Origin of the sequence: Streptosporangium sp. NPDC087985 (genome assembly GCF_044741965.1) — a bacterium.
Lineage (GTDB): Bacteria > Actinomycetota > Actinomycetes > Streptosporangiales > Streptosporangiaceae > Streptosporangium.
This window is the reverse complement of record NZ_JBIUTQ010000001.1, coordinates 677408-907172: the sequence shown is the minus strand read 5'-3', so window position 1 is coordinate 907172 and position 229765 is coordinate 677408. Positions and strand designations below refer to the sequence as shown.

Sequence of the window (229765 nt, the reverse complement as noted above, 5' to 3'; positions counted from 1 at the left end):
AGATCGCCACGTGGGAGACGTAGGTGGGGTTGGTCGGGTCGTGCCGCCAGAACAGCAGGTCCCCGGGCTGGGCCTGGGAGAGCGGAATCTGCGGGCCCGAGACGAACTGCTGGTGTGTCACCCGGGGCACCTTGACGCCCGCCTGGGCGTAGGCCCACTGGACCAGGCCCGAGCAGTCGAAGGTGTCCGGCCCCTCCGCACCCCACACATACGGACGTCCGAGCTTGCTGATCGCCGCGGTGAGGGCGGTCCTGAGCTGGGGAGCGGTCATGAAGGCGCTTGCCGACCAGGTCGTGCGCAGGGGGACCGGCAACACCGGATTGATCGTGGCGATCTGACTGCCCCGGGGCAGGATCCGCAGCAGAGTGCGGCGCAGCTTGGCCGAATCGACCTTCGGAGCGCTCACCACCAGCGCGTTGTTCTCGGGGATGCCCAGCGCGCGGGCGGTCTGCCGGGAGACCACGGCGTCGATGGCGCCCATGCCCATCGTCGCGTAGGCGCCCACGCGCAGGGTCTGCCGGGCCGTGGTGACGGACTTGCCCAGCGGCATACCGCCGTCGTTGCCGAGGACGAAGGAGACGGCGATCTCACCGGCGGAGATGTTACGCCAGAGCCTGTCGGAGCGCGCTGTCGGCTTGGGAGTGTAGGCGCGGAACGTCGAGGGGTTCACCCCCAGGGTCTGCACCCGCTTGCCGTCCATGCCCACCTCCGCCGCGTCGGCGCGTTCCACCGCCCGCACCCCGGTGACCTGCGCGATCTTCGCGACCACGGCCGAGGACAGTGGTCTGGTGGCGACGACGAAGAGGTGCGGCCGGTGGATCGAGGTCAGCGGGGCAACCGGAGGCGGCGGGGCCGGTGTGGGCCCGGCCGCGGTCACGTCGCCCTGGATGGTCTGCCTGGCGACGGGCCTGCGCAGGGCGACCGCCTCGGGGACCTGCCCCGGCAGCTGGGTGACGACCACCACGCCCGTGGCCAGCACGGCGACGAGGAGAAGCACGACGGCGGGGAACACCTGCCGGGGCAGGCGCCGGCCGTAGCGGAGGCGCGGGCGGTAGGCGAGGTCCTGCCGGGCCTCGTGGATCAGGCCGGAGACGCGTGTCCGCCGATCCGGCACGAGACCCCCTTCCACCCGTTCGGCTCCAGCCCTAAGAGAGTGCCGTACGCCGCGCCACGATGCACGCGATCCCGCCAAAACACTCTGTTAACCGCAACACAGTCACAAGCTGGACGACACGCTTTAAAAGCACGCCTTAGCCAACAGGCTCATGAACACGGCGATCCGCCGGAAAGGGATCCGGCGGATCGACTGGTTCGGGGGGAGGTCAGTTGCCGATGTACGGCACGGCCTCAAGAATCTCGACCGTGTTGGAACGGCCGTTGGGCATGGTGTAGGTGGCCTTCTCACCGATCTTCTTGCCGTTGATCGCCGAGCCGAGCGGCGACCGGGGCGAGTAGACGTCGATCGGGGCGCCGCTCTCCTCTCGGGAAGCCAGCAGGAAGGCGACCTCCTCGTCATCGCCCTCGAATCGCACGGTGACGGTCATGCCGGGGCCGACCACACCTTCGGTGCGGGGCGCCTCGCCCACCTTGGCGTTTTCGATGATCTGGTGGAGGTGGAAGATGCGGGCCTCCATCTTGCCCTGCTCGTCCTTGGCGGCGTGGTAGCCGCCGTTCTCCTTCAGGTCACCCTCTTCGCGGGCGGCCTCGATCTTCTTGGCGATGTCGACGCGCCCAGGCCCCGAGAGGTGTTCGAACTCCGCCTTCAGGCGGTCGTACGCCTCCTGAGTGAGCCAGGTGACGCTCTCGTTGTGGGAGTCGGCCACGGGTTCTCCTTGCTTCCTCTATGGGGGCTTCGTACGTGGGTAGCTGACGTTCGAATTTTCGAAAGGCTAACAAGTTAACGGCTCGAACGCTTCCCCAAATGTCTCACTATACGAGATAGCAGTGGTGGACGTCGCCCGAAGTGGCCAGGGCACTGGTCTCTAGCCGCTCAGTAAGCCGGACATATCCCTCACCAGCCGGAATAGCGACCTCCCGGCTCCCGACTTCCACATGCGAGACATCCATGGCCCGCAACCGGCAGAGGGCCGCGCGGTCGGACGGCTTGACCACCTCAAAGGTGATCTGAATAGAATCGCCGCGGCCGGGATCAAAAGCGATGACCCGGTTGATCACTTCGGTGTCCCCCTTGGCCGCCCACATCACGTAACCCCAGCCACCGGCGCACACCGCGCACAGGATCGCGATCACGACGTGCACGACGAAGCGTCCCCTGCGCTCCGGACGGTCGGGGAAGTCGTCCGGGGTGCCGAGAATCGGACCGTCCTGCCGGTCCTTTTCGGCCTCGCTGGTGGCCATGACGGAATCTCCCTGCACTACCTCGGCGTTATCCGAGACAATTGTCCCTCGCGGGGGCCTCGCCCTCGCGACCGCCATAAGAGAAACTAACCTCTCCCTGGAGTGACTCAGGCCAACCCGGGGAGCGGCGCGGCATCGGAGCGAGCACAGTGGACCGTACGGCGGAGCCGGTCGCCCACGGGGCGAGCGAGGATCTGAGCGCGACCTATACAGAGGAGACATCGAGCCCGTGAGTGCACCGCTGCGGCTGATGGCCGTTCACGCGCACCCTGACGACGAGTCGAGCAAGGGCGCCGCCACCATGGCGCGCTATGTCGCCGAAGGCGTGGAGGTGCTCGTCTGTACCCTCACCGGAGGAGAACGTGGCTCAATCTTGAACCCCAAGATGGACCGCCCCGAGATCCTGGAGAACATCGGTGAGGTCCGGCGACTGGAGATGGAGCGCGCCCGGGAGATCCTCGGCGTGCAGCAGCGTTTCATGGGGTTCGTCGACTCGGGGCTGCCGGAGGACGAGAACGAGCCGCTGCCCGAAGACTGCTTCGCCGTCCAGCCGATCGAGATCGCCTCGGCGCCGCTGGTCGCCGCCGTGCGCGAGTTCAGGCCGCACGTCATCCTCACCTACGACGACGACGGCGGCTACCCGCACCCGGACCACATCATGACCAACCGGGTGTCGGTGGAGGCCTTCGAGGCCGCGGGCGACCCCGACCGCTATCCCGAGGCCGGGGAACCCTGGCAGCCGCTCAAGCTCTACTACCACATGGGCTTCACCAAGGACCGGTTCGAGGCGCTGCACGAGGCGATGGACTCCCGCGGCATGGGCTCCCCCTACGCCGACTGGATCGCGCGCTGGGAGGACCGCCCGCAGAAATGGCCGGTGACCACCCGCATCCCCTGCGGCGACTACTTCGAGATCCGTGACGAGGCGCTGCTCGCCCACGCCACCCAGGTCGACCCCGACGGCTTCTGGTTCGTCTGCCCGCGCGAGCTGCAGCGTGAGGTCTGGCCGACGGAGGACTACCACCTGGCCCGATCCCTCGTGGACACCGGGCTTCCCGAGGACGACCTGTTCACCGGCATCCACGCCGAAGAGGTGTCGCCCGCCTGCCACTGACGCGACCGAGGGGGGGCGGTGGCAGACTTGAGGGGTGATTGCACTTGACACCATCGCCAAGGGTGACTTCGGCCCGGGTCTTCTGGGGTTTCTCGTCGTCGCCGCTCTGGGGTTGGCGCTGTTCCTGCTCGTGAAGTCGATGAGAAGGCAGATCTCCAGGATCGAGGTCCCGTCCGAGGCCGACCTGAAGAAGCACGACCCCACCGCCTAGCCCGCTCCGGGCATGATGACGGGGACCGCTCCTCCGCCGGGCCATCCGGCCGCGGGCGCCGTCCAGAGGTGGGCCCTCCGTTCCGGAAGGTCCGCCTCCGCTCGGCGGCCGCCGGCCGCCGGCCCGGCCGGCACCCTCAGTCCGCCGACCAGGCCCGCTCCAGCGCCTTGGGCAGGCCCCAGCGGCCCAGCGGGGTGAGTACCTCGGTCTTGTCCACGATCCCCAGGCACGCCCAGAGCGGCGTTACGGAACTGAAGAGTGTCTCCGCCGCCTCCAGGTCGTCCGGCTCGTCCATCTGGACGTCGATGTCCTCGGACTCGGCGATGAACCGGGCGATCCGCTCGGGCGAGGCCAGCACCCCTGGACCGCGCCTGGCCAGGGCTGCCACCACCGCCAGCCAGTCCGCGTGGTGGATCGCGCACAGCGCGGCCAGCACGGTGTCCTCGTGGCTGAGCTCGCCCTCCAGATCGGAGAACCTCTCCGGCGTGTCGTCGTCCTCGGGCAGGTCGGAAATGGGCCCCGCGATGCCTGCCGTGACGGTGAGCCAGAGCTCCTCGTCGTCGGCGGGCAGTGGCGCCCCGCCATACCCGGCGCAGGCCCGCAGCACGTTCCCGGGGTAGCCGGGGCCGGACAGCACCTCGCGTAGCCGTACACACGCCGCCCGCAGATCTCCAGCGGGCCGCTCGGGGTCGGGCAGATCGGCCAGGATGCGCCGCAGCTCGCTGAGGGCGAACGCCTCCTCCTCGTCCCAGGCAGCGAACAGTTCCTCGTCCTGCTCGTCGCTGACCGCCATCCCGGGCACCCGGCCGTCGGGCATCGGGCTGTCGAGCCAGCGTTCCTGCAGTTCCTCGTAGACCTCCCGGGCCTGCTCGTCCCCCAGCGCGAGCGCGTCCGGATCGATCTCCCCGGCGGCGACCCGCTCCTCCAGGTAGGCGACCAGCCCGCGGAACATCTCCTCGGCGATCGGCCCCCGCTCGTCCTCCTCGGGCCAGACGAAGAAGCTCCGGGTGAGCAGGAGCGGCTCGGTGCCGGTGGACTCCAGCCACCGCTGCACGTCCCCCACGGTCGCGCCGCCGGACTCGATCGCCCGCAGCGTCGTCTTGGCGGACTCCCAGAAAGGCGAGGACAGCGGGTTTCCCGTCGCCGTCAGCGCCCGGCGCAGGTCGGGGAGGGCGACCAGCGCCATCCCCGACGGCACCGCGAGCAGAGCACGGGCCACATCACGGCGGGTCAGCTCGGCGGCCGGCCGCCCGGCATGCACACAGACGAAGTCGAGATCCACGCCCAGTGAGCCTACGCCCGAAGACGCGTGAACACACCTCTCGCCCCGGGGACACGTCCGCCACCCCGTCCCGGCCGGACCCGTCAGGGGGTGATCCGGGCGAGGGCCGCGGTGTAGATCTCGACCGCTCCGTCGATCTTCGAGATCTCGCAGAACTCGTCGGTGACATGCGCCTGTTCGGGCTCGCCGGGGCCGCAGATCACGGTGGGAACGCCACCGCAGGCCGGGCCCAGCACAGAGGCGTCGGTGAAGTAGCTGGCGGCCGGACGGTCACCCGGCGGACGGGCCCCTGCGGCGAGCAGCACGCTCACGAAGGGATCCTCCGGGTCGGTCCACACCGCGGGCAGGTCGACCAGCACCTCCAGCGACGTCTCCCCGCCCAGTTCGGCCCGGAGCCGCTCGCGGAGCCGCGCGTGGTCCTGCCCGGTGATCGTGCGCAGGTCGACGGTCGCCTCGGCCAGGTCGGGGACGGAGTTGACGTTGATCCCGCCGTGCGCCGTACCCACGTTCACGGTGGAGGCACCGAGCATGGCGTGTGCGGGAACACCGAGATCGAAGTCCTCGACCCTGCCGATCGCACGGGCCAGCTTGTAGATCGCGTTGTCGCCGAGGTGGGGCATCGAGCCGTGCGCGGTACGGCCGTGGGCGATCATCTTCAGCCACAGGGCGCCCTTGTGCCCGAGCAGCACCCGGTTGGCGGTCGGCTCGGCCACCAGCAGCGCCCGGGATCGCCCGACCAGGTTGCGGGCGATCATGTCGACCGCACCCTCGCAACCGGTCTCCTCACCCACGGTGAGAACGAGCTCCAACGCCACCCGAGGGCCGTGGCCGCCCGCGTGCCGCTCGGCGGCGACCACCATCGCGGCCACCCCGGCCTTCATGTCACTGGACCCGCGCCCGTAGAGCCGGTCGCCGTCCACCTCGGCCTCGTGCGGCCCGTGCGTCCAGTCCTGGCCTCCCAGCGGGACCGTGTCGAGATGGCCGGTGAGGGTGACCGGCAGGCCCGATCCCCACCGGGCGACCAGTCCGGTACGGCCGGCGGCGTAGTCGTGCGCCCGGACCTCGAATCCGGCGGCCTCGAGACGGCGGGCAAGGGGCTCGGCGACCGCGGCCTCGCCGCCGCCGACCGTGTCGATTCTGATCAGCTCACGGGTCAGCGCCAGTGCGTCGCTCATGTGGGTGTTTCCTCTCCGGTCACGGTGGGTGCCCCGCCGACGGGCCCGCTGGTCTCGCGGACGGACCTGCCCGTCCCAGGGACGGGCCTGCTGGTCTCGCGGACGACGAGCTGCGGGGCGATGGCGATGCGCTGCGCGGGACGCGGGTCATCCATCCGCACCTGGCCCAGCAGCCGCAGCGCCTCGGCCGCGATCGCCTCGACCGGCTGGCGCACGGTGGTGAGCGGCGGGTCGCACATCGCGGCGTAGCCGACGTCGTCGAACCCGACCACCGACACCTCCTCGGGGACCCGTACCCCGCCGAGCCTCAGCGCCCGCAGCAGACCGATCGCGATTTCGTCGTTTCCGCAGATCACCGCGTCGGGCAGCGGCCCCTCCGCGAGGAGCGACCGCCCCGCCTCGACACCCCAGCCAAGGGTGAAGTCGCCCAGCAGCGGGGAACGGGCCTCCCCCCCCGCACGCGCGGCGGCGCGCTGGAAGCCGTCCAGCCGCACGCGGGCGGAGGAGGTCACCAGCCGGCTGCCCACGAAGGCGACGGAACGGGCGCCACCCGCGACCACGTGATCCACCGCCAGGGTCAGAGCCTGCGCGTCGTCCACGCCCACCCAGTCCGCCCCGCCACCCTCGATGTACCGGTCGACCTGCACCAGGGGGACCTGTCCGGCGGCGTTCAGCACGGCCGGCACGCTGGCCTCCATGTCACACGGGCTGATGATCAGGCCGTCCACCCGACGTGCCATGAGCGTGTCCAGCCGCCTGGCCTCGATCTCCGGGGTGTACTGCGAGGAGCAGAGCAGGAGGTCCACGCCGGTCTGCTGGAGCTGCTGCTCCACCGCCTCAACGATCATGGTGAAGAACGGGTTGCCGATGCCGGGAACGACCATGCCGATCGTCTCGGTGGTCTGGTCCCGTAGCGCCTTGGCGACGGCATTCGGCCGGTAGCCGAGCTCGGCGGCGGCCTGCGCCACCCGCTGGGCCACGTCGGCCCCGACCTTGCGCCGTCCGGAAAGGGCGCGCGAGGCGGAGGCCACGGAGACGCCCGCGGCCCTGGCCACATCGTGGATCGTCACACCCATCGCTGAAATCGATTTCCCTCGTTGGATCACGCTCGGGGCGGCCCACCGTGGACCACCGGGGCAGTCGGCAGCTTATCGCGGAACATCCCTGCCAGGGGAGAGGTTAAGTAAAAACCGACTTTTTGGACATACGTAACCTTGACGTCAGATTGTCGCCGTAGTTAGCATCGCGCCTACTGGTAATCGATTACCAAAGCTGCCCCCCCAAAGCAGTCCCCCGAAAGGCTGATCCGATGGCACGATCCAATCGACTCACCCGGCTGACAGTCACCTCCGCGCTGCTGGCCACCGGCCTGCTGGCCGCGGCCTGTGGCGGCACCGACGGCGCCGCCTCGGACGGCTCCGGGGGCGGCAAGCTCCGCGTCGGCCTCGTACAGATCAACCAGCAGGCGGTCTTTTTCAACGAAATGAACGCCGGCGCCCAGCAGGCGGCCCAGGAGGCGGGCGTCGATCTCACGATCTTCAACGCCAACGACGACGCGGCCAAGCAGAACGAGGCCGTCGACAACTTCGTCCAGCAGCAGTTCGACGCCGTCATCGTGGTGGCCATCGACGTGGAGGGCATCAAGCCCGCCGTCAAGATCGCCAAGGACGCCGGGCTGAAGGTCGTGGCAGTCGACGCGATCGTGGACTCCCCCGCGGTCGACACCCAGGTGGGTGTGGACAACGCCGCCGCCGCCAAGGAGGCCGGCGCGTTCGTGAACGACTGGGCCAAGCAGCAGAACCTGGCCACACCGAAGATCGGCGTGGTGGGCGCGCTCAACTCCTTCATCCAGAACATCCGCAAGGACGACTTCAACGCCACGGTGCAGGCGAACGGCGCCGAGATCGTGCAGACGGTGGACGGGCAGAACAAGCAGGAGGCCGCCATGACGGCCGCCGAGAACCTGCTCACCTCCCGCTCGGACATGGACGCCATCTACGCCACCGGCGAGCCCGCGCTGCTCGGCACCGTGGCGGCGGTGAAGTCGCAGAACGCCGCGGACCGGGTCAAGGTCTTCGGCTGGGACCTCACCAAGGAGGCGATCAGCGGCATCGACGCCGGCTTCGTCGCCGGAGTCGTCCAGCAGGACCCCCGGACCGAGGGCTACGAGGCGGTCAAGGAGGCCAAGGCCCTGGCCGACGGCGGGCAGGCCAAGAAGAGCATCGACGTGCCCATCACGATCGTGACCAAGGACAACGTCGACAAGTACCGCACCACTTTCAAGTAGGCCGGCGGGAGACCCAACACAGATGAGCAAGCAGCAGGCGGAGGTCGCGGACCGGGTGGTCATGCGCGACATCCGCAAACGGTACGGAATGGTCGACGCCCTGCGCGGCGCAACCCTCCGGGTCGGCGTCGGCGAGGTCGTGGGGCTGGTCGGTGACAACGCCGCCGGCAAGTCCACCATGATGAAGGTACTGGCCGGCGCGGTCGTACCGGACTCCGGGGAGATCGTCTTCGACGGCCGCCCGGTGTCCTTCGCCAGTCCCCGCGACGCCCGCGAACTGGGCATCGAGATGGTGTATCAGGACCTCGCGCTCTGCGACGACATCGACGTGGCGGGCAACCTGTTCCTCGGCCGTGAGCCGCGCCGGGCCGGCGGCCTGCTGCTCGACGTAGCGAAGATGCACAGGGAGGCCCGGCAGCACCTCGACGCGCTCAACATCCGGATCCCGCTCACCGACATCCCGGTGGGCGGGCTCTCCGGCGGCCAGCGTCAGGCCGTGGCCATCGCCCGCGCGGTCACCTTCGCGCCCAAGCTCCTCATCCTTGACGAGCCCACGGCGGCCCTCGCGGTTACCGAGGTCGAGACGGTTCTCGAACTCATCAAGACGATCTCCGCTCAGGGGGTCTCCGTCATCCTCATCACCCACCGCCTTCAGGACCTCTTCCGCGTGTGCGACCGGCTCAGCGTGATGTACGAGGGGACGCTCCGCGCCGACCTCGACGCCCGCGAGACCAGCCTGGAGCAGCTCGTCTCGGAGATCGTCGCCCACGAACTGCCCGAGGGGGCACGATGACCGTCACCAGCGAGCGGGTGGTGACCACCCGGTCGGCCCGCGCCAGCGCGCATATCGGCACGCACGCCCAGACCATCGCGATCGGGGTCGTGCTGGTCGCACTACTGATCTTCTTCGCCTTCTCCGCCGACCGTTTCGCCACCACCGGCAACATGCTCAACCTGATCCGGCAGATCGCCCCGGTGCTGATCGTCGCGACCGCGATGACATTCGTGATCAGCACCTCCGGCATCGACCTGTCGGTCGGCTCGACCGTGGCGCTGTCGGGGTCGCTACTGGCGATCATGCTCCAGCACGGCTGGGATCCGACCCTCACCCTCATCGCGATCCTCGCGCTCGGCGCCGCGATCGGGTTCATCAACGGGTGGTTCTCCTCCTACCAGGGCATTCCACCATTCATCGTCACACTCGCCATGCTCTCGATCCTGCGTGGCACGGCACTGCGGGCCACCGAGGGCTACTCCACCCCGATCGACGGTGGGCTGTGGATCGTCCAGCTCGGCCAGGGCCGTATCGCCGGGATTCCGGTGCCGGCGATCCTCGCCGTGGTCATCGCGCTGATCGCCTGGCTGACCCTGACCCGCACCCCGTTCGGCCGCTACGTGATCGGCCTCGGCTCCAACGGGGAGTCGCTCCGCCGCACCGGCGTGAACACCCGCAGGGTCGGTCTCACCGTCTACGTCCTCACCGGCCTGGCCGCCGCGCTCGCCGGTGTGCTGATCGCGACCCGGCTCAGCTCGGGGTCCTCCAACGCGGGCACCGGCTTCGAGCTCGAGGTCATCACGGCCGTCGTCCTCGGCGGCACCAGCCTGTTCGGCGGCCGGGGCAGCATGCTCGGCACCATCCTGGGCGCCCTCGTCCTCGGTGTCATCGCCAACGGCCTGGTACTGCTGCACGTCTCGCCGTTCTACATCCAGATCGTCCAGGGCAGCATCCTGCTCCTGGCCGTCTTCGCCAACAGCAAGGTCTGGGCCAAGTTCGGCGCGGTGCGGAAATGACCGCCCGGGCCGGAGCGGGCAAGTCGGCGACGGCGACCGCGATGACGGTGCTCGGTGCGGTGCCCGTCGCCGAACTCGGCGTCACGCTCTGCCACGAGCATCTGCGCAACGACGGCGCCAGCGCCTGGCACCCGGCCCAGCCCGGCGACACCGAGGGGGAGCTGATCGCCGGCTCCCCGCTCCGGATGGATTTCCTCGGCCGGTTACGGCACGATCCCTACCTCTCCCGCGACAACGTCTCGCTTGACGACACCGAGGTCGCGGTCGAGGAGGCGGGCCGGTTCGCCGCTCACGGTGGCCGCACCCTGCTGGACGTGACCCCCGAGGGCATCGGCCGCGCGCCCGGCGAGCTGGTCCGGATCGCCCGTGCCACCGGCCTGAACATCGTGATGGGCTGCGGCTTCTACCTGGAGCGCACCCATCCGGCCCGGGTGCGCGAGATGGGTGTCGCCGACGTCGCCGCGGAGATCGAGCGGGACCTGGTCGACGGCGTCGGCGGAGTGCGCGCGGGGGTGATCGGCGAGATCGGGATCTCGCCGGACTTCACCCCGGCCGAGGAGAAGATTCTCCGCGGCGCCGCCCGCGCGCAGTCCCGCACCGGCGTGCCGCTCTCGGTGCACCTGCCCGGCTGGGTCCGGCACGGCCACCGGGTTCTCGACATCGTCGAGGAGGAAGGCGGGCTGCTCGCGGCCACGGTGCTGTCGCACATGAACCCCAGCCTGCGCGACCGCGACCACCAGGTGTCGCTCGCCGTCCGCGGCGCCTACCTGGAGTACGACATGTGCGGCATGGAGTATCTGTTCCCCGGGGAGGGCCAGTCTCCGTCCGACGAGGAGAACGCGGCGGCCATCGCCTGGCTGGTCCGTGCCGGATTCGGCGACCGGCTGCTGCTCTCCCAGGACGTGTTCCTCAAGACCATGCTGGTCCGGTACGGCGGAACCGGCTACGCGCACATCCTCACCCACTTCGTCCCCCGCCTGCACCGCCATGGGCTGACTCCGCAGGACACCCACCGGATGCTCGTCGCGAACCCGCGAGAGCTCTTCACCGCCGCGCACCGGCAGGTGCGGGCCGCCGCCCTGCCGTCCAACGGCTGAACACCCAGAGAAGGAGAGACCCCTATGACCCGCGTGCTGGTCGCCGGCGAGTCGTGGATCAGCGAGTCCACCCACTACAAGGGTTTCGACTCGTTCACCACATCGACCTACCACACCGGCATCGACCCGCTGCGTGACGTTCTGGTGGCCGACGGCATGGAGGTCGACCACCTGCCGGCGCACGACGTGCCGGGGCTGTTCCCCGGAACGCTCGACGAGCTGTCGGCCTACGACGTCATCGTGCTCTCCGACATCGGCGCCAACAGCATCCTGCTCCACCCCGACACGTGGCTGCACAGCAGGACGTCGGTCAACCGGCTCGACCTGCTGGCCGACTGGGTGGAGCAGGGCGGCGGCCTGGCGATGGCGGGCGGCTACCTGAGCTTCCAGGGGTTCGAGGCCAAGGCCGCCTTCCGCGGCACGGCCGTGGAGCGGGTGCTTCCCGCCCGGATGTCCCCCTACGACGACCGGGTGGAGACCCCCCAGGGCGTGCCCGGCGCCGTCACCGACCCGGACCACGTCATCGTCGCCGGGCTGCCCGCGGCCTGGCCCGGCCTGCTCGGCTACAACCGCTTCGAGCTCCCCCAGGACGCCACGCTGCTCGCCACCGTGAACGGTGACCCGCTGCTCGCCGTACGCGAGGCGGCGGCCGGGCGTACCCTCGCGTGGGCCTCCGACATCGCCCCCCACTGGTGCCCCGAGGAGTTCGTGAAGTGGGATGGTTACAGCACGCTCTTCACCCGCGCGGTGCGCTGGCTGGCGAAGGAGATCTGACATGCCGATCCCGGTGATCCTCGACTGCGACCCGGGCCACGACGACGCCCTCGCCATCCTGCTGGCGGTGGCCAACCCGGCGATCGACCTGCGCGCGATCGCCACCGTGGCGGGCAACCAGACCGTGCAGAAGACCGCGCTGAACGCGCGGCGGATGCTCAGTGTCGCCGGGGTGACCGGCGTGCCGGTCGCGGCGGGCTGTGACCGGCCGCTCGTCGCTCCGCTGGAGATCGGCGACTACGTGCACGGGGAGAGCGGCCTGGACGGCCCGGCCTTCGGCGAGCCGGACGTGCCCCTCGACCCGCGCCACGGCGTCGAGCTGATCCACGACACGCTCACGGCGTCGGAGGAGCCGGTCACCATCGTGGCGATCGGGCCGCTGACCAACATCGCCACGCTGCTGCGCCGGCACCCGGGTGACCGCGACCGGATCCGCGAGATCGTGATCATGGGTGGCTCCACCGAGCGGGGCAACCACACGCCCTACGCCGAGTTCAACATCTACACCGACCCCGAGGCCGCCGCCGAGGTGCTCAGCAGCGGCATCCCGACCACCTGGGTCGGGCTCAACGTCAGTCACCAGGCGCTCGTCACCACCGACGTCCTGGACCGCATCGCCGCGCTGGGGACCCCGCTGGCCCGGCTCTGCGTGGAGCTGCTCACCTTCTTCGGTTCCAGCTACCACCAGACGTGGGGGTTCGAGGCGCCTCCGCTGCACGACCCGATCACTCTCGCCTACCTGATCGACCCGGCGGTCCTCACCCGGGTCCGGGTGGGTCTGCGGATCGAGCTGGAGGGCCCCTACACCCGGGGCGCCACCGTGGCCGACCTGCACGGCCGGATGGACTGGGAACCGAACGCCGACGTGGGCACCGTCCTCGACAAGGACCGGTTCTGGGACCTCATGATCGGCGCCATCGACGTCCTCGGCCGCCGGTGACCCCCGGACCGCCTGCCTGACCGCCGGATTCCCCGGCGTTCAGGCAGGCGGCGTCCACCCCGCACCGGCCGTCACCCGGGGAGCAGCACCCGGAAGACGGTACGGCCGGGGCGGCTCTCCACGTCCACGGTGCCGCCGTGCGCGGCGACCACTGCCCTGACGATCGCGAGCCCGAGGCCGCTGCCGCCCGAGGCGCGCGAGCGGGCCTTGTCCGCGCGGACGAACCGCTCGAACAGTTCACCCTGGAGTTCCCGGGGGACGCCCGGCCCGTCGTCGGCCACGGTCAGCTCCACCTTCCCCTCGCCGGGGGCGTGTACGGAGACGGTGACCGTGGTGCCCGGCGGGGTGTGGGCGCGCGCGTTGCCCAGCAGGTTGGTGACGACTTGGTAGAGCCGGTCCACGTCGCCGATCAGCGTGACCGGCTCCTCGGGGAGCTCCAGCCGCCAGTGATGGCCCGGCGCGGAGACGCGCGCGTCACCCGTCGCGTCGATCACCAGCCGGCTCAGGTCCACCTGGTCGCGGGCCAGCGGCCTGCCCGCGTCGAGCCTGGCGAGAAGCAGCAGGTCGTCGACGAGCTTGCCCATGCGGGAGGACTCCGCGTCGACCCGCTCCAGGGCGTGCCGTATCTCCGCCGGGACGTCGGCGGGGTTACGCCGGGCCAGCTCGACATGGGCGCGGACGGTCGCGAGGGGGGTACGGAGCTCGTGGCCGGCGTCCGCGGCGAAGGTCCGCATCCGCTGCTCACTGGCATGGCGCCGGGCGAGGGCCTCCCCCACGTGGCCGAGCATGCGGTTGAACGCCTCCCCCACCTGGCCCACCTCGGTCCGGGGGTCCTCGTCCGGCACGCGGTCCGGCAGCGCCACCTCACCGCTGGCGAGCGGGAGCGTACTGACCCGCCGGGCCGTGGCCGCCACCCGTTCCAGGGGACGCAGCGACAGCCGCACCCAGATCGCGCCGGCCACCCCGGTGACGATCATGACGATGGCGAACCCCACGAGCTCGGCAAGCTGGAGCCGGTGCACCGTGGCGTTGACGCCTTCCAGCGGGAGCCCGTTGACAAGGGCGTCGCCGTCGTCGCCCTCGATCGCCATGACGCGGTAGTCGTCCAGCGCCGACAGCTCCACGGTGTGGCCGCGCCCGTCCATCGGGACGGCGTCCAGGACGGCCGCGTCGTCAGTGGAGAGGCCGAGGCCGGCGTTGCCCGGCGCCACCACGGCGGCGTCGGTCACCCGGCCGTTCACAAGGCGGACGCCCAGGGTCCCGGGAGACTGCCCGCGGCTGTCGCCGCGCTCGCCGTGTCTCTCCCTGTGCTCCAGGCTGGCGGCGAACTTCCCGGCCGTCATGGACAGCTGCTGGTCCAGCCGGTCCACCATGAACCGTTCCAGTGCGAGAGAGGTGGCCACGCCGACCGTGGCGCAGGCGAGCGCGAGCAGGACCAGCACGCCCGCGACGAGCCGGGTCCGGAGCGTGCGGGGTCTCACGGCTTGAGGACGTATCCCACGCCCCGAACCGTGTGGATCAGCGGCGGACGTCCCAGGTCGAGCTTCTTGCGCAGGTAGCTGATGTACAGCTCGACGACGTGGGCCTGGCCGCCGAAGTCGTAGGACCAGACCCGGTCAAGGATCTGGGCCTTGCTGAGCACCCTGCGCGGGTTACGCATGAGGAAGCGCAGCAGCTCGAACTCGGTCGGCGTGAGCTCCACCAGCTCGCCGCCCCGGGTCACCTCCCTGGCGTCCTCGTCCATCACCAGGTCTCCCACGGCCAGCCGGTCTCCCTCCGAGATTCTCGCCATGCCGGAGCGTCGCAGCAGGCCGCGCAGCCGGGCGAGGACCTCCTCCAGGCTGAACGGCTTGGTCACGTAGTCGTCGCCACCCGCGGTTATCCCGGCGATCCGATCCTCCACGGCGTCCCTGGCGGTCAGGAACAGCACGCACACGTGCGGCGCCTCGGCGCGCAGGCGGCGCAGCACCTCGATGCCGTCGATGTCGGGCAGCATGACGTCGAGCAGCACCGCGTCGGGGTGGAACTCGCGGGCCACCCGCACCGCGGCCGCGCCGTCGGCGGCGGCGCGCACCTCCCAGCCCTCGTAGCCGAGCACCGTGCCGAGCACCTCGACCAGGTCGGGCTCGTCGTCGACGACGAGCACGCGGATGGGCGTCCCATCCGGCCGGACCAGATCAGGAAGATCACGAGAATTCGCGCGCATGGTGATGTCAGGGTCCTTCCTGTTCTCGACGCGGACCCTCTGAGCCGCCCCCGAGAATCCTATGAATCGTTGAGATATGACCCGTTTTCATAGGGAAACGAGAGGTTCGGCTGGCACGGTGGTGCACGAATAGACATAAGGGGGATATTTCGTGAGTACCACCGCCGTCGGAAGGGCCGCCACCGGCGCGCATCGGGGCGATCCTCCCCGCGGTGCTCGCGTGCGGCCGGCGGCCGTCCTACCGGTCATCGCCACGGGTGTGCTCGCCGTACTGAGCCTGTGGTGGGTGAACACTCCCGCCGTCGCCGGACTGGACGGCTGGCTGATCGGGGCAGGACGGATCATCGGGCTCCTCGCCGGGTACGCGATCGCGGTGCTGCTCGCGCTGATGGCCCGGATCCCCGCGCTGGAGCGCGGGGTGGGGTCCGACAAGCTCGCCCGCTGGCACTCCATGGGCGGACGGTACGTCGTCGGGCTGGCCGTCGCGCACATGCTGCTGACCATCTGGGGCTACGCGGTGGCCGACGCCACCGGCGTGGTGAACGAGACGGTGACGCTGAACCTCACCTATCCGGACGTGCTCCAAGCCACCGTGGCGGTGCTCCTCCTCGTGGGCGTCGGCACCGTCTCGGCCCGCGCCGTCCGGCCCCGGCTGCGCTACGAGACCTGGTTCCACCTGCACTTCTACACCTACCTGGCGGCCTGGCTGGCGTTCGGGCACCAGCTGTCGACCGGCAACGAGTTCCTGGAATTTCCGGCCGCCCAGGCCGCCTGGTACGCCCTCTACGCCGGGGTCGCGACGGTGCTCGTCTGGTACCGGTTCCTCACCCCGGTACGGCAGGCGTTCCGGCACCGGCTCACGGTCAGCAGGGTGGTGCGGGAGAGTCCCGAGGTCGTCTCCGTCTTTCTCTCGGGACGCCGTCTCGACCGGTTGCGGGCCGAGCCCGGGCAGTTCTTCCGGTGGCGGTTTCTCACCAGGGACCTGTGGTGGTCCCCCAATCCCTACTCGCTGTCGGCCGCTCCCCGGCCTGACGAGCTGCGGATCACGGTGAAGGACCTGGGCGACCAGAGCCGCGCGCTCGCCCGGCTGAGACCCGGCACCAGAGTCCTCGCCGAAGGTCCCTACGGTGCCTTCACCCCGGGCCGCCGCGGCGGGCGCAAGGTGCTGCTCATCGCGGGAGGGGTGGGCATCACTCCCGTGCGGGCGCTGTTCGAGTCGATCCCGGCCGCACCTGGTGACCTCACCCTTCTCTACCGGGCCCGGACGGCCGAGGACCTGGTGTTCCGCACGGAACTGGAGGCGATCGCCGCCCACCGCGGCGCGGCGCTGCACTACTGCGTCGGCCCCCGGAGCAGGATCGGCGACCCGTTCACCCCGGAGACGCTCGCCGGACTCGTCCCCGGACTGACCGAGCACGAGGTCTACGTGTGCGGGCCCTCCGGCATGACCCGCGGCGTGATATCCGCGCTCCGCACCGCCGGGGTACCGCACCGGCACATCCACCACGAATCATTCGAGTTCTGAAGGAATCCCTATGCGCAGAGCGATATTGGCCGTGCTCGTCACCGCTGTCGGCCTGGTGCTGTTGCTGTCCTTCAAACCCCACGAGATGGCGGCGTCGGCCAACCGTCCCTCCTACGTGTCGCAGAGCGGTGGGCAGAGCGGCCGGGTCACGGCGCACTCGGGCAGCTGGACCGGCGCCGGCGCGGGCGCGGGCGCGGTGAGCGGCGACAAGGTGCTGACCGGCGACGCGGTCGACACGCGCTGGGGCCCCGTACAGGTGGAGCTCGTGCTCTCCTCCGGCAAGGTCACCGGCGTCAAGGTGCTCCAGGCCCCGGACAACAACCACCGGGACATCTCCATCAACAACCGGGCACTCCCGATCCTCAACCAGGAGACGCTCTCCGCGCAGTCCGCCCAGATCGATACCGTCTCCGGCGCCACCTACACCAGCGAGGGATACATCCGGTCGCTGCAGAGCGCCCTCGACAGGAACGGCCTCTGATGCGCCACGTCGAACACGCCATGGGCACGGTCTTCTCTTTCGACATCCGCCGCCCCCACGACCTCGGCGTCCGCCACCTCTCCGGTGACGTGGGGCAAGCCCTCGGCGAGGCCGTGGCGTGGCTGCACCGCGTCGACGAGATCTTCTCGACATACCGGCCGGACAGCCCCGTCAGCCGGCTGGGCAAGGGCGAGATCGGCCTGGCCGACTGCCCGCCGGAGGTCGCGGACGTCCTCGCCCTGTGCGACACGGCGGCCGAGCTCTCCCATGGGTATTTCACCGCCTACCCCGGGGGACGTCTCGACCCCTCCGCCATGGTGAAGGGCTGGGCGATCGAGCGGGCCTCGCTCATCCTCAGCCGGTCGGGAGCGGTGGACCACTGCGTGAACGGCGGCGGCGACATCCAGCTCGCCGGAACGGCCGCGCCCGGCCGCCCGTGGCGGGTCGGCATCGCCCACCCGCTCCGTCCGGACGCTCTGGCGACCGTGGTCGCCGGGTGCGACTTGGCCGTGGCGACCTCGGGCACGGCCGAGCGCGGAGCGCACATCCTCGACCCGCACACCGGGCGCCCCGCGACAGAGCTGGCCTCGATCACCCTGGTCGGCGGGAGCCTGACCATGACCGACGCGTACGCCACGGCCGCCTTCGCCATGGGCGATGCCGCCCGGACCTGGGTCGAGCGGCTCGACGGGATGGAGGCCTTCGCCGTCACCGCCTCGGGCGAGACCTGGCGCACGCCCGGCTTTCCCGCCGCCTGACCGTGAACGGCAGACGCCCGGCCTCCCCCTCAGGCGTCGGCCGGCGCCGGTGCGCGGCGGTGACGGAAGGCGCCCGCGGCGCCCAGCACGATGACGCAGAGAATGATGAGGTCGGCGGCCAGCGGAGCGACCCACGGACGGTAGACCTCCATGATCCACCGGGTCAGCCCGGTGGGCCGCAGCAGGAGGAAGCCGACGGCGCCGGGCAGGTAGATGAGACTGGTCACGACCCCCCGGGCGATCAGCAACCCGTCGAGACGGCCGGCCGGCATGAGGGCCAGCAGGGGGAACAGCATGGCGTCGTACCAGGGGTGCTGCACCGGGGAGGTGAGCAGCCAGCACAGGCACCACGCCAGCGCCGGCCGTACGGTGTCCAGGCCGGGCGGTCCCGGTGGGAGCCGCCGGCACAGCAGGAGGCCGATGAGGAAAGCGGCGCCGAGGGTGAGCTGTCCCTTCAGCGTGGCCCCCTCCGCCCCCAGGTCCAGCGCGTCGGTGATCACACGCCACGGATCCGCCAGCGAGTGGGCGCCGATCTTGCCGACCAGGTTCCCGAAGGCCTCCGGGCTCTGCGTCGCGTACACCGTGACCAGGGCCGAGAACACCCCCATGACCATCGCCAGGAACGTGGTGACCGACCGGCGAGCCGCCCAGGCCAGACCTGCCCCGGCGATGATGAACGGCGCCTTGACGGCGGCCGCCGCACCCAGCAGCACCCCGGCCGCCAGTCCCGTCACCACCCCGCTCCCGCGCATCACGAGGAGGGCGGCGACCAGGAAGAACGCCCCCAGCCCATCGACGTGACCGCCCAGCACCACGTGCCAGAGCATCAGCGGGTTGAGGCTCCACAGCAGGTGGACGCGGACCCGCCGCTCGCGGTCGGCACCCGCCAGCCGGTCGAGCATGAACGCCGACAGCAGGAACGCCAGTCCGGCCATGATCTTGAACGCGAACACGGTGCCGGCCATCGACTCGCCGCCCAGCCGGGAGGCGGCCAGCTGCGCCCAGGTGGCCAGCGGCCCGTACACCGAGGGGGCGTTACGCCAGGCCGGCGGGGCGAGCTCGCCGACCGGGTCCGCCATCGCGTGCAGCCACGCCGGGGTCAGCACGTACGGGTCCTGCCCGAGGGCGGCGATGCGCCCGTAGACCGCGTAGTTGAGCACGTCCGTCGACCCGGCGGGCGGGACGAGCGTGAGAGCGAGAACGGCGGTCACCGCGCCGGCGGGCAGGACTCCCCGCGCCGGCCGCCACCCCCGGCGCAGCGCGTACAGCCCGGCGCCCACCCCCAGCCCGCCGGCGATGACGGCCGTCCAGCCCAGCAGGATCACCAGCGTGTCGGAGGGGGCGGCGCGGAAGGACCAGGGCGGCTCCCCGCCACCGAGCTCGGGCACCGCCGCCGAGGGTCCGAGGATGGCGATGGCCGTCATGAGCGCGATGGCGAGCCCGATCGCGGCGAGCCCCGCACCCCCCGCGGACCGCGCGCGACGGTACGGCCCGGCGGCACGTGCCGGCTCCGTCATCGGAAGTCGCGAGACAGGTCGGATCCACCTCGGCACGCGCCGAACCTCCAGGGAGAGCTACCCAGATGATCACAGCGTCGCAGCCACACCGCGAGCCGGAACGGCTGGCGGTCCCTACCGAGACGCGACCGGATCACCGGTCTCATGACGGAGGCGGCCGGATCATCGACGGCCAGGCGGGGCGTCGGCACGACGCCACTCCAAGCGTAGATCATCCTTGACGGACCCCACGTCGCCCGGACCTTCGGCGGCTCTTTCCCGTGTGGGTGTCAGGCGATGGGCAGGTCCCGGCGGCGGAAGCCGGCGAGTCCGGCCACGGTCAGCGCCACAGCGACGGCCGACAGCCATACCAGCGGTGCCGCGCTGACCTCACCCCCGGGAACCCGAGGGAGGTGGGTGAACGGCGAGATGTCCAGGATCCACTGGTCGAACCGGAGGGCGGCGCCGACCAGCCCGAGCAGCAGGCAGATCGCCAGCGCGCCCCAGCTGACGGCTGCGAACCGGGGCAGCAGCCCGTACAGCACGACCGTGATCGCGGCCAGGACCCAGACCGCGGGCAGCTGCACCATCGCGCCGGCCAGCACCCGGGGCAGCTCGCGGCCGACGTCACCGGTGTTCAGCCCGTGGGCCAGCCCCATGGCCAGCCCGGCGACGGCCAGGGCGGCGGCCGGACCCAGCAGCGAGAAGACGAGGTGACCGCCCACCCAGCGGAACCGGCCGACCGCAGTGCCCAGCACCGGCTCGGCGCGCCCGCCGCTCTCCTCGTTGCGCAGCCTGAGAGTGGCCTGGATGGCGTAGGCCGCTGCGACCAGCCCGAGCACGCCCATCACGCCGACGAGGTAGCTGTCGATGAGTCCGGCCGCGCCGCCTATACGGGCGAAGATGTCCTCCATCTGGCGGTTGCCGCGCACCAGGTCCCCGATGCCCGCGGCGAGGTAGCCGAGCACGACACCGAGCGCGGCGAACCCCGCGATCCAGCCGGCCAGCAGGCTGCGGTGCAGCCGCCAGGCCAGCGCCAGCGGCGAACGCAGGCCGGGTGCCCCCGAAGATCGGCCGAGCCTGGGTGGCAGCAGGCCGGCGCCGACGTCGCGCCGCGCGGAGAGTGCGACGGCCGCCAGGGCGAGCACCGCGGTGAAGCCGGCGGCGAGCGCGACGGGCCACCAGTCGTCGTCGCTGTAGGGGCCGATCCGCTGCACCCAGCCGATCGGCGACAGCCAGGACATCCAGGACAGCGCGCCGGAGCTCAGGCCGCTGATGTCGCCGACGACCCGGAGCAGGTAGGCCGCGCCGAGGGCGACGCTCGCGATCCCCCGTGCGCTGCCGGCGCCGCTGGTCAGCTGTGCGGCGACGGCTGCGATCGCGGCGAACACCCAGCCGGTGGCGGTGAGCTCCACGCCGAAGGCCCATGATCCGGTGACCGGCAGACCCTGACCGATCATGCCCGCGGCCAGCAACGCGCCGAGAGCCAGGTTGGCGCCGAACGTCGCGACCAGCGCCGCCGTCAGGCCGGCGTGCCGGCCGACCACGGTCGCGCCGAGCAGCTCGCGGCGCCCGGCCTCCTCCTCGGTCCGGGTGTGCCGGATGACCGTGAGGATGCTGAACAGCCCGACCATGACGGGAATGAAACCGGCCCGCCAGGCGACCAGCTCGCCGAGGCTGGGCCCGGTCAGAGGACCGTAGAGTGCGACGAAGCCCGCGTTGTACGCGCTGGCGGCGGCGTACCCCTGACGCTCGGCGGCCGTGGGGAAGAGTTCGTTGAAGGAGACCACATAGGAGATCGGGACGAGGCCGAGTATCAGGACCCACAGCGGCATCAGGACCCGGTCCCGCCGCAGGATCAGCCGGACCAGCCCGCCGGTGCCCGTCAGCGTGTTCATCGCGACATCTCCGTGTCCTTCTCGCCGGCCGCACCGGTCCGGTGGTAGTGCCGCAGGAACAGCTCCTCCAGCGTGGGCGGCTGGCTGATGAGGCCGCGCACACCCGCGGCGGTGAGGTGGCGCAGCGCCGGGTCCAGGGCGACGGTGTCGACGTCGAAGCACACCCGGCCGTTCTCCGTACGCAGGTCGTGCACGCCGGGCAGGTCGGCCAGCCCGTCCGGCGGCCCGGCCAGCTCGGCCTGGATGGAGGTGCGGGTCAGATGTCGCAGCTCGGCGAGGGTGCCGGTCTCGACGGCCCGGCCGTCGCGGATGATGGTGAGCCGGTCGCACAGTGCCTCGACCTCGGCGAGGATGTGGCTGGACAGCAGCACGGTCCGGTCGCCGCGGCGCTGTTCCTCCCGGATGACCTCGCGGAACACCTCCTCCATCAGCGGGTCCAGACCCGAGGTCGGTTCGTCGAGCAGCAGCAACTCCACATCGGAGGCCAGCGCGGCGACGAGAGCCACCTTCTGCCGGTTGCCCTTGGAGTAGGCGCGCCCCTTCTTGCGGGGATCCAGGTCGAAGCGCTCCAGCAGGTCGGCGCGGCGCCGCTTGTCCAGCCCGCCCCGCAGCCTGCCGAGCAGGTCGATCACCTCACCGCCGGACAGGTTGGGCCAGAACGTGACGTCCCCGGGCACGTAGGCCAGCCGGCGGTGCAACGCGGTCGCATCGGCCCACGGGTCGCCGCCGAGCAGTCGTACGGTGCCCGCGTCCGCGCGCATCATGCCCAGCAGGATCCGGATCGTGGTGCTCTTGCCCGCGCCGTTCGGCCCCAGGAAACCGTGTACCTCGCCGGTGCGTACGACGAGATCGAGGTCGTCCAGCGCCCGGGTCTGGCCGAACGTCTTGGTCAGCCCTGCCACCGAGATGGCGTCGGTCATCGTGGTTCTCCTCGAATCGGCGGAGCGTGGCTCCGCGTTCGTCTGGACCACCTCGTCGAACAGCGGTGCGGCGGATTCCTCAGCCAGTGAACACCCGCGCGGACCCGCGGACAATGCCCTGGAAGCACCCTGACCGCCGAACACGTGTGGAAGGCCCCGTCGGACGGCCTCACCCAGATGAGTCGCCGGCTGCCGCTGACGCGCGCTCACAGCGTCGCCCCGGTCCCGGTCTACTGTGAGAAGAACCGTGACGCGCGACCTCCGCGCACCTCGCGAAGAGAATGTACGCACCGCGTACGCAGGATGAGGTCTTGATGAACCGCTTGAAGGACGCGACGAGCCCCTACTTGCTGCAGCACGCGGACAACCCCGTCGACTGGTTTCCCTGGGGAGACGAGGCCTTCGAGGAGGCCAGACGGCGGGACGTGCCGCTGCTGATCTCGGTGGGCTACTCGGCGTGCCACTGGTGCCATGTCATGGCTCACGAGTCGTTCGAGGACGGCGGCACCGCCGCGCTGATGAACGAGCGCTTCGTCAACGTCAAGGTGGACCGTGAGGAGCGGCCGGACGTGGACGCGGTCTACATGTCGGCCACCCAGGCCATGACCGGCCAGGGCGGGTGGCCGATGACGGTCTTCGCCACCCCGCAGGGACATCCCTTCTACACCGGGACCTACTTCCCCCGCTCCCGGTTCCAGCAGGTGCTGGCCGGGGTGTCGAACGCCTGGAACGGCGACCGCCAGGCGGTGCTGGAGCAGGGCTCGAAGATCGTCGAGGCGCTGAACGAGCGGTCGGGGCTCCCCGCGGGGCCGCTGCCCACACCGAGCACGCTCGCCCGCGCCGTACAGACCCTGAGCCAGACCTTCGACCCGGTGCGCGGCGGGTTCGGCGGGGCGCCCAAGTTCCCGCCGTCGATGGTGCTGGAGTTCCTGCTGAGGTACGGCGCCGCCGACCAGGACCGGGACGCGGGACCGCGGGCGGACGCCGCGACGGCGACGGCGACGGCGATGGCCGGGCGGACGCTGGAGGCCATGGCCAGGGGCGGCATCTACGACCAGCTCGGCGGCGGCTTCGCCCGCTACAGCGTGGACGCCGGCTGGGTGGTGCCGCACTTTGAGAAGATGCTCTACGACAACGCGCTGCTGCTGCGGGTCTACGCGCACTGGTGGCGCTCCACCGGTTCCGCCCTGGCCCGGCGGGTGGCCCTGGAGACGGCCGACTGGCTGCTGGCCGAGATGCGCACCCCCGAGGGCGGCTTCGCCTCGGCCCTGGACGCCGACAGCGAGGGCGTGGAGGGCAAGTTCTACGCCTGGACGGCCGAGGAGATCCACGAGGTCCTGGGCGAGGAGGACGGCGCCTGGGCGGCCGGCCTGTTCGAGGTGACCGGCACGTTCGAACACGGCACCTCGGTGCTCCAGCTCCTGTCCGATCCGGACGACGCCGAGCGGTTCGCCCGGGTCCGGGCCGCGCTGCTGGCCGCGCGGGCTCACCGGGTGCGGCCCGGCCGGGACGACAAGGTGGTGGCCGCCTGGAACGGCCTGGCCATCGCCGCCCTCGCCGAGACCGGCGCCCTGTTCGACCGGCCCGACCTGGTGGCGGCGGCACGGACGGCGGCCACGCTCCTCGACGAGCTGCACGTGGACGGCGACCGGCTGCTGCGCACCTCACGCGACGGCCGTGCGGGCACCAACGCCGGGGTCCTGGAGGACTACGCCGACCTGGCCGAGGGCCTGCTCACGCTGTACGGCGTGACCGGGGAGGTCCGCTGGTTCCACCGGGCCGGGGCACTGCTGGAGACCGTCCTCGACCGGTTCGCCGCCGGCTCCGGCGGCTTCTTCGACACCGCCGACGACGCCGAGCGGCTCTTCCAGCGGCCGCAGGACCCCACCGACAACGCGACCCCCTCGGGGCAGTTCGCCGCCGCCGGGGCACTGCTGTCGTACGCGGCCCTGACCGGCTCGGCCAGGCACCGGGCGGCGGCGGAGGGGGCTCTTGGCACGGTGACCGTCCTGGCCGACAGGCACGCGCGGTTCGCGGGGTGGGGGCTCGCGGTGGCCCAGGCCGCTGTCGCCGGGCCGGTCGAGGCCGCGATCGTGGGCCCGCTCGACGACCCTGCCACCGTGGCCCTGCACAGGACCGCCCTGCTCTCCTCCGTCCCCGGCCTGGTCGTCGCGCTCGGCGAGCCCGGAGCGGAGGAGGTCCCGCTCCTGGAGGGCCGGGGCCTGGTGGACGGCGCCCCGGCGGCCTACGTGTGCCGCGGGTTCACCTGCCGGATGCCCGTCACCACCCCGGCCGGGCTACGGGCCGAGCTGGCGTCCTGAAGGCGCGCCGGTGGACCGTCCCCGGACGGCGACCACGTGCCGCCGCCGGATGAGCGGCCGTTGCCGGGACCGGTCTCCCCGGCACTGCCACTAGCCCCCCTGGGGGTCGGACCCGGTGCTCGGGGCCTGCTGGGGGACTTCTCCCTGGGGCGGCCCCTGGTCCACGGGGCCGGGGTTCCCCGGCCCCGTGCCGGGGCCGTTGCCGGGGCCGGTACCGAAGCCGCCGTCACCGTTACCGGGGCCGGGGCCGTTGCGCATGCCGCCGCCGTTGCCGTCCGGGGAGGGGTTCCGGTCGGGACCCGTGCCGGTCGTCCCGTCCGGGAACGGCAGGGGCGGGACGTTGTCCGGACCGTTGCGGGGGCCGGGGCCGCGGTTGCCGGAGCGGTAGCCGTCGTCGTAGTAGGTGGAGTTACCGTAGGTGGACGGCTCGGCGAACTCCTTGACCGGCTTGCCGTCCATCGCCTCCGTCATGAAGGCGCGCCAGATCTGGGCCGGGTAGGTCCCGCCGTACAGGGCACTGCCGTCCACGACCACCGGCTTGTTGTCGTCGCGGAACATGTCCACCGCGGTCGCCAGCTGCGGGGTGAACCCGGCGAACCACACGGCGGCCGACTTGTCGGTGGTACCGGTCTTGCCGGCCACCGGACGGTCGTAGAGGCGGGCGGCCGACCCGGTGCCCGCCTCTACGACCTGGGTCAGCGCGTAGGTGGCGTCGATGGCGGCCTGCTCGGTGAAGGCCCGCTCACCCTGGACCTTGACCTTGGTGGTCTTCCCCGTGGTGTCGGTGATCGAGCGGATCACATGGGTGTCGCGGTGGACGCCTCCGGCGGCGAACGTGGCGAAGCCGGAGGCGTTCTGCACGGCGCTCACGGACGCCACCCCCAGCGGCAGCGCGGGCGCGGACTGGTGCGGGGCGAGCTGATCGGCCGGGATGCCGGACTTCTCGGCGGTGCGGACGACCTTGTTGAGGCCGACCTTCTGCCCGAGGTCCACGAACGCGGTGTTCACCGAACTCTGCGTCGCCTTGACCAGGTTGATCTCGCCGTAGGAGTAATCCCCCGAGTTGGGGATGCCCCTGTCCCCCGAGGTGACGTGCAGCGGCGAGTTGCCGTTCACCCGGGTGTCGAGGCCGAGGCCGTTGTCCAGGGCGGCGGCCAGCGTGTAGGCCTTGAAGGTGGACCCGGCCTGCACCTTGGCCGAGAAGGAGTTGTCGAACTTGTTGGCGTCGTAGCTGGGGCCCCCGTAGAAGGCGACGACCTCTCCGGTCTCGGGGTCCACGGCGGCCAGACCGGTGCGGACCTTCTTCGAGGTGCCCTCCGGCAGGACCGAGGTGACGGCCCGCGCCGCGGCGGCCATCAGGTTCTTGTCGAAGGTCGAGACGATCTTCAGGCCGCCCTGGTTGATGTCCTCGTCGGTGTATCCCCTGCGCTTGAGCTCGGCCGCCACCTGGTCGAGCATGTAGCCCTGCTGGCCCTTGAGCGTGAAGACCGACCGGGGTGCCTTGAGGGTGGGGAAGGTGGTCGCGGCGCCCTGCTCGGAGGTCAGTACCCCCGTCTGCACCATGCCGTCGATCACCGACCGCCAGCGTGCCCTGGCCGCGTCCAGGTTGGCGCCCTGGGGGTCGGCGAACCGGGACGGCTGCTGGATCACCGCGGCGAGGTAGGCCCCCTCGGCGACGGTCAGCTTGGAGACGTCCTTGCGGAAGTAGGCGTCGGACGCCGCCTGGATGCCGTCGGCTCCCCGGCCGAAGTAGATCGTGTTGAGGTACTGCTCCAGCACCCAGTCCTTGGACTTCGACTGGTCCACCTTCAAGGAGATCATGACCTCCTTGAGCTTGCGGACGATGGAACGTTCCTGGCTGAGGCCGCTGTAGTAGTTACGGACCAGCTGCTGGGTGATGGTCGAGCCGCCCTGGATCTGCCGGCCGCTGACCGTGGACCACATGGCGCGGAAGGTGCCCGAGATGGACACACCCTTGTCCCGGTAGAACGAGCGGTTCTCCGCGGCGATGACCGCGTCGCTGACGTGCTTCGGTATCTGCGCCAGCGCCACGCTCCTGCGGTTCACCCCCTGCTTGGCCAGCACGGTCTTACCGTCCCGGTAGTAGATCACCGAGCCCTGCGCGGTGGCTCTGGGCTGCGTGCTGTCCGGGATGGGCGTCATCAACCACGCCACCCCGAGAAGGCCGACCACCGAAACCACGGTGGCGCCGAAGACGGCGAGCGTGATCCACAGGAGTTTCCTCCTCCTGGGTCTGCCCTTCTCGTCATCCTGTCGCACGCCCGAACCCCCGTCCACTCCGCATTCACCCCCGTGAGCAGTGCGGACCGTAAGGGTAAACGATGGATAACGGTGTCTGAACCCCGCTTGGGACGGTACGGCTAGCTCTTCCCCTGGCGCGGTACATCGGCCACCAAAGGGAGAACCCGGTATGGCACGGGGGTGTCCAGCGCTATCACCGACGAGGTCCTCACCACACCGTGAACGTCAACGATCAGGTCAATGACCCTCTGCAGATCGGCATTGCTGCGCGCCACCACCCGGCAGAGCATGTCGTCGCCGCCGGTGATGGTGTGCACCTCCAGGACCTCGGGGATCGCCGCGAGCTGGTCGGCGACCGGTTCGTGTCCGCTGATCTGGCGGATCTGCAGGGTGACGAACGCGGTCACGTCGTATCCGAGCGCCGCGGGGTCGACGTCGGGACCGAACCCGGTGATCACCTTCCGGGCGGCCAGCCGGTCGAGCCGGGCCTGCACGGTCCCCCGGGCCACACCGAGCCTCCGTGAGCACTCCAGCACGCCGAGCTTGGGTTCCCCCGCCAGCAGGGCGATGATCCGGGCATCCAGTTGATCAATCGTCATGGTGTACAGAAACTCCCATGGAGTGCGCTCTCAGGTGTACAGATTGCCTACCTTCCCAAGTAACTGTTGCACAACCCGCCCATAGGACCAGAAAGTGTCCGCATGAGTGACATCTTTCCTGTGAACGGTATGGACGCCGTGGTCTTCGCCGTGGGCAACGCCAAGCAGGCCGCCCACTACTACTCCACCGCGTTCGGCATGCGGCTGGTGGCCTACCGGGGCCCGGAGAACGGCAGCCGCGACGAGGTCGCCTACGTCCTCACCTCCGGCAGCGCCCGGTTCGAGTTGCGCGGTGCGGTACGGCCCGGCACCGGGGTGGCCCGGCACGTGGCCGAGCACGGCGACGGTGTGATCGACCTGGCCATCGAGGTCCCGGACGTGGAGGCGGCCTACGCCCACGCGCTCGCCCAGGGCGCCAGGGGCCTGGCCGAGCCGTACACGCTGGAGGACGAGCACGGCAAGGTCATGCTCGCGGCGATCGCCACGTACGGCGAGACCCGGCACACCCTGGTCGACCGGTCCAACTACAGCGGCCCGTACCTGCCCGGCTACGTCGCGGCGGAGCCCCTTGTCGCGGCCCCCGACGTGAAGAACGGCCGCCTTTTCCAGGCGATCGACCACTGCGTCGGCAACGTGGAACTCGGCAAGATGGACGAGTGGGTGGAGTTCTACAAGCGGGTCATGGGCTTCACCAACATGGCGGAGTTCATCGGCGACGACATCGCCACCGAATACTCGGCGCTGATGTCCAAGGTGGTCGCGGACGGCACCCGCAAGGTGAAGTTCCCGCTCAACGAGCCGGCGATCTCCAAGAAGAAGTCGCAGATCGACGAGTATCTGGAGTTCTACGGCGGCCCCGGCGTGCAGCACATCGCGCTGGCCACCAACGACATCCTCTCCACCGTCGACCACATGCGCGCGGCCGGGGTGCAGTTCCTGAACACGCCCGACTCCTACTACGACGACCCGGAGTTGCGCGCCCGGATCGGCGAGGTCCGCGTGCCGATCGACGAGCTGAAGAAGCGCCGGATCCTGGTCGACCGCGACGAGGACGGCTACCTGCTGCAGATCTTCACCAAGCCGGTGCAGGACCGCCCGACGGTGTTCTTCGAGCTCATCGAGCGGCACGGTTCGCTCGGCTTCGGCAAGGGCAACTTCAAGGCGCTGTTCGAGGCGATCGAGCGCGAGCAGGACCTCAGGGGCAACCTGTAACAGCTCTTGGCTTTGCGGGAGCGGTGCCCCGGTGATCAAAAACTCATGGGAACACCACCGCCACCGCCACCGCCATCGCCACCGCCGGACGACTCGGGATCGTTTCCCTGGTCCGCTCCGCCCCCAGGGCAGGGCTACGGCGGTGGCGGGCCGGCGCGCGAGAGACTCGGCGGGCGCTGGCGACGCCTGTTCGCGGGCATCCTCGACATCATCATCGTCGGTGTCATCTCCTCGCCCTTCACCTACCAGACGTTCACCACCGTCTGGGACACCGGCAAGGACGTCTTCGTACGGGTGCCCGTCCAGCACACCTTCCTGGCCGCTCTCGTCGGCTTCCTCTACTACTGGCTGCTGACCGCCTTCTGGAACGGGCAGACGCTGGGCAAGAAGCTGTTCGGCCTGCGCGTGGTCGACTCCGGCTGGGGCAGGGTCGGGGTCGGGCAGGCCGCTGTCCGCGAACTGGTGGCGTGGGTGATGTACGCCACCTGCTGCCTGGGCTGGATCGACCTCGCCTTCATCCTTTTCCACAGTCGCAAACAGGCTATTCACGACATCGCCGCCAGGACATTGGTCGTAGATACCTGATCGCCCCAGGTCACACGCCTTGCTCGCGTAGTCTGCCGTCCAGGCGGCTCGGCAAGACCGGGCCCGGAAGGGGGAATCGAGGGCATGGCGTCCGGTCGGCGGGCTATTGCGGCAATCGCTACTTTTCTCGGCATACTCGGCACGGTCACCTGTTCGGCGTCGAACGGTGAGACCATCCCCCTCCGGAGCCTGACGCCCCCGAGCGTCACAGCCCCCGGGGCGGGGCAGCTGACGTACGGGATAGGCGCCCCCGGGATCGGCGATCCCGACTTCCCCACCGACGGCAACGGCGGCTACGACGTCGACCGCTACCGGCTGAGAATCGACTACGATCCCGGCTCCCGGCACCTTTCCGGCGTGACCGCGATCGAGGCGAAGGCCACCCAGGACCTCACCAGGTTCAACCTGGACCTGCGCGGGTTCGAGGTCAGCCGGATCACCGTGGACGGCAGCGCCGCGAGGTTCGAGCGGGACCAGGACGAGCTCACCGTGATCCCCGCCAGGCCGATCTCCGACAGGGCCGGGTTCACCGTGACGGTCACCTACGCCGGGGAGCCCCAGCCGGTCAGAGGCTCCTCCAATCTCGGCACCTACGGATTCATCCCGACCGATGACGGCGCGTTCGTCGCGTGCCAGCCCAACGGCGCCAAGACCTGGTTCCCAAGCAACGACCACCCGGCCGACAAGGCGCGCTACGACTTCGAGATCACCGTCCCCGCGGGGTTGACCGCGCTGGCCAACGGCGAACTCGTCAGCGCACCGAAGACCGCCGGCGGCAAGACGACCTTCCTCTGGCGGGAGAGCCACCCGATGGCGAGCTACCTGGCCACCGCGACGCTGGGCAGGTTCGAGCTGCGCCAGGGCACGACTCCCGGGGGGATCCCGAACCTGACGGCCGTGGACCCCCGTTTCCACAGCGCGCTCGACAGCCTCTACACGCAGTCGGGGCGGATCACCGACTACTGGAGCACGGTGTTCGGCCCCTACCCGTTCTCCTCCACCGGCGGCGTGATCGACGACTTCACCGCGGGCTACGCGCTGGAGAACCAGACCAAGCCCCAGTACGGCGGGTTCACCCCGGACTCGAGCATCATCGCCCACGAGCTGGCCCACCAGTGGTTCGGCGACAGCCTGACCATCACACGCTGGAGGGACCTCTGGCTCAACGAGGGCTTCGCGACCTACGCCGAGTGGCTGTGGTCCGAGCACGAGGGCGGATCCACCGTCGAGACGACCTTCCGCAACCACTACGCGGCCGCCCCGGACGCCGCCATCTGGAAGTACACACCCGGCCGCGCCCAGCCGGCGGACCTGTTCAACGACTCCGTCTACACCCGCGGCGGCATGGCGCTGCACGCGCTCAGGCAGCGGATCGGCGACCCGGTCTTCTTCAATCTGCTGAAGACCTGGAACACCGAGCACAAGTACGGATACGTGACGACCGAGGAGTTCGTGGCCCTGGCCGAGAAGCTCTCCGGCAAGAAGCTCGACAAGCTCTTCAACGTCTGGCTGTTCACGGCGGAGAAGCCAACCGACTGGTAATGCCCTTCCCTCCCGTGGCGTGCCGAGCACCACGCTGGATCGGGTGGAGGCCTCTCGGAGGACACGTCGGCTCTTCCTGCCCCGCTACGCGGGAGGGTCCGCTTCACCTCCGGCGTGAACGCCGGAGCACTGCGGACGAATCCCGTAGCGGTCAGCGGCGAGGATGAGGGCGGCGGCGCCAACCAGGCCCGATCCCTGGCCGAGGGAGGCCGGGACGACCCGGACCCGCTGGGCGAACCCCATCCGGGTGTGTTCCCGTAGCGCGGCCTCCAGCGGATCGAACAGCAGCGGCCCGGCCTGGGAGAGACCGCCGCCGATGGTGACGAGGTCCAGGTCGCAGAGGTTCGTGGCCGAGGCGATGGCGATGCCCAGGGCCCGGCCGGCACGGCTCATGGCGGCGAGGGCGATCTCGTCGCCCGCCTGGGCGTCCAGAGCGAGCTGCCGCCCGCTGGCCGCCGCCGCTTCGACGTAGGCGGCTCCGGTGGCCGGATCCGCCGCCTGACCGCTGTAGGCCCCGGCCCCGTCGCCGGGCAGCGCGGTGCCGGACGGCGCGGCGGCGCCCGGGGTCCAGCCCTGCTCCACCGCCCAGGCTGCCAGCCCCGGGCCTCGGGCGACGGCCTCCAGGCAGCCGCGGCCGCCACAGCCGCAGGCAGGCCCGCCGGGGTCGACCACGATGTGCCCGATGTGCCCCGCGTTCCCGCTGCCGCCGTCGATCAGCCGGTTGCCCAGGATCAGCCCGCCGCCCACCCCCGTGGAGACGACCATGCCGAGCATGTTGGCGCTGCCGCGTCCCGCGCCCCGCCAGTGTTCGGCGACGGCCAGGCAGACGGCGTCGTTGTGGACGCGCACCGGCACCCCGGGGAACCGCTCGGCGAGCTTCGCGCGCAGCGGGAAACCGCGCCACCCCGGCATGTTCAGCGGGGAGACGGCCCCCTCGGGCCAGGTCATCGGGCCGCCGCAGCCGATCCCCACACCGCCGACCACGCCGTCGGCCGTACCCTCCGCAACGCCGCGGGCCGCGGCGCCGCCCAGCACGGAATCGATCAGCTCGTCGAGCGTTTCCCACAGGGTCCGCGCGTCGCCGCCCGGTGGAGTCGCCACCCGGCGGGCCATCCGTACGTTGCCGTCGGGATCCACCAGGGCGACAGCGAACTTCGTCCCGCCGATGTCGACAGCAAGCACTAATCCGGACACTTAACGATCATAAAGGCCGGTCCGCGCTCGGAGGGGAGGAGAAGACCAGGACGGAAGCGGTAAAACCATGCACGTGGTTCTGCCCGCCGACCGGACCGACCTCACCGGCCGCGAAGAATCCGGCCACGCTGACGGGACCGAGCGTGTCGCGCACCGCGACCGCGTCGTGGTCGGCACTGCCGAACATGGCCGAGCCCCGGCCGTTGCAGGAGAACAGCAGCGCGCCGTCCACCCGGCCGAACTCCTCACGGTGGGCGTCGAGCAGCTCGTAGAGGTCCTCGTCGGCGGTGGCGGCGTCGCGGACCTGGAAGCGGACGGTGCGGCCGATCTCGACGACATCGCCGATGGCCACGGCCTCCCGCTCGGGGTCGATCCCCAGCACCCCCCGGATCAGGAAATCCCCGCGCTCGTGCCGCTCGGCGTACTCGTCCATGGCCACGCCGATCTGCAACCCCGAGGCGACCAGGTCCCGGTCGTCCTCGTCCAGTGCGCTGACGATCTCCTCCAGCCGGGCCAGAGCCGGCTGGCCGGCGAGTTCGAGGAGCAGATTGTCCTCGACAGCGGTGACGGCCATCGTCGGGCCGATCGGGCGGCATCCCTGGCTGACCAGGGTGCTGATGTTGACGGGACCGCTGAGCAGCACGCCGACGGCGCCCTCCTCGTAGATCTCCCCGTCGGCGAACAGCCGCACCGCGCCTCTGCCCTGAATCGCGTTGGCCATCCCGCCGATCAGCGGGAGGTCGCCCAGCACCTCCTGGGAGCGCTCGACGAAGCCGTCCGTGGGGAAGCTGTAGGGGTCGGCGAACAGGATGGCCGCGTGGTCGTCGGGACGACGTTCCGGCAGGCCGACCACGACGAAACGGTCATCGGTCTTCAGGGTGTCCAGCGCGAAGGTCGTCAGCCGGGCTCCGTCCAGGGTGGCGGCCCAGACGCTCACCGCGGGACTGACCTCGACCCCCTGACCACCACCGATCACCCCGGTGGCACTGCAGCCGACCACCGAGGCACCCGAGGCCATGTTCATCACGCGTAGTCCCGCGCGGGAGACATCCTCGGGATCCTCACCGCAGATGAAGAAACAGACCAGGTCAGGCGGCTCGGTAAGGCCTGACAGGGCTTGGCGCACCGCGATCTCGGCAGTGGTGACCAGATCGGGCCCCACTGCGAGACCATCGGCGAAACGACTCGTCAACAACGCCACTCGTCTCGCCTCCTCTTCTTGTCCGAAGCCTTGCCCTGGAGCGATTGTCCCCACTGCGGGAACAAGCACGCGCAACGACCGTCACACAATGGTCAAGATCCGAAACATGGATAAGAGTGCCGGTTTCGACTCCGGAGACGTAGGCTCGATCCCGTGCCTCAAATCCCAGAGCCACGTACTCTGCGCGAGCTTCGCGCGAGCGGCCATATCCACCGTACGGTAAAGGCCGAGATCCGCGAGAATCTCCTGGCCCGTCTGCGGGCCGGAGAGCCGCGGTTCCCCGGCATCGTGGGCTTCGACGACACCGTCCTGCCCCATCTGGAACGTGCCCTGCTCGCCGGGCACGACCTGGTTCTGCTGGGCGAACGTGGCCAGGGCAAGACCCGGCTCATCCGCACCGTCATCGGTCTGCTCGACGAGTGGACCCCGGTCGTCGACGGCTGTGAGATCAACGACCATCCCTACCGGCCCTCCTGCGTACGCTGCCGCCGCCTGGCCGCCGAGAAGAGGGAGGACCTGCCGATCTCCTGGAAGCACCGGGACGAGCGGTACGGCGAGAAGCTCGCCACTCCCGACACCTCCGTCGGCGACCTGATCGGCGACATCGACCCGATCAAGATCGCGGAGGGGCGCACACTCGGCGACCCGGAGACCGTTCACTACGGCCTGGTCCCGCGGAGCAACCGGGGCGTCTTCTCCGTCAACGAGCTGCCCGACCTGGCCGAGCGGATCCAGGTGTCGCTGCTCAACGTGCTGGAGGAGCGCGACATCCAGGTCAGGGGGTACAACCTGCGGCTTCCGCTGGACATCCTGCTGATCGCCAGTGCCAACCCCGAGGACTACACCAACCGCGGCCGGATCATCACCCCGCTGAAGGACCGCTTCGGCGCCGAGATCCGCACCCACTACCCGCTCTCGGTCGAGGCCGAGCTCACGCTCATCCGCCAGGAGGCGACGCTCGACGAAGTGGGCGCCGACCTGCCCGACCACCTCGTCGAGGTGATCGCCCGCTTCACCCGGCTGGTCCGGGAGTCGACCGCGGTGGACGCCCGCTCCGGGGTGTCGGCCCGCTTCTCCATCGCCGCGGCCGAGACCGCGGCCGCCTCCGCCGTACAGCGGGCCGCCCTGACCGGCGAGGAGCGCGCGGTCACCCGGGTGGCCGACCTGCCGGGCATCGTGCACACGCTGCGCGGCAAGGTGGAGTTCGAGGTCAGCGAGGAGGGCAGGGAGACCGAGGTCCTCGCCCACCTGCTCCGCCGGGCCACGGCCGAGACGTTCCGGGGCGCGCTCGGGGGCGCCGACCTGAACGGGCTGATGGAGAAGTTCTCCGATGGCGCCCAGGTCGAGTCGGGGTCCATGGTCCCCGCCGCCGAGCTGCTGCGCAGGATCGGCCCGGTGCCCGGCCTGGCCAAGATCATGTCGAGGCTCGGCATGGGTGACGAGTCCCCGGGACACGCGGCGGCCGCGCTGGAGTTCGCCCTGGAGGGGCTCTACCTCCTGCGCCGCCTGTCCAAAGACGAGGTGGACGGCGCGGCGGTCTATCGCACCTGAGGTGTCAGCATGAGCTATCGCTATGGCGAATACCGGGACGGGCCCGACCCGCTCGCCCCGCCGTACGACGTCCGTTCGGCGCTCGACCAGATGGGCGACTCCGTCCTGTCCGGCTCCAATCCCGGGCATGCCCTACGCGACCTGCTCAAGCAGGGCCTTCCGGGCGCGGAGAACAGACGTGGGCTGGACGACCTGCTCCGTGAGGTACGCCGGCGCCGGCGCGAGCTGCGCGAGCGTGGCCGGCTGGACGGCACGCTGGAACGGGCCAGGGCCCTGCTGGACAGGGCGATCGGCCAGGAGCGGAGCGAGCTCATGAGGGGTGCCGGGGGCCCTCCCCCGGGCGAGCGCAGTCCCGATCCGTCGGACGAGGAGACGCGGATGCGTCTTTCGGAGCTCGACGGCCTCCCGCAGGACACGGCGAGCGCGATCCAGGAGCTGAACACCTACCAGTGGCGCTCGGCGGCCGCCCGGCAGACCTTCGAGGAGCTGCGCGACCTGCTCCGCAGCGAGGTGCTCGACAGCCAGTTCCGTGGCATGCGGGAGGCGCTGGCCAACCCCGACCCCGCCGTCATGGAGCGGGTCCGGGAGATGATGTCCGAGCTGAACGACATGCTCGACCGGGATGCGCGGGGCGAGCACACCCAGGATGACTTCGACCGTTTCATGTCGAAATATGGGGATATGTTCCCGGAGTCGCCGCGGAACCTGGACGAGCTGGTCGACACTCTCGCGCGCCGGGCCGCCGCCACCCAGCGCCTGCTGGCCTCGCTCACCCCCGGCCAGCGTGAGGAGCTCAACGCGCTGATCAACCAGACGTTGGACCAGGCCGGGATGGGCGAGCAGATGCGCCGCCTGGGCGAGTCGCTCCACGCCCGCCGCCCCGACCTCTCCTGGAACACCCCTGAACGGCTGACCGGCGACAACCCGCTGGGGATGGGTGACGCCGTGTCCGCGCTGGACGAGCTCGCCGACCTGACCCAGCTGGAGGCCGCGCTCCGCCAGGACTACCCCGGGGCACGGCTGGACGACATCGACGAGGGGGCGATCCGCCGCGCGCTGGGCCGCGCGGCCGTCGACGACCTGGAGGCGCTCCGGCAGATCGAGCGGGAGCTGGAGCAGCAGGGCTACCTCCGCCGCCGGCGCGGCAAGCTGGAGCTCACTCCCAAGGCCGTCCGCCGTCTCGGAGAGACCGCCCTGCGCCGTGTCTTCGCCTCACTCGGCACGGGGCGCCGCGGGGACCACGATCAGGCGGACGCGGGCGCCGCAGGGGAGCTCACCGGCTCCTCCCGGCCCTGGAGGTTCGGCGACGAGCAGCCCATCGACGTGGTGCGCACGGTGGTCAACGGCGTACGGCGCGGCGGGGGCGCCGGCGCGGTCACCCTGTCGGTCGACGACTTCGAGGTGGCCGAGACCGAGAGCCGCACGGCCGCGGCGGTGTGCCTACTGGTGGATCTGTCCTACTCGATGGCCCTGCGGGGCACCTGGGCGGCGGCGAAGCAGACCGCGATGGCCCTGCAGGCACTGGTCAGTACGGAGTTCCCCCAGGACTCCGTGCAGATCATCGGCTTCTCCAACTACGCCCGTATCCTCCAGCCCGACGAGCTCGCCGGGCTGGAATGGGACATGGTCCAGGGCACGAACCTGCACCACGCCCTGCTGATCGCGGGCCGTCACCTTGACCGTCACCCCGACTTCGAGCCGGTCGTGCTCGTGGTCACCGACGGTGAACCGACCGCCCACCTGCGCCGCAACGGCTCCGCGGCGTTCGAGTGGCCGCCCATGCAGGAGACGCTGGAGCTGACGCTCGCCGAGGTGGACAAGATGACCCGGCGCAGGGCAACGCTCAACGTGTTCATGCTCGCCGAGGACGACCGTCTGAAGGAGTTCGTGAACGAGGTCGCCCGGCGCAACGGCGGCCGGGTGTTCTCCTCCAGCGCCGACCGCCTGGGAGAGTATGTCGTCAGCGACTTCCTGCGGACCCGCCGGACGCGCTGATCGCGGACGTGTCGGCGTAGGCGAGGTAGCCGTTGAGCGCGACGTCGAAACCGTCACGGTAGTGGCGGTAGGAGCGGTAGTAGGGCCGCCAGGCCGTACTGTTGCCGACACCCGCGCGGGCTTCGGCGGCGGCGGAGGGGACCCGCTCCGGACGGAGGAGCAGGCCACCGCCGAGATAGCGGGCGCCGGCGAGCACCGTGCAGGCGTCACGGCCACCGGACACGTAACCGCCGCGGCGCCAGCCGCTCTCCTCGTCCCACACCAGGGCCTCGCCGCCGGTCAGGAGGATCGTGACGGCACGGGGATCACAGGGGCCCTCCCACCAGTCGACGGCCTCGGCGCCCAGCGCGTCGACGACCCGGCTCACGTAGAGAGCCGGCTGCCCCAGCCACTCCTCGGTGTACGGCTCGACATGTCTGATACCCACAGCGGGCACTCCCTTGTGCCGTCGTGCATGGTCTGCTTCAACGCTCGCCCGGCACGACCGCGACCTCACCGCCGACGGTCCCAACACACGGGAACGAGTCCGTCTGCGATCCTACTGACTCCGCCGGGGTGCTCCGGGCCGAAATGCGAAGATCTACCGCAGAAGTCCGGAGGCCCCGGGTACGCCACAAGGGGGGGAAGGTCAGCGAACGGTAGTGTCTGGCGCATGACAGACCTGCTGCTCTGGTTGCACATCGGTTTCGCGATCTTCGCTCTGGGACCGCTCACCGCGGTCACCATGTCCACCCCCCGGTTCATCCGCGCCAGGGACCTCAACGTCCTGCGCTACCTGCACAGGACCACGCGCATCTATGCCATCGCGGCCATCGGCGTGTTCGTGTTCGGCCTGATCCTGGGCCGCGGTTCCCTGGGCGCGCCCTACCTGTCGGCCTCCATGACGCTCTTCATCGTCGCCGCGGTGCTCCTGGTCATCGTGGACCGGGACCAGATCACCGCCATCCGGGTCCTCAGTGACGAGAACCCGGATGGCAACGCGAAAGCGCAGACCGGGCGGATCGCCGCGCTCTCCGGCATAGTGGCCCTGATCTGGCTGGTCATCCTGGCGCTGATGGTCTGGGGCAGCCCGTCCTGACCTGACCGCTCACCCCGGCACCGGCGACCCGTACCGCCCGGCGCCCGCCGCTAGCCCAGCGCCCGGCTCAAGTCCGCGAGCAGGTCGTCGACCGACTCGATGCCGACCGACAGGCGGACCAGGTCGCCGGGGACCTCCAGCGACGAGCCCGCCACGGAGGCGTGCGTCATCCGGCCGGGGTGCTCGATCAGCGACTCGACGCCGCCGAGCGACTCGCCCAGGGTGAACAGCTTGGTCCGGTTGCAGAGCTCGACCGCCTCCTCCTCTCCCCCGGCGACCCGGAAGGAGATCATGCCCCCGAAGCGCTTCATCTGCTTGGCCGCGACCTCGTGACCGGGGTGGTCGGGCAGCCCCGGGTAGAGCACCGAGGTCACCCGCGGGTGGGCGAGCAGGAGGTCCGCCACGCGCTCGGCGTTGTCGCAGTGGCGGTCCATCCGCACCCCGAGGGTCTTGAGGCCGCGCAATGTCAGCCACGCGTCGAACGGCCCCGCCACCGCGCCCATCGCGTTCTGGTGGAAGGCGAGCTCCTCACCCAGGCCGACGTCGGCCGTGACGAGCGCGCCGCCGACCACGTCGGAGTGGCCCCCGACGTACTTGGTGGTGGAGTGCACCACGATGTCCGCGCCCAGCGACAGCGGCTGCTGGAGGTACGGCGAGGCGAAGGTGTTGTCGACCACCAGCAGCGCACCGTTGTCGTGCGCGAGCTCGGCCAGGGCCGCGATGTCCGCGATGCCGAGCAGCGGGTTGGTGGGCGTCTCGACCCAGACGACCCGGGTCTTCTGGGTCATGGCGGCCGCCACCGCGTGCAGGTTCCCGAGCGGGACCGGGTCGTAGCGCAGGCCCCAGCGCTCGTGGACCTTGGAGAACAGCCGGTAGGTGCCGCCGTAGGCGTCGTCCGGGATGATGACGTGGTCATCCGGCTTGCAGACCGTACGGAGCACGGCGTCCTCGGCCGCGAGGCCGGAGGCGAAGGCCAGGCCCCGGGTGCCGCCCTCGACGGCGGCCATGGCCTCCTCCAGCGCGGTCCTGGTCGGGTTCGCCGACCGGCTGTACTCATATCCGGCGCGTAGCCCGCCCACGCCGTCCTGTTTGTATGTCGACACCGCGTAGATCGGCGGAACAACGGCCCCGGTGTAGGGGTCGGGCTCCTGACCTGCGTGGATGGCAAGCGTCTCGAATCCTTCACTCATATGGCCAACGCTACTCGCAAAAACACCGGAGCCGTCAGGCCCGGTGACTCGGCCGCCGGGCCTTCCGGGTGGGTCCTCACACGGCCCGCGGCGGCAGGCCCTCACCCCACCTCCCTCGGAGACCATCCCGGAGCCGCCCTGGTCAGCCGAACGACCGATATGTCATGTCAGCCGTGAGGCTTAGGCTCAGGGGCCGTGGGAGACACACATCGCGCTGTCCACTGGATCCAACGGCTCAGCGAAATCGCGCTCATCGGCTGGCTCTCGCTGTTGCTTCTGATCGACTTCGCGATAGCGGTGAACGGTGACTGGACGACGTGGCTGAGGCCCGTGTGCGGTGTCGCCGGCATCCTGGCCGTGCTGTGGCGCCGCACCCGGCGGGTCGGCGGGTTCGCCGCTCTCCTGGCGGTGTCCTCCGTCTGCACCCTGATCGTCAAGAGCGTCGGCGGCACCGGGATGCCGGGTCTGGCCGAGACGGTGTCGCTGCTGGTCCTGACCATCGGCGCCCTGCGCTGGATCGAGCCGATCAGGCAGGCCGTGGTGTTCTCCGTGGCGTCGATGATCGTGCTGGAGGCCGCGGCGGGACGCGTCACGCAGAGCAGCGCCTCCATAGCCACCGGTTTCCTCACCTTCGTCGGCTGGTCGGCCGCCGCCGCGGTCGGCGCCTATCTCCGCTTCCAGATGGAGCGCCGGAAGGAGGCGGTGAACGCGGTACGGCGGGCCGAACGTCTGGAGCTCGCCAGGGAGCTGCACGACCTGGTCGCCCATCACATCACCGGGATCGTCGTCCAGGCGCAGGCGGCCAAGGTCGTCGCCGAGCAGAGACCGGAGGCCGTGATCCCCTCGCTGGAGGCGATCGCAGGCGCCGGGGCCGACGCGCTGACCTCGATGCGCCGCCTGGTCAGCGTGCTGCGGGCCGAGGACGACGCGGCCCGGAGCCCGGGCACCAGACTCGTCGACATGCGGACGATGGTGGAGCGTTTCTCCGCCGGCGGCCCCAAGGTCGCCTTCGACATCGGCCAGGGCATCACCGACGACACCCTGGCCCCGGAGGTGATGACCACCCTCCACCGGGTCCTGCAGGAGTCACTCACCAACGTCCGCCGGCACGCCCCGGGCGCCGGCTGGGTGGAGGCGGACCTGAGACTGGTCGACGGGCACGATGGGCGGACCGGCCCCGGTGGGTGGCCCTCCGACGGCGACCGGGGTCCGCGCAGCCGGCCGGGCCCCGTCAGGAGCACGGTACGGCTGCGCGTGCGCAACTACGGTTCGGCGGCCGACGTCAGGGTCTCCCATCTGGGAGGCGGGTTCGGCCTGGTGGGCATGGCCGAGCGCGTCGAGGCGCTCGGCGGCCGCCTTGTCGCCGGTCCCACTCCGGAAGGCGCCTGGGAGGTGTCGGCGGAGTTTCCCGTCTGACCGGCGGCCGGTCCCGTCCGGCTAGTGGTTGGCGAGGAAGGCCAGCAGGTCCTGGCGGGTGAGCAGTCCGACGGGCTTGCCGTCGTCGAGGACGACGGCGGCGTCGGCCTTCTCCAGTGCCTCGACCGCGATGGAGACCGGCTCGCCCGCGCCGATCATCGGCAGCGGCTGGGACATGTGCTCGGCCAGCGGGTCGTTCGGCCGCACCCGGCCGCGGTAGAGGGCGTCGAGCAGGTCGCGCTCCAGGATCGAGCCGACCACCTCGGCGGCCATGACCGGTGGCTCCTCCTTCATCACCGGGAGCTGCGACACGCCGTACTCCCGCATGATGGAGATCGCGGTGTCCACCGACTCGTGCGGGTGGGTGTGCACGAACTCCGGCAGGCCGGAGGACTTGCGGACCAGCACGTCCCTGACCAGGCCCTCGTCACTGGAGGTGGTCAGGAAGCCGTAGTCGGCCATCCACTCGTCGTTGAAGATCTTCGACAGGTAGCCCCGGCCGCCGTCGGGCAGCAGCACCACGACCACGTCGTCCGGACCGGCCCGCTCGGCCACGCGGAGCGCCGCGACCGTCGCCATCCCGCAGGAGCCGCCCACCAGCAGCGCCTCCTCGCGGGCCAGGCGCCGGGTCATGCCGAACGAGTCCTTGTCGGAGACCGCGATGATCTCGTCGCAGATCGTGGTGTCGTAGGTGGCCGGCCAGATGTCCTCGCCGACGCCCTCCACCAGATACGGCCGCCCGGTGCCGCCGGAGTAGACCGAGCCCTCCGGGTCAGCTCCGATGATCTTGACGCGGCCGCCGGAGACCTCCTTGAGGTAGCGGCCGGTGCCGCTGATCGTGCCGCCCGTGCCGACGCCCGCCACGAAGTGGGTGATCCGGCCCTCGGTCTGCTCCCAGATCTCCGGACCCGTGGAGTGGTAGTGGCTCTCGGGGTTCTGAGCGTTGGAGTACTGGTCCGGCTTCCAGGAGTTCGGCGTCTCCCTGGCCAGCCGGTCCGAGACGGAGTAGTAGGAGTCCGGGTGGTCGGGGGAGACCGCCGTCGGGCAGACCACGACCTCGGCCCCGTAGGCACGCAGGACCGAGATCTTGTCCTGGGCCACCTTGTCGGGCACCACGAACAGGCACTTGTAGCCCCGCTGCTGGGCCACGATGGCCAGACCGACCCCCGTGTTACCCGACGTGGGCTCCACGATCGTGCCTCCCGGACGCAGCGCGCCCGACTTCTCGGCGGCGTCGATCATCCGAACCGCGATCCGGTCTTTCACCGAGCCGCCCGGGTTGAAATACTCCACCTTGGCCAGCACTTGGGCCGGCAGACCCGCCGTCACACTGTGCAGCCGGACGAGTGGAGTGTTGCCCATCAGCTCCACAAGTGAGTCATGTACGCGCACCGGATGATCACCTCGAAATACCAAAGCTTTGTCAGCTTGTTGTGTTTGATGCCGGGTCCGCTGGGGTGGGCACGACTCGGCTCGTTCTCAAGGCAACGCTACCGCTGCGCCGTATTGAGGGAGCAACGCCACGTGACCTGGACACCTGGGGCGGCACGGGCCGCCCGGCGCATCGCGGCCGCCGCGGCCCTGGGCGGAGGCGGAATAACCGCGCTCGGCGTGGCCACCTACGGCCTGCTGCTGGCCGAGGCCATGGTGGCCCGCCGCATCGTCGGCCGCCCGCACGGCACGGAGGGGCCGCCGTCGGACGGGGTCTACGGCAACTTTCCCGGCGTGCCGCTCCGGATGGCCATGCTCGGCGACTCCACGTCGGTGGGTCTGGGCACGACGGATCCCGCCGAGACCCCCGGGGTGCTGATCGCCTCGGGGCTGGCCGTCGTCGCCGAACGGCCGGTACGGCTGACGGTGGTAGGCAGGTCGGGGGCGGCCTCCGCCGAGCTGGACGGGCAGGTGGACCGGGCACTCGACGCCGAGCCCGAGATCGCGGTCATCTTCGTCGGCGCCAACGACGTCACCACGCAGACGCCGCCCGCGCAGGCCGTACGACATCTGCAGAAGGCGGTGCGACGGCTGCGCGAGGCCGGTGCCGAGGTGGTCGTGGGCACCTGTCCCGACCTCGGCACGGTCCGGCCGATCGCACAGCCACTGCGCTGGGTGACCCGGCGCTGGAGCCGCCAGCTCGCCGCCGCGCAGACGGTCGCCGTGGTCGAGGCCGGCGGGCGGACGGTGGCCTTCGCGGACATGCTCGGTGACGAATTCGATACAAATCCGGACGAAATGTTCGGACCGGATCGTTTCCATCCATCTGCCCAAGGTTATCTACAGGTTGCTTATGCGGTGCTACCTTCTGTAGGCACCGCGCTGGGGCTGTGGCCCGAGCCTCGACCTCAGCGCAGTGAGTCGATCTACCTCGCGGCGGCTATGGCCGCGGAGGAACCCGGCACCGAGGTCTCCGCGACCCGCGTCGCCGGCCGAGCGACCGGACCCCACGGACGGTGGGTGACGATGTTCCGCCGGAGGCCCGGAGCGCCGTCTGACGGTGCCTGAACACGGTTACCCTCCGCGGCGAAGCCGTGACGCCTCGCCCGCATTGGAGTGGAATGCCCGTGATCCGGCCTCATGCGAAACCGGTTCTGGTGCTCGCCGGAGCCCTGGCCCTGGCCGGCTGCTCCGGCACCGAAGCGGCCACGCCGACCTACCCCACCTGGTACAACCCCGAGGTGAACGCGGTCAGCCGCACCGCCGCCGCCGCCGGAGTCGCCGTGACGACCTCCGCGAAATCCGACGGCACGCTGGAAACGGTGGCCGTCGACCTCGCCTCGGGCAGGAAACTGTGGGCCCACCCCGCGACCATGGCGGGCCGCCTGCCGGGGATGGGGATCCCTGCTCCGGCGATCGTCGAGACCGGAGGGGGTCAGGCCGTCGTCGTAGCGGTGGACCCCACCCGGAGAGGCCGATGGAACGCCACGCTCATCGCCCGCGACGCGAGGACCGGAGCGCAGAGGTGGACTCGCCCGGTGCACTCCACGTTCGGACCTCAGAAATGCGGGGCGTCCGTGTGCGTGTCCGAACAGACCGCCCTGACCTCGGCACGGGTCGCCGTGCTCGACCCCGCCACCGGCAAGCCGAGATGGAGGCTCCCCGGCATCGCCGAGGTGGAGTGGTCCGACGCCTCCCGCGTCGTGTTCCTGCGCCTGGCCAAACACCCCGTCCTGGAGTCGTACGACCTGAGCACCGGGAAGGCCGGATGGCGGCTGCCCATCGAACAGGCCCTCGGCGCCGGGGTGGACATGTCGGGCGGCTGGTCCTTCGGCGCGACCACCGCCAACCTCATCGGCTACGTCGCTCCCTACACCAACCCCAAGACGGAGAAGGTGTCCGCATTCGGTCTCTTCTCCGTCAAGCTCACCGACGGCACGGTCAACTGGATCCGCCCCTCGGTGGTGCGGGTCTACCCCAGCGGCAGCCCGGGCTTCGCACCGGTGGTCCGCCCGGTCGACCAACAGGGTCAGTACGGCGGCTTCGCCCGGCTGGATGCCGAGAGCGGCCGGGTCCTCGGCCAGATCCCGGTCACCCAGGTCCCCGGGTCGGGCTGGTGGCTCGCCTTCCCGGACCGGATGGACAGGCTCGGCTTCCTCAAACACGACAAGCCCGGCAGCGTCTTCGACCTGACCACCGGCCAGAGCTCCAAGGTCGAGAACGAGCGGGGCTGGTCCTTCTGCGTCACCGACCCCAAGCCGCTCGCGCTCCGGGGTCAGAATGCGGGCTTCTACCCGGTGGCCTCGCTCTGCGAGTACGGACTGGCCGACGGCAAGAAGCTGAACGGCTCCGCCGCGCCGCCCGCCTGGTTCACCGGCAGCCAGGACGGCTGGCGGACGTGGACCGACGAGCGCGGCGGCCTGCACGGGATCAAGGACGGCACCGGCACCTCTCCGGGCATGTACGGCTGACCCGCCCCCCATGACGGGAACCCCACCTCCGGGTGGGCTCCTGTGCATGCCGTACAAAGTTCTGTTCCGTTCCGTCTCGGCGCGTGGCATCTGGGATACCGCGGGGTAACCTCCGCAGAAGGACCGTCAAACGAACCCAGGAGGGCCACATGCCCGAGGCAGTCATCGTCGCAACCGCGCGCTCGCCGATCGGACGCGCCTTCAAGGGGTCCCTCAAGGACATCCGCCCCGACGACCTGACCGCACAGATGATCAAAGCCGCGCTGGCCAAGGTCCCCCAGCTCGACCCGGCCGGCATCGACGACCTGATGCTGGGCTGCGGCCTGCCGGGCGGCGAGCAGGGATTCAACATGGCCCGCGTGGTCTCCACGCTGCTCGGGCTGGACACCGTGCCCGGCACCACCATCACCCGCTACTGCTCGTCCTCGCTGCAGACCACCCGGATGGCCCTGCACGCCATCAAGGCGGGCGAGGGCGACGTCTTCGTCTCGGCGGGCGTGGAATGCGTCTCCCGCTTCGCCAAGGGCAACTCCGACTCCTGGCCCGACACGGAGAACGGGCTGTTCGACGAGGCCCGCAGCCGTTCGGCCGGTGCGGCCGGAGGCGGCGGCGAGGTCTGGCACGACCCTCGCGAGGACGGCATGCTGCCCGACGTCTACATCGCGATGGGCCAGACCGCGGAGAACGTCGCCGGACTGAGGGGCGTCTCCCGCCAGGAGCAGGACGAGTTCGGCGTCCGCTCCCAGAACCTGGCCGAGAAGGCGATCGCCAACGGCTTCTGGGAGACGGACATCACCCCGGTCACCCTGCCCGACGGCACCGTGGTCAGCAAGGACGACGGTCCTCGCGCGGGCACCACCTACGAGGCGGTCTCGCAGCTCAAGCCGGTCTTCCGTCCCGACGGAACGGTCACCGCCGGCAACTGCTGCGCGCTGAACGACGGCGCCGCCGCCGTGATCGTGATGAGCGACACCAGGGCCGCCGAGCTGGGCATCACCCCCATCGCCCGGATCGTCTCCACCGGCGTGACCGGCCTGTCCCCCGAGATCATGGGACTGGGGCCGGTCGAGGCCTCCAGGCAGGCCCTGGCCAGGGCGGGCATGTCCATCGGCGACGTGGATCTCGTGGAGATCAACGAGGCCTTCGCCGCCCAGGTCATCCCGTCCTACCAGGAGCTCGGCATCGACCTCGACCGGCTCAACGTCAACGGCGGCGCCATCGCGGTGGGCCACCCGTTCGGCATGACCGGTGCCCGGATCACCTCCACGCTGATCAACGGCCTGCGGTTCCACGACGGATCGATCGGACTGGAGACCATGTGCGTGGGCGGCGGCCAGGGCATGGCCATGGTCCTGGAGCGCCTCAGCTAGTCATCCGTGGACGTCGGGACCGGCGCGGGTGAGGTCGATCCTCAGGACCACCCGCCGGTCCCGCTCCATGGCCGCCCGGTAGTCGTCCCAGTCGGGGTGCTCACCGGAGATGTCGCGGTAGTAGGTCACCAGCGTCTCCATCGCCTCCGGCAGCGAGACGACCGTCGCGGTGCCCTCGACCTGGATCCACTCGCCGTAGAAGGCGTCAGTCGTCACGCAGAGCGCCACCTGCGGATCCCTGCGGAGGTTGCGCACCTTCGCGGCGGTCTCCCTGGTGCTGACGATCGCGTGTCCCTCCGCGTCCAGCCCGACGGTGACCGGGGACATCTGTGGCCGGCCGTCGGCGTGCCGGGTCAGCAGGACCGCGCGGTGGTTGTCGCGGATGAAGTCACGTGCCTTGTCGAGATCCATGGCACCATCATGCCCGCGAAGGCCCGCGAAGGCCCGCGCCACCGGACGGAGACGCGGGCCCTGCGAAGATGGACGGCTTACAGGTAACGGTTACGACGGTGCCGCTCGTGCTCGTGCACGATGGCGGCGGCGTAGCCGTGGGTCAGCCCGTGCTCGTCGGCGAGCCAGTTGGCACGCTCATCACAGCGCAGGAAAGACGGGCCGTTGTCGATGGCTTGAAACCACTCGGGGAGGGCGCGTCCCGTGATGTCCGGGACTCTTGCGATCAGCTTGTTCTGCGTCTCCAGTGAGTGGTTCAACGACATGGGCACCTCCACGGATAGGGCTCCTTTGCTCGACAGTGCATCACGAGTCCGCAGATAGCAAGCCCTCACTAGCTGGTCATCCGTGATGGTTCATCGCTCATCGGTCGCTTCTCGTTCATGTGCGTTGGCGGCTTCTCGCTCCTGTGCGTTCCCATCCCGGGCAAGAAAAAACCCCCGCCGGAGCGTCTCCGGCGGGGGTTCTCTCGTGCGGCCGGTCATTACCGGCCCCCGTTCAGTCGCTACGGGCGAAGTAGCTCAGCAGGCGGAGGATCTCCAGGTAGATCCAGACCAGGGTGACCGTCAGGCCGAAGGCCATCAGCCAGGAGTACTTCTCCGGGGCTCCGGCGCGCACGCCCTGCTCGATCGCGTCAAAGTCGAGCAGCAGGAAGAAGCATCCGATCAGGATCGCGGCGACGCTGAACACGTAGGCCAGGGCCCCGCCGGAGCGGATGCCGATGCCGTCGGCGATGAAGAAGGTCGCGACCCAGTTGACGAGCATGAGACCCATCAGACCCAGGCCCGCAGCCACGACGAACTTGGTGAACTTCGGCGTGACACGGACGATGCGCAGCGCGTAGACCGTCAGCATGGCGGCGAAGGCCAGCCCTGTGCCGACCACCGCCTGGAAGACGATGCCACTGTACAGATCGTTGTACATGTGGCTGACCACGCCGATGGCCACGCCGTAGGCGACCGAGTAGCCGAGGATCAGCGCCGGGTTCGTGCTCTGTTTGAACGAGACGATCATCCCGAGCACCAGACCGACGATCACGCCGACGATCAGGGCGCCTCTGCCCAGGTCGAGCGTCCAGGCCACCGCCGCGGAGACGACCAGCGTGCCCAGGGTGATGAAACCGCGCACGACCACGTCGTCGATCGTCATGGTCCGCTGTGCGGGGGGTGCGTACGACGGCCTGTCGTACATACCCTGAAGCTGGTCAGGGGTGGGGGCCGGCGTTCCCCAGGCCTGCTGGGGGCCCTTGAACTGCCGGCTGAATACGGGGTTCTTGCTCTCCATCGCTGCCTCCACGCTGCGACCTACGCGATCAGCGTATTAGATCGGTTGTCACACGGCCGTATCGTGTTGATATCCATGTCCATCCGGTTCATGTGTGGCCGTACGGCTACCGCCGAGGGATCAAACGAACGGCGCGCCCGTCGGGTTCCCGCCCTTCACCTCGGTTTCAGCGTCCGCTCGCGGGCCGGTGTGGCGGGGCCGCCGACGCTGCCCGGCTCGGGACACCGAGGATCATCGGCAGCGAGAAGCCCGACCAGGTCGGGCTTTCGGCAGAGATCACGGTGCCCCCGGAGGGACTCGAACCCTCACTCGAACCCTTTTAAGGGGTTTGCCTCTGCCATTGGGCTACGGGGGCGCCGTAATCATACGTAACGGACCACTCATCCGAGGAGCACAACTTCGTATCATGCGTCACACAGTCATGCCCGATGGCTCTTCGCGGGCGACCGGTCAGGCCCGTGTGCCCGTGTGACCCCGGCGGAGAACCCTTGAAGCCTCCCGCCCGTGGGGCGGGGACTCAGGCCGTCGCCGCTCTGCGGAACTCCGTGCGCGGTGCCTCGATCTCTCCGAGTGAGACGGTCTCCCGCTTGAAGAACAGCGCCAGGGTCCAGTCCGCCACCACCCGGACCTTACGGTTGAGAGTGGGCACCCGCGACAGATGGTAGGTGCGGTGCATGAACCACGCGGGCAGTCCGCGGAGCTTGATCCCGTAGACGTTGGCGACGCCCTTGTGGAGGCCCAGGCCGGCGACCGATCCGACGTACCTGTGCCGGTACTCGACCAGGTCCTGCCCGTGGAGGTGACGGGTGATGTTGTCGGCGAGCACCTTGGCCTGCCGTACGGCGTGCTGGGCGTTGGGCGCACAGTACTGGCCCGGGGTGGTGACGTCGGGCACCCCGGCCGCGTCTCCGGCCGAGAAGGCGTCCCTGACCCCGGCCACGGTCAGGCGGGAGGTCGTCTTGATCCGGCCACGCTCGTCCAGCGGCAGGTCACCGGCGTTGACGACCGGGCTGGGCTTCACGCCGGCGGTCCACACGATGGTCGCCGACTCGAACTCGTCACCGTCGGAGAGCTTGACCAGGCCCCCCACGCAGGAGTCCAGGCGGGTGTTCATCTTGACCTCGATGCCGCGTTCCCGGAGCTGCTCGGCGGTCCACTTGCCCATCTCGGGACCGACCTCGGGGAGGATGCGGTCGGTCGCCTCGACGAGGATCCAGCGCATGTCCTCGCGGGAGACGGTGCGGTAGTAGCGGACGGCGTCGACGGCCATGTCCTCCAGTTCGGCGAGCGCCTCGACGCCCGCGAAGCCGCCGCCGACCACGACGAAAGTCAGCGCCCGGCGGCGCAGGGTCTCGTCGTCGTCGGACTCGGCCCGGTCGAGGAGTTCGAGCACCCGGTTGCGCAGTGCGATCGACTCGCCGACCGTCTTGAAGCCGATCGCGGCGTCGGCGAGGCCGGGGATGGGGAGCGTGCGGGAGATCGAGCCGGCGGCCATGACCACGATGTCGTAGTCGATCTCGTGGGGCGTGCCGACGTTGGGCGCGAAGGTGACCGTCTTGGCCGCGTGGTTGACCTTGGAGACCTTGCCGTTGAGGATCGTCGCCTTCCTCAGCACCCGGCGGAGCGGGACGACCACGTGCCGGGGCGAGAGGTTTCCCGCCGCCGCCTCGGGCAGGAACGGCTGGTAGGTCATGTGGGATTCGGGAGTGAGGACAGTGATGTGCACGCTGCCGTCGCGCAGTTCCTTGCGGAGCGTGTGCTGCAGACGCAGCACGGTGTAGAGGCCGACGTAGCCCCCACCGACGACCACGATGTGCTTGGAGTTGCGGTTCACTTCGGCGCCATCCTTCGATTCACGGCTTGTGAAAGCTTTCACAAGCATACGTCCGCCCCCCGGATCGCACCATGCCCCCTTTGAGCAAATCATGAGATTTTTGACAAATTCGGAAGTTGACGCCTACTCATCCTTGAGAATATTGGTCAACATTCCTATTGTGATCGAGTTCACAAGCTACGTAAGACGTTTGCCCTGGTGAACAGCTGGTCAAGCATCTCTGCCGTCACCCGGCCGGTGAACGTGTTCTGCTGGCTCGGGTGGTAACAGCCGAGAAGACGTGCCGGCACCCCGCCGCGGGAGATCTCCACCTCGGTCCCGTGCCCGAAGGGCGGCCTCGGCTTCGGGAGCTCGTATCCGGCGTCCCTCAGCGCGGGCCAGAGCGCCTGCCAGGCGAAGCCCCCCAGGGCGACCACCACCCGCACGCTGTCGGCGACCAGCGTGACCTCCCGGGCCAGCCACGGGGAACAGGCGGCCCGCTCCGCCGGCTCGGGCCTGTTGGCCGGGGGGGCGCAGCGGACGGCGGCCACCATGCGCGCGCCGATGAGCCGCTGCCCGTCGCCCGCGTGGAGGCTGGTCTCCCGCGCGGCCAGGCCCGTCCGGTGGAGCGAGGCGAACAGCCAGTCCCCGCTGCGGTCCCCGGTGAAGATGCGCCCGGTGCGGTTACCGCCGTGCGCGGCCGGGGCCAGCCCCACGATGAGCACTTCCGGCCTCTCGTCCCCCCAGCCGGCGACGGGCCTGCCCCAGTAGGTCTCCTCTGCGAAGGCCCGCCGCCTGACCGTCGCGACCTCCTCGCGCCACTCCACCAGGCGCGGGCAGGCGCGGCAGACCGACTGCCGGGCCGTGAGTTCGGCGAGGGTACGGCTCGCGCCCGCGAGCTCGATCACCTCGGAGGGATCGTGGGCGACCGGGGTGTCCGGCCGGGCCGGATCGTCCGGCCAGCCGGATCCGGGAGGAACGTAGGTCATAACCTCGATGGTGCCTGATCGGCGAAAGAAAAAGAGAAGAGCGGCGACCGCTGGATGCGGGCGCCGCTCTCATGTCATCAGACTGGGCTCGGCGTCAGGCGCCCCCAGTCTTGTTCCGCTAGGCGGGGCAGACCGCGGAGTAGTCCGCGGTCGTCGAGCCGGCGCCGACGATCGCCAGCTTGACCGTGCCGCCCTTCAGACCATCCGACGCGCTGGTGAAGGAGACGTCCCTGGTGCCCTCCGAGGTGAAGGTGAGCTCCTCGGACTTCACGACGGAGCCGTTGAGGGTCCAGGTGACGGTGACCGTGATCGGGCCGGTGGCGTAGATGCTGCCGGTGCCGGTGACCGAGGCCGCCGGGCAGGTGCCCGCGGTCGGCGTGACCGACGTCTTCTCCGTCTGGATCCAGGCCTTCGAGGCCGGGGGGGCCGGCTTGCAGGTGACCTTACCCTCGACGGTGCCGCTGGTCGGGCCACCGTAGATCTCGATCGCACGCTTGCTGGTCCCGGACACCGAGGTGCTCCAGGAGTCGCTCACGGTGCGGGTCTGGTAGCCGTTGCCGCTGAAGTAGACGTCCTGCCAGCTGCCCGCCACACCGTCACGGATCCAGCGGTACTTCGCCTGGCCCTGGCCATACGAGGCGCTGATCGTGCCGGTGAAGGTGCGGGTGACCGGGCAGTCGCCCTCGTAGCTCGCCGGAGTGTCGACGGAGGCCGAGACCTTCGGCGACCAGTTCCTGCACTCGATCTTGAAGTAGGCGCGGTTGGAGCGGGTCGAGGCCGGGTCGAGAACCTCCAGAACCGCCCAGCCACGCAGGTCCTGGTGCGGCCTGATCGTGTAGGAGACCCTGCGCGTACCGTCGACGCGGACGGCGTCGCGGTCGACGACGCGGCCGTTGACGACCCACTGGTAGCGCACCCAGCGGGGGCCGGAGGAGGTGATGCGGCCGATCAGGGACGCCTCACAGTTGCCCTCGTCGACCCAGACCCGGGCACCGACGCTGCCGGTGTTGAGGATCCGCTTGCCGCCGTCACCGCAGGAGACCGAGAAGTAACCCTTGGCGGAGGTCACCTTACGCGGCGCCAGAACCTGGAGCGCCTGCCAGCCCTTGAGGTCGCCGCCCTTGAAGGTCGACGACTCCTTGACGGTGACGCTCTTGACGCCCTTGCCCTTGACGACGAACGACTTGACCGGGCCCTTGGAGCCGTCGCCGCGCAACCAGCGGTAGGAGACCTTGGTCTTGCTCGCATAGGCCTTGACCTTGACCTTCGACGAGAAGGTCACCTTGACGGGACACTCGTCGGAGTTCGAGGGAGAGGCCTTCGTCGCGCTGACCGAGACCGCGGGCCTCGGCGTGGCGTGGGTGGCTGCCGCCTTCCCCGCCTGGGTGGAACCACTGGCCGCCGCTGCGGGCGTGGCCAGAAGCCCTGCCGCCATGGTCGCCAGCATGGCCGCGCTGGCTCCTGCGGCGGCTAGCTTTCGAGCTAGTCCGGACATGAGGGGATGCTCCGTTTCATTAGGAACGAAAGTGCGCTCCGGAGACGGTTGCCGCCCCGACACCAGCTGTGCCGGGCCCCACGGCAAAGCCTCACTAAAGCTTCTTCACCTAACCATAAAACAGAAGGATCTCTCAATACTCCCTAAGTAGGGAGAATGTCCATATGTTGTCAAAGTTTAGATACGGACCAGGCGATTCCATCCAGAATGTCGTGTTCACTGACGACAACCTCTGTGAAGCCGTAGCGCTCGACGATCCGGTCCAGAATCAGCGCGCCGGCGACGATCACGTCGACCCGGCCGGGATGCATGACGGGAATGGCCGCCCGCTCGTCATGGGTCATCTCCAACAGGCGCCGGGAAACCTCATTTGTCCGAATTGCCGGAATTCGTGAGTGGTGAATTCTCTTCGGGTCGTATTCCGGCAGATCAAGCGCTATTCCCGCCACAGTGGTGACAGAACCCGCGAGGCCCACCAATGTGAGCGCCCGCTCCACGGGAATCTCCTGGGAGACCCGGTCCAGCGCCTCGTCGATGTCGGCGAGCAGGGCCTCGACCACCTCGGTGGGCGGCGGGGTGCCCGCGTCACGCAGGTGCCGCTCGGTCAGCCGGACACAGCCGATGTCCACCGACAGTGCGGCTTCCACGTGCGTGGAACCGATCACGAACTCGGTGGAGCCGCCGCCGATGTCGACCACGAGGTACGGCGGGCGCGTGCCGTGGGGAGCCGGGAGGTCGGTCTCGGGCGAGAGCCGTACGAGATCACGGGTGGCCCCGGTGAACGACAGCTCCGCCTCCTCGGCACCCGTGATCACCTCGGGCTCCACGCCGAAGATCTCGCGCACTCCGTCCACGAATTCCTGCCGGTTGGCGGCGTCCCTGGTGGCGCTGGTGGCCACCACGCGGACCGCGGAGGCACCGTGCCGGTCGATGAGCCCGGCATAGCCCCGCATCGCGCCGAACGTGCGCTCCAGGGCCTCGGGGGCCAGTCTGCCGGTCTTGTCCACCCCTTGACCGAGCCGGACGATCTCCATCCGCCGCTCGACGTCGGTCAGGGCGTCTCCGCCGACGTCCGCGATGAGCAGGCGGACGGAGTTGGTGCCACAGTCGATGGCGGCGACGCGGGTCACGCGGTCTCCTCTTCGGTGCTCGCGGTCATGGCCGCCCCCGCGGGGTCCGCGGCCGGGGCCGCCCCGTCGGCCTTCTCGGCCTGGCCGGCCTCGTCGACGGCGCAGCAGGGCCCGTCCGCCCACCACTCGCCGAGCGCGTCGAGGGCCTCCCTGCCGAACGGGTTGCTCCCGGGGACCGCGAGCTCGTGGCCCACCAGGGCGTGCAGGCACTTGACCCGGGTGGGCATGCCCCCGGTGCTCTGCATGTCCCTGGGCAGCGGCTCCAGGCCGTCCTCGGCGGCGGCCTGGTCGCGGCGCGCGACATAGTCGTCATGGGCTGCCTGGTAGGCCCGCGCCAGCTCGGGGTCCTCGGCGAGCCTGGACTGCATGGCCCGCATCATCCCGGAGGTCTCCAGCGTGCCGATCGCCGAGGCGGCCTTCGGGCAGGTCAGATAGAACAGCGTCGGGAAGGGCGATCCATCGGGCAACCGGGGCGCGGTCTCCACCACGTCGGGCAGCCCGCACGGACAGCGGTGCGCCACCGCCCGTAAACCCCGTGGCGTCCGGCCGAGCTGCCGCTCCACCGCCGCCACGTCACGCTCATCCACCATCCGTGAACCCCCCTGAGAAGACGGAGACCAGATTATCCGGGTCATCCCGTGGGCTTGGCCGCCTTCTGGCCCTGCCCGGTGTCGGCCGCCTCGACCGACTCCCAGAGCGTCTGGTACCACGGCGGCCTGACGACCTTCTTCTCTCCCGCCGCGCCCTTGCCCTCCGCGGGTTTCTCACCCATGACGACGTAGCACGTGTGCCCGGGGTCGCAGTAGAGGAGCCGCTCCCTGGCCTGCCGCTTGATGTAGCCCGGGTCCTGGAGCTGCTTACGCCGGTCGTCCAGGGCCTTGATGGCCTCAAGCTCCTTGGCCTGCTGCTGCTGGAGGTGGGCGATGTAGCGGCGCTGCGCGATGTACTCCCTGATCGGGTAGGCGAGGCTCATGGCGATCGCGCACACCACGACCGCGAGGATCGCGGCCCGTCCCGTCAGCTGTGGCCGTTTCGCCATACGCCTCTCCCCGTCTGTGCTCTCCGCCGTGCCACCGCCACCGCCCCCGGCGACCTTCCCGCACCACGGCCCGGCCGCCGCCGGGCGGCCTCCCCGCGTCGCGGCCCGGATGCCGGAACCGGACGGCTCCCTCACGATACGGCTCGCGCCCGGCCAAATCGGGCGCAAGCCGTAGGTGTGAAACTACCGCCGGAACCGGGGGAACGCCGCGCGACCCGCGTAGCGGGCGGCGTCGTCGAGAAGCTCCTCGATGCGGAGCAGCTGGTTGTACTTGGCCACGCGGTCGGAGCGGGCCGGGGCGCCGGTCTTGATCTGGCCGCAGTTGGTGGCCACGGCGAGGTCGGCGATCGTGGTGTCCTCGGTCTCGCCGGAGCGGTGGCTCATCATGCAGCGGTAGCCGTTGCGGTGGGCCAGGTCCACGGCGTCGAGGGTCTCGGTCAGGGTGCCGATCTGGTTGACCTTGACCAGCAGCGCGTTGGCGGTGCCCTCGGCGATGCCGCGGGCCAGGCGCTCGGGGTTGGTCACGAACAGGTCGTCGCCGACGAGCTGGACCTTGTCGCCCAGCGCCCTGGTGATGGCGTTCCAGCCCTCCCAGTCGTCCTCGTTCAGCGGGTCCTCGATGGAGACCAGCGGGTAGTTCGCGACCAGGTCCTCGTAGAAGGCGATCAGCTCGGTGGCCGACAGGCCCTTGCCGTCGATGGTGTAGACGCCGTCGGAGTGGAACTCGGAGGCGGCCACGTCGAGCGCCAGCCCGACGTCCTCGCCGGGCACGTAGCCGGCCTTCTCGATGGCGACCAGGATCAGGTCCAGCGCGTCGCGGTTGGACGGCAGGTTCGGCGCGAAGCCGCCCTCGTCGCCCAGGCCGGTGGCGTAACCCTTCTCCTTCAGCACGGCCTTGAGCGCGTGATAGACCTCGGTCCCCATCCGCACGGCCTCGCGGAACGACTCGGCGCCGATCGGCGCGATCATGAACTCCTGGATGTCCACGTTGGTGTCGGCGTGCGCGCCACCGTTGAGGATGTTCATCATCGGGACCGGCAGCACGTGCGCGTTCGGGCCGCCGAGGTAGCGGAACAGCGGCAGCTCGGCGCTCTCGGCGGCGGCCTTGGCCACGGCCAGGGAGACGCCCAGGATGGCGTTGGCGCCCAGCCGTGCCTTGTTCGGCGTGCCGTCCAGGTCGATCATGACCTGGTCGATGCTGCGCTGCTCGGCGGCGTCGAACCCGATGACCTCGTCGGCGATCTCGTCGGTCACACCGAGAACGGCCCTCTCGACGCCCTTGCCGCCGTAGCGCTCATCGCCGTCGCGCAGTTCCACGGCCTCGAACTGGCCGGTGGACGCGCCGCTCGGGACTGCGGCACGGCCTTCGCTGCCGTCGTCCAGCAGGATGTCGACCTCGACTGTCGGGTTGCCCCTGGAGTCAAGGATCTCGCGGGCGGTGACGCCCTCGATGGAAGCCACGAAGCGCTCCTAAAGTCGCAGGACAGTTTGCCTCAGAAGCCTACCGAGGCCTACCTGTCGGTATGGCGGGCGCCATCCCCGGACTGCCGGCCGTTCCGGGACGCGCCGCCCGACTCCCAGGCGCGGACCCGGTCGCGGTAGGCGCGGGCGGCGGCGCGCAGCTCGGCCTCCGGATCGAGACCGGCCGCGTGCGCCTGCCGTACGAGCTCGAAGAGCCTCGCCCCCACGCCCTCGGCGTCCTCGGCGGAAAGGTCCGCGGGAGCTCCGGCGCGCTCGGCGCGCCGCAGGAGCTGGGCGGCCAGGGACAGCGCGGGCTGGCCCATCGGGACTCCGTCCAGGACCGATCCCGCGTCGCCGCCGTTCTTGGCCGCACGCTCGGCCGCCTTGATGGTCTCCCAGTTGTCGCTGACCTCCTCGGCGCCCTCGACCTCGGTGCCGGCGAACACGTGCGGGTGACGGCGGACGAGCTTGGAGACGATCCCGTCGGCCACGTCGTCGATGTCGAACCCGTCGGAGCGCTCGCGGGCGACCCGCGCGTGGAAGGCCACCTGGAGCAGCAGGTCGCCCAGCTCCTCACGGAGGGCGGCGTGGTCGCCCTCCTCGATGGTCTCCAGCACCTCGTAGGCCTCTTCGAGGAGGTACGGCGCCAGCGACTCGTGGGTCTGCCCGGCATCCCAGGGGCAGTTCACCCGGAGCCGGTCCATCACCGCCACCAGGTCGAGCAGCCTCGCCCCGGGAAGGTCGTACGAGCCCGGCACGACCTCGATCACCGGCGGGTCCTCAAGCGCCACCGCCGCGTAGCCGATGGAGCGCATCAGCGCCTCGTCGGCCTCCAGCCACACGACGGTCCCCTCGCGTGCCTCCCGCACCAGGGCGGCCGGATCCGCCGTCACGACCTCGACGGCGATCCCGGCGTCGGCGAGATAGGGCAGGTGCGGGTGGTCCGCCGACGCGGTGCGCACCGGGCCGTCCTGGAGGACCTGCCACGCACGGCGGCTGAGCAGCCCCGGAGCGACCCGGGGCGAGGTGGTGACGACGATCAGGGGCATGCCACCGAGGTTACTGCTCCGGTGCGGAGGCGGGATCGGCGGCGGAGTCCCTGCCGAAGCGGTCACCGGTGAGGAAGACCGCCGGCTGCTGCTCGCTCCGGTTCGGGTTGAGCGTGCCGTAGCGGGGGTTCCAGGTGATCTTCACGGACTCGACGTCCTTGACCGCCTGCACCTGGCCTCGCTGGAGGGCCGCCTCGTCGGTGCCCCCGCCGTAATGGGCCGCCAGCTTGCTGAACAGCAGGCTCGCCTTGGCGTAGTCGCGCGCCTGCGACGGCGCCACGGCGTTCTGGAGCAGCTGCTGCTCGTACTGGGCCTGACCACCGTTGGCCGAGATGAACTGGTCGATCTCCCCGTCGGTGGCCGTGACGCCCTTGCTCTCGGCCGCGATGATGGACTGCCTGGCGGTGGCGAGCCGGAAGAGCACGAGCTGCGGGAGGCTCCCGTAGGACCGCAGCTGGTCGGGAGAGACCTCGATCTTGGCCAGCGCGGCCTCGTACTCCCGCACGCTGCTGTCCAACTGGCTGGAGCTGATGCGTTCCCCTCCCACGACGGCGGCGGCGCCTGCCTGCGTCGCGGAGCAGGCGGTCAGCGCGACACCCGCGGCGGCGACCGCCAGGATGATACGCACTCGAGTTGACTTCACATGCGTTCCCTTCACGACAAACGCCGCTTACTTTACCGGCATGTTCTCAAGGAACATGGCCTTGACCAGGTCACCGCACCACGTGAGCAGATCCAGGTCGCGCAGCGGCTGACCGCCGAGCGGCCTGGTCTTGGGCACCGGTACCAGCAACGTACCGCTCGCCTGCTTCAGCAGCGCCTTCGGGTACAGCCGCTGGAGCCTGACCTGCTGCGAGTCCCTGAGTGTCACCGGAGCGAACCTGATGTTCTGGCCCTGCAGGGTGACGTCGGTCAGACCGGCCACGCGGGCGCGGATCCGGAAGCGGGCGACCTCCAGCAGGTTCTCCACCTCCTGGGGCGGCCTGCCGTACCGGTCGACGAGCTCGTCGCGCACCTCGGCGATCTGGACGTCGGCGCCGATGGCGGCGATCCGCTTGTAGGCCTCCAGGCGCAGCCGCTCGGAGGTCACGTAGTCGTGCGGGATGTGCGCGTTGATCGGCAGCTCGACCTTGACGTCCGGCCGCTCCTCCTCCACGGGACCACCGGAGAGCTTGGCCTTCTGCTCCTGTACGGCCTCCGCCATCATGCGCACGTAGAGGTCGAAGCCGACACCCGCGATGAAACCGGACTGCTCGGCGCCCAGGATGTTGCCCGCGCCGCGGATCTCCAGGTCCTTCATCGCGACGTACATGCCCGCGCCCATCTCGGTGTGCTGGGAGATGGTGGCCAGGCGCTCGTGCGCGGTCTCGGTGAGCGGCTTCTCCGGCGGGTACAGGAAGTAGGCGTAGCCGCGCTCACGGCCACGGCCGACCCGGCCGCGGAGCTGGTGGAGCTGGGACAGGCCGTAGTTGTCGGCCCGGTCCACGATCAGCGTGTTGGCGTTGGGCACGTCGAGGCCGGACTCGACGATCGTGGTGCAGACGAGCACGTCGAACTCGCGCTCCCAGAAGCCCACCATGATCTTTTCAAGCTGGTGCTCCTGCATCTGGCCGTGCGCGACGGCGATCCTGGCCTCGGGCACGAGCTCGTGCAGCATGGCCGCGACCTTGTTGATGCTGGCCACCCGGTTGTGGACGAAGAAGACCTGGCCGTCGCGCATCAGCTCGCGCCGGATCGCGGCGCCGATCTGCTTGTTGTCGTAGGGGCCGACGAACGTCAGGATCGGGTGGCGCTCCTCCGGCGGGGTGAGGATCGTGGACATCTCACGGATGCCGGTGAGCCCCATCTCCAGCGTGCGCGGGATCGGCGTGGCGGACATGGCCAGTACGTCGACCTGGGTCCGCAGGTGCTTCATGGCCTCCTTGTGCTCGACGCCGAACCGCTGCTCCTCGTCGATGATGATCAGGCCCAGCTCCTTGAACCTGACCTCCGACGAGAACAGCCGGTGCGTGCCGATGACCACGTCCACCGAGCCCTCGCGCATGCCCTCCAGCGTCGCCTTGACCTCGCCGTCGCTCTGGAAGCGCGACATCGGCCGCACGTTCAGCGGGAACCCGGAGAACCGCTCGGTGAAGGTGGACAGGTGCTGCTGGACCAGCAGCGTGGTCGGCACCAGCACCGCCACCTGCTTGCCGTCCTGCACGGCCTTGAACGCCGCCCGCACCGCGATCTCGGTCTTGCCGTAGCCGACGTCGCCGCAGATCAGCCGGTCCATCGGGATCCCGCGCTCCATGTCGCGCTTGACCTCGTCGATGGCCTCCAGCTGGTCGCCGGTCTCGGCGTAGGGGAAGGCGTCCTCCATCTCCCGCTGCCACGGCGTGTCGGGCCCGAACGCGTGCCCCGGCGAGGCCATCCGGGCGGAGTAGAGACGGATCAGCTCCCCGGCGATCTCCTTGACCGCCTTCTTCGCCTTGGTCTTGGCCTTGGCCCAGTCGGCGCCGCCCATCCGGTTGAGCGTGGGCGACTCGCCGCCGACGTAACGGGTGACCTCGTCGAGCTGGTCGGTCGGCACGTAGAGGCGGTCACCCTTGGCATACTCGATCACCAGGTATTCGCGGGTGGCGCCCTGCACGGTCCGCTGCACCATCTCGATGTAGCGGCCCACGCCGTGCTGCTCGTGCACCACGTGGTCGCCGACCTTGAGCTGGAGCGGGTCGACCACGTTGCGCCGCTTCGAGGGCAGCCGCCGCATGTCCTTGGTGGACGCCTTCTGCCCGACCAGGTCCAGATGGGTCAGCACGGCCAGCCCGGGGCTGACGAAGCCGTGCTCGATCAGGCCCGTGCTGACGTGGACGACCTTCGCGTCCGGTGCCCGGTCGAGTGCCCGTTCCAGCCGCGCCGGCAGGTCCACGCCCTTGAGCAGCTCGACCATCCGCTCCGCGGGGCCGTGGCCCTCGCTGAGCAGCACGACGACCTTGTGCTCCTCCAGCCAGCCCTTGATGTCGCCGAGCGCCCGCTGGGTGTCGCCCCGGTAGGCCTCCGCCTCGTGGGCCCGTAGGACCAGCCCGTCACCGAGGTCGTCGCCGCCGAACGGCGCGATCGACCACCAGGGCTGGCCGAGCTCCCGTGCGTGGTCCTGGATCTCCTCCAGCGTCCGGAACGCCGCCGCCCCCAGATCGATCGGCGCCTCTCCGCCGGACGCCGCGTTGATCCAGGAGGCCTCCAGGAACTCCTGGCTGGTGCGGACCAGCTCGTCGGCACGGCCGCGGATCCGCTCCGGGTCGCACACGAACACCGCCGCCTGCGCCGGCAGGTGGTCGAGGAGCAGGTCCATCTCCCCGGCGAGCACCGGCGCGAACGCCTCCATTCCCTCCATGGGGACACCCTCGGCGAGCTGGCCGAGGATCTCGGCCAGCGCGGGGTGCCGCTCGGCGAGCTCCCGCGCCCGCTCCCTGACCTCCGCCGTCAGCAGCAGCTCACGGCAGGGGGCCGCGAACAGCCCTTCCTCCGCCACCTCCAGCGAGCGCTGGTCGGCGACCTTGAACCAGCGGATCTCCTCGACGCTGTCGCCCCAGAACTCCAGCCGCAGCGGGTGCTCCTCGGTCGGCGGGAACACGTCCAGCAGGCCACCCCTGACGGCCACCTCCCCGCGTTTCTCCACCATGTCGACCCGGTTGTAGCCGTTCTCCACGAGCCGCTGGACGACGTCTCCGAGATCGGCGTCCTCGCCCGCGCGCAGCCGTACCGGCCGCAGGTCGCCCAGGCCGCGCACGATCGGCTGGAGCACCGCCCGGACCGGCGCGACGATCACCTGCAGCGGGCCCGCGGCGACATCCCCCTCGACCGGGTGGGCCAGCCTGCGCAGTACGGCGAGCCGCTGGCCCACCGTGTCGCCGCGCGGCGACAGGCGCTCGTGCGGCAGCGTCTCCCAGGCCGGAAAGACCGCGACCGTGCTCGGGTCGAGAAGGCTGGTAAGCGCCGCGGCGAGATCCTCGGCCTCGCGCCCGGTGGCGGTCACCGCGAGAACGGTCCGCTTCCCGTCCTTGGCCCCTTCCCTCGCCAGCGCGGCCACGGTGAACGGCCGCAGCGCGGGCGGCGCGATCAGCGACACGTCGGAGAAGTCTCCTCCTCGGACGTCTTCAAGAGCGGCGGCCAGTTTCGGCTCCGCGACGACCAGGTCCAGCAGTCCGGAAAGGCTCATCAGATTCGCCCACAGCCCCACGACGGCAACACGACAGGCCCCCAGCCATCAGGGCACGGGGGTCACCACCCAAGGCTACTTGCCCCGGCGACCGGCCTTCCTCGGAGAGACCGCTCTCGCGGCGGGGGGAAATGCACGATGAATCGTGTTGAGATGACTACTCTTAGTAACATGTCAGAGGTACGGTCGGTCGTCGCGCGAGACGACATATTCAGTCGGCGGATCCGCGAGCAGTGGACAGGGCAGTCAGGTCGGCGACTCGACGCCCTGATCGCCGGGTGCGGGTGGCCCGAGCCGCTGGAGCTGGAGCTGGACGAGATGGAAGCGCGGGTCACCGGGATCGACGAGGATCTGCCGGTGCTGCGGGCGAGCACGTCCACACGTAAGGATCTGGACTCCTGGGCGCTGGGAGACCTGCGGTCGGTGCCGGTGCCGCCGCGGTCGTTCGACATCGTCTACGTGTCGTTCCTGCTGGAGCGGCTCGAGCACCCCGAGCTGGTGCTCGACCGACTGCTCACCGGCCTGCGCCCGGGCGGGCTGCTGCTGTTGCAGATGCGCGACCGGGCCTCCGCCTACGGGACATGCGACCGGCTGATGCCCTCGGCGCTGCGGCGGCTGCTGTGGCACAGGTTCGCCCCGGCCGACGCCGTGGGGCCCCTGCGCCCCTTCTACGGGCCGATCGCCTCGCGCGAGGGGATGCACTCCTTCTGCCTGACGCGCGGGCTCATGGTGACCGACGACGCCTCCGCGACGAGCGGACCGGCGCTGCGCGGCCCGCTGGGCGGGCTGACCCGCGCCGTCTGCTCGATGCTGGAGACTCTCTCCAGGGGACGGTGGCCCGCCTCCCACGATGAGATCATCATGGTGATCCGCAAACCCCAGAGCCACTTCGCCCGGTTGATCTGAGGACGGCCGGCTGGCACAGGGGTGCCGGAATGGGTACAGTGGCAAAATCCGACTAATTCGATCGGAATTGTGGAGCAGATGACGGCGCCTTTCGAGTGGACCCCCGACGCCCACGAGCTGGCCGATCTGGAGCTACTGCTCTCCGGTGCCTTCCAGCCGCTGACGGGCTTTCTGAGCTCCGCGGACACGCACGCGGTGGAGGAGCACGGCACGCTGGCGGACGGCACCCCGTGGCCCGCGCCCGTGTCGTTCACCCTGCCCGACGACCACCCCGCCGCCTCCGGCGACCGGATCACGCTACGCGACCCCGAAGGCGTCGCACTGGCCGTGCTGACCGTCACCGAGCGGGCGGGCGGCTCCGTCGCCGGACCCGTGGAGGCGCTGGACGCGCCCGAACACGGACCTTTCGCCCGGCTGCGCCGTACGCCCACGGAGATCCGCAAGGAACTCTCCGGCCGGGAGGTGCTGGCGGTCACCATGCGCGGGCCGCTGGACGACCTGGAGGAGATCAGAGCGACCGCCGAGGAGCTGGACGCGACGGTCCTGCTGCTCCCGCTGGCCTTCGGCGAGGGCGGCCCCGCGGTGGTCCGCGCGGCGCTCAAGGCCCGCGACAGGCTGCCCGGGGACACGCTCGTGGCCGTGGTGCCGCTCGCACCCCGGGAGGAGCCCAGCATCGACCTGGAGCTGCGTGAGCACGTGGCCGAGGCCTACGGCGCGACGGAGCACCTGGCCGGCCCCGAGCCCGTGACGCTCCCCGGGCCGCCGCACCGGCGGGGGCTGGTGGTCTTCTTCACCGGCCTGTCCGGCTCCGGCAAGTCCACCGTCGCGCGGGGGCTGCGGGACGCGCTGCTGGAGCGCGGCAGCCGTACGGTCACCTATCTCGACGGCGACGTGGTCCGCCACCTGCTGTCGGCGGGACTGAGCTTCTCCAAGCAGGACCGCGACCTCAACATCCGCCGGATCGGGTTCGTCGCCGCCGAGACCGCCAGGCACGGCGGGCTGGCGATCTGCGCGCCCATAGCGCCCTACGCCGCCACCCGCGACGAGGTCCGCGCGATGGTCGAGGCCGTCGGCGCCGACTTCCTGCTGGTCCACGTGGCCACCCCGCTCGCCGAGTGCGAGCGCCGCGACCGCAAGGGCCTCTACGCCAAGGCCCGGGCGGGGCTCATCCCCGAGTTCACCGGCGTCTCCGACCCCTACGAGGAGCCCGACGACGCGGACCTGGTCATCGACACCACGTCGATCAGCGTGGAGCGGGCCGTCCAGCAGGTGCTTGACCCGTTGATCCAGGGAGGGTGGGTCCGTTGAGCGGAGAAGCCGGCACGGTGAGCGAGAGGACGGGGTGAACGACCGATGGTCATCGACTTCCCCCTCGCCGCGGGATCGTTCCTCGTCGCGATCGTCGTCGGCCTGACCGGTATGGGCGGCGGCGCGCTGATGACGCCGATGATGATGCTGTTCTTCAACGTGCCTCCCCTGGCCGCCGTCTCCAGTGACCTCGTCGCCTCGGCCGTGATGAAGCCGGTCGGCGGGCTCGTCCACCTGCGGCGGGGCACGGTCAACCTGCGGCTGGTCGGCTGGCTGTGCGCGGGATCGGTGCCCTCGGCCTTCTGCGGGGTGCTCGTGGCCCGGGCGTTCGGGGACGGCGAGCAGCTCCAGCAGGCGATCAGATACGCCCTGGGCATCACGCTGCTCCTGGCCGTCGCGGGCCTGGTCGCCAAGACCTGGCTCTCGCGGCATGAAGGGAAGTCCTCGGCGGACCTCGGCGACATTGTCGTGCGCCCATTTCCGACCTTACTGGTCGGTACGGTTGGTGGTCTGATCGTCGGGATCTCGTCCGTGGGCTCGGGGTCATTGATCATCGTGGCGCTGCTCGCGCTCTACCCCGCGCTGAAGGCCAACCAGCTCGTCGGTACCGACCTTGTCCAGGCCGTCCCGCTGGTCGTCTCGGCCGCCTTCGGGCACCTGCTGTTCGGTGACTTCCAGCTCGACATCACCACCTCGCTGCTCGCCGGCTCGATCCCCGGCGTCTACCTGGGCGCGCGTATCTCGGCCCGGGCGCCCGGCGGGGTCATCCGGGCGCTGCTCGCGGTGGTGCTGCTGGCGTCCGCGCTGAAACTCCTCGGCGCGGGGAACGCGGCCACGCTCTGGATCCTGGCCGGTGCCGTCATCGCCGGGGCCGCCGGGTGGTCACTGGTCAGGAACCGCGGTCGCGCGGAGGTAGGGATCGCGGGCGAGGTCCTCGAAGGTCCTCAGGCCACCGGCAGTGGTGTCGAACCGGGTGTCTCCCCGGGGAGCACGCGGTGAGTCGAAGTAGACCAGCGCCTTGATCTGCGGATAGAGCCGCATCTCCCGGCGCACCGAGGAGAAGAACGCCTCCTTGAACCCGGGATCGTCACGGCGCTCGAACACACCCCATTCCGCGATCATGATGGGCTTCGTCGGAAAGCGCGACTGCATCCAGCGGTAGAACCCCGGCCACCCGGCGAACTCCACGCGGGTCTTGTTGACCAGCCCGTCGAAGGTCCGCACCCTGTCGTCGGCGTAGGGGTCCATGGCCACCCAGTCGACCACGTCGTCCCCGGGGTAGAGCCTCTCGAACCAGGGCTCGGCCGCCCAGCTGGGCGCGCCCATGTAGGTCATGACCGTGACCACGTTCCTCACGCCCCGCTGCCTCAGGCGCAGCACCACGTGCCGGAACATCGCGGAGTAGTCCTCGGCGGTCATCCCCGAGCCCGGATACCCCAGCACGTCGTTCTCCGGCTCGTGGTGCACGGTCAGGAAGAACCTCTCGGGGAAGCTCCGGCGGACATGGTCGGCCAGCCGGTCGATCCGCCGGTCGATCGCACCGCCGGCGATCTCCGCCCAGGTGCGGTCGGAGGACGGCTTCCAGTTGACCAGCAGGAGCCTGCGGCCGGCGGGATCGCGGGCGATCTTCCGTTCCTCGGGGGTCGGGAAGAGCTCTGAGCCCCGGTGGTAGACGTGCATGATGTCGGCCGGGCGGCCCATGCGCCTCTCGGCCCGCGCCAGCGCCCGGCCGGGGCGCCGCCCGGTGAAGATCTCCGGTGCGACCCCCCACCACGCCCCGCACGAGGGGATGAGCCTGTCGGTGACCGCGCAGGCGGACACCGTCGAGCGGATGCCCAGCAGGGCGTTGACCCGGGCCGCGGCAGGCTCCGGCGAGTTCTCGGGAATCGCCGGAGGCTGACCGCACGCGCCCATTCCGAGAGCCAGCGCCAGACCCGCACCGCCAATTCTCGCCTTGCGTGACAATGCCCCTAAAAAGGTATTTATCCGAGGCAACGATCCCTCCACAGATGCTCCACGCGAACGGTTCCTGACTTTACTCGCGGCACACCATCTCACTCCCCGGACGTGCCATGTCCCGGACTTCGCCAGTCCGCGTCGCACCTCACAGAAAAGAGTAGGGAAATGTCTAATAAATGACAGTTATCTCACCGTGATCAGCCGTGATCCCCTGAAGAAAATCTTGCGTATCGGATCGGCGAAATGGCGATCCGACCTATAGTTCCTAGGGTCCTGAAGCGTCGACGCCGCCCGAAAGGCACCCGCATGAGCTTGCCTCCGGACGTCTCGATCCGCCGTTCCGGCGGAGAGCTGTCGGACTACGCGTCCCTTCTCCGCCGCAGATGGCTGACCCTCCTGATCTTCCTTGTGGCCGGACTCGGCGGGGGCGTCGCCCAGTTCCGGCTCACCCCGCCCGCCTACACCGCGTCCGCCCAGGTGCTGGTGTCCGCGACGGGCCTCTCCGAGCAGACCAACCAGGTCACCAACCGGCAGCGTGAGCTGCTCAACCTCGACACCGAGGTGCAGGTCGCCCAGTCCGAGGTGGTCGCCAAGAAGGTCGCGCCCGCGCTCAGGGGCAAGCCGGGGGCCGTTGAGGTGTCCGTGCCGCCCAACACCTCGGTCCTGCGGATCTCCTACACGGCCGCCGACCCGCACACCGCGGCCGCCGGGGCCGACGCCTATGCCCAGGCCTACCTGGCCAACCGGAGCGAGTCCACCACGCAGGCACTGAACGCCCAGCTCAAGACGGTTCTCACCAAGCTCAGGCAGGTCAGCGCGGGCCTGGTCGCGGCGGCGGACACACTGCCCAAGCTGGCGCGGGGAACGTCGGAGCGGACCATCGCCCTGCAGCGGCAGAACATGCTCAGCAGGCAGGCCTACCACCTCACCCTCAGATACGACGCGCTCAAGACCATCGCCGTCACCCCGGGATCGGTGATCAGCGACGCGGCCGCGCCGGCCGAGCCCAGCTCCCCCAGCGCTCCCCTCAGCCTCGGCAGCGGCCTCATGATCGGCCTGCTCGCCGGGGTCACCGTCGCCTGGGGCCGCGATCGCCTGGACACCCGGATCCGCGAGGGCGCCGACGTCAAGCGCCTGACCGGCCTCGACATCGTCAGCGCGCGGGAGCTCAAGGAGCTGACGGGCACCGGGAGTGCCGTCCTGCTGGTCAGCGTGCCCGGGACCTCCTCGCGTGACGTGACGCAGGCCGTACGGCAGCTCACCGAACGCGGAATCCCCGTGATCGGCGCGGTCGTCACCCCTCCGGGCGAGCCACCGGACATCTACGGCCCCCGGGACTCCGGCCCGTCCTCCTCCACGGGGACGCCCTCCGCCGGGAGCCGGCGGGCGCCGGACCCGCCCTGGCCCTCGCCGCCGCCCCCGACCGACACCTTGGTCTTCCCTGCGTCAACGACCCCCTCCTGAAGGAGGGGGCTTGAGGCGCAGTAATGCGCTTTGAAGCCCCGCGTTGACCAGCCCCAGCCATCACCTATTGGAGGTGCAGACCAGATGGCTACGTTGAACACAAGATCGCAGACCCACCGGCAGGTGCTTCCTCAGCCTGCCGCTCTGGAATCCGTGGGAGCAGACACGCCCGAGGGTGGGCACGAAACGGCTCACGGACACCGCCACACGGCGGTACCTGGTGTTCAACCTGGGCGAGGGGAGATCGAGCCGACCGGCACCCGGTCTGCTCGGCGTCACCCCGAGGACGCTTCGACGTCTGAGGGAGCCAACCGTGAGGTTCACCCCGTCGTGTTCGTCCTGGACAGACACGGCACCCCGCTGCAACCGTGTCACCCGGCCCGTGCCCGCCGCCTGCTGGCGGCCGGCCGGGCGGTGGTGGCCCGTCACACCCCGTTCGTCATCCGCCTCAAGGACCGCGACGCGGCGACCTCGACCGTCGAAGGCGTGCACGTCGGCATCGACCCCGGCAGCAAGCACACCGGCCTGGCCGTGTTCACCAGCCACGGCGGGAGCCGGACCGGCAGGTACGCGCTCCAGCTCGACCACCGAGGCGCACTGATCCGCGACAAGCTCAGCGCCCGCTCGCAGTATCGGCGTCGGCGCCGCAGTAAAAACCTGCGTTACCGCGCGCCCCGGTTCTCCAACCGCACCAAGCCGAAGGGGTGGCTGGCGCCGTCGCTGCGCCACCGCCTCGACACCACCCTGTCGCAGGTGGCGCGGCTGACCCGGTGGGCGCCCGTGGCCGCCGTGCACGTGGAGCGGGTCTCCTTCGACACCCACAGCATGTCGGCCGGGCGACCGCTCGAAGGAGCGGAATACCAGCAGGGCACCCTCGCCGGGTACGAGGTCCGCGAATACCTGCTCGCCACGTGGGGCCGGGCGTGCGCATACTGCGGCAAGCAGGACGTGCCGCTCAACCTCGACCACATCCACCCCCGCAGCCGGGGCGGCTCCGACCGGATCAGCAACCTCACCCTGGCCTGCATCCCCTGCAACCAGGCGAAGAGCGCCACCCCGATCGAGGAGTTCCTCACGGGCAGGCCCGCGCTGCTCACGAAGATCCTCAAGCAGGCCAAAGCGCCGTTGCGCGACGCCGCCGCCGTCAACGCCACCCGGTGGGCGCTGTGGCGGGCCCTGGAAGCGACCGGCCTGCCCGTTCACCCCGCCTCGGGCGGTCGTACGAAGTGGAACCGCTCCCGCACCCAAGCGCCGAAGTCGCACACGTTGGACGCGTTGCACGTCGGCGAACTGGAGACCGTGACCGTCTGGCCGTCCACGGTCCTGGTGGTCACGGCGACCGGGCGCGGCACCTACGCCCGCACCACCCCCGACCGCTACGGGTTCCCCCGTCTGGTCCGGCCACGGATCAAACTGCACCACGGCTTCCAGACCGGCGACCTGGTCCGGGCGAACGTCCCGGCAGGCAAGAAGGCCGGGGTTCACCTCGGGCGAGTCCTGGTCCGCTCCTCCGGTTCGTTCGACATCACCACCCGGCACGGTCGCGTCGCCGGGATCAACCACAGGCATGTCCGTCATCTTCAGCGCGCGGACGGCTACGGCTACACGACTCAGAAAGAAGCTGATCGAAATACCTGACTGGTTAGGGCGCGTTCGGGCCTGGGCGGCCCTCCCGCTCCCGATTCCTCCCCGGCCCGAAGGCCGGGGCATCCTCGGGAGGTTCTGGTGAGAGGCCTGCACCGGGCGGCCTGGCCGATCGCCGCGCTGCTGGTGGGATACCCGGTGTGGTGGGCACTGGGTATCGGTGGGCTGTCGGTGATCGTGCTGGCCCCGCCGATGGCGCTGGTCCTGTGGCGCCGACGGCCGATCAGGGCGCCGCGGGGGTTCGGGCTCTGGCTGCTGCTGCTGGCGGGCTACCTGATCAGCGCCCTCATGCTCGACGAGATGCCACCCAGCACCTACGGCGAGTTCAGCGCCGGCCGGCTGATCGGTTATGTGATGCGACTGCTCCTCTACGTCTCACTATTGATCATGGTGCTCTACCTGGGCAACCTGACCGAGCGGGAGCTGCCCCAGCTCACCCTGGTGCGCATGCTGGGCGCGCTGTTCATCACCACCGTCGCGGGCGGCCTGCTGGGCGTGTTCGCCCCGCATGCCGACTTCACCTCGCCGGTCGAGCGGATCCTGCCCGGGTGGGTCAGCGGCAACTCCTTCGTCCGCAATCTGATCCACCCCACCACCGCCCAGGTGCAGAAGGTCCTCGGCCATGCCTCCCCGCGCCCGGAGGCCCCGTTCGAGTGGGCCAACGCCTGGGGCAGCAACATCTCGGTGCTGCTCATCTGGTTCGTGGTCGGCTGGTGGGTGTACGGCGGCCCGCGCAGGCGCCTGGCCGTGGCCCCGCTGCTCGCGCTGGCCGCCGTCCCGATCGTCTACTCCCTCAACCGCGGCCTCTGGATCGGCCTGGGCGTCGCAGGCGCCTACCTGTTCCTGCGCCTGGGCCCGAGAGCCCGCGTCCTGGTCTGCTCGGCCGCCGCCTGCGGGGCGCTGGTGCTGTTCCTCACCCCCCTGCACACGATGGTGGCCCAGCGGCTGGACAGCCCGCACAGCAACGACATCCGCGCCTTCACCGTGTCGGCGACCGTCGCCGCCGCGGGCACCTCGCCGATCATCGGCTACGGCAACACCCGCAACGCGATGGGCAACCACCGTACGGTCACCACCGGGAAGACCAGCTGGTGTGACACCTGCGGTCATCCCCCACTGGGCAGCGACGGCCAGCTCTGGCATCTGATGATCACGCAGGGATTCGTCGGAGCCGCGCTCTACGTGGCGTTCTTCGCCGGGGCCATCCGCCGCCACTGGCACGACCGGAGCCCGATCGGCCTGGCCGGAGTCCTGGTGATGATCCTGACCCTGCTCTACATGTTCGTCTACGACGGGCTGGTCACACCGCTCAGCCTGTACCTGATCTCATTCGCACTGCTCTGGAGGAATTCGATGGCGAGCGGAGCCGGATGAACGACGCCCGCGTCCGGCTGCGCTATCTCAGCGAGACCCTCGACCTGCTGTTCCCCGGTCCCGGCGAGGGTCGGCCCTACAGCCTGCTCCCCCACCCCCTTCTCCCCCGCAGGCTGGTCCCCCGCGCCTGGTGGCACCCCGGCAGGAAGATCACGGTCCCGGTGGGGGAGGCCACGGTCGAGACCTACCTCAGCGAGGTGCTGGGCACCCCGATCCGGGTCGTGCTGCACGTCCGGCCCGCCCTGAGGGTCAACCGCAAACCGATCCTGGAGGCCCACGCCCCGGACGGACTGGCCGCCTTCGTGAAGATCGGCGACACCGACCGGGGCCGCGAGCTCATCGCGAACGAGGCGCGGACCCTCCACCTGCTCGCCGGCGTGCCGCTGCGGACCGTCGTCCCGCCGTCCGTGCTGCACCACGGATCCTGGCGCGGCCTGTCCGTGCTCGCGCTCAGCCCGCTCCCCGTACGGCGAGGCCGGATCTCCGCAGACCTGCTCATCGACGCGGTCGGCGAGATCAGCCGGATCCCCGGGCGCGGGTCCGCCTGGCACGGCGACTTCTCCCCGTGGAACATCGCACGCGGCGCGGACGGGCGGCTGCTGGTCTGGGACTGGGAGCGGTTCGCCACCGGGGTGCCGCCCGGTTTCGACGCCCTCCACCACTTCTTCCAGCGCGCTCTGCGCCGCACCGGTCCGGCGACCGCGGCCAGAGCGTGCCTGGCACAGTCGCTGCCCATCCTCGCTCCGTTCGGGCTGTCGGCCGCGGAGTCCAGGCTGACCGCCGTCCGCTACCTGATCGCGCTGGCGGACCGGCATGCGGCCGACGGTCACGCCCCGTTCGGTCCGCCCGACCACTGGCTCAATCCCGTCGTCGACTTCCAGGAAATCCTTACGTGAAAACCAGACTGAAGCGTTCCGTCCACGTTCTCTCGCGGACCACCGGACGCCTCACCGCCCGGAGCCGGATGCTGCCCTCGTTCCTGATCGCCGGGGCACAGCGCTCCGGCACCACCTCTCTCTACCGGGCGCTGGCCCAGCATCCGCTGATCCTCAAGCCCGTGTTGCACAAGGGCGTGCACTACTTCGACGTGGGCTACGACCGGGGCCTGCTCTGGTACCGCGCGCACTTTCCGCTGCGGGCCACGGCCGCCCGGCTGGCCCGCCGGTACGGCTGGCGCCCCCAGGCCTTCGAGTCGTCGCCCTACTACCTGTTCCATCCGCTCGCCTGCTCCCGGATCGCCTGGGATCTGCCCGGAGTGAAGGTGATCGTGCTGGTCCGCGACCCGGTGGAACGCGCCTTCTCGGCCCACGCCCACGAGCTGGCGCGGGGCTTCGAGACCGAGACCTCCTTCCCCAGGGCCGTGGAGCTGGAAGAGAGCAGGCTGGCCGGGGCGGTGGAGGGGTTGTGCGCCTCCCCCTACTCGGTGCACCACTCCCACCGCCACCACGCCTACCTGGCCAGGGGCCGCTACGCCGAACAGCTCGCCCCGCTGGAACCGCTGATCGGCCGGGATCGGCTGCTCGTCCTGGACAGCGGGCGGTTCTTCACCGAGCCGGAGGTCGTCTACGACCGGGTGCTGGAGTTCCTCGGGCTGCCGCACATTGGTGACCCGGTGTTCGAGCGGCACAACGCCCGGCCCCGGCCCGCGCCGATGCCCGAGTCGCTGCGCCGGGAGCTGACCGACCATTTCGAGGCGTCCGACGCCCTGCTGACCTCGTGGCTCGGCGCGGAGCCGACATGGCGGCGCTGACCTTTGGCCGCCTGCCCCGCCTGCCCTGGCTGAAGGGGCCGGCGCGGGGCGGGCTGGCCGGGCTGGCGGGGGCCGGCATCGGCGCCGCCGCGCAGTTCGGGGTGGTCGTGCTGGTCACCAGGGAGGCCGGTCAGGAGGCTGCGGGCACCTTCTTCGCGGCGACCGCGCTCTGCCTGATGGCCGGCGGGATCCTGCGGATGGACGCCGGCAACGGGCTGATCTACTTCATCGCCCGGTCACGGCCGTCCGGATATCGCCGCACCCGCGGCTATGTCCGGACGGCGCTCGTCCCCGTTGTGACGCTCTCGCTGCTCACCGGGGTGGTGGCCGTGCTCACCGCGCCCGACCCCACGGTCCGGGTGCTGGCCGCGGCACTCCCGGTGATGGTGTGCGCGGACGTCGTGGTGGCCGCGACCCGGGGGTTCGGCGCGATGCGGCCCACCGTGCTGCTGGACGGCGTGCTCCAGCCGGTGGCCCAGCTCGTGCTGGTCGGGGCCGTGATACTGGCGGGCGCGGAGTCGGCGCCCCTGCTGGCGGCGGCCTGGGGTCTGCCGGCCCTCCCGGCCCTGGTGCTGGCGGCGCTCTGGCTGCACCGGCGGCTGCCGTACATGCCTTACCTGCCGGGCACCGTCCACGACTTCTGGCGCTACACCTGGCCCCGGTCTGCGGCCGCCGCGATCCAGGCGGTGTTCCAGCGGCTCGACATCGTGGTCGTGGCGATGCTCGCCGGACCGGTCGAGGCTGCGGTCTACACCGCCGCCACCCGGTTCAAGGTCGTCGGCCAGCTCGCCAACCAGGGGCTGGCCCAGGCGGTGCAGCCGAGGCTGGTCCGGGCGCTGGCCGAGGGTGACCTGGCGCGCGCCCGCGAGCTGTACCAGTCGGCCACCATCTGGCTCGTCCTGCTGACCTGGCCGATCTGGCTGGGCTATGCCTCGCTCGCGCCCTGGCTGCTCGGCCTGTTCGGCGACGGTTATGCCGCCGGCGTCCCGGTGGCGCTGGTGCTGGCCGCGACGATGATGCTGGCCACCGCCTGCGGCATGGTCGACGTGGTGCTGACCGCCGCCGGGCACACCGGCTCCAGCCTGGCCGCCCTGGTCGCCGCCATCGCGGTGACCGTGGTGCTGGACGTGCTGCTCATCCCCACCTGCGGGGCGCTCGGCGCGGCCCTCGGCTGGGCCGGGGGTGTGCTGGTCAAGAACCTGCTCCCGCTCTGGCTGATCCACCGCCGTTACGGCCTGCGTCCCTTCGGCGTCCACAGCCTCGCCGCCCTGACGTCGTGGCGGGCGCGATGACGCCCGTCCTGGTGACCGGGCTGCCCCGGAGCGGGACAAGCTGGACGGGCAAGATGCTCTCGGCGAGCGGCGAGCTGGTCTACGTCAACGAGCCGCTGAACCCGCAGCACCCGCCGGGACGGTCCCCCGGAGTGCTCAACGCCCAGGTCACCCACCGTTTCCAGTACATCTGCCCGGACAACGACGAGGTCTGGCTGCCCGCCTTCACCGACACGGCCGCGCTGCGTTACCGGTTCCTGGCCGAGCTGCGCCGTAACCGCTCGCCGTACGACCTGGCGAGGATGGTCCGGTACGGCACCGCGTTCACGCTCGGCCGGCTGACCGGACGCCGGGCACTGCTGGACGACCCGTTCGCACTGTTCTCGGCCGGTTGGTTCGCCGAACGGCTGGGCTGCCGGGTGATCATCCTGCTCCGTGACCCCGTGTCGTTCGTCGGGAGCTGGCAGCGGCTCGGCTGGACGATCTACTTCCATGAGCTGCTCGAACAGCCGTTGCTGATCCGGGACCACCCGCATCTTGAGGCGCTCCGCCCGCTGGTGGGCTGCCAGGACCGGCTCGCCAAGGCCGTCGCGCTCTGGCGGGCGGCCCGGACGGTCGCCACCGAGCTGGCCGCACGGCACCCGGGAATCCTGCTGGTCCGCTACGAGGATCTGGCCACCGACCCGCCGCGCGGCTTCCGCCGGCTGTACGGATGGTCGGGCCTGACGTGGTCCGCCCGCGCCGAGGAGCGCATCTCCCGCGCGTGTACGGCAGCCGGTGGCGGTGCCGACGGTTTCGCCTGGAGTGGGCTGTCCCGCACGGCCTACCGGCCGATGGACTCCCGCCAGGCTCTGGCCGCGGCAGCCGGACGGCTGACTCCCGAGGAGATCCGCCGGGTCAGGGAGCTCGCCTCCCGGTAGGGGGGGAGGCCGGCGGGGAGATCACCGGCCCGCCGCCGGTCGCGGGGATCAGGAGAACAGCCGGCGGAACAGGCAGACGGTGAGCAGCCAGAGTGCGAACGGCAGGTCGTGGAGCAGATAGCGGCGGGCCAGCCGGCCCGGCTCGTTGAGCAGCCGGAAGAGCCACTCCAGCCCTGCCTTCTGCATCCACACGGGCGCCCGGGGCACCGTGCCGGCCGCGAAGGCGATGGCCGAGCCGCAGCCGACGAACCAGGCGCCGGGCAGGTCCTTGCGGAGCATCGCGATGAGCCGGTCCTGCTTGGGGAAGCCCAGTCCGACGAAGACCAGCCGGGGACCGGCCGCCACCACGGCGTCTCTGACCTCCCGGTAACTCTCCGGGGTGGTCTCGAACCCGTACGGCGGGGCGTCCGTCCCGGCGACGAGCAGCCCGGGATGGCGGCCGGTCAGCCGGTCAGCCGCCTGTTCGGCCACCCCCGGCGGACCGCCGAGCAGATAGATCGGGTAACGGTAGAAGGTGGCGGCCTCCGCCAGGGACCAGATCAGGTCGGCGCCGGCGACCCGGCTGGGCACGGGCGTGCCGAGCAGCTTCGCCGCCCACACCAGGGGCATACCGTCGGCCACCACAAGGTCGGCGTCCTCGATGAGCTCGCGTACTCCGGGGTCGCGGGCGGCGGCCCAGCTGATGTCGACGTTCGGAGTGACCAGGTGACCGCCCTCCCCCCGCTTCAGCGCGTCGACCACGTGGTCGACGACCTCCCCCTCGGTCATCGGGTCGATCGCGAGACCGGCCACGTGCACCCTGCGGCGCAGGCGCTTGCGGGTGGCCTTGTCCGGTCGCGGCCGCTGGCGCGGGACGCTCAACGCCTCATGGACTGCCCTGAGCGCCATCAGATGCCGTGCCCGCGGTGATGCAACGTGCTGAGCACGGCCTGGGCTGACACCAGACCCGCCGCCACAGCGAGCGCGATGGGGGCGCGAGGTTCGCCGTGCCGTGCGGCGAAGGCACGCCAGGCCCAGCGGCCCGCCTCCCTGCGCCGGCCGAGGGCGGCGTGGTGGAAGGCGAGCTGACCGTAGACCCGCGCCGCGCCGCGCGGGTCCACGGCCAGATCAGGGTGCCGGGCGAGCATCCATTCCAGCCCGGCGATTCGGTCGGCCCAACGGGTCGCGTACAGGGAGTCGCCCCAGCGGACGCGTACCAGAGGGCGGTCGACGTGCACGATCGGGTGGCGCGCGGCGGCACGCAGCGCCAGGTCCCAGTCCTCGTTCTGGCCTCCCGGCGCACTCTCGTCGGCCCAGAACGCACCACGCCGGAACAGGAACGTCGAGGAGTGGACCATCACCATGCGTGAGCGCACCAGGTGAGCCCGGGTGATCAGCTCGGTCCCGGCGAGCCGGACGACGCGGCGCGAGCCGTACTCGACCTCGATGGCGGTGCTGGAGAACTCCGCACCCGGGACCGCCTCCAGCGCGGCGACCTGCGCGGCGACCTTGCCGGGCAGCCACTGGTCGTCGTCGTCGCAGAAGGCCACGAGGTCGGTGCCGAGCGCCGCGATGCCGGTGTTGCGTGCCCCCGGCAGGCCGGGGCAGAGCCGGTTGGCCACCACCCGGACGCTCCGCGAGACCACCTCTCCCCGCCGTTCCGTCAGGGCCCGGCCGGCCAGCAGGTCGGCCATCTGGTCGGTAACCAGGACCGGGTCGACGCCGTCCACGACGACCACGACCTCCACGGCCCCGGAATGGTCCTGGCCGAGCGCGGCACGCGTGGCCGAGCGCAACTGGTCGGGCCGACGCCCTCGCGTGGGGATGACCACGCCCACCGATTGAGTCACGCCGGCCTCCCGCGATATCCGTATCTGTTCATGAGTGGCCAGGTCAGTGCGGTGACGAGGCGTTGGTGCCGGGCTGAGGCAGCGGTACGCCAGCCGTCGTCCGGGGTCAGGTCGATCCGGCCGACGGCGAAGCGCATGGGGTTGCCCGAGGCCGTGTGGGCCGTCGAAAGCTCGGCCTCGCAGTCGGCCAGGAAGTCGAGGCGGGGCCGGATCCCGATCCTGGCGACCAGGCGTCTGAGCGTGTCACCGGGGGCTTCGAGAAGGTCTTCGTAGCGGACTCGGGTGACGGAGACGCCCCTGCGTGCCAGGAGTTCGAGGCTGAGGTTCTGGGCCAGCCAGTGCATCGAGGTGCGGGCCGGCGACCATCGGGTCATCGGGCGGCCGTCCTCGGGGCGCACGACCCGCCTGCCCCAGGAGTGCGCGACCGCACGGGGGTCGCGGACGACGTGGACGACATGCACGTCGACTCCGGCGGCGGCCAGGCAGAAGGCCAGGGAGGCGTGCTTGCTGGAGTCGATCACGACAGGGCAGCCGGCGGTCTCACCCGCCGCGTCGTACAGGCGCCGGTGAACGGCGATGTATTCATCGAGGCCGGCCAGTCCGGGGGACGGCCACGCGACGGGGGCGCCCGTCTGCTCCTCGGTGAGGAGATGCGCCAGGATGGGGATGCGCCGGGTGCGATCCACCTGCTGCCTGAGGTCGAGCATCCGGAGAGCCAATCCCTCGGACCAGCCGCCGAACGCGCGCTCGCCGACCTTGGACCAGAACGGGCATGAGCCGAACGGCCGGCGGCATCCGCACGCCTCGTCCGCCAGGACGCCCCTCGTCCAGAGGTGGACGACCTCCCCGAGCGGCGCGATGCCCGGCACCTCACCGAGGAGGCGTTCCAGCAGCGTGGTGCCGCTGCGGCCAAGGCCGCCCACGAAAACGACCCGGGTGGGGGAGGGGCTGTCAGACACAGGCACGGATCCTTACCTGACGGATACGGAACGTGCCGAGGCTATCGCGGAGAGTGACCAAGGGGTCAAGGAACGGGAAAAGGATCTACCTGGGAGATGTCATGGCCGGACCGGCAACAGAACGGCCCTCTCCGTCCCACCCGGGCTGCGGGCGCGGCGGAGAGGGCCGGTGTGAGGGGTGCGTCGAGGGCCCGGGGCCGGGCACTACCTCGCGTCGACGATCATCCCGGCGCCGACGGTGTTGCTGGTGGACTCGTCCACCAGGATGAAGCCGCCGGTAAGGCGGTTCCTGGCGTAGTCGTCCACGAACAGCGGCTGGGTGACGCGGAGCGAGACCCGTCCGATCTCGTTCAGGCCGAGCGACGGAGCCGTCTCGTCACGGTGCAGGGTGTTGACGTCCAGCCGGTAGTGCAGGTCGCGGACCAGGGCGCGGGCCGTGCGGGTGGTGTGCTTGATGGTCAGTTTGGTGCGCGGGCTCAGCTTGCTCGCGTCGGTCATCCAGCAGATCATCGCCTCCAGCTCCTGGGCGACCTGCGGCTGGTTGTTCGGACGGCAGATCATGTCGCCACGTGAGATGTCGATGTCGTCCTCCAGCCGGAGGGTCACCGACATCGGTGCGAACGCCTCGTCCACTGGTCCGTCGAAGGTGTCGATCGACGTGATCCGCGTGACCAGGCCCGAGGGCAGGTGCACGACCTCGTCACCCGGCTTGAGCACGCCGCCGGCGACCTGGCCGGCGTAGCCGCGGTAGTCGTGGAAGGCCGGATCCGTGGCCCGCTGCGGGCGGATGACGTACTGCACTGGGAAGCGCACGTCGACCAGGTTGCGGTCGGAGGCGATGTGCACGTTCTCCAGGTGGTGCAGCAGGGAGGAGCCGTTGTACCAGGGCATGTTCTCGGAACGCGAGACCACGTTGTCGCCGTGCAGCGCCGAGATCGGGATGAACGTCAGGTCCGGGGCGTTCAGCTTCGCCGCGAACGAGGTGAACTCCTCGCGGATCTCCTCGAACCGCTCCTGGGAGTAGTCGACGAGGTCCATCTTGTTCACGGCAAGCACCAGGTGCGGCACGCGCAGCAGCGTGGTCAGGAACGCGTGCCGCCGCGACTGCTCCAGCACGCCCTTCCGCGCGTCGATCAGCACGATCGCCAGGTCGGCGGTGGAGGCACCGGTGACCATGTTCCGGGTGTACTGGATGTGTCCGGGGGTGTCGGCGATGATGAACTTGCGCCTGGGCGTGGCGAAGTAGCGGTAGGCCACGTCGATCGTGATGCCCTGCTCCCGCTCGGCCCGCAGGCCGTCGGTGAGCAGCGACAGGTCGGTGTATTCGGTGCCGCGGTCGCGGGAGGTCCGCTCGACGGCCTCAAGCTGGTCCTCGAAGATCGCCTTGGAGTCGAAGAGCAGCCGCCCGATGAGGGTCGACTTGCCGTCGTCGACGCTTCCCGCCGTGGCGAAGCGGAGAATGTCCATCAGAAGTAGCCTTCCCTCTTGCGGTCTTCCATGGAGGCCTCGGAGGCGCGGTCATCGGCGCGGGTGGCGCCGCGCTCGGTGATCCGGGTGGCGGCGATCTCGTCGATGATCTCCTCGACCGTCGCCGCTGCGGACTGGACGGCTCCCGTGCAGGTCACATCGCCCACCGTGCGATAACGGACCACGGCTTCGAAGAGCGGCTCGTCCTCGTCGCGGACGATGAACTCGCTGTCGGCCAGCAGCATGCCGTCCCGCTCGAACACCGTGCGCGTGTGCGCGTAGTAGATCGACGGGATCTCGATGCCCTCGCGGCGGATGTAGTCCCAGATGTCGAGCTCGGTCCAGTTGGACAGCGGGAACACCCGGATGTGCTCGCCCTTGCGGATCCTGGCGTTGTAGAGGTTCCACAGCTCAGGGCGCTGGCTCTTCGGGTCCCACTGGCCGAACTCGTCGCGGAAGGAGAACACCCGCTCCTTCGCGCGGGCCTTCTCCTCGTCGCGGCGGGCACCGCCGAACACCGCGTCGTACTCGTTGTCCTCGATCGCGTCCAGCAGGGTGGTGGTCTGCAGGCGGTTGCGGGAGGCCCGGCGGCCGGTCTCCTCGGTCACCCGGCCCGCGTCGATGGAGTCCTGCACACTGGCCACGACCAGGCGGGCGCCCAGCTCCCCGGCGCGGCGGTCGCGGAACTCGATGACCTCGGGGAAGTTGTGCCCGGTGTCGACGTGCATCAGTGGAAAGGGGATCGGCGCGGGCCAGAAGGCCTTCTCCGCGATGCGGAGCATGACGATGGAATCCTTGCCACCGGAGAAGAGCAGACACGGACGCTCGAACTCGGCCGCCACCTCACGCATGATGTGAACGGCCTCTGCCTCGAGAACATCGAGCTGCGACGTTGTGTAGTCGCTCTGGAGCATCAGACTCTCCTAGCGGGGATTATCGGTGCAGATCCCGGATTCCAGCGAGCAACGTTGGCGCTAGTCCCGGTAGGGAAACAAGGATATCCGGCAGTGAGGGGTCAGCCTGGTTATAGGTCAGGGGTGAGCCGTCGATGCGGCCGGCGTGGGCTCCCGCGGCGAGGGCGACGGCCGCCGGCGCGGCGGAGTCCCATTCGTACTGGCCACCGGCGTGCACGTAGGCTTCGACCTCGCCGGTGAGCACCGCGGAGATCTTGGCGCCCGCCGATCCGATCGGCACCAGGTCGGCGCCGACGAGGCGGGCCAGACTCTGGACGAACTCCGGCGGCCGGGTCCGGCTGACCGCGATCCTCGGCCTGGCGTCCGGCCGGAGCGCGGGCAGCACGGGCGGTTCGAGGGTTGACAGCGTCCGGCCCTGGGCGGGCAGCGCCACCGCCCCCGCGGTCAGCGCGCCGCGCTCCCAGAGCGCCACGTGGACCGCCCAGTCGCTCCGGCCCTCCTCGGCGAACTCGCGGGTGCCGTCCAGCGGGTCGACGATCCACACCCGCTCGGCACGCAGGCGGCGAGGGTCGAGACGCTCCTCCCTGGTCGCCTCCTCGGACAGCACACTGTCGTTCGGGCGTGACCGTGCCAGGGCCTCCATCAGAAACAGGTGCGCGGAGGCGTCGCCCTCCTCGCGGAGCCCGGAGGGGTCGGCGAACCCCTCTCTCTCCCGTAGCGCCAGCAGCCTCTCACCCGCCTCCGCCGCCAGGTCCATGGCGAGAACGTGGTCGTCACGGATCGTCATCAGTATGCTCCAGCTCCTCGCGCGACAGCCGACCAAGTCTTCCACAGGATCTGCAGGTCCAGCGTGAGGGACCAGTTCTCCACATAACGCAGATCCAGACGGACGGATTCCTCCCAGGAGAGGTCAGATCGCCCACTCACCTGCCAGAGTCCGGTCATCCCCGGCTTGACCAACAGCCGGCGGCGGACGTCGTCGCCGTACCGGGCGACCTCGTCCGGCAGTGGCGGCCGAGGGCCGACCAGCGACATATGTCCGAGCAATACGTTGATCAACTGGGGCAGTTCGTCCAGGGAGTGACGGCGGAGCCGGGCGCCCAGCGGGGTCACACGCGGATCTTTCCTAATCTTGAACAACACGCCCTGCCCGTCCCCGGCGAGGTCGATCCTCTGTTGCTCGGCGTCGATGCCCATGGTCCGGAACTTGTAGATGGTGAACTCGGTGCCGCCCCGGCCCACCCGTCTCTGGCGGAAGAACGCGGGCCCCGGGCTCGACGTCCGTACGGCCACCACGAGGCCGACGAAGAGGGGAAGCAGCACGACCAGCAGCAACCCCGCCCCGATCCGGTCGAAGAGGTTCTTGACCACCTGGCGCATACCCGTGATCTCGGGATGGTCCACGTGCAGCAGCGGCAGCCCCGCCGCCGGGCGGATCGTGATCCGCGGACCGGCGACCTCCATCAGCGCCGGGGCCACGACGAGATCGGTGTCCGTCTTCTCCAGCCTCCAGGCCAGCCGGCGCAGCGCCACCCCGTCCATCTCCGGGCAGGCCAGCACCGCCACGGTGTCCGCCGCGATCTGCCTGACCACGAGTGCGACGTCGGAGAGGTCCCCCAGGGCCGGGACGCCCTCCACGTCGCCCATGCCGTCGCGCGGCACGCAGACCCCGACGACCTCCATGCCGTGGTAGCGCTCCCGGCGGAACCTGCGGATCAGCTCGGCGGTCGCGGCCCGGTGGCCCACCGCCACCACCCGCCGCATGCATTCGCCCCGCACCCGTCTCCGGTGCAGGGAGCGGCGCAGGCCGTAGCGCGAGAGGAGGGTGAGAATCGTCGTCAGCGGGATCGCCAGCACCACGTAACCGCGGGCCACCTCGGTCTTGGTCACGTAGGCGCCGATGGCGAGGGCCGCGGTGAACATGAACCCGCACTGGAAGACCCGCTGGAACTCCTCCGGGCCCAGGCCGAACAGGCGGGGCTCGTAGGCACGGTTCAGCGCGACCGCGCAGATCCAGGCGACGGGGAGCACGGCGCTCACCATCACGTAGGGGGCGACGTACGGAGTCACCTCACCGAAACGGACGGACAGCGCGAGGAATCCGGCGAGGGAGGCGGAACCGATGTCGGCGGCGACGGCTCGCGCCCGATACCCGCGCACCCAACCCGGCCTACGGGGGCGGGGCGCCGTCACGGATCTCGGTATCGCCTGGACGACGGTCACGTCACGCACGCGCTCCCCCTGCGTAACCATTTACCAACGGACAGTGACCGAATGTTAGCGGGAGGGAGAGGCGCCGGAGGGTTGAAGACCGAAACGTTCTCCACCACCGGGGCGGCCGGGCCGATCGGCCGGGCCACCACGCGGTGCGCCTCCGCTACCGGGGCGGCCCGGAGATGTTCAGGTCGCCGGCGTGGAAGGCGTTCTGGGTCGCCTCAAGGCCCGAAGTGATCAGTGACTCCACCACGTCGGCGGCCCGGTCGACCAGGAACGGCAGGTCCTTGCGCTCGGCGGTGACGAAGTCCCGCAGGACGTAGGACGCGGCGTCCATCCGCCCGGGTGGGCGGCCGATGCCGAACCGCACCCGCAGATAGTCCTTGGTGGCCAGGGACTTGGTGATCGACTTCAGCCCGTTGTGACCGTTGTCGCCGCCGCCCAGCTTGGCCCGGAGCGCGCCGTAGGGGATGTCCAGTTCGTCGTGGACCGCGATCACGCGCGCCGGGTCCACCTTGTAGAAGTCGGCCAGGGCCTTGACCGGGCCACCCGAGAGATTCATGAAGGACAGCGGCTTGGCCAGCACCGCGGGAGCGCCCGCCAGACGGCCCTCCAGCACCTCGGCCCGTGACCTGTGCACCTTGAAGCGCCCTCCGGCCCGGGCGGCGAGCTCGTCGAGCACCATGAAACCCGCGTTGTGCCGGTTCCCGGCATACTCCGGCCCGGGGTTCCCCAGGCCAACGACCAACCAGCGGTCCACGGTCGGCATCCCTTCATATGCGCGTCAGGGCAGCCCGGTCCCGGACTGCCCTGACAGGTGTAGCAGAGAAAACTACTCGGCGGCCTCGGCGGCCTCACCCTCGGCGGCCTCAGCGGCCTCACCCTCGGCGGCCGCGGGCTCGGCGGTCGGGGCCGCGGCGACGTGCAGGACCAGCGTCTCCGGCTCGGCGACCAGGGTGGTGCCCTTGGGGAGCTTCAGGTCGCCGGCGGTGACCTGGGTGCCGACACTCATGCCCTCGATGTCGACCTCGACGCCCGTCGGGATGTGGGTGGCCTCGGACTCGACCGAGATGGAGACGAGCAGCTGGTCGAGGATGCCGTCGGCCACCTCGCCCACCACCGTGACGGGGATGTCGACGGTGACCTTCTCGCCACGCTTGACCAGGAGGAGGTCGACGTGCTCGAGGAAGCCCTTGATCGGGTCACGCTGGACGCCCTTGGGCAGCGCCAGCTCGTCGGCCGCGCCCTGGAGGCGGATCAGCACGTTCGGCGTGCGCAGGGCGAGCAGGAGCTCGTGGCCCGGGAGCGACAGGTGCTGCGGGTCCGTGCCATGTCCGTAGAGAACGGCGGGCACCCTGTTCTCGCGACGGATCTTGCGGGCGGCGCCCTTGCCGAACTCGTTGCGCGGCTCGGCCTTGATGACTACTTCGGACATGACGGATCTCCTAGGGATCTTCGACAGGCGGAAGGTGCGTCCCCCCTCACCCGCCCTAGCGGAAGGCGTTACGGACGCACGCAATCCTCACAGCTTAGCGGGTCAGCTGTCGCCTTCGAACAGGCTCGTCACGGAGCCGTCGTTGAAGACCTCGGTGATAGCGCGGGCGATCAACGGGGCGATCGACAGCACGGTGAGCTTGTCGAACCTCTTGTCCTCGGCGAGCGGCAGGGTGTTGGTGACGATCACTTCGGAGATCTTGGAGTTCTTCAGCCGGTCCACGGCCGGGTCGGAGAACACCGCGTGCGTGGCGGCCACCAGCACGTTGGTGGCGCCCTGCTCGTAGAGCGCGTCGGCAGCCTTGCAGATCGTTCCCGCGGTGTCGATCATGTCGTCGATCAGCACGCAGGTGCGGCCGCGCACCTTGCCGACGACCTCGCTCACCTTCACCTGGTTGGCGACGTCGAGATCGCGGCGCTTGTGGATGAAGGCCAGCGGGGTGCCCAGCGTGTCGGCCCAGCGCTCCGACAGCCGGACCCGGCCGGTGTCGGGCGAGACGACCGTGGTCGTCTCCAGGTCGAGCTTGTCCTTGAGGTAGTTGACCAGCACCGGCATGGCGAACAGGTGGTCCACCGGGCCGTCGAAGAAGCCCTGGATCTGGGAGGTGTGCAGGTCGATCGACATCAGCCGGTCGGCGCCCGCGGTCTTGAACATGTCGGCCATCAGCCGGGCGGTTATCGGCTCGCGGCCCCGGCTCTTCTTGTCCTGGCGGGCGTAGCCGAAGAACGGCATGATCACGGTGATCCGCTTGGCGGAGGCGCGCTTGAGCGCGTCCACCATGATGAGCTGCTCCATGATCCACTTGTTGATGGGCCCGGTGTGGCTCTGGATGACGAACGCGTCACAGCCCCGGACCGACTCCAGGTAACGGGCGTAGATCTCGCCGTTGGCGAAGTCGCGTAGCACGGTGGGGGTCATGTCTATCCCGAGGTGGCTGGCCACCTCCTCGGCGATCTCCGGATGGGCGCGCCCGGAGAAGAACATCAGGTTCTTCTCACCGGTCTGCTTGATGCCACTCACGACTTGCTCCCCTGCTGATTCCCGGTCTGGGCGGCCCGCAGCGCCGCCTCAGCCGATCTGGTGCCCGCGCGCCTGCGCACGACCCATCCTTCAATGTTGCGCTGCCGCCCGCGGGCAACGCCGATCGCCCCCGCGGGGACGTCACCGTCGATGACCGACCCCGCGGCAGTGTATGCGCCGTCGCCGATGTTCACCGGCGCGACGAGCATGGTGTCGCACCCGACGAAGGCGTGTTCGCCCACCGTCGTCCGGTGCTTGTTGACGCCGTCGTAGTTGACGAAGATCGAGGACGCGCCGATGTTCGCCCCGGCGCCGATCGTGGCATCGCCCACATAGGTGAGGTGGGGCACCTTCGCCCCCTCGCCCACCTGGGCGTTCTTCATCTCGACATAGGTTCCCGCCTTGGCCCTGCGGGCGAGGACGGTGCCCGGCCGCAGATAGGCGTAGGGGCCCACCAGGGCCTCGGGACCGATCTCGGCCTCGACGCAGACGGCGTTGCGGACCACCGCACCCTCGCCGACGACCGTGTCGGTCAGCGTGGAGGCCGGGCCGATCTCGGCGCCCTCCCCGACGACCGTACGGCCGTGCAGCTGGGTGCCCGGGTGGATCACCACGTCCGGTCCCAGGGTCACGTCCACGTCCACCCACGTGCTGGCCGGGTCGATCACCGTGACCCCCGCGCGCATGTGGGTCTCCAGCAGCCGGGAGTTGAGCACCCCGCGGGCGGAGGCGAGCTGCACCCGGTCGTTGACGCCCTCCACCTCGACGTAGTCGGCCGCGATGTGCGCGCCGACCCGATGGCCGTCCTCCCTCAGGATGGACAGGACGTCGGTGAGATATTCCTCTCCCTGGGCGTTGGAGGTGGACACCCGCTTGACCGCGTCGGCCAGCAGCGCCCCGTCGAAGGCGTAGACGCCGGAGTTCATCTCCCGGATCATCCGCTGCTCGGGACTGGCGTCCTTCTCCTCGACGATCTCCAGGACCGCCCCCTTGGCGTCACGGATGACACGGCCGTAGCCGTAGGGGTCGGGGACCTCGGCGGTCAGCACGGTGACGGCGTTGCGGTCCTGCTCGTGCCGCTCCAGCAGCGTGGCGAGGGTGCCGGTGCGCAGCAGCGGTGTGTCCCCGTAGGTGACCAGGACCGTGCCGTCGATGGTGCCGGCCGTTTCCAGCACGATTCTGACCGCGTGACCGGTCCCCTTCTGCTCGGCCTGCACAACGGCCTGCGCGTCCGGACTGGTCCGCGTCAGATGTGCGTGGACCCGCTCTCTTTCGTGACCTATGACAACAATGAGCCGCTCGGGTTCGAGACCTCGAGCGGCGACGAGCATATGGTCGACCAGGGTACGGCCGCACAGCTCATGCAGGATCTTGGGTGTTTTCGACTTCATCCGGGTGCCCTCGCCGGCGGCGAGGACGATGACAGCTGCCGGGCGCGGCACACTCACGGACGAGGCTCCCTCGGCATCGCGGCTGAGACATGACGGAGCGGGATGCCCGCCGGCCACCACGAGGGCAGCAGCTGGTAACCCACTCGACAACGTGAGGATACCTTCCCCGCCGAGAACCCCCCCAGCCGACCAGCCCGGTTAATAAACCGGACAGAAGCAATGGCTCCGGCACCAGGACTCGAACCTGGACAACAAGGACCAAAACCTTGCGGGCTGCCAATTACCCAATGCCGGATCAATCTGACGGACCGGACCGGATCCGACCGCCTGGCCCCCCTACGATACCGAGCCCTTGACGTCGAACGCGCCTCGTTTGGGGTCCTCGTCGAGGAAGAAGAGGGCCAACTGGGGTATCTACCTCACGGGGACGGTCCGGTACGCGTCGTTTAGCAGGTCAGGCCGGTGGTACACAAGACATGAACCCACTACCGGGTCTCTCCGCGAGAGTCACCTTCTCCACATTAATCAGCTGGGGATTCCTAACTTACGATGGCGTAGGTTACGGTTGCGTAGCCAGACAGAATCCCATCGCCCTTCTCCAAGCTCCGCGAGGTAGCGCATGACCGTCATCACAGAACGCCCTGGTCCAGGCCCCAAACCCGATGCCGATCCGGAGCCGAAAACCAGACCCGAGATCATCGCCTTCGGCGTGGTGGTGGCCGCGCCGCTGATCGCCCTGATCACCGCCGTCCCGTTCGCCTGGGGATGGGGTCTGGGCTGGAGCGACATCGTGATCGCCGGTGTCTTCTATGTGGTGACCGGCCTGGGGGTGACCGTCGGACTGCACCGCCACTTCACCCACGGGTCGTTCAAGGTCAAGCGTCCGCTGAAGATCGTGCTGGGCATCGCGGGCAGCCTCTCGATGGAGATGTCGGTGCTGGACTGGGTGGCCACCCACCGCAAGCACCACAAGTTCTCCGACAAGGAAGGGGACCCGCACTCGCCGTGGCGGTTCGGGACCGGTTTCCGGGCCGTGAGCAAGGGCCTGCTCTGGGCGCACATGGGATGGCTGTTCGAGACGGACCGGGCCAACCGCGAGAAGTACGCCCCCGACCTGGTCAAAGACCCCGACATCATCAAGCTGCACAAGTTCTTCCCGGTGCTGGCGATCACCACGATGGTGCTCCCCGCGGTGCTCGGCGGCCTGCTGACCTGGTCCTGGTGGGGCATGGCGACCGGCTTCTTCTGGGGCACGCTGGTCCGGATCGGGCTGCTGCACCACGTGACCTGGTCGATCAACTCCATCTGCCACGTCTTCGGCGAAGAGACCTTCGAGTCACGGGACAAATCGCGCAACGTCTGGTGGCTGGCCATCCCCTCGTTCGGCGAGTCCTGGCACAACCTGCACCACTCCGACCCGACCTGCGCCCGGCACGGCGCGCTCAAGGGCCAGATCGACCTCAGCGCGGGCGTGATCCGCTGGTTCGAGAAGGCCGGCTGGGCCCACGACGTCCGCTGGCCGACCCCCGAGCGACTGGCGGCGAAGCGCATTGCCGCCTGACGGCCGATCCGCCGCCCCAGCGGCCCGCGTCAACCCAACGCCACCTGACAACCAATCCACCGCCCCAGCGGCCCGCGTCAACCCAACGCCACCTGACAACCAATCCACCGCCCCAGCGGCCACGGACGCGGTTCCCGCACTACCGGCGGGGAGCGCCATTATTAGAACCGTGAGCGAACCTCGACGACGCATGTCCGGCAAGGAACGCCGGGAGCAGCTGATCAAGATCAGCAGAACCCTGTTCGCAGAGAAGGGGTTCGACGGAACGTCGGTTGAGGAGATCGCCGCAACCGCCAACGTCTCCAAACCGGTGGTCTACGAGCATTTCGGCGGCAAGGAAGGGGTCTACGCGGTCGTCGTCGACCGGGAGATGCAGAAGCTGCTGGCCATGGTGACGGAGGCACTGTCCGCCTCGCACGCGCTGATCAAGCTGGAACGGGCCGCCCTGGCCCTGCTCGCCTACGTGGAGGAGAACAGCGAGGGCTTCCGCATCCTGGTCCGCGACTCGCACGCCGCCTCGGGGACGGGCACGTTCGCCAGCCTGATCAACGACATCGCCAGCCAGGTCGAAGACGTGATGGTCGACGAGTTCATGGGACGTGGATACGACCCGAAGCTGGCGCCGATGTACGCGCAGATGCTGGTGGGCATGGTGGCGCTGACCGGGCAGTGGTGGCTGGACGTACGCAGGCCCCCGCGCGAGGAGGTGGCCGCGCACCTGGTCAACCTGGCGTGGAACGGCCTCGTCGGGCTGGACCCGCGTCCCCGTCTGACCGCTTCCTCCCGGGGCACGGAGCAGCGGCGGGCACCGCTGTCGGCACGCCCGACCGACAAGGAACTGCGGGAGATGGGCAAGGTCCGCGAACGGGAACTCAAGGAGCAGGAGAAGATCCGGCAGCGCGAGCAGCGCGAGGCCGAGAAACTGGCGCGCGAGCAGGAGAAGGCGCGCGAACGGGAGCTCCGCGAGCGGGAGCGGCTGTTCAAGGAACAGGAGAAGATCCGCGAGCGGGAGCTGAAGGAGCAGGAGAAGATCCGGCTCCGGGAGGCCAGAACCGCCGACCGGCAGCCCAAACTCCCCGGACACCCGGATGATGAGGCGGCAGAGAACATGAGTCCAGCTGATAAGCGACAGCAGCCGTTGAGGCAGCGTAAACGTTAAGTTCAGCAAAAGCGGGCATTCTGGTCATATGTCCGCAGAGCCCGTACCCGTCACCCACGAAGGACTGCCTCTTCCGCAGGAACGCTTCCTCAACCGCGAGGAGAGCTGGCTGCAGTTCAACCAGCGCGTTCTGGAGCTGGCGGAGGACTCGTCCCTGCCCCTGCTGGAAAGGGTCAGGTTCCTGGCGATCTTCGCCAGCAACCTGGACGAGTTCTTCCGGGTGCGCGTGGCCGGCCTCAAGCGGCGGATGGCCACCGGCCTGCTCCTGCGGACCAAAAGCGGATTGAAACCCAGTGAGGAACTCACCAGGATCGCCGCCATCGCCAACGACCTCGCACAGCGGCACTCGGTCTGTTTTCATGATCAACTCTGGCCTCAGCTGGCGGCCGAGGGGATCCAGATCATGCGCTGGGAGCACCTGGGCCGTGACGAGCGCACCGAGATGCGCAAGCTGTTCCGGGAGCGGATCCGGCCGGTGCTGACACCGTTGGCCGTCGACCCCGCCCATCCTTTTCCCTATATTTCCGGGTTGTCGCTCAACCTGGCCGTTACCGTCCGCAATCCCGCGACCGGCCATACGGTGTTCGCCCGGGTGAAGGTGCCGAGCCAGCTTCCCCGCTTCGTGGTGGCGTCCAAGGACCGCTTCGTCCCGCTCGAAGAGGTGATCGCCGCGCACCTCGGCCAGCTCTTCAAGGGGATGGATATCGTCGAGCACCACGTCTTCCGGGTGACCCGCAACGAGGACCTGGACGTGGACGAGGACGTCACCGAGAATCTCATGCAGGCCCTGGAGCGGGAACTGCTCAAGCGCCGTTTCGGCCCGCCGGTCCGGCTGGAGGTCGAGGACACCATCACCCCCGAGGTGCTCGAACTGCTGGTGGACGAGCTGGGGGTGGCCGAACACGAGATCTATCGGCTGCCCGGCCCGCTGGACCTGACCGGACTGCACGCCATCGCCGACCTCGACCGGGGCGAGCTGAGTTTCCGTCCCTTCGTGCCCGCCGAGGTCATCCTCGTCGAGGACGACATCTTCGCGGTGCTCCGCGAGCGGGACGTGCTGCTGCACCACCCGTACGACTCCTTCTCCACGAGCGTGCAGCGCTTCATCGAACAGGCGGCGACCGACCCGAACGTGCTGGCCATCAAGCAGACGCTCTACCGGACCAGTGGCGAATCGCCGATCGTGGACGCGCTGATCGACGCGGCCGAGGCGGGTAAGCAGGTCGTCGTGGTGGTGGAGATCAAGGCGCGGTTCGACGAGCGCGCCAACATCACCTGGGCGCGCAAGCTGGAGCGCGCCGGATGCCACGTGGTCTACGGGGTTGTGGGGTTGAAGACCCACGGCAAGCTGGCCCTCGTCGTACGGCAGGAGCCCTCCGGCGAGCTCCGCAACTACTGCCACATCGGCACCGGCAACTACAACCCCAAGACCGCCCGCGTCTACGAGGACCTGGGACTGCTCACCGCCGATCCGCTGGTCGGCGAGGACCTCACCGACCTGTTCATCCACCTGACCGGATACTCCAACCACGCGGCTTACCGCCGGTTGTTGGTCGCCCCGCACTCGTTGCGCGGCGGGCTGCTGGCCAGGATCGAGCGGGAGATATCCCACCAGCGGGCGGGCCGGCCGGCCGGCATCAGAATAAAGACCAACTCCCTGGTGGACGAGCCGGTCATCGACGCGCTCTACCGGGCCTCCCAGGCGGGCGTCCCGGTGGATCTGTGGGTGCGCGGGGTATGCACGCTGCGGCCGGGCCTTCCGGAACTGTCGGAGAACATCCGGGTCAGAAGCGTGCTCGGCCGGTTCCTCGAACATTCGCGGATCTACGAGTTCGGCCGAGGACGCAGACCGGAGATCTGGATCGGCAGCGCGGACCTGATGCGCCGCAATCTGGACCGCCGGGTGGAGGCACTGGTCAAGGTCACCAGCCAGCAGCAGCGGCTCCATCTCAGCAGTCTCCTCGACCTGGTGATGTCGGAGGAGACCTCCGCCTGGTGGCTCAACTCCGACGGGACCTGGACCCGGCATCCGGGTACGGACCTGCAGACCCATCTGATCGCCACCCGAAGGTGGAGGACGGTTGATGACTGAGCTGGACATCCATCCGACTGACATGATCCGCGCCGCCGGAGCGGTGGTGTGGCGGGGGCCGGAGTCCGCGCCGGAGGTCGCGCTCATCCACCGACCGAAATACGACGACTGGACGTTCCCCAAGGGGAAACTGAAGTCCGGCGAGCACGTCATCGCCGGGGCCCTGCGCGAGGTGGTCGAGGAGACGGGGATCACCGCACTGCTCGGCCGTTCGCTACCGCCGATCCACTACCTGAAGGGCGGGCGGCTCAAACGCGTCGACTACTGGGCGGCCCAGGCGATCTCCGACGACCTGCACACCGCGGTGGACGAGGTCGACGAGGTCGTCTGGCTGCCGCTGGATGAGGCCAGGAGGCGGCTGACCTACGAATGGGACGCCGGACTGCTCCGCGCGCTCACCGCGGTCCCCCTGCGGACCACGCCGCTCATCCTCGTCCGGCACGGCGTGGCCGGGTCCCGCCAGGAATGGAAGGGCGACGACGACGAGCGACCGCTCGACGAGAACGGCGCGATACAGGCCGAGGTGCTCGCGGACGTGCTGTCCGGCTATCACCCCACGGAGCTGCTCAGCTCTCCCAGCAGGCGGTGCGTGCAGACCCTGGAACCGTACGCCGGACGGGCCGGCCTGGAGATCCGCCGCGACCGTCTCCTGTCGGAGACCGACTACGACTCCCGTGCCTCCCTGCGCCTGGTCTCCGAGGCCATGGCCTCGGAGCAGCCCCTGGTGCTCTGCAGCCACGGCAAAGTCCTGCCCGAGCTGATCCCGGCGCTCGTCGACCGGCCCGGAGACACACACCTGCGCAAGGGGGCGTTCATGGTGCTGCACCGCGCCGACGGCAAGGTCGTGAGCGTGGACCGCTACATCGTCTGAGGTTCACAGCAGTTTGCCGACGGCTTCCGTGGTCGTGGCCCAGAGGCGGGGGAACTCCTCGAAGGCACGCTCGGCGGCGGCCCGTTCCAGGCCGGTCAGCACGCCGTAGGTGAAGACGTCCTCCCCGGACTGCCGGGCGGTCCCGGCCTCGGCCGCGAGCCGTCCCTGCGCGACGACGCCGTCCAGATGCGCGCCCAGCATCTCCTGTACGGCCCTCGCCCGCCTGGCGAGCTTCTTCATGCCGAGCGCCTCGGCGGTGTAGCGGGCCCGCTTGGCCGCCTTGCGCACGTCGTGCATGGCGTGCTCGCGCGCGACGGGGTCGTCGCAGGCCTGAGCTCTGGCGTAGGCCCTGGTGACCCGGCGCCAGCTCCTGGCTGCGACGGCGTCCAGCTCACCGGCGCGCCTGCCCGCGGCCTTGGTGAGCGCGGGCGAGCCCGTCAGGTCGTCGAGGGCGTCGAGCAGGGCGAAATAGCGTTCCCCGCCGAGCATCTCCCTGATCCGGTCGTAGGCCTCGTGCTCGGCGTCCAGCAGGTCGGAGCTGAGGCGCGCCCTGACCGGGCCCACGATCAGACTGCCGTCCAGGCTGTCGAGCCTGCGGGCGAAACGGTCCCTGACCACCTCCAGGTCACGCACCTCACCGAGGATCTGGCCGAGCCATTTGAGCTCCTCCTGGAGGTGGTCGGTGCCCTCGACGATCGACGCGAACGACTTCAGCGCGCTGCGGAGCCGGCGGCTGGCGACGCGCATCTGGTGTACGGCGTCCTCCCCGGCCCGCCGCACCCGGGGATCCTGCGCCAGTAGGGCGTCCACCTGGGCGACGAGGTAGCTCATGACGACCTCTCCGGCTGACCCCGGCCTGGTCCCGGCGCGCGGTGGCCCGGGGACGGGTGTGGCGGCGCTGAGCAGGCGGGCGAGCTTGCTGGCGGAGCCCGCCGGGGCCGCACCGGCCTTGATCAGCCGTCTCCCGGCCTTTCTGAGCAGCTTCTCGTCACCTTCGACCAGCTCCGCCTCGACCTCGCGCCAGCGCTCGACGTGCGGTTCGGTGCCCAGCACCGTGCCCTTGACCCGGTCGTCGGCGACCTCCACCAGCCGCACCCCCGCGCCGTTGACCAGCGTGGTCGCCCCGCGGCGGGTGTCCAGCTCGGCGATCGGTGCCAGGGGGACGCCCCGGGTGCAGGCGAGGACCAGGTCGGCCAGCTCGGCGGGGACGGCCGTGGCGCTACGGGTCAGGGGATGGGTGATCTCCTGCCGGACGCCTTTGGCCTTGGGCAGTTTGAGGTGCCAGCCGGGGTCGGTCCCGCCTCTGCGCCGCCGCAGGGTGATCCCCCGGGCGATCAGCCTCAGATCAGGGGTGTCGAAGTAGAGCGCGACGAGCTGGTAGGTCCTGGGGCCCACGACCTCGGTGACTCCCGGCAGGCCGGTCAGATCGGGGATCCGGTAGTCCATCGGTACGTCGAACTTGTCCTCGATCTCTATCGCCACAGCTCATCCCCTGGTTTACCGAGATAAATACTGTTTTCTAGCAGTATTTATTGATGCCCGATTCTCCGCCCGGAAACTCTGGGCAGCCGCTCAAATCTGGGTCACCATGGTCCTGGGTCACCGCGGAGAAGGGCCGTGGACGCCCGCCGGCGTAGCGGCCCCGGCTCACCGGATCCCACATGCCTCTCGACGCGGAGATGCTTGATATCAATAAAGATATCTCGACGTCAAGAGAGATACACTCGTCACATGACGCTGCACCACGCGGATCACGACGCAGGCCACCCCGCGGACGAGGTTGATCGGCTGGTCGCCGCCTGGCGCCAGGAGCGGCCCGACCTGGACGTGGAACCGCTTCAGGTGCTCAGCCGGGTCTCCCGGCTCGCCCGTCACCTGGACCGTGCCCGTCGCGCCTCCTTCGCCGAACACGACCTGGAGACCTGGGAGTTCGACGTGCTCACCGCCCTGCGCAGGGCCGGCGAGCCGTACGAACTGAGTCCCGGAGCCCTGCTCCGCGCGACCCTGGTGACCTCCGGGACGATGACCAACCGGATAGACCGCCTCGCCGCCGCGGGGCTGGTCCGCAGGCGTCCCGACCCCGAGGACCGGCGTGGAGTCCTGGTGTCCCTGACCGACGCCGGGCGGACCCGGGTGGACGACGCCTTCGCCGGCCTGCTCCGCCGTGAACACGACCTGCTGGCCGGTCTCGGAAAACATGAACAGCAGGCCCTTGCGGGCCTGCTGCGCACACTGCTCGTCCCTTTTGACGCGACCGACACCGGAACGCACTGAGACTCTGCCCCGCCGGCGAGGGATGGACGTTCACTCGCCGAGGCGGTCGGCGGCCTCCAGCCATTCGGCCTCGATGGTGTCCTTCTCGGCGAGGATGTCCTTGAGCTCCGTGTCGAGGGAGGCCAGGCGGCCGTAGTCGGCGGCGGCGTCGGCCATGGAGGCGTGGAGTCTGGCCTCGCGGCTGCTCAGCTTGTCGAGCTGACGCTCCAGCCGGGAGAGCTCCTTGCGGAGCTCGCGCTCCTCCTTGGCCGAAAGACCGGTCTCGGGCTCCTGCGGGGCCGCCCCCACCGGGGTGGGAGCCGAGGCGCCGGAGGCCGCCCGCGCCGACAGCGCCGCCCCCGAGGCCCGTCGCTCCAGGTATTCGTCCACGCCGCCGGGGAGCATCGACAGCTTGCCGTCGCCGAGCAGCGCGACGGTCCGGTCGGCGACCCGCTCCAGGAAGTAACGGTCGTGGCTGACCAGGATCAGCGTGCCGGGCCAGCCGTCGAGCAGGTCCTCCAGCTCGTTCAGCGTCTCGATGTCGAGGTCGTTGGTCGGCTCATCCAGCAGCAGCACGTTCGGGTCGTCCATGAGCAGACGCAGCAGCTGGAGCCGCCGCCGCTCACCGCCGGACAGGTCGCCGACGACCTTCCACTGGGCGTCGCCCTTGAAGCCGAGCCGCTCCAGGAGCTGGGAGGCGGTCCACTCCTTCTTGCCGACCTGGATGAACTTGCGGATCTCCTCGACGGTCTCCAGCACCCGGCGGGTGGGGTCGAGCTCGCCCAGCTCCTGCGACAGGTGCGCCAGGCGGACCGTCCTGCCCCGTACCACCCTGCCGGAGTCGGGCTGGACCGTGTCGGCGAGCAGGCGCAGCACCGAGGACTTGCCCGAGCCGTTCACACCGACCAGGCCGATCCGGTCCCCCGGGCCGAACTGCCAGGTGGAGTGGTCCAGGACCAGCGGTCCCTGCCCGGGGCCTCCCGCGTGCAGGGTGACGTCTTCGAGGTCGTAGACCGTACGGCCCAGCCTGGCGGCGGCGAACTTGACCAGCTCGACGGTCTCCCGGACGGGAGGCTCGTCGGCGATCAGCGCCTGGGCGGCGTCGATGCGGAACTTGGGCTTGGAGGTGCGCGCGGGCGGCCCCCGGCGGAGCCAGGCGATCTCCTTGCGCATCAGGTTCTGCCGGCGGGCCTCGGAGGCGGCGGCGACCCGGGCGCGCTCGGCCTTGGCCAGCACGTAGGCGGCGTATCCACCCTCGTAGCGTTCGACCGCGCCGTCCACGACCTCCCAGGTCCTGGTGGAGACCGCGTCCAGGAACCACCTGTCGTGCGTGACGACCAGCAGCGCGGTCTTCCGGCCGGACAGGTGCCTGGCGAGCCAGTCGATGGCCTCGATGTCCAGGTGGTTGGTGGGCTCGTCCAGGATGATCAGATCGTGCTCGTCGATGAGCAGCCTGGCGAGTGCCGTACGGCGCCGCTCTCCGCCCGACAGGCTCGCGGCCAGCGCGGCGAGGTCGATGTCGCCGAGCAGGCTGGCGAGGATCTCGCGGACGCCCGCGTCACCCGCCCATTCGTGCTCGGGCCTGCCCCCGAGGACGATCTCCTGCACCGACAGCGACGGATCGAGGTCGTCGCCCTGGGACAGGGTCCCCACGTGGAGACCCCGGTTGTGGGTGACCCGGCCGCTGTTGGGCTTGAGGTCACCGGCGATCACCGAGATGAGCGTGGTCTTGCCGCCGCCGTTGCGGCCGACCACCCCGATGCGGTCGCCCGCCTCGATGCCGAGGGAGACGTCGCGTAGCAGCGGCTTGGGGCCGTAGGAGTGGGAGACCGATTCAAGGTTGACCAGATTCATCGCCTTACAAGGGTATCCGGTCCCGGCCTACACAACCGTCGGACCGGAGACTGGGCCGTAGGCGGTGATGAGGTCGCGGGCCACGTCCATGGCCTTGAGGGACAGGGCCAGCTCCTCGGCGTGGGTCTCGGACTCGGCGAGGAAGGCACAGGTGGGGCCGGAGCCGGAGACGAGGGCGCCGAGGGCGCCGTGCTCACGGCCGGCGTCCAGGGTGCGGGCCAGGGAAGGGCGGAGCATCACGGCGGCGGGCTGCAGGTCGTTGGCCAGCTCGGCGCCGAGAGCCTTGGCGTCTCCCCCGCGGAGCGCGGCCAGCAGCGGCTCGGAGGCCCGGGGCCGGGCGACCGGCTCACCGGCCGCCTCGCGCATGCGGTCGCACTCGGCGTAGACCCTGGCCGTGGACAGGCCGCCGTCGGCCAGGGCGAACACCCAGTGGAACCTGCCACCGACCTCCAGCGGGGTGAGCCGCTCCCCCCTGCCGGTGCCGACGGCCGTACCGCCGAGCAGCGCGAACGGGACGTCGCTGCCGAGGTCGGCGGCGATCTCCAGCAGGTCCTCCAGCGGCAGGCCGAGCCCCCACAGCTCGTTGCAGGCGACCAGCGCGGCGGCGGCGTCGGCGCTGCCACCGGCCATGCCGCCCGCCACCGGGATCGCCTTGCGGATGACCAGGTTCACGCCGTAGGACCGGCCCGCGTGCCCGGCCAGCGCGAGGGCGGCCTGGATGGCGAGGTTGTTGTCGTCGTCGGGCACCTGGTCGGCGGACTCGCCCTCGACCCGGACGCTCATCCCGGCCTTCGCGGTGGCCGTCACCTCATCGAAGATCGAGACGGCGTGGAAGACGTTCACCAGGTCGTGGTAGCCGTCGTCGCGCAGCGGGCCGACCGCGAGCCGCAGGTTGACCTTGGCGGGCACACGGACCGTCACGGAGTTCATGCGGCGTCCCTCATCGGCATCGGCATCGGCACTCGCTTGCTCGTCACGGTCTCCGATCGTAACGGGGTCTCCTCCCACCCCGTACGGTCCCCTCGGCGGGAGGAGCCCTACGCGCGGTTCTCGGCGATCCGCGCGAAATCCTCGACGGTGAGCTGCTCTCCCCGCTCTGAGGGGTCGATCCCGGCGGCGCGGAGCGCCTGCTCGGCGGCGGCGGCCGTACCGGCCCAGGAGGCCAGGGCGGCGCGCAGGGTCTTGCGGCGCTGCGCGAAGGCGGCGTCGACGACGGCGAAGACGTCCTCGCGGGTGGCCTTGGTCGAGGGGGGCTCGCGGCGGGTCATCGCGACGAGGCCCGAGTCGACGTTGGGGACCGGCCAGAAGACCGTGCGGCCGACGGGGCCGGCCCGGCGGACGTCGGCGTACCAGGCGGCCTTGACCGAGGGAATGCCGTAGATCTTGGAACCGGGGTCGGCGGCCAGCCGGTCGGCGACCTCGGACTGGACCATGACCAGGATGGTGCGGAGCGACGGCAGGGTCTCCAGCAGGTGCAGCACCACCGGCACGGACACGTTGTAGGGCAGGTTGGCCACCAGCGCGGTCGGCTTCTCCTCCGGCAGGTCGTCCGGCAGGACCCGCAGGGCGTCCGCGAGCACGACGGTGAGGCGGTCGGCGGACTCCGGGGCGTGCTCGGCGACGGTCAGCGGAAGCTGGGTGGCCAGGACGGGGTCGATCTCCACCGCCACCACACCGCGGACCTCGGGAAGCAGCGCGAGGGTGAGCGAGCCCAGCCCGGGACCGATCTCGATGACCACGTCGTCCGGCCGCAGCCCAGCGACCCGGACGATCCGGCGGACGGTGCCGCCGTCGATCACGAAATTCTGGCCGAGCTTCTTCGTCGGGCGGATATCCAGTCTCTTCGCCAGATTACGTATCTCTACCGGTCCGAGAAGGCTCATGCCGGCTCTCCGCCCGGCGAGACGCCACCCGCGTTCGCTGGGCCGCTGTGCCCACGGAATCGTTCACTGCGCTCACTCACGGATCCACTCCCCACGTCATCCGACAAGTTTCGCGCATCGCACACAGTGCGACTGTCCGTGCACCGGCTCACGGCACCTGTTCGGGCGCGGCGGGTCACCAGGTGCCGAAGACGGTCTCCCCGTTCGCGCTGATGGCGGCGGCCAGCTCGGTCACCTCCATCCCCTTGACCTCGGCCAGGCAGCGCAGCGTGAGAGGGAGCAGGTAGGGCGCGTTGGGCCTGCCCCGGTGCGGGGTCGGCGGGAGGTAGGGGGCGTCCGTCTCGACGAGCATCAGCTCCCGGGGCGCGATCGCCGCCGCCTCACGGAGGTAGGCGGCGTTCTTGTAGGTGACCGGGCCGGAGAAGGACATGAAGTAGCCGGCCTCGGCGCACTTCTTCGCCATCTCCGCGTCACCGGAGAAGCTGTGGAAGACCACGACCTCCGGGGCGCCCTGGTCCGCCAGCACGCGCAGCACGTCGTCGTGGGCCTCGCGGTCGTGGATCACCAGGGCCTTGCCGGTCCGCTTGGCGATCTCGATGTGCGCCCGGAAACTGGCGTGCTGGTCGTCCTTGGACGCCCAGTCGCGGTAGTAGTCGAGGCCGGTCTCCCCCACCGCTCTGACGTGGGGGAGCCGGGCCAGCTCCTCGATCTCGGCGAGGGTCTCCGGCGTCGAGGCGTGCGCCTCGTTGGGGTGGATCGCCACCCCGGCGTAGACATCGGCATGGAGGGCCGCCGTGTCGGCGTTCCAGCGTGAGGACGGCAGGTCGTAGCCGATCGTGACGAGCCGGGTCACGCCGACCGCGCGGGCCTCCCGGAGGATCCCCTCGACGCTCGCCCGAGCCGCCTGGGCGGCCTGGGCGACGGGATCTCCCGAGGACGCCTGGCGATTGCCCACCATGATGTCCAGGTGGCAGTGGCTGTCGAACACCTCGGCGGCCAGAGGTTCGGGGGCGGCGGGAAGCTTCGTCGTGCTCACACCGCCCAACCTACCGAGGAGCCGGTACGGCTCGCGCCGGGGCGCCTGCCGTACCGGCCGCGCGTCACCCGGCCAGGCGGCCGAGCTCCTCGTCGACGATCTTCGGGTCGAGCTTGGGGAACAGCGGGGTCGGCGGGGCGAGCGGGGTGCCGGACCGGATCGGGGTGGACTCCCAGCGGGCCGCGCCCTCGTAGGAGCCGGTGATGATCGGGTAGGTCCGGCCGTTCTCCTCGGTGACCTCGTGGATCTCCGGCATGCCCGACCAGACGCCGGTGCCGCCGAGCATCGCGTAGATCTTGTTGGAGGAGTTGGGCAGGACCGGGGTGAGCAGGGTCTTGGCGTCGTCGACGACCTGCAGGGCCACGTGGAGGATGGACTTGACCCGCTCGGGGTTGTCCTTGATCTTCCACGGCTCCTGCTCGGCGAGGTATTTGTTGGCCTCGCGGATGACCTCGAACGCCTCGTTCGTCGCGTTCTTGAACCGGCAGTGCTCCAGCTCGGCCGCGACCTTCGGGAAGGCGGCGCGGCTGCGCTCCAGCATCGCGCGGTCGGCGTCGGTGAGGTCTCCCGCCTCGGGGATGACGCCGAAGTTCTTGGCGGCCATCGAGATCGAGCGGTTGACCAGGTTGCCCCAGGCGGCCACCAGCTCGCCGTTGTTCCGGTTGAGGAACTCCGACCAGGTGAAGTCGGTGTCCTGGGTCTCCGGGCCGGCCACCGCGATGTAGTAGCGCAGCGCGTCGGCGTCGTAGCGCTCCAGGAAGTCGCGCACGTAGATGACGATCTGGCGCGAGGAGGAGAACTTGCGCCCCTCCATGGTCAGGAACTCGCTGGAGACGACCTCGGAGGGCAGGCTCAGCTCGCCGAGCGAGCCCGGCTTGCCGTCACGGGCGCCCTTGCCGTTGTAGCCGAGCAGCAGCGCCGGCCAGATCTCGGCGTGGAAGACGATGTTGTCCTTGCCCATGAAGTAGTAGCCCTGGGCGTCGGGGTTCTGCCACCACTGCCGCCAGGCGTCGGGGTCGCCGGAGCGGCGGGCCCATTCGATGGAGGCGCTGAGGTAGCCGACGACGGCGTCGAACCAGACGTAGAGCCGCTTGTTGGGCTGGTCGCGCCAGCCGTCCAGCGGGATCGGCACTCCCCAGTCGAGGTCGCGGCTCATCGCGCGGGGCTGCAGGTCGCCGAGCATGTTGAGGGCGAACTTCAGCACGTTCGGCCGCCAGTCGCCCTGCTTGGACTGGAGCCAGGACGCCAGCACCTCGGCGAAGGCGGGCAGGTCGAGCATGAAGTGCTCGGTCTCGGCGAAGATCGGCGTCTCACCGTTGATCTTGCTGACCGGGTTGACCAGCTGGATCGGGTCAAGCTGGTTGCCGCAGTTGTCACACTGGTCGCCGCGGGCGCTGTCGTAGCCGCAGATGGGGCAGGTGCCCTCGATGTAGCGGTCGGGCAGGGTGCGGCCGGTGGACGGCGAGATCGCGCCCATCGTGGTCTCGGGGAAGATGTAGCCGTTGTCGTAGAGACCCTTGAAGATCTCCTGAACGACGGCGTAGTGGTTGTCCGTCGTGGTCCGGGTGAACAGGTCATACGAGAGCCCCAGTGCCTGGAGGTCCTCGACGATCACCCGGTTGTAACGGTCGGCGAGCTCGCGGGCGCTCACGCCCTCCTTGTCGGCCTGCACCTGGATCGGGGTGCCGTGTTCGTCGGTCCCGCTCACCATCAGGACCTTGTTGCCCGCCATCCGCTGGTAGCGGCTGAAGATGTCGGACGGCACGCCGAATCCGGAAACGTGCCCGATGTGGCGAGGGCCGTTGGCATAGGGCCATGCGACGGCGGTCAGGATGTGCTGGGACATGAGGACAAGCCTAAGGGACGCGGGCTCAGGTCCTGGTGCTTTCCTGCTGGTTTACCGCCTCGGCGGCCTCCTTGGCACTTTCCCGGGTCACGGCCTCGGCGGCCTCCTCCGCGGCGGACGCGGCCACGTCGATGGGTGTCTCCTTGGTACGGCGGATGCCCAGGATGCTGACGAACAGCGACGCGAAGATGGTCTGGAAGCTCATGATCAGCGCGGTGGCCGAGGGCACGACCAGGCGGAGTGACTCCGACGGGATCAGCGTGCCGAAGCTGCGCGTCTGCCAGTGGGCCAGCGAGGCGACCAGCCCGCCGAGACCGGCCAGGGCCAGCAGGCCACCGGCGATCAGGCCCTTCTCCAGGGTGACGATGTCGATGAGCTTGCGCACCCGCCTGTCCTCCGGCAGGAAACCCTCCTCCGCCGCGTACACCTTGGTGAACACCGCGAACAGCACCGCCTGGAACCCGATCACCAGCGCGGCCGAGGCCCCGACCAGGGTGTCGACGTCGAAGGCGAGCTTGCCGATGTAGACCGGGCCGAAGGTGAGGGCCGCGCCCCCGACGAGGCCGAGGGTCATCAGGATCAGGCCGGGGATGAAGAACAGCCAGCGCGGGCTGTAGAGCATGAGGAAGCGCAGGTGGCGCCAGCCGTCACGCCAGGAACGCAGGTGCGGCGGCCGGGACCGGCCGTCGGGCGACAGCGTGGTGGGCACCTCGCGCACGTCGAGCCCGGACAGCGTCGAGCGCACCACCATCTCACTGGCGAACTCCATGCCGCCGGTCTGCAGGCCGAGCTTGAGCATGGAGTCACGCCGGAAGCCGCGCAGGCCGCAGTGGAAGTCACCGATGGCGCTGGGGAAGAACAGCCGGCCGACGAAGGAGAGGACCGGGTTGCCAAGGTAGCGGTGGAGCGGGGGCATGGCGCCCGGCGCGATGCCGCCCCTGAAACGGTTGCCCATCACCAGGTCCGCTCCGTCGCGTAACTGCTCGACGAACGGCAGCAGCGCGGTGAAGTCATAGGAGTCGTCGGCGTCGCCCATGATGACGTATCTGCCACGCGCCGCCCGGATGCCGCCCATGAGAGCGTTCCCATAGCCCTTGGCGTCCACGTGCACGACCCGGGCGCCGGCGTCTCGCGCGAGCTGCTGCGAGCCGTCGGTGCTGCCGTTGTCGGCGATCAGCACTTCTCCGTCTATACCGTGTTCCCGCATGCAGGCCAGTGCCTTGCGTACGCAGGTCTCCACGGTTTCCGCCTCGTTCAGACAAGGCATCACCACGGTCAGTTCCACGTCTCAACCCTTCGTCATGGCACAACCCAATCTCATCATGATGCCCTGCAGCACCTACCGTGCGGGTCAACTCCATGAAAGGACTGGCATCCTGTAGTGCATGGTGACCGTCGCCGAACGAGCACGTATGAACCTGCCCGCAGCGGTCTGGGCGGGGCGTCTGTGGGCGTTCCTGCGGCGCCACCACCTCTTCGTGATCGTGCTCTCGCTGGCCTTCGTCCTGCGCGCGGTCACCATGATCGGGTACGGCCCGGCACTGTGGTTCAACGACTCCTTCGAATACGTCTCCGGGGCGGTCAACCCCGAGAGGCCCAGTGCCCTGCGGCCGAACGGTTATTCCTTCTGGCTCCTCCTGCTCCGCCCCTTCCACAGTTTCACCCTGGTGACCTTCACCCAGCACCTGATGGGCCTGTCCGTCGCGGTGCTGATCTACGCCCTGCTGCGCGTGAGGTTCGGCCTGCCCGGCTGGGGGGCGACGCTGGCCACGGTGCCGGTGCTGTTCGACGCCTACCAGATCCAGCTCGAACACCTGGTCATGTCCGACGCGATGTTCGCACTGCTGGTCGTCAGCGTCGTCACGCTGGTGCTGTGGCATAGGAAGATGTCGTGGCGGCTCGGCGCGGTGATCGGCCTGCTGCTCGCCCTCACCGCGCTCACCCGGTCGATCGGGCTGCCGATCCTCGCGCTGGTCGTGGTCTACATGCTGGTCAAGCGCACCGGCTGGAAGCCGATCACGGCCATGATCACGGCGTGCACGGTCCCGGTGGTCGGCTACATGGGCTGGTTCGCCTCGGTGTACGGCAACTTCGCGATGACCAACAGCGACGGCGCGATCCTCTACATGCGGACCGCGCTGTTCGCCGACTGCACGAAGATGGGGGTCGACCCCCGCAAGGAGCTGGAGCTCGCGCTGCTGTGCATCAACGCCCCGCCGAGCATGCGCAGCTTCTCCGGGCAGAGCTATCTCTGGTGGGCCAGCGGGAGTTCCGGCCAGCGCTTCCATGCCTTCGGGACGGGCAGCACGTTCACCCCGCGGACGAACCAGACCGCCGGGACGTTCGCCAAGCGGGCCATCCTGTCCCAGCCCGGTGACTACCTCGCCAGGGTCGGCCTCGACTTCGTCCGCGGCTTCCAGTGGGGAAGGCCGCGCTTCCCCGATTTCAGGACCTACCAGCAGTACGAGTTCCCCTTCGAGGACAGAGTGCTCCCGACCTGGACCTCCTACAGGGGCACCAGTGACGGCGACGCGCGGAGATACGATCCCGGCCTGCCGACGACGGTGATCGGCGGGAAGCAGAAGGTCATCGGCACCTGGATCCACGACCCGTGGGCCGCCTTCATGCAGGACTACCAGCGGATCGTCCGGCTGCCGGGCACCGTGATCGGCATCCTGCTGCTGGTCGGCCTGGCCGGGGTGGTGGCGCGCTGGCGCACGCTGGGCGGCCCGGTGCTTCTGCCGTGGCTGGCCGCCTTCGGCCTCATCCTGGCCCCGGCCGCGACCGCCGAGTTCGACTACCGCTACCTGCTTCCCGCGGTGCCCCTGGCCTGCCTCGCCGCCGCGATCTCCCTGCGCCGGGGATGCACTAGACCCAGCGCGCCAGCAGCATCCGTGCCCACCACTGAGCGTGCGGAATGATCTCGGCGGTGAGCACCGGGTAGAGCCACCCGAAGTTGATCAGTGCGAGGATCATGAAGGCCCCGACGGACGCGGCTCCGATCGCCCTGCGGTTGGGCGGGGCGTCCACCGGTCCGATGACCAGCCCGGCGGCCAGGGTCAGCGCGAGGATCATGAACGGGACCATGGGGATCGCGTAGAACAGATACATGGTCCGGTTGTCGGCGATGGCGTAGTAGAACCAGGGCAGCCAGCCGGCGGCGTAGCTCAGCAGGACGGCTCCGGCCCGCCAGTCGCGGGTGGCGACGTACCAGGCGATCATGGCGATGAGCGCGGCCAGCCCGCCGTACCAGATGACCGGGGTGCCGACCTCGAGCACCGCCTGGGCGCATTTCTCCGCCCCGCACCCGCTCGTGGGCGTCTCCCAGAAGAACGCCACCGGGCGGAGCAGCAGCGGCCAGCTCCACGGATCGGACTGGTAGGGATGCGGGGTCGCCAGGCCGGTGTGGTAGCCGAGGACCTGGAAGTGGTAGTCCAGCCACGACCGGATCGAGTCGAAGACGAAGAAGACGGGTCCCTGGGAGGTCGCCTGGGCCCAGTTGCGGCCCCAGCCGGAGGCGGAGACGAACCAGCCGGTCCACGAGGCCACGTAGACGGCTGCCGGGGCCAGGCCCATGCCACCCAGCAGGGTGGGCAGGTCCTTGCTGAGCGTCCCGCTGTAAGGTCTGCGCAGTCCGACGGCACGGCGGGCTCCGGCGTCCCAGACGAGGGACATCACGGCGAACGCGATCAGGAAGAAGACCCCCGACCACTTGACCGCGCATGCCGCGCCCAGGCAGGCGCCGGCCGCGAGCCGCCACGGCCGCAGGCCCAGCCACGGGCCGTGATCACTCAGCGGTGAGGTCTCGTACCAGTCAACGAGCCGGCCGCGCATCCGGTCGCGGTCGACCACCAGGCAGGCGAACCCGGCCAGCACGAAGAACATCAGGAAGATGTCCAGCAGCGCGGTGCGTGACAGCACGAAGTGCAGTCCCTCGATGGAGAGCAGCAGGCCCGCCAGGCAGCCCAGCAGCGTGGAGCGGGTCATCCGGCGGGCGACCCGGGCCAGGATCAGGATCGACAGCACGCCGACCACGGCCCCGGCGAACCGCCAGCCGAACGGGTTCATGCCGAAGAGCTGCTCGCCGATGCCGATCATCCATTTGCCCAGCGGCGGATGGGCCACGTACAGCGGGCAGGGGTCGGCGCCGGGCGGAGCGCACGCGACCCAGATGTCGGTGTCTCCCGCGAGAAGCTTGCGGTCGGCGATCGGGTTCTCGGCGTTGCCGACCGAGGCCCGTTCCACGCCATAGGTGATCAGTGCGAACGCGTCCTTGACGTAGTACGTCTCGTCGAACATGACCGCGTGCGGGCGGTCCAGGTTGACGAACCGCAGGATCGCCCCGAACGCCGCCACCAGCAGCGGGCCGAGCCAGCCCCACAGGACGCTGCCCGGCATCGACGGCACCAGTCGATCACGCATTGATCCCATTTAGGAGATTATGAAGATAAATCAACCAAGATGGATGGCATAACAGAGATCACGTCGTGGATTGGCCTTTGTTCCGCAGCAGCCTGGACCCGGCCCGCCCTCTCCGCAGGGAACCTCGGGGGACGGCCTCCGCGTGGCGTCGGCCGTGTCAGCCCCGATGGACCGCGTCATAGAGATCACGTTTGGGGATCCCCGCCGCCTTGGCGACGTCGACGATCGCCTGCTTTCTGGGCACCCCCGTCTCCTGGCGGCGGAGCACCTCGGCGACCAGGTCCTCGATGACCAGCGGCAGGGCCTCCGGGGCGTGCCCGGCGACCACCACGGTGATCTCCCCCTTGACCCCCAGGGCCGCCCACGCGGTCAGCTCCCCCAGACCGCCTCGCCGTACTTCCTCGTAGGTCTTGGTGAGCTCCCGGCAGACCGCCGCCTGACGGTCGGCGCCGAACGCCTCCGCCATCGCCTCCAGCGCGACCTGCAGCCGGTGAGGCGCCTCGAAGAACACCATCGTGCGCTCCTCCCCGGCCAGGGCGTCCAGCCTGCGGGCCCGCTCGCCGGGCTTGCGCGGCAGGAAGCCCTCGAAACAGAACCGGTCACTCGGCAGGCCGGAGACGGCCAGCGCGGTGGTGACCGCGGACGGGCCGGGCAGCGAAGTGACCGTGATCCCGGCCTCGACGGCCAGGCGGGTCAGGCGGTAGCCGGGGTCGGAGACGCCGGGCATCCCGGCGTCGGTGATGATCAGGACGGTCCGGCCGTCCTGGAGCGCCTGCAGGAGCTCGGAGGCTCGGCCGGCCTCGTTGGCGTCGTAGTAGGAGACGACCCTGCCCCTGATCTCCGCGCCCAGCTCACCGGCCAGGCGGCGCAGGCGGCGGGTGTCCTCTGCCGCGACCACGTCGGCGGCCTCCAACGCCTCCCGCAACCGGGGCGAGGCGTCACCCACCTGCCCGATCGGAGCCCCCGCGAGCACCAGCCTGCCATTGTCCGTCACAGTTCCATCCTCCCCCATCCTCGGTGAGGTCCCGCCCCCACGTGCGCGGGGTACCACCTCGGTGGGTTGTTCCCCGATTGGGGTGTAGGCGGTGTTTCTTGGGTTGCCTGGTTGGAGGGGCCCGTACGATGTCCGGGTGGCCGCGACCGACTTCACCAACCAGGCTTCCGAAGAGCCGGAGCCCCAGCCGGACGGCGGATCGGAGAGCTCCGTGCGTGAGCGGCTGGTGCCGTCGATGCCGGGCAGCGTCCTGTGGGGCTGGCTCGGCCCGCTGCTGGTGGCGGCGTTCGGGGCGATCCTGCGATTCGTCAACCTGGACCGCCCGCACGCGATCATGTTCGACGAGACGTACTACGCCAAGGACGCGTTCGCGCTGATCGAATTCGGCGCCGAACGGACCCCCATCAAGGACGCCGACAAGCTCCTGATGCAGGGCAGAACCGACATCTGGCAGCACTGCACCCCTGCCGAGATCGACAAGTGCGCCTCCTATGTGGTCCATCCGCCGCTGGGTAAATGGATGATCGGTCTCGGCGAGCAGCTCTTCGGCATGAACCCGTTCGGCTGGCGGTCCGTCGCGGCCCTGGTCGGCGTGCTGTCGATCCTGATCCTGGCCAGAGTGGCCCGCCGGATGACCCGCTCCACCATGCTCGGCTGCCTGGCCGGCCTGCTGCTCTCCATCGAGGGACTGCACCTGGTCCTGTCACGCACCGCGCTGCTGGACATCTTCCTGATGTTCTTCGTCCTGGCCGGGTTCGCCTGCCTGGTGGTCGACCGCGACCGGATGCGCGGCCGCCTCGTCGACTGGTACGAGACCTCACCCCTCAACGACCACGGCCCCTGGCTGGGCCTGCGCCCCTGGCGGCTGGCGGCTGGCGGCTGCCTCGGCGCGGCCTGCGCGGTCAAATGGTCCGGCGTCTTCTTCCTGGTCGCCTTCGCCGTCATGTCCCTCATCTGGGACGCCGGAGCCCGCAGAGCCATCGGACTGCGCCGGCCCTACCGCAGGACCGCCGAAAAGGACCTGCCCACCGCACTTTTGGCCATGGGCCTGCTCCCGGCGCTCACCTACACGCTCTCGTGGACCGGCTGGTTCGCCACCGCCACCGGCTGGGGCCGCAACTGGGCCCAGGCGACCTCCCAGGGACCCGTCTTCTTCGTCTTCGACTCGATCCGCTCCTGGCTGAACTACCACTTCCAGGTCCTGGACTTCCACACCGGCCTGGCCACCCCCCACCACTACCAGTCCACCCCCTGGAGCTGGCCGCTGCTGCTGCGCCCGGTGGCGTTCTTCTGGGAGACGCCCAAGAGCGGCTGCGGCGCCGACAGCTGCGCCCAGGCGGTTCTGGGGGTCGGCACCCCGGTCATCTGGTACGGCGGGCTGGCCGCGCTCATCGCCATGATCGCCTGGTACGTCGCCACCCGCGACTGGCGGGCCGGAGCCGTCCTGCTGAGCTACGCCGCCGGCTGGCTGCCCTGGTTCTACTGGGCCATCGCCGACAACCGCACCATGTTCCTGTTCTACGCGATCCCCATGGTCCCGTTCATGATCCTCGCGCTGACCCTGGCCGCCGGGCTGGTCATCGGACCGGTGGACGCCCCGCCTCGGCGGCGTATCGTCGGTGCCTCGATCGTGGGCGCCTTCACCCTGCTGGCGTTGATCAACTTCTGGTGGCTCTACCCGGTGCTCACCGCCGAGATCATCCCCAACGCGGAGTGGCACGCGCGCATGATGTTCAAAAAGGGCTGGATCTGACCGCCCATACATATGAGCTGCTTAGGGTCGATTCCATAGGGTAGGGGACGTGCACGATCCATTACGTCACGTTCATCGTCAGAGCAGGCCCGTATACGGCAGACTTCGAAACATGCCTGCACCGGACGTGGCCGCGCTCCTCTCCGAGTTGGAGCGGTCCGCGCCCGACGACGCCGAGCACGCCCGGAGCGCCATCGACTGGCTGACCGGTGGCGAGCCGTTGGAGACCATCACCGAACTCAACGTGTGTGAATTCCTCTGGTACACGCTGCCGACCAAGGTCAGCGGCGACCGCCCCGCGATCGCCCGCGCGCTGGGCAGCCTGCTCCGGCTGGGCGGCCTGGAGCGCTATGCCTCGCTCTGCTCGTCCTCGGCGACCATGCAGATCCTGCGCACCTACGCCCGTTCCGGCGAGGACGCCGGGATGGCCGCCTACCAGAGCGCCCTGGACGCCACGGGGGTGCTCCCGCCCGACCTTCCCGCCCTGCGGTGGAGCTCGATCATGGGCCCCGAGGAGCTGGGCGCGCACGGCGCCTGCTCCGCCGCGCTGGAGCTCGCCATCGTCTCCGGTGAGCTCACCGCCGACTCGTCCGAACGGCAGGCGCTGACCCGCCGCTGGCTGACCACGCCCCGCCCGGAGCTCGGCGGGGACAACTGGCTCCACCGGGTCCAGGGCGAGCGGCTGAACCGCTGGGTGCTCGGCCGAGGCCCCGCCTGGCGCGAGCTCGCCCAGCCCTTCGAGGTACGCCTGCACGCCCCGGTCCCGGCCCCGGCCGAGGACTGTCTCGGCGCGCTGCGGTGGCTGCTGGAGCTGGGCCGCCGGCCGGGCGGCATCCCGCTGACCCAGCGGCACAACCTGGCGCGCGTCGTGCTCGCGGAGAGCGCCTGGAGCGGCGCGGAGCTGGCGGCGGTCCGCGAGGTGGCCCAGGGACCGATGGGCGCGCTGCGCCGCGCCGGCAGACGGCTGGTGATCACCTCGGCCGGGGACCGTCTGCTCCAGGACCGCGACCGGCTCTGGGAGGCCGCGGCGGCGGCCCTGCTGGCTCCCGAGGCCGGAGAGCACGGCTTACGGGCCTCGGCCAGGGAGGTGGCGCTGATGCTGCTCGCCGACGGCTCGCCCGCGGACCGCGACCGCATCGCCACGGTGATCGACTGCGAGGAGTGGCAGATCTCCGAGGTGGACGCCTCGCTGACCGAGCTGGACCGACGCCTGGACGTGTTCGGCCTCCGGCGGGCGGACCGGCTCACCCCGGCGGGCCGGTCGGCCGCCCTGGCCGCACTGCGGAACCACGCGCTCCGGCCCCGCCAGTACGTCAACCTGAGCTGAGCCTCCCCCGACGCCCGCCTGCCGTACCCCTCCAGGAGGTCAGCTACCCGCGGGCGGGAAGGCCTCGGGGTTCTTCACCGGATCGAGGGGTGCGTTCCAGGACGGATCGTCGACGACCGTGCACGGCTTGACGGGGCCCTCGGTGAGGGCGAAGCTGAACTGCCACAGCGCCCTCGGCTTCTCCGGGCCCGAGGTCTGGTCTGCGTTCTCGGTGAACTGCATGACCACGCTCTGCTCCGATTTGATCTCCTTCGGGTAGATCTTCAGCCCGCCGCCGGGAATCGTGTCGTACGCCTTCCGCGAGGGTGTGTTCTCTATCGCCTTCCGCACCCGCGCCCTGACCGCGGGGTCGTCGCTCTTCAACTCCTCAGGGGTGAATTCCGGCTCCCCGAGGCTTCTGAACCGCCCGGGAGCACACCAGGTGCCGGGCTTGAGGTAGGAGACGTCGGCTTTCACGCCCAGGTCTGCCAGATCCCGTTCGACCTGGTCCGGGTCCCGGAACTCATTGATCTTCAACGTGATCGACCCGTCCGGGTTCTGGGTCAGCGCGTACGCCGGGTTCTCCGACCCTGTGATCATCGGCACGGCCACCAGCGCCGCGGCGGCGACGCCCGTGGCCGCGGCCCCCGCCAGCAGGCGGCGGCGCAGCCTCGAACGGACGGGCCCCTGCGCCGCCCGCTCGTTCCGCTCGTTGATCTCTGCCTTGAGCTCCATGAGCAGCCTCTCTTCGAAGTTCATCGGAGTCCTTCCATGACCGTGGGAGGGATGACGCCGGGAACGTGACGCAGTGCCTGACGGGCGCGGTGCAGCCGGACCCGGGCGGTCCCCTGCCGGATGCCGAGCGCGGCGGCCGCCTCTCCCACGGAGAGCTGGTCGACGACGACCAGTTCCAGGACGGCACGCTCACTCTCGGGAAGTCCGGCCATGGCCTCGAAGGCCCGCCGGGCCGTGCTCTCCGCGTCCAGACGCTCCTCCATCCGCGACAGGTCGTCCGCGTCGAGGAGCCGGCGTCCACCGATCCTGCCGGCGAGACGCCGTTCACGCGCCACCCGCCGCCATTCGGCGGAGAGGATGTTGCGTGCCACGCCGTACAGCCAGCCGACCTCGTTGCCCCGCCCGGAACGGTAGGTGTGCGCCGAGTCGAGCACCGCGACGAAGACCTCCGCGACCAGGTCGGCGACCGTGTGAGGATCGTCCACCCGGCGGGCCAGGAATCGCGTGACCGCTTCGACGTGGCGCCGGTAGAAGGCTTCGAAAGCCCCGGGGTCGGTGGAGATCCCCGCCAACCCCGTCTGTTTGAGGCGCACCGGCCATGCTCCCTTCGTCGTCCTCCCGAATACACCCCTGCTTGGAAGAAGCCAGACGGAGCGTTACATGCCACAACAAAAACAGAAATCCGCTTCCGGAGAAGCTGCCTTCCGCCTTGGTTGAGAAGGAGGGAGACTGAATCAAAATTCTGTACATAATCGCCAGGCGGCCCTCTCGCTCTTCAAGACGGTCGCGTCCGTCCGAGCTCGGCGACATCGACGGAGGACACGTGGCCGACACAGGGCAGATCGGCGAAGGAGCGACGATGACAGCTGACATGTCCACACCGCTACTGGTGCTCTGGGACATCGATCACACACTGATAGACGGCGGCACCGTCTCGCGTCAGGCCTATGCCGCGGCGTTCCGCAGGGCGACAGGCCTTTCGCTACGGCAGCCCTGGCGGTTCGACGGCCGCACCGAGCTGGCCGCCGCCACCGAGGCGTTGCGGACTCACGGTCTGGATCCGGACGACGGACTGCTCGGCACCTTCACCGATCTGCTCGTCGCTGAGCTGCGGGACCGTGCCGACGACATGGCCGCCGACGGACATGCCCTGCCGGGCGCGGCCGATGCGCTGACCGCTGTGGGCGCTGTCCCCGGAGTGCGTCAGTCGGTCCTCACCGGGAACCTGTATCCGCTCGCGGTACTGAAGATGACGGTGTTCGGTCTCGCCGGTCACGTCGACTTCCGTCTCGGCGCGTATGGAGGCGACGCCTTCGAACGCGCCGACCTGCCGGTGCACGCCTTCGACCGGACCGAGCAGCATCTCGGCCGGCGCCACAGCGGCGCCGACACCGTCATCATCGGCGACACTCTCCGCGACATCGCCACCGCCCGGGCGGCCGGCGCGAGGATCGTCGCAGTCGCGACCGGAACCAACAGCGTCGCGGAGCTGAGAGCGGCCGGAGCCGATGTCGTGTTGCCAGACCTCGCCGACACCGCCGCCGTCCTCCACGCGGTGACCGCGTCGGAGTGGTCCGGCTGATCCGGGCACCGGGCCTCGCGCGGGCAATGGGCGTGGCACGTCTGCTCGTCTTCGAAGTTGCGATCATGTTCAAGCTGTGGCTGTCGTCCCGTGACCTCCCACGCGCCCTGGCCGAATAATCGCTGGCCCACGTCGGTACGCGGTGGCATGATGACCGCGCACCGACTGTCGAACACCAGGAGCATGCAATGCGGCGGAGCCTCGAAATCTCCCAGCGCCCCATTGGCACGAGAGTTCTCGAGGGCTCGACAACGCATGCACACTCTGAACATCGGCATCCTCGCGCACGTAGACGCGGGCAAGACCAGCCTCACTGAGCGGCTGCTGTTCCAGACCGGCGGCATCGACCGGCTGGGCAGCGTGGACGACGGCAGTACCCAGACCGACTCGGGCGTCATCGAGCGCAGGCGCGGCATCACCATCCGTGCGGCCGTCGCCACGTTCACCATCGACGACCTGCAGGTCAACCTCATCGACACGCCAGGCCACGCTGACTTCATCGCCGAGGTGGAGCGGGCGGTCAGCGTACTTGACGGCGCGATCCTGGTGTTGTCGGCCGTCGAGGGCGTCCAGCCGCAGACCAGGCTCCTGATGAAGACCCTGCGCAGGCTGGGCCTGCCGACGCTGATCTTCGTCAACAAGATCGACCGTGCGGGTGCGCGGGAGCACGAACTGCTCGCCGACATCCGCCGGTGGCTCTCGCCGTACAGCCTCGCCATGAACAAGGTCGACCGGATCGGCACCCCGGATGCCCGCAGCAGACAGGAACTGCGGCTGCCCGAGGCAGCCGAGCTTCTGGCCGAGCACGACGACGGCCTCCTCGAGTGCCTCGTCGACGGCCGGACGCCCGCTCTGGATCGGGTACGGCAGGCCGTTGTCAGGCAGTGCGCCGACGGCGTGCTGCACCCAGTGCTGTACGGCTCAGCCATGACCGGCCAGGGCGTCGACGACCTGCTGGCCGCCATCCGCCTGCTCCCTCCTGCCGGGAGCGCCATCGGTGCGGCCCGCGGCACCGTGTTCGCGATCGAGCGGAGCGGGACCAGCGAGAAGGTCGCCTACCTGCGGATGTACTCCGGCGAGCTGCAGGCGCGCCGCCAGGTCGCGTTCTTCAGGCGCGGCGAGGAGTACGGCGGGCGGCCCACCGCTGTGGAGGTGGTGGGCTCCGGCGCGAAGGCGGCCAAGGCAGGCGACATCGTCAAGATCTGGGGCGTGCCCGAGATCCGGGTCGGTGACCGGCTCGGGTGCCCGCCGGATTCCACCTCGCAGACCTACTTCGCACCGCCCACCTTGGAGACCGTCGTCACCCCGCGCACGCCGGGCGAGGAGCGGATCCTGCACGCAGCGCTGGCCGCACTGGCCGAGCAGGATCCGCTGATCGGCACCCGCACGCTGAAGACCGGCCAGACCTCGGTGCTGCTCTACGGCGAGGTGCAGAAGGAGGTCATCGCCGAGACCCTGGTCAGGGAATTCGGGGTGGAGGCCGACTTCGAGCCGAGCAGCGTGGTCTACCTGGAGCGCCCTGCGGGCGTCGGCGAGGCGTTGCAGGAGATCTCCAGGCACGGCCGCAACGACCTGTGGGCGACCGTCGGCCTGCGGGTCGAGCCAGGCAGGACCGGTTCTGGGCTCACCTACGTGCGTGAGGTCGAGCTGGGTTCACTGCCGCTCGCCTTCCAACGCGCAATCGAGGAGACGGTCGAGCCCACCCTGCGCCGTGGCCTGTCCGGCTGGCCGGTGACCGACATCGTCGTCACCCTGACCAGGGTCGGCTTCGCTCCTCCGCTCAGCGCGGCAGGCGACTTCCGTACCAGGACCAGGCTGGTACTGATGGAGGCGCTGCGGGTGACAGGCACCGTGCTGTACGAGCCGCTCCACCACTTCGAGCTGGAGATCCCGATGGAGTCGCTGAGCCAGATCACCACCCGGCTGGCCGCACTTGGCGCCGACGTCGCGGAGGCCACGACTGGGCGGGATGGGTGGCTGGTCAGGGGTGAGATCCCGGCGCGCAGGGTGCACGAGTTCGAAAGGCAGCTGGCAGGCCTGACGCATGGCCAGGGCGTGTGGTGGTCACAGCCTTCCGGCGACCGACGGATCAGCTGAGTCTCGGAAAAGGCCGCTTCCGGAGAAGCGGCCTTCTGCCTTGGTTGAGACGGAGAGAGACGGTCCGTGCCCTCGATCAGGAGACGGTGCCGCCCGGCGGGGTCTGCTCGGCCGCGACATCGAGGCGGCGAGGCTCCTGCCGCTCGGGCGGCCCTCTCGCTCTTCAGGACGGTCGCGTCCGTTCGATCTCGGCGACATCGACGGAGGACATGTGGCCGGCACAGGGCAGATCGGCGGGAACGAGTCCGGGACGACCTCGGCGCCGTTATGGCGCAACCGAGACTTCGTCCTGCTGTGGAGCGCCAACTCCGCATCAACCCTGGGCGCGCAGGTTTCCTCTGTCGCCTATCCCCTCATCGCCCTGGAGCTGACGGGGTCGGCCGTACAGGCGGGACTGATCGGGACCGTGGGCCCCGTGGCAGCGGGATCGATCATCGAGCGGTGGGGGGCGACGGCCGCGTTACTCGCCATCGGTCTCGTCATGCTGATCGTGGCCGCGGGCACCACCCTGAGCCGCACGATCCGGCACATGCCCTCCCTGGCCGACGCCACGCAGGCGGACCCATAGACGGAAGGCCCGGCTCCATTGAGATCCTCTAACCTGGGGCGATGGCACTGGCATATTTCGGTGACCTTGCCGGGCAAGGCTGGGTACAGGTCGGGGAACTGGCCCTGGCATTCGTGCTTTCGGCCGCGATCGGCCTTGAGCGGGAAATCCGCCAGAAAAGTGCGGGACTGCGTACCCACACCCTGGTCGGCTTCGCCTCCGCTTTGATCATGCTGGTGTCGAAATACGGCTTCGCCGATGTTCTGGGGGAGAACGTCGTTCTCGATCCGTCCCGCGTGGCCGCCCAGATCGTGTCCGGCATCGGCTTCATCGGCGCCGGCCTGATATTCGTCCGTCGCGACTCGGTCCGCGGTCTCACCACCGCTGCGGCGATCTGGCTTACCGCCGCGGTGGGCATGGCGGCGGGGGCGGGGTTGTGGCTGCTGGCCATCATCGTGACCGTGGGGTATTTCGTGACGATGATCGTCTTAACGCCACTGTCCAACCGGCTTCCCCGATCCAAGTACGCACCCTCGCGGCTCCACCTGACCTACGTCGGCGGGCGAGGCGTGCTGCGGCTGGTGCTGACCGAGTGCACGCAACGGGGATTCAGTGTGGACGAGCTGTCCATCGACCAGCGGACCGAGTACCACGATCCGGCGACTGTCTCGCTCTGGCTCACCGTGCACGGCACCGGCTCGATAACGGAGCTGACCGCGGCACTGTCCGAGGTCGATGGGGTGCTCGCCGTGGTGAGCCAGGACGCCAACACGGCGGTGCCCTGAAGGCCCTCCACGAGGTTCCCGTAGCAACGTCGCAGGAGACAACGTCAATGCAGATCAGCGGCGTCAGTCGTGGATGGTGTTCTCGTAGTCGCGCTGCAGGCTCCGCGGCAGGTACTTCTCCTCCCACCCCCGCACGTCGTCGTAGTCAGGGGAGATGAACGCGTCCCCCATGCCGACGTACCGTTCGGTGCCCCGCAGCTCGAAACAGGCATCGACGTACTCGTCGTACGCCGCGAGCTCGCCGCTGTCCTTGACTTTGAGCAGGAGGTCCCAGACCTCCTGCACGCCAGGGAGAATGAACGGGACGATGTTGATCGCCTGTCCCATCTCGCTGAGTTCCGCGACCGATGGGTGTGGGCCGGCGTGCCGGCTGGCGATCGCGTAGGCCGGGCCGTCCGTTTCCTTGAGTGCCCGCCGGACCTCGTCCCACGATCGCAGCCCCTCATAGAAGATCACGTCCGCGCCGGCTTCGCGCAGATAGAGGTTGCCACGCCTGATGGCCTCGTCGAGGCTGCCGCCTTCGGCGGCGTATGCGTCGGTCCGTGCCACGACGACAAAGTCGGGGTCGAGCTCGTCCTTGGCGTCCACCGCGGCCCGCAGGCGGCCGATCGCCTCCTCGTCGGACACGATCCTGATGCCCGCCTGGCCGCCCGCCTTCTTGGGCTCGAACTGGTCCTCGATGTGGATACCCGCGACACCCGCGCGGATGAACTCCTGAGTCGTCCGCCAGGTGTTGACCGCGCTGCCGTAGCCCGCGTCGGCGTCGCAGTACACCGGGATGTCAACGGACCGGGCGACGCCGGCCGCGTGCGCGACGACCTCGGTCATCGTCATGAGGCCTGCGTCGGCGGAGCCGCCGACCCACCACGATGTCATGCCGCCCGACACCTCGAACGCCTCGAAACCCGCCCGCTGCGCCATCTGCGCGTGAATGGGAAGCACACCGAACGGCATGAGTGTCGTGCCGGGCCGCTCGAAAATACGTCGCAGCTGCGTCGTCTTCTTCTCGCGCGAAGTCATCGTCATATCCCTCTGTCAGTGGAACGAGCCTGGTCAGGCCGGATGCGGGTACGTGCAGTCAAGTCGCCGGGCATGCGGGCTGTCCAATGCATGTGAGGTCCACTACGGATGCACTCGGTGCATGGTGATCGCACCGTAGATCACCGAACCGGGTCGCCCTTTGCCACGATGTCCCTGAGGATCGACAGGACCGACCTCGACGCCGGCGACAGCGTACGGGCCTTCCTAGTGAACAACCCGACCGCCGTGTCGTGGAGGATGTGCTTGGACGGCCTGATCCTGAGACGCTTCAGGAACTCCACCTCATGCTTGTACGTCGCGATGAGCACGCCGTCCGTGTTCATCGCCAGGTTCATCAGGAGCTCGAAGTTGTCGAGCTCGATCGTCGGGCGGAGCCAGTCCCGCGCCTCTTCCGACACGATGTGCACGAGGTTCTCGTTCCAGGCGGCGGGCGCCAGGCGGGGGTAGGACTGCAGTGCCTCCAGCGGAATGCTCTCCATGGCCAAGAGCGGATGGTCCTCGCGCACCAGAAACGCCGGGGAGGCGTGCCACAGCGATTCGACGCGTACGTGCTCCGACACGTACTGCGGGTCCCGTGCGCCGACGAAGAACTCGATCTCCGTGTCGAGCAGCCGCTGCGTCATGGTCTTGGCGGAGCCGAGCACCACGTGCAGCCGGATCTCGGGGTAGTCCTCCATCACGGTGCGGAGCAGGTCGGGCAGGATGACGTTGCCGCCGTTCGGGCCGATTCCGAAGGTCACCGTGCCGCTGACCCCCGCCGACGCGCTGGTCAGGCTGTGCTCAAGCGACTTCGCGTTGAAGATGAGATCCTCCGCGTGCGCCAGCAGCTGCTTGCCGACCGCCGTCAGGAACACACCGGAGCGGCTGCGGTCGAAGAGCGTGACGCCGTGGTGCCGTTCGAGTGCCTGGATGCTCCGGCTCAAGGCCGGCTGAGACAGGTGGAGCTGCTCGGCTGCCTGCACGAAACTCCCCGTGCGGGCGAGCACCACGAAGTGGTGGAGTTTATGAAGGTCGATCATTGCCGCGACTCCACCGTCATGCCGAAGGAGATCGGGTCGAGGGCCGTCTGCGCCGGATACACGTCCCCGAGCAGTTGCGAGCCCTGTACGGTGAGCGCCGCCGGCACCTCGACCCGGCCCGCTCCATCGCCGGAGGTCTCGCCACCGAGCCGGGCGATCTTGAGACGCTTCGACCGGTCGGGCAGATAATCCGTGTCAACAACGGTCAGCACGGCCCCATCCGGGCCGAAGACGATCCATGGATCGATGAGGGCCACGGAGAGCATCCCGCCGTGCGCTTCGAAGCGCACTTCGCCCTCGAACCGGAGCTCGCCCGCCGGGGATTCGGACGGCGCCCGGTCGACGCGGGGGAAGGCGAAGGCGGTGTCCGCCGATAGGGCGGGCGCGTGCACGGTGACCGTGCCGCCGACGGCTTCCACGTAAGCGCGGAAGCTCTGCTTCACTCCCCAGGTCAGCTGCACCGTCAGGGCGAGGTCTTCCTCTTTGATCACCGGGCGCTCCTCTCAAGCGGCCTGACGGTCGGTCCGTCCCCGTACCGTCGAGGTCAATGCATTAAACGCATGTTAACGCCATATATCTTGCATTGGACACATCGATTGACTGTCCCTCATCGTCGAAGTGACTCACGAAGACGAGCGCATTCGCGCGATGGTGGCACACCCTGCCTGCGGCGATGTTATGTACGCGCTCACTCCTCGATGACGGTCGATCTATGAGAGAAGGATCATGGGCAGAGTTGATTGGGACAACGCCGTCTCCGTTGTGACCGGTGCGGGCAGCGGGATCGGTCGGTCCATCGCCCAGTCGATGGCGTCGCGCGGGGCCCGCGTGGTGGTCACGGACATCGAGGCGGACGCCGCCGAGGCCGTAGCCACCGAGATCCGGGCGGCCGGCGGGACCGCGATCGCGGTGCAGGTCGACGTCGCCGACTACGACGCCGTCGCGGCGCTCGCCGACCGCGCGTACGCCGAGTACGGCCGGGTCGACGTGCTGTGCAACAACGCCGGCGTCACGATGCGCCCGTACCGGGCCGTATGGGACGCGTCCGCCGCCGACTTCACGTGGATGATGCAGATCAATTACTTTGGGGTCGTCAACGGGCTGCTCGCCTTCGTCCCCCGGATGCGTGCGCAGTCGGGGCACAAACACATCGTCAACACCTCGTCGATGGCCACCCTGGACGAGGTGCCGGGCCACGGGATGTACACCGCGTCGAAGGCGGCCGTCGACGGGATCTCCGATGTGCTCCGGGCCGAGTTGATCGACCAGGGCGACGACTTCGGCGTCACTGTCCTTTACCCGGGGCAGGTCACCACCAGGATCGCGACCAGCGAACGCCTGCGGGCCGCCGGAGAACGGTCGGACGCGCGCCAGGTGAAGGCGTACGAACGGCGGAGCGAGCCCAAGACGCACGCGCTCCCACTGGATCCGGACGTCGTCGGCGACATGGTGATCCACGCCATCGACAACGATCTCCGCTACTGCCTCACTCACCCCGCGCCGGCCGAGGAGCTGCGTGCCCGCACGGAGGCATGGATAGCGGGTCATGTGCCCGCCACGGCAACGACCGGCTGAGCCCCGATACCAGCCAGCCCTTCCTCGTGAAGTTCCCCCCGCACATCCCGGTCGCTGCCCCGCAGCATCCGGCGACTAGGAGCAAGCAGTGTCTCAACCTACAGAGGTCGCTCACCCGAACCCCGAACAGACCACGGAGCGAGCCGAATGGCGCCGCGGCGGCCGTGTGGCCGTCTCGGCCGCGATCGGTTACGGGGCCGGCCCGGTGTTGTTCCTCACCACGGCCAGTCTCTTCGTCAAGCCGACCATCGAGGCCACGGGCTGGAGCACGACCCAGGTCCTGATCTCGCCGTGGCTCTCGCTGCTGTTCGCCCTCTTCGGGCCGCTGGCGGGCCGGCTCTCCGACCGCCGCGGCGTGAAGATCGCGGTCGCCTCCGGCCTGGTGCCGTTCATCGTCCTGCTCGTCATCTTCGCGACGCTCCCACTCAACCTCTTCACCTACTACGCGCTCGCCGCGTTGATGGGATTCTTCGGCTCGTTCGCGTACGCCGTCCCATACAACCGGGCGGTCGCGTCCTGGTTCGACAAGGGCGCCGGCAAGGCGTTCGGCCTGGTCGGGGCGGGCGGCGCGGCCATGCCGTTCCTCGCGATCCCGCTGGTCACGCTCGTGATCTACAACCTCGGCTGGCGCACGGGCTATCTGGTGCTGGCCGTGTTCGCGCTCGTGATCGCGCTACCGGCGGCGCTCCTCGGGCTGAAGTCGCCGCCCGCGGAGCAGCGCCAGGCGAAGGCGGAAGCGACCGTGAACACGCGGCAGAGGCTAGGAGCCGCGGGCGCCATCCTCCGGACGCCGCGCTTCTGGATCTTCACTCTCTCGATGACGCTCGCGACCGGCGGCGCCAACGCGTTCCTCTCGAACGTGCAGCCCATCCTGCTCGACGGCGGACTCAGCGTCACGGTCGCCACGTCCATCACCACCCTGTTCTCGGCCGGAGTCATCGTCGGCCGTCTCGGAGCCGGGGTGCTGCTGGACATCATGTCGCGCTACTGGGTGGGCATGGGCCTGTTCGCCATCTCGGCCGTCGGTGCTCTCACCCTCACCAACGTGGCGATGTTCCCGGTGGCGATCATCGGTATCGCGGCGCTGATGGTCGCGTTCAGCCAGGGCGGCGAGGGCGACGTGGCGGCCTACTTCGTGCTGAAGGAGTACGGGCGGGCGCACTACGCGACGCTCTACTCCCTCTGCTTCGCGGTGACCGGCATCGGTTCCGTGACCATCCCATTGACGTTCGGCTGGATCGTCGACGCGACCGGCTCTTACACGTCGGCGTGCTACGTCGGAGCCGCGTGCTACCTGGGCAGCGCCCTGCTGCTCGGCCTGTTCAAGATCACTGACCGCAACCAGGCCGCCGCCGAGGCGCTGCCGGAAGCGGCTCAGACATCCGCCTGAAGGAGGACGACCATCGTGGTCGACTGGAACGACGTTGACGCGAAACTCACCGACCCGGCGTACTTCGCCGGCCCGCACTTCCACGAGCTCTTCACGCTGCTGCGGCGGGAAGACCCGGTGCACTGGACGACGGGCAGCTACTCCCGGGGCTACTGGTCGGTCACCCGCTACGAGGACTGCCTCCGGCTGCTCGACGAGCCGGAGCTGTTCAGCAGCGCGGCCGGTACGCACCTGCCCCCGGACGGCCGCGACCTGACCGAGGAGGAGCGGTACAAGCTCGGCTACGACGTCCAGCTGGTCGTCGCGGACCCGCCCGGGCACGCCGGCCTGCGCCGCCCGTTCAACAAGCACTTCAGCGTGCCGGCGGTGGCCAAGATGCACGAGTCCTGCGAGTCGATCGTCGACGACATCATCGCGAAGATCGCGCCCAACGGAGAGGCGGAGCTCGTCGAGGACATCGCCGCCCAGCTGCCGGTGAACCTGTTCCTGTCGATTATGGGCGTGCCGAAAGAGGACTGGGCCGACCTGCGGAAGATCACGCTGACGATGCTGCATCCGCAGGACCCGGAGTTCCTCGCCGAGGGCATGGATCCCACCCAGGCCGTCGTCGAAGCGTCCGCTGCGCTCTACGACTACGTCTACAAGCACACGATGGCCCGCCGCGGCAACCCGGCGGACGACTTCGCCAGCCTGATCGCCAACATCAAGGTCGGCGACGAACTGCTCGACGAGCGCCAGGCCGGCTGGATGTCCTTCTCCGTCGTGGCGGGTGGTCTCGAGACGACCCGCAACGCGGCCGCGATCGGGATCATGGAGTTGATGGCGCGCCCGGAACAGGCGCGGCTCATCCGGGACAACCCGGCGGTCGCCAAGAGCGCGGTGGAGGAGATCATCCGCTGGGTGACGCCGTCGAAGAACCGGCTGCGGGTGGCCACGGCCGACACCGTGCTGGGGGGCAAGAAGATCAAGAAGGGCGATTGGATCGTCGGCTGGATCGTCTCGGCGAACCGGGACGAGACCGTCTTCGACAACCCGCAGGAGTTCGACATCCTGCGCACCCCGAACAAGCATCTCGGCTTCGGCGACGGCGAGCACATCTGCCTGGGCCGCAACGTCGCCCGCCTCGAACTGCAGGTGCTGCTACAGAAGGTCTTCGCCGCGTTCCCGGATCTGTCCCCGAACGGCGAGGCGGAGTGGGTGGCCTCCGACAACACCACCGGACTCAAGCGCCTCCCCGTGAAGTTCACCCCGCGTGCCGCGGTGTCGGCCTGACCCAGCAGTCCTGTGCACTTAATGCATAAAAATAACCAGAAAAATGCATTCGACATGCATTAATACACCTTTCGAAGAAAGATGTACGCCATTCTTTCCACGTCGCGCGGAAAGAATGGCGTCTAATTCACCAGACCGTGAAGTGAGAGGCACCAATGGCAACGATCAACTTTTCTGACATGCGAGGCGGCTCACGCATGGCGGAAGCGATCGCCGGCCAGTCCGTGATGCAGGCGGCCGTGAACAACGACATCCCCGGCATCGAAGCCGAGTGCGGTGGCGAAATGAACTGCGGTACCTGCCACGTCTACGTCGACGCGGAATGGGTCGAGCACCTGCCAGAACGCGACCACGACGAGGAGGACATGCTCGACGTCATCGACGAAGCCCGGCCGAACAGCCGCCTGAGCTGCCAGCTGGTCTTCCACGAGGACCTCGACGGTCTTCGGGTCATCGTGCCGGATGAGTGACAGCCGGCACCCGCGCTCTGAAGGGGGAGGAACCACGGATGAACCGTGAATATGATGTCGTGATCGTCGGGGCCGGCCATGGCGGAGTACATCTGGCCACGGCTCTGGTGAAAGGCGGTTATGACGGCTCTGTCGCTCTGGTCAGCGCCGAGTCAGCGATTCCCTACGAGCGGCCTCCGCTCTCCAAGGGGTATCTCCTGGGCTCCGAGTCGTTCGACGACATCGCCTTCCGGACGGCGGCCTACTGGGAGAAATCGCCGGTTGAGCTTCTGCTCGATTCACGGGTGACCGAGGTACGGCCCGGCGAGCGCCGGGTCGTTACGGAGGCCGGCGACGAGATCGGGTACGGGCGGCTGGTGTGGGCGGCCGGCGGGCGCGCCCGAGCCCTTCCGGTGCCCGGACACGACCTCGCGGGCGTGCACGGCATCCGCGAGATCGTCGGCCTCGACGCGCTCAGGGGCGAGCTTCCCGGGGTCAAGAGGGCCGTCATCATCGGAGGCGGGTACATCGGCCTCGAGGCCGCGGCCGCGTTCCGGACGCTCGGCATCGAGGTCACGGTGATCGAGGTGCAGGATCGCCTGCTGGCGAGGGTGACCTCCCCGGTGATCTCGGACTTCTTCCTCGACCTGCACCGGAGCGCCGGCGTCGACGTGCGGCTCGGCACCGGCGTACGGGAACTGCGCGGCGCCGACGGCCGGGTACGGTCCATCGTGCTGGACACCGGCGCGGAGGTACCCGCCGATCTGGTCGTGGTCGGCGTCGGGTTGCTGCCGAACACAGAGCTCCTGGCCGGTGCCGGAGCCGCCTGTGGCAACGGCGTCGAAGTCGACGAGTTCTGCCGTACGGACCTGCCCGGGATCTCCGCCATCGGCGACTGCGCGAGCCACTCCAACCCGTTCGCGGGCGGCCGGCGCATGCGCCTCGAATCGGTCCAGAACGCGACCGAACAGGCCAAGGTCGTCGCCGCTGACATCGCCGGCGACCCCCGCCCGTACCGGGTGGTGCCCTGGTTCTGGTCCAACCAGTTCAAGGTCAGACTCAAGACCGTGGGCATCGTGTCCGAATACGACGAGCTGGTCGTACGCGGCACGCCGGAGAGCGGCACGTTCACGGTGGCGTATCTCTCCGGCGGCCGGATCATCGCGCTGGACTGCGTCAACACCGCGGCGGACTTCGCGCACGGCAAGGCCCTCGTCGACCATGGCGCCAACGTCAAGGCGAGCATGCTGGCCGACACGAGCCGCCCGCTGAAGGAACTGCTGACCCGCCAGCCGGTCGCCTGAACTTGCCTGGCCCGTCGAGGTTGGACGTGAAGCGTGTCATCACCCGAGGCGAAGCCGACGGTCCGGCCGTCCTCAACGGGCCTTGGGTTCAGCTGTCGGCGAGTCCGACACACCGGGCGACCTCTGCGACATCCCACCCGGCCATTTCGGCGATCTCCTCGTCCGGGGTGGTTCAGGTCGCGTCCTCTCGCAGTTCCCTGGTGGCCGATCGATAGGCCTCGGCGACGCGGGTGAACATACCCAACAGCACCGGCACCTGTTCCGGTCCGTAGTGCGCGCCGAGCGCCTCCAGGTGCCGCCTGGACGCCTCGCAGGCGGCATCGTAATCGTCCATGCCGCCCTCGACCAGCTCCACGGTGACCGTGCGCCGATCACGTTCGCCGCGCACCCGTCGCGCGTAGCCCGCCCTCTCCAGCCTGTCGATCAGCCGGGTTGTCGAGGCGGACGGCAGCCCAAGCTCCTCGGAGATCGCCCCTACGGCGAGTGGTCCGCGCATCTCCAGCAGGATGGCGGCGGCGACGTCGACCGGTTGCAGGCCGAGCCGGTCGGCGACCGCCTCGTTGTGCAGAAGGACCGCGATCAGGAACTCGCGGAAAACGGCCTCTTCTGGATGCTTGTCCACCACCTCCCCAATCTACTCCACTACGATATATCTTCGTATCGAAGATACTCTGACTTGGAGAAGACATGGAGATTCTTGTCATAGGCGCCGGGGTGGGTGGCCTGGCTGTCGCACGCGGGCTGCTGACCGCCGGTCACCAGGTGCGGGTTTTCGAGCAGGCTCCGGCCCCGCGGACGGGCGGTAAGGCGGTGCTCATCTGGAGCAACGGCACTGCCATACTGAACGATCTCGGCGTCAGCCTGGACGGCACCGGTGCCCGCATCGACAGGATCGACGCGCTGACCGCCGACGGCCGGCTGCGCACCAGCATGAACATCGCCCACGCAGCCGACCGTTACGGCTTCCCGACCAAGGCGATCCCCCGCCGTCACCTGCAGGAACGCCTGGCCGATGGGCTGCCCGACGACCTCATCCGCTACGGCATGAGCTGCCAGAGCGTAACTCAGGACAATGACCGGGTCACGGCGACCTTCAGCGACGGCTCGACGGCCACAGGAGACCTGCTCATCGGAGCTGACGGCCACCACTCGGCTGTACGGCGCTGCCTGTGGGGCGACGGCGCCGTCCGGCCGGCGACCTTCGGCACATGGCAGGGCCTCAGCCCGATCGACATCGCTCTCACCAGCACCCACCACCATCTCATGATCACGGGGCGAGAGGGCTCGTGCGGGCTCATGCCCGCCGGGGAGGGCCTGCTGCAGTGGTGGTTCGACGTGCGCTGGTCATCCACCGACAAGCGGCCCGCCGCACCACTGACCGAGCTGAGGCGCCGTTTCGGGCGGTGGGCATCGCCTGTCCCCGAGGTGCTCGCCGCCGCCTCCGAGGACGACCTCGAATTCTTCGGGCACCACTGGAACAAGGTCCGTCAGGTGTGGGGGGAGGGCCGCATCACCCTGGTCGGCGACGCCGCCCACACCATGCCACCCACCCTGGGGCAGGGCGCCAACCAGACCCTCGAGGACGCGTGGGTGCTCGGGCGCGAGCTCGCCAAGGACGGCGACGATCCGGCGGTACGGCTGCGCGCCTACGAGAAGGCCCGCTACCCACACATATCTCTGGTTTCCGGGCTGGCCAGGCGCAATCCCGCCAACTGGCGCATCCCACCACTGATTGGCCGGCTGTTCCCCGAAACGTCCCAGACCGCCATGCTCGCCCGCTACAGCAACCGCCTTACCGCGCTTGCCGTGCAGTCCGCCTGACCGCAGCTGCCGAGGTCGGCGACGATGATCTCCCGCACGGCCTCTCCGCCGAGGTACTGAAGGGGCTCCTCATGCTCGTAGGAGACGAGTCACTCAGAAGATCAAAAGAGCTGCTCCCGGCTACCGGGACCGGCCCTTGGCCTTGGCCTTGGTGGAGACGAGGGGGTCTGAAATGGCGGATTTCTGCGGGCTTGACGCCACATCGCGATACCGAGGGCAAGGCTCCACAGTTGCGCGATGAGGGACACCAGCGCACCGTAGAGCAGAACCCCGGGAAACAGGTCCTCGCGCAGGAGCAGCGCCACGGAGGCGGCGGCCGTCGTCGCGCCGATCACGAGACCGGCCCAGCCAAGCCAGGCCGGGTAGCCCTCCACCAACCCGAGCCGCGACTCCACCGGGACGCTGCCAGTACACAACGCTTTCTCAGAGGGGTTGGGTCAGGTTGACCATGTTTCCGTCAGGGTCGTGGACGTGGGCCACTCGTTGTCCCCATGGCATATCGGTCGATGGGCCGAGCACGCGTCCGCCAGCCGCCTCGACCCGGTCCAGCAAGCCGTTGACGTCGTCGACGTCCACACTCAGCAGGATCCGCTGGGCTGCGGACAGGTCCGTCGCCGCCTCGTTGACCAGTCCGAGTTCCGAGTCGCCCAACTTCAGGCCCACAAAGAAGACGGGTCCATCGTCCGGGAAGCGGTGCACTTGCACCGCCCCGAACAGGCGCTCGTAGAACGTTTGCAGTCGGGCCAGGTCGGATGTGATGATGATGGGCTGGACAGTTGTCATGTCCACTCCTCCGGTCTGCATTTGAGCCGCTGTCCACAGTGATACGCCGTGGCGTCACGAAACTCATCGGCGTGACGGAAGCGTTTCCGGCGGCTGGAAGGAATTGGCCGGAGAGCCGAAAAGCAGGATCAGCCGGTCGGTGTCGAGGTATGTGGTGATGCCGCTGATCAGACCCTCGAACACATGGAGGAGGACCAGCCCAAAGGGCGTGTAGACACCGTCGGGGCCAGACCGCATCTGCCAGAACGCCGGCAAGCCGTTCGCCGCGGCCGGAACGAGGCGTGCGCCTTCACAGGACGCGTCCGGGTGCAGCAGCGCCTGCCTGATCTGATCACGGCCGCGAAGCCACCAGGTGAAGGGAGGCATCGACATCGTGACATCCTCGTGAAGCAGAGCTACGAGCGTGGCGATGTCGTGATGCTCGAACGCGTTGCAATAACGGGTGAGCAGCTCGCGCTGGGTGGGGTCGGACGGCCGGAACGGTTCACCGGGCATGACGTCAACCGTTTTGAGCGTCGACCTCGCCCGCTGCAACGCGCTGGTCACCGAGGCGACGGTGGTTTCCAGAAGGTGTGCGACCTCCTCGGCCTTCCAGCACAACACATCGCGCAGGATCAGCACAGCCCTCTGCCGGGGCGGCAGGTGCTGCAGCGCGGCAACGAACGCCAGGCGAATCGTCTCGCGCTGCACGGCCAACCCTTCCGGATCGCTGTCCATCGGCAGCACAAGCCTGTCCGGAATCGGCTGGATCCATATCCGCTCCGACGCCGGCTCGCCGATGCCCGACCCGGCATCCGCCGCCCGGCTGAGATCCATGGCCAGGGCCCGGCGTTGTGTGCTGTGCAGCATGTCGAGGCAGATGTTGGTGGCGATGCTGTAGAGCCAAGTTCGTAGCGACGCCCGCTGCTCGTCGTAGCGATCGAACGACCGCCAGGCACGCAGCAGCGTTTCCTGCACCGCGTCTTCGGCCTCGAAGCCGGAGCCGAGCATCCGGTAGCAGTAGCCGGTCAGTTCGGCCCGAAACGGCTCCAGCCGGGAGCCTTCACCGGTCAAGGTCTCCACCACCCCTTGACCATACGCGCCATCACCGACATTACGGCGGCGACCGATGACTTTCCGGCTCTGCGCTCGTACCCATACAGAGCGTCTGTCGGCAGGCACCGTCTGCTACGGGCTGTATGCCAACCCCAAGAGCGGCAATCAGGGGAGCATCACCCGCAGCGGCGTCATCGGGGCCTGGGACCCGCATCCCGGCGGTGGCTGGGTATCCGCCGGCGGACCAGCCGAGGAAGTCCTCGCCGCCTACCTCTATCACGATGAGGCCGTGGCCTACTGCTGTGCCGGCGCGGGCCTCCGGTTGGCCGACGCTCAGGCAATCGTCGGCCAATCCGACATGTGGCTGAGGTTGCCCGAACGGGTCTGAAGATCGCTTCCCGGATCTGAGTTGATCGTTTCCCGGGGATCGAGACTGTTTGGTCGGCTTAGGGCTCCTGTGGGTGGCGAGGGCTGCGGGGATGCAAGACGCGGACTCAGCGACGCCTGGCGAGCGACCATAGAGATACCACCATGAGCAGAGCGGTCAGCCCGCCGCAGATCATCACGGTGGAGACCGAGAAGGCGTCGACGACGCAGCCGCCGAGGAACACGCTGAGATCGCATACGGACTGGGCAACATGACCGCCCGCGACCGACTTGTGTTTCCGGAAGCTGATCCGGGGCCCCGCGAGATCTCCGGCGTTGTGTTTCCAGAGGTCACTCCCGGAGTCTCCTTCCGGAATCGTGTCATTCCGGAAGCTATGCCGAGGTACAACGGATGGTGATCGTGGCGAGGAAGGTGATGGCCACGATCGCTTGCCGAGATCGGCTTATGTCACAGCCTCGGCAGCTTGTCGCCGAGGAGGACGAGGCGCTGGATGCCCGACAGGGCGAACAACGCGGTGAACGGGGTGAAGACCCACGGCACGCAGGAGGACGGGGTGAGCGTGGTGTCCACCTTCCCGGCCGATCAGTCGCGGTCGTGAGCGTACTCCCAGGGCAGGGGCGTGGTGAGGAAGTTGTGCCAGGCGCGGGCGGCGTAGGCGTCGTCCTGACCCGTCTGATCGGAAAGCGGGTGGCCAAGCCGGGCAGGCCTGAGGCGTGCTCACCGCTTGGGCGGCTTGCGGTACGTGACCGGCTTGTCCCCCTTTCCGGGGAACGCCATGATCAGCAGACGTTGGCCGCCCCCTTGCAGTCCCTTCCACTTGAACCAGTCGTAGTGCACGCGGATCCGGTAGTGACCCGCACGGCCGTTGAATGACAGGTCGGGAAAGCCGAAACGGTAGCGACGCATGGCCATCTCTCGGGAGGGCGGAGCGGTCAAAGCGCCCAACCTTAGCGAGTCGCCAAGAAGTTGATCAAGCCGTGGCGAGCATCAGAGATGCGTTGCGACGTCGAACAGTAGCGCCCGAAGCCATTCGATGAAGTACTGATCAGCCAGTCGGGGGTTCCAGACCATGTCGATCCCGAGCCCGGGAAGCGGGAACGGGAACTCCTCGATCCGCAGGTCGGCAAGTGTCCGCATGGCGGCGGCGACTTGGTAGCGAAGGAGAGCGACGCCGCCCGCGCGTGCGACCAGGAAAGGTACCAGCAGAAAGTCGGAGATCAACAGGCCGACACGATAGGGGATCCCCTTCTCCTCCAGCACCGGATAGGGGAAGACCCGCCGATCAGTGTCGACGACGATGTGCGGCTGTGTGGTCAGCAGGTCGAGCGCGTTCGCGTCCGGTGGCGTGTCCGGTGAGGCCACCACCACACAGCGGTCGTTGTAGAGGCGCTCGCGCGGATACGGTGAGAAGTGTCCCTCGGAGAGCAGCACGACGTCGACGCCCTTGTCGGTGAAAGTGGCCTCGGTCGGCACCGTGATCGTACGTATACGCAACGTGGCGCGAGGAGCACGCTCGGCAATGAGCCGCGTCAGTCGAGGGCCGACGACGAACGCCGTGCTGTTCGTCATGGCGATCGTGATGACACGCTGATCCGTGACGGGGTCGAAGCAGGGGAAGTTCACGATGCGTGCCGTCTGTTGCAGGGCACTGCGCAGCGGCGCGATCAGCTCCTGTGCCCGCGGGGTCAGGGTGACGCCTGCCCCCTGCCGGACGACGAGGTCGTCCCCCAGCAGACGCCGCATTCTCGCGAGGGCGTGGCTCATCGCCGGCTGTGACAGACCGACTCGTTCCGCCGCCCTGGTCACCGAACGCTCTTCCAGGAGCGCGAGGAGGGGCACCAACAGGTTGAGGTTGACCGATGTCAGCCGGTCCAACCCCGAACCTGTGGCGCCCTCTCCGTCGTCTCCCATGGAGAGGAACTTTACGCGGCTGCCTGACTCATACGACGCAGCCGGGGAATCGGGACCCGGTAGTTGAGCGCCGCGGCCACACCGGCCCCGTTATCGTGTGACCAGCGCATCAACGCCGGCCCGCCACCGGGCTCTCCGTCGACGTACGACGGTTCCCCCTCCAGCGGTAGATAGCCCACCGCCTTGAGGCTCAGCCCGAACTGCTCGGTCCAGAAGTACGGCTGGAACTGGAGCGGCGGCGCGTCGTCGCCGCGGACAAGTGCCCTGGCGGCGACCTTCGCCTGCTCGATCGCACTGCTCCAGAGGGGGATGCGGCGCAGGCCGTACGGAGTGGGGAAAGCCGCGAGGTCACCGATGGCCGCGACGTCGGGCCGGACCAGCCCACGCGAGTCGACCGGGATGGCGCCCTTCGCCGCGAGTCCCGTGTCCGCGAGCCATTCCGTGTTGGGTACGTCGCCGACGGCGGTAATGATCATCTCCGCCTCGAGGACCGCACCCTCGTCAAGGACGACCCGAGCACTACCCTCACGCCGTTCGAGCCGTGCCGACCCGGTCTCGACGATGGTGAGCTCTTGGTCCAGCGCGGCCTTGACGAAGACGTCGGCGAGGTATGGACCGAGCTGGACGATCAGCGGCACGCCCTGGGAGACGAGGGTGACCTGGCAGCCGGCGGCCAGGCACCCCGAGGCGATCTCCATTCCGAGCGGGCCTCCGCCCACCACGATGACCGATGGCCTGGCCGCCAGCCGGCTGCGCAGGGACAGCGCGTCATCGAGTCCGCGCAGGGTGAGTTCCTCGGAAAGGTCGGACAACCGTCGCGCCCGGGAGCCGGTGGCCAGGACGACGCGGTCGTACGGCAGAGCCGTGCCGTCGCTGAGGGTGACGAGCCGACGATCGAGGTCGAGTGCGGTCGCACGTACGCCCAGAAGTTCGGTCGCCGCGTGGCTGGTCGGCGGAAGCTCGTGCGACGACATGTCGTCGCCGTCGAGCAGGAGCGCCTTCGACAGGGCCGGGCGGCTGTACGCCGGGTGCGGCTCGTCGCCGACGATGGTCAGCTCGCCGTCGAAGCCGGCCTCTCGGAGCGTGTCGGCCGCGGTCAGCCCGGCGATCCCGTTGCCGACGACGACGACACGGTCCATCGTGCCCCCGCTCATGCGATCCTCAGCGCCGCGACCGGACACACGCGGACAGCGGCGTTCGCCAGGGCGGCGTCGGCTTCGTCGACCTCCTCGCGGTCCAGCACGAGCTCGCCGTCGTCGTCGAGGTGCATGAGCTGCGGGGCGGCCTCCTCGCACAGGCCGTGGCCCTCACAGCGGGGGCGGTCAAGAACGATCTTCATGCGGGGATCACCTCCAGGACGGGGAGCTCCTCGATGCTCCGGGTGATGTTGCTGGGAACACGGACCTCGGGCCCGACGACGAGGCGCTTGACGCGCCGGGAAAGCGCTTCGATCACAGCGTGAGCCTCCAGGCGCGCGAGTCCCTGGCCCGCGCAGCCGTGAGGGCCGTAGCCGAACGACAGATGGTCGACCGGATTGCGCTCGACGAGAAAGGCGTCCGGGTTCTCGTAGTGCCGGGGGTCGCGGTTGCCGGCGCCGAGCAGGACCGCGATCTGTGCGCCTGCCGGGATGACGGTCCCGTCGATGTCGACGTCCTTGGTGGCGCGCCGGCCCCAGGCGTTGATGGGAGGCCAGAAGCGCAGCACCTCGTTGAACGCCCCCGGTACCAGTGACGGGTTCTCGCGGATCAGATCGAGCTGATCGGGGTGCGAGGCGAAGAGGGCGACGATGTTGCCGATCGCCGCCACGGTGGTGTCGACGCCGGCACCGAGGTACTGGTGGATGATGTGGCCGGCCGTGTCCGGCGGAATGGCGCCACGTGCCTCGGCGTCGAAGATGCCGCGGCCCACGGACCCTTCGGCCAGGTCGGAGGCTTTGACCTGGGAGCACCATTCGTAGAGCTCGCCGGCGATCGGGAAGCTCTCGGCCGTGCGCTGATTCATCGGACCGATGACCTGCATGGCGGCCTGTCCCCAGCACAGCATGTTGTCGCGCACGTGGCCCCTGAAGCCGATCAGGTCCGCGACGACCTCCAGCGGGAAGGCCCGAGCGAGGGCGTCGATGGCCTCGAAGGAGCCCTTCTCGACGAGCTCGGCGACGAGAACGTCCGCCTTCGCCTCGATCCGGCCCTTGAGCCCGCGCAGCGCACGCGGTGAAAGGTTCTCGGTGAGCGTGGCGCGCAGCTGGGTGTGCACCGGCGGATCGGACGCGAGCGAGGTGCCGGTGAGCGCCTCGTTGGTCATCGGATTGAATGCGATCGAGGTCGAGGAGAACGACTCCCAGTCCGAGAGTGCATCACGGATGATGGCGTACCGCGTCAGCGCGTAGACATCGTTCTTCCGGAGATGGACGACGGGGCCCTGCTCCCGCAGTTCGGCGTAGACGGGGTACGGGTCGAGTACGACCTCGTCGGCGAAGAGGTCGACGTCGGAGGTAGACGGGGTGGTCATGCCCTCAGTGAAGTGGCTGGCCTCATATCAAGCAAGTGAATGTTTTACATGCTGTTACATGCATGAAATTCATGTGCCACACGGGCTGGAAGATCCCCACACGGGCTGGAAGATCCTCCGACGCCCAGGGCAGACAGCAGACCACCACCTCGCGAGCGATCCGCCCCGCCACCAATGACCTGCGGAGCAGTGGCGTCGTCAGAGATCGCTTCCCGGACAGGAGTTGATCGTTTCCCGGGCTGTCGGGTACGGCCGGGCGTCATCGGCGGGTCCTGCATGTGGGTTTCGCCGCATTCCGGACACCTTTCCGATCAAATAGTCACGATCGCAAAAGCCCAGCTCAGGTGCTCACCTAGGACGAGGTGCGCCCATCCGGTCATCCCAGCCATCGTTGGATCGCCGTCCGGAGCGATGCGCGGGACTCCGCGTCCGGCTGCGGGACGTCGGAGGCCCATGCCACGTATCCGTCGGGCCGCAGCAGCAGCGCCGTGCACGGTACAGCGGAGCCGGGCAGTGCCGCGGTTGCGGGGTATCCCCAGTCGCCGCCGGTCAAGTCGATCAGGTGCGGGCGGCCGTCCCGGGCCAGCTCGGCGAGCCGGACACCGTCTTTGAGGTCCAGGTCGGGAGCCCACCGACCGGCCAGTGGATGGTTGACGCCCACGTCGTAGCGGATGTCGGCGCCCGACATCAGGTCGGCGATACGGCGGACATTGCACGGGTCGCCGAGGAGTTCGGTGAACAGCGCGCGCAGGCCGGTGACCTCGCTGCCCGGGGCGATCAGTGCGGACTGGGCGCGCGAGGACATCACCACCCGCTCGGCGACCGGGCGTCGCTCGGACTCGTAGGTGTCGAGGAGACCGGTGGGAGCTATGCCGCGCACGTCGGCCGCGAGTTTCCAGCCGAGGTTGACCGCGTCTTGCAGGCCGAGGTTGAGCCCGGGCCCGCCGATCGCCGAGTGCACGTGGGCGGCGTCGCCGACCAGTAGCACGCGGCCGTCTCGGAAACGCTCGGCCAGGCGGGTGTTGCCGCCGTTGAGCTTGCGCATCAAGTGCGGCCCTTGGCCGTCGGGCGGGCCGAAGGCGATGTCGACTTCGAGCACGCGGTGGGCGCTGGCCTGCAGTTCCGCGAGCGTGAGCGGCCCCTCGGCATCCTGTCCGTTCCACTCCATAGTGGAGATCAACGGTGCGGGGGCGCCCGGCAGGGGCGCGTACACGAACAACCCGCGGTCGGTCCGGTGGTGCAGTAACGGCGGGATGGGTCCGTACCCGGGAATGTCGAGGCCGCCGGTGGCCGGATCGACGAGCTCGGCCGGCACGACGGCGTGCGCGGTGCGCGCGATCGTGTCGTCGGTCGTCACGCCGGGGAAGGCGATCCCGGCCAGCTTGCGTACGATGCTGTGCCCGCCGTCGGCACCGATCAGGTAGCGCGTTTCGATCGTGTACGGCCCGGCCGGCCCGCTGACCTGGAGGGTCACGCCATCAGCGTCCTGGGTGAATCCGGTGAGCTCGTGGCCGCGCCGGATCTCGACGGCGAGTTCGACGGCCCGTTCCTCCAGCATCTGCTCGATCCTGCGCTGCGGAACCTGGAGGATGTAGAGGGGGTTGTCGTCCAGCACGCTCAGGTCGATGGGCAGCGCGCCGAAGACGAATCCGGGAGCGGGCCGCGGTGGGTCCTGGTTACCAGCGAGCCGCTCGTACAGGCCTCGCCGGTCGAGCATCCGTACCACCTGGCCGACCAGGCCGTTGGCGCGGTTCTCCTGGGTGCGCTCTGGCAGGCGCTCCAAGACCAGGGGGCGGACTCCGGCCAGGCTGAGCTCGCAGGCCAGCATCAGGCCGTTGGGCCCGGCTCCGGCTATGACGACATCGGCGATCACGGTGCTCCTTTCTGGGCATGACGGATCGACCGGCGGCAGGCCGGCTGATCCTCGATAGGGAAGATGGGAAAGGTCTGGGAAGGGTCAGGGCGTGGGCAGGCCGGCGGCGACCTGGCCGAGAGCGTCGCGTAGCAGTTCCTCGAATGGTGCCGGCGCATCGCCGTGGAGCCACAGGTGGATGGCCGCGAGTATGGTGGCGCCGACCGCGCCGGCGACCAGGTGCGGATACAGATCACGATCGGCATTGGTGCCGGTGCGCTCGGCGACCGCCGCGGCCAGCGCATCCAGCGCGGCCGTGTGGGCTTTGAGGAACTCGCCCCGGTGCTCCGGATGCTGGGTCATCAGCTTGACCCCGGCGATCCAGCGCTCGTCGGCCGGGCGCTCGGCCTCTTGCATGCCAAGCGCGAACCGGGCGAACACGGCGTTGGTGATGGCCTCCCACAGAGGTTCGCCGTCCGGCCTGGACCTCAGCTCGTCGGCGATCTGGACCGCTCGGTCGAAGTGCCTGGCCGCGATCGCCTCGCCCTTGCTGGAGAAGTAGTTGTTGAACGTGCGGTGCGAGACACCCGCCTCGGCGGCGATGTCCTCCACCTTGACGTTGTCGAAGCCACGCTCGACGGTCAGCTTGATCGCCGCCCAGCTCAGCGCGATCCGGGTTTCTTCCTTCTTGCGCTCTCTCAGCCCCACGCGAACACTCTACCCAAATTTGCGATCCACGCAAAGATGCGAGTCACGCAAAAATGCGTGGCTCGCATGTATGCGGCGGCCTTGCTCGATGTCTCCTCCTCGCGTCGCCAAATCGAGCGGCTCGGCCGCGCGCACTCGCTCGCCCGGCACCTCGATGACTTCCTCACCGATCTGGTCAACGCTGGCGCCTCCGGGCACACTCCGCGCGCCTACCGCGGCGATCTGATCGGCGGCGGCGCGCGAGCCCTACTTGCTGCAACGCAAGCAGAACGCCGGCGCACACGGCGCGCTCCGGCTGCAATGCCCCGCTGCGGGCACCTCCCCCTCGGTGAGCTGTCCTCGATTCGACCGGCTCCATCGGGCACGCGATGGCAAACCAGCCGTGGTAGATCTGGCCGACCCTCGCAGACGGGCGGCCCACACGGCCGCCAAGCCCCGCATCCTGTTGCCCGCCCACGCTGGTCAGCTGGACGAGGAGCCGAAAATCTGCCGCCAGAAATCCATCACCCTGCGCCCCGGCGACCTCAGCCACCTGGACAAGCTCCGGCAGGCCTCCCCTACCTGAGCCCCTCCTGGTCGGGCACCTATGCGGCTGTCCGGGCCAACACCGAGGGGATCAACGGCCGTATCAAGGGCCATGACCTCGATCTCAGCGAGCCCAAGAACCGGCTCGCGCACGGCCGGGTCGCGCAAACTCTGCTGGTGGCCCTCATGATCACCGTCGCCAACGACCACTTTCTCGACATCTGGCGACGCCGGCACCGACCCGAACCCGCAGCCGAACCCGCCGAAGTCCCCTCCGATCCAGGCCAGACCCTCGTCCAGGGTGGCGCGGGTGAAGCGGGTGAGGCCCCAGGTCGCGGCCAGGATGCCGATGGGCTTGCCGGCCAGCAGCCCGGCTGTGATGCCGACTGCTACCGGGGTGGTGAGCGTTTCGGCGAGTCTGCTGAGCCCGCCGAGGTTCACGCCGGCGGCGAAGAAGGCGAAGACGGGGACGGCTAGTGCTCCGTTCCTCAACGGAGGTTGCGAACGCGCTGCAGGGAAACCGAGATTGTCGGGCCTGCCTTCCTGATGCCAGGACCGGGATGGAGCTGTACTTCCGGTAAGGAACGTCGTACTAGCACGGCGACCGGCAACGACACCATCTGAAATCTCACGTTCTGCGGGCGGCGCACGTCTACCAGCCAGGAGAAGGGAAACGCAGATGAGCACTCGACACATCGTGATCGAGACCCGCCTTGGACCGATCACGCTCGTTGCAAAGGGCGAGACGATTGCCGGCCTGTACTTCAGGCACCACGTCCGCCGGCCCTCGCAGGAGACGTTCGGCCCCGAGGTGGCCGGCTCCACGGACCCGCTGCTGAACGAAGCTGCCCGACAGCTGCACCACTACCTGGCGGGTCGGCGCAGGCAGTTCGATCTTCCGCTCGCCGCCGAGGGGGACGCGTTCCAGCACGCCGTCTGGGACATCGTGAAGAGCATTCAGTGTGGTGACACGACCACCTACGGTCGGATCGCCGAGCAGGTCGGAGACCGCAGTCTCGCGCAACGGGTCGGACAGGCCGTGGGTGCGAACCCGCTGTGCGTCTTCGTGCCGTGCCACCGCGTCGTCGGCTCCAATGGTTCCCTCACCGGATACGCCGGCGGACTGGAACGCAAGCAGGCGCTGCTGGAGCTTGAGGAGCCGCCTGCGGTCAGCGCTGGACGGTTGTTCTGACCGTAAACCTCACGTTTGTCACCGAAAGTATGTCGTCAATGGGATGGACATGAAACAACCGTTCGAGAACGTGGTCGTGCAGCACGGCGCAACCGTGCTGCGCGTCTGCCGGGTCGTCCTCGGCCCGCACGACGCGGACGACGCATGGTCGGAGACCTTCCTCTCCGCCATGCGCGCCTATCCCGACCTGCCTGAGACGGCGAACGTGGAGGCATGGCTCGTGACGATCGCGCATCGCAAGGCGATCGACGTGCTGCGTGTCGCGAAAAGGAATCCCCTGCCCGTCGACGAGGTACCGGAAGCACCGACGGGGCGGGGCATCCCGGACTCTGGGGACTCTGACCTGTGGGCCGCGGTGAAAGGGCTCCCGCGCAAACAACGCCAGGCTGTCGCCTACCGCTATGTGGCGGGGCTGGCATACGCCGAGATCGCGGAGATCCTCGGCGGCACCGTTGAGGCGGCCCGAAGAGCCGCCGCAGACGGGCTCAAGAATCTCAGGAAGAAATATCCGGGCGCGATCACGAGAGGAGCATCATCATGAACGACATTCGCAACGATGACGACATGGCCGCCCTGCTGTCGACGCCTGTGGACGCCGGCACTCTCAGTCGGCTCCACCGCCGTCTGGAGCAGGCGGCAGAGCGAGCCAATCTCGTCGATGTCGCTTACACCACCATCGACTCACCTGTCGGCAAGTTGCTGCTCGCCGCTACCCCGGAGGGGCTGGTCCGCGTGGCGTACGCCAGCGAGGACCACGATCGAGTTCTGGAAGCCCTCGGCCAGAAGCTCAGCCCGCGCATCCTGCGCGCCCCGAAGCGGCTGGACGAAGTGGCTCGCGAGATCGACGAGTACTTCGCCAAGCACCGCCAGGTCTTCGACCTGACGCTGGACCTGTCCCTGTCTCGCGGATTCCGGCGCCTCGTGCAGACGCATCTGCCCGAGATCGGGTACGGCCAGACCCGCAGCTACCGAGACATGGCCGAGCTCGTCGGCAACCCCAAGGCCGTCCGAGCGGTGGGCACCGCCTGTGCGACCAACCCGCTGCCGATCGTCGTCCCGTGCCACCGCGTGCTGCGTACCGACGGCACGCTCGGCGGTTACATCGGCGGACTCGAGGCCAAGACCATGCTGCTGAACCTGGAGGCCGCGGCATGAGCATCGCGAAGGCGACCGGGAGGAAGACGGATCGGTGGTACAGCCGCGTCGAGTCCGGCGACTGGGAGGCGATCACCACAGAGGTCAACGAGTATGGCGGCGCACTGCTGCCGCAACTGCTGACCCCGGAGGAGACCGTGGAGATCAGGGAGCTGTACGAGCAGGACGGCCTGTTCCGCAGCACCGTCAACATGGGCCGGCACCGCTTCGGTGAGGGCCAGTACCGATACTTCAACGCGCCGTACCCAGAACCGATCGAGCGGCTCAAGCAGGCGCTGTACCCGCGGCTGCTTCCCATCGCCCGCGACTGGTGGACCAAGCTCGGCCGGCCCGCACCGTGGCCGGACTCGCTTGACGAGTGGCTTCAGATGTGCCACGACGCCGGCCAGACGAAGTCTTCGGCGATCCTGCTCCACTACGGCGAGAAGGATTGGAACGCTCTGCATCGCGACCTGTACGGCGACCTCGTGTTCCCGTTGCAGGTCGTGATCAACCTCAACGAGCCCGGCGTGGATCACACGGGCGGCGAGTTCCTGCTGCTGGAACAGCGCCCGCGCGCCCAGTCGCGGGGCACGGCCACGCTGCTGCCGCACGGTCACGGATACCTGTTCACCACCCGCGACCGACCCGTCAAGTCCGCCCGCGGATGGTCCGCCGCGCCGGTTCGGCACGGCGTATCCGCCATCCGGTCCGGCGAACGTCACACCCTCGCTCTCGTCTTCCATGACGCCGCATGAGCGACGCAACGAAGACGTACACCCTTCTGGGGGCATACGGCCGTCCCTATCGGTCTGCGGTCAAGGGGCTGTGGGGCGGCCATCGCGGCTCGAAGATCTACGGGCGACTCGATTGTCCCGCCGCGCTGCGCGCCATCGCTCGCGGCGGCTACGTGAAGCACCGGGTCTTCTTCGCTGACGAGGCCACGGCGGTCGCCGCCGGGTTCCGCCCCTGCGGAGCCTGCTGCAGGGACCGTTATCAGACGTGGAAGACCACCCGGGAGAACGGCGAACGATGGAAGCCCTGACCAGCCCCTTACTGAAGGCGTCAGCGAGTTATGACGCGGACCTGACGGCTACGGATGCCGAGGTCGCGACCGTCATCAGAATTGCTCGCGACCGCCGTGCCCGCAATATCGTGATCGGCTCCGGCCGCACCCCTCACGCCCTTGCGACCTCACGCCTGATCGAATCGGCCTGGGATCGCACAGGAGGCGGAACTCTCGATACGATCACCTGGCCCGAGACCGGGGCCTCCTGGCTGCGTCACGCGTCACGGTTCGCCGCCGCCGACCCCGACCTGTGGGTGATGGTCGGGCCGGCAACCGGCTGGGCACAGATGACCCGGCGGCTGCTGTGGTCGACTCCCTGGAGCCCCGCACGCACCCTCGCGACCGCCGGAATCGGCGACCCGCGCACTCTCGCACTCGTCGGACTGACCAATCTGGACGGCCTGACCGGCGCAAACGCAGACGGTACCTCCTGGCTCGTTGCGCACGATTCCCTCGTGCACCTCACACACACGGAGGGCAAGCGATGACAGCGCTGTTCACTCCGGAGATCCCCGAGCGTGACGGAGGAGAGGTCGCCCCGGGCGCCACCCTGGTCCCTGATTGGCTGACTCGGGAACAGCAGAAGTGGATCGTGGATCGGTTCCGCGAGTGGGTGCAAGGCCCTGTCCCCATCCGCGCCGCGAAGGTCCGCGGACACGAGATGTCGGTGCGCACCGTATGTCTGGGCTGGCACTGGCAACCGTACAAGTACACGCGAGAGGCCACCGACGTGAACGGCGCCCGTGTCCTTCCGTTCCCCGACTGGATGATCCGCCTGGGACGGGATGCCCTCAAGGCCACTGGCCACGACGCAGCCGCGATCCGCTCCTATACACCCGACACCGCGCTGGTGAACTACTACGACGCGGAGGCCCGGTTGGGAATGCACCAGGACAAGGACGAGATCTCCCGCGCCCCGGTCGTATCGCTGTCCATCGGCGATAGCTGCACGTTCCGATTCGGCAACACGGAAAGCCGCGGCAAACCCTATACCGACGTGCTGCTGGCCTCCGGCGACCTCTTCGTCTTCGGCGGACCCGCCCGACTGGCCTACCACGGTGTCACCAAGGTGCACGAGAGCACCGCCCCCGAGGGATGCGGACTCAGTCGCGGCCGGATCAACATCACGATGCGCATGACCGGGCTTGACGGGTGATCGAATGACACAGGATGCAAGCAGCACCACCGCCGACCCCGGCGTCGTCGTCGGGAACGACGGGCTCGCCCGGCCCGCATGGGCAGCCGCTGCCCCTCTGCTGCGCGACTACTACGACACAGAGTGGGGCATGCCGGTCACGGACGAACGCGGCGTCTACGAGCGCGTCAGTCTCGAAGGATTTCAGGCGGGTCTGTCCTGGGCAACGATCCTCCGCAAGCGACCCGCATTCCGTGCGGCGTTCGACAACTTCCTCCCGGACGCGATCGCTGCGTACACCGAGACCGATGTCGAGCGGTTGATGGCCGACGTCGGCATCGTGCGCAACCGGCAGAAGATCCAGGCGACCATCACCAATGCCCGCGCCACCATCACGCTGCGCGAGGAGATGGGCCTGGCCGAGCTGGTGTGGTCCTTCCGACCCGAGAGCACGCCCTGCCCCCAGACCTTTGCAGAGATCCCCACGAAGTCCGCCGAGTCGGTCGCGTTGTCAAAGGAGCTGCGCCGACGCGGATTCGCCTTCGTCGGCCCGACCACCATGTACGCGCTCATGGAGGCGATCGGCATCGTCGACACCCATCTGCTCGGCTCGCATCGACGGGGCAGCTCTGGAATCTGGACATCGTGACCCTCCTACACCTGATCCCGAACGGTCCCACTGACTTTGAGATCGCTCTACGGATGCTGGCTGCCCACGCGATCCCAGGAGCCGAAGAAGTCGACATCCCGGGCCGCACCTACACCCGGCTTCTGACCCACGCAGGAGGCCCTGCACGGGTGAAGATGACCTTCGCCGAGGATGGGGTCGTCGCGAACCTCCCTGACGAGGTGCCTGACCCCGACGGCATCGCGGTCGCGATTCGACGCTGGCTGGACCTCGACTCCGACACCGAGCGGATCGCCGATCACCTCACCACGGACCCGCTGATCCGGCCGCTGGTCGAGCGCCGGCCCGGCATCCGGCTCATTGGCTACCCCGATGAGTTCGAGGCGGTGGCCGCGACGGTCATCGGCCAGCAGGTCTCACTCGCCGCGGCCCGCACCTTCATGGGCAGGCTCGTGGCCGCCTATGGGACGCCGATAGCCGGTCTGCACGCTCTCCCGGCACCACGGGATCTCGCGGCGATTCCCGACGCGGAACTGCAGGCGGCCGTCGGCCTCACCGGCGCGCGGACCCGCACGCTTCGGGCCGTCGCCGAGAAGTGGGCGAACGGATTCACGCTCGCGCAACTCACTGTCGACGAGGCGCGTCGTGCCCTGCTTGCGCTCCCCGGCATCGGCCCTTGGACCGCGGACTACCTCACAGTGCGCGCGATGCAGCATCCCGACACCTTCGCTCCCGGCGACTTGGTCGCCCGCAGGGCGCTTGGAGCCGTCACCGTTGACCGGGCGCGGACCATCGCTGCGGCGTGGGCACCGTGGCGCTCCTACGCGCTCATGCATCTGTGGGCGGACGTCGCCTACGGCGCGGCCAGGCCGGACTGACGCGATCCTGAAGCCAGGCCCCAATCTCACGTTCCTGTGCGACCCGGCGTCTTCCACGTGCCGGGAAGCAATCGCCCGGCATTGCTGACATCAGTCAGCTCAGCATGCCCGCGGCCGTCATGCGCCCGGCGGTCGCGGGCACCGCTGCTACAGCTGGGCGTGCAGGGGACAATGCGAATGACCAGTCGACAGGACAAGGAATACGACCTGACCGACTTCGACGCCGACAACTACTGGATCGAGACGCACCGCGCGACCGCTGCCACGTACTACTTCCCGAGTCTCGCGGAAAAGAGCGCCCGATCGGCTCAGCTCGGCATGGCGGTCGGAGACCTCCTCCAATCCGCCATGATCTGCGGTGGCATCGACGTGATGCCCTTCACGATCCGCGACGAGAGCCTCGTCGTCGTAGCGTGCAGAGGTTACGAGACCGTCGGCATCTCGATCATCGACCCAACCGGCGATGTCCCACGCGACGTCGTGACATGGATGGAGCCGACCCACGCGGCGTGGGTGGAGCAGGTGCTCAAGATCGAACTTCTGCGTAACGCCCGCGAGGCGGGCATCGACCGAGTGATCGTCCGGGACGGCACGGCGACAGAGGCCATCTACAAGGCCCTTGGCCTGCACCCCATCGGGGTGACCGCATGACCGAGGCATCACGGACGCCCACGCCCCCACCGGATTAGACCGGACGCGTCTGTACATCGAAGAGGAGATTCCTGTCGCAGCAGGCTTCGCCTCTTCAATCCGTGGTCGTTCAGCGGCCCTTCTCGCGAATGCTCGCCGACATCGTGCAGCCCCCAACCCGAGTCCCTCACCCTCACCACCGACCAACTCATCGTCGTATCGCGCGGTCAGGAGAGCATCGGCCTGTCGATCATCGACCCCACCGACAGCACCGCGTTCGACACCCTGACGTGAACCAACCCGTAATGGCGCCACCGCGGCCTTGCGACTGCCATGAAGATCCATTCGATTCATGACGTGCGCAAGCCGGAAGCAGTGCGCTCTGGGATCCCTCAGACAATGTCGCTCGGTCGTTCCACTAGACACTCGGCCTTCGCACATGAATCTTCACCGCCAATCTCACGTATCGGTTTTGACGGCCCTGTGCTCGCCGGGTAGCTCCGGTGCATTGCTGCACCGGAGCTAGCCGGCGAGCACAGGGCCTTCTAAAACGCCTGGCGCTTCAGAGCGCCCAGAGGGCCGGAATCACTGCTCTGTGGGCGCCCGGGGACACGAGATCAGTGACGTTCTACGCGGCGCTCGAAATTAGTCCGGCAGAGGATCTCACGAACTGACGTTCCCCAACGTCTTCGACGTGTCGCCAGTCAAAGACGAAACGGCGGCACATCCACAGAAAAGGACATGTACATGTCGGTTGAAGAGAACAAGGCCATCGTCGGACGCTGGTTCACCGAATTCTGGGGCAACCCGTGGAAGCCCGACGTCATCGATGAGCTCGCCCACCCCGACATCCGCTTCGAGTACTCCCTGCACCAGCCGATGCGCGGGCGCGACGAGGTGCGCGAGTTCGCGACCAATTTCCGCACCGCGTTCCCGGACCTCAACTTCTGGGGCACCGCGGACCTCATCGCCGAGGGCGACTACGTCGTCGGCCAGTGGGAGGGCGGCGGCACGCACACCGGGCCGATCGTCTTCGATGACCTTCCCATCGGCTCCGCGCCGGCGGCGTCCGGCAAGACGCTCCGCTTCACCGGCACGACGGTGCTCAAGATCCAGGACGGTCTCATCGTCGAGGAGCTCGGGCTCGACGACGGTGTGAAGGTCCTTCAGCAGCTCGGAATCATCCCTACCGCCTGAGCTGAGCGCCCGCTCAAGCTGGTGCTCATCGAGGGCGAGGAGGGTCAGGACACCCGCATGGACCACCTCGGCGTCGAGCCCTGGGAGGTGTATGTGGTCAAGGCCGACGCCGACACGCTCGGCAAGTCGGCCAGCACATCGGCCACGGCCCAGGACGCGACTACCGCGCCGTACGTGTGCGGTCAGGCCACGGAGCAGCCTGGCGGGCGGGATGTCCCCGCCGCCGGAGCGAGGGCTGACTGCTGCTGACCGGCTTGACCGGCCCCACCGCACTGTGCGGTGGGGCCGCTGTCGCCGATCGGCACGGCGCTGATCGGGTTGCTGACCAGGTGGTCCCCTTCGGTCCACGACGCGAAGGCTGCCCCGCGGTCAGGGCGTCGCCGGCTCGGTGAGCCGGGCTTCGAGGTCGGCGATCATCTGGGTGAGCAGGCTGGTGTTCTCGCGCCGGACCGTCTGCGGGCCGAGTTTGTCGATGCCGGCGACTTTCGTGATGCACTCGTCGGCGGCTTGGACCATCGTTTCGAACTCCTTGCGGGCGATCGAGTGAGGGTTGCTGACCTCGAAGGTGATGGGGCGGTGCATGTCCTTCACCGACGTCATCGCCGCTCGTGCGGCCGACATGGCGTCGCGGGCGCTGAACTCGTCGCCGTGTCCGTGGCGCATGTAGCAGATGACCCACAGGCCCGGCGCCGGGCAGAGTCGCGCCGGGCGAGGTTGGCTGAGGGCTGGAACCTTTCCAGGCGGTCGCCCCGATTGGCCGCGATCACGCGGACGAGGCGGACGGCTTGCCGCAGCCGGTGACCGTTGGGGATCTCGACGCTGGCCGCGATTTCGGCATAGCTGACCTCGCGCCCGTGGTTGCAGCGCAGCCAGATCATTACGTCGGCGACGTCGTTCTCGGCCTGCGTGAAGCCCATCGCGTCGCGCCGTGAGGTCCGCCGGGATGTCTGCCGGCTGCTCACGGCAGCCCGCCGTTCTCGTCCATGAACTTCGCCAGTGCGGCGTCGTCCAAGGCGGAGCCGGTGGCGATGGCCTCGGCGCGATCGGCGGTGAGGGCGATCTGCTGCTTGTGCAGCCGTGCCAGCGCCCGCGAGGCGGCCATGCGGATCTCGGCCACGGCGGTGAAGACGTCCACGGACGCATCGGCCTCGGTTCCGTCACGGGCCGGACGGGCCTGGGCGGCGAAGGCCGTACGTCTCGATGGCCTCGGCCCAGACGGAGAAGGCTCGCAAGAGCTGCGCTGGGGCGCGGTCGACGTGCGGCGGATCGAGTCGACCGGCCCGGACGGGTCCGCGCTCCCCGAGGCGGCGGTAGCCGGCTACGCGCCAAGTACGCCACGAAGGCCGCCGAGACCTCCGGCACCCTCGACCGGAGGGTGAGACGGTCCGACCTCGCCCGGCTCGAACAGCAGGGTGTCACCGAGCACGCCGCCCGGCTGATCCGTACGGCATGGCACCTCGGCGACACCGAGGCCCATCCCGAACTCGCACCGCTCCGCCTCCGGCAGTGGGCGCACATGCTCGGCTTCCGCGGTCACTTCTCGACCAAGAGCCGGGCCTACTCCACCACCATGACCGCCCTGCGCCGCGTCCGCCTGGAGTACCGCCAGGCACGCGACCTTGAGCGGCTGCCGTACGACCCCGCCGCCACGCTCGTCCTCGCCAACTGGAGATACGCCGGACAGGGCTACACAGCCGGGGAATCCGCTCTCGCCTCGTCGCTCTCACACCAGGGGGGAACTGTTGGCCGCTGACCTGATCTCGACCACCGAGGCCCAGCTCTACCGGGTGTCCGACGCCATGCGACGGCTCGGGCTGAGCCGCAGTGTGCTCTACGAGCTGATGCGCTCGGGGCGGTTGCGCTCGGTCAAGGAGGGCCGTACCCGGCTCATCCCGGCGTCCGCCATCCGCGAGTACATCGCACTCCTGGAGCGAGAGGCCGCCTGATGACCGAACGACGTAGCCGTGGGGACGGCGGACTGCACTGGGACGAGGCGCGGCAACGCTGGATCGCTTCGGTGACGGTCGGCTACACCCCGGCGGGCAAGCGGATTGCGAAGAAGGCCAGCGGCAGAACCAAGACCGCGGCCATGAAAAAGCTCAAGGAGATCATCCGCGACTACGAGGATGGGCTCCTGGTCTCCTCGACCGGCTACACCGTGGCCGACGCCGTACGGAACTGGCTGGAGTTCGGGCTCAGCGGCCGAGGGTCCGCGACGGTGGACAAGTGCTCGATCCTCGCGAACAAGCACATCATCCCTGGTCTGGGCGCGCGGAAGCTCGTCGACCTCACCGCCGATGACGTTGACCGCTGGCTGGCCGACAAGGCGAAGGAACTGAGCACGCGGACCCTCCGCGAGCTGCGCTCGACCCTCGTCCGGTCCATCTCCCGCGCCCAAGCCCGCGACAAGGTGAAGCGGAACGTCGCGCTGCTCTGCGAGATCCCCAGAGGAAAGGAGGGGCGTCCGTCCAAGTCGCTCACCCTCGACCAGGCGGAAGCCGTGCTCAAGGCGTCCGAGGGGACCGCGCTGCATGCCTACATCGTGCTCTCGCTGCTGCTCGGGGCTCGTACGGAGGAACTGCGGGCGCTCACCTGGTCCCACGTCGACCTCGACGGCACCCCGCCGTCCATCATGGTCTGGCGCTCGGTCCGGGAGGGCGGCGACACCAAGACCCGCAAATCCCGGCGCACGCTGGCCATGCCGAGGCGCTGCGTGGACGCGCTCAAGCTCCACCGTGAGCGTCAGAACGTGGCCAAGAAGGCGGCCAGTGACGGCTGGCAGGACAACGACCTCGTGTTCGCGTCCAAGGTCGGCACGGGGCTGGACTCCCACAACGTCCGCCGCTCGGTCCGAGCCGTCCTCATGAAGGCCGGCCTGAACGCACAGGACTGGACACCCCGCGAGATGCGCCACAGCTTCGTCTCGCTGCTGTCGGACTCCGGGGTGCCGCTGGAGAACATCTCCCGCCTGGTCGGCCACCGCAACACCTCGGTGACAGAGACCGTCTACCGCAAGCAGCTCCGCCCGATGCTCCTGGAAGGGGCCGAAGCGATGGACCAGATCTTCGGGGACGGATAGTCCACCCGGCTGGACATACCAGCAGCAACCAGGCCGCTTCCACCGAACGGAAGCGGCCTTCACACATAATCAGTGGCCGCCGAGCTGAGGGACGCGAGCACCTGGGCGCCCGGGTAATGGTTGAACTCCGGAAACCTCCAACGGTAGTAGCAACTCCAGTAGCTGACGGCGCGCTGCCGCGTCAACGTCATGAAGTCCAGGTTGTCGGCCGCGAAGCGGCCGTACCGCTGTCGTTGCCGGGTACCGGGAATGTCCAGCTCGGCAAGGCCCGCCCGGACCACATCAACGATCTCAATGACATACTCACCGACCAGGGTGACGGCGAACGGCACGACCCAGTCGGCGTCGACGGAGATCACCCTCTCCGCGTGCCGCTGTCGCACGTGACCGCTGTGATGGCGGGTGAGCAGGCAGTCCAGAACCACCCGGGCCACCTCACCGAGATCGTCCAGCATCCCGGGCGTTGGCGGGTCCTCGTAGATTCGGTACGGGATCCGCAACCGATGCCCCCACACCGATACGTCGAAGCCGTCCACCGGCGCGTAGCGGGACGGCATCAGCAGTCGCACGGCCTGTTCGACCTCGGCGCCCAGCTCCGAGGGAAACGCCTTCACAGCGACATCACGCAACCGTGCTGCCGCTGCCTCGTCCACCCCGCCCCCACATCGCTGGTTCTCGTCCGGCGTAGTCACTCAGTTAGTCACCCAGCAATGCAGAAGGCCGCTCCCGATCTTTCGGAAGCGGCCTCTGACCTGGTGGAGATGAGGGGATTCGAACCCCTGACCCCTTCGATGCGAACGAAGTGCGCTACCGGACTGCGCTACATCCCCAAGACGTGGACTAGATTAGCAAACTTCCGGGCGCGCTCGCGCCATCCGGCGCATCGATCAGTCGCCGACCGCGCGGCGGGGAGCCTCGGCGTACTGATCGAAGAGCTCGTCGCGGTGCGCGTCCAGGTCGATGATCTCCGCGACCGGCCGCTGGGCCTCCCGCTCGGCGGCCCGCCGGCGGGCGCGCCTGGCACGTTCCCTACGGGCCCGGGCGGCGGCCATCCGCTGCTCGGTGTCGATCTGCACCGAGACCCGCAGGACGGCCAGATAGGACCCCAGAAGCACCGTGGAGGGCAGCACGCCCCACCAGGGGATCACCCGGACGGCGGCCGTCACCACCGAGGCGAGGACCAGCAGCGTGCACCAGAAGGTCAACCGCCGGCGCTTGGCCACCTGGGCCGCCCGGCGGCGCCGCTCGGCGCGACGGCGCTCACGCGGGGACAGCTCGGGCTCGGCCGGGTCCGAGCTCCCGGGCACGATGTCGGACCTGGTGTCGGACGCCTCGTCCTCGATCTGCTGCTCGTCCTGGACGGACGGCTCCGCGCCCTTGGATGTCTCGGCGAACGTGGGCCGGTCCCGGCGCAACCACATGGGAACGAGAACGCACAACCACATCACGACAATGGCCAGATACAGAAAAGCGCTGCTCACGGACACCTCCGGGCAGCAGGAGAACGCCTGTGGTCTCTTGGCGTCCTCAATGTGCTCACGTCACGCACCGTAAGACCGCGTGTCACTATTTGACGAGTATTCGGTGCGGTGTGTCGCGAGATCTTCAAACCTCTTCATGGGGAGGGCCACCGTGGGCTGCGGATTCTCTGGCTCTCCGCCACCGCACGAGTAAACCCCTGGGTGCGTCTTCGACCGTGAGGGCGTAACAAATGTGGTCGCGCCAAGCACCGTCGATGTGCAGATGCCGCCTTCTGACGCCTTCTTCCCTGAAACCCAGCTTTTCAACCACACGGCGGCTGGCGTGATTCTCCGGCCTTATGTTGGCCTCCACCCGGTGCAGCCCGGTGGTGAAGAAGCAGTGGTCGACCGCCATGGCCACGGCGGTGGGGATGATGCCCCGGCCGGCCAGCGCGCTGTCCACCCAGTAGCCGATCTGGGCCGACCTGGCCGAACCCCAGACGATGGCACCGATGGTGAGCTGCCCGGCGAAGGCGCCCTCGTAGGTGACGACCCAGGGCAGCGCGAGCCCCTGCCTGGCCTCCCTGCGGAGGGTGCCGGTCATCGAGATGTAGGGACCGAGGCCCGTCCTGAACAGGGGGGTCTCGGGGTTGCTCGGCTCCCAGGGGCGGAGCCAGTTGGCGTTACGCAGCCGCGCCTCTCGCCAGACACGCACGTCCCGCAGGCGCAACGGCCGGAGTCCCACCGCGCCTTCCGCCAGGGTCACCGGCCAGCCACGAAGTCGATCCACGCATCCCATCATCCCCCGAAGGCACGCCGACGTGCCATGGAGTCCGCCGGGTGGGTCAGCGCGGGTGGTCTCCCCCGTGGATCTGGTCCACGGCGTGCCTGAGGACGGGCAGGAGTACGGCCATGCCGTCACGGACTCCCCCGGAGGAGCCCGGCAGGTTGACGATCAGGCTGCGGCCCGCCTGCCCGGCGAGGCCGCGGGACAGGATCGAGGTGGGCACCCGGTCGCGGGCCGCATGGCGGATGGCCTCGGCGATGCCCGGGATCTCCCGGTCGAGCACCCGCCCGGTCATCTCCGGGGTGAGGTCGGCCGGGGTCAGCCCGGTGCCGCCGGTGGTGACGATCACGTCGTAGCCCTCGGCCACCCCGGCCCGGAGCGCCGCCTCGACCGGGTCGCCGTCGGGGACCACCCGGGGGCCGTCCACCTCGCAGCCGGCCTCCCGCAGGAGCTCGGCCAGCAGTTTCCCGGATTTATCCTCGTATATCCCGGCGGAGGCCCGGTTGGACGCCGTGATCACCAGAGTTCTGACGGTCATACCGGCCGGGTCCAGACCCCGGTCTTCCCGCCGGTCTTCTCCTCGACCCGGACGTCGGTGATCACAGCCGCCGGGTCCACCGCCTTGACCATGTCGATCAGCGCGAGCGCGGCGACCGCGACCGCGGTCAGCGCCTCCATCTCGACACCGGTCCGGTCCGCGGTCTTGACCCGGGCGACGATCTCCACGCCCCCGTCGACCACGGACAGCTCGACCTTCACCCCGTGCAGCGCGATCGGGTGGCAGAGCGGGATCAGGTCCGGGGTCCGTTTGGCGCCCATGATGCCGGCGATCCGCGCGGTGCCGATCGCGTCGCCCTTGGGGATGTCCCCCGACCGCAGCAGGGCCACGGCCTCGGCGGACAGCAGCACCTTGCCGGTGGCGCTCGCCGTACGGACGGAGACGTCCTTGGCCGAGACGTCCACCATGCGCGCCGCGCCGGTCTCGTCGAGGTGGGTGAATCCATTCATGCGGACACCATGCCTTTCAGGTCGCCGTCCCCGGCACGTTCGCTCACAGCCGGATGACCTCCACGGTCGCGCCTCCGGGCAGCTCGGTGACGTCCTCGGGGACCACGATCAGAGCGTTGGCCGAGGCCAGGGCGGCGAGCTGGTGTGAGCCCTGTCCCCGCACGGGGGCCACCGAGCCGTCGTCGGCCAGCACCGCCCGCAGGTATGACCGCCTGCCCGCGGGCGAGCGGAGCGGCGAGGTGGTCACGGCCCGGACGGTCGGGGTGGGACCGGCGTGCAGGCCGCGCATCTTCAGGAGTGCCGGCCGGACGAACAGCATGAACGACACGAAGGACGACACCGGGTTGCCCGGCAGCGCGAAGATCGGGATCTGGTCCTCGCCCACCACGCCGAACCCCTGGGGCATGCCCGGCTGCATGGCGACGCGGTCGAAGCGGACCGTGCCGAGGGGGGCGAGCGCCTCCTTGACCGGTTCGTAGGCGCCCATCGAGACGCCACCGCTGGTGATCACGACATCGGCCCGCAGGAGCTGGGCGTCGAGCTGGTCGAGGAAGAGCCGGGCGTCGTCGGCCACGACCCCGGCCCGGTATCCCTCACTGCCGGCCTCGCGGACGGCGGCGACCAGGGTGTAGCTGTTGGACTCCCAGATCTGGCCGGGGGCCAGGGGCGTGCCCGGCTCGGCCAGCTCGGCTCCGGTAGAGATCACCACGACCCTCGGGCGGGGCCGTGCCAGCACCCGGCGGCGCCCGACCCCGGCCAGGACGCCCAGCTGAGCCGGCCCGATCAGGGTGCCCGCCGGCAGCACGATCTCACCGGGGAGCACGTCCTCGCCCGCCCGCCGGATCGCGTTCCCCTCCGGCGCCGACCGGTTGATCGTGACCTGGTCCGTGCCGCCGTCGGTCCACTCGACCGGGATCACCGTGTCGGCGCCCTCGGGCATCGGGGCGCCGGTCATGATCCGCGTCACCGTGCCGGGGCCGACGGTGAGCCCCCCGTCGCCGCCGGCCGCGATGTCGCCGATCACCGGGAGCGTCACCGGGACCCGGCTGACGTCCTGCGCCCGTACGGCGTAGCCGTCCATGGCCGAGTTGTCGAACGGCGGCAGCGCGACCGGAGAGGTGATCTCCTCGGCCAGGACGGTGCCCAGTGCGAGCTCCAGGTCGAGCTCCAGCGGGGCGAGCACCCGCACGGTACGCAGGATGTCCGCCAGATGGTCGTCGACCGATCGCATCGGGCTCATGGGGCTCGTCGGGCTCATCGGGAGGCCAGGAATTCCTTCAGCCAGGGCATGAACTCCGGCGCCAGGTCGGGACGGTCCGCGGCGAACTGCACCACCGTGCGGAGGTAGTCGAGCTTGTTGCCGGTGTCGTAGCGACGGCCGCGGAACAGCACGCCGTGGACCGGGCCGCCCTCGGCGCTGCCGCGACCGGCCAGGGTGCGCAGGGCGTCGGTCAGCTGGATCTCGTTGCCACGGCCCGGAGGGGTGTTCTCCAGGACCTCGAACACGGCCGGGTCGATCACGTAGCGGCCGATGACGGCCCAGTTGGACGGGGCGTCCTCGGCGGCGGGCTTCTCCACCAGGTCGGTCACCCGGACCACGTCGTCCTCGGAGGTGAGCTCGATGGCGGCGCAGCCGTACAGGGAGACCTGCTCCTTGGGCACCTCCATCAGCGCGACGACGCTGCCGCCATGGGTGCGGCGCACCTCGATCATGCGTTTGAGGAGTTCGTCGCGGTAGTCGATCAGGTCGTCGCCGAGCAGGCAGGCGAACGGGTTGTCGCCCACGTGCTGCTTGGCGCAGAGTACGGCGTGGCCGAGGCCGCGCGGCTCCCCCTGCCGCACGTAGTGAAGGGTCGCGAGGTCGGCGGGTTCACGCACCTGGGAGAGTCGTTCGTCGTCTCCCTTGGCCTCCAGGAGGTCTTCGAGCTCGATCGCCCGGTCGAAGTGATCCTCGATGGACCGCTTGTTCTTGCCGGTGACCATGAGGACGTCGAGCAGACCGGCGGAGACGGCCTCCTCGACGACATACTGGATCGCGGGCTTGTCGACGATCGGCAGCATCTCCTTGGGAGTGGCCTTGGTCGCCGGCAGGAACCGGGTGCCCAGCCCCGCGGCGGGAACGACGGCTTTGGTCACAGGATGGAAGTCGGCCATAACTCAAACCATAGTGGAGGGATCTGTGGACAAGCTGAAGCTGCGTTCGGCGATCGAGGCCGCACGTGCCTCGATCCCTGAGGACGAGCGGCATGCGGCCTCCGTGCGGACGAGGGAGGCGCTTCTGGATCAGCCCTGGGTCCAGATGGCCGGACTCGTCGCGTGCTACTGGTCGAGCGGCACGGAACCGGCGACCAACGGACTGGTCTTCGCGCTGTGGAAACACGGCGCCACCGTGATCCTCCCGGTGCTCCGCGCCGACAACGATCTCGACTGGGCGGTCTACGACGGGCCCGACACCCTCGCTCCGGGCCGCTTCGGAATCATGGAGCCGGTGGACACCCGGCGGGGCGTCGACGCGATCAGGACCGCGGCCCTGGTGATCGTTCCCGCGCTGGCGGTGGACAGGTCCACCGGAGTACGGCTCGGCCGCGGCGGCGGCTCCTACGACCGGGCACTGGCCCGGGTCGGCCCGAACGTGCCGACGGTCGCCCTGCTGCACGAGGGTGAACTGCTGGAAGATGTCCCCGCCGAGCCCCATGACCTGCCGGTCCGCTACGCGGCTCTGCCGAGCGGAATCACCCGGGTGGCCACCGGACGCGCCTGACAACGGACTGAATACGACACAATGGTCCCCGGAATGAAGATGTTAAGGGGTGCCAGGTGAGATGGGACGTCTGGCTGCTTCTGGGTGCCGGAATCGTCATCGCGGCCATCCTGGCGGTGCGGGTCGCCCATCGGAGCGGACTGCCGAGCCTCCTCATCTTCCTGGGCTTCGGCCTGGTCATCGGCGAGTCCGGCTTCGGGCTCCAGTTCGAGAACCCTGAGCTCGCCCAGCAGATGGGGTTGATCGCCCTGGCGATCATCCTCGCCGAGGGTGGCCTGACCACCAACTGGAACCACGTCAAGCGTTCCGTCCCGACCGCGATAGTGCTGGCCACCGTCGGTGTCGGGGTGAGCGTCGCGGCCGTCGCGATCCCGGTGCGCCTGCTGCTCGGCATGGAATGGCGGACCTCGCTGCTGCTCGGCGCGATCCTCGCGTCCACCGACGCCGCGGCCGTCTTCTCCGTTCTGCGCCGCCTCCCCCTGCCCCCGCGCCTGGCGGGCATCCTGGAGGCCGAGTCCGGTCTCAACGACGCGCCCACCGTCATCGCCGTGATGCTGCTGAGCGCCGCTGCCTCGCCCAGCCTGGGAAACGCGCTGCTGCTGGTCGTCTTCGAGCTGGTGGTGGGCGCGATCGCCGGCCTGGCCGTCGGGCCGCTGGGCGTCTACGCGCTGCGCCGCATCGCGCTGCCGGTCTCCGGCCTCTATCCGCTCGCGGTGCTCGCGCTGGCGTTCGTCGCCTACGCCGGAGCCGTACTCCTGCACGGCAGCGGGTTCCTGGCGGTCTACCTGGCCTCCCTGGTGATGGGCAACTCCCGGATGCCCCACCGGGGCTCCTCCCGGGGATTCGCCGAGGGCGTGGCCTGGCTGGCCCAGATCGGCCTGTTCGTCATGCTCGGCATCCTGGCCAACCCGTCGGAGATGTCGTCGGCGATCGTCCCGGGCCTGGTGACGGGGCTGATCCTGGTCCTGGTGGCCCGGCCGCTGTCGATCGTCGTCTCGGCCTTCCTGGTACGGCTGGCGCGGGTCGGCCGCCTGAACTGGCGGGAACAGGCGTTCCTGTCGTGGGCGGGACTGCGCGGGGCGGTGCCCATCGTGCTGGCCACCATCCCCTGGGCCGCCACCACGGTGGCCAACGGCACCGCCAAGCTCGTGTTCAACGAGGTCTTCGTCATCGTCGTCGTCTACACCCTGGTGCAGGGGCCGACGCTGCCCTTCGTGGCGAAGCTGCTCGGGCTCTCCACCCCCGACGAGGCCCGTGATCTGGAGGTGGAGTCGGCTCCGCTGGAGGAGCTCAACGCCGACCTGCTGCAGATCACGGTGCCGCCGACCTCCAAGCTGCATGGCGTGGAGATCTTCGAGCTGAGACTGCCCACCGACGCCCAGGTCACGCTGATCGTCAGGGACGGCCGGACGTTCGTGCCCACCGACTCCACAAGGATCATGCTCGACGACCAGCTCCTGGTCGTGACCACCGCGGCCTGCAGGGATGCGGCCGAGAGACGGATACGGGCGATCAGCCGCAGGGGCAAACTCGCCGGCTGGTTCGGCGAGCGGGGCGCCTGATCCACGTGGAATGCGATGGCTCCGACTCGCGTTTATGCCTGTCGGCTGCGTACCATTAGCAGTCGCGTCAGTAGAGTGCCAATCGGCGCGGACCTAAAAGGAGGAGCGCGTGCCCACCTACCAGTACGCCTGTAGTGCATGCGGCAACGAGTTCGACATCGTCCAGAAGTTCTCCGACGATGCGCTCACCGAGTGCCCGAAGTGCGCCGGCGATCTCCGCAAGGTGTTCTCCGCGGTCGGCATCGTCTTCAAGGGTTCGGGTTTCTACCGGACCGACAGCCGGTCCTCCGCCACCAGCACGGTGAGCTCCAGCAGCACGGGCGCGTCGTCCTCATCGACCTCCGACTCGTCCAGCTCGTCCGGTTCCTCCGGCTCGTCGACGGAGTCCACGAGCTCGGCGCCGGCGAAGGCCACGAGCAGCCCGGCGGCCGCGGCCTCCTGAGCCGCCCACCCCGCGACGGAGCCCGCCCCCGCGGGGGACGGGTCAGCCGTTCCGCGGGCGATCAGCCGTTCTGCGGGTTATCAGCCTTTTCCACCGGCGACCAGCCGTTCCGCGGGCGATCGGCCGCCGAGCCGAGCAGCTCGCGAGGGAGACTGCGCAGCAGCTCACGGAGCTTGGGATGCCCCTCGGGGTCCCAGTCCTGGATCAGCCGCCCGAGGCCCTCACGGGCCTCCACGACCAGCCGATCGGCCGCCCGCTCCCCGGCCGGGGTGAGCGCCAGGACGCCGTCACCGTCCCTGCTGACCAGGCCACGCGCGACCAGCAGATCCTCGTACGGCCTGCCCCTTTCGACCGGCACCCCCGCTCTCTCGGCGAGTTCGACGCCCGCCTGAGGACCATGGGTGCCCAGCCGCGTGACCAGCCATACGGCGCCGGGGGGCAGATTCACACCGGCCAGGTCGCCCAGACGGCGGTAGTAGTCCCTGCGCATGTCCACGTCGGCCAGCCGCCGCAGCCCCCGCTCGACCTCGTCGAGCGAGGAGCGCGCGGTGGGCACGGCGCCGCAGCACTCGCCCAGGTCGGCGGGCTTGGTCGTCTCCCGCAGGGGCACCTCCGGCAGCAGCCAGGCCGCGGCGAAGGCGACCAGGGCCACCGGCGCGCTGTAGAGGAACACGTGGGCGATCGCGTCGGCATACGTTCCGAGGAACGCCACGGCGGTCTCCGCCGGCAGCGTCCGGATGGCCGTCGGATCCGACTGGACCGTCCTCTCCAGCCCCGGCGGAACCCGCACCGTCCGCGAGAGCCGTACCAGATCGTCGCCGAGCCGTGAGGTGAAGATCGCCCCGGAGACCGCGACGCCGAAGGAGCCGCCGATCAGGCGGAAGAAGGTGGCCCCCGAGGTCGCCACTCCGAGGTCCTCGAAGCCGGCGGCGTTCTGCACCACGATCACCAGCACCTGCATCACCAGGCCGATGCCGACGCCCAGCAAGAGCAGGTAGGCGCTCAGCCGGAAGGTGGAGACGTCCGCGCCGATGGACGAGAGCAGACCGAGGGCGAGCGTCACGATCGCGGTGCCGAGGATCGGGAAGATCTTGTATCTCCCGGTGCGCGTGATGATCTGGCCACTGGCGATCGAGGTCGCCAGCAGGCCGCCCATCAGCGGCAGCAGGTGGATCCCGGACATCGTGGGCGAGACCCCCTGGACGACCTGGAGGAACAGCGGCAGGTAGGTGAGCGAGCCGAACATCGCGAATCCCACGACGAAACCGATCAGCGAGGCCACGTTGAAGGCCCTCAGCCTGAACAGGCGCAACGGCAGCACCGGTTCCCTGGCCCGCCTCTCCGCCCGCCGCCAGAGCACCAACAGCGCCACCGAGGCGGCCCCCAGCCCGACGACGACCGGATCGCCCCAGGGGTAGACGGTCCCGCCCCAGGTGGTCATCAGCACCAGGCAGGCGGCCGCGCCGCCGAGGAAGACCATGCCGAGGTAGTCGATGGTGTGCCGGGTCCGCTCCGTACCGGACGGCAGCGCCGAGGAGACCACGGCCAGCGCGAGGACCCCGATCGGCAGGTTGACGTAGAAGACCCAGTGCCAGGAGAGGTGATCCACGAAGAGGCCGCCGAGCAGCGGGCCCGCGACGCTGGAGACAGCGAACACGGCGCCGAAGAATCCCTGGTACCTCCCCCGCTCGCGGACGGGCACGATGTCCCCGACGATCGCCTGGGCGAGCACCATGAGCCCACCACCGCCGAGCCCCTGCAGGGCGCGGAAGCCGATGAGCTCACCCATGTTCCGCGACAGGCCGCAGAGTGCCGAGCCCGCCAGGAAGATGACGATCGCCGCCTGGAACAGCCTCTTCCTGCCGTACTGGTCCCCGAGCTTGCCCCACAGGGGCGTCGAGACCGTCGAGGAGAGCATGTAGGCGGTGACCACCCAGGACAGCTCCCCCAGGCCGCCCAGATCACTGACGATCGTCGGCAGCGCGGTCGAGACGATCGTCTGGTCCAGCGCGGCGAGCAGCATGCCGAGCATGAGCGCGCCGATGATGATCCCCAGACCCTCCGTGCGCCGCGCGTGCCGTGGAGACCGCCGGGCATTCATCGTGAGCCCCGCCGAGACCGCCGGGCGCTCATCATGAGCCCCGCACATGCCGCTGAGACCGCCGAGCGTTCATCCGACCCCCCGATCGGTGTACGGCAGATCCTACCCAGCGTGACCGGTCAGCTACCCCGGAGGGCACCTCGGAAGGCGCACCGAGGCCCGTCGGGGGGCACGTCAGGGTGCACGGTTATCCACAGGGCGTGGCCGCGTTATCCACAGGGTGGGGGCGGTCTCCTCAGGCGGTCGGCGAGGGCGCTAATCTCTGCGACATGGTTACTCGCGCGGACATCGGGGTCATCGGCGGCTCGGGCTTCTACTCCCTGCTCGACGACGCCACGGAGGTCGAGGTCACCACCCCCTACGGCCCTCCCAGCGACGTCATCACCGTCGGCAGGATCGGGTCCCGTTCGGTGGCCTTCCTGCCCCGGCACGGCCGCGACCACCGTTTCTCGCCCCACCGCATCCCCTACCGCGCCAACCTGTGGGCCCTGCGCTCCCTCGGCGTCCGCCAGGTTCTGGCCCCCAGCGCCGTCGGCTCCCTCCGCCCCGAGGTCGGCCCCGGCACCCTGGTCGTCCCGGACCAGTTCGTCGACCGCACCTCCGGCCGCGTGCAGACCTACTACGACACCGACGGCGTCGTGCACGTCTCCTTCGCCGACCCCTACTGCCCGACCGGCCGGGCGGCGGCCGTCTCCACCGCCCAGACCTCCCAGTGGGACCTGGTCGACGGCGGCACCCTGGTGGTCATCGAAGGCCCCCGCTTCTCCACTCGCGCCGAGTCCCGCTGGTTCACCGCCAACGGCTGGACGGTCGTCGGCATGACCGGCTTCCCCGAGGCCGTGCTCGCCCGTGAGCTGGCCCTCTGCTACACCTCGCTGTCCCTGGTCACCGACCACGACGCCGGAGTCGAGGCCGGCGAGGGAGTGACCCACGAGGAGGTCCTCGCCTTCTTCGGTACCAACATCGCCCGCATGCGCTCCCTCGTCACCGACGTCGTCACCGCCCTGCCCGAGGAGCGCACCTGCGCCTGCGGCAGCGTGCTGGACGGCCTCAAGCTCCCCTTCGACCTCCCCCGGTAACCCCGCCCCGCTCCGCCGTACAAGGGCACCCGCCCCGCTCCGCCGTACGGCAGAGCACCCGGCCCCGCTCCGCCGTACGGCGGAGCACCCCGTCACGGGCTCCGCGCCGCCCGGCTCTCCCCCGCTGGAGTCAGTCATGCGCGCCTTCCGCCGTCTCCTCGGCCGTCGCCATCGCCTCATCGCCGCCGCCGTCGCCGCCCTGGCGACGGTATGCGCCCTCGTCGGCCTGCGGCCGGACACCGCCTCGGTGACCGTTCTCGCCGCGGCCCGTGACCTCCCCGGCGGCACGCTGGAGGCCGCCGACCTGAAGACGGTCGCCCTGCGGCCCGACACGGTGCCCGACGGCGCCGTGAAGCCCGGCACGCCGGTCGCCGGGAGGGTCCTGGCCGGTCCCATGCGCCGTGGGGAAGCGCTGACGGACGCCCGGCTGCTCGGCCCAAGCCTGCTCGCCGCCTACGGCCCGGGAACGGTCGCCACCCCCGTCCGGGTCGCCGACCCGGAGACCGCGCGCCTGCTCTCCCCCGGCGACGTCGTGAACGTTCTCGCCGCCCCCTCCACCTGGGAGGGCGCCGCCCCCGCCCGGACCGTGGCCGAAGACGTCACGGTCCTCACCACTCCGGGCGGGGAACAGGGCCAGGGCGCGCTCATCGTGCTGGCGACAACCTCCGACCAGGCCGTCGAACTCGCCTCGGCCCAGGCGGGCGGGCACCTGTCGATCACGATCAACCATCACCGGGGCTGACGGGCAGGGCGCCGAACTCCTCGCGGCCACCGCCCACCGCTCTCCGTGCCGCCCCGGTGAGGTGACGGTCTACAGCAGAGAGCCCAGCTCCGGGTCGTACTCCCAGTGCCAGGGCTCGAACGGGCTGACATAGGCCCACTGCGGGTGGAACCAGCCGAACTTCTTACCGTTGGCCTCCACCCAGTTGAACTGGGGCGACCGGAAGCGTTCGACCCCGCCGCACAGGTCGACGGCGAGCCCCAGACCATGGTTGCTCCGGCCCGGGATGGCGGCGAAGCCTGGGCGGCGGTAGTAGACCGACTGCTGCTCGGCCAGGCTCCGGTAGCTGTCGGTCACGCACATGGGGGTGCCGAACTGCCTCCGGTATGCCTCGTTGAGGCTGATGAACGCGAGCGCCGCGTCCCCCCGCAACTCGTTGCCCGGCTGCTGGAGGGGGCACAGGTAGGCCTTCGGGATCAGCCCGTTGGCGAACTCGTTCGCCGACAACGCCTTGGTCGGAGCACAGCCCGCCGCGGGCTGCCCTCCCTTGTCGATCTTCACTCCCAGCTTCACCAGAGCCTGGGACAGCGATTTCACAATCTTGTCCGAACGCACCCTGAGCGTCTCGATCTCGGCACCCATCTGCGCCTCCGCCAGCAGGCTGGTCGCCCGCAGCTCCTGCGCCTGGGCGGCCAGCCGTTCACGCTCGGCCTGCAGTTTGCCGGTGTCCTGGAGGAACTGCTCCCGCTCGGCCACGAGCTGGGAGACGTCGGCCATGGCCCGCAGGGTCGACCCGTCGGCCGCGCCGGACAGGAACGCGGCCAGGTCGCTGCCTGTGGACTGCTGGTAGAGCTGCCCGACGAGGTCCGACAGCGGCTGCCGCACCTGGGCGAAGGCCTTCTCCGCGACCTGCAGCTCGCGCAACTTGGCGGTGAGCTCCTTCTGCGAGGCCTGGATCTTGGCCCGCCGCTGCTCCAGCGCCTTCGTCGCGTTCTCCAGGTCCTTGGACGCCCTCTCCGCCTCACGGCGCAGCTCGGTGAGGTTCGTGGGGTCACGGCGCAGCTCGGAGAGACTCACGGACTGGTGAGCGGGGAGACCCGCGAATTGGTGAGCGGCGAGACTCACGGGCTCGTGGGTGGCGACGGACCTGGTCTCCATCGGCGCCCGCTCTGCGGCAGCGGCCCCCGGCAAAAGGGAGATCATGGTCGCGACAACGGCGATCAGACCCGCTGATCGACGAGGTGGCACGTTCGACCCCTCCGTTTGCGAACTCGTGACCTGGGTCAGGCACGCACGCTACTACAGCTCGCCGAGTGTCCGAGCCAGACTCCCCTCAGCCGATATGCGTAGAACACCCCGTTTGACGACCCGACCCCTCAGGCCTCCCGCCGCTCCCGCTCCCGGCAGACCTTCCACAGCCAGGTCTCCCGCCATTCGACCGGGCATCTGAACCGGAGCGTCCGCCCATGCTTCGGTGGCATCCACCTCATCCGGGGGATCCCGGCCAGCCCGAGCGTCCGTACCCGTGCTCCGAACAGCCTGGGCGTCCGCGTCCCGGCCGGCCCGGGCGTCCGCACTCCAGGCGTCCGCACTCCGGCCGGCCCGGGCGTCCGCGTTCCGGGCAGGCCTGGCGTCCGCGTTCCGGGCAGCCGGCGCGCATCTTTCCGCACGGTGTCGGGAACATCCACCGGGACGATCTCCGCCGTGGAGCGACGCACGTCCATCCCGCCCCTGGACGCCCGGATCTCGTACCTCCGGCCGGAGAAGGGGGGCACCAGCCTCGGCTCGAAGGCCCCATCCCGGACCGACGGCATCACCACCGGCACGACGACGGCCCCGTTCCCCGGAGAGCCCGCCACGGCGGCAGCCTCCCGAGAGCTCTCGTCGCGCCTCTCGAGCTCGGCCGTCAGGAGACCGCCCGCCAGAAGCGCAGGCGCCAGCATCGCCCCACACAGCACCAGCGGCTGCAGCGCGCGACGCCCCCGGATCCGCTTCCGTCGCTGTTCAGTCACGGACGGCGACGCTAGCCATGCATGACCCGAGATTTCCGCCCACTTACCCTCTCTTTACCGCAGATCAGTGAAGTGATGACCCATCATTCGTCACCCACCCACCCTCCAGCCGCACATCCACTCGCCGTTTTCGCTACTCTTACCTGTAGCCCCTGCCTCCGTAGCTCAGGGGATAGAGCACCGCTCTCCTAAAGCGGGTGTCGCATGTTCGAATCATGCCGGGGGCACTCTTCTTACCAGCGACCATGCCCTCGACCTGGGGCTTAGCGCACCCTCTTTTAACGATCACATGCAGCCGGGTGCCGCCGTGGGCAGCCATATGTCAGCGGTCGCGGGACATACGCGGGACGATCTTGCCGGCATATCCGCAGTTCGCAGCTATCCCCGAGCAGCAGCGCGACCAGAGACATCGCTGACAAGCCGTCGCGAGTGGTAGGAAGGTGCCGCTGTTGACGGCGCCCAGGGGAAGAGACCTAACGTGAGCGAGGAACTTCGCCTGCGCTGGACCAGTCAAGTCCACTACCTGCCCGGGAATCGGTTCCGGTGCCCTCCGAGAGAGGTTCCCACGCGCACATCGGAAGCGCGGCTCCGCTCTCTGATGCAGACCGAGAAGTGGGCTCCGGAGGAGTGTGCGGCAACGCTCGTCCACCTGGCCGCGCACTCGCTGAAAGACGGTGAGCAGGAGTTCGGTCGGGCACTAACAATCGAAGCGATGCAAACGGGCCCGGCGGAGTGGGGCAATCGACATGTTGAGGCCGTCGCCTATCTCCTCGCCAGCCTGGTTTACGACATGGCGACGCGTGCCGAAGATACCGAAGCCTGGGAAGCTGCCGCTGAACACTTCGCGATAGCCGCTGCCCAGTTCGTCTTGTGCGAGCAAGACGATCTAGCTCTCAACTGCCTTCACTCTGGGTTGAACTGTGTGCAGAAGTACGAAGGCCTAGCTGCGAGCCGAGCGGCCTCAGCCTTGATTCAGGGTTCGATAGCTCTGAGGGCAAGCACAGACGAGACGATCGGCTCGGAGCTTCACAACTTGTATCAGCGCCTCGGGTACACCATGTGCGGTTCAACAGCGGACCTCAACGCGATGATTCTCCTGCACCAGGCAGCCAAGGGCATGGACTTCACTCTCGCCATAGAATCTCCCGGCCCACTCATACCTTCCTCACGGCTCCGCCAACGCCTGGACGGGGCCGAGACTCGTGCGTCCCTCCCCCCTGATCCGGAGTTTCCTTTCGGTGTCGAGAGCGCCATGCTCTACTACGTGGGTTCCGGCGAAGCCGAACCGGAGAGCGACCCCGAGGCACGGCAACGCAATCTGCAGCGCGTAACTGATCGCTGGATCAGTAGCAACCTCCACATGACCCGGAATTTACTGCGGAACCGCCTAATTGGGCTTGACGAAGTGCAGGCAGTGTTGCCCGAGGACACCGTCCTGATCTCCTTATTCCTCGCTGAGATGCGTGACGGCACCACCGGCACGCCACGGGCAAGCACCCAGGGCCTAGCCGTGACCCGCGAGGGATTTGATCACCGCACTATGGCTATGCAAGACGTCCATGGCGGGTTGATGGAGTTCACTCGCGCAGGGCATACGCTCTTCGCCCACCCTTCGGTCGGCCCCATCACGGCGCTGCGGCAAGCTGTGGTCACCGACCCACTACACCGCCCGGTGAGCCGTGATGCCCAGCAGCAGCTCTCCGAGGCAAGCCACCACTGCCTCGCCGGTCTCGCAGCTTGCCTGCCCCGTTGGCGCGCGCAGGGCAAACGCCACCTGTGTATCTGGCCGAACGGGCCATTGCACTATGTGCCCTTCCACCTCCTGTCTGTGGCAGGCAAGCCCGTGGCCGATGACTGGATCGTCACGCAAATACCGAGCCTGTCCTTCTTGCGCCCCATCCTGCACACCTCACCCTCCGAGAAACGAGGCTTGGTCGCGTTCGCGTCGGCTGACGGCGGCGCCCGGCACGGCTTGGATTCCCAGGAAGCCTTGGAACAGCAGGCGTCAATGGTGGCGAACGCTATGGGCGGCACTGCGGTGCTGAGAAACGCCGTTACGCCCCGTCGCTTCCTCGCCGACCTCGCCAACGCTCGCTATGTCCATGTGGCGGCCCACGGAGCACACAACGAGTGGGCTTCGTGGTACCAGTGCTTGTTCCTGTCACCGGCTACGGATACCGACGGCCGCGTCTTTGCCCACGACATCCTTCGGACCGATTTGCGCGGCGTCGAACTTGTCACCATGAGTTCGTGTGAGTCGGCGCTGGGCCGGTTCGACCTCAACGACAACCTGCGCGGCCTGCCCGCCGCTTTCATGGCAGCTGGCGCTTCGGCCGTCATCGGATGCCTCTGGCCAGTACACCCGCAGGTGGCTACGGTTTTCTTCACCGCGCTGTACGAGCAGCTCTCCACGAACCCCGACCGAAGGTCCGCTTTCCGAGCCGCGCAGACCCACACGCGCAACCTTTATGCGGCCTACCGTGACTGGGGTGCTTTCTGTTTCATCGGTGACTGGCGCGCCGCGGAATCGACTCAAGGAGCACTTTGATCCACTATCTGGACCTAGACACGGCTGCGCCTATTCTCCATGACATTGAGCTGGTGGCCGAGCCACGACTGAACGCGCCCGCGTCACCGCCCCACCTGAAGGAGAGGGTGTCTCTCGGCGCGGTCGTGCGGGCGCTGACAGCAGAGGAGGCCGCGGCGGGTGAAGAGGAGTGGAGTGATTTCCTTAAATCGGAGTCACCCCACAGCGATTACTTCATGCTGAGCATGGTGTGCGCATTCCGGCCTACCGGGAACGGCGATCCCTTCGTCGACGCGGCCGTCGGCATACAGCTGGAGTCTCCCGGCAAGGCGGACGATCAGCAACCGATTGCATGGTCGATATCACCCAAGAAACGCTTGGTTCCAGCAAGACGAGCGGCGCGAATCGCGCTGACCGCCAAGCTCGCCATTGTCGAGTCCAGTGTGGAGTTCTCCCCGGAAGGTGAACACGAGGAGCTCTTCGTAGTGGGGATGGGCGAGCGGGACAGCGATCCTGAGTGGAGATTTCGCAAGACCAGCAGTACGCCATTGATCGGTGACGAGACGCTCACCGTCATCGTCAAGACTCCCGCCGGGGCACCCACGCGGGCTCGGATTTCCGTGGCGGCCACCGTCAGACACCGGCGCCTAGGCATTATCCCCTACCGGGCTGAATTGCCTCCCGTACTTCGAATAATCAATCTCCGTTCACAGTGAAAGACGACTATCTCAGCCAGAGAGACGTGATCTGGTGATCTCGGACGGACGTACTGAACAAGAAAGCCGGGGGTTACCCCGGATCGAAGATCACGAGTCCGGTCTCGGCGATGAACCCGTCCAGCAGGTCCGACTGGTACTGCATGGATTTGAGCCGGTTCTTGATCAGGATGGTGAGCTGATCGATGCCGACGGCGAAGTTGAGGATCTTGGTACGCAGGTTGGACCAGACGCCTTCGGCGGGATTCAGTTCAGGGGCGTACGGCGGCAGCCGGTAAACCCAGCAGCCAGTCGGCACGCGCGGCGATCCAGGCCCGCATCGGGGCGCTGACGTGTTCGGGAAGACTGCCTGAGGGGCCGAGATCATTCCGGACAGTGTGTGGTGTGATGGACCCTCCGGACACTCGCCTTGCCGCACGCGTTCTTGAAACTACGGCGGAAACTCGATGGTTCGACTGGTCGGCCGCCCGCGGTCGTGAACACGAGGCCCGTTTCCCGCCACGTATCCCCCGCCGCCTCTCATGCCGCCTGGTGTTCGGCCCGACGAGCCCGCAGCGCAGTAGTGACGACGTCCAGGAAGGGAAGCACCGCGTCCGACGGGACAGTCCCCCACCAAACTGTCTCATGTGCGGACACGTCAGCTGGTTGCAGCAGTAGGGTCACACCGTTCATTGTGGTTGCTCAGACGAGGTCCTAGCTCGGGAGGTCGACAGTGAGCTTTCAGACTCCGGTGCCAGTGGACGAGATCCTTCGGGGAATCCATCACAAGGACTACCTGCTGCCAGCGATTCAACGGGAGTTCGTGTGGGATGCGGACCAGATCCGCCGACTCGTCGACAGCCTCATGCGGGGCTATCCGATCGGGTCTTTCCTCATCTGGAAAGTAGATCACAAGACGGCGGGGGCCTACACGTTCTACGACTTCTTGACCGACTACCACGAGCGGGACAGCCCGTTCGCGTCGAAAGCGATCGTCCCAGCCGGACAGGGCATGCTGGCGATCCTCGATGGCCAACAGCGCCTTACTGCGCTGAACATCGCCGTCTACGGGAGCTTGGCAGTCAAGAAGAAGTACGCGTGGTGGAACAGCACGGACGCATTCCCGAAGAAGCGTCTGTACCTTAATCTGCTGGCGCACGCGGATCCTGAAGAGCTTGGGCTTTGCTACGACTTGCGCTTCCTCACCGAGGACGAGGCTAAGCCAGCGCCCGACGAACCGGACGGCTGGTACCCACTGACCCGGGTGATGTCGCTGGCCGGGCCAGGGCCGAAGATGCTGGCCGAATTAACGACGCGGGGCATCGACATGGAGAGCATCGAAGCCGCGCACCAGCGTCTGTACGACCTGTACGAGGCGTTCCGTACGGCTAAGCCCATCAACTACTATCTGGAGACTTCCCAGGATCCGGACAAGGTGCTCGATATCTTCGTACGGGTCAACAGCGGCGGCACCACCTTGTCCTACTCTGACCTGCTCCTCTCCATGGCCACGAACCAGTGGGAACACCTCGATGCCCGCGAAGAGGTCCGGACCCTCGTGCAGCAGCTCAACACGGGCGGATCACGCGAGTTCAGGTTCTCGAAGGACATGGTGCTCAAAACCGCGCTGCTGGTCGGCGGAGTCGATGTCCGATTCCAGGTCACAAACTTTACCCAGGACAACATGAAGAAAGTAGAGGCTACCTGGGATCACGCCCGGACCTCGCTCATCCGAGCAGCGACCCTTGTCGACACATTTGGTTTCACAGGCCGGACCCTGACCGCCGACAGTGTCGTCATTCTGATCGCCTACTACTTGAGTCGCCGAAACCTGCCCGACGGTTACCTGCATTCGTCTGCTGACGCCGCCGACCGTCAGGCGGTACAACGGTGGGTGATTCGCTCATTAGTCAAACGAGGGATCTGGGGTTCTGGTCTCGACACCCTGCTGACCCGACTGCGGCGTGTCATCGACGACCACGGCCAATGTGGCTTCCCGACCTCGGAGCTTGAGCGCGAGATGGCAGGCGTAGGGAAATCGCTTTCCTTCGATGCGACCGAGATTGATGAGCTGCTTGAAATGAAATACGGCGGACAGAGAACGTTCTCAGTGCTGTCGCTGCTGTACCCCGGGCTGGACTTCTCCAAGGAGTTCCACGAGGACCACGTCGTTCCAAGGTCGCGTTTCACTGCCAAGCGCTTGAGTGAAGCCGGTATCCCAGCGGAACACATTGAGGATTATCGGGCCAGAGTCGACTGTCTCCCAAACCTGCAGCTAATCGGTGGTATCCCGAACATCGAGAAACAGGCAAAGCTGCCGAACCAGTGGCTGGCCAAGGCGTTCCCGTCGCAGGAGCAGCGTGACACCTACCTTCGTGACAACGATCTGGAGTCCTTGCCGTTGGACATTTCAACGTTCCTGGACTTCTTTGGCCATCGCCGCGAGCGCATGCGGAGTCGCCTCATAAAACTGCTTGGCGTCGCCGACCCGGACGGCTCGTCAAGCGAAGAGGCAGCCTCGATTCGTCAGGGGTGATCGAGGGTCGCCTGCTGTGATCGGTTGCCCGTTTTGTCCCTCGTGTGAGGGTGGTGGGCCTTCGCGTGTCGCTGCGGCTGCGCCCGGGTTCCACGGCTCCGGGAGGGATGCGGGGGCCTTTCGTCTCGCGGGGTTGGCGAGGGTGTGGTCAGGTCGGTGCGGGTAGGGCGGTCAGGCGCTGCCAGCAGGTCAGAAAAGCCTCGCGCCAGGGCCAAGTGGCGCTGATCTTCAAGATGCGGCGGCGGGCGTGGCGCACCAGCTTGGCGGGCAGGTGCCAGAGCCGGTAGCGCAGGGTGTCGGGTTCGGCGTCGGCCAGGCCGTCGATGTCGTGCAGACCCAGCAGGCACATCCAGGCGGTCAGGTCGGCGGCGAGGTTGGCGGCCAGAACCCAGCCGCTGTTGACCGTCCAGTCCGCCGACGGCAGGTTGGAAAGGCCCATGGCCTTGCCGACGCGGACCTGGTCTTCGACGTCGGCGTGGTGGCGGGCCAGAGTGTCGAGCCACTGCGGGTGGTGGGAGCCGACAACACCGCGCATGCGGCCGATGTCGGTGGCGATGATGACATAGCGCCAGCCGGTTTTCTTCTCCAAGGCGGTGAGTTTGGCCAGCCGGCGGCGGGAGGGCCGGGTGTGGCGCACCAGCAGGCGCATCCGCCTCGGCCAGCCGGTGCGGGTGTTCAGGCCGGTGAGCTCGGCGACCTGACAGGCGCTGTTGACGGTGCCGTCTTGGTGCAGGGCATCTTCCCAGGCGGTGGCGGGCAGGGCCGCGATGGCTACTTCGTCGGCGTCGGTGATCTTCCAGCCGGCGAGGAAGCGCACGGTGCGCCGGGTGGTGTTCAGCGCCCCGATCGCGTCCAGCAGTTCGTGGGTGGCGCCCGCGCCGTCGATCCGGATCAGGATCTTGGCGCGGGAGTCGGCCGGGATCTGCCTGATCGCCTCGGTCAGCACCTGCACGTGGTCGGCCACGGTATTTGGAGCCGGTGTTCCCGCTGCGCAGCAGCATGGTCAGGGACTCGGCGGTGTTGGCACACCAGGCGCCGAGCGGATGGAACCCGAAGGTTTTCTTGAACGTGGCGGCGGCGCCCTGCTGGCCGAATGCGCGCCGATGATGGTGGCGTCGATGTCGATGATGACCCAGCCGGTCAGTACCTTGCCCGCGACGTTCAGCCAGGGAAAGCCGTTGCCGGTCGCGGCGATCAACTCCCACACGTGCTTGCGGACCTGCGCCCGGGCGCGTGCGATCTTTCTCAGCGTGGCCCGGTCGCCAGTGGTTGCCAGAGTCCGGCGCACCGTGGAGTCCGAGGGCGGTTGCCCCCCACGTCCTGCTGGTGGATCAGCAGCTCGATGTCGGACATGCATCGGGCGCCCAACGCGATCGTCATCGCGACCGAGATCAGCACTATCCCGCGATCCCAGAGCTTCGCCGGGCTGGTGAACACCTTGCTCAGGGCGGTGGTCAGCCCGGTGTGGTCGGCGCAGCCGCGCAGCAGTACTGCTCCCGCGTGTCCGATGAGGTTCTTTCCGGTCGCGGACACCGACAGTCCGTGGTTCCAGCCGATAGTGTTGTTCACCAGAAAGGTGCATCCGATCCTGCGGTGGATATGACATCAGTAATCACATCCTTGCAGGCCAGATGCACCTTTTCTCATTCAACGACCAGACCCGGCCACCTTCGCTGAACTGAATAGCCGAGGTTGAGGGAACGTCCAGAAGCTGGTGATGCGTGGTCGTCGTTCCCGCGGCCGTGATTGGCAGTACGGCAGGATTAGACGTGAACGTCACTACGCCGTGCTGCGCCAGCGACGTCGGTCGGCTCGCTCACGGGGCATAGCCCAGGCCCTCGACTCGAAACCAGACTGGTTCTCCCAGCCTTCGGTTTGAGCACCGAGCCGCGCCAGCCGGAGCAGGCCAAGGTCAGGCCTCGACAGAGGCACGTTCGACAAGGCGTTGGCGCTCAGCGGCCACGACCTCTCTGACAAGTTCAGCCTCGGACAGGTCCATCGCCTCGGGAGTGGAGTCAGCCATGTCGCTGACCCGGGCGAAGTCGTTGAACAGCCGCTTCTTTCCGGCCAGCAGCTCGGTGATCCGTTGATCGACACTGTCCTCGGACAGCAACCGGTGGACCTGCACCGACTGCACCTGCCCCATCCGGTGCGCGCGGGCTATGGCCTGGGCCTCGGTGGTGGGCTTGAGCTGAGGCTCACAAATGACGACAACGGATGCGGACTGGATGTTGAGCCCGACGCCGCCGGCCACGATCTGGGCAACCAGAACGGCGCCGTTCTTGGCCGACGAGAACCGGTCCACCATCTGCTGGCGTTGGCTCGCTGGCACCGACCCCGTCAGCGGCCCGAACACCGGCCCCGGCAGCGACCGGGCAACCAGGTCCAATACTTCCCTGAAGTGGGAGAACACGATGACCCGCCGATCGTTCTCCTCCGCCTCGCGGACGATCTGGATCAGTCGTTGCACTTTCTCGGACTGGGGTCCTTGGAGCATGGCCGCCTGGCGCATCGCCATGAAGTTCCCACGCTCGACGGCCGCGCGGTAGCGGGAAACGTCAGCTGCGGACATGGGCAGCCATTCCTCAATCTCGATGAGCTCGGGAAGTTCAGTCAGCACGTCCTCCTGGTTCCGGCGGAGGTACGCCGGCGCGATCTGCCGCCGGAACGTCCTCGGCGAGAGATCCGTGGCATCGACGGTGAGGTCAGGGCGCACGTAGGACGCCAGATTGCGGAACTCGTCGACCTTGTTCTCCAGGGGCGTGCCGGTGAGGAGGATCGCGCGGTCCGAGCGCGCGATGAGGTCGTTGGTCCTGATCGTTCGCAGTGCCTGCGGATTCTTGATGTAGTGGGCTTCGTCGACCACGATGCACGCCAGATCGCGGAGCTCCTTCAGGGCTGGCTCCCACCACGCCAAGGTCTCGTATGTAGTGACGGCGACGCCGCCATCGCGCACCCATGTCCGGGCTGCGCGGTCGCGCTCCGGCCCGTGGATCCGGTGCGCTCGGAGCTTCGACTTGCTGGTCACCTCGCGGACCCAGTTGGTCACCACTGCGGCCGGGCACACCACCAGGAAATGGGTCTCACCCCGGCTGCGCAGGTGGGCGAGCACGGCGATGGCCTCGACGGTCTTGCCAAGGCCCATCTCGTCCCCGATGATGACCTTGCGCTGCACGAGGGCGAAGCGGGCCGCGAAGCTCTGGTAGCCCCGCAGCGATGCGGTCAGGTGTTCACCGCTGAGCGCTTGGTCTCGCACCGCCTCGATGATCTCCTCCGGGAGATCGCCATGCACCGCGTTCTCGTCCTCGGTGATGAAACCGAGCTCGGAGAGCATGGCGAAATAGTCGGCAGGTCGGACCAGGAAGTCGTCCCACGGGTCCGCGCCGACGCTCTTCGGGCCGGATGCGGACGATGCGCCGAGCAGCTCGGCTCGCCGTTTGACGATCTGGATGCTCTCGCGGAGTCCTGCAGTTGTAAGCATTCTGGTGGGCATCACGAGAAGGTGACTCGTCTCGCCTCTGATGACTGTCCGCAAGGGTGCGAGCTCAGCTGCACGTTCGAGGTCGGCTGACGCGCCTTGGGTCTGACGGTATGAGTCCCACTCGGTGAGGCGGCGCAGTAGGTGGGTGGTCTCCGGATGGCGGCTGTTGATATCGATGCGGACGGGCATCTCGTCGTACGTCATCTGCCAGAGCGTCTGCGCCGCTCCCAACATGTGCCGCGCTGAGGTCTCCCCGACGCCCGGAATTGTCTTTAGAGACCAGCCCCAGTCCAGCACCTCCTGCACAGTGCTGATGCCCGCCTCGGAAAGTGCACCCAGTCGGAGGCGGTCACGGGTGGCCGTCCTCAACGCGTCCACAGGCATTGTCTGCAAAATTCGCTGGACCTCGGCGCGTCGGACCTTCTCGCCCGCGTCGCGCGCAGCCGAGCGGTACGAGGCTTCACTCGCGATGACCTTGGCGATGGCAGCCAGTGCCTCGGACAGGCCCTCGGCGACCGACCGGTCCAAGACCTCGGGCTCCGGGCCGATCCGCCCGGAGACGAGGTCGAAGCGGAGGGCCGGGTCGAGTAGCGCGTTGAACCCGAGTCGTGCCGGGTCGACGGGCGCGGTGAAGACGCCGAGCTGCTCCAGACGTCTGGGTCCGTTGGCCCCGGTGAGCGCCGTATGCTGACGACGCAGGAACTCACCTGCGGCGTCCGCCGACTGCTTCCTCGCCGATCCGGTGAAGAAGCGACGCACGCCGAGCAAGGGGCCGACGTCGGCGATGGCGCGCGATACGTCTTCGGTGAGCAGCCGCAGCAAGGCACGGTCGTCGGCCGTCGTCGCAGGGAGGTTCGCGCGATCCCACAAGTGCCTGACGACGCCTGTGTCGCTCATCTCGAGTGGAACCACGCGCCAAGCGGCCTGGCCCGCCCGAGTGATCTCGACGCTGCGTGAGCGCAAGTCTCGCTCGCCGCTGCTGGCGGCGTCCTGGACAGCGTGGTGCCAGGCCTGCACGTCCGCAGCTCGTTGACCCCACTGCTTGAAGTCCGCCACGAGGCGACGAATCTGTTCGCGTTCTGTCTTGTTCATGCCTCGCTGCGGGATTGATGGGTTAGCGTAGTTGATGGTAAAGCACCCACCCGTGAAGGGGAATGGAACCTCCAAAGACGCAGCCGGTGTCGACGTCGTGCTCGTCAGTTATGTCGGTGCTCGTCAGTAAGGTCTGCAGGCTGTCGATCTGGAGGTAGCTGGTGAGGCTTGAGGATCTCTCGTCCGGTGTCCGGGTAGCCGGAGTGGTGCCCGACGAGACGGTCTCGGTGGTCGCCGCGCAGTGGCACGGCTCCGACGCTCTGGAGCTGACCTACAAGACCCTCGACGGGGGACTGCGCCAGCAGGTGCTCTTCCGTGCCGACGAGGCCAAACTGAGTCTCTCCAATTCAGGCAGCCGGCCATTCGACGCCGATGCCGAGGAGTTTCGGCTGGTCGCCGAAGCACAGCGGATCTCCTTGGCCGGACTGTTCGACCCGATGCTGGCGGTGGCCACCAGCGACGTGCAGCCGTTGCCCCACCAGATCCGGGCTGTGTACGGCGAGATGCTCGACCGCACGCCGCTGCGGTTCCTCTTGGCCGATGACCCGGGTGCTGGCAAGACGATCATGGCTGGCCTGTACATCAAGGAGCTCCTGCTCCGCGACGACGTGAAGCGCTGCCTGATCGTGGCCCCCGGGGGACTGATCGACCAGTGGCAAGACGAGCTCTTCTTCAAGTTCGGCCTGCGCTTCGACATCCTTACCCCGGCTATGGTCGACGCCGCGCTCGGGTCGAGCGTATTCGAGCAGTACCCGCTGCTCATCGCACGGATGGACCAGCTAGCGCGCAACGAGGGCCTGGCTGCCCAGCTCGACGACGCCGAGTTCGACCTAGTCATCGTGGATGAGGCCCACCGGATGGGCGCGCACTACTTCGGCGGCAAGCTGAACAAGACCCGACGCTTTCAGCTCGGCGAGAGCCTGCGCGACCGTACCCGTCACCTGCTGCTGATGACGGCCACCCCACACGCGGGCAAGGAGGAGGACTTCCAGCTCTTCCTCACCCTGCTCGAGCGCGACGGCTTCGAGGGCAAGTTCAAGGCCGGCGTACACAGTGCCGATACCACCGGGCTCATGCGACGCATGGTCAAGGAGGACCTGCTCACCTTCGAAGGCAAGCCCCTCTTCCCCGAACGCATCGCACAGACCGTGCCCTACGAGCTCACCGAGGACGAGCAGGACCTCTACGAGCGCGTCACCGAGTACGTGCGCGAGGGGATGAACCGGGCCGCACGGCTGGACGACAAGCGCCGCAACACCGTTGGCTTCGCGCTCACGGTGCTCCAGAGACGCCTGGCCTCCAGCCCCGAGGCGATCTACCAGTCCCTGGTCCGACGCGCGGAACGACTCAAGCGCCGCCGCGACGACCTGATCCACGGCCGCGGTGTCGCCGACGAGCCCGCCCCGATTGACCTGGGCGACTGGGACGACGACGAGCACAGCGCCGAAGAGGTCGAGCAGGTCGAGGAGGAGTTGCTGGACGCGGCCACCGCCGCCCGCACCATCGAGGAGCTCAACACCGAGCTGGCCGACCTCGACCAGCTCATCCACGTCGCCCGCCGGGTCCGCAATCTCGATACCGACCGCAAGTGGGTCGAGCTGCGCAAGATCCTGGAGGACAACGACCTCATCCACCCCGGCGCCGAGAAGCCACGCAAGCTGATCATCTTCACCGAGCACCGCGACACCCTCGACTACCTGGCCCGCAAGATCCGCTCGCTCTTCGGCAAGCCCGACACGGTGCAGGCCATCCATGGCGGTGTCCGACGTGCCGACCGACGTGCCATCATCGAGGAGTTCACCAAGAATCCGGCCTGCCAGGTGCTCCTGGCCACAGACGCAGCCGGCGAGGGGCTCAACATCCAGGCCGCCCACCTGATGGTCAACTATGACCTTCCGTGGAACCCCAACCGCATCGAGCAGCGCTTCGGTCGCGTCCACCGCATCGGCCAGACCGAGGTGTGCCGCCTGTGGAACCTCGTGGCTGCCAACACCCGCGAGGGCGAAGTGTTCACTCGGCTGCTGCAGAAGGTCGAGGAGCAGCGCAAGGCCTACGGCGGCAAGGTCTTTGACGTCCTGGGGTCGGCCTTCGACGAGACGCCGCTGCGCGAGCTGCTGATCGAAGCCATCCGGTACGGCGACCTCCCCGAGACCCGGGCCAAGATGGAGCAGGTCATCGACGACTCGGTCGCCCACGGTCTCAAGGAGCTCCTCGAGGAACGCGCACTCACCCACGACGCCATGTCGGACGCCGACCTGGCACAGATGCAGCGGCTCATGGAGGAGGCCCGCGCCCGCCGGCTGCAGCCGCACTACATCGAGTGGGCCTTCCGCCTCGCCTTCCAGCGCCTCGGCGGTCGGCTCACAAGACGAGAGCGCAGCCGCTACGAGATCACCCACGTCCCCGCGACCGTCCGCGCCGTCACCAAGCACGGCCCCGTCGCCACCCGCTACGAGCGAGTCACGTTCGAGCTGAACCGCATCGACGTCGACGACAAGCCGCGTGCCGACCTGCTCGCCCCCGGGCATCCGCTCCACGACGCCGTCGCCGAGCTCACCATCACCCAGCTCCGACCCACCCTCGAACGCGGCACCGTCCTGGTCTCCCCGGAGATCGAGGAGCCGAACCTGTTGGTCGGTGTCGTGGAGGAGGTTGTCGACGGCACCGGGGAGTCGATCGCCCGGCGGTTCGGCTACGCCTACGTCAATGCCACCGGCCAGGTCACGCCCGCCGGTCCTGCACCGTACCTTGACTGCGTGGCTGCCCCGCACACCCCCGCCGTGGCCACAGCCACGAAACTGGCCTGGCTCGGTGAGGCCGAGTCCCAGGCCCGGACATGGATCATCGGCCACCAGCTCAAGGAGTACCTCGCCGAGGTCTCACCCCGCCGGCTCGCGGAGGTGGAACGGACCCGGACGCGGGTCGACCAGCGGCTGGCCCATGAGTCGAATCGGCTCATCGGCGAGGCAATCGCAGCGCAGGAAAAGGAGCAGACCGGCACTAAGCCGAAGGAGAGCTCCGACAGCCTCATGCGCAAGGCACAGGACCTCCAGGCCCGCCGGGAGACCCGTTTGGCGCTGCTGGACCGGCAGGCCCAGCTGGCGTCCAAGCCGCCCCGCATCATGACCGCTGCGCTCGTGCTGCCGCTGGCCATGGTCGATACCGAGATCGCTGCGGATGCCCCCATCCAGGCCAAGGAGACCAAGGCCGTCGAGCGGCGCGGCGTCGCCCTGGTGCTCGCTACCGAGCGTGCTCTTGGCCGGGAGCCGCAGGAACAGGCGTTCAACAACCCCGGCTACGACGTCCTGTCCATACCCCCCAACGGCGGCCCCTCGATCCGCATCGAGGTCAAGGCACGCCTCGAGGGAGCCGAGGACTTCTACGTCACCCACAACGAGATCGTTACCGGCAAGAACGTCGTACCCCACTACCGGCTCGCTCTGGTCACCGTCAGCAAGGCCGGCCCCGAGCACGACCAGGTGCGGTACGTAGCCGACCCCTTCGCCGGCGTCGACTTCGGCGATCTCGCTGCGACCGGCATCCGCGCCAGCTGGCCGAAGACCTGGACCGCCGGTACCGCACCCTTCTGATCCATAGAGCTAAAGGAAGTTGATGAAGCGCAAGCTGATCGAGGTCGCTCTCCCGCTGGAGACGATCAACCGCGAGTCAGCCCGGGAGAAGTCGATTCGCCATGGCCACCCCTCCACCCTGCACCTGTGTGGCCTCGGTAGCCGCTGGCCGCAGCGCAGGCGGTTCTGTTTGCTCAGCTCTTAGACGACCCGTCGTCGCGTCTGGACGAGTTCCCGACGAGCAATGCTTGAGAGCTGTGGATCGGCCGGGAAGGGGTGTACCTTCCCGGTGATCGTTTGAGGCTCTCACGCATGGCCGACGTTGGCGCGTCGGTCGGGAAGGCACACCCGATGCTCACCGTAGTCCCCGAGCCCGCCGACGGCGACCGCCGTCTCCCAGACAGCTCTTCCTCCTCCTCGCTGATCGATGAGATCGTGCGCGAGGGCGCCCGCCGGATGCTCGCCGAAGCGCTCAAGGCCGAGGTCGATGCCTACATCGCCGCCTTCGCCGACGAGCGCGACGCGGCTGGCCGCCGCCTGGTCGTGCGCAACGGCTCACACCAAGCACGGGAGATCCTCACCGCGGCCGGCGCCATCGAGGTAACCGCACCGCGCATCAACGACAAGCGCATCGACCCCGACACCGGCGAGCGTCGGCGTTTCTCCTCGGCCATCTTGCCGCCGTGGGCACGCAAGACCCCGCGCATCACCGAGGTGTTGCCGCTGCTGTATCTGCACGGCCTGTCCTCCAGTGACTTCGTGCCCGCCCTCGGGCAGTTCCTCGGCTCGACCGCGGGCCTGTCCGCACCGGTGATCACGAAGCTGACCGAGCAATGGGCGGCCGAGCAACGCACCTTCGCCGCCCGCGATCTGGGCGGCGTCGACTACGTCTACCAGTGGGCCGACGGCATCCACGTCAACATCCGCCTGGCCGAGCACAAGCTGTGCCTGCTGGTGATGATCGGCGTGCGCGCCGACGGCCGCAAAGAACTCATCGCGCTGTCCGACGGTTACCGCGAGTCCACCGAATCCTGGGCGGATCTGCTGCGCGATTGCAAGCGGCGCGGCATGCGCGCCCCGGTACTCGCCGTCGGTGATGGGGCGCTCGGGTTTTGGGGTGCGCTGGGTGAGGTCTTCCCGCAGGCCAGGGCTCAGCGCTGCTGGTTTCACAAGATCGGAAATGTGCTGAGCGCGCTACCCAAGCCCGCCCAGCCGGGGGCTAAGAAGGCGCCAGCACAGATCTGGAACGCCGAGGACAAGACCCACGCCTTGGCCGCGGTGACGGCGTTCGAGGCCGCCTACGGTGCCAAGTACGGCAAGGCCGTCGCGAAGATCATCGATGACGTCGAGGAGTTGCTCGCGTTCTACGACTATCCGGCCGAGCACTGGATTCACCTGCGCACGACCAATCCGATCGAGTCGACGTTCGCCACGGTGCGGCATCGCACCAAGGTCACCAAGGGACCCGGCTCCCGGGCCGCCGGGCTGGCCATGGCGTTCAAACTCATCGAGTCAGCGCAGGCCCGCTGGCGCGCGGTCAACGCACCCCACCTGGTGGCTCTGGTCCGCGCCGGAGCGACCTTCGTCAATGGACTCCTGGTCGAACGACCTGACGACCAAGCCTCATCCGCAGCCGCCTGAAACTCTCGATCCACAGATCTTGACGATTGCTCTCGTCTGATGTCCGCCTGTTACATAGAGAAGCTCCGGCAGACGGGTCGATCACCACAATCACGTCCGCCATACCAGGAGCTTCGGATGCTGTTCTATCGCGCTGGCTGAGTGACGGCTCTCTTTATCACCGGTGCGATTGATCTGTGGTGATCGGCCACGGGGCTTCCCGGAGATGCTTGCGGGACGCCGCGTATCCGCCCGTAATGGCGAGCATCGCCGCGAACACCAACATCGTCGTAGAGACGCTCAGATGTTGCAGCATGAGGCCAGCGCCGACCGCTCCGAGCGGTCCGCCCAGGCCGAAAAGCATGCTCGCGGCTGCGATGACCCTGCCCTGCCTGTCGTCCGGGACTCCGCGAAACACCAGCACGTCGATGAGGACGCTGAGGGCCGGCACGCCGAGCATCGCGAAGCCCAGCACCGCCATCACCCACCATGGTCCGAACGGCAGCACGAGTGCCGCGAACACCGGTACCTGCATGACCACGACACCGACCAGCAGTACACCAGGACGTAACCGGCGGTGGAGCGGACCGACGAGAGCGGCGCCCGCCAAGCCGCCAAGCGCCAAGCCGGCCATCACCGTTCCGATGATCCACGAGGGGGTGTGCTGCCGTTGCAGGATGATCGTGGCGATCAGGACGAGCGGGGCACCCGCGGTGTTGAGTGCGGTGACGGCCAGGGTGGCGGCGCGCAGCACGGGGTCGTCCCACAGCGCTTTGACCCCCATCAGCATGCCGCCGGCCTCATTCTCCGGTGCCGGATCGGCCGTCGACGAGGTGGTCCGCGCGGGGGTGCGGACGATGAGGATGCAGAACCAGGACACCGCGAAGCTCACGGAACAGAAGAGGAACGGCAGTATCTGCTTCAAGCCGTACAACAGTCCGCCGAGAGGAGGGCCGGCGAGGCTTGCGGCACTGTTACGGACCTCCTCCTGGGTCAGGGCCGCGGTCAGCTGGCTGCTCGGCACTACGGCACGTACCACGAGCATGCGGGCCGGTCCCCCGAACGCCGAGCCGGCGCCCAGCACGGCGGCGGCCACCAGGAGGTGAATCATCGTCAGATGACCGGCCATCAGGGCCACCGCGACACTGCCGGCGGCGAGTGCGCGGCCCCCTTCGGCGAGGAGGAGAACGCGCCGACAGTCCCAGCGATCGACCACCTCACCTGCGGGCAGCGCCAGCACTACTCCTGCCAGCAGCTGCACGAACGCGAACAGGCCGGCTTGGGCGGGTGATCCTGTCACCGCGAGGATCACAAGCGGGTAGGTGACCTCCGCAGCCTCGCTGCCCAGGAAACCGACCATCGACCCGATCCACAACAACTGGAAGCGCCGGTTGCGCCGTAGCGGGGGAGGTGGCTCCCCTGCCACCGGGGCAGCCTCGGTACCTTCGGCAGACGACACTACGCTCAGCTCCCCGTCAATGTTCTCGAAAGAGTCACCATTCACGCTGACGTTAATGGTGTCGCAGGGAAGAATCAATGGCAAGATGGTCGGCATGGTGCTTCCAACAGCAGCGGTCGGCGACCCTGCTCCGGTCCGCCTGGTTAACGACGTCGAGACGCTGCGGGTGCTGTCGGACCCGCTCCGGTTGGCCATCCTCCGGCTGCTGATGCGCAGTGCAAGCCAAGCTCCGCCAATACTGTCCGTCAAGGAGATGGCCGCGGAGCTGGAGGAGCCGCCCACCAAGCTGTACCGGCACGTCAAGCAGCTGGAGGCGTGCGGCCTCATCGTGGTTGCCGAAACCCGGCTGGTGTCGGGAATCGTCGAATATCGCTACCGAACAGGCCAGCTCGGCCTGCGCTGGGACAGCGCGTTGCTCGGCCAGGCCGCCGACCCGTCCGACCTGTTGGCCATCGACATGGCGAGCTGCGAGAGCTTCCTCCAGGACTATGCAGTAGCCGTGGCATCGGGCAAGGTCCGCCTCGATCAGCAGACGTCCCCTGAAACGTCGTACCGCAACCCGATCAGTGCGGTAGTCGAAGCTCGGCTGTCTCCCCAGCGGGCCACGCAGCTGCGCGGCCGCCTCACCGCCTTGATTGATGAGTACTTCGACGGAAGCGACGACGAGGACGGTGTACCCGTCCACATGTCCCTCATCTTCTACAGCCCGGAGGGGTGACCGTAAGACGCGGATTTGGAGCATGTACGGAACGATCAAGAGAGAGGCGATCGCCTTTCGTCCGGCTTTGTCAGCCCAGAGCGGTAATCGAGGGGAAGAAGAACTCGCTCCCCTAAAGCGGGTGTCGCATGTTCGAATCATGCCGGGGGCACATCTTTGACCTTGCGATTCACGCTCTGACCTGGGAATTCTTTCCGGCGGCCCATCCCGCACCAGGCAGCTGAGAGCAGCCGTATGCAGCTATAGGTCAATGATCGCGATACATGCGCGATATGATCTTGCAGCCATATCTGCAGGTAGGCCGTTGCGTATCCCTCTAGGCACTCCCAGGGATCGGCCGCCCGAAGGTCTGTGGCATGTCGCATCCTGGCCCTTATGCCGTGGAGATTCGTGTTGTCCGCGCCTACTCACTGATCTCGCTCAGAGGCCGAAGAGGCGTTTCGCGTTGTCCCCGCCGATCTTGGCGCGGTCGTTGTTACTGAGTGGGCACGTGGTGAACCAGTCGACGGCCTCGTTCATCGACTCGTAGGGGTAGTCCACCGAAAACATCACCCGGTCGACGCCAATCGCGCTGATGGTGTTGTCCAGGCTGCGGGTGTGGAAGTGCCCACTGGTGGTGACCAAAAAGTTATCGTTGAAGTACTCGCTGACCCGCCGTTGCGCGGCCCCGAGTCCGATGCCCTCGCGTTGCTTGTACAGCCGATGCTCCAGGCGTGGCAACAGGAACGGCAATCCCTCGCCAAGGTGCCCTAGAATGATCTTCAGGTCCGGGCGTGCGTCAAACAGACCCGAGAGCATCAATCGCACCGCGTGGGTGGCCGTCTCGTGCCCGAACCCCCAGGCGGAGCCCACCAACGACTCGTAGCCCTCGTACAGGCGGCGTTGGCTTGGCAACGGTTCACGCGGGTGCAAGTAGACCGGAACGTCGAGCTCGGCGACCTTCGTCCAGAACGGGGCGTTGTCCGGGTGGTCGAGGTACCGGCCGGTGTCCTGGTCACCGATGTTGGTGTAGCCGTTCACCAGCGCGCCCTTCGCGCCGAGCTCGCGCACCGCCCGCTCGAGTTCGTCCGCCGCCGCCTGCGGGTCCTGCAGCGCAACCGCGGCGAAGAACTCCAGACGCCCAGGGTAGGCGTCGACGAAATCCCGCCTGGCGGCATCGTTGGATTCCCGAGCCAACTCCACCGCCTGCCGCGAGTCAGACACCCCCTGCACACCCGGCGAGGTCAGTGACACGATCGTCGTCGCGATACCGGATCGATCCATCAACGCGATCCGTTGCTCGGCATCCACCAGCTTGGCCTCAACATCGGCCATGTAAGCCCGGCCGTTGCGCACGGCCTCACCGGCTGCATCCCACAGCTCGTTATTGCGCGGAGTCGACAGGTGCTCCTCCAACGCGATTAGTCCCTGCATGCCGTACCTCGCGTGCTCTCCGGCCAGCGGAGGAGATATCCGGCTATAGCTACCCTGATCAGGGCCGTGGAAACACCGTGAGGTGGCTGCTTGACATCAGCGGCGACCAGGTCATCATCGGTTCGTGATCTACTGTCCGGGATCGGTGCCCCGTACCGGCCCCTCCTAGCTCCGGCTCAGAAGAACGCGCGTAACGTTGGACTCGGAGGCCGGAGTCACGTTCGCCGACACGCCATGAGATCTTGCTGGGCGCTGCTCGACGACGTGGTGGCCCACCTCAGCGACCTCAGCGACCTCAGCGACGATCCGGCGCTGGAAATGGCGACCGGCCCGGCGAGCACCGATCCGTTCTGACGGGTCCGCGGGGTGGGCGCGCCGGCTCGGGTGACGCTGCCGGTCGCCGAGCTCGCGGCCTGGCTCACCGGCCGGCTCGTCCACACCGACCTCCCCCGCTGGCTGTAGGAGGCGACGATGACAGTGCAGACATCGAAGACCGACGTGGTGATCGTGGGCGGCGGCATCGGTGGACTGGCCAGTGCGCTCGCACTCACCCGCGCCGGCCTGCGGGTCCGGGTACTGGAACAGGCCGCCGAGTTCGGCGAGATCGGATTCGGGCTGCAGCTGGCCCCCAATGCCACCCGCATCCTGCGATCCTGGGGGCTGCTCGGCGAGGTCGTAGAGCGCGGGGTGCTGCCCGGCAGGCTGGTCATGCGGGACGCACTCGACGGAACCGACCTGACCTATCTCGACCTGGCCGCCACCGAGCGTCGTTACGGCGCCCCGTACGCGGTGCTCCACCGCAGCGACCTGCACGCGATCTTGGTCCGGGCGTGCGACGCGGCCGGCGTGGACCTGGTGACCGACACCACCGTCACGGACGCCGAGATCGGCGACGACCATGCGGTCGCGGTCAGCGCAGTACGCCGCGACGCCGGAGAGCTGGTACTGGCGGCCGACGGGCTGAAGTCGTTGCTGCGCGGGCGAGTGCACCAAGACGAGCCGGTCAGCTCGGCCTACGTCGCATACCGGGGCGCCATCCCGATGCCCGATGTCGGCGCCCGGATCGCGGCCGAGGACGTCGTGGTCTACCTGGGCCCGCACTGCCACCTGGTGCAGTATCCGTTGCGCCACGGCGAGATGTTCAACCAGATCGCCGTATTCCGCTCGCCCAAGGCGCTGGCCGGTGAACCGGACTGGGGAAGCCCGGACGAACTGGACGCAGCGTTCGCGGACACCTGTGAGGCGGTGCAGGCCGGCCTGCCACACCTGTGGCGGGAACGCTGGTGGCGGATGTACGACCGGGAACCGATCGGCACCTGGACTCGAGGCAGGCTGGCGCTGACCGGCGACGCGGCCCATCCCATGCTGCAGTATCTGGCCCAGGGCGCGTGTCAGGCGATCGAGGACGCGGACAGCCTGGCCACACTCGTCGGCAAGCACAGCGGCGCCGACGGCCCCGACTGGGACCGGGCGCTGGCGGACTACACCGAGCTGCGCACGGTGCGCACCGCACGGGTCCAGCGCACCGCCCGCAACTGGGGTGAGCTGTGGCACTGCGACGGGCTGTTCCGCACGGTCCGCAACGCGCTGCTGACCGATCGCGATCCAGCCGACTACCGGTACATCGACTGGCTCTACGGCGGATGAGGGTCGCTGAGATCACCCCAATGTCTTCCGACTAATGATTGGGATCAGTCAGCGTAGGGCCAGCTGTGGTGGCAGTTAGCTCCCTACGAGGGGCGATCAGGCACTCATCAACGCCAGCGCGTACGCCGCGTATCGCTTCGCCACCTGCTCGGGAGTCAAGAGCCCTGTGAGCCGGAACCAAGCGGGCAGGGACGTGCACATCGTCGCGATCGCCCGGCAGGCCGTGTGTGGGTCATCGGTCGTGAAATCCCCGGCCTCGAGGCAGGCTGCCGCCTGCTCGTCGAGCGCGTACTGCACCTCATCGCGCAACGCCTTGATGCGATCGAAGTCAGGTCCGCTCAGCCCGCGCATCTCGCTGGCCCCCAGGAAGGCCAGGTCCCCGCGGACGGCATGGAAGAGTGCGAGCGACTCAACCATGAAGGCGAAACTCTCCACCGCAGTAGCACCCTCGTTGCGTGCTGCTTGCTGGCGCCAGCGGATCTCGGCCATGGTCGTGTCCAGCAGTACGAGGAGGATCTGCTGTTTGCTGGAGTAGTGGTGATAGATCCCGGCCACGCTGAGCCCGGCTTCTGCCGCCACCTCCCGCATGCTCGTGGCGTGGAAACCTTGGCGCAGGAAGAGTCGCGTCGCTGCTTCGAGGATCGGATCCAACGCGAGCCCCTCAAAGTTGCGCCAGCCTCCCACGCGGGGGTGGGGTGGCACATCAACGACAGCACCCTCGCCGCGCAGCAGCCGTGCGGCGGACACCCCTAGAAGTTCGGCGATCCGCTGCAGTCGGTTCACGGTCACCGATGTGTGTCCGTTCTCGACTGCACTCATCGTCGCTGGGCTCACGTCGAGCATGCCGGCCAAGGCCCGCAATGAGAGTCCCTTCGCCTGGCGCGCTTCGCGGATCGCCCTCCCGACAGGAAACTGTTCGGTCATGCTGAACAGCGTAACCCCCCATAGACGCCTCTGAACACGGCTAGTACGATCGTTCGCTAAGTGTTTAGGGTCGGAGGCCGTATGCATGTCGAACAGCTCGTACCCCTCGACCGTCTTGCTCCTGCTTTGGTGGAAGCGACGGGCGAGGCCGCGTGGGCCACGCCGCGTGTGAAGCTCGTTAGCGGCGGCAAGTCGAAGCTCACCTTCACACTGCGCAGCGACGCCGGCGGACTCATCCTGCGCCGGCCGCCCACGGGCCATCTGCTCCTCAGCGCGCATGACATGATGCGCGAGGCACGCGTCCAACAGTGCCTCGCGGGCACAATGGTCCCGGTTGCCCGGATCGTGCTCGCCGACGCTGGAGACCTGCTCGGCATCCCCTGCATGTCATGAACAAGGTTCCGGGTCTTGTCATCCGGGACCAGCTACCGGTCGACCATGCCGGCAGGCTCGCAGACCGACAACTAATGGCTCGCACCTTCATCGACACCCTCGGAGCCGTGCACACTATCGATCAGCAGTCCGTCGGACTAGGTGACTACGGCCGTCCGAGCGGCTTCATGGAGCGGCAGGTGCGCCAGTGGACCAGCCAGTGGAAAGCCACCCGCTTTCTCGCCACCCCTGCCTCGTCCTACATGACCGGCGCGTCGCTCGTCATCGACGGGGGCCTCAGCGCCACGCTCTGACAGACACCTTCTCTCCCCGACCAGAACGGAAAGTCACCATGGAATCTCGGATTCAGGACCTTCTTGCCAAGCAGGACATCGCGGACGTCCTCGCGCGCTTTATGCGAGCCTGCGACCGTGGCGACGTGGCCGCGTTACGGCAGTGCTACCACGCGGGAGCGATAGAGGATCACGCCGGTAAGTACTTCGGGGACGCCCAGGAGTGGATCGACACGATCGCTGACAGGATCACTGCACCTGATCACCTCACGACGCATGTGCTCTCGAACATCCTCGTCGACGTCGATGGGGACACGGCACGTGCCGAGGCCTACGTGACGACGACCAGCCGCCGCCTCATCGACGGCCAGTCCTGGGACGTGCAGACGCAGTCCAGGTTGATCGATCGGTTCGACCGGATCGCGGGTGACTGGCGCATCTCTCACCGCGTCCTCGTCATGGAGTGGTGCCGGGAGTACCCGAGCAGCGAGAGCTGGGGCCTGGGCACGTCCTTCGCTGATCCATCCGGCATTGCTCGTGGTGCCAAGTACCCTCACGACCCCGTTTACACCGTTCACGCGTGAGGTCGGTGCCGCACCCGCGGCATCGGCCTCACCGTGCGAGCGGGCGGGGTGAAGCCCCGTCTCAGCCTCCCTCCTCAAGATCTCAGAAGGCAAGGGCTGATTCTTGGCCAGAGGCAAGACCGAAGTGATCGGGCAGACCGAGGCGGACAAACTGGACAGCATTTGACTGGCCAAGCTGACCGAGAAGGAGATGCTGCGCCCCTCGTTCGTGCCGGCCGCCGGGATCCGCGACCTGCGGGCGCTGTCGCGTGCCTACGTGACGGTCGTTATTTCCGACCAGCACCACCCGGCCGGGCAGAGGCCGCTGGCGAGCTGAGGACCACCTTCGACGGGACTTCTCCGCCCCCGCGCAGAACGTGCACTGGTGCGGTCAGGGTGACATACGGGCGTCGTAGGGCAGGAACGTCTCGGTGCGCAGTATGCCGGGTGGTGCAGCCACCACCGCCGGCACCGCACGCACCACGGTTGCGGCGGTGATGTACTGAGATGCCCTCGTCCTGACCTCGGAGGGCGGAGGTTCCACGAGGTCGATCGACACTCGCAGGCCAGGGCGCCCATGGAACGTCAGGCTCCAGTGCGGCTGCCCAACGTATTCGGGGCGCTCGGGTTCCATCGTCCAGATGACGGCGAGAGTGATCCGGGTCTCCCCGGCGCTCTTCAGGTGCCATCGCCACTCGGTGCTGGCCACGGTTCCTTCGGCGATGACGCCGGCGGCCATGACGATGTCTGCAGTTGCCGGCAGCACCTGATGGTCCGGCTCAATGGTGTAGTTCTCGATGCCGAGCGCGTCGGCCATGAAGGCCAACGTCTCGGAGTAGAGCATCCCGTAGAGAGCGGCGTGCTCCCCGTTGACTTGGCGCAGGTCATCGGGGTCTCGCCCCATCCCCATGACGTTGAAGACGAAATCCGGATCCGGCATTTTTCGGGTGTCCACCAGTTCGGTGATCCCGATGGAGTCCAGGTCGAACATGGCGCCGGAAAGTGCGGTCGCGACGCGCTCACCGATCACTCCTGGATTGACACCGACGCCGAACATGGTCGTGCTGCCCGAGTGGGCCGCGTCGAGGAAGGTGGCAGCGCGCTCCTCCCCATGAGCGTGCGGGTAGTGGTGACCCACCGTCGTCACGACGTTCTTGCCGGAGGCAAGTATCGCGCAGATGTCCGCATCATGCCGTTGGTACGGCATCTGGATGCGGGGCGTGTGGATCACGACGTCTGCGTCGAGCCGCAGGATCTCCTCTCGATCCCGCGTGGCGACCACCCCGGTGCTCGGCCGGCGGGCGATCTCTCCGGCATCGCGGCCGGCCTTCGCGTCCGAGTAGACATAGAGTCCGACGAGCTCCAGTTCGGGCGAGTCGATCACTCGACGGAGGCATGTCTTGCCGATACCGCCTGTGGCCCACTGAATCACGCGGAGTGGTCGGCTTCCTGGGCGCATCAGGTGGTCCGCAGCGTGGTGGCATGCAGAATTTTCGCCTGCGCCCGCTCGTAGCGAGCGGGGTCGAGGGCATACATCGCCCTGGCGCGAAGGGCGCGCTGGTCCGTATCCGTCACCCGCTCACCGCGCTCCATGGCGGCGAGCCCCACACGGGCGATGTCGGAGGGGTTCTCCTTGGGCCCCACGACGTGGTCGGCCATCCTCGTGTCCACCGACCCGACGATGAGCGCTGTGACGGTCGTGCCCTGCGGCTCCAGTTCGGCACGGGAGATGGTGCTCAGGAACAGCGCCGCCGACTTCGCCGGCGAGTAGCCGCCCATGAAGGGGGAGGGCATCGCGCCGGCGACCGACAGCACGTTCACGATGGCTCCTCCACCGTTCCCGCCGAGGATCGGTGCGAAGGCCCGCGTCATGTTGAGGACCCCGAAGTAGTTGACCTCCATCTCCCGTCGAGCGGCGTCGGGGTCGTCGGTGAGCACGAGTCGCGTGCGGGCGTGGTAACCGGCATTGTTGATGAGCAGGTCCACGTCACCGCAGGCGGTCGCCGCGGCCTCGACTTGCGAACGGTCGGTGACATCGAGGCTCACAGGGTGGATGCGGCCATCGCGGTCGGCCAGATCCGTCGCCGCGCCGTCACGCATGCCAGCGTAGATGCGGGCAGCTCCGCCCTCGAGGAGCTGCTCGACGAACGCCCGACCGATACCGCGATTGGCGCCGGTGACGAAGGCTACCGCGCCTTCAACTCGAGCGCTCATCGCCAGTCCTCATAGATCACGTCGGCGGGATAGGGTTCGCTCTTGATCAAGGTGTTGCCTTTCGAGACGAGATTGCCGTGTATCCAAGACTCGGCAACTGGCATGTCGTGATTCCAGTCCCAGCGCAGGCGCCTCAAGCGGATCCCCCACCGTCCGTCGACCTTCTCGAGGTTGTCGATGATCCGCAGGCCCGTCACGGAGTCGCCCTTTCCGTCGGCTGTCCGGACCCGTGCGAAGACGGTAACGTAACTCTCCGCCCGCGCCCGATCTCCGTCGACCTCGATGAGCACGTTGGTCATGGCGTGCGATGTCAGTCTCCTCGGGTGGCTCAGGGCAGCGGCGATGCCATGGACGTAGTCCTCGGCCGATCCATCGAAGACGCCGCCATGCTCTTCACGTGCACCGGGCAGATAGCACACACGCAGGCCTTCCACGTCGCCGCGGTCGGCCGCGCGCAGATACCTCGCGAGCAACTCATAGATGTCCTGTTTGTCGAGCAGCGTCCTCACAGCGTGCCCGAGGTTTGCCTCTTCACATGTTTCAGCCGAGTGCACTGTCACGCCCTCCTGTCCTGCGGCCAACATCACGAGACTGTGCCCGCGGATCGTCGCGCGATTCTCATGCGACCATCGCCACGCGACCGACCGTCAGTCCCTGCGCGAGTTTCTCGATGGCGTCCGGTAGCCCAGCGAGATCGACGGTCTCGCCTACCAAGGGATGGATCCGCCCTTCCTGCGCCAAGGCGGTCAACTCCTGGTGACACCGATGCACCGCGGGGAGGTCGTTCCTTCGGTAGGCCCCCCACACGTACCCTTCAATGGAGTAGTTTTTGATGAGAGGGTGGTTGAGTTTGGCTGTCTGGATCTGCCCGCCAGCGAAGCCGACGAGCACGATCCTGCCTTCGAACGCGATGCACTTGGTCGATCCGTGATACGCGTCTCCACCCACTGGGTCGTACACGACGTCCGCTCCGCGCCCCCCGGTCGCCTCCTTGACCACCTTGACGAAATCCTCTGATTTCCGGTCGACGACGATGTCCGCGCCCAGCCGCCGGGCGACGTCCACCTTGTCCGCTCCGCCGACCACGGCGATCACTCGGGCACCCGCAGCCTTGCCCAGCTCGACCGCTGCGCTCCCGACGCCACCAGCGGCCGCGTGCACAAGCAGGGTTTCACCCGCTTGTAGCCGGCCGCGACGGTGCAGGCCAAACCATCCGGTCTGGTAGGCCACGAACATCGCCGCTGCTTGAGCGTCGTCGAGTCCTGAGGGTGCCGGGAACGTCACTGATGCATCGAGGACGCTGTACTCCGCGAAGCTCCCGCTTGGTAGCACAGTCAGTCCGATCACGCGGTCGCCCACCGCGAGGTGTCCGACGTCCTTCCCCACCGAGACGACGTCGCCACAGGCCTCGATGCCAGGAGTGAATGGAAGCTCCGGCTTGACCTGGTAACCGCCTTGGCACATGAGGACGTCCGGGAAATTGGCCGCCGCCGCCCGGACTCGGATCACGACTTGGCCGGGCTCGGGCTCGGGCTGATCGACGTCCGCGATGCGAAGGACGTCACGCGGTTCGCCCAGTTCTGATACTTGCAGCGCCTTCACGACGCTCCTCTCTGTGTGTGAAACGACCTGTTCAGATCAGCGTGAACTGCACTCCGCACAGACTGAGGACGGTGCCTCTCCCCGAGTCCTGTGCCGCGAGGCAGTCCACCGCGTAGAGCCCTCGGACTCCATCGACGTCTTCGAACTCGATGGTGCGATCCCCGAGGCGCACGGTGGCCCCGTCCACCTCGGCGTCGACCACTGCCGCCCACCGCGCCGCCATTGCGAGGGGATCCGGCACCGACACATGCGCCGAGACGATGTCGTTGACGACCGCTGTGGAGCGGCCTGCGTAGACCTGCGGCGCGAAGTGCCAGCTTTCCGGTGGGACGAGTTCGTCGAACTCGGCGAGGACGCCGAAGTCCCTTGGGTGCCATTGGCTGATCGGGCTGCCGTGATGGTCCTTGACAAAGAGTGGCTCGATGCCGAGGCGACTTGCCCGGGACACCATGCCTGCCGAGTCGGCGACCTGGACCACGATCATGAAACCGGAGTCGCCAGTCTTGCGAAGTTTGCTCGCTGCTCCTGAATCGCTGCGGAGGGGTTCGCACACCTCGATGTAGGTTCTGTCGAAGCCGAAGATCTCGTGCGTGAAGCCAATGGCCGCCATCCCCTCCTCGTCACGATGACCGTGCGGCACGCCGAAAGCGCTCCGCGCAGCCTCGAGGGTTCCCTCGAGATTGCCCGTGAGAAGGACGATCTGACGAAGTTCGGGCAGTTTTCTCTTTTCCACGTGGCGCTCCTGAGGTGACGATCAGACGACTGCGCTGGCGTCGCCGTTGAGTTCCCGGCGCAGCTCGTGCTTGAGGACCTTGCCGGATGGGTTGCGCGGCAGAGCGGCGACGATCTGCACGGATTCTGGCCACTTGTACTTGGCCACCCGGCCGGCATCGAGATGCGCTTGGATATCGGCCAGGGTCGGTGGATCCTCTGAATGCCGAGGGACGACGAAGACGCACACTCGCTCACCGAGACGATCATCGCGTCGCCCGATGGCCGCGACTTCTGCCACCTTGGGTTGCCCCACGAGGAGCGTCTCTATCTCCACCGCCGAGATGTTGAGGCCACCGCGGATGATGAGATCCTTCTTGCGGTCCACGTGGACGAGCATGTCCGGGGCGTCCGCGGAGTACTCGAAGATGTCACCGGTGCTGAAGTACCCCTGCTCGTCGAACGCGTCCTCGATCCGGCCCAGGTAACCCGAGAACAGACTGGGGGCCTTGAATCTCAGCTCTCCGGGCCTGCCAGGCTCCACAATGTCCTCGCCCGTGGCGAGGTCCACGAGGCGCACCTTGGATTCCCGCCCCATCCTGGTCCGCCAGTTGAACCGAGGCGATCCGGGGACCGGCAGAGACTTGCCGCGCATGCTCGGGTCGGGGACGGTGTCCGGGTCCGCACTCAGTTGAAGTCCTTCGGTGGCGCCGAAGAAGTTGATGACCTCGACACCGTGGTCCTCTTCCCACCTCCGGATCGTCCAGCCGCTGATGGGCGCAGATCCGGCACCGACGCACCGCATGGACGACAAGTCGTACTGCTCGAAGAACGAGTTCTCGGCGACCATCTCGTTGAGCACCGTCGGGGAGACGACTGTGTACGTCACCTTCTCCTGCTCGATCTGGCGGGCGAAGGTGTGCAAGTCAAACGGCTGGTGTTGGACCAGGCAACATCCCGAGAGAAGCCACGGGAGGAAGATCCCCCCGATCGAACCGGCGTTGACCATGGGCATCGAGTTGAGGACGACATCCCGCGGCGTCAATGACGGAAGCGCGACGTTGGTCGCGGCGCTGACCATCGAGTCTCCGTGAGCGCGTGGAACCCCCTTCGGAACACCCGTCGTCCCCGATGTGAACAGGATCAGGACGCAATCGTTCGGATGCGGGCGCAGGTCCGTGAGGAAGCCCTGGTAGGCAGGACTTGGCGACGGCCCCTCCTTGCGAATCTCGTCAAGAGAGATCGGCACCCCTCGATCGTCCTGTCCGTGCCAGACAAAGACCTTGTCCGCACCCTCTATGTCTTCAGCGACCTCGCCGATGTCAATGAGGACGCGACTGTGAAAGCCGGCGGCCGTCACGAATCCTCTGACGCCTGCGATCCTCGCGAGCGTCTCGATCTCGTGGCGGCGGTACGGCATCGGATACGGGGAGATGATCACCCCGATCCGGTTGAGCGCGAGATAAGTGATGACGAGCTCAACGGAGTTGGGTATCTGAACGCCGATGACGTCGCCCGGCCGCAATCCGTTCTCGAAGAACAGCGCGGCACACCGATCGACGGCGTTGTCGAGCTCCCGCCAGGTCAGCCGGGTCGGCTGCTGCTTGAGGAAGGACTCCTTGTTGATGGCGTCCACGACCGCTACCGACTCCGGGTTGGCCGCGACATTCTGGCGGAAGCGGTCAGTCCAGGTCTCCCCGGTCCACCACCCCTCCTCGAGCATGGCCCTCACCGTGGCGTCGCTGAACAGTCTCATCGCCGCTCCCCTCTCATCACAGGCGAACTGCGCCGATTGGATTCTCCACGTGGTCCCACCCGTGGATCGCTGATCCGGGCGCCCACGTGGAGTGCGTGCCGCTGCTGACCCGTTCCGGCAGGCGGATCCGGGCCACGGGCCCTGCAGTGACGTCCTGTGCATCGAAGATCAGGCACTCGGACTTGTCCTCGTTGACGTCGCTGGTGAGGGTGATGACGTAGCCGTCATCCTCGGACGTGGAACCAACGCGTGGGGCCATCGCGGTCTCGCTGCCGAAGACGCCAGGTGGGAGTTGTACAGTCTCGACACGACCCGTCTCGGTGTCGTGCTTGACGAAGCCATCGAAGAGGAATACGCCGTCGACCCGCGTTGCCGCATAGGCGTACCGGTGCTTCCGGCCCGTGTGCAAGCCGTTGACCATCCCGAACTCAGTGTGGACATCGGTGAGGTCGTGTTCCGTCGACTCGCCCGTGCGAAGATTCATGCGCCAGCGATGCAGACGTGGCTCCTTCTGCTCCTGGCCGAGGTAGCGGAAGATCCGCTCGTAGAACGTTCCGCCGCTCGGCGGCACGGGTGACGGATTCTTCTGGAAGAACCCGTCGAGGACGACCCAGTCACCCTCCTCGTAGGCGTTCAGCCAGTGCAGCACGTACGTGGGCTCGAACTCGAACCATCGAAGGTCCGCGGTCTTCCCGTAGCGAGGTATCACGCCGATTCGGGTCGGCACGTCACGGAAGAAGCGAGTCGCGTACTTCCCCACCTTGAGTGCCTCTGGGTCCCAAAACAGCGGGCAGTCATTGACGATCGAGTAGTTGGCCGTGATCGCCATGTCGTGGGACAACCGCGGCCCCGGCAGCGGAATGTCGCAGTAGTTGACAAGATTGTTGTCGCGGTCCACGACGCCGTAGTGCATGTACGGCGCCTCGACACCGTAGTTGAAGAACATCATCTCGCCGGTGTGCTCATCGACCTTCGGGTGCGCGGAGATTCCGCTGGCCGAAGGGAACTGTCCGTGCCAGTCCTGCTTGCCCAGGGTCTCCAGGGTGGTTCCGCTGAGCCGGTACAGATCGCCACACTGATAGAACGTCGTCAGAACCTCCCCGCCGTGCACTACCACGTCGGTGCTCGAGGAGTCCTTGAGGAACCCTCGCGCCCCCCAGCCGTATCCCACCTTCGTCAGCGAGGGAGGCTCAGCGAGGCCGGCCCACAGTGCCTCCCCGGCCTGCTGCTCCGCCTTGAAGCCATCTGTGTGCACGAAGCGGTTGCGGTAGAAGGCCTTTCCTCCGCGAAAGCCCATGAGGTGGACCATCCCGTCGCCGTCGAACGGGTGATACAGCTTCATTGAGGGGAGGAGAGGGTTCTCGGTGTTCCTCAGATAGACCCCGTCGAGGTCCTCCGGGATGTGACCGATCACCTCCATGTCGTCAGCGTTCCACTCGCCCGTCTGAGGACGCCATGCCCCGGTGCGGTACGGGTGGTCGTCATCCGCGGGAAGCTTGGAGATGTGCCTTGTGACAAGTTCAAGGTCCACGTCTGTCCTCACAATCCTTCGGTTCCGCCATCGACGACCCACGCCACGGTGGTGGTAGCGCTGCCCCCAATGTTGAGCGCCCCTGCCAGATTGGCACCCGAGATCTGGTAGTCACCGGCCTGGTCGGTGACCTGCTTGTAGCAGTCGAGCATCATGCGAACCCCGGTGGCTCCGACCGGATGGCCACCGCCGATGAGCCCACCGCTGGGATTGAAGGGGATGCGCCCGTCCCGCTCGAGCTCGCCCGACTCGATCGCCTTCCAGCTCTGCCCGGGCGCCGTGACGCCGAAGTGATCGATCGCTGCGTACTCACTCATTGAGAAGCAGTCATGTGTCTCGATGAGGTCGAGGTCGTCGACCGATGCGATCTTGGCTCTGCGGAACGAGTCTGTGATCGCGCGCCGAACGTGTGGCAACGTAAACTCCTCGTCCGCGCTGCGCTTGAGTTTCTGGAGCAGGTCGAGGGACACTGTCGCGTGGCCCCATCCGCTGATTCGGGCTCTTGGACGCCGCGCGAGGTCCGGACGCCTAGCGAGGAACCGATCCGAAACCAGGACGACTCCCGCGCCGCCGTCGGTCATTGTGCTGCAGTCGGACTTCCGGAGTCGGCCCTCGACGACAGGATTGGCGACGTCGTCGTCGGCGAAGCTGCGATCGTTCAGCCTCCACTCTCGTGACTGGGCGTTCGGGTTGGCGCGTGCGTTGCGGATGTTGAGCTCGCCGATGGCCCGAAGATGCTCGTTCTTCAGTCCGTAGCGGCGGTCGTACTCGTCAGCCACGGCCGAGAACATGTATGGCCACATGTACGTGGCACTCTGACCCTCCCGCCCTATCCATGCGGCGGAGCCCATGTACGCCGCTCCGGTGGCAGAATCCGTGGTCTTCTCCAGCTCGACGCCGAGGACGAGTGCCACGTCGTATCGGCCGGCCTCGAGCTCGGCGGTGGCTGCCAACATCGCGACGGAACCCGAGGCACAGGCAGCCTCGTGCCGAGCTGCCGGCACCCCCCACAACCGCTCATCGACGCTGGCAGGCATGGCCCCGAGCTGTCCTTGACCCGTGAACAGCTGCCCAAAGGCGTTCGCGACATGGATTACGTCGATTTCGTCGGCGTCGACACACGATTCCTCAAGTGTCATCGACGTTGTCTCCGCGACGAGGCTGGCGAAGTCCTGGCCTTCGCGAGTGAAGTTTCGGGCGAAGTCCGTTTGGTACCCGCCGAGCACCCACACATTGGTCGTCGTCATGAGCCCTTCCTCCTAGCTTGCTGATCCATCTAGCGAAGCCGGGCCTGCGTGGATGGTCGCAGCGGGTCCGGCGGTGTGGGGCGGTCAGTCCTCAACGCGGAACGGGGACTCCGTCCACCATGGAAAGGCGGCCGGTGCGTCGTCGGGCAGGCGCCCTGGGAAGCGCGGGCGTCGCTTCTCGAGGAAGGCGCCAATGCCTTCAGCGACATCGCCGGACCGGCCGAGATGGTAGTTGAGCTTGGAGTCGACGCGATGGGCCACCATCGGATCGGCCTCGCCCACAAAGCGCCAGAGCATCTGCCGGACCATCCCGACTGCGACCGGGGCCGCGTTATCGGCGATCTCCCGCGCCAGTTCGTAGGCCGCTGGGAGAAGGTCGTCGGGGCCGTGCATGCTGCGTACGAGGCCCGACTCCACTGCCTCTGCCGCAGAGATCAGTCGCCCGGTGAAGCACCATTCGGCCGCCCGGCTCACCCCAACCCTCTTGGGCAGGAACCAGGTCGAGGCCGCCTCAGGGACGAGCCCGCGCTTGGAGAAAACGAAGCCAATTCGGGCATTCTCCGACGCTAGGAGCATATCCATTGGCAAGAGCATGGTTGCGCCCAATCCAGCGGCTACCCCGTTGATTGCACCAATGACCGGCTTCGTGCTCCGAAAGATCTGGAGGGTGATCAGGCCGCCGCCATCGCGGAAGTCCTCCTCGTTCTCCGCCCACCCCCGGGCCTGCGCGTCAAAGGTCTGCGTGCCACCCGAGACGTCGGCCCCCGCGCTGAAGGCTCTCCCGGCGCCAGTGACCACGATGACCCGAACCTCCGGGTCCGCGTCCGCTCGGGTGAAGGCGTCGATTAATTCGGCCCGCATCGCCGGGTTGACGGCGTTCATGACCTCCGGGCGGTTAAGTTCGATCGTGAGGATGGCGTCGGCGAGGCGATAGGTGATGAACTCGTAGGGCACAGTCGGCTCCCTGTTGCGCTTTCTCGTGCTGTCTGCGTGCGGGTGGGACGGCAGCCTGCGCCGCCCCACCCGGTTGATCACTTCGTCATTCCGACACCGCGGAACTCGACCTTTCCGCTGGTCCACTCCTGCAGCCCGACAACCTTCTGGTTCGCTGCGATCGCGCTGACTGACTGGAACAGCACGATGTTCGCCGGCGGGTGGTCGACCAGCTCCTTGGAGAGCTCACCGAGCAGCGCGGCCCGTTTCGCGGGATCGATCTCGATCTTCTGCTTGTCGAACAGAGTCTTCGCGTTCTCGGACGCCATGTTGCTCGGATTTTGCGGCCCACCAGGCATGTAGATGAGGGTGAGCGTCGACGTGGGGTCGGGGCGACCGGTCCAGCGGACGTTCGCTGCAGCGACCGTCTTGGCCTCGGAGAGCGCCGCCCCGAGCGCCGCCGCCTCGGTCTGCCGGACCGTGACCTTGATGCCTACCTTCGACAGCTGATCGGCAATCGCCTCGTTGATCCTCGTGCCTGGCCCGGGGACGTTGTCGATTGTCCACTCAAAGCCGTTCGGGTAACCCGCCTCCGCCAAGAGCTTCTTAGCCTGCTCGGGGTCGTAGGGGTACTGCTCCGCGGCATCGCTGTGCGCGAAGTAGCCCTCCGGGAAAGGCTGGTTCGTGGGCTTGCCGTAGCCGAAGACCACACCGTCGACGATCGCCTTCCGGTCGATGGCGAGGTTGACCGCCAGACGGACGCGTTCGTCCTTGAGTGCCGGAACGAGATCGGGGTTCATGATGATGTTCTGGAAGCCCAGATCGTAACCCTCGAGAACGTTGAGACGTGCCTGCTTCGCCGGGTCGATCTCGGGCTCTCGGATCTGCCCAGCGTCGATGCCGCCACTCTTGATGGCATTGAGACCAGCCGTCGTGTCAGCCATGAAAGACATCTCGACACCCGCCAACTTCACAGCGGCCGGATCCCAGTAGCCGTCCCACTTTTTGACCTTGAGTTTGACGCCGACTTGGTAGTCACCGTCCATCTCGTACATCCCGGCGCCCACGGGATGCACGTTCACCTTGGGATCGCTCATGCTCTTCGGGCTGATCATCGCGCCGGCCCGGTCGCTGAGCTTCAGCAGCAGAGCGACGTCCGCAGAGTTGAGCTTGAGCTCGACAGTCAGCGGGTCCACGACATTGACCGAGTCGATGCTCGCCAGATCGGTCTTGACGAACGATCCCTGGACCTCCTTGCCATGTTCGATGTTGGCCTTCACGACGTCGCCGTCAAACGCTGCGCCGTCATGGAACTTCACGCCGCTGCGAAGGTGCAAGGTCAGCGTCAACCCATCCTTGGAGTACTCCCACGACTTCGCCAGGCCCGGCGTGGGATCGCCCTTGGGGTCCATGTGAATGAGCCGGTCGAAGATGAGGAAGAGTGGGACGTTCGCGTACGCGGTGTTGACGACGTGCGGGTCGAGGGTGCCTGGTGAGTTGGGGTACACATACCGGAGAACGGCGTGCGGGTCCAGATCGCCAGCCGCGGCCGAGGCGTTCGTGGGTGTGGCAGCCGGAGGCGGACTGCACGCTGACAGTGACACGGCCATCGCGGTCGCCACAACGGCCATGGCCTGGGCCGTCTTACGGGAACGTTGAAACACGCACTTCCTCCATCTTGGGGGGGGGACGAACTGGACGATGAGGGGCGGCGGAGAGTCAGCTCGCGATCAAGGGGTGGTGACAGGCCACGGTGTGGTCCTCGCCCTGGGGTGCAAGGTGCGGCGTTTCCGTACGGCATCGATCAGTGCTGCGTAGGCAGCGACTTGCAAAGGCACAACCAGGCGGGGGGTTCGAAACATCGGGAATCTCGCCCCTGAGCGGCTCGAATCGTCGGGAGCGCTGCACCACAGGATCGGGCTCGGCCACCGCAGACAGGAGTGCCTGCGTGTACGGGTGAGCCGGCCTGTCGAAGATGTCCTCTGTCGTGCCGACCTCGACGATGCGTCCGAAGTACATGACCGCGACCCGATGTGAGATGTGTTTGACCACGGCCAGGTCGTGCGAGATGAACAGATACCCCAAGCCCAGTTCGGCTCGGAGCCTTTCAAGCAGAGCAATGATCTGGTTCTGGGTCGAAACGTCGAGGGCGCTGACCGCCTCGTCGCAAATGAGCACCGACGGGTTCAGCGCCAAGGCGCGGGCAATGGCGATGCGCTGGCGTTGACCGCCGGAGAACTCTGCGGGATAGCGCTCGAGGTGGTGGGCGCCGAGACCAACCAACTCGAGGAGCTCCCGGACGCGTTCATCGCGCGCCCGCCCACGCAGCCCGTCGTGGACTTCGAGTGGTTCCCCGACGGAGTCCGCGATGAGCATCGATGGATCCAGGGACGAGTAGGGGTCCTGGAAGACCATCTGGATGTCTCGTCGGGCAGCCCGCAAGGCCTTACGGCTCAGGCCGGTGATCTCCCGTCCTTTGAGGCGGACCGAGCCCCCAGCTGGTTCCACGAGTCGCATGAGAGCTCGTGCCACTGTGGACTTTCCAGAACCGGACTCACCGACGAGGCCAAGCGTCTCCCCGTGACCGACAAAGAGATCGACATCTCGCACCACCGAGATGCGCCCCTTGCGGCGCATCATCTTGCCATGTGGGGCCGGGAAGCTGACGTTGAGGCCGGAGACCTCGAGCACAGGGGTGCTGCTCACTTCGTCTTCCCCAATCTGAGTTCGGCGCTGCGCAGACATCTGGTGTCGCGATCATCGGCTCTGACGATGTTGGGTTTGGTGGTCGCACATTCATCGACGGCGTAGGGGCAACGCGGCTCGAATCGGCAGCCCTCAGGCATCAACCACGGCGCCGGCGGCGAGCCCGGTATCGAGATCAGGTCATGGGTGCTACGCAAGCTGGGCATGGCTCGGAGCAAGCCTTCGGTGTACGGATGACGTGGCGCGGCGAAGATCTCGAACACGCTTGCGTGCTCGACGATTTCCCCGGCGTACATCACCGCGACGTCGTCGCAGATGTCGGCGACCACGCCCATGTTGTGGGTGATGAACATCATCGCGAGCCCATGGCTCTCGCACATCGAACGGAGCAGGTCCAATATCTGCGCCTGGATCGTGACATCCAGAGCCGTGGTCGCCTCGTCGGCAATCAGCAGTTGAGGGTCACATGAGATGGCCATCGCGATCATGGCTCGTTGCCTCATGCCTCCGGAGAACTCGTGTGGGTACCGCCTTGCCCTTGCAGCCGCGTTGGCGATACCGACCTCGCTGAGCAGTTCCACGGCGCGGGCCCACGCAGCTCGCCTCCCGAGACGTCGGTGCCGACGGAGCGCCTCCGAGATCTGTTCGCCTATGGTGAAGGCCGGGTTGAGGCTGGTCATCGGCTCTTGGAAGATCATCGCGATCCGGTCTCCGCGGATGTCGGCGAGATCCCGTTGGTTGAGCGCTCCGATGTCCGTTCCGCCTACGTTGATCGTCCCGCTGATTCGCGAGGTGCCCGGAGGCAGCAGCCGCATCATGGCCAGGCTGGTGACGCTCTTGCCGGAGCCTGATTCGCCGACGATCCCCAGGATCTTGCCTGGTGCGATGTCGAAGGACACCTGGTTAACCATGCGCTGCCAGCCGTGTTGGGTAGCGAAGTCGACCGACAGGTCCCTGACCGACACCGCAACGGCATTCTCGCCACCCTGGATCACAGGTGGAATTCCTCTCGCCAGAGTGCGATTCATGCCCGCCTCGTTTCGCGCCCCAGCGAGTCACGGAGGGCATCTCCCACCACGTTGATGGCCAGGACGACAACAGCGATCGCGATACCGGGGAAGACGATTAGATAGGGAGCCCGGTCCACATACGTGAACGCCCGTCCGACCATCGCCCCCCAACTTGCCTCCGGGTACTGGGCTCCCATCCCGAGGAAGCTGAGACTCGCCTCGACGAGCATCGCTCGGCTCGTCAGTAGGGAGAGCTCGACGATGAGCGGTGAACGCACGTTGGGCAGGACATGCGTGCGGATGATCCGACTGTCGGACGTGCCAAGGCTGCGCGATGCCTCGATGTACGTCTCGCGCTTCACCTCCATGACGGAGCCACGCACGATTCGAAGGATTCGTGGGGCGAACACGATTCCTATCGCGATCATCGCGTTGCGCAGCCCAGGTCCCAGCATCCCGACGATCGCGACGGCGAGGAGCAGACCTGGCATGCTCATGACCCCGTCATTGACGAAGGAGATGACCCGGTCGGTCAGTCCCCCGAAGTACCCGGCAATGAGTCCAAACGGAAGCCCGACAAGAACCGCGATCAGTGTTGCCTGGACGGCCGCCATGAGCGAGACCCTCGCCCCGAAGAGCAGCCGGGAGAGAACGTCACGACCGAGATCGTCGGTGCCGAGAAGATTCTTGGCGTCCGGGAACCGGAGGATGTTGCGCAGGTCCTGGATGTTTGGATCCATGGGGGCGAGTACCGGCGCCAGCACCGCGACGGTGACAACGGACACGAGGATGATGCCGGCCACGACACCAAGGCGTTGCCTGAGGAAACGCCCCAGGAATCGCTTCCAGGGCTTGGGGCGAGCGACGGCGTCGACCTTCTGACTCACCGACCCACGTTCGGAGCCGCTGCGACTGAACTGCGCCCAGACATCGGATGTGTCCTCAACCTCGTTCACACTCAACGGAATCACCTCATTTTCGGGTTGAAGACCCGGTAGGACAGGTCGACGGCCAGGTTGACGATCAACACGGCCGCCGCTGCGACCAGCACGGCACCTTGGATGACCGGTATGTCGCGCTGAAGGACCGCAGTCACCGAAAGGGACCCGAGGCCCGGGATCCCGAAGACCTGCTCGACGATCACCGAGCCGCCGAGCAAGAAGGCCATCTGCAGGCCGATGACAGTCATCAAGGGCACGCCGGCGTTCTTGAGTGCATGCTTCAGCAGGACCGATGTCCCATACAGACCCTTCGCTCGCGCCGTACGGATGTAGTCCTGCTCGAGCGTGCCGATCATGGCGCCTCGAAGCTGGCGCGCGATCTCGGCCGCTGGGGCGGCGGCGAGGGTCAGGGCAGGCATGATCGTGAACTTGAGCCACTCCACGGGATTTTCGAGAAAGGGCGCATACCCCGACGACGGCAGGATCCGGCCGTAGACCGCGAAGGCGAGGACGAGCATGAGTCCGAGCCAGAAGGAGGGGACGGCGATACCCAACGACGCGACGACCGTGATCACTCGATCGGTGACCTTGCCACGGCGGGAGGCGGCGATGATGCCCGCCGGTAGTCCAACGAGGACGGCCAGAACGATGGCCAGAAGCGCGAGCCCGACAGTGACGGGCAGCCGGTCCCCGATGAGCATCGACACAGGGGACCCCCCCTGCATGGAGACTCCGAGATCGCCATGCACAAGGGCTGCGAGCCACTTGGCGAACTGCACCAGGACTGGGTCATTGAGACCTAGGCGTTGGCGTGCCTCCGCGACCTGCTCCGCCGTCGCTCCCTCCCCCGCAGCCACGTGTGCAGGGTCTCCCGGGATCAGCAGGGTCAGCAGGAAGGTGATCGCAGAGACGAGCCCCAAGAGACACAAGAAGTTAAGAAGCCGCTTGGTAATCGGGAGCATATCTAGACCTTGTCCTCTGTCCCTGCTTGATCGTAATGCGGGTTCCCGAGAACCCTTATCGGACTTTTGCATGGGATTACTACTTATTACGAAGCTGAGAATGCCTGAAGGTCTGGACTCCGTCAAGACCCTGGTCAGCCTGCGGACCTTGAAATGCCGCGGGAGCCCCGAGCCGTCAACGACGGGCAGCCACAGCCCTCAGGGTGCGGAGGCCACCGGGATCGCCGGCGGTCGTGGGCGCGATGCAGACCTCGTCGACCCCGGCTTCGAAGTACTGCTCGATTCTGGTCCAAACTTCTTGGGCGGAGCCGGCGACGCACGTGGCTGCGATGATCGCCGAGTCGGGCATGGCGGCTCTGAGGTCCTTGGGGTGCGGCCGACTCCTCGCGTAGTCCACCAGCTCGCCGAATCCCGCCGCGACGAACATGTCGGAGTAGCCGGGGGCCGCGAGGTAACCGGTCTTGCTCCGTACCATCTGGGCGCGGTCCGCCTCGGTCGGGTCCACAGATGCAGCAATCCACATGGCGACAGTCGGCCGCGGGCGGCCGGCCGCAGCCGCGGCCGTCTCGATATCGGCGCAGAGCCGTCGAGCGGCGTCAACGGTGACCATGTTGAGAAGGACGCGATCGGCTCGCGCCGCCGCTACCCCAATCGCCCTCGACCCGAACGCCGCAACCGAGAGCCTCGACGTGGGGGGTGGAAGCCGCAGGTGAAAGCCGCTCGTTCGAACCGTCTCGCCTTCGAAGTAAACCTTGTCCCCGCGAAGCAGTTCGCGCAGGACGACTGCCGACTCGTCGAGGCGCTTCGCAGACCGCGTGCGGTCTCGTCCGTGCCACTGGCCCACGACGACGTCGCTGGAGGTTCCGAGCGCGACGTTGACCGGACGCCCTATCGCGAGCGAAACGGTCGCAGCCCCCATCGCAACATTCACGGGCGTCCGGACGGACACCGGGAACGGACCGACCGACGGGATGATCTGCTGAGTCATCGTGCCAATTGCTGTCGCGAGGGCGAACGCGTCGAAGGTCGCCATTTCGCCGATCCACAGCTCGCCGAATCCGAGCTGATCGGCAGCCTTTGCGGTCTGGAACGCCTCGGCGGGCGGCCGATCCTGCCAGAGGCCGAGGGTGACGTTGACCACGCCCATGCCCGGCACCTAGATCCTCTCGAGCAGCGTCGCGGCACCAACGCCGGTGGCTCCGCTGATGGAGACGATGCCGTACCGGCCTCCGGACCGCTCGAGCTCGTCGATGAGGTTGGCGACGAGGAAGGGGCCGGTAGACCCGAACGCGTGGCCAATGGCGATCGTCCCACCGTTGACGTTGAATCGCTCGTCGTCGACATGTAGGTCCCGTTGGAAGCGGAGGCACAGAGCGCTGAAGGCCTCCGCGAATTCAAACCGATCAATGTCGTCCACCGAGAGCCCCGCACGCTGACAGACCCTCACCGTGGCGTCTTGCCCGCCGGTCAGCATGGTGATCGGGTTCGCCCCGACCACCGCTGTCGCCACGATTCTGGCTCGCGGCTCGAACCCCAGTCGACAGACAGCCTGTTCATTGGCGACCACGACCACTCCGGCACCGTCAGCTAACGACGGGGAGGTCCCGCGTGTGTGAAGATGGCGGACCTCGCCGATGTTGGGGAACCTGGACAGGGCAACGGCATCCTGCCCGTCGTCACCCAATGCCGCAAAGGCCGGTTCGAGGCTGCGGAGACCAGCCAGGGTTGTGGACGGGCGAATGTGCTCGTCCGTCGCACACGTGACGGCACCGTCCGGGCTGGTGATCGCCACCATTGAGCGGTCGAACCGCCCCGCGTCACGCGCGCGGGTAGCGCGCTCTTGCGTCCGCAGGCCGAACGCGTCGAGCTCATCCCGATCGAATCCCTCGATGGTCGCCACCACGTCTGCGGCAACTCCCATGTGCAGCGCGCCGATGGTGCCGCTCACGCCGGGATCGTTCCACAAAGGACCACCGTCCGAGAACATGGGGACGCTCGACAGGGACTCCACACCACCGGCAACGATGAGATCGTCGTCACCACTTCTCACGCGCGCCGCTGCGTTGTGCAGGGCCTCCAGCCCGGACGCGCACGCTCGGCTGACTGTCGCACCAGGCACCGTGTCGGGCCATCCCGCCATGAGGGGTGCGATCCGACCGAGGTTGGAGCCCTGCCCCAGGTTCTGCCGCGCCGCCCCGACGACGACGTCGTTCACGTCCTCCGGGTTCAGGCGAATGCGCCGGGGCAGCTCATGCAGGAGCGCCACCAGGAGGTCGGTGGGGGTCGAACTGGCCAGCGCTCCAGCCGGGGTTGCCTTAGCACGCGGCGTTCTGACGGCCTCCACGATGAAAGCTTCCTTGCTCACAATGCACTCCCTGACGTTGGCGACAACGCCCTACCGAGGGGGTCACCTGGGATCCATATGCGAGTCACTATGAGTTAAGGAGTCAGCAATGTCAACCACCGAACCACGATGTGAGCCGAAGCGGCCCACGATGAGTTGGTGAAAGGCGGCACGCGAACACGAAGATCCCCAGTCAGGCGTTGTCCCCGCAGGGCGACGTCGAAGGGCGAATTACTGCAGAGTCAGAAGTTCGATCCGAACGTCTGAACGGCGCAGCACTGCCTGGCAGTGACTGCAGGCAAGTTCGGCCAACAGCTTCCGGCCACAAGCGTCATGCATGATCTCGAGGGACGCCGGGCCCACATGGCGCGCATGCTCGTCCGCCCAGCGGGCGAACTGGATAAGCACGGCGTCGAAGGCGCGACCCTTCTTGGTGAGCCGGTACTCGCTCCGGTTGGCGCTGCCCTCGAGGTCACGAATCTCGAACACACCGAGCTCGACGAACTGCGCCAGTCGCGCTGACAGGACTGTGGGCGGGATCCCGAGGAACTTCTCGAACTCGTTGAATCGACGCCTTCCGAGAGATGCCGCCGCCATCAGTGCGATGTTCCATCGATCGCCGAGCAACGCCAACGTGTCAGCCGTAAACCCTATCGGCGGGGTCGTGCCCATTGTCCGGCCCTGTCGGTGTCGCCGGGGTACGGTGCCGACGTAACCGAGGCGCTCGACAGGCCTCCGAACAGACGTGCCTCCCATGTTGACGGGGAGCATGCACTTCCCGCAGACGAGGACGGCGCTGGCATTCGCGCCACACGACCCGTGTACGAATTCAGACGTCTCAGCGTCTCCCCAACGACCCTGCCATGTCCAGGCCGCCAGGAAGATCCGCCACGTAGCCCTACCTGCTCTGGACGGAGAATACTCGTAGCGAAGACGGCCGTCCTTGTACGGCGTCTTGACGAGCAGTCCCCCCTCGGTCATCGTTACCAGCCGCTTCGCCAGAATAGAGTCCGAGACGCCGATCGCATCTCGGATCTCCAGATAACGACGGTTACCTCGAAGGACGCACTGCAGGATGAGGAGCGTCCAGTGGTCGCCGAGCAACGCCATCGTCTGGCCCAGAGCGCTCGGCTGCTGTCCTTCGAACACGTCTCGTGCTTGGCTCGTCATCGCATCCACCACCTCATCTGATCATCTCCACGGCCGGTGCAGGCTCGAGGGCGTCCGACTCCCCTGAACATCGGACGAGGGCCCGTCCAAGCACGTCACCCCGTAACAAGGCCGCAAAGGCGTGTGGGAGGCTCCGCATCCCGGAGTACACCGTGGCGACCGATTTGAGGGATTGGCTCTCGTCTGCCTCCCGCACCAAGGCCTCGAGTCCGCAGCGCGCCTCGGGATGGTCGGTTACCGACATGCCTATGAGGGTGAGTCTCCTGCGGATCAGGTCCGACGAGTCCTCGAGGACGGGCCGGTGGGGGACACCGCCGGACCGACCCATGAGGACCACTCGCCCTCGGTCCCGCAAATGGGCGATGCCTTGCCGCAGATGATTACCGCCCACCAGGTCCAGATAGAGGTCGAGGCCCTCGGGGGCAAGGCGCTCGAGCTGGCCGTCCAGATCGTTTCGTCGGTCCATCACGGCCGGCAGATCGAGGTCCTCGCGCAACAAGGACAGACGTCGTGCGCCCGACGCGCTGGCGACCACCTTCGCGCCGAGAGCGCGGGCAAGCTGCACCGCACACGTGCCGACACCCCCTGCCGCCGCAGAGATCCACACCGTCTCGCCGCGCTTCAGTCCGCCCACAGCCACCAGGCCAACATAGGCCGTGAGGCCCGCGTGGCCCAGCAGGGTCAGCGCACGGAGATCGTCAACGTCGTCGCCCAACCGGGTGAGTGCGGTACCCGGATGCGCCGAGCGGGACGCCCATGGCAGCAGCCCGACGACCCTGGTGCCCACTGGCAGGCACCCATCCCGGGAACGAGTCACACGGGCGACTGCGTCACTCGCCGGCACGTCACCAATGTCGACAGCCGGTCCGAGCGTGGTGGACCTGCCAGTCGCCAAGCGCGATCGGAGCCCGGCGTTGAGCCCGAAGCACTCGGGTCGCACCTCGACCTCACCTGCCGCCAGCGCGACCGGAGGAAGCAGTTCATCGACCACCGCAAAATCATCTGGCCGCACCGTCGCCAGCGGCTTGCGAGCCAGTCGTATGCTCTGCTGCTCGATCTCGACCATGCGATGTTGCCCCTCGGCCCCGCTACCTCATGCCCATATGTAACTTCGTGTTTCGTAGCATACTGGAGTCTGGGAGGGGCGCACCTCGCGCCATCATCCGGCCACCCATGCCTCGCGCAGACGGCGCTTGTCGACCTTGCGGCTGGCACTGACGGGAAGCTCGCGAACGAACCTGATCTCCGTCGGCTTCTTGTAGGAGGCCAGCTGCGCTCGGACCCAGTCGATGATTGCCGATTCGGTCAATGAGTCGTCTCGCCTCACGACCGTCGCCACCACCGTCTCCCCCCATCGGGGGTGCGGAACGCCGAAGACCGCCGCCTGCTCGATACCCGCGTGGCAAGTGAGCACTTGTTCCACCTCTGCGGGAAACACGTTCATCCCTCCGCTGACGATCATGTCCTTGAGGCGATCGGTGATGTAGACGTATCCCGCCTCGTCGACGCGCCCGATGTCACCCGTGCGGAACCACCCGTCGCGCATGACCTCGTCCGTCGCCTGGCGGTCCTGGTAGTAGCCGGCGAACAGGGTCTCGGAACGCACTGCCAGTTCACCGGCATCACCCACCGCGGCCTCGCACCCATCCTGTCCAAGGACGCTCACCTCGGCGATGTGAACGGGACGACCCGACGAGGCATAGACGTCCTCGGCCGCTGATCTCGCCGTCCAGTCCTCAGGGGTGGTCCGGGTCACAGGCGCCCCTGTTTCGGTCATCCCGTAGGCCTCCAGGAACCGGCGTCCGACGACATCGACGAGCTCGCGCTTGGTCTGGGACGGCATCAGCGATCCGGAGTGCAACACGGTTTGAAGGGAGTCCAGGACCTCGGGGCGCTGCCTGACCGCGTCGATGAATCCCGGCGCGAGGGGCGTGGGGACCGACGTGGTCATGGATCCTTCGGCGATCATCCGATCGACCCACTCGTCGGCTGCGAGGTGACCCATGAAGGAGATCTCGCCACCGAGGTACAGGTGGGGCAGGAAGATCCCCCAGATCCCCGACACGAAGGAGAAGGAGCCCGTCGTGGCCATGCGGCCTCGGGGCACCAGACTCCAGTGCACCGGCATGTGACGAAGGATGCGCAGCATCGTGCGTTGTGTATGCGCAACGCCCTTCGGTAAGCCGGTCGTGCCACTCGTGTAGCCCACGAAGGCCAGATCGTCTGCATCGCGTGGAACGTCAGGTCGCGTCGATGAGCCGCTTGCGATGAGGTCTGCGTAGGCTACGGATCCGCGTGCCAGGTCATTGCCGATTCCGATCACCGGCACGCCACCATCGCCGATGAGGCCGGGGACCGCCTCAAGAATTGCTGAGCGGCCGTCGGTGTAGATGACGGAACTCGCGTCCGCGCGCTCAAGGATCGCGCCGACCTCGGGCGCCTGGAGTCGGTCGTTGATGTGGACCGGCACGAAACCACCCAGCAACGTCCCGACGTAGGCCTCCAGTGTTTCCACGCGGTCCTCGGCCATGATGCCCACGCGGTCACCCGCGCGCAGCCCCTGCGCACTCAGGCCATGTGCCAATCGCGTGGCATTCCGCAAGAGTTCGCGGTGCGTTCGGATGTCGCCTCTGGCGCGGACAGCGACAGCGTCACCTGCCCGTTCAATGGCGTCGCCAAGCAAGGACCCCAATGTCTCAGACCTCATTGACTGACCTCACTCTTCTTCTTGGATTGTCATTTCCCAGCCGGAATACGGTCGGCGGCACACGGCCGACTAGGCAACGAAGCGCACGACGGTCCCGCAGAGGGAGAAGGTTTCGCCCACGCGGTCAGGACGTGCGGCCCTGACATCAAAGGACGAGATGCCGATCTTTGAGCGATCCCCCGCCACGAGGCGCACGTGCCCGGACTCCAGCTCGAGAGTCGCTTGCCCGTCGTGCGTCACGCCAAGGATCGCGGCCAGCAAATTCGCGGTCTTCAGGGGATCGGGCACGACGCACTCCACTGACACGATCTCCGTGACGACGTCGCACGACACGCGCTCGAGGACGTCGGGCGCCCAGTGCCAGGACTCCCAGACCGGGATCTCATCGATCTCGACCAGCATGCCAAGGTCCCGTTGATCGAGCTGGACGACTCGGTTGCCGTCGAATATGCCGTCGAACGAGACGCGGATGCCGAGCTGCGCGCAGCGCTCGACGACGCCGTCGGCATCGTTGGTCTGAATCACCGTGAGATATGCGGCGTCGCCGCCCTTGCGCTCGAGCCAGCGGTGTACCCGCGACGAGTGGTCCACCGGGGCAAGCAGCTGAAGGTACGTCCTTCCAACCGTCAGAACCTCATCGACGAGGTTGAGATCGGCGATATACGGATCGTGGATGCCGGGAAGCAGGCCGAGCCGCTCTCGCGCATGCCGCACCGACCCCGGCAGGTCTCGGGTCGCGAGGACGACCATTCGCAGCGCCGCCCGCGGATGACGATGGAACGGCATGGGCGCCCCTTCAGATGGAGGAGTGATGAAATCTCCTCGAATTACTACAGGGAAAGAAGCCAGAGTGTCAATGCACCTCCCAGCACAGGGACGCACAACGCCTCTCTACCATCTGGCAGCAAGCCGACGTGAGACGCGCCGCTGACACTCGCCCATCTCAACCTTGTGGTCAGCACCCTTCATGCACTACATATATAGAAGTCTAATCGGCTGGATCGGCGATCCCCGCAAACTACCACAGCGTGTGCGTTGCCGCCCCGCCACTACCACTGGAGGGACCGCACATGTCAGCCGCAGCCACATCCGCCCTCGTGCTCAATCTTGTCGCGTGCGTCATGGCAGTCGTGGTCCTCATGGGGACGTGTCTGGCCGTCTCCGCGGTCCGCAGGGACTGGTCAACCATTGACGTGTTGTGGGGACTGGGGTTCGTCACCATCGCCGTGGCGTCGTTCGCCCTGTCCGGCGAGTGGGGTGACGACACTCGACGCATCCTCACGCTCGCAGCTACATCCGTCTGGGGCCTGCGCTTGGCGTGCTACCTGCTCTGGCGGAACCGAGCCGCCGAGGACCCGCGCTACACGGCGCTCCTGCGGAGGAACACCGGCCCACTCGTCCCGTACGTCATCCGTAGCATCTTCTGGCCCCAGGGACGGACGATGGTGATCACTTCGCTGCCGATCCAGGTTGCCATGTACCAGGACGCCCCAGTGTCGGGGGTCACCTGGGTGGGGCTGACCCTGGCTGCGGTCGGCATCACCCTCGAGACCGTGGGTGATGCTCAACTGGCTCGCTTCAAGTCCGACCCCGCGAATGCGGGCCGCGTCATGGACCGCGGGTTGTGGGGCTGGACACGGCATCCGAACTACTTCGGAGACAGCTGCGTCATGTTCGGGCTCTGGCTCATGGCCTGCGGCCACTGGCTTGGAATGGTGACCCTGATCTCGCCGGTCTACATGACCTACCGACTCATCCGCGGGAACGGAAAGGCACTGACTGAGAGGCGGATGGCCGCCAAGCGTGGCCAGGCCTACCTTGACTACGTCGAACGAACGAGCGGATTCTTCCCGGTTCCGCCCAGCCTGACCCGCGGCCGAGGCGCACGGAGATCTGAACCCACAACCCCAGCGCGGTGAGCCACCGTCAGGCGAACGCCGCAAGCCTAGACGCCGACCTGCTGGCGCCGGTCACGTAACCGGCGCCAGCAGGTCATGCCCGAGCCGAACCCGAGTTCCTGCGGCAGGAACTCCCACTCCGCAAACAGATCCACTCGATCCTGGTCGACAACGTGCTATGGACCGGGACCGAGGACGCGTCCGGCCATGTTGGCGAGCTCCGAGAACTGCAGGACTTCTGGATGGCCAGTCGGAGTCATGCCACGCGCTCGAAGATCGCAGCTAGGCCCTGACCGCCACCGATGCACATCGTCTCCAGCCCATAGCGAACCTGACGCCGCTGCATCTCGCGTGTCAGGGTGGCTAGAATTCGAGCACCTGTCGCGCCGACCGGATGGCCGAGCGAAATGCCGGATCCGCGGACGTTCAGACGATCGAAGTCATCCGTACCAAGTCCCCAGGTTGCTGTGCATGCCAGGACCTGAGCCGCGAACGCCTCGTTCAGCTCGATCAGGTCGATCTCCAAGAGCTTCAGTCCGGCCCGCTCGAGCGCGATCTCCGACGCCGGCACAGGTCCCAACCCCATAGTTGCGGGACCCAGGCCAGCGAGACCCCAAGAGACCAGCCGGGCGAGCGGACACAGACCGAGTTCCTCCGCTCGCGAACGAGTGGTCACTATGCATAGTGCTGCCGCATCGTTCTGGCCGCTGGCGTTTCCCGCGGTGACAGTCGCGTCGGGGTCGCCTCGACCGAGCACGGGGCGGAGCCCACTGAGGGACTCGACCGTCGTTCCGGGTCGCGGGTGTTCGTCAGCGGAAACGACTTGTTCGCCACGGCTACCCGGAACCGTGACGGGCACGATCTCCTCGTCGAAGACACCCTCGGACCGCGCCTGGACAGCGCGGCGGTGCGACTCGACGGCAAGCTCGTCTTGGGCCAGGCGGCTGATCCCAAACTCGCGGCGCAGGTTCTCGGCGGTCTCGAGCATGCCTCCGGGCACCGGGTAGTTCTTCCCGCCGGCGGTCACTCGACCTCGACCGAGTCCGTCATGAAGTGTGGTGCTGCCTGCGGTGCCCCACCGGACGTCGAAGGAGTAGTGGGGGACATTGCTCATCGACTCCACACCGCCAGCGACCGCGAGCCCGATACCGCCGCTCTTCACCAGGCTGGCCGCGGTCAGGACTGCCTGGAGTCCTGAGCCGCAGCGGCGGTCGATCTGCATGCCAGGGACCGTCACCGGCAGGCCCGCGTCGAGAGCGACGACCCGGCCGATCGCCGGTGCCTCGCTGGTCGGGTAGCTGTGGCCTAGGATCACGTCGTCGATCTGATGCCCTGCGAGCCCGGTCCGCTCCAGCAGCGCGCCGAGAAGCTGGGCGCCGAGGTCAGCTGCACTCAGCGGCTTGAGTGCTCCGCCGTAGCGCCCGATCGGCGTCCGGAGCGGTTCGCAGATGACGACATCGTCGCTACTGGCTTTCACATCAGCCTCCCGCCGGTGACCTCAAGAACGGTGCCAGTCATGTACGAGGACATGTCACTGGCGAGGAAGAGCGCGACATTCGCGATCTCGTCCACGGTTCCCGCACGCTGGAGCGGAATCTCGGCCATCTTCGACTTCCAGATGTGCTCGGGCATCGCCCGTGTCATCTCCGTCGCGATCAGACCGGGCTGAATGGCGTTCACCCGGATCTGGTCGCGAGCCATCTCCTTCGCGGCGGCCTTGGTCAGACCCACGACGCCGGCCTTCGCGGCCGAGTAGTTGGTCTGACCGAAGAACCCGACCTTTCCCGAGATCGACGACATGTTCACGATCGCGCCGCCTCGCCCCTGCTCACGCATGGTTGCGGCGGCGTGTTTGGTGCCGAGCCAGGCTCCCCGCAGATGCACCGCGATCACCTGGTCGAACTCGTCCTCCGTCATCTTGCGCATCGTCGCGTCCCGGGTGATGCCGGCGTTGTTCACCATCACATCGACGCCCCCGAAGGACTCGGCGGCGAAGGCGAGCAGCGCCTGGACCTGGTCCCCGTCGGTCACGTCGCATCCGAAGCCGCGCGCGACCTCAGCACCGATGCCCTTCGCGGTCAGCTCTGCCGCTGCGCCGTCGCGATCGCCGATCACGACCCGTGCCCCGTGGTCGACGAACAGCCGCGCGATGGCTTCTCCGATCCCTTGCGCGCCCCCGGTGACGACGGCGACCTTGTCCTGCAACACGGTTGTCATGAGAGTGCTTCCTGTCGTTGGCGGGTGACGTGCTGTTCAGCTGCGCCGCGGTCGAGCAGCGCTGCGGTCTCTTCTGGCGTGAGCCCGACCTCTGCGAGTAGGGCGCGCGTGTGCTGCCCGAGCCCGGGGACACTGCCCATCGCGGATTCGACGTCGTCGAACGTGATCGGCGGCAAGAGGGCCTCGATCGGGCCGCCTTCGGTCTCGACCGTGCGCCATCGTCGCCGCGCCTTCAGCTGTGGATGTTCGACGAGATCTTCGACGGTGCTGACCCGTGCCGCAGGAACGCCGGCCTCGGCTAGGCGAGCGTTCAGCTCAGCCGTCGTCCAGCGGCTGGTGAACTCAGCGACGGCCGCGTCGCAGGCCGCTCGGTTCTCTATGCGCAGCACGTTGGTGGTGAACCGGGGGTCGGACGCGAGGTCGGCGCTCCCGAACACCTCGCCGGCAAGAGTCCGCCAGCCGCTGTCGCTCTGGATACCGATGAGCACCTGGCCGTCGACGGTCGGGTACGCGTCGTACGGTGCGATGGCTGCATGGCTCAGGCCCATTCGGGGCACCTGCCGGTCCGCGTAGAGCTGGACGTACATCGGATGGCCCATCCACTCCGCAGTCGCCTCGAACATCGTCACTTCGATGGTCGCGCCGGCACCGGTCTGCTCACGTCGGAGTAGCGCGGCTAACACGGCCTGCGCGCAGTACATCCCTGAGGCGATGTCGGCAGTGGGGATGCCGGTCTTCACAGCGTGTTCGGCGGTGCCTGTGATCGACACGAGGCCGACCTCCGCCTGCACCAGCATGTCGTAGGCCTTGCATTGCTCCTTGTCGCCGCCAGCGCCGTATCCCGACAGGTTGACGACGACGAGTTCTGGCTTGGCGCGTCGGAGCGATGCGGCGTCAAGGTCCAGTCGTGCGGCGGCGCCAGGGGCGAGGTTCTGAACGAAAACGTCTGCTTCTGCGATGAGGCGACGCAGCACCTCCAGTCCGGACGGGTCCTTCAGGTCGATCGCCAGCGACTCCTTGCCGCGGTTCAACCACACGAAATGGGATCCGGTCCCGTGAACGAGGTGGTCATAGCCACGGGCCAGGTCGCCGTCGCCCGGTCGCTCCACCTTGATCACCCGTGCACCCAGGTCGGCGAGGTGGCGTGTCGCGAGTGGGGCCGCGACAGCCTGCTCCACGGCAACGACGGTGTAACCGTCCAGCGGGAGGCTCATGATGCTTCTCGCTTGGCCCGGCCAACCAGCCCGCCGCCGATGATCAGCCGCTGGATCTCGCTCGTGCCTTCGTAGAGCCGAAGCAGCCTTACGTCGCGATAAATCCGTTCCACCGGGACATGCCTCATGTAGCCGCCACCTCCGTGGATCTGGACTGCCAGGTCTGCGACCTTGCCGACCATCTCGGTGCAGAAGAGCTTCGCCACCGACGGCGCAATCCGGCGGTCTTCCCCCGATACGTACTTCTGCGCGGTGTCGCGAACCAGGGCACGACCAGCCATGACACCGGCCTGCTGATCGGCGATCATTGCCTGCACGAGCTGGAAGTCGCCGATGACGTTGTCGCCCTGCTTAGCGGTGGCGGCGTATGCGACTGATTCGTCGAGCGCGCGCTGTGCTGAACCGACAGCGAGGGCCGCGATGTGGACCCGCCCACGAGCCAGTGACGTCATTGCGGCCTTGTAGCCAACCTCAGGCTCGCCGCCGACCAATGCGTCGTCGCCGACTCGGACGCCGTGGAACGTAACGTCGGCGGTCCATGCTCCTTCCTGGCCCATCTTCGCGTCCTTCGATCCGATCTCGACACCGTCGGCGTCAGCGGGGACCAGGAACACAGCGATGCCATTTCCCCTGTCAGGCGCGGGCTGGACCCGAGCGAAGACGACGAACAAGCCGGCGATAGGAGCGTTGGTGATGAACTGCTTACCACCGTCGATCACCCAGCTGTCGCCGTCCCTCCGCGCTGTGGTGCGTAGTCCCGCGGGGTTGGAGCCGGCCCCGGGCTCGGTCAGTGCGAATGAGGCGATGACGTCGCCCGCTGCGATCGCAGGAAGCCACCTTGCCTTCTGCTCTTCGGTGCCGAAGCCGACCAGGACCTGTCCCGCGATCCCGTTGTTGGTACCGAACATTGAGCGGAGCGCAAGCGATGTGTAGCCGAGCTCCATTGCGAGCTCGACGTCCTGCGTCAGATCGAGACCGATGCCGCCCCATTCCTCAGGGATCGCGTAACCGAACAGCCCCATCTCGGCCGCCTGTTTACGAAGGTCGTCCGGGATCGCGTTCCCGTCCATGATCTCGATCTCGCGAGGTACGACGCGACTGCGGACGAAGTCACGGACCTGGGCGAGGACATCAGCGAAGACGTCCGGTGCGACAAAGGAAGTGGTGGCCATGCCAGAAGCATCACCCCGTAGATTATGTTCAGTCCAATACCTAATCGACTACGCAGTTATCCTGCTTGAGCATGAAAGGCTGGCTGTCATGGACGTCGTCCAACTGCGGAGCTTCATCGCCGTAGCGGAGGAGCTCCATTTCGGACGAGCGGCCGAACGTCTCCACGTCGCGCAGCCGCCGTTGAGTCGCACGATCCAGCAGTTCGAGCGAGAACTCGGAACGAGACTGTTCGACAGGAGCACGCGGTCCGTCCGACTCACCGCTGCCGGGCAAGCACTGCTGGAGCCCGCGTACCAGGTCATGGAGTCGATTCGGCGGGCGGAGGCAGCGGTTCGGGCATCCGACAGTGGAGAGGTGGGCCTGGTGCGCCTTGCATTTGCGGGCGTGTCGTCCTACCAGCTGGTCGCCGAGTGGGCGAGGGTCGTTCGACAGCACCGACCTGGGATCCGCCTGGAGCTCTACAGCCAGAACTTCGCATTGCCAGCTATGCGCAAGCTCATCAACGCTGAGGTCGATGTCGCGCTCGGCCGTTGGGATCTCATCCCAGCTGGCATCGGGTCGCGGATCGTGTCGAAGGACTCGCTCGTCGTTGCGTTGCCGGACACACATCGTCTCGCTCAGGCTCCGAGCCTCGCGATCGCGGATCTTCGCGACGAGGACTTCATCTCCCTGCCGCCCTATGAAGGTGCAGTTCTGCCCGATAGGTTGCGGAGGCTGGCCCACGAGGCCGGCTTCTCGGCCAACGTTGTCCAGATCGCACCCGATACCCAGTCCGCGCTTGCACTGGTCAGTGCGGAGGTCGGCTGTCACCTGACATTGGCGTCGGTAGCGAGGCACGCGAGCCAGACCCATGTCGAGTTCGTCCATCTCGAGAACCAGACCCTCGATGTGGACCTTCAGTTGGCTTGGCGATCCGATGACGGCAGCCCGGCACTGCGATCAGTGCTTGCACTTGCGGACGAGTTCCTCGCCCCCGATCGCGAGTGAAGCGGGGACGTTCACAAAGCGAACCCTCGTCGATCTCGCCTCAACGGTGTCGTCGACCGCTACGAACCGCGACCCCACATCCGCCTCGAGACAGGCATGATCGGCGCCGACTTGGACGAGGTCGGCCGGTGGGTGCGGCGAGCCGGCCGCGGCCGGGCCACCGGGTCGCGGCAGGTTGGTGGTCAGATATCAGGTGCTCGCATCCGGCAGCGTCGCCGGATCGGTGGTGGCGATCACCAGCCGGTAGGGCTCATCGGGACCCCACGAGCCGAGCCGGGCGTCAGCCGCCCACCAGATCTCGGTGTGGCCGTCACGGAAACGGCGCTGCACGCGCCTCCGGTCGCCGGGATGCCCCGGGCCACCCCAGGCCAGGGCGCGGGCGGCATCGATCGGGGTGTGATCGGCGTAGGCGGGCGCCCCCAGGCCCTTGCGCCGCTTGAGCGCCAGCACATACGCGACTCCCAGCCCTTTTCAGGCTCGAACGGCCTCCTCCGCCAGGGGAAGATTGGAGACTAAAGCGGGTGTCGCATGTTCGAATCATGCCGGGAGCACTCTCTTGACCAGTGATCACGCCTTTGACCTGGACATTCCCTTGATCGCTGCTGGTTGATTCAACGCAGCCGTAGGCCGCTGTATGCAGCCGTAGGTCAATGATCGCGAACCATGTGCGAACCACTCCCGCCGACGTTTCCCCAGGTCGCCCCGGGAACGCCGAGGAGGAGAACGGGCGCCCCTTGGCAGTGCGGAACAGACGACCGTCGAGAGCGACGCCGTAGCGGTCGATGTGCTCTCGCAGAATCGCGACCAGTACGGGAGGGACGGGAAGAATCGGAGTGACGGCCTCGGAGCCTGGCGGCTCCTGCGGGCTGGGTCGGCTTGTCCTCGGATCATGTGGCCCATACGCGTCGTATGAACGCAGTGCAGCCGTCGACACATCGGAAGGCCACCGGTGATGGCACCGCGCCACGATCAGACCGTGCACGCGACCGTCTCCAGGGAGCCATGAGGCTGCGGTCAGGCTCGGCGTCGCGCCCACCGTGCCGCCGGAGGATGCGCTGGATCTGGATGGCCATAGGGCCCACAACGCCCGCATACACGCGGGCTGATACCGCGCTGCGTGCCACGAGCGTCCACACGGTGACGAGCGAACCAGTCTGCCTTGTCGCCGCTGTCACTTGGTCACCGAACCACCGTGATCTGCGGAGACGTTGGTGACAGGCCAGATGACACTGCCCGTGCCGGAGTAACCTGGGGTCGTGGGCACCAGTGAAGATCAGGCCCACGTCGGTCCAGGGTCTGTTGCGGACCGGAGCTGAGGACCGGGAACGCCGGCGTCGACCGGAGGGGCGAGGGCCAAGGCGTGATCATGCCGCCGGCCACTTGGCTGGTCAACGACAAGAGAGATCCATCGTTAACTCTGACCGCCAGTTGCGACAAGACAGGACGGTCTTCGAGTTTCGAGGGGGTTCGTGGCCATGTTCGATCGATTCGAAGAGTTCGACATCTCTACCGCGGGTACGTCGATCCACGGACGCCGAGGCGGCAACGGCCCGCCTCTGCTGCTCCTGCACGGTATTCCGGAAACGCATCTGATGTGGCATCGGGTAGCACCCGACCTCGCCGAGCGCCACACCGTCGTCGCCACCGATCTGCGTGGGTACGGCGACAGCGGCAAGCCGCCCAGTACCGCCGATCACGAGCCCTACAGCATGCGCGCGATCGGCCGTGACCAGCTCGAGGTCATGCGGCATCTGGGCTACGACCAGTTCAGCATCGTGGGACACGATCGCGGGGCGCGCTGCGCCTACCGTCTCGCGCTGGATCACCCGGATGCTGTTCTCCGGCTCGCCGTCATGGACGTCGTTCCCGTCGGCGACGCGTACAACCGTGCCGACAAAAACTTCAGCCTCCTCTACTGGCAATGGTCCTTCCTCGCCGCGCCAGAACCGGTACCGGAACAGTTCATCAACGCGGCACCGGCCAACCTGGTCGACTTCATGCTCAACACGTGGTCCGAGGTGGAGGACGCTTTCCCGACCGAGGTACGCGGCGAGTACGTCAAGAAATTCAACCACCCCGATACGGTGCACGCCATCTGCGAGGAGTTCCGCGCATCCCCAACCTTGAACTACCAGCAGGACGAGGCGGATCGCGGGATCCGGAAGATCTCCTGCCCCGTGCTCTTCCTCTGGAGCCAGCGCGGTTCGGTCGCGAAACTTTACGATGATCCGCTCGCGATATGGCAGGAGTGGGCCGATGACGTTCGCGGCGGCCCGGTACCAGTCGGTCACTTCATTCCGGAAGAGGCACCCGAGGAGACCACACGCCAACTGCTGAATTTTCTGCAGTAGTGCGGGATCGACGCGACTGCTCGACGTGCCGGGGATTCACTGTCTATCCGCAACGACCATCGGCGGTTCCGAATATGGCGCAGCCAACCGCATCGTGGTCGTCGACGACCACGTTTACCTGACTGGATGGAACGCATGGAAGGAAGTCAACACCGGCACCGGATAACCAACGCGCAATGCAGGAGGGACGCCACAGATGGTTTTCGTCCGCGTACACCTGATCAAAGGACGTTTGAGTGCCGCACAGAAGGAGGAGCTGGGTGCGAAGCTGATCCAAGCCGTCTCCGATGTCGAAGGCTTGGTCAACAACGAACACCATAAGGAAACATCCTGGGTACAGTTCTATGAGTTCGAGCCCGAGAACTGGTATGCCCCGGCCAATCTCGCCGGAGCCAACCCTGACTCCCGAATCCAACTCGACGTCATCACGCCACAGAAACTACTCGGCTTCCCCGAGGAAGCCCGCGCCGTGATGAACAAAACCACCGAAGCCGTCCGGTCGGTCCTCGGCCCCGGCGTCCTGCCCGCGCACGGACCATGGGTGCACGTCCACATCATCCCGTTTGACCAATGGGCGCTGGACGGCCGCATACCTGACTGGGAGGGGTACCGCGCCCAGCTGCGCGCCGACACCCCAGAACAGGCCGAGGAGGCGCTGGCCATCGCCTACGGGCCAGGCCGCCACACCGGCGTCGGATGGATCTAGGGCCTGTTTTATAACTGCCCGCTCTGGAGATCATCGACTCCCGGATCGCCGACTGGAAGATCACTCTGGCCGACACGATCGCCGACAACGCCTCCTCCGGCGGCGGCGGCGTGGTGCTCGGCACCCGGCCGACGGCCGCGATCGTCGGTCGGGGAACATCGGCACCGACCTCGTCACTTCCCCGCGGCCAGGTCGCGATCCACGATCACCGCCACCTTGCCCGGTACGCCACGACCCGCCTTCAGCGACTGCAGTCCCGCATTGATCGCCTCGACGGTGCTGTCGATGGTCTGGCTGACGTGCGGGACCACAAGTCCCTGCGTCGCCCACTCCATCGCCAGAGCCATCCCGTGGTGGAGAAAGGCATGCGCCTCGCTGTCGAGCGTGGCGGGTTCGGAGAAGTAGCGCAGCAGATTGATGTTGACATGCTTGGCGCCGCGCTCGGCCAGGATGGCATCCACCGGGCTGTGCGTTTCGACCAAGCGTGTCGTCTTGCCGGGGCCGACGCCGAGCACGATCCAGCTGCCGCCCCGCCGGACGGTCTTCGCGGTCTCGACAAAGCCCTGCTCGCGGTAGGTGGCGTCGAAGACGAGGTCAACGCCCCGGCCACTGGTCAGCTTCGCGATTTCGGCGGCAATGTCGTCGTGCTTATAGTTGAAAATGTGATGGGCGCCGGACTGCCGGGCCAGTGCGATCGATTGCGGCGTGCTGCCGCTGCTGATGACCAGTCCGGCCCCCAGGGCGCGCGCCGCCATCTGCACGGCGAGATGCCCGACGCCGCCCCCACCGCCCGGGATATAGACCGTGTCACCGGCCTGGACGGCCCGGTAAAGACTCGCAAAAGCGGACAGGAAGCACATCGGAAGCGCCGCCGCATCGCGGAAGCTCAGGGATGGCGGCTTGCGGACGGTGAGGAATTGGCGTGCGACGGCATAGCCGCCTTCGCCTCCGCTCCCGCCCGTTGCGACCCAGCCGCCATCACCGTTCAAATCGGCCATGGCGGCCACCGCGTCGCCGACGGTTACGCCACTCACACCATGGCCCACGGCGACCACCACGCCAGCGAGGTCAAGACCGAGAACGACGGGGGGCGTCCGTCCCATGAAATTGAGGTCGGCCAGCTTGTACTCCAGCGGGTTGAGCGACGAGGCGGCGACGCGGATCAGAACCTGGTCGGCCGCCGGCTGCGGGACGGGAACACGCACCGCCTCAAGCGGCAGCCCAGCTTGGTCTCTTGTGTAACCGACGCCGGGAAACGTCTCCGGAATCGTCTGAGTCTGCTTCATGTTCCGCTTCCATCTGAGGACATGCCCGGCCCGCGACGGCCGGCAGGACGGGCGCGATTTCGCGTTGGATCTCGAGGAGCACCCGACCGAACGGCCTAGGCAACTGAACGACGCGGCCGACGACGGCACGAGCTGGCTGATCAACGACGAGTAGGTTCTTCAGCGACGTGGATCCGACCGTGGAGCCGCGCCACACGTCGGTCAGCTGCGACTCGTTGTGATTGGCCTACTCTTGCCGGCGGCGTGGCAGGCTGGAGGACGCTGGCGCATCCGCGTTGTGGAGAGCGCGCCCGGCCGGGTCTGAGTGCCATCGGGCAGCTCGTCGTTGGAGCAACACGCATCAGTACCAGGCCAATTCACCAGCCTTCCCGAGTTGGGCCAAATTAGTCCGCAAGTCAGCGAGCTGGCGCGGGACAGCGCGCCGTCTTAGGCGTCGAACATCGCGAAGAGGGTGTTGAGGCCTTCCGCCAGGAGCGGGTGCGTGAAGATCGCGTCCGCCATGGCGGTGTAAGTGAGCTTGCCCAGCATGGCGACCTGGATCATGGTCATGATCTCGCCGCCTTCACTGCCGAGGACCGCGCAACCCAGGATCCGCCCACTGTCCGCGTCGACGACGGCCTTCATGAAGCCGCGCGTCTCTCCTGTCTCGATGGCCCGAATGACGGCGCTCATCGGGAGCTTCGCCACCCGGATCGCGCGTCCTTGCGCCCTGGCCTCACGCTCGGTCATGCCGGCGCGGCCAAGCTGCGGGTCGATGAACACCGTGTACGGGACGATCCGGTCCCGCGTGCTCGCCTTCTCGCCCCTGATGAGGTTGGCGTGCAGGATGCGGTAATCGTCGTAGGAAAGGTGGGTGAAGGCCGGGCCGCCCTTGACATCCCCCATCGCGTAGACGCCGGGGACACTGGTTTCCAGGTACTCGTCGACCTCGATGAGGCCGTGATCGTTGACACGGATGCCGGCCGCCTCGAGGGTGAGCGCCTCGGTATTCGGGATGCGGCCGATGGCCGACAGCAGATGCGAGCCTTCGAACTGTCGCTCACCGTCCTCCGTGCGAACGGTGAGGCGCAGGCAGCCGCCGTCGACCGACTCAACCCGGACCGGCGTCGACGAGACCAGGACCGTGATCCCGTCATCGCGCAAGATAGCGGCGACCTCGTCCGAGACGTCCTCGTCCTCGAGCATCATCAGACGCGCGGCGCTTTGGATGATGGTCACCTCGCTGCCGAACCGGCGGAACATCTGCCCGAACTCAAGCCCGATGTAGCCGCCACCGAGGATGATCAGGTGCTCCGGGAGCTCGTCCAACTCCATGATCGATGTTGAATCGAGCACGGGGACGTCGCCCGCGCCGGTGATCGCCAGCGGCTTGGGCCGGGCACCCGTGTCGATGACGACCACCGGCGCGCTGATCTGCCGCGTCCCGCCGTCCGTCAAAGCGATCTCGACCGTCCTCGGCCCCGTGAAATGGGCCTCGCCTTCGATCACGTCAAGCCCGTCCTGCGCCAGACGGCTCACGTAGTTCTGCCGCGCGCCGGCGACCATGGCCCGTTTACGCTCGCGCACCGCGGCCAGGTCCACCGATACCGAACCAATACGCACGCCGTACTCCGTGCCGCGGCGCGCCTGGTAGGCGAGGCGCGCGCTGGCGACCATCGTCTTGGTCGGGGTGCACCCCCTGTTGACACAGACGCCGCCGAACTGGTCACGCTCGGCCAGCGCCACCTTCTGGCCCGCCTTCGCCAGCTCGACGGGCAGGAACCGGCCGCCCTGGCTGGTCCCTATCACGATCGCGTCGTAGCGCTCATCGGCCATTGCATCTTCTCCCCGCGCCGTCTTCCGCATGCGTCACCAGCTGTCGTACGCCCCGGCGGATCAGTTCCTTCTCCTTCTCGTACCCGCCCGCGGGGCGCAGGGCCGCCGGCGGGGAGCCCACGCCCCCGTCTCCACCAGACCTTTGCCCGCTTGCGCGCGATGTACCAGCCGAGTTGGGCCAAATTGGTGCGCAGGCCACACCCGCCACACCGGCGGATGCCATGACCTCTATAGAGGCTTGAAGCAAGTCAGCCCGGGCAAGCAGTCGACTCCGCCCACGCTCTCCTGAAGCGGGTGTCGCATGTTCGAATCATGCCGGGGGCACTCTTCTGACCAGTGAAAACACCCAGTGACCTGGGCTTTCGCTTTTCGCTCCTCGACAGTCGCAGGCAGCTCGATGCCGCTGTAGGCAGCTGTATGTCAGCGGTCACGGAGCATGCACGTGATGATCTTGACTACGTTTTCCCAGGTGTGACCGGCGACTCAGACGTCCGTGGAGCGAGCCGGCGCTCTCCGATGAAGATCATTGTGCGGAGGCCGTCACATCAACCACCGGTTGAGTACGACATGCGGACCGGCGAAATGCAGACGGCCCCGGAACGAGCCCAGGGCCCCGGCGTGTTGATGTCAGGAGTGGTTCGTAGCAAGGCGGTAGCAAAGCTCTAGCCTAGGTGTTCATGAAGATATGGCGTCCGGTGGCATAGGCCCTCACACGAAGACACGCCCGAGCGATGACGCGCCGCCCGGCGAGTAGTGTGGTCCACATGCGGATCGAGGACTACGCCCTCATCGGGGACACGCAGTCAGCCGCCCTCGTCGGTCGCGACGGATCGATCGACTGGCTCTGCCTTCCCCGGTTCGACTCCCCCGCATGCTTCGCCAAGCTCCTCGGCGACGAGTCCAACGGGTTCTGGCGGCTGGCCCCCGCCGGGCACGAGATGGCCACGCGACGCGCGTACGCCAACGACACGCTGATCCTCGAGACCGTATGGGAGACCTCCACAGGGACCGTCAAGGTCATTGACTTCATGCCCCCCCGGCACGACAACCCCGCCCTGGTCCGGATCGTGGAGGGCGTGTCCGGGACGGTGGACATGACCACAGAGATCAGCATCCGGTTCGACTACGGCAGGATCATCCCTTGGGTCCGCCGCTTCGACGGCCGCCTCCACGCCATCGGCGGGCCCGACTCGGTCTGGATCGACGCCCCCCTCCACCTGAAGGGCAGCGGCGATCGGCACACCGGCACCTTCACGATCGCCGCAGGGCAACGCCGGTCGTTCGTGTTCACGTGGCACCCCTCGCACCAGCCGGAACCCCACTGCATCGATCCCAGCGAGCAACTTACCAAGACCAGCCTTTTCTGGGAGAAGTGGGTCTCCCGCTGCTGGCTCCCAGGCCGCTGCCGCGCCGCCGTGGTCCGCTCCCTCATCACGCTCAAGGCGCTCACCTACAGCCCGACCGGCGGCATCGTGGCGGCTCCCACCACGTCGCTGCCCGAGCATCTCGGCGGGGTGCGTAACTGGGACTACAGATATTGCTGGCTGCGCGATGCCGCGATGACACTCAACGCCCTGACCGAATCCGGATACGTCACCGAGGCGGGCGCCTGGCTTGACTGGCTGCTCCGCGCCATCGCGGGCCGCCCGGAGGACCTCCAGATCATGTATGGCGTGGCAGGCGAAAGGCGCCTGCCAGAGCAGACGCTCGACTGGCTTCCCGGCTACGAAAGCTCCCGGCCGGTGCGGATCGGCAACGGCGCGGTCAGCCAGCTTCAGCTCGACGTCTACGGCGAGGTGGTCAACTGCTTCTACCGGGCCCGTAAGCTGGGGATGCCGGCCCACGACTACGCCTGGTCCATCGTTTGCCAGTTGATGGACTTCCTGGAGCGCAGCTGGGCCCAGCCCGACGAGGGCCTGTGGGAGATTCGCGGCCCGCGGCGGCACTTCGTCCATTCCAAGGTCATGGCGTGGGTGGCGGCCGACCGGCAGGTACGGGCGATCGAAGAGCTCGGCCACACCGGTCCCCTCAAGCGCTGGCGGACCATGCGGGACCGGATCCACGCCGAGGTCTGCGACAAGGGCTTCGACCCCGAGCGCGGCACGTTCACCCAGTCGTACGGCTCTCGCGAACTCGACGCGGCGCTGCTCCTCATCCCGATCGTCGGCTTCCTGCCTCCTGAGGACCCCCGGGTCATCGGCACGATCGACGCAATCGAACGCGAGCTGATGACCGACTGCTTCGTGCTGCGCTATCCGATCTCCGAGAGCAACGACATCGACGGCCTGCCCGGAGCCGAAGGCGCCTTCCTCGCCTGCAGCTTCTGGCTGGCCGAAGCGCTCGACCTCATCGGCCGCAAGGACGAGGCCAAGGACCTGTTCGAGCGGCTGCTGGCCCTCACCAACGACGTGGGCCTGCTCGCCGAGGAGTACGACCCCGTCCAGGCGCGCCATCTGGGCAACTTCCCTCAGGCGTTCACCCACCTCCATCTGATCCATACGGCCCTGGCGCTCAGCTAGTGCCGCCCGGAACGTTCACCGGCTTGATGCTCACGCCAGGGACAGGAGTGCCGGTTTGATGTGATCACACATCCGATGCGGCACAGGAAGGCGCAGTAGCGGGCGGGAACGCACGCCGCGCGATCCTGGCAGGGTCGGAGTCGACCCTGCCGCTCCACCCGGCCCGCCATCACTGCCTGGTACGAACGCTGGCTCGACTTCGTTCTCGCCGGCCATGCCAACCTGAACTGGTTCGCCGAGCAGTTGGCCGGAGACCTGGAGGCGCTGACGGCTGCACTGCTGACCCATCCGGCCCCCACATGGCGACGGGCCGCCGCCTGCACTCTCATCACCTATCCACGACCAGGGTCGCGCCCGCTGCGCCGTACATCTCGCCGATCTCCACGGAGCGGCCGGTCAGCTGGGACACCGGGCCGCCGAGGAACGGCCGGAAGCCACCGGGGCGGAAGCGCGTGCCGAGCACGCGGCCACTGCCCCGCATCGTGTAGGAGAACCCGCCCTTGATCACTCCCGCGATCCGGTGGAAGTTCTGGGTGATCGTCATGTTCACGATGGGTTGCGAGACGATGCGCTGTTCGTACGGCTCGGCGAGGTCGGTCCAGGTGACGACCCAGAAGTGCTCCACATACGCCGAAATTTCGAGCGATGGCGCCTGACGGGCGAAATCGAAGGCGGTAAGCCCCGCGTACGGGTCGACCCAGCCGCGCTGTCGCGTTTCTACAAGCCTCGCCTGGGGTAGGCGGGGCACCATGGCTGCCATGGACGAAATGATGCCGCTGATGACGCGCGCCACCGAACGTACCTCAGGATTGGTGCGCGCGGTGCGGCAAGAGCAGTTCGGGTCGCCGACGCCATGCGCGAAGTTCGACGTCAAAGACCTGATCAACCACCTGGAGTGGGTAGCGGAGATGTTCGAGTCGCTGGGTCGCAAGGGGCCGAACGTCGAGCAGGGGCCTTACGCGGGCGACTTCCCCGAGCGAGCGGAGCGCATGCTGGCCGCCTGGTCGCGGCCCGAGGCATGGGAGGGGACCAGCCCCGGCATGGGCCTGCCGATGACCATGCTGGCCCACATGTACCTCGTCGACATGGTCGTGCACGGCTGGGACCTGGCCAGGGCCACCGGTCAGGAGTACGAGCCGGACCCCGAGGCCGTCTCGCGGGCGCTGCACTTCACTGACCAGATGGCGGAGACGGGCAGGCAGCGCGGCGCCTTCGGGCCGCCGGTGGCGGTGCCGGACGACGCCCCGCGGTTCGACCGCCTGCTCGGCGTCATCGGCCGGGATCCGGCCTGGACACCGTGATCTACTCCAGCCCTCCCGGGCGGACTCGGGCTTTTACTCCTGGCGGCTGTGGGACCACTACGCGATCCGGGAGTTGATGTGCCGGACCGCTGATGAGGCCGAGCACGACCCTGACCGGGTCAGCTTCATCCGGACCGTCCGGGTCGCCCGCCGCCGGATCGACGATCCGGCGGCCTTTTCCCCCTGACCGCCTATCCGCGATCACTGCTGCCGTCTTCGCCGAGATCCTGGGGGACTCAACCCGCAACGCCGGATGCGGACCTGTCCCCGCGTCGTCAAACGCGCCCGCCACAACTCCTACTGGGTCAAACGCCCCGGCGACGTCGGCATCACCCACACCAGCCCACCAACGATCAAGCTCGAAGAACTCCCGACGGTGGCTTAACTTAGCGGCATTGCGTCAAGGTCGAGAAAGATCGAGGCCAGTTCCTGCAGAGCCAGGGCTGAAGGATCAATCCTGATCTCCGTCTCTCCGAAGAGACGAAACCATGCCCAACTATCACCTATCCGGAATGAATGCCGCTCCGTATGGTGCGTTCATCTGCACCTTCCCTTTCTCCTGGCGAGGGGTACACGTGGGACTAAAGGCGCTGGTTCGACGGTGGTTCGAGGAGTGGTCTCAGGAGCGGACGGAATGGGAGTTCCAGTCCCGGGTGGATGCACGAATACAGGCATGGGAGAACGAGCATCTCAAACAACAACTCGACGCCTACTTCGACAGCCGGTTCAGCGCCCGACTCGACACACTGGTGCAAGCGCGTGTCGCCAACCGCATCGACGACCGCATCGACCGGCGGATCGCACAATGGCACCTCAAGACACGGACCCGACTGACCGAGGATGCGCAGCCCCCATCAGACGATGCGACGCCGTCCCTCCCACCTTCTGGGCCTGCGGAGGTCGAACTGGCGGAAACCCTTGTCACAGCACACGAACTGGCAAGTCTCCTCGGAAAGTCGAGCATCGGAAAGAAGTATGTACAGACGTTGCTCAAGGGGAAAGAAGCGGACCGGTCCGGTCGGACCTACAAATACAGGCTGGGCGAGGCGGCGGCGTTGATCCTTCTCCGCAGTCGCCGGGACCGCCGACGCCGGCGAGCGCACGGCGACCCGGGTGGTCAGGACTGAAGAAACGTAGAAGAAACTACCGTCGGCCAGAGGCTTTGACGGGTAGCGAAGCAGTGTGGCCACCCTGGTAGGGATCATGGGCATTTTCCGCGCCCCTGGAATGCCATCTGACGGCAGTTCTCGACGCAGCACAATGTCTGATATGCCGCAGGTTCGAATCCTCCCGGGGCCACTTCCTGATTTTGTGGGAATATCACGATCTGCCGGAATTTGACAGATCGGGACTGATCAGCGTTTGCGCCTCTTGCCGGGGCCGCTGTGGCGGCCGTGTGATCCGGGGGCCGGGGCAGATTCCGAGCCGAGGTCCCCGGGGATACCTTCGGAATATGACGATGCCCAAGGCCGTCCTGATCGACATCGACGGCGTGCTCACCATCTCCTGGCGGCCGATCCCCGGCGCGGTTCAAGCGCTGGCCTGCCTACGCGACATGGGCATGGCCGTCAAGCTGCTGACCAACACCACCTCACGCACCCGGGCCGAGATCGCGGCCCGGCTGCTCGATGCCGGGTTCGACATCAGCCCCGGCGACATCCTCACCGCACCCACCGCAACCGCCTCCTACCTCGCCGCACGATATCCGGAAGCCCGCTGCGCCCTGTTGAACAGCGGCGACATCCGTGACGATCTTCCCGGCGTGCAACTCGTCGAGGACGACCCCGACGTGCTCGTCGTGGGCGGCGCCGGCCCGGAGTTCAGCTACGAGGCCGTCAACCGTGCATTTGGCGACCTTCAGCGCGGAGCACGCCTCGTCGCCATGGCCCGCAACCTCTGCTGGCGGACCGCTCAAGGGCTGCAACTGGACGGCGGCGCCTTCCTGCTCGGCCTGGAACGCGCCGCCGGCGTCGAGGCCGAGGTCGTGGGCAAGCCGGCGGCGGCCTTCTTCCAGACAGCGCTGGACATGCTGGCCGTACGCCCAGAAGAGACGGTCATGATCGGGGACGACGTCGAGGCCGACGTACTCGCCGCACAGCGCTGTGGCATCACGGGCGTCCTCGTCCGGACCGGCAAATACCTCCCCCGCGACGAGACCGCCAGCCCAGCCCCGGACCACATCATCGACTCCTTCTCAAACCTGCCCGTTCTGCTCAGCGGATGAGCGCAGCACTCGTTGACGACAAGGTCCCTGCGGCGCGATCGATGAGAACCAGCTCGTGAAAGTCGATATGGACCCCGCCCCAATCGTGAAATTCTTCACGGCCAAAATTCTTCAGCCGGTATCTCTCGGTGGTTTCTGCGACTGGCGAGTGAATCTCGTTCTCCAGCCACGACCCCGGCATCGATGAGATTCGTTGCGGTCTGACAGAGAGGGAGCCTTCACCGAGAAAGTACCGGCGTTAAGTGGCCGACCTGATGTATGCCGACCGCGTCCGGGTGGGTGTACACCGCATTCGTGATGGATTTATACTCACGAATGATCGTTTCGGATGATTGGCCAGGTAACCAATTGTGCGGGACAACCGCAGGGCGGACCTGGGAGGTGGCGTGCTGGTCAGCGACGTCATGACGGCGTTCCCGGCCTACATACGGCTCGGCGCGACCATCCGGCGGGCGGCTGAGGTGGTCAGTGTGTCGGAGGTCGGCCAGTTGATGGTCCTGGACCACGACGGCCGGTTCGTCGGGTCACTATCCGAGGAAGACCTGGTGCGGGCCATGCTGCCCGGATTCGACGACGTGACCGCCGCCGGCGGCACGCTCGCCGACGCGTTCCGGATTTTCCTGGAGCGGGGCCGCGCCCTCGCCGACCGCGTCATCGACCCCCTCGTCGTGCGCGACGCGGCGACGGTCCGATCGATCGACGAACTCGCCCGGGCGGCGATCGTGATGATCGATCGCGGGATCCGAAGGCTTCCCGTGGTCGACGACGGGACCCTTGTGGGCACGCTGTCCCGGGCCGATCTGTGCCGTGCGGTGATCTACCATTCCTGAACTCCGGCTGATCCTCACTGATCGGCACACCCGAGAGACCCGCGAGCGGGTGTGCGCGCTGCCGGCCACTCTCGGCCGGGACAGCGGTACGGCGGCGGTGGTGCTGGACGACGGCACCGTCTCCCGGCGCCACGCGCGGCTGGAGATCGTCGACAACCAGCTGGTGCTCACCGATCTCGGCAGCTCCAACGGAACCTACGTGAACGACACGCGGGTGACGCGCCGGGTGCTCGTTCCCGGGGATCGAATGCGCATCGGCCGATACGAGCTGACGTGGACGTTCTTCGACCCGGAGGCGACGTCGCTCGTCAATCGGGACCAGCTGACCGTGCTGCGGCCGATTGCGCCGCCGCGCGTCGCCGCACGACGCGTGGTGGAGGCCGCCGAGGCGCACAACCGGCGGGTCGGGCACGAACTCGATGGATTCCTGTCGCTTGCGCACGGATTTCTGCCGGCCGATCCGCCGCTGCAGGCCTTCCCGGAATCGCACCGAGCCTGGGACGAGATGACCGACCGGCTCCCCGACCTGTTCCGTCGGCTGTCGCTGCGCCAGGCGTTCGATGCGATGCCGGTGCTCGACGCCCAGCCCGCGGCGTTGCCCGACCGGTACCTGTTGCGCGCCTCGACCTTGCTCGGCGTTTTCGCCCACGCCTATCAGTACATGGCGATCGATCCGCCGACCGCCCTGCCCGAGTCGCTGCTGCGGCCGTGGACCACGGTCTCGCGCCGACTGGGCAAGGAGATCCCGGCCGTCTCCTACATCGATCTGTTCTTCTACAACTGGCGGCTGCGCGATCCCGCCGGGCCGCGGGCGCTGGACAACATGGACCTGCTCGTGCCGACCTGGAACAACCCGGCGGAGCGGGTGTTCTACCTGGTCACCACCGAGTTCGCGATGGGGCTCACGCCCGTGCTGGGCGCCATGCTGGAGGCTCAGGAGGCCGTTGTCGCGGACGATCCGGCCGCCTTGGAGAGCGCGCTACTGGTGATCCTCGACCGGCTGCAGCACGTCACCCAGGCCATTTATCCGAAGATCGATCCCAACCCCCGCGCCCGGTATCCGCTCGACCAGGTGCTGTGGGCCAAGACGGTCGGCACCGCTGGCGTCCCGATCTTCGACGGCGCGCCCAGCCCGAGCGGCACCGCGCAACCGCAGATCCACGCGCTGGACGCGTTTCTCGAGCGCCGAGACTACGGCTCGCTGGTCGGGCGACAGAGCGTCTACCTCGCCGGATTTTTCCCGCGGCACTGGCAGGAGCTGGTGGCCGCGTTGCGCGAGGTGTCGGTGCGCCAGTACGTCGAGGACACCCGCAACAGCACCTTGCGCGGCATCTACAACGCCATGCTCGACGCCTACGTGGGCGACCGCGGCTGGATGGGCCTGCACCGCGCCAAGACGTACGGCTTTCTGGAGGTGGCGTTCAAGGTCGGCCGGCAGGTGACGACCGGCGCCCGGTTCACCGGACTGTTCAAGGACCGGACCTGGGACAAGGTGGACGACCAGCTGGCCATCGCCCGCGAGGAGCGCCGCCCACCGGTGGGTCCGCCGGTGGTGTTCGGGACCGCCCGTCGGGGCCGTGCCGTCACCGCGGAGTCCGGCGCCTGGACCTGTTATCTGGAGATCGACGTCACCGGGCAGGGCGTGCACCACCTGCCCGGTGACCGGGTCGGCGTGCTGGCCGAGAACGACGACGAGTTGGTGCGCCGCACCGTCGCCGCCCTGCAGGCGACCGGCGAGGAGCTGGTGCGGCTCACCCCGAAATGGCGAGCGGCGGTGGCCTGCCGGGCAGGCTACGGCGAGGTCGACGTGCTGCCGCTGCGGACATTGCTGCGCTTCGCCCGGCTCCGGCCGATCGGACGGGAGGTGGCGAAACGGCTGGTGAAACTGACAGCCGTGGGCTCGTGGCAGCGAGTGGTGGACGCCCGTATGGAGGACCAGTGGGAGCTGTGGGACGTCCTGAACCTGTTGTACGCGGGCGGATATGACGTCACCCGGCTGTGGAAGGCCGATCCCCGCGAGGACGACGCGTTCTGCGCGGTGATTCCACCCGAGCCGTTCCGGCTGTATTCGATCGCCTCGGCGCCGCCGCCCGGCCAACCGGCCACCACGCTGCAGCTGGTGGTCGCCGGCCTCGACTACACCTCCGCCCGGACGCCGTGGTCGTACCCGCGGGAACGGCAAGGCACGGCATCGCATTTCCTGCGCCGGGCGAGCGTCGAGGGTCGGCAACGGCTGTCGCTGCAGATCGTCCCCACGCCCCGGTTCCGGCTGCCGGCCGATCCCGCCCGGCCCGTCGTCATGTTCGCGGCCGGTTCCGGGATCGCCCCGTTCCTGGGGTTCGTCGCCGCGCGCACCGGGCCGGGCGAGAATCGGCTCTATCTGGGCATCCGGACGCCGGAGGAATTCGTCGAGCGCGCAGACCTGGACGCGGCGGCGGCCGCGGGCCGGCTGAAACTCTCCGTCGCGTTCTCCCGCGCCGATGCCGCGATCGGATTCGACGGCCGGCGCCACGTCGTCCAAGCCGGACAGCGGCGCCGGGTGGACGATGTGATCCGCGCCGAGGCGGACGCACTCTGGGAGCTGTTGCGGTCCACCGACGACGGCGGCCTCGGCGCATCCGTCTACGTGTGCGGCAGCGCACGGTTCGCCGTCTCCGTCCTGACGGCGTTGACCGACATCGTGCCCGGCGACGGCCGCGAATTCCTCCGCCGGCTGGTGGCCGACGGACGTCTGAGCGAGGACGTCTTCACCACCTATCTGGGCCACGCGCAGCAGGGTCCCCGCTTCGAGGTGTCGGATCTGGCGCAGCACAACACCTCCGACGCGGGCTACTGGATGGCGATCGGCGGCGCGGTGTTCGACGTCAGCGAATTCCTGCACCTGCACATCGGCGGGCCGCACATCATCCGCAATCACGTCGGGCTCGACGCGACCGCGGCGTACCGAAAAGTGCTGCACCACGCGCACGCCGAGATCGACTCCCAACTCGCGATGTACCAGATCGGCCATCTGCGCCGGTTGCAGTTCGGCGCCCGGTGGGGCGTGGTGCTCACCGAGGACGGTCTGCACGCGCTGCCGCTGGAAGAACTGTTCCGGACCTGGGTACGGTTCGTGTACCTGCTGGTCGGCATGGAAAACGCGTTGACCGCCGACTACGGATTCACCACGTCGGTCACCACCTCGGGCGAAGATCCCCAGGAGCTGACGCCCTTCAAGGCGCAGTACGTCCTCGAGGCGCACCGGCGGTTCCTGGTCAGTTATCTGGACGGGCTGGTGCACGAGGACCTGCGCGCCCTGTGGCAACTCACCGTCGGCTTCTGCGACCCGCATCTGGACATCCGGTCCTTCGACACCGATCTCGCCGCCATGTCCGCGCGGTCGGATGTCGGGCTGGTCCGGCATTCCGTATCCGCCGTTAAGGAGCTACTGCTCGCCGGGGACGACTTCCGGCGGATCACGGCGCTGTGCCGCACCTACGCGCACGTCGACGTCCAACTGCTGCGCGACCTGAAAACCGCTGTGCTGGAAGGAATTCGGGCGTTCGAGATTCACGAGGCCGACGTCGTCGAGCAGGCGGGGGCCACGCTGCTGAACGCGGCACGTGAGGCGCTCGCTGCGGTCTCGGCCTACTACCAGCGCCTCGCCGAGCAGACCCGCGGCCAGGGCGTCACCGCCGACGGTGCGGTCGAGGAGGCGATCCCGGTCGACCGGGGCCTGCCCGGCCACGGCGGTCCACTACCGCTTCCCGATTGACGCTCGATCGCGACAGGGGCAAGAGCTACTGCAACGCCATCGCCGGCGACTCCGACGCTGGAAACTTCCAGTACTACGCCGGCCCCGCCCGCGGGTACGGCGTCGGCCGATGCATCACGGCCTTCGGCGACGCTCTCTCCGCCACAATCGACCGTCTCACGGATCTGACGAGCCTTCGGGCTGTTCGGCCTCAGCCGGGCGTGCTCTCGTCGCTCGACTCGTCCAGCGGGGTCAGCGCGGCCGAGGCCGCGTCGTGGTCCATCCCGGTCGCCTCGAGCAGATCGACGGCGATGGAGCGCAGCTGCGCGATGGTGACGTTCGCGGAGAAGCCCAGGTTTCTGGGCCGCTCCCGCGCGGCGACGGCGAGCAACGCCTGCCTGGCCAGCATCGGTTCGCGCCCAGCCCCCAGTTCGAGCTGGAGCAGCAGCGCCGCCTCCGAGACCTCACGCAGCGACTCGGCCAGCGCGGCCGGTGGCGGGCTGGCCTCACCCAGCGCCGCGAGCGTGCGGCGGACCAGCACCCGTGCGTTGCGCAGCGCCAGGTCGACCGGTACGGCGGCGGTCTCGTACCTGGCCAGTCTGGCCCGGTGATGCCAGCGCAACGGCGAGATCATGATGATCTCCTTGCTGTTCTCCAGCGCCGCCTCGAACTCCTCGACCACCGTCTGGGTCCTGCGTCCGCACTCCAGGGCCTCGGCGGCCAGGTCCATATCGCACTTCTCGATCGCCTCCGCCGCCTGCTCCAGCACGGTGGAGAGGGCGTCGAGCACACCGGACAGATGCTTGCCCGCGATGGTGAGCGGGCTGGCGGGCAGCAGTGCGACCGCGGCGATGCCGATGACGCCGCCGGTGAGCGCGTCGGCCATCCGGTCCAGCCCGCCGACGCCCTCGCCCGGCACCAGCATGGCGACCAGCACCGCGGACGACCCGACCTGCGACACGAACAGCTCACCGCTGTTCAGCAGCCCCGCGATGGTCATCGCCAGCGCGATCACGAGCGCCATCTGCCAGGGGCCCGAGCCGATCCAGGACACCAGCAGGTCGCCGATGCCCACGCCCAGGCTGACGCCGACCACCAGCTCGGCCACCCTGCGCAGCCGCTGCCCGAGCCCCACACCCACGCAGATCATCACGGAGATGGGCGCGAAGAGGGGGTGGGTGTGGCCGAGCAGATGAACGGCGACGATCCAGGCCAGCGCGGCGCCCACGGCACACTGCGCGATGGAGGGCACAATCAGGCCAAACGTGCCCAGCCGTTTCCTAACCTGATCACCGAGCCACGTCCGCACTCCTCCACGATGGCGGATCTTTATGACATTGGGATCACATTTGCCCTGAATTCCTCTAGTTCGGACCACTCGGCGAAGGTCAGGGTGGCCACGGCCTGCTCCCGGGTCGCCGTTGCGTTGCGCAGGCCCGGTAATGCCCAGGTCACCGGAGACCCTTGACTTTTGTATCCGTGACCCCTCAGCCTATCCGCAACGATATCCGTCTTAGAAGATCCATATATCAGAGGAATCCATCAGTTGGCGGCGATCCTGCCACTGTCGTGTTCAGCCCCTCGGCCGCGACGGAGAGCACGAGCCTCGGCCGGTGCGGTTCGGGACGCGGAGGAGACCCCATGGTGAATGACATGGGAGCCACAGGCGGAACGCCTGGTGTCACTCCCCGGCGCGCTTTTCGTCGCCGGGACTTCCTGCACGGTGTCGGCCTGGCGGGACTGGGCGTGGCAGGAGCCGGGCTGCTGGCCGCCTGCGGTGCTGATCCGGCTGCGTCCGGAGCAGGTGGCGCCGCCTCCACCGGCGGTGATGGGAGCCTCGTCTGGGCGAACTGGCCACTCTCCATCGACACCGACGACAACGGCCGGATCCCGAGCCTGGAGCAGTTCTCGAAGAAGACCGGCATCAAGGCCAGCTACGTCGCGGAGATCAACAGCAACGACGAATGGTTCGCCAAGATACGGCCGCTACTGGAAAGCGGTCAGGGGCTCACGGCGAGCGTGGTGAGCCCGACCGACTGGCTGGCCCAGCGCATGATCGAGCTGGGCTGGGCGGAGAAGCTCGACAGAAACAAGATCCCAAACGCCGGCAACCTGCTGCCCGCGTTCGCGGACCCCGCCTTCGACCCGGGCCGCACGCACACCATGGCCTGGCAGGGCTGGATCTGCGGAATCGCCGTGAACACCGAAGTCACCGGCCGGGACGTCCGGACGGTCGACGAGCTGCTCACCGCCCCAGATCTGAAGGGCAAGACGGCGCTGCTCAGCGAGATGCGCGATACCGTCGGCCTGCTCCTGCTCTCGATGGGCGCCGACCCGGGCAAGTTCACCGACGACCAGTTCAACGCGGCACTCGAGAAGATCGACAAGGCGCTGAAGTCAGGGCAACTACGCAAGTTCACCGGCAACGACTACGCGCCGGACCTCGCCAAGGGCAACCTCGCGGCGTGCTTCGCCTGGGCAGGCGACGTCGTCCAGCTGAGCAAGGACAACCCGAAGATCAAGTTCTTCATCCCGGAGTCGGGATCCACTCTCGGCGAGGACATCATGATGATCCCGGCCCACGCCAGGGACCCGGAGGGCGCGCACAAACTGATCGACTATTACTACGACCCCATGGTGGCGGCGCAGGCGGCGGCGTACATCAACGCGTTCTGCCCGGTCCGCGGCGCGCAGGAGGCCATGACCAAGGTCGAACCGGATCTTGCGGAGAACAAGCTGATCTTCCCGGACGCCGCGATGATGGCCATGATGCATCGGTTCATGCCGCTCAGCGCCGACCAGAACCAGAAGTACCAGGATGCGTTCGACCGCACCACCGGCCTGTAGTGGAGCTCCGATGACCATGAACACACCGACCGGAGCACTTGAGATCGTCGATGTCACCAAGCGGTTCGGCAAGACGACGGCGGTCGACGCCCTGTCCCTGACCATTCCCGAAGGCTCGTTCTTCGCCATTCTCGGGCCGTCCGGCTGCGGGAAGTCAACGAC

At 68.2% G+C, this 229765-nt stretch carries 214 protein-coding genes, 4 tRNA genes and 3 pseudogenes (2 of these 221 cut by a window edge); 99 read left to right on the top strand and 122 right to left on the bottom strand.

The genetic code is table 11. From position 1 onward, the window contains the following. The 3 genes from ACIN94_RS04410 to ACIN94_RS04400 all read right to left on the bottom strand — a co-directional run. Positions 1–1114: the 5' portion of a C40 family peptidase gene (locus tag ACIN94_RS04410; protein WP_400699510.1), read on the bottom strand. Its footprint begins 128 nt before the window's first position; only the first 1114 of its 1242 coding nucleotides appear in the window; the start codon lies at positions 1112–1114; its stop codon lies off the left edge, out of view. 208 nt (positions 1115–1322) lie between these two features. Continuing rightward, complete coding sequence (gene greA, locus ACIN94_RS04405) at positions 1323–1823, bottom strand: transcription elongation factor GreA (RefSeq protein WP_400699507.1); 501 nt, start codon at positions 1821–1823, stop codon at positions 1323–1325. A 106-nt stretch (positions 1824–1929) separates the two neighbouring features. Beyond that, positions 1930–2358: a DUF4307 domain-containing protein gene (locus ACIN94_RS04400; RefSeq protein WP_400699505.1), complete on the bottom strand. Its 429-nt coding sequence runs from the start codon at positions 2356–2358 to the stop codon at positions 1930–1932. 229 nt (positions 2359–2587) lie between these two features. Here ACIN94_RS04400 and mca point away from each other — a divergent pair, with 229 nt between their 5' ends. Both mca and ACIN94_RS04390 read left to right on the top strand, forming a co-directional pair. After that, positions 2588–3472: a mycothiol conjugate amidase Mca gene (mca, locus tag ACIN94_RS04395; protein WP_400699502.1), complete on the top strand. Its 885-nt coding sequence runs from the start codon at positions 2588–2590 to the stop codon at positions 3470–3472. Between the two features lie 34 nt (positions 3473–3506). Beyond that, positions 3507–3683, top strand: a complete 177-nt coding sequence (locus ACIN94_RS04390; protein ID WP_400699499.1) for a hypothetical protein — start codon at positions 3507–3509, stop codon at positions 3681–3683. Positions 3684–3819: 136 nt separating this feature from the next. On the opposite strand, the gene ACIN94_RS04385 is transcribed toward ACIN94_RS04390, so the two are convergent. The 3 genes from ACIN94_RS04385 to ACIN94_RS04375 all read right to left on the bottom strand — a co-directional run bounded on the left by ACIN94_RS04385 (position 3820) and on the right by ACIN94_RS04375 (position 7216). Continuing rightward, positions 3820–4965 carry a hypothetical protein gene (locus ACIN94_RS04385; protein WP_400699496.1) on the bottom strand — a complete coding sequence of 382 codons (1146 nt, stop codon included), beginning with the start codon at positions 4963–4965 and terminating at the stop codon, positions 3820–3822. 83 nt (positions 4966–5048) lie between these two features. Further along, on the bottom strand, positions 5049–6140 hold the full coding sequence (locus ACIN94_RS04380; RefSeq protein WP_400699493.1) for a M20 family metallopeptidase: 1092 nt from the start codon (positions 6138–6140) through the stop codon (positions 5049–5051). Beyond that, entirely contained in the window at positions 6137–7216 is a 1080-nt protein-coding gene (locus ACIN94_RS04375; RefSeq protein WP_400699490.1) for a LacI family DNA-binding transcriptional regulator, read from the bottom strand. Before ACIN94_RS04375 ends, ACIN94_RS04380 begins: the two co-directional genes overlap by 4 nt. Before the next feature lie 233 nt (positions 7217–7449). Here ACIN94_RS04375 and ACIN94_RS04370 point away from each other — a divergent pair, with 233 nt between their 5' ends. From ACIN94_RS04370 to ACIN94_RS04345, 6 genes are read left to right on the top strand one after another with little or no spacing between them, the layout of a single operon-like run. After that, a complete protein-coding gene (locus ACIN94_RS04370; RefSeq protein ID WP_400699487.1) occupies positions 7450–8427 on the top strand; it encodes a substrate-binding domain-containing protein in 978 nt (325 codons plus the stop codon). Between the two features lie 22 nt (positions 8428–8449). Next, positions 8450–9220 carry an ATP-binding cassette domain-containing protein gene (locus ACIN94_RS04365; protein WP_400699485.1) on the top strand — a complete coding sequence of 257 codons (771 nt, stop codon included), beginning with the start codon at positions 8450–8452 and terminating at the stop codon, positions 9218–9220. Next, positions 9217–10218, top strand: coding sequence for an ABC transporter permease (locus ACIN94_RS04360; RefSeq protein ID WP_400699482.1), 1002 nt, complete (start codon positions 9217–9219; stop codon positions 10216–10218). The genes ACIN94_RS04365 and ACIN94_RS04360 overlap by 4 nt, the downstream gene beginning before the upstream one ends. Beyond that, positions 10215–11315, top strand: coding sequence for a phosphotriesterase (locus ACIN94_RS04355; protein ID WP_400699479.1), 1101 nt, complete (start codon positions 10215–10217; stop codon positions 11313–11315). The genes ACIN94_RS04360 and ACIN94_RS04355 overlap by 4 nt, the downstream gene beginning before the upstream one ends. Positions 11316–11339: 24 nt before the next feature. Then, a complete protein-coding gene (locus ACIN94_RS04350; RefSeq protein ID WP_400699477.1) occupies positions 11340–12089 on the top strand; it encodes a glutamine amidotransferase in 750 nt (249 codons plus the stop codon). A 1-nt stretch (position 12090) separates the two neighbouring features. Further along, positions 12091–13029 (top strand): nucleoside hydrolase, encoded by a 939-nt coding sequence (locus ACIN94_RS04345; RefSeq protein WP_400699474.1) that lies wholly within the window; start codon positions 12091–12093, stop codon positions 13027–13029. A gap of 71 nt (positions 13030–13100) precedes the next feature. Here ACIN94_RS04345 and ACIN94_RS04340 read toward each other — a convergent pair whose 3' ends face one another. Together ACIN94_RS04340 and ACIN94_RS04335 are read right to left on the bottom strand one after the other, a co-directional pair. Continuing rightward, complete coding sequence (locus ACIN94_RS04340) at positions 13101–14510, bottom strand: sensor histidine kinase (RefSeq protein ID WP_400699471.1); 1410 nt, start codon at positions 14508–14510, stop codon at positions 13101–13103. Then, complete coding sequence (locus tag ACIN94_RS04335; RefSeq protein WP_400699468.1) at positions 14507–15235, bottom strand: response regulator transcription factor; 729 nt, start codon at positions 15233–15235, stop codon at positions 14507–14509. Before ACIN94_RS04335 ends, ACIN94_RS04340 begins: the two co-directional genes overlap by 4 nt. A gap of 151 nt (positions 15236–15386) precedes the next feature. Here ACIN94_RS04335 and ACIN94_RS04330 point away from each other — a divergent pair, with 151 nt between their 5' ends. The 3 genes from ACIN94_RS04330 to ACIN94_RS04320 are packed head-to-tail and all read left to right on the top strand — an operon-like array spanning position 15387 to position 17999. Then, positions 15387–16760, top strand: coding sequence for a ferric reductase-like transmembrane domain-containing protein (locus ACIN94_RS04330; RefSeq protein WP_400699465.1), 1374 nt, complete (start codon positions 15387–15389; stop codon positions 16758–16760). Positions 16761–16770: 10 nt separating this feature from the next. Continuing rightward, positions 16771–17241: an FMN-binding protein gene (locus ACIN94_RS04325; RefSeq protein WP_400699462.1), complete on the top strand. Its 471-nt coding sequence runs from the start codon at positions 16771–16773 to the stop codon at positions 17239–17241. Then, on the top strand, positions 17241–17999 hold the full coding sequence (locus ACIN94_RS04320; protein WP_400699459.1) for an FAD:protein FMN transferase: 759 nt from the start codon (positions 17241–17243) through the stop codon (positions 17997–17999). Before ACIN94_RS04325 ends, ACIN94_RS04320 begins: the two co-directional genes overlap by 1 nt. 29 nt (positions 18000–18028) lie before the next feature. Here the strand turns inward: ACIN94_RS04320 and mptB are convergent, their stop codons facing one another. The 3 genes from mptB to ACIN94_RS04305 form a co-directional block, all read right to left on the bottom strand. Continuing rightward, entirely contained in the window at positions 18029–19516 is a 1488-nt protein-coding gene (gene mptB / locus ACIN94_RS04315) for a polyprenol phosphomannose-dependent alpha 1,6 mannosyltransferase MptB (RefSeq protein WP_400699457.1), read from the bottom strand. 269 nt (positions 19517–19785) lie between these two features. Beyond that, entirely contained in the window at positions 19786–21393 is a 1608-nt protein-coding gene (locus ACIN94_RS04310) for an ABC transporter permease (RefSeq protein ID WP_400699454.1), read from the bottom strand. Next, positions 21390–22313, bottom strand: a complete 924-nt coding sequence (locus ACIN94_RS04305; RefSeq protein WP_400699451.1) for an ATP-binding cassette domain-containing protein — start codon at positions 22311–22313, stop codon at positions 21390–21392. Before ACIN94_RS04305 ends, ACIN94_RS04310 begins: the two co-directional genes overlap by 4 nt. A 314-nt stretch (positions 22314–22627) precedes the next feature. Between ACIN94_RS04305 and ACIN94_RS04300 the strand changes: the two genes are divergently transcribed. Beyond that, entirely contained in the window at positions 22628–24634 is a 2007-nt protein-coding gene (locus tag ACIN94_RS04300) for a thioredoxin domain-containing protein (RefSeq protein WP_400699448.1), read from the top strand. A 90-nt stretch (positions 24635–24724) separates the two neighbouring features. On the opposite strand, the gene ACIN94_RS04295 is transcribed toward ACIN94_RS04300, so the two are convergent. Together ACIN94_RS04295 and ACIN94_RS04290 are read right to left on the bottom strand one after the other, a co-directional pair. Beyond that, a complete protein-coding gene (locus ACIN94_RS04295; RefSeq protein ID WP_400699445.1) occupies positions 24725–26914 on the bottom strand; it encodes a transglycosylase domain-containing protein in 2190 nt (729 codons plus the stop codon). Between the two features lie 101 nt (positions 26915–27015). Beyond that, positions 27016–27495, bottom strand: a complete 480-nt coding sequence (locus tag ACIN94_RS04290; RefSeq protein WP_400699442.1) for an Lrp/AsnC family transcriptional regulator — start codon at positions 27493–27495, stop codon at positions 27016–27018. 102 nt (positions 27496–27597) lie between these two features. Here ACIN94_RS04290 and hppD point away from each other — a divergent pair, with 102 nt between their 5' ends. The 3 genes from hppD (at position 27598) to ACIN94_RS04275 (ending at position 30834) form a co-directional block, all read left to right on the top strand. Then, positions 27598–28707, top strand: coding sequence for a 4-hydroxyphenylpyruvate dioxygenase (gene hppD, locus ACIN94_RS04285; protein ID WP_400699439.1), 1110 nt, complete (start codon positions 27598–27600; stop codon positions 28705–28707). 45 nt (positions 28708–28752) lie between these two features. Then, positions 28753–29292: an RDD family protein gene (locus ACIN94_RS04280; protein WP_400699436.1), complete on the top strand. Its 540-nt coding sequence runs from the start codon at positions 28753–28755 to the stop codon at positions 29290–29292. An 84-nt stretch (positions 29293–29376) separates the two neighbouring features. Next, the gene (locus tag ACIN94_RS04275; RefSeq protein WP_400699433.1) at positions 29377–30834 is read left to right on the top strand and encodes a M1 family metallopeptidase; all 1458 of its coding nucleotides are present in this window, start codon (positions 29377–29379) and stop codon (positions 30832–30834) included. Positions 30835–30918: 84 nt separating this feature from the next. Here the strand turns inward: ACIN94_RS04275 and ACIN94_RS04270 are convergent, their stop codons facing one another. Together ACIN94_RS04270 and ACIN94_RS04265 are read right to left on the bottom strand one after the other, a co-directional pair. Then, positions 30919–32028: an ROK family protein gene (locus tag ACIN94_RS04270; RefSeq protein WP_400699430.1), complete on the bottom strand. Its 1110-nt coding sequence runs from the start codon at positions 32026–32028 to the stop codon at positions 30919–30921. 7 nt (positions 32029–32035) lie between these two features. After that, positions 32036–33229, bottom strand: a complete 1194-nt coding sequence (locus ACIN94_RS04265) for an FIST N-terminal domain-containing protein (RefSeq protein ID WP_400699427.1) — start codon at positions 33227–33229, stop codon at positions 32036–32038. Positions 33230–33382: 153 nt separating this feature from the next. On the opposite strand from ACIN94_RS04265, the gene ACIN94_RS04260 reads away from it, so the two are divergent. Then, positions 33383–34780: a sigma 54-interacting transcriptional regulator gene (locus ACIN94_RS04260; RefSeq protein WP_400699424.1), complete on the top strand. Its 1398-nt coding sequence runs from the start codon at positions 33383–33385 to the stop codon at positions 34778–34780. Positions 34781–34789: 9 nt separating this feature from the next. Further along, a complete protein-coding gene (locus tag ACIN94_RS04255; RefSeq protein ID WP_400699421.1) occupies positions 34790–36775 on the top strand; it encodes a VWA domain-containing protein in 1986 nt (661 codons plus the stop codon). Here ACIN94_RS04255 and ACIN94_RS04250 read toward each other — a convergent pair. Further along, positions 36741–37202, bottom strand: coding sequence for a DUF6292 family protein (locus ACIN94_RS04250; protein WP_400699419.1), 462 nt, complete (start codon positions 37200–37202; stop codon positions 36741–36743). The two genes, ACIN94_RS04255 and ACIN94_RS04250, sit on opposite strands and share 35 nt — an antisense overlap. A gap of 225 nt (positions 37203–37427) precedes the next feature. Between ACIN94_RS04250 and ACIN94_RS04245 the strand changes: the two genes are divergently transcribed. Next, entirely contained in the window at positions 37428–37853 is a 426-nt protein-coding gene (locus tag ACIN94_RS04245; RefSeq protein ID WP_400699416.1) for a hypothetical protein, read from the top strand. 50 nt (positions 37854–37903) lie between these two features. Here ACIN94_RS04245 and ACIN94_RS04240 read toward each other — a convergent pair whose 3' ends face one another. Next, positions 37904–39043: a cystathionine gamma-synthase gene (locus ACIN94_RS04240; protein ID WP_400699413.1), complete on the bottom strand. Its 1140-nt coding sequence runs from the start codon at positions 39041–39043 to the stop codon at positions 37904–37906. Positions 39044–39238: 195 nt separating this feature from the next. Between ACIN94_RS04240 and ACIN94_RS04235 the strand changes: the two genes are divergently transcribed. Further along, positions 39239–40459, top strand: a complete 1221-nt coding sequence (locus ACIN94_RS04235) for a sensor histidine kinase (protein ID WP_400699411.1) — start codon at positions 39239–39241, stop codon at positions 40457–40459. Between the two features lie 21 nt (positions 40460–40480). Here the strand turns inward: ACIN94_RS04235 and ACIN94_RS04230 are convergent, their stop codons facing one another. Then, the gene (locus tag ACIN94_RS04230) at positions 40481–41851 is read right to left on the bottom strand and encodes a cystathionine beta-synthase (protein ID WP_400699408.1); all 1371 of its coding nucleotides are present in this window, start codon (positions 41849–41851) and stop codon (positions 40481–40483) included. Positions 41852–41983: 132 nt separating this feature from the next. Here ACIN94_RS04230 and ACIN94_RS04225 point away from each other — a divergent pair, with 132 nt between their 5' ends. From ACIN94_RS04225 to ACIN94_RS04215, 3 genes are all read left to right on the top strand, one after another. Then, positions 41984–42958 (top strand): SGNH/GDSL hydrolase family protein, encoded by a 975-nt coding sequence (locus tag ACIN94_RS04225; RefSeq protein ID WP_400699405.1) that lies wholly within the window; start codon positions 41984–41986, stop codon positions 42956–42958. 53 nt (positions 42959–43011) lie between these two features. Next, positions 43012–44361, top strand: coding sequence for a PQQ-binding-like beta-propeller repeat protein (locus ACIN94_RS04220; protein ID WP_400699402.1), 1350 nt, complete (start codon positions 43012–43014; stop codon positions 44359–44361). Between the two features lie 149 nt (positions 44362–44510). Continuing rightward, positions 44511–45731, top strand: a complete 1221-nt coding sequence (locus ACIN94_RS04215; RefSeq protein WP_400699399.1) for an acetyl-CoA C-acetyltransferase — start codon at positions 44511–44513, stop codon at positions 45729–45731. Here the strand turns inward: ACIN94_RS04215 and ACIN94_RS04210 are convergent, their stop codons facing one another. The 14 genes from ACIN94_RS04210 to mfd all read right to left on the bottom strand — a co-directional run bounded on the left by ACIN94_RS04210 (position 45732) and on the right by mfd (position 60642). Further along, on the bottom strand, positions 45732–46142 hold the full coding sequence (locus ACIN94_RS04210; protein ID WP_400699396.1) for a PPOX class F420-dependent oxidoreductase: 411 nt from the start codon (positions 46140–46142) through the stop codon (positions 45732–45734). Between the two features lie 77 nt (positions 46143–46219). After that, positions 46220–46447 carry a DUF4287 domain-containing protein gene (locus ACIN94_RS04205; protein WP_184756436.1) on the bottom strand — a complete coding sequence of 76 codons (228 nt, stop codon included), beginning with the start codon at positions 46445–46447 and terminating at the stop codon, positions 46220–46222. A 232-nt stretch (positions 46448–46679) separates the two neighbouring features. Then, positions 46680–47465 (bottom strand): Bax inhibitor-1/YccA family protein, encoded by a 786-nt coding sequence (locus ACIN94_RS04200; RefSeq protein WP_400699394.1) that lies wholly within the window; start codon positions 47463–47465, stop codon positions 46680–46682. 282 nt (positions 47466–47747) lie between these two features. Beyond that, positions 47748–47820, bottom strand: a tRNA-Leu gene (locus tag ACIN94_RS04195). 162 nt (positions 47821–47982) lie between these two features. Beyond that, the gene (locus ACIN94_RS04190; protein ID WP_400699391.1) at positions 47983–49299 is read right to left on the bottom strand and encodes an NAD(P)/FAD-dependent oxidoreductase; all 1317 of its coding nucleotides are present in this window, start codon (positions 49297–49299) and stop codon (positions 47983–47985) included. Between the two features lie 170 nt (positions 49300–49469). Beyond that, positions 49470–50267, bottom strand: coding sequence for a uracil-DNA glycosylase (locus ACIN94_RS04185; RefSeq protein ID WP_400699388.1), 798 nt, complete (start codon positions 50265–50267; stop codon positions 49470–49472). Between the two features lie 118 nt (positions 50268–50385). Beyond that, the gene (locus ACIN94_RS04180) at positions 50386–51702 is read right to left on the bottom strand and encodes a hypothetical protein (protein ID WP_400699385.1); all 1317 of its coding nucleotides are present in this window, start codon (positions 51700–51702) and stop codon (positions 50386–50388) included. 230 nt (positions 51703–51932) lie between these two features. Then, positions 51933–52892 carry an exopolyphosphatase gene (locus ACIN94_RS04175; protein WP_400699382.1) on the bottom strand — a complete coding sequence of 320 codons (960 nt, stop codon included), beginning with the start codon at positions 52890–52892 and terminating at the stop codon, positions 51933–51935. After that, positions 52889–53482, bottom strand: coding sequence for a DUF501 domain-containing protein (locus ACIN94_RS04170; protein WP_400699379.1), 594 nt, complete (start codon positions 53480–53482; stop codon positions 52889–52891). Before ACIN94_RS04170 ends, ACIN94_RS04175 begins: the two co-directional genes overlap by 4 nt. 41 nt (positions 53483–53523) lie before the next feature. Beyond that, on the bottom strand, positions 53524–53931 hold the full coding sequence (locus ACIN94_RS04165) for a septum formation initiator family protein (protein ID WP_400699376.1): 408 nt from the start codon (positions 53929–53931) through the stop codon (positions 53524–53526). 183 nt (positions 53932–54114) lie between these two features. After that, on the bottom strand, positions 54115–55392 hold the full coding sequence (eno, locus tag ACIN94_RS04160) for a phosphopyruvate hydratase (RefSeq protein ID WP_400699373.1): 1278 nt from the start codon (positions 55390–55392) through the stop codon (positions 54115–54117). A gap of 50 nt (positions 55393–55442) precedes the next feature. Then, complete coding sequence (locus tag ACIN94_RS04155; RefSeq protein WP_400699370.1) at positions 55443–56441, bottom strand: MazG family protein; 999 nt, start codon at positions 56439–56441, stop codon at positions 55443–55445. 10 nt (positions 56442–56451) lie between these two features. Further along, on the bottom strand, positions 56452–57084 hold the full coding sequence (locus ACIN94_RS04150) for a SurA N-terminal domain-containing protein (RefSeq protein ID WP_400699367.1): 633 nt from the start codon (positions 57082–57084) through the stop codon (positions 56452–56454). 27 nt (positions 57085–57111) lie between these two features. Beyond that, positions 57112–60642, bottom strand: a complete 3531-nt coding sequence (mfd, locus tag ACIN94_RS04145; protein WP_400699364.1) for a transcription-repair coupling factor — start codon at positions 60640–60642, stop codon at positions 57112–57114. A gap of 171 nt (positions 60643–60813) precedes the next feature. On the opposite strand from mfd, the gene ACIN94_RS04140 reads away from it, so the two are divergent. From ACIN94_RS04140 to ACIN94_RS04130, 3 genes are all read left to right on the top strand, one after another. Further along, positions 60814–61548 carry a class I SAM-dependent methyltransferase gene (locus tag ACIN94_RS04140; protein ID WP_400699361.1) on the top strand — a complete coding sequence of 245 codons (735 nt, stop codon included), beginning with the start codon at positions 60814–60816 and terminating at the stop codon, positions 61546–61548. Positions 61549–61626: 78 nt separating this feature from the next. Continuing rightward, positions 61627–62856: an adenylyl-sulfate kinase gene (gene cysC / locus ACIN94_RS04135; RefSeq protein ID WP_400699358.1), complete on the top strand. Its 1230-nt coding sequence runs from the start codon at positions 61627–61629 to the stop codon at positions 62854–62856. A gap of 45 nt (positions 62857–62901) precedes the next feature. Next, the gene (locus tag ACIN94_RS04130; protein ID WP_400699355.1) at positions 62902–63855 is read left to right on the top strand and encodes a sulfite exporter TauE/SafE family protein; all 954 of its coding nucleotides are present in this window, start codon (positions 62902–62904) and stop codon (positions 63853–63855) included. Here ACIN94_RS04130 and ACIN94_RS04125 read toward each other — a convergent pair. Further along, positions 63739–64821, bottom strand: coding sequence for a glycoside hydrolase family 26 protein (locus tag ACIN94_RS04125; protein ID WP_400699352.1), 1083 nt, complete (start codon positions 64819–64821; stop codon positions 63739–63741). The two genes, ACIN94_RS04130 and ACIN94_RS04125, sit on opposite strands and share 117 nt — an antisense overlap. A gap of 300 nt (positions 64822–65121) precedes the next feature. On the opposite strand from ACIN94_RS04125, the gene ACIN94_RS04120 reads away from it, so the two are divergent. The 7 genes from ACIN94_RS04120 (at position 65122) to ACIN94_RS04090 (ending at position 73238) form a co-directional block, all read left to right on the top strand. After that, a complete protein-coding gene (locus ACIN94_RS04120) occupies positions 65122–66279 on the top strand; it encodes a YveK family protein (protein ID WP_400699349.1) in 1158 nt (385 codons plus the stop codon). 330 nt (positions 66280–66609) lie between these two features. After that, on the top strand, positions 66610–67917 hold the full coding sequence (gene iscB, locus ACIN94_RS04115; RefSeq protein WP_400699346.1) for an RNA-guided endonuclease IscB: 1308 nt from the start codon (positions 66610–66612) through the stop codon (positions 67915–67917). 87 nt (positions 67918–68004) lie between these two features. Continuing rightward, entirely contained in the window at positions 68005–69297 is a 1293-nt protein-coding gene (locus tag ACIN94_RS04110; RefSeq protein WP_400699343.1) for a hypothetical protein, read from the top strand. Further along, positions 69294–70193: a hypothetical protein gene (locus tag ACIN94_RS04105; RefSeq protein ID WP_400699340.1), complete on the top strand. Its 900-nt coding sequence runs from the start codon at positions 69294–69296 to the stop codon at positions 70191–70193. Before ACIN94_RS04110 ends, ACIN94_RS04105 begins: the two co-directional genes overlap by 4 nt. Continuing rightward, positions 70190–71047: a sulfotransferase gene (locus ACIN94_RS04100; protein WP_400699337.1), complete on the top strand. Its 858-nt coding sequence runs from the start codon at positions 70190–70192 to the stop codon at positions 71045–71047. The genes ACIN94_RS04105 and ACIN94_RS04100 overlap by 4 nt, the downstream gene beginning before the upstream one ends. Further along, positions 71035–72339 (top strand): lipopolysaccharide biosynthesis protein, encoded by a 1305-nt coding sequence (locus tag ACIN94_RS04095; RefSeq protein WP_400699334.1) that lies wholly within the window; start codon positions 71035–71037, stop codon positions 72337–72339. Before ACIN94_RS04100 ends, ACIN94_RS04095 begins: the two co-directional genes overlap by 13 nt. Next, complete coding sequence (locus ACIN94_RS04090) at positions 72336–73238, top strand: sulfotransferase (RefSeq protein ID WP_400699331.1); 903 nt, start codon at positions 72336–72338, stop codon at positions 73236–73238. Before ACIN94_RS04095 ends, ACIN94_RS04090 begins: the two co-directional genes overlap by 4 nt. Before the next feature lie 48 nt (positions 73239–73286). Here the strand turns inward: ACIN94_RS04090 and ACIN94_RS04085 are convergent, their stop codons facing one another. The 12 genes from ACIN94_RS04085 to ACIN94_RS04030 form a co-directional block, all read right to left on the bottom strand. Beyond that, complete coding sequence (locus tag ACIN94_RS04085; protein WP_400699328.1) at positions 73287–74099, bottom strand: WecB/TagA/CpsF family glycosyltransferase; 813 nt, start codon at positions 74097–74099, stop codon at positions 73287–73289. Between the two features lie 26 nt (positions 74100–74125). Next, complete coding sequence (locus ACIN94_RS04080) at positions 74126–75067, bottom strand: glycosyltransferase family 2 protein (RefSeq protein ID WP_400699325.1); 942 nt, start codon at positions 75065–75067, stop codon at positions 74126–74128. Next, entirely contained in the window at positions 75064–76026 is a 963-nt protein-coding gene (locus ACIN94_RS04075) for a sulfotransferase (protein ID WP_400699322.1), read from the bottom strand. The genes ACIN94_RS04080 and ACIN94_RS04075 overlap by 4 nt, the downstream gene beginning before the upstream one ends. Positions 76027–76230: 204 nt before the next feature. Continuing rightward, complete coding sequence (gene cysN / locus ACIN94_RS04070) at positions 76231–77493, bottom strand: sulfate adenylyltransferase subunit CysN (protein WP_400699319.1); 1263 nt, start codon at positions 77491–77493, stop codon at positions 76231–76233. Then, positions 77493–78407 (bottom strand): sulfate adenylyltransferase subunit CysD, encoded by a 915-nt coding sequence (cysD, locus tag ACIN94_RS04065; protein ID WP_400699316.1) that lies wholly within the window; start codon positions 78405–78407, stop codon positions 77493–77495. Before cysD ends, cysN begins: the two co-directional genes overlap by 1 nt. Positions 78408–78426: 19 nt before the next feature. Beyond that, positions 78427–79194 (bottom strand): 3'(2'),5'-bisphosphate nucleotidase CysQ, encoded by a 768-nt coding sequence (locus tag ACIN94_RS04060; protein ID WP_400699314.1) that lies wholly within the window; start codon positions 79192–79194, stop codon positions 78427–78429. Further along, a complete protein-coding gene (locus tag ACIN94_RS04055; protein ID WP_400699312.1) occupies positions 79194–80660 on the bottom strand; it encodes a sugar transferase in 1467 nt (488 codons plus the stop codon). The genes ACIN94_RS04060 and ACIN94_RS04055 overlap by 1 nt, the downstream gene beginning before the upstream one ends. Before the next feature lie 124 nt (positions 80661–80784). Then, entirely contained in the window at positions 80785–81390 is a 606-nt protein-coding gene (pth, locus tag ACIN94_RS04050) for an aminoacyl-tRNA hydrolase (protein ID WP_400699309.1), read from the bottom strand. 63 nt (positions 81391–81453) lie between these two features. Then, positions 81454–82056 carry a 50S ribosomal protein L25/general stress protein Ctc gene (locus tag ACIN94_RS04045; RefSeq protein ID WP_400699306.1) on the bottom strand — a complete coding sequence of 201 codons (603 nt, stop codon included), beginning with the start codon at positions 82054–82056 and terminating at the stop codon, positions 81454–81456. A 102-nt stretch (positions 82057–82158) separates the two neighbouring features. After that, entirely contained in the window at positions 82159–83136 is a 978-nt protein-coding gene (locus tag ACIN94_RS04040) for a ribose-phosphate diphosphokinase (protein WP_400699303.1), read from the bottom strand. Then, on the bottom strand, positions 83133–84584 hold the full coding sequence (gene glmU / locus ACIN94_RS04035; RefSeq protein WP_400699301.1) for a bifunctional UDP-N-acetylglucosamine diphosphorylase/glucosamine-1-phosphate N-acetyltransferase GlmU: 1452 nt from the start codon (positions 84582–84584) through the stop codon (positions 83133–83135). Before glmU ends, ACIN94_RS04040 begins: the two co-directional genes overlap by 4 nt. Positions 84585–84747: 163 nt before the next feature. Beyond that, positions 84748–84822 (bottom strand) — tRNA-Gln (locus ACIN94_RS04030). 324 nt (positions 84823–85146) lie between these two features. On the opposite strand from ACIN94_RS04030, the gene ACIN94_RS04025 reads away from it, so the two are divergent. From ACIN94_RS04025 to ACIN94_RS04010, 4 genes are all read left to right on the top strand, one after another. Further along, on the top strand, positions 85147–86088 hold the full coding sequence (locus ACIN94_RS04025; RefSeq protein WP_400699298.1) for an acyl-CoA desaturase: 942 nt from the start codon (positions 85147–85149) through the stop codon (positions 86086–86088). 169 nt (positions 86089–86257) lie between these two features. Beyond that, positions 86258–87247 (top strand): TetR family transcriptional regulator, encoded by a 990-nt coding sequence (locus tag ACIN94_RS04020; protein WP_400699295.1) that lies wholly within the window; start codon positions 86258–86260, stop codon positions 87245–87247. Positions 87248–87275: 28 nt separating this feature from the next. Next, positions 87276–89339 (top strand): RNA degradosome polyphosphate kinase, encoded by a 2064-nt coding sequence (locus ACIN94_RS04015; RefSeq protein ID WP_400699293.1) that lies wholly within the window; start codon positions 87276–87278, stop codon positions 89337–89339. Then, positions 89332–90210: an NUDIX domain-containing protein gene (locus ACIN94_RS04010; RefSeq protein ID WP_400699290.1), complete on the top strand. Its 879-nt coding sequence runs from the start codon at positions 89332–89334 to the stop codon at positions 90208–90210. The genes ACIN94_RS04015 and ACIN94_RS04010 overlap by 8 nt, the downstream gene beginning before the upstream one ends. A 3-nt stretch (positions 90211–90213) precedes the next feature. Here the strand turns inward: ACIN94_RS04010 and ACIN94_RS04005 are convergent, their stop codons facing one another. Beyond that, positions 90214–91692, bottom strand: a complete 1479-nt coding sequence (locus tag ACIN94_RS04005) for a CHAD domain-containing protein (protein WP_400699287.1) — start codon at positions 91690–91692, stop codon at positions 90214–90216. 249 nt (positions 91693–91941) lie between these two features. Here ACIN94_RS04005 and ACIN94_RS04000 point away from each other — a divergent pair, with 249 nt between their 5' ends. Further along, positions 91942–92484, top strand: coding sequence for a MarR family winged helix-turn-helix transcriptional regulator (locus tag ACIN94_RS04000; RefSeq protein ID WP_400699285.1), 543 nt, complete (start codon positions 91942–91944; stop codon positions 92482–92484). A 30-nt stretch (positions 92485–92514) separates the two neighbouring features. Here ACIN94_RS04000 and ACIN94_RS03995 read toward each other — a convergent pair whose 3' ends face one another. The 6 genes from ACIN94_RS03995 to ACIN94_RS03970 form a co-directional block, all read right to left on the bottom strand. Continuing rightward, positions 92515–94317 (bottom strand): ABC-F family ATP-binding cassette domain-containing protein, encoded by a 1803-nt coding sequence (locus ACIN94_RS03995; protein ID WP_400699282.1) that lies wholly within the window; start codon positions 94315–94317, stop codon positions 92515–92517. A 27-nt stretch (positions 94318–94344) separates the two neighbouring features. Further along, the gene (locus ACIN94_RS03990) at positions 94345–95247 is read right to left on the bottom strand and encodes a 4-(cytidine 5'-diphospho)-2-C-methyl-D-erythritol kinase (protein WP_400699279.1); all 903 of its coding nucleotides are present in this window, start codon (positions 95245–95247) and stop codon (positions 94345–94347) included. 107 nt (positions 95248–95354) lie between these two features. Continuing rightward, complete coding sequence (gene rsmA, locus ACIN94_RS03985; RefSeq protein ID WP_400699276.1) at positions 95355–96200, bottom strand: 16S rRNA (adenine(1518)-N(6)/adenine(1519)-N(6))-dimethyltransferase RsmA; 846 nt, start codon at positions 96198–96200, stop codon at positions 95355–95357. A gap of 175 nt (positions 96201–96375) precedes the next feature. Then, positions 96376–97236 (bottom strand): TatD family hydrolase, encoded by an 861-nt coding sequence (locus ACIN94_RS03980; RefSeq protein WP_400699273.1) that lies wholly within the window; start codon positions 97234–97236, stop codon positions 96376–96378. A 64-nt stretch (positions 97237–97300) separates the two neighbouring features. After that, a complete protein-coding gene (gene metG / locus ACIN94_RS03975) occupies positions 97301–99082 on the bottom strand; it encodes a methionine--tRNA ligase (protein ID WP_400699270.1) in 1782 nt (593 codons plus the stop codon). Between the two features lie 25 nt (positions 99083–99107). Then, entirely contained in the window at positions 99108–100367 is a 1260-nt protein-coding gene (locus tag ACIN94_RS03970) for a glycosyltransferase (RefSeq protein ID WP_400699267.1), read from the bottom strand. 100 nt (positions 100368–100467) lie between these two features. Here ACIN94_RS03970 and ACIN94_RS03965 point away from each other — a divergent pair, with 100 nt between their 5' ends. After that, entirely contained in the window at positions 100468–102003 is a 1536-nt protein-coding gene (locus tag ACIN94_RS03965) for a hypothetical protein (RefSeq protein ID WP_400699265.1), read from the top strand. Here ACIN94_RS03965 and ACIN94_RS03960 read toward each other — a convergent pair. Both ACIN94_RS03960 and rsmI read right to left on the bottom strand, forming a co-directional pair. Continuing rightward, complete coding sequence (locus tag ACIN94_RS03960) at positions 101951–103513, bottom strand: dolichyl-phosphate-mannose--protein mannosyltransferase (protein WP_400699262.1); 1563 nt, start codon at positions 103511–103513, stop codon at positions 101951–101953. The genes ACIN94_RS03965 and ACIN94_RS03960 overlap by 53 nt on opposite strands. Positions 103514–103661: 148 nt before the next feature. Beyond that, on the bottom strand, positions 103662–104516 hold the full coding sequence (gene rsmI, locus ACIN94_RS03955) for a 16S rRNA (cytidine(1402)-2'-O)-methyltransferase (protein ID WP_400699259.1): 855 nt from the start codon (positions 104514–104516) through the stop codon (positions 103662–103664). Positions 104517–104733: 217 nt separating this feature from the next. On the opposite strand from rsmI, the gene ACIN94_RS03950 reads away from it, so the two are divergent. Beyond that, positions 104734–106251 carry a dolichyl-phosphate-mannose--protein mannosyltransferase gene (locus ACIN94_RS03950; protein ID WP_400699957.1) on the top strand — a complete coding sequence of 506 codons (1518 nt, stop codon included), beginning with the start codon at positions 104734–104736 and terminating at the stop codon, positions 106249–106251. Positions 106252–106363: 112 nt separating this feature from the next. Then, positions 106364–107578, top strand: a complete 1215-nt coding sequence (locus tag ACIN94_RS03945) for a hypothetical protein (protein ID WP_400699256.1) — start codon at positions 106364–106366, stop codon at positions 107576–107578. A gap of 39 nt (positions 107579–107617) precedes the next feature. Here ACIN94_RS03945 and ACIN94_RS03940 read toward each other — a convergent pair whose 3' ends face one another. Together ACIN94_RS03940 and ACIN94_RS03935 are read right to left on the bottom strand one after the other, a co-directional pair. Further along, positions 107618–108316, bottom strand: a complete 699-nt coding sequence (locus ACIN94_RS03940) for a hypothetical protein (protein WP_400699253.1) — start codon at positions 108314–108316, stop codon at positions 107618–107620. After that, the gene (locus tag ACIN94_RS03935) at positions 108313–108885 is read right to left on the bottom strand and encodes an RNA polymerase sigma factor (RefSeq protein ID WP_400699250.1); all 573 of its coding nucleotides are present in this window, start codon (positions 108883–108885) and stop codon (positions 108313–108315) included. Before ACIN94_RS03935 ends, ACIN94_RS03940 begins: the two co-directional genes overlap by 4 nt. A 266-nt stretch (positions 108886–109151) precedes the next feature. On the opposite strand from ACIN94_RS03935, the gene ACIN94_RS03930 reads away from it, so the two are divergent. The 4 genes from ACIN94_RS03930 (at position 109152) to ACIN94_RS03915 (ending at position 113303) form a co-directional block, all read left to right on the top strand. Next, the gene (locus ACIN94_RS03930; protein WP_400699247.1) at positions 109152–109874 is read left to right on the top strand and encodes an HAD hydrolase-like protein; all 723 of its coding nucleotides are present in this window, start codon (positions 109152–109154) and stop codon (positions 109872–109874) included. Between the two features lie 255 nt (positions 109875–110129). Continuing rightward, positions 110130–111971, top strand: a complete 1842-nt coding sequence (locus tag ACIN94_RS03925; RefSeq protein WP_400699244.1) for a GTP-binding protein — start codon at positions 110130–110132, stop codon at positions 111969–111971. Positions 111972–112182: 211 nt separating this feature from the next. After that, positions 112183–112539 carry a hypothetical protein gene (locus ACIN94_RS03920; RefSeq protein WP_400699241.1) on the top strand — a complete coding sequence of 119 codons (357 nt, stop codon included), beginning with the start codon at positions 112183–112185 and terminating at the stop codon, positions 112537–112539. A 41-nt stretch (positions 112540–112580) separates the two neighbouring features. Next, entirely contained in the window at positions 112581–113303 is a 723-nt protein-coding gene (locus ACIN94_RS03915; protein WP_400699238.1) for an MgtC/SapB family protein, read from the top strand. 63 nt (positions 113304–113366) lie between these two features. Here ACIN94_RS03915 and ACIN94_RS03910 read toward each other — a convergent pair whose 3' ends face one another. From ACIN94_RS03910 to ACIN94_RS03900, 3 genes are all read right to left on the bottom strand, one after another. After that, a complete protein-coding gene (locus tag ACIN94_RS03910; RefSeq protein WP_400699235.1) occupies positions 113367–114323 on the bottom strand; it encodes an oxaloacetate decarboxylase in 957 nt (318 codons plus the stop codon). Positions 114324–114463: 140 nt separating this feature from the next. Continuing rightward, positions 114464–115363, bottom strand: a complete 900-nt coding sequence (locus tag ACIN94_RS03905) for a LysR family transcriptional regulator (RefSeq protein ID WP_400699232.1) — start codon at positions 115361–115363, stop codon at positions 114464–114466. Then, the gene (locus ACIN94_RS03900; protein WP_400699229.1) at positions 115360–115854 is read right to left on the bottom strand and encodes an HtaA domain-containing protein; all 495 of its coding nucleotides are present in this window, start codon (positions 115852–115854) and stop codon (positions 115360–115362) included. The genes ACIN94_RS03905 and ACIN94_RS03900 overlap by 4 nt, the downstream gene beginning before the upstream one ends. A gap of 235 nt (positions 115855–116089) precedes the next feature. Between ACIN94_RS03900 and ACIN94_RS03895 the strand changes: the two genes are divergently transcribed. The 5 genes from ACIN94_RS03895 (at position 116090) to ACIN94_RS03875 (ending at position 121353) form a co-directional block, all read left to right on the top strand. Next, positions 116090–116938, top strand: coding sequence for an SDR family NAD(P)-dependent oxidoreductase (locus ACIN94_RS03895; protein WP_400699226.1), 849 nt, complete (start codon positions 116090–116092; stop codon positions 116936–116938). 88 nt (positions 116939–117026) lie between these two features. After that, on the top strand, positions 117027–118328 hold the full coding sequence (locus tag ACIN94_RS03890; protein WP_400699223.1) for an MFS transporter: 1302 nt from the start codon (positions 117027–117029) through the stop codon (positions 118326–118328). A gap of 15 nt (positions 118329–118343) precedes the next feature. After that, positions 118344–119600: a cytochrome P450 gene (locus tag ACIN94_RS03885; protein WP_400699220.1), complete on the top strand. Its 1257-nt coding sequence runs from the start codon at positions 118344–118346 to the stop codon at positions 119598–119600. A gap of 197 nt (positions 119601–119797) precedes the next feature. Further along, positions 119798–120070, top strand: coding sequence for a 2Fe-2S iron-sulfur cluster-binding protein (locus ACIN94_RS03880; protein ID WP_400699217.1), 273 nt, complete (start codon positions 119798–119800; stop codon positions 120068–120070). A 38-nt stretch (positions 120071–120108) separates the two neighbouring features. Then, positions 120109–121353, top strand: coding sequence for an NAD(P)/FAD-dependent oxidoreductase (locus ACIN94_RS03875; RefSeq protein ID WP_400699215.1), 1245 nt, complete (start codon positions 120109–120111; stop codon positions 121351–121353). A gap of 172 nt (positions 121354–121525) precedes the next feature. Here ACIN94_RS03875 and ACIN94_RS03870 read toward each other — a convergent pair whose 3' ends face one another. Further along, complete coding sequence (locus tag ACIN94_RS03870) at positions 121526–121978, bottom strand: MarR family winged helix-turn-helix transcriptional regulator (RefSeq protein WP_400699212.1); 453 nt, start codon at positions 121976–121978, stop codon at positions 121526–121528. A gap of 62 nt (positions 121979–122040) precedes the next feature. Between ACIN94_RS03870 and ACIN94_RS03865 the strand changes: the two genes are divergently transcribed. Continuing rightward, entirely contained in the window at positions 122041–123174 is a 1134-nt protein-coding gene (locus ACIN94_RS03865; protein ID WP_400699209.1) for an FAD-dependent oxidoreductase, read from the top strand. Positions 123175–123597: 423 nt separating this feature from the next. On the opposite strand, the gene ACIN94_RS03860 is transcribed toward ACIN94_RS03865, so the two are convergent. Both ACIN94_RS03860 and ACIN94_RS03855 read right to left on the bottom strand, forming a co-directional pair. Continuing rightward, positions 123598–123957: a VOC family protein gene (locus ACIN94_RS03860; RefSeq protein ID WP_400699206.1), complete on the bottom strand. Its 360-nt coding sequence runs from the start codon at positions 123955–123957 to the stop codon at positions 123598–123600. A 63-nt stretch (positions 123958–124020) separates the two neighbouring features. Beyond that, positions 124021–125022 (bottom strand): sigma-70 family RNA polymerase sigma factor, encoded by a 1002-nt coding sequence (locus tag ACIN94_RS03855; RefSeq protein ID WP_400699203.1) that lies wholly within the window; start codon positions 125020–125022, stop codon positions 124021–124023. A gap of 43 nt (positions 125023–125065) precedes the next feature. Between ACIN94_RS03855 and ACIN94_RS03850 the strand changes: the two genes are divergently transcribed. After that, positions 125066–125380: a hypothetical protein gene (locus tag ACIN94_RS03850; protein ID WP_400699200.1), complete on the top strand. Its 315-nt coding sequence runs from the start codon at positions 125066–125068 to the stop codon at positions 125378–125380. A gap of 447 nt (positions 125381–125827) precedes the next feature. Here the strand turns inward: ACIN94_RS03850 and ACIN94_RS03845 are convergent, their stop codons facing one another. From ACIN94_RS03845 to ACIN94_RS03805, 9 genes are all read right to left on the bottom strand, one after another. Further along, positions 125828–125950 carry a hypothetical protein gene (locus tag ACIN94_RS03845; protein ID WP_400699198.1) on the bottom strand — a complete coding sequence of 41 codons (123 nt, stop codon included), beginning with the start codon at positions 125948–125950 and terminating at the stop codon, positions 125828–125830. 147 nt (positions 125951–126097) lie between these two features. Then, a complete protein-coding gene (locus ACIN94_RS03840) occupies positions 126098–126316 on the bottom strand; it encodes a hypothetical protein (protein ID WP_400699195.1) in 219 nt (72 codons plus the stop codon). 51 nt (positions 126317–126367) lie between these two features. After that, the gene (locus ACIN94_RS03835; protein ID WP_400699955.1) at positions 126368–127219 is read right to left on the bottom strand and encodes a LysR family transcriptional regulator; all 852 of its coding nucleotides are present in this window, start codon (positions 127217–127219) and stop codon (positions 126368–126370) included. Between the two features lie 83 nt (positions 127220–127302). Beyond that, positions 127303–128445, bottom strand: a complete 1143-nt coding sequence (locus tag ACIN94_RS03830) for an NAD(P)/FAD-dependent oxidoreductase (RefSeq protein ID WP_400699192.1) — start codon at positions 128443–128445, stop codon at positions 127303–127305. Next, positions 128442–128630: a ferredoxin gene (locus tag ACIN94_RS03825; RefSeq protein ID WP_061261667.1), complete on the bottom strand. Its 189-nt coding sequence runs from the start codon at positions 128628–128630 to the stop codon at positions 128442–128444. Before ACIN94_RS03825 ends, ACIN94_RS03830 begins: the two co-directional genes overlap by 4 nt. Continuing rightward, the gene (locus ACIN94_RS03820; protein ID WP_400699189.1) at positions 128627–129799 is read right to left on the bottom strand and encodes a cytochrome P450; all 1173 of its coding nucleotides are present in this window, start codon (positions 129797–129799) and stop codon (positions 128627–128629) included. The genes ACIN94_RS03825 and ACIN94_RS03820 overlap by 4 nt, the downstream gene beginning before the upstream one ends. A gap of 376 nt (positions 129800–130175) precedes the next feature. Next, the gene (locus tag ACIN94_RS03815) at positions 130176–131672 is read right to left on the bottom strand and encodes an FAD-dependent monooxygenase (RefSeq protein ID WP_400699187.1); all 1497 of its coding nucleotides are present in this window, start codon (positions 131670–131672) and stop codon (positions 130176–130178) included. 84 nt (positions 131673–131756) lie between these two features. Then, positions 131757–132359 (bottom strand): TetR family transcriptional regulator, encoded by a 603-nt coding sequence (locus tag ACIN94_RS03810; RefSeq protein WP_400699184.1) that lies wholly within the window; start codon positions 132357–132359, stop codon positions 131757–131759. A gap of 462 nt (positions 132360–132821) precedes the next feature. Then, positions 132822–133376: a Na+/H+ antiporter NhaA gene (locus tag ACIN94_RS03805; protein ID WP_400699182.1), complete on the bottom strand. Its 555-nt coding sequence runs from the start codon at positions 133374–133376 to the stop codon at positions 132822–132824. A 187-nt stretch (positions 133377–133563) separates the two neighbouring features. On the opposite strand from ACIN94_RS03805, the gene ACIN94_RS03800 reads away from it, so the two are divergent. The 12 genes from ACIN94_RS03800 to ACIN94_RS03745 all read left to right on the top strand — a co-directional run bounded on the left by ACIN94_RS03800 (position 133564) and on the right by ACIN94_RS03745 (position 140996). Next, entirely contained in the window at positions 133564–134076 is a 513-nt protein-coding gene (locus ACIN94_RS03800) for a methylated-DNA--[protein]-cysteine S-methyltransferase (RefSeq protein WP_400699180.1), read from the top strand. A gap of 43 nt (positions 134077–134119) precedes the next feature. After that, positions 134120–134617, top strand: a complete 498-nt coding sequence (locus ACIN94_RS03795) for an RNA polymerase sigma factor (protein ID WP_400699177.1) — start codon at positions 134120–134122, stop codon at positions 134615–134617. Continuing rightward, complete coding sequence (locus tag ACIN94_RS03790; RefSeq protein WP_400699175.1) at positions 134614–135231, top strand: methylated-DNA--[protein]-cysteine S-methyltransferase; 618 nt, start codon at positions 134614–134616, stop codon at positions 135229–135231. Before ACIN94_RS03795 ends, ACIN94_RS03790 begins: the two co-directional genes overlap by 4 nt. Then, the gene (locus tag ACIN94_RS03785) at positions 135228–135968 is read left to right on the top strand and encodes a 2OG-Fe(II) oxygenase (RefSeq protein WP_061258002.1); all 741 of its coding nucleotides are present in this window, start codon (positions 135228–135230) and stop codon (positions 135966–135968) included. Before ACIN94_RS03790 ends, ACIN94_RS03785 begins: the two co-directional genes overlap by 4 nt. Beyond that, a complete protein-coding gene (locus ACIN94_RS03780; RefSeq protein WP_400699172.1) occupies positions 135965–136255 on the top strand; it encodes an Ada metal-binding domain-containing protein in 291 nt (96 codons plus the stop codon). The genes ACIN94_RS03785 and ACIN94_RS03780 overlap by 4 nt, the downstream gene beginning before the upstream one ends. Further along, positions 136243–136767 carry a hypothetical protein gene (locus ACIN94_RS03775; RefSeq protein ID WP_400699170.1) on the top strand — a complete coding sequence of 175 codons (525 nt, stop codon included), beginning with the start codon at positions 136243–136245 and terminating at the stop codon, positions 136765–136767. Before ACIN94_RS03780 ends, ACIN94_RS03775 begins: the two co-directional genes overlap by 13 nt. Next, positions 136764–137435, top strand: a complete 672-nt coding sequence (locus ACIN94_RS03770) for an alpha-ketoglutarate-dependent dioxygenase AlkB family protein (RefSeq protein ID WP_400699168.1) — start codon at positions 136764–136766, stop codon at positions 137433–137435. The genes ACIN94_RS03775 and ACIN94_RS03770 overlap by 4 nt, the downstream gene beginning before the upstream one ends. Positions 137436–137439: 4 nt before the next feature. After that, positions 137440–138063, top strand: a complete 624-nt coding sequence (locus ACIN94_RS03765; protein WP_400699166.1) for a DNA-3-methyladenine glycosylase I — start codon at positions 137440–137442, stop codon at positions 138061–138063. Then, positions 138060–138920 (top strand): DNA-3-methyladenine glycosylase family protein, encoded by an 861-nt coding sequence (locus ACIN94_RS03760; protein WP_400699163.1) that lies wholly within the window; start codon positions 138060–138062, stop codon positions 138918–138920. The genes ACIN94_RS03765 and ACIN94_RS03760 overlap by 4 nt, the downstream gene beginning before the upstream one ends. 177 nt (positions 138921–139097) lie before the next feature. Then, positions 139098–139571 (top strand): hypothetical protein, encoded by a 474-nt coding sequence (locus ACIN94_RS03755; protein ID WP_400699160.1) that lies wholly within the window; start codon positions 139098–139100, stop codon positions 139569–139571. A gap of 726 nt (positions 139572–140297) precedes the next feature. Next, positions 140298–140747, top strand: coding sequence for an ester cyclase (locus tag ACIN94_RS03750; protein ID WP_400699157.1), 450 nt, complete (start codon positions 140298–140300; stop codon positions 140745–140747). Positions 140748–140768: 21 nt separating this feature from the next. Then, positions 140769–140996 (top strand): hypothetical protein, encoded by a 228-nt coding sequence (locus tag ACIN94_RS03745; RefSeq protein WP_400699154.1) that lies wholly within the window; start codon positions 140769–140771, stop codon positions 140994–140996. Positions 140997–141116: 120 nt separating this feature from the next. Here the strand turns inward: ACIN94_RS03745 and ACIN94_RS03740 are convergent, their stop codons facing one another. Beyond that, positions 141117–141410 (bottom strand): hypothetical protein, encoded by a 294-nt coding sequence (locus tag ACIN94_RS03740; protein ID WP_400699151.1) that lies wholly within the window; start codon positions 141408–141410, stop codon positions 141117–141119. Positions 141411–141532: 122 nt separating this feature from the next. On the opposite strand from ACIN94_RS03740, the gene ACIN94_RS03735 reads away from it, so the two are divergent. Continuing rightward, entirely contained in the window at positions 141533–141679 is a 147-nt protein-coding gene (locus tag ACIN94_RS03735) for a hypothetical protein (RefSeq protein ID WP_350926415.1), read from the top strand. Between the two features lie 26 nt (positions 141680–141705). Here the strand turns inward: ACIN94_RS03735 and ACIN94_RS03730 are convergent, their stop codons facing one another. Continuing rightward, positions 141706–141882 (bottom strand): hypothetical protein, encoded by a 177-nt coding sequence (locus ACIN94_RS03730; protein ID WP_400699970.1) that lies wholly within the window; start codon positions 141880–141882, stop codon positions 141706–141708. Between ACIN94_RS03730 and ACIN94_RS03725 the strand changes: the two genes are divergently transcribed. Genes ACIN94_RS03725 through xerC form a run of 3 tightly spaced genes read left to right on the top strand, consistent with a single transcriptional unit; the run spans position 141817 to position 143826 of the window. Further along, positions 141817–142500, top strand: a complete 684-nt coding sequence (locus ACIN94_RS03725; protein WP_400699149.1) for a replication initiator — start codon at positions 141817–141819, stop codon at positions 142498–142500. The genes ACIN94_RS03730 and ACIN94_RS03725 overlap by 66 nt on opposite strands. Then, the gene (locus ACIN94_RS03720; RefSeq protein ID WP_400699146.1) at positions 142490–142693 is read left to right on the top strand and encodes a helix-turn-helix domain-containing protein; all 204 of its coding nucleotides are present in this window, start codon (positions 142490–142492) and stop codon (positions 142691–142693) included. Before ACIN94_RS03725 ends, ACIN94_RS03720 begins: the two co-directional genes overlap by 11 nt. After that, on the top strand, positions 142693–143826 hold the full coding sequence (gene xerC / locus ACIN94_RS03715) for a tyrosine recombinase XerC (RefSeq protein WP_400699143.1): 1134 nt from the start codon (positions 142693–142695) through the stop codon (positions 143824–143826). Before ACIN94_RS03720 ends, xerC begins: the two co-directional genes overlap by 1 nt. 59 nt (positions 143827–143885) lie before the next feature. On the opposite strand, the gene ACIN94_RS03710 is transcribed toward xerC, so the two are convergent. The 8 genes from ACIN94_RS03710 to galU all read right to left on the bottom strand — a co-directional run bounded on the left by ACIN94_RS03710 (position 143886) and on the right by galU (position 149235). Then, positions 143886–144440, bottom strand: coding sequence for a hypothetical protein (locus ACIN94_RS03710; RefSeq protein WP_400699140.1), 555 nt, complete (start codon positions 144438–144440; stop codon positions 143886–143888). A 139-nt stretch (positions 144441–144579) separates the two neighbouring features. Further along, positions 144580–144656, bottom strand: a tRNA-Ala gene (locus ACIN94_RS03705). A gap of 57 nt (positions 144657–144713) precedes the next feature. Then, positions 144714–145307: a hypothetical protein gene (locus ACIN94_RS03700; RefSeq protein ID WP_400699137.1), complete on the bottom strand. Its 594-nt coding sequence runs from the start codon at positions 145305–145307 to the stop codon at positions 144714–144716. Between the two features lie 124 nt (positions 145308–145431). Continuing rightward, the gene (locus tag ACIN94_RS03695) at positions 145432–146085 is read right to left on the bottom strand and encodes a GNAT family N-acetyltransferase (protein ID WP_400699953.1); all 654 of its coding nucleotides are present in this window, start codon (positions 146083–146085) and stop codon (positions 145432–145434) included. Between the two features lie 46 nt (positions 146086–146131). Continuing rightward, positions 146132–146611 (bottom strand): molybdenum cofactor biosynthesis protein B, encoded by a 480-nt coding sequence (locus ACIN94_RS03690; RefSeq protein ID WP_400699134.1) that lies wholly within the window; start codon positions 146609–146611, stop codon positions 146132–146134. Further along, positions 146608–147081 (bottom strand): cyclic pyranopterin monophosphate synthase MoaC, encoded by a 474-nt coding sequence (gene moaC, locus ACIN94_RS03685; RefSeq protein WP_400699131.1) that lies wholly within the window; start codon positions 147079–147081, stop codon positions 146608–146610. Before moaC ends, ACIN94_RS03690 begins: the two co-directional genes overlap by 4 nt. Before the next feature lie 43 nt (positions 147082–147124). After that, a complete protein-coding gene (gene glp / locus ACIN94_RS03680; RefSeq protein WP_400699951.1) occupies positions 147125–148312 on the bottom strand; it encodes a gephyrin-like molybdotransferase Glp in 1188 nt (395 codons plus the stop codon). A gap of 23 nt (positions 148313–148335) precedes the next feature. Next, positions 148336–149235 carry a UTP--glucose-1-phosphate uridylyltransferase GalU gene (gene galU / locus ACIN94_RS03675; RefSeq protein ID WP_400699128.1) on the bottom strand — a complete coding sequence of 300 codons (900 nt, stop codon included), beginning with the start codon at positions 149233–149235 and terminating at the stop codon, positions 148336–148338. 25 nt (positions 149236–149260) lie between these two features. Between galU and ACIN94_RS03670 the strand changes: the two genes are divergently transcribed. The 3 genes from ACIN94_RS03670 to ACIN94_RS03660 all read left to right on the top strand — a co-directional run bounded on the left by ACIN94_RS03670 (position 149261) and on the right by ACIN94_RS03660 (position 151846). Further along, entirely contained in the window at positions 149261–149842 is a 582-nt protein-coding gene (locus tag ACIN94_RS03670) for a 5-formyltetrahydrofolate cyclo-ligase (protein ID WP_400699125.1), read from the top strand. 56 nt (positions 149843–149898) lie between these two features. Then, entirely contained in the window at positions 149899–151404 is a 1506-nt protein-coding gene (locus tag ACIN94_RS03665) for a potassium/proton antiporter (RefSeq protein WP_400699122.1), read from the top strand. A gap of 109 nt (positions 151405–151513) precedes the next feature. Then, positions 151514–151846, top strand: a complete 333-nt coding sequence (locus tag ACIN94_RS03660; RefSeq protein WP_400699120.1) for an FmdB family zinc ribbon protein — start codon at positions 151514–151516, stop codon at positions 151844–151846. A gap of 61 nt (positions 151847–151907) precedes the next feature. Here ACIN94_RS03660 and ACIN94_RS03655 read toward each other — a convergent pair whose 3' ends face one another. Further along, positions 151908–153947 (bottom strand): MFS transporter, encoded by a 2040-nt coding sequence (locus tag ACIN94_RS03655; RefSeq protein ID WP_400699118.1) that lies wholly within the window; start codon positions 153945–153947, stop codon positions 151908–151910. A gap of 269 nt (positions 153948–154216) precedes the next feature. On the opposite strand from ACIN94_RS03655, the gene ACIN94_RS03650 reads away from it, so the two are divergent. Next, positions 154217–155026, top strand: a complete 810-nt coding sequence (locus tag ACIN94_RS03650; RefSeq protein WP_400699115.1) for an S-methyl-5'-thioadenosine phosphorylase — start codon at positions 154217–154219, stop codon at positions 155024–155026. A gap of 136 nt (positions 155027–155162) precedes the next feature. Then, entirely contained in the window at positions 155163–155768 is a 606-nt protein-coding gene (locus ACIN94_RS03645; RefSeq protein ID WP_400699112.1) for a flagellar biosynthesis protein FlgA, read from the top strand. Positions 155769–155837: 69 nt separating this feature from the next. Here the strand turns inward: ACIN94_RS03645 and ACIN94_RS03640 are convergent, their stop codons facing one another. Then, positions 155838–156950, bottom strand: coding sequence for a D-alanyl-D-alanine carboxypeptidase family protein (locus tag ACIN94_RS03640; protein WP_400699110.1), 1113 nt, complete (start codon positions 156948–156950; stop codon positions 155838–155840). A 173-nt stretch (positions 156951–157123) separates the two neighbouring features. After that, the gene (locus ACIN94_RS03635) at positions 157124–157759 is read right to left on the bottom strand and encodes a hypothetical protein (protein ID WP_400699107.1); all 636 of its coding nucleotides are present in this window, start codon (positions 157757–157759) and stop codon (positions 157124–157126) included. Between the two features lie 154 nt (positions 157760–157913). On the opposite strand from ACIN94_RS03635, the gene ACIN94_RS03630 reads away from it, so the two are divergent. The 3 genes from ACIN94_RS03630 (at position 157914) to ACIN94_RS03620 (ending at position 161002) form a co-directional block, all read left to right on the top strand. Beyond that, positions 157914–157986: transfer RNA gene (locus tag ACIN94_RS03630), tRNA-Arg, on the top strand. Between the two features lie 371 nt (positions 157987–158357). Beyond that, positions 158358–160307: a CHAT domain-containing protein gene (locus ACIN94_RS03625; protein WP_400699104.1), complete on the top strand. Its 1950-nt coding sequence runs from the start codon at positions 158358–158360 to the stop codon at positions 160305–160307. Next, on the top strand, positions 160304–161002 hold the full coding sequence (locus ACIN94_RS03620; protein WP_400699101.1) for a hypothetical protein: 699 nt from the start codon (positions 160304–160306) through the stop codon (positions 161000–161002). The genes ACIN94_RS03625 and ACIN94_RS03620 overlap by 4 nt, the downstream gene beginning before the upstream one ends. Positions 161003–161075: 73 nt before the next feature. Here ACIN94_RS03620 and ACIN94_RS03615 read toward each other — a convergent pair whose 3' ends face one another. Continuing rightward, positions 161076–161300, bottom strand: coding sequence for a transposase (locus ACIN94_RS03615; protein ID WP_400699098.1), 225 nt, complete (start codon positions 161298–161300; stop codon positions 161076–161078). A 414-nt stretch (positions 161301–161714) separates the two neighbouring features. Here ACIN94_RS03615 and ACIN94_RS03610 point away from each other — a divergent pair, with 414 nt between their 5' ends. Continuing rightward, complete coding sequence (locus ACIN94_RS03610; protein ID WP_400699095.1) at positions 161715–163517, top strand: DUF262 domain-containing protein; 1803 nt, start codon at positions 161715–161717, stop codon at positions 163515–163517. A gap of 148 nt (positions 163518–163665) precedes the next feature. Here the strand turns inward: ACIN94_RS03610 and ACIN94_RS03605 are convergent, their stop codons facing one another. The 4 genes from ACIN94_RS03605 to ACIN94_RS03590 form a co-directional block, all read right to left on the bottom strand. Next, positions 163666–164469 (bottom strand): transposase, encoded by an 804-nt coding sequence (locus tag ACIN94_RS03605; RefSeq protein ID WP_400699092.1) that lies wholly within the window; start codon positions 164467–164469, stop codon positions 163666–163668. A 51-nt stretch (positions 164470–164520) separates the two neighbouring features. Further along, the gene (locus ACIN94_RS03600) at positions 164521–164724 is read right to left on the bottom strand and encodes a hypothetical protein (protein WP_400699089.1); all 204 of its coding nucleotides are present in this window, start codon (positions 164722–164724) and stop codon (positions 164521–164523) included. Between the two features lie 38 nt (positions 164725–164762). Beyond that, the gene (locus ACIN94_RS03595; RefSeq protein ID WP_400699087.1) at positions 164763–165086 is read right to left on the bottom strand and encodes a hypothetical protein; all 324 of its coding nucleotides are present in this window, start codon (positions 165084–165086) and stop codon (positions 164763–164765) included. Positions 165087–165429: 343 nt separating this feature from the next. Continuing rightward, complete coding sequence (locus ACIN94_RS03590; protein WP_400699084.1) at positions 165430–168090, bottom strand: SNF2-related protein; 2661 nt, start codon at positions 168088–168090, stop codon at positions 165430–165432. Positions 168091–168251: 161 nt separating this feature from the next. Between ACIN94_RS03590 and ACIN94_RS03585 the strand changes: the two genes are divergently transcribed. From ACIN94_RS03585 to ACIN94_RS03570, 4 genes are all read left to right on the top strand, one after another. Beyond that, a complete protein-coding gene (locus tag ACIN94_RS03585) occupies positions 168252–171680 on the top strand; it encodes a helicase-related protein (RefSeq protein ID WP_400699081.1) in 3429 nt (1142 codons plus the stop codon). Between the two features lie 22 nt (positions 171681–171702). After that, positions 171703–171864, top strand: a complete 162-nt coding sequence (locus ACIN94_RS03580) for a DUF1156 domain-containing protein (RefSeq protein WP_400699079.1) — start codon at positions 171703–171705, stop codon at positions 171862–171864. Continuing rightward, entirely contained in the window at positions 171825–171911 is an 87-nt protein-coding gene (locus tag ACIN94_RS03575; RefSeq protein WP_400699949.1) for a hypothetical protein, read from the top strand. The genes ACIN94_RS03580 and ACIN94_RS03575 overlap by 40 nt, the downstream gene beginning before the upstream one ends. 99 nt (positions 171912–172010) lie before the next feature. Further along, positions 172011–173300 (top strand): IS256 family transposase, encoded by a 1290-nt coding sequence (locus tag ACIN94_RS03570; RefSeq protein ID WP_400699947.1) that lies wholly within the window; start codon positions 172011–172013, stop codon positions 173298–173300. Between the two features lie 157 nt (positions 173301–173457). On the opposite strand, the gene ACIN94_RS03565 is transcribed toward ACIN94_RS03570, so the two are convergent. After that, positions 173458–174738 carry an MFS transporter gene (locus ACIN94_RS03565; protein WP_400699077.1) on the bottom strand — a complete coding sequence of 427 codons (1281 nt, stop codon included), beginning with the start codon at positions 174736–174738 and terminating at the stop codon, positions 173458–173460. Between the two features lie 19 nt (positions 174739–174757). Between ACIN94_RS03565 and ACIN94_RS03560 the strand changes: the two genes are divergently transcribed. Next, positions 174758–175456, top strand: a complete 699-nt coding sequence (locus ACIN94_RS03560) for a helix-turn-helix domain-containing protein (protein ID WP_400699074.1) — start codon at positions 174758–174760, stop codon at positions 175454–175456. Positions 175457–175876: 420 nt separating this feature from the next. On the opposite strand, the gene ACIN94_RS03555 is transcribed toward ACIN94_RS03560, so the two are convergent. Next, complete coding sequence (locus tag ACIN94_RS03555) at positions 175877–176851, bottom strand: amidohydrolase family protein (protein WP_400699071.1); 975 nt, start codon at positions 176849–176851, stop codon at positions 175877–175879. Positions 176852–177340: 489 nt separating this feature from the next. Between ACIN94_RS03555 and ACIN94_RS03550 the strand changes: the two genes are divergently transcribed. Further along, the gene (locus ACIN94_RS03550) at positions 177341–178516 is read left to right on the top strand and encodes an FAD-dependent monooxygenase (protein ID WP_400699068.1); all 1176 of its coding nucleotides are present in this window, start codon (positions 177341–177343) and stop codon (positions 178514–178516) included. Positions 178517–178612: 96 nt separating this feature from the next. Here ACIN94_RS03550 and ACIN94_RS03545 read toward each other — a convergent pair whose 3' ends face one another. Then, on the bottom strand, positions 178613–179440 hold the full coding sequence (locus ACIN94_RS03545; protein ID WP_400699065.1) for a TetR family transcriptional regulator: 828 nt from the start codon (positions 179438–179440) through the stop codon (positions 178613–178615). Between the two features lie 81 nt (positions 179441–179521). Between ACIN94_RS03545 and ACIN94_RS03540 the strand changes: the two are divergent. The 3 genes and pseudogenes from ACIN94_RS03540 to ACIN94_RS03530 all read left to right on the top strand — a co-directional run bounded on the left by ACIN94_RS03540 (position 179522) and on the right by ACIN94_RS03530 (position 181005). Beyond that, a pseudogene (locus ACIN94_RS03540) lies at positions 179522–180126 on the top strand (phosphotransferase). A gap of 38 nt (positions 180127–180164) precedes the next feature. Continuing rightward, positions 180165–180689, top strand: coding sequence for a nuclear transport factor 2 family protein (locus ACIN94_RS03535; protein WP_400699062.1), 525 nt, complete (start codon positions 180165–180167; stop codon positions 180687–180689). 190 nt (positions 180690–180879) lie between these two features. Next, positions 180880–181005, top strand: coding sequence for a hypothetical protein (locus tag ACIN94_RS03530; protein WP_400699059.1), 126 nt, complete (start codon positions 180880–180882; stop codon positions 181003–181005). Between the two features lie 54 nt (positions 181006–181059). On the opposite strand, the gene ACIN94_RS03525 is transcribed toward ACIN94_RS03530, so the two are convergent. The 20 genes from ACIN94_RS03525 to ACIN94_RS03430 form a co-directional block, all read right to left on the bottom strand. After that, entirely contained in the window at positions 181060–182052 is a 993-nt protein-coding gene (locus ACIN94_RS03525) for a hypothetical protein (protein WP_400699056.1), read from the bottom strand. Positions 182053–182126: 74 nt separating this feature from the next. Beyond that, a complete protein-coding gene (locus ACIN94_RS03520; protein ID WP_400699054.1) occupies positions 182127–182882 on the bottom strand; it encodes an SDR family oxidoreductase in 756 nt (251 codons plus the stop codon). Beyond that, positions 182879–183466 (bottom strand): nuclear transport factor 2 family protein, encoded by a 588-nt coding sequence (locus tag ACIN94_RS03515; RefSeq protein WP_400699052.1) that lies wholly within the window; start codon positions 183464–183466, stop codon positions 182879–182881. The genes ACIN94_RS03520 and ACIN94_RS03515 overlap by 4 nt, the downstream gene beginning before the upstream one ends. A 34-nt stretch (positions 183467–183500) precedes the next feature. Next, positions 183501–184484: an NADPH:quinone oxidoreductase family protein gene (locus ACIN94_RS03510; RefSeq protein ID WP_400699050.1), complete on the bottom strand. Its 984-nt coding sequence runs from the start codon at positions 184482–184484 to the stop codon at positions 183501–183503. A gap of 31 nt (positions 184485–184515) precedes the next feature. After that, a complete protein-coding gene (locus ACIN94_RS03505; RefSeq protein WP_400699047.1) occupies positions 184516–185217 on the bottom strand; it encodes a hypothetical protein in 702 nt (233 codons plus the stop codon). A gap of 21 nt (positions 185218–185238) precedes the next feature. Beyond that, positions 185239–186951, bottom strand: a complete 1713-nt coding sequence (locus ACIN94_RS03500; protein ID WP_400699044.1) for a class I adenylate-forming enzyme family protein — start codon at positions 186949–186951, stop codon at positions 185239–185241. A gap of 16 nt (positions 186952–186967) precedes the next feature. Beyond that, positions 186968–188482: a carotenoid oxygenase family protein gene (locus tag ACIN94_RS03495; protein ID WP_400699041.1), complete on the bottom strand. Its 1515-nt coding sequence runs from the start codon at positions 188480–188482 to the stop codon at positions 186968–186970. An 8-nt stretch (positions 188483–188490) separates the two neighbouring features. Beyond that, the gene (locus ACIN94_RS03490; RefSeq protein ID WP_400699038.1) at positions 188491–189729 is read right to left on the bottom strand and encodes an acetyl-CoA acetyltransferase; all 1239 of its coding nucleotides are present in this window, start codon (positions 189727–189729) and stop codon (positions 188491–188493) included. Between the two features lie 84 nt (positions 189730–189813). Further along, positions 189814–190683: an enoyl-CoA hydratase-related protein gene (locus ACIN94_RS03485; protein WP_400699035.1), complete on the bottom strand. Its 870-nt coding sequence runs from the start codon at positions 190681–190683 to the stop codon at positions 189814–189816. 77 nt (positions 190684–190760) lie between these two features. Continuing rightward, the gene (locus tag ACIN94_RS03480) at positions 190761–192326 is read right to left on the bottom strand and encodes an ABC transporter substrate-binding protein (protein ID WP_400699032.1); all 1566 of its coding nucleotides are present in this window, start codon (positions 192324–192326) and stop codon (positions 190761–190763) included. Positions 192327–192381: 55 nt separating this feature from the next. Continuing rightward, positions 192382–193368 (bottom strand): ABC transporter ATP-binding protein, encoded by a 987-nt coding sequence (locus ACIN94_RS03475; RefSeq protein ID WP_400699029.1) that lies wholly within the window; start codon positions 193366–193368, stop codon positions 192382–192384. Continuing rightward, positions 193365–194396: an ABC transporter ATP-binding protein gene (locus ACIN94_RS03470; RefSeq protein ID WP_400699027.1), complete on the bottom strand. Its 1032-nt coding sequence runs from the start codon at positions 194394–194396 to the stop codon at positions 193365–193367. The genes ACIN94_RS03475 and ACIN94_RS03470 overlap by 4 nt, the downstream gene beginning before the upstream one ends. After that, entirely contained in the window at positions 194393–195334 is a 942-nt protein-coding gene (locus tag ACIN94_RS03465; RefSeq protein WP_400699024.1) for an ABC transporter permease, read from the bottom strand. The genes ACIN94_RS03470 and ACIN94_RS03465 overlap by 4 nt, the downstream gene beginning before the upstream one ends. A gap of 11 nt (positions 195335–195345) precedes the next feature. Further along, positions 195346–196353: an ABC transporter permease gene (locus ACIN94_RS03460; protein ID WP_400699021.1), complete on the bottom strand. Its 1008-nt coding sequence runs from the start codon at positions 196351–196353 to the stop codon at positions 195346–195348. A gap of 103 nt (positions 196354–196456) precedes the next feature. After that, positions 196457–197428 (bottom strand): LLM class F420-dependent oxidoreductase, encoded by a 972-nt coding sequence (locus ACIN94_RS03455; RefSeq protein WP_400699018.1) that lies wholly within the window; start codon positions 197426–197428, stop codon positions 196457–196459. A 9-nt stretch (positions 197429–197437) separates the two neighbouring features. Then, positions 197438–198646, bottom strand: coding sequence for an acetyl-CoA C-acyltransferase (locus ACIN94_RS03450; protein ID WP_400699016.1), 1209 nt, complete (start codon positions 198644–198646; stop codon positions 197438–197440). Positions 198647–198856: 210 nt separating this feature from the next. After that, positions 198857–199795 (bottom strand): winged helix-turn-helix transcriptional regulator, encoded by a 939-nt coding sequence (locus ACIN94_RS03445; RefSeq protein ID WP_400699013.1) that lies wholly within the window; start codon positions 199793–199795, stop codon positions 198857–198859. 13 nt (positions 199796–199808) lie between these two features. After that, on the bottom strand, positions 199809–200861 hold the full coding sequence (locus ACIN94_RS03440; protein WP_400699010.1) for a zinc-binding dehydrogenase: 1053 nt from the start codon (positions 200859–200861) through the stop codon (positions 199809–199811). 93 nt (positions 200862–200954) lie between these two features. Then, positions 200955–202478 carry a class I adenylate-forming enzyme family protein gene (locus ACIN94_RS03435; RefSeq protein ID WP_400699008.1) on the bottom strand — a complete coding sequence of 508 codons (1524 nt, stop codon included), beginning with the start codon at positions 202476–202478 and terminating at the stop codon, positions 200955–200957. Between the two features lie 93 nt (positions 202479–202571). After that, positions 202572–203288 (bottom strand): hypothetical protein, encoded by a 717-nt coding sequence (locus tag ACIN94_RS03430; RefSeq protein ID WP_400699005.1) that lies wholly within the window; start codon positions 203286–203288, stop codon positions 202572–202574. 284 nt (positions 203289–203572) lie between these two features. Between ACIN94_RS03430 and ACIN94_RS03425 the strand changes: the two genes are divergently transcribed. Continuing rightward, complete coding sequence (locus ACIN94_RS03425) at positions 203573–204421, top strand: DUF1295 domain-containing protein (RefSeq protein ID WP_400699003.1); 849 nt, start codon at positions 203573–203575, stop codon at positions 204419–204421. Between the two features lie 29 nt (positions 204422–204450). Here the strand turns inward: ACIN94_RS03425 and ACIN94_RS03420 are convergent. The 5 genes and pseudogenes from ACIN94_RS03420 to ACIN94_RS03400 all read right to left on the bottom strand — a co-directional run. Next, positions 204451–204537, bottom strand: a pseudogene (locus tag ACIN94_RS03420) (IS5/IS1182 family transposase); the annotation flags it as partial. A 119-nt stretch (positions 204538–204656) separates the two neighbouring features. Next, complete coding sequence (locus tag ACIN94_RS03415) at positions 204657–205877, bottom strand: acetyl-CoA C-acetyltransferase (RefSeq protein ID WP_400699000.1); 1221 nt, start codon at positions 205875–205877, stop codon at positions 204657–204659. Beyond that, positions 205874–206617, bottom strand: a complete 744-nt coding sequence (gene fabG / locus ACIN94_RS03410) for a 3-oxoacyl-ACP reductase FabG (RefSeq protein WP_400698997.1) — start codon at positions 206615–206617, stop codon at positions 205874–205876. Before fabG ends, ACIN94_RS03415 begins: the two co-directional genes overlap by 4 nt. Then, a complete protein-coding gene (locus ACIN94_RS03405; protein ID WP_400698995.1) occupies positions 206614–207831 on the bottom strand; it encodes a CaiB/BaiF CoA transferase family protein in 1218 nt (405 codons plus the stop codon). Before ACIN94_RS03405 ends, fabG begins: the two co-directional genes overlap by 4 nt. Further along, positions 207828–209003, bottom strand: coding sequence for an acyl-CoA dehydrogenase family protein (locus ACIN94_RS03400; RefSeq protein ID WP_400698992.1), 1176 nt, complete (start codon positions 209001–209003; stop codon positions 207828–207830). Before ACIN94_RS03400 ends, ACIN94_RS03405 begins: the two co-directional genes overlap by 4 nt. 88 nt (positions 209004–209091) lie before the next feature. On the opposite strand from ACIN94_RS03400, the gene ACIN94_RS03395 reads away from it, so the two are divergent. After that, a complete protein-coding gene (locus ACIN94_RS03395) occupies positions 209092–209991 on the top strand; it encodes a LysR substrate-binding domain-containing protein (RefSeq protein ID WP_400698990.1) in 900 nt (299 codons plus the stop codon). Positions 209992–210180: 189 nt separating this feature from the next. On the opposite strand, the gene ACIN94_RS03390 is transcribed toward ACIN94_RS03395, so the two are convergent. Then, positions 210181–210441, bottom strand: coding sequence for a hypothetical protein (locus tag ACIN94_RS03390; RefSeq protein ID WP_400698987.1), 261 nt, complete (start codon positions 210439–210441; stop codon positions 210181–210183). Between the two features lie 1025 nt (positions 210442–211466). Between ACIN94_RS03390 and ACIN94_RS03385 the strand changes: the two genes are divergently transcribed. The 3 genes and pseudogenes from ACIN94_RS03385 to ACIN94_RS03375 form a co-directional block, all read left to right on the top strand. Continuing rightward, on the top strand, positions 211467–212342 hold the full coding sequence (locus ACIN94_RS03385) for an alpha/beta fold hydrolase (RefSeq protein ID WP_400699945.1): 876 nt from the start codon (positions 211467–211469) through the stop codon (positions 212340–212342). A 196-nt stretch (positions 212343–212538) separates the two neighbouring features. Beyond that, positions 212539–213048 carry a 4-oxalocrotonate tautomerase family protein gene (locus ACIN94_RS03380; protein ID WP_400698985.1) on the top strand — a complete coding sequence of 170 codons (510 nt, stop codon included), beginning with the start codon at positions 212539–212541 and terminating at the stop codon, positions 213046–213048. A gap of 14 nt (positions 213049–213062) precedes the next feature. Then, positions 213063–213179 (top strand): annotated as a pseudogene (locus ACIN94_RS03375) (2-keto-4-pentenoate hydratase); the annotation flags it as partial. A 42-nt stretch (positions 213180–213221) separates the two neighbouring features. Here the strand turns inward: ACIN94_RS03375 and ACIN94_RS03370 are convergent. Continuing rightward, the gene (locus ACIN94_RS03370) at positions 213222–214334 is read right to left on the bottom strand and encodes a zinc-binding alcohol dehydrogenase family protein (protein ID WP_400698982.1); all 1113 of its coding nucleotides are present in this window, start codon (positions 214332–214334) and stop codon (positions 213222–213224) included. On the opposite strand from ACIN94_RS03370, the gene ACIN94_RS03365 reads away from it, so the two are divergent. Then, entirely contained in the window at positions 214333–214488 is a 156-nt protein-coding gene (locus ACIN94_RS03365) for a hypothetical protein (protein ID WP_400698979.1), read from the top strand. The genes ACIN94_RS03370 and ACIN94_RS03365 overlap by 2 nt on opposite strands. Before the next feature lie 272 nt (positions 214489–214760). On the opposite strand, the gene ACIN94_RS03360 is transcribed toward ACIN94_RS03365, so the two are convergent. Next, positions 214761–216149, bottom strand: a complete 1389-nt coding sequence (locus ACIN94_RS03360) for a mercuric reductase (protein ID WP_400698977.1) — start codon at positions 216147–216149, stop codon at positions 214761–214763. A 764-nt stretch (positions 216150–216913) separates the two neighbouring features. On the opposite strand from ACIN94_RS03360, the gene ACIN94_RS03355 reads away from it, so the two are divergent. Continuing rightward, positions 216914–218668, top strand: a complete 1755-nt coding sequence (locus tag ACIN94_RS03355) for a glycoside hydrolase family 15 protein (protein WP_400698974.1) — start codon at positions 216914–216916, stop codon at positions 218666–218668. A 328-nt stretch (positions 218669–218996) separates the two neighbouring features. Here the strand turns inward: ACIN94_RS03355 and ACIN94_RS03350 are convergent, their stop codons facing one another. Continuing rightward, positions 218997–219428, bottom strand: coding sequence for a DUF6597 domain-containing transcriptional factor (locus ACIN94_RS03350; protein WP_400698971.1), 432 nt, complete (start codon positions 219426–219428; stop codon positions 218997–218999). On the opposite strand from ACIN94_RS03350, the gene ACIN94_RS03345 reads away from it, so the two are divergent. From ACIN94_RS03345 to ACIN94_RS03325, 5 genes are all read left to right on the top strand, one after another. Then, on the top strand, positions 219427–219969 hold the full coding sequence (locus ACIN94_RS03345; RefSeq protein ID WP_400698968.1) for a TIGR03086 family metal-binding protein: 543 nt from the start codon (positions 219427–219429) through the stop codon (positions 219967–219969). The genes ACIN94_RS03350 and ACIN94_RS03345 overlap by 2 nt on opposite strands. Positions 219970–220544: 575 nt before the next feature. After that, positions 220545–221096 (top strand): hypothetical protein, encoded by a 552-nt coding sequence (locus ACIN94_RS03340; protein ID WP_400698965.1) that lies wholly within the window; start codon positions 220545–220547, stop codon positions 221094–221096. Positions 221097–221422: 326 nt separating this feature from the next. Next, on the top strand, positions 221423–222193 hold the full coding sequence (locus tag ACIN94_RS03335) for a TIGR01458 family HAD-type hydrolase (RefSeq protein WP_400698962.1): 771 nt from the start codon (positions 221423–221425) through the stop codon (positions 222191–222193). A 350-nt stretch (positions 222194–222543) separates the two neighbouring features. Beyond that, a complete protein-coding gene (locus tag ACIN94_RS03330; protein WP_400698958.1) occupies positions 222544–223023 on the top strand; it encodes an HPP family protein in 480 nt (159 codons plus the stop codon). Between the two features lie 49 nt (positions 223024–223072). After that, positions 223073–226777, top strand: coding sequence for an FHA domain-containing protein (locus ACIN94_RS03325; protein WP_400698955.1), 3705 nt, complete (start codon positions 223073–223075; stop codon positions 226775–226777). A gap of 190 nt (positions 226778–226967) precedes the next feature. Here the strand turns inward: ACIN94_RS03325 and ACIN94_RS03320 are convergent, their stop codons facing one another. After that, entirely contained in the window at positions 226968–228008 is a 1041-nt protein-coding gene (locus ACIN94_RS03320; RefSeq protein ID WP_400698952.1) for an aromatic acid exporter family protein, read from the bottom strand. Between the two features lie 389 nt (positions 228009–228397). On the opposite strand from ACIN94_RS03320, the gene ACIN94_RS03315 reads away from it, so the two are divergent. Then, positions 228398–229603: a spermidine/putrescine ABC transporter substrate-binding protein gene (locus ACIN94_RS03315; RefSeq protein WP_400698949.1), complete on the top strand. Its 1206-nt coding sequence runs from the start codon at positions 228398–228400 to the stop codon at positions 229601–229603. Positions 229604–229613: 10 nt separating this feature from the next. Beyond that, positions 229614–229765 carry the start of an ABC transporter ATP-binding protein gene (locus tag ACIN94_RS03310; protein ID WP_400698946.1) on the top strand. It continues 1012 nt past the right edge of the window, so the window shows 152 of its 1164 coding nt (coding positions 1–152); the start codon lies at positions 229614–229616; the stop codon falls past the right edge of the window.

Bases quoted from the DNA above. Each gene is read 5' to 3' on its own strand.
- pth (WP_400699309.1), bottom strand. From the start codon at position 81,390: ATGCCGACCGTGGACCGCTGGTTGGTCGTTGGCCTGGGGAACCCCGGG.
- ACIN94_RS03470 (WP_400699027.1), bottom strand. From the start codon at position 194,396: ATGAATCGCACTCTGGCGAGAGGAATTCCACCTGTGATCCAGGGTGGC.
- ACIN94_RS03785 (WP_061258002.1), top strand. From the start codon at position 135,228: ATGAGCATCGCGAAGGCGACCGGGAGGAAGACGGATCGGTGGTACAGC.
- ACIN94_RS03820 (WP_400699189.1), bottom strand. From the start codon at position 129,799: ATGACCACCCCGTCTACCTCCGACGTCGACCTCTTCGCCGACGAGGTC.
- ACIN94_RS04290 (WP_400699442.1), bottom strand. From the start codon at position 27,495: ATGACGATTGATCAACTGGATGCCCGGATCATCGCCCTGCTGGCGGGG.
- xerC (WP_400699143.1), top strand. From the start codon at position 142,693: ATGACCGAACGACGTAGCCGTGGGGACGGCGGACTGCACTGGGACGAG.
- ACIN94_RS03315 (WP_400698949.1), top strand. From the start codon at position 228,398: ATGGTGAATGACATGGGAGCCACAGGCGGAACGCCTGGTGTCACTCCC.
- ACIN94_RS03560 (WP_400699074.1), top strand. From the start codon at position 174,758: ATGTTCTCGAAAGAGTCACCATTCACGCTGACGTTAATGGTGTCGCAG.
- ACIN94_RS04335 (WP_400699468.1), bottom strand. From the start codon at position 15,235: ATGCGCGCGAATTCTCGTGATCTTCCTGATCTGGTCCGGCCGGATGGG.
- ACIN94_RS04325 (WP_400699462.1), top strand. From the start codon at position 16,771: ATGCGCAGAGCGATATTGGCCGTGCTCGTCACCGCTGTCGGCCTGGTG.
- ACIN94_RS04320 (WP_400699459.1), top strand. From the start codon at position 17,241: ATGCGCCACGTCGAACACGCCATGGGCACGGTCTTCTCTTTCGACATC.
- hppD (WP_400699439.1), top strand. From the start codon at position 27,598: ATGAGTGACATCTTTCCTGTGAACGGTATGGACGCCGTGGTCTTCGCC.
- ACIN94_RS03695 (WP_400699953.1), bottom strand. From the start codon at position 146,085: ATGGGATGCGTGGATCGACTTCGTGGCTGGCCGGTGACCCTGGCGGAA.
- ACIN94_RS03350 (WP_400698971.1), bottom strand. From the start codon at position 219,428: ATGGCAGCCATGGTGCCCCGCCTACCCCAGGCGAGGCTTGTAGAAACG.
- cysN (WP_400699319.1), bottom strand. From the start codon at position 77,493: ATGGACATTCTCCGCTTCGCCACGGCGGGAAGCGTCGACGACGGCAAG.
- ACIN94_RS03360 (WP_400698977.1), bottom strand. From the start codon at position 216,149: ATGGCCGATGAGCGCTACGACGCGATCGTGATAGGGACCAGCCAGGGC.
- ACIN94_RS04280 (WP_400699436.1), top strand. From the start codon at position 28,753: ATGGGAACACCACCGCCACCGCCACCGCCATCGCCACCGCCGGACGAC.
- ACIN94_RS04130 (WP_400699355.1), top strand. From the start codon at position 62,902: ATGGTCATCGACTTCCCCCTCGCCGCGGGATCGTTCCTCGTCGCGATC.
- ACIN94_RS03405 (WP_400698995.1), bottom strand. From the start codon at position 207,831: ATGAGCCTCCCGCTGGACGGTTACACCGTCGTTGCCGTGGAGCAGGCT.
- ACIN94_RS03995 (WP_400699282.1), bottom strand. From the start codon at position 94,317: ATGAATCTGGTCAACCTTGAATCGGTCTCCCACTCCTACGGCCCCAAG.
- ACIN94_RS03440 (WP_400699010.1), bottom strand. From the start codon at position 200,861: ATGGTCGAGATCGAGCAGCAGAGCATACGACTGGCTCGCAAGCCGCTG.
- ACIN94_RS04310 (WP_400699454.1), bottom strand. From the start codon at position 21,393: ATGAACACGCTGACGGGCACCGGCGGGCTGGTCCGGCTGATCCTGCGG.
- ACIN94_RS03895 (WP_400699226.1), top strand. From the start codon at position 116,090: ATGGGCAGAGTTGATTGGGACAACGCCGTCTCCGTTGTGACCGGTGCG.
- ACIN94_RS03490 (WP_400699038.1), bottom strand. From the start codon at position 189,729: ATGACGACGACCAATGTGTGGGTGCTCGGCGGGTACCAAACGGACTTC.
- ACIN94_RS03795 (WP_400699177.1), top strand. From the start codon at position 134,120: ATGGACATGAAACAACCGTTCGAGAACGTGGTCGTGCAGCACGGCGCA.
- galU (WP_400699128.1), bottom strand. From the start codon at position 149,235: ATGGCCGACTTCCATCCTGTGACCAAAGCCGTCGTTCCCGCCGCGGGG.
- ACIN94_RS04215 (WP_400699399.1), top strand. From the start codon at position 44,511: ATGCCCGAGGCAGTCATCGTCGCAACCGCGCGCTCGCCGATCGGACGC.
- ACIN94_RS03380 (WP_400698985.1), top strand. From the start codon at position 212,539: ATGGTTTTCGTCCGCGTACACCTGATCAAAGGACGTTTGAGTGCCGCA.
- ACIN94_RS04360 (WP_400699482.1), top strand. From the start codon at position 9,217: ATGACCGTCACCAGCGAGCGGGTGGTGACCACCCGGTCGGCCCGCGCC.
- ACIN94_RS03830 (WP_400699192.1), bottom strand. From the start codon at position 128,445: ATGAGCGGGGGCACGATGGACCGTGTCGTCGTCGTCGGCAACGGGATC.
- ACIN94_RS03915 (WP_400699238.1), top strand. From the start codon at position 112,581: ATGGCACTGGCATATTTCGGTGACCTTGCCGGGCAAGGCTGGGTACAG.
- rsmA (WP_400699276.1), bottom strand. From the start codon at position 96,200: ATGAGCCTTCTCGGACCGGTAGAGATACGTAATCTGGCGAAGAGACTG.
- ACIN94_RS03400 (WP_400698992.1), bottom strand. From the start codon at position 209,003: ATGGCCACCACTTCCTTTGTCGCACCGGACGTCTTCGCTGATGTCCTC.
- ACIN94_RS04370 (WP_400699487.1), top strand. From the start codon at position 7,450: ATGGCACGATCCAATCGACTCACCCGGCTGACAGTCACCTCCGCGCTG.
- ACIN94_RS03950 (WP_400699957.1), top strand. From the start codon at position 104,734: ATGCCGGGCAGCGTCCTGTGGGGCTGGCTCGGCCCGCTGCTGGTGGCG.
- ACIN94_RS04275 (WP_400699433.1), top strand. From the start codon at position 29,377: ATGGCGTCCGGTCGGCGGGCTATTGCGGCAATCGCTACTTTTCTCGGC.
- ACIN94_RS03765 (WP_400699166.1), top strand. From the start codon at position 137,440: ATGACACAGGATGCAAGCAGCACCACCGCCGACCCCGGCGTCGTCGTC.
- ACIN94_RS03535 (WP_400699062.1), top strand. From the start codon at position 180,165: ATGGAATCTCGGATTCAGGACCTTCTTGCCAAGCAGGACATCGCGGAC.
- ACIN94_RS03650 (WP_400699115.1), top strand. From the start codon at position 154,217: ATGGTTACTCGCGCGGACATCGGGGTCATCGGCGGCTCGGGCTTCTAC.
- ACIN94_RS03825 (WP_061261667.1), bottom strand. From the start codon at position 128,630: ATGAAGATCGTTCTTGACCGCCCCCGCTGTGAGGGCCACGGCCTGTGC.
- ACIN94_RS03355 (WP_400698974.1), top strand. From the start codon at position 216,914: ATGCGGATCGAGGACTACGCCCTCATCGGGGACACGCAGTCAGCCGCC.
- ACIN94_RS04345 (WP_400699474.1), top strand. From the start codon at position 12,091: ATGCCGATCCCGGTGATCCTCGACTGCGACCCGGGCCACGACGACGCC.
- ACIN94_RS03590 (WP_400699084.1), bottom strand. From the start codon at position 168,090: ATGAACAAGACAGAACGCGAACAGATTCGTCGCCTCGTGGCGGACTTC.
- metG (WP_400699270.1), bottom strand. From the start codon at position 99,082: ATGTCCCAGCACATCCTGACCGCCGTCGCATGGCCCTATGCCAACGGC.
- ACIN94_RS03860 (WP_400699206.1), bottom strand. From the start codon at position 123,957: ATGACAACTGTCCAGCCCATCATCATCACATCCGACCTGGCCCGACTG.
- ACIN94_RS03520 (WP_400699054.1), bottom strand. From the start codon at position 182,882: ATGAGCGCTCGAGTTGAAGGCGCGGTAGCCTTCGTCACCGGCGCCAAT.
- ACIN94_RS04015 (WP_400699293.1), top strand. From the start codon at position 87,276: ATGTCCGCAGAGCCCGTACCCGTCACCCACGAAGGACTGCCTCTTCCG.
- moaC (WP_400699131.1), bottom strand. From the start codon at position 147,081: ATGAATGGATTCACCCACCTCGACGAGACCGGCGCGGCGCGCATGGTG.
- cysC (WP_400699358.1), top strand. From the start codon at position 61,627: ATGACGGCGCCTTTCGAGTGGACCCCCGACGCCCACGAGCTGGCCGAT.
- ACIN94_RS03425 (WP_400699003.1), top strand. From the start codon at position 203,573: ATGTCAGCCGCAGCCACATCCGCCCTCGTGCTCAATCTTGTCGCGTGC.
- ACIN94_RS03640 (WP_400699110.1), bottom strand. From the start codon at position 156,950: ATGATCTCCCTTTTGCCGGGGGCCGCTGCCGCAGAGCGGGCGCCGATG.
- ACIN94_RS04185 (WP_400699388.1), bottom strand. From the start codon at position 50,267: ATGACCTACGTTCCTCCCGGATCCGGCTGGCCGGACGATCCGGCCCGG.
- ACIN94_RS04010 (WP_400699290.1), top strand. From the start codon at position 89,332: ATGACTGAGCTGGACATCCATCCGACTGACATGATCCGCGCCGCCGGA.
- ACIN94_RS04165 (WP_400699376.1), bottom strand. From the start codon at position 53,931: ATGGCGAAACGGCCACAGCTGACGGGACGGGCCGCGATCCTCGCGGTC.
- cysD (WP_400699316.1), bottom strand. From the start codon at position 78,407: ATGCTCCAGAGCGACTACACAACGTCGCAGCTCGATGTTCTCGAGGCA.
- ACIN94_RS03800 (WP_400699180.1), top strand. From the start codon at position 133,564: ATGAGCACTCGACACATCGTGATCGAGACCCGCCTTGGACCGATCACG.
- ACIN94_RS04350 (WP_400699477.1), top strand. From the start codon at position 11,340: ATGACCCGCGTGCTGGTCGCCGGCGAGTCGTGGATCAGCGAGTCCACC.
- ACIN94_RS03500 (WP_400699044.1), bottom strand. From the start codon at position 186,951: ATGAGACTGTTCAGCGACGCCACGGTGAGGGCCATGCTCGAGGAGGGG.
- ACIN94_RS03655 (WP_400699118.1), bottom strand. From the start codon at position 153,947: ATGAATGCCCGGCGGTCTCCACGGCACGCGCGGCGCACGGAGGGTCTG.
- ACIN94_RS03645 (WP_400699112.1), top strand. From the start codon at position 155,163: ATGCGCGCCTTCCGCCGTCTCCTCGGCCGTCGCCATCGCCTCATCGCC.
- ACIN94_RS03345 (WP_400698968.1), top strand. From the start codon at position 219,427: ATGGACGAAATGATGCCGCTGATGACGCGCGCCACCGAACGTACCTCA.
- ACIN94_RS03445 (WP_400699013.1), bottom strand. From the start codon at position 199,795: ATGACGAGCCAAGCACGAGACGTGTTCGAAGGACAGCAGCCGAGCGCT.
- ACIN94_RS04155 (WP_400699370.1), bottom strand. From the start codon at position 56,441: ATGCCCCTGATCGTCGTCACCACCTCGCCCCGGGTCGCTCCGGGGCTG.
- mptB (WP_400699457.1), bottom strand. From the start codon at position 19,516: ATGACGGAGCCGGCACGTGCCGCCGGGCCGTACCGTCGCGCGCGGTCC.
- mfd (WP_400699364.1), bottom strand. From the start codon at position 60,642: ATGAGCCTTTCCGGACTGCTGGACCTGGTCGTCGCGGAGCCGAAACTG.
- ACIN94_RS03865 (WP_400699209.1), top strand. From the start codon at position 122,041: ATGGAGATTCTTGTCATAGGCGCCGGGGTGGGTGGCCTGGCTGTCGCA.
- ACIN94_RS04045 (WP_400699306.1), bottom strand. From the start codon at position 82,056: ATGTCCGAAGTAGTCATCAAGGCCGAGCCGCGCAACGAGTTCGGCAAG.
- ACIN94_RS03990 (WP_400699279.1), bottom strand. From the start codon at position 95,247: ATGAACTCCGTGACGGTCCGTGTGCCCGCCAAGGTCAACCTGCGGCTC.
- ACIN94_RS04205 (WP_184756436.1), bottom strand. From the start codon at position 46,447: ATGTCGTTGAACCACTCACTGGAGACGCAGAACAAGCTGATCGCAAGA.
- ACIN94_RS04210 (WP_400699396.1), bottom strand. From the start codon at position 46,142: ATGGATCTCGACAAGGCACGTGACTTCATCCGCGACAACCACCGCGCG.
- ACIN94_RS03545 (WP_400699065.1), bottom strand. From the start codon at position 179,440: ATGACCGAACAGTTTCCTGTCGGGAGGGCGATCCGCGAAGCGCGCCAG.
- rsmI (WP_400699259.1), bottom strand. From the start codon at position 104,516: ATGGGGGAGGATGGAACTGTGACGGACAATGGCAGGCTGGTGCTCGCG.
- ACIN94_RS03880 (WP_400699217.1), top strand. From the start codon at position 119,798: ATGGCGGAAGCGATCGCCGGCCAGTCCGTGATGCAGGCGGCCGTGAAC.
- ACIN94_RS04300 (WP_400699448.1), top strand. From the start codon at position 22,628: ATGAACCGCTTGAAGGACGCGACGAGCCCCTACTTGCTGCAGCACGCG.
- ACIN94_RS03365 (WP_400698979.1), top strand. From the start codon at position 214,333: ATGTTCCGCTTCCATCTGAGGACATGCCCGGCCCGCGACGGCCGGCAG.
- ACIN94_RS04060 (WP_400699314.1), bottom strand. From the start codon at position 79,194: ATGACGATCCGTGACGACCACGTTCTCGCCATGGACCTGGCGGCGGAG.
- ACIN94_RS04220 (WP_400699402.1), top strand. From the start codon at position 43,012: ATGCCCGTGATCCGGCCTCATGCGAAACCGGTTCTGGTGCTCGCCGGA.
- ACIN94_RS03385 (WP_400699945.1), top strand. From the start codon at position 211,467: ATGTTCGATCGATTCGAAGAGTTCGACATCTCTACCGCGGGTACGTCG.
- ACIN94_RS03930 (WP_400699247.1), top strand. From the start codon at position 109,152: ATGACAGCTGACATGTCCACACCGCTACTGGTGCTCTGGGACATCGAT.
- ACIN94_RS04140 (WP_400699361.1), top strand. From the start codon at position 60,814: ATGTCAGAGGTACGGTCGGTCGTCGCGCGAGACGACATATTCAGTCGG.
- ACIN94_RS03460 (WP_400699021.1), bottom strand. From the start codon at position 196,353: ATGCAAAAGTCCGATAAGGGTTCTCGGGAACCCGCATTACGATCAAGC.
- ACIN94_RS04400 (WP_400699505.1), bottom strand. From the start codon at position 2,358: ATGGCCACCAGCGAGGCCGAAAAGGACCGGCAGGACGGTCCGATTCTC.
- ACIN94_RS03965 (WP_400699265.1), top strand. From the start codon at position 100,468: ATGGTGACCGTCGCCGAACGAGCACGTATGAACCTGCCCGCAGCGGTC.
- ACIN94_RS04255 (WP_400699421.1), top strand. From the start codon at position 34,790: ATGAGCTATCGCTATGGCGAATACCGGGACGGGCCCGACCCGCTCGCC.
- ACIN94_RS03755 (WP_400699160.1), top strand. From the start codon at position 139,098: ATGACCAGTCGACAGGACAAGGAATACGACCTGACCGACTTCGACGCC.
- ACIN94_RS04240 (WP_400699413.1), bottom strand. From the start codon at position 39,043: ATGAGTGAAGGATTCGAGACGCTTGCCATCCACGCAGGTCAGGAGCCC.
- ACIN94_RS03370 (WP_400698982.1), bottom strand. From the start codon at position 214,334: ATGAAGCAGACTCAGACGATTCCGGAGACGTTTCCCGGCGTCGGTTAC.
- ACIN94_RS03905 (WP_400699232.1), bottom strand. From the start codon at position 115,363: ATGATCGACCTTCATAAACTCCACCACTTCGTGGTGCTCGCCCGCACG.
- ACIN94_RS03690 (WP_400699134.1), bottom strand. From the start codon at position 146,611: ATGACCGTCAGAACTCTGGTGATCACGGCGTCCAACCGGGCCTCCGCC.
- ACIN94_RS03395 (WP_400698990.1), top strand. From the start codon at position 209,092: ATGGACGTCGTCCAACTGCGGAGCTTCATCGCCGTAGCGGAGGAGCTC.
- fabG (WP_400698997.1), bottom strand. From the start codon at position 206,617: ATGACAACCGTGTTGCAGGACAAGGTCGCCGTCGTCACCGGGGGCGCG.
- ACIN94_RS04365 (WP_400699485.1), top strand. From the start codon at position 8,450: ATGAGCAAGCAGCAGGCGGAGGTCGCGGACCGGGTGGTCATGCGCGAC.
- ACIN94_RS03780 (WP_400699172.1), top strand. From the start codon at position 135,965: ATGAGCGACGCAACGAAGACGTACACCCTTCTGGGGGCATACGGCCGT.
- glp (WP_400699951.1), bottom strand. From the start codon at position 148,312: ATGCGATCGGTCGACGACCATCTGGCGGACATCCTGCGTACCGTGCGG.
- ACIN94_RS04090 (WP_400699331.1), top strand. From the start codon at position 72,336: ATGACGCCCGTCCTGGTGACCGGGCTGCCCCGGAGCGGGACAAGCTGG.
- ACIN94_RS03430 (WP_400699005.1), bottom strand. From the start codon at position 203,288: ATGCCGTTCCATCGTCATCCGCGGGCGGCGCTGCGAATGGTCGTCCTC.
- ACIN94_RS04055 (WP_400699312.1), bottom strand. From the start codon at position 80,660: ATGGTTACGCAGGGGGAGCGCGTGCGTGACGTGACCGTCGTCCAGGCG.
- ACIN94_RS04120 (WP_400699349.1), top strand. From the start codon at position 65,122: ATGAGCTTGCCTCCGGACGTCTCGATCCGCCGTTCCGGCGGAGAGCTG.
- ACIN94_RS03960 (WP_400699262.1), bottom strand. From the start codon at position 103,513: ATGGGATCAATGCGTGATCGACTGGTGCCGTCGATGCCGGGCAGCGTC.
- ACIN94_RS04305 (WP_400699451.1), bottom strand. From the start codon at position 22,313: ATGACCGACGCCATCTCGGTGGCAGGGCTGACCAAGACGTTCGGCCAG.
- ACIN94_RS04105 (WP_400699340.1), top strand. From the start codon at position 69,294: ATGAACGACGCCCGCGTCCGGCTGCGCTATCTCAGCGAGACCCTCGAC.
- ACIN94_RS03925 (WP_400699244.1), top strand. From the start codon at position 110,130: ATGCACACTCTGAACATCGGCATCCTCGCGCACGTAGACGCGGGCAAG.
- ACIN94_RS03550 (WP_400699068.1), top strand. From the start codon at position 177,341: ATGACAGTGCAGACATCGAAGACCGACGTGGTGATCGTGGGCGGCGGC.
- ACIN94_RS03850 (WP_400699200.1), top strand. From the start codon at position 125,066: ATGACTTTCCGGCTCTGCGCTCGTACCCATACAGAGCGTCTGTCGGCA.
- ACIN94_RS03625 (WP_400699104.1), top strand. From the start codon at position 158,358: ATGCAGACCGAGAAGTGGGCTCCGGAGGAGTGTGCGGCAACGCTCGTC.
- ACIN94_RS03750 (WP_400699157.1), top strand. From the start codon at position 140,298: ATGTCGGTTGAAGAGAACAAGGCCATCGTCGGACGCTGGTTCACCGAA.
- ACIN94_RS03455 (WP_400699018.1), bottom strand. From the start codon at position 197,428: ATGGGCGTGGTCAACGTCACCCTCGGCCTCTGGCAGGATCGGCCGCCC.
- ACIN94_RS03945 (WP_400699256.1), top strand. From the start codon at position 106,364: ATGCCTGCACCGGACGTGGCCGCGCTCCTCTCCGAGTTGGAGCGGTCC.
- ACIN94_RS03770 (WP_400699168.1), top strand. From the start codon at position 136,764: ATGACAGCGCTGTTCACTCCGGAGATCCCCGAGCGTGACGGAGGAGAG.
- ACIN94_RS03580 (WP_400699079.1), top strand. From the start codon at position 171,703: ATGAAGCGCAAGCTGATCGAGGTCGCTCTCCCGCTGGAGACGATCAAC.
- ACIN94_RS04000 (WP_400699285.1), top strand. From the start codon at position 91,942: ATGACGCTGCACCACGCGGATCACGACGCAGGCCACCCCGCGGACGAG.
- ACIN94_RS03740 (WP_400699151.1), bottom strand. From the start codon at position 141,410: ATGCGCCACGGACACGGCGACGAGTTCAGCGCCCGCGACGCCATGTCG.
- ACIN94_RS03530 (WP_400699059.1), top strand. From the start codon at position 180,880: ATGCTGCGCCCCTCGTTCGTGCCGGCCGCCGGGATCCGCGACCTGCGG.
- ACIN94_RS03570 (WP_400699947.1), top strand. From the start codon at position 172,011: ATGCTCACCGTAGTCCCCGAGCCCGCCGACGGCGACCGCCGTCTCCCA.
- ACIN94_RS04200 (WP_400699394.1), bottom strand. From the start codon at position 47,465: ATGGAGAGCAAGAACCCCGTATTCAGCCGGCAGTTCAAGGGCCCCCAG.
- ACIN94_RS04095 (WP_400699334.1), top strand. From the start codon at position 71,035: ATGGCGGCGCTGACCTTTGGCCGCCTGCCCCGCCTGCCCTGGCTGAAG.
- ACIN94_RS04180 (WP_400699385.1), bottom strand. From the start codon at position 51,702: ATGGCGGCAGGGCTTCTGGCCACGCCCGCAGCGGCGGCCAGTGGTTCC.
- ACIN94_RS04245 (WP_400699416.1), top strand. From the start codon at position 37,428: ATGACAGACCTGCTGCTCTGGTTGCACATCGGTTTCGCGATCTTCGCT.
- ACIN94_RS03790 (WP_400699175.1), top strand. From the start codon at position 134,614: ATGAACGACATTCGCAACGATGACGACATGGCCGCCCTGCTGTCGACG.
- ACIN94_RS04170 (WP_400699379.1), bottom strand. From the start codon at position 53,482: ATGGTGGATGAGCGTGACGTGGCGGCGGTGGAGCGGCAGCTCGGCCGG.
- ACIN94_RS04380 (WP_400699493.1), bottom strand. From the start codon at position 6,140: ATGAGCGACGCACTGGCGCTGACCCGTGAGCTGATCAGAATCGACACG.
- ACIN94_RS03335 (WP_400698962.1), top strand. From the start codon at position 221,423: ATGACGATGCCCAAGGCCGTCCTGATCGACATCGACGGCGTGCTCACC.
- ACIN94_RS03775 (WP_400699170.1), top strand. From the start codon at position 136,243: ATGGAAGCCCTGACCAGCCCCTTACTGAAGGCGTCAGCGAGTTATGAC.
- ACIN94_RS03940 (WP_400699253.1), bottom strand. From the start codon at position 108,316: ATGAACTTCGAAGAGAGGCTGCTCATGGAGCTCAAGGCAGAGATCAAC.
- ACIN94_RS03875 (WP_400699215.1), top strand. From the start codon at position 120,109: ATGAACCGTGAATATGATGTCGTGATCGTCGGGGCCGGCCATGGCGGA.
- ACIN94_RS04025 (WP_400699298.1), top strand. From the start codon at position 85,147: ATGACCGTCATCACAGAACGCCCTGGTCCAGGCCCCAAACCCGATGCC.
- ACIN94_RS03910 (WP_400699235.1), bottom strand. From the start codon at position 114,323: ATGACTTCGCGCGAGAAGAAGACGACGCAGCTGCGACGTATTTTCGAG.
- ACIN94_RS03515 (WP_400699052.1), bottom strand. From the start codon at position 183,466: ATGTTGGCCGCAGGACAGGAGGGCGTGACAGTGCACTCGGCTGAAACA.
- ACIN94_RS04355 (WP_400699479.1), top strand. From the start codon at position 10,215: ATGACCGCCCGGGCCGGAGCGGGCAAGTCGGCGACGGCGACCGCGATG.
- ACIN94_RS04375 (WP_400699490.1), bottom strand. From the start codon at position 7,216: ATGGGTGTGACGATCCACGATGTGGCCAGGGCCGCGGGCGTCTCCGTG.